The sequence below is a fragment of the Asticcacaulis excentricus genome (assembly GCF_003966695.1).
GTDB classification, from domain to species: Bacteria; Pseudomonadota; Alphaproteobacteria; order Caulobacterales; family Caulobacteraceae; genus Asticcacaulis; species Asticcacaulis excentricus_A.
Map to the genome: position 1 here is coordinate 565456 of NZ_AP018827.1, position 230686 is coordinate 796141.

At 61.2% G+C, this 230686-nt stretch carries 177 protein-coding genes, 1 tRNA gene and 2 pseudogenes (2 of these 180 running past the window's edge); 90 read left to right on the forward strand and 90 right to left on the reverse strand.

Annotated elements, in window-relative coordinates; translation table 11 throughout:
* On the reverse strand, positions 1 to 1570 hold the 5' portion of the coding sequence (locus EM6_RS02745) for an alpha-L-fucosidase (RefSeq protein ID WP_126420138.1). 512 nt of this gene lie to the left of the window's left edge; 1570 of the gene's 2082 nt are visible here — the first part of the coding sequence; it begins with the start codon at positions 1568 to 1570; its stop codon lies beyond the left edge, outside the window.
* 371 nt (positions 1571 to 1941) lie between these two features.
* Here EM6_RS02745 and EM6_RS02750 point away from each other — a divergent pair, with 371 nt between their 5' ends.
* Positions 1942 to 2685 carry a GntR family transcriptional regulator gene (locus tag EM6_RS02750; protein WP_013480193.1) on the forward strand — a complete coding sequence of 248 codons (744 nt, stop codon included), beginning with the start codon at positions 1942 to 1944 and terminating at the stop codon, positions 2683 to 2685.
* 228 nt (positions 2686 to 2913) lie between these two features.
* A complete protein-coding gene (locus EM6_RS02755; protein WP_126420141.1) occupies positions 2914 to 4869 on the forward strand; it encodes a beta-N-acetylhexosaminidase family protein in 1956 nt (651 codons plus the stop codon).
* A gap of 8 nt (positions 4870 to 4877) precedes the next feature.
* Here EM6_RS02755 and EM6_RS02760 read toward each other — a convergent pair whose 3' ends face one another.
* Positions 4878 to 6992 (reverse strand): TonB-dependent siderophore receptor, encoded by a 2115-nt coding sequence (locus tag EM6_RS02760; RefSeq protein ID WP_126420143.1) that lies wholly within the window; start codon positions 6990 to 6992, stop codon positions 4878 to 4880.
* 68 nt (positions 6993 to 7060) lie between these two features.
* Here EM6_RS02760 and EM6_RS02765 point away from each other — a divergent pair, with 68 nt between their 5' ends.
* From EM6_RS02765 to EM6_RS02795, 7 genes are all read left to right on the forward strand, one after another.
* Positions 7061 to 7813, forward strand: a complete 753-nt coding sequence (locus tag EM6_RS02765) for an ABC transporter ATP-binding protein (RefSeq protein ID WP_126420145.1) — start codon at positions 7061 to 7063, stop codon at positions 7811 to 7813.
* Positions 7810 to 9240 carry an ABC transporter permease gene (locus tag EM6_RS02770; protein ID WP_126420147.1) on the forward strand — a complete coding sequence of 477 codons (1431 nt, stop codon included), beginning with the start codon at positions 7810 to 7812 and terminating at the stop codon, positions 9238 to 9240. Before EM6_RS02765 ends, EM6_RS02770 begins: the two co-directional genes overlap by 4 nt.
* Entirely contained in the window at positions 9237 to 10592 is a 1356-nt protein-coding gene (locus tag EM6_RS02775) for a DUF3526 domain-containing protein (protein ID WP_126420149.1), read from the forward strand. Before EM6_RS02770 ends, EM6_RS02775 begins: the two co-directional genes overlap by 4 nt.
* A 236-nt stretch (positions 10593 to 10828) precedes the next feature.
* Entirely contained in the window at positions 10829 to 11953 is a 1125-nt protein-coding gene (locus EM6_RS02780) for a peptidoglycan DD-metalloendopeptidase family protein (RefSeq protein WP_126420151.1), read from the forward strand.
* Between the two features lie 140 nt (positions 11954 to 12093).
* Positions 12094 to 12393, forward strand: a complete 300-nt coding sequence (yajC, locus tag EM6_RS02785) for a preprotein translocase subunit YajC (protein ID WP_126420153.1) — start codon at positions 12094 to 12096, stop codon at positions 12391 to 12393.
* Between the two features lie 111 nt (positions 12394 to 12504).
* Positions 12505 to 15096 (forward strand): protein translocase subunit SecD, encoded by a 2592-nt coding sequence (secD, locus tag EM6_RS02790; RefSeq protein ID WP_126420155.1) that lies wholly within the window; start codon positions 12505 to 12507, stop codon positions 15094 to 15096.
* Positions 15097 to 15188: 92 nt separating this feature from the next.
* Positions 15189 to 15887 (forward strand): squalene/phytoene synthase family protein, encoded by a 699-nt coding sequence (locus tag EM6_RS02795; protein ID WP_126420157.1) that lies wholly within the window; start codon positions 15189 to 15191, stop codon positions 15885 to 15887.
* 9 nt (positions 15888 to 15896) lie between these two features.
* On the opposite strand, the gene EM6_RS02800 is transcribed toward EM6_RS02795, so the two are convergent.
* Together EM6_RS02800 and trmFO are read right to left on the reverse strand one after the other, a co-directional pair.
* The gene (locus EM6_RS02800) at positions 15897 to 16583 is read right to left on the reverse strand and encodes a DUF1353 domain-containing protein (RefSeq protein ID WP_126420159.1); all 687 of its coding nucleotides are present in this window, start codon (positions 16581 to 16583) and stop codon (positions 15897 to 15899) included.
* 23 nt (positions 16584 to 16606) lie between these two features.
* A complete protein-coding gene (gene trmFO / locus EM6_RS02805; RefSeq protein WP_126420161.1) occupies positions 16607 to 18019 on the reverse strand; it encodes a methylenetetrahydrofolate--tRNA-(uracil(54)-C(5))-methyltransferase (FADH(2)-oxidizing) TrmFO in 1413 nt (470 codons plus the stop codon).
* A 147-nt stretch (positions 18020 to 18166) separates the two neighbouring features.
* Here trmFO and EM6_RS02810 point away from each other — a divergent pair, with 147 nt between their 5' ends.
* Together EM6_RS02810 and EM6_RS02815 are read left to right on the forward strand one after the other, a co-directional pair.
* Complete coding sequence (locus EM6_RS02810; protein WP_126420163.1) at positions 18167 to 18970, forward strand: hypothetical protein; 804 nt, start codon at positions 18167 to 18169, stop codon at positions 18968 to 18970.
* 26 nt (positions 18971 to 18996) lie between these two features.
* Entirely contained in the window at positions 18997 to 19884 is an 888-nt protein-coding gene (locus EM6_RS02815; protein WP_126420165.1) for a hypothetical protein, read from the forward strand.
* On the opposite strand, the gene EM6_RS02820 is transcribed toward EM6_RS02815, so the two are convergent.
* Both EM6_RS02820 and uvrA read right to left on the reverse strand, forming a co-directional pair.
* A complete protein-coding gene (locus tag EM6_RS02820; RefSeq protein ID WP_126420167.1) occupies positions 19885 to 20739 on the reverse strand; it encodes a carbonic anhydrase in 855 nt (284 codons plus the stop codon).
* Positions 20740 to 20831: 92 nt separating this feature from the next.
* Positions 20832 to 23714 carry an excinuclease ABC subunit UvrA gene (uvrA, locus tag EM6_RS02825; protein WP_126422841.1) on the reverse strand — a complete coding sequence of 961 codons (2883 nt, stop codon included), beginning with the start codon at positions 23712 to 23714 and terminating at the stop codon, positions 20832 to 20834.
* Between the two features lie 255 nt (positions 23715 to 23969).
* Between uvrA and EM6_RS02830 the strand changes: the two genes are divergently transcribed.
* Positions 23970 to 24551 carry a hypothetical protein gene (locus EM6_RS02830; protein WP_126420168.1) on the forward strand — a complete coding sequence of 194 codons (582 nt, stop codon included), beginning with the start codon at positions 23970 to 23972 and terminating at the stop codon, positions 24549 to 24551.
* 2 nt (positions 24552 to 24553) lie between these two features.
* Here the strand turns inward: EM6_RS02830 and EM6_RS02835 are convergent, their stop codons facing one another.
* The 4 genes from EM6_RS02835 to EM6_RS02850 all read right to left on the reverse strand — a co-directional run bounded on the left by EM6_RS02835 (position 24554) and on the right by EM6_RS02850 (position 27709).
* Positions 24554 to 25756, reverse strand: a complete 1203-nt coding sequence (locus tag EM6_RS02835) for a pilus assembly protein TadG-related protein (protein WP_126420170.1) — start codon at positions 25754 to 25756, stop codon at positions 24554 to 24556.
* A gap of 92 nt (positions 25757 to 25848) precedes the next feature.
* Entirely contained in the window at positions 25849 to 26289 is a 441-nt protein-coding gene (locus EM6_RS02840; protein WP_126420172.1) for a flagellar basal-body protein FlbY, read from the reverse strand.
* Complete coding sequence (locus EM6_RS02845) at positions 26286 to 26591, reverse strand: rod-binding protein (protein ID WP_126420174.1); 306 nt, start codon at positions 26589 to 26591, stop codon at positions 26286 to 26288. Before EM6_RS02845 ends, EM6_RS02840 begins: the two co-directional genes overlap by 4 nt.
* 5 nt (positions 26592 to 26596) lie before the next feature.
* The gene (locus EM6_RS02850) at positions 26597 to 27709 is read right to left on the reverse strand and encodes a flagellar basal body P-ring protein FlgI (RefSeq protein WP_126420176.1); all 1113 of its coding nucleotides are present in this window, start codon (positions 27707 to 27709) and stop codon (positions 26597 to 26599) included.
* A 250-nt stretch (positions 27710 to 27959) separates the two neighbouring features.
* On the opposite strand from EM6_RS02850, the gene EM6_RS02855 reads away from it, so the two are divergent.
* Together EM6_RS02855 and dksA are read left to right on the forward strand one after the other, a co-directional pair.
* Positions 27960 to 28382 carry a flagellar assembly protein FliX gene (locus EM6_RS02855; protein ID WP_232037077.1) on the forward strand — a complete coding sequence of 141 codons (423 nt, stop codon included), beginning with the start codon at positions 27960 to 27962 and terminating at the stop codon, positions 28380 to 28382.
* A 247-nt stretch (positions 28383 to 28629) separates the two neighbouring features.
* A complete protein-coding gene (dksA, locus tag EM6_RS02860; protein ID WP_126420180.1) occupies positions 28630 to 29061 on the forward strand; it encodes an RNA polymerase-binding protein DksA in 432 nt (143 codons plus the stop codon).
* A gap of 35 nt (positions 29062 to 29096) precedes the next feature.
* On the opposite strand, the gene EM6_RS02865 is transcribed toward dksA, so the two are convergent.
* Together EM6_RS02865 and EM6_RS02870 are read right to left on the reverse strand one after the other, a co-directional pair.
* Complete coding sequence (locus EM6_RS02865; RefSeq protein ID WP_126420182.1) at positions 29097 to 29297, reverse strand: hypothetical protein; 201 nt, start codon at positions 29295 to 29297, stop codon at positions 29097 to 29099.
* A gap of 53 nt (positions 29298 to 29350) precedes the next feature.
* On the reverse strand, positions 29351 to 29962 hold the full coding sequence (locus EM6_RS02870; RefSeq protein WP_126420185.1) for a TIGR00730 family Rossman fold protein: 612 nt from the start codon (positions 29960 to 29962) through the stop codon (positions 29351 to 29353).
* A 171-nt stretch (positions 29963 to 30133) separates the two neighbouring features.
* Here EM6_RS02870 and EM6_RS02875 point away from each other — a divergent pair, with 171 nt between their 5' ends.
* From EM6_RS02875 to EM6_RS02890, 4 genes are all read left to right on the forward strand, one after another.
* Positions 30134 to 30949, forward strand: a complete 816-nt coding sequence (locus tag EM6_RS02875; RefSeq protein ID WP_126420187.1) for a hypothetical protein — start codon at positions 30134 to 30136, stop codon at positions 30947 to 30949.
* 318 nt (positions 30950 to 31267) lie between these two features.
* On the forward strand, positions 31268 to 31585 hold the full coding sequence (gene clpS / locus EM6_RS02880) for an ATP-dependent Clp protease adapter ClpS (RefSeq protein ID WP_041659021.1): 318 nt from the start codon (positions 31268 to 31270) through the stop codon (positions 31583 to 31585).
* A 161-nt stretch (positions 31586 to 31746) separates the two neighbouring features.
* Positions 31747 to 34056, forward strand: coding sequence for an ATP-dependent Clp protease ATP-binding subunit ClpA (gene clpA, locus EM6_RS02885; RefSeq protein WP_126420191.1), 2310 nt, complete (start codon positions 31747 to 31749; stop codon positions 34054 to 34056).
* A gap of 251 nt (positions 34057 to 34307) precedes the next feature.
* Positions 34308 to 35666, forward strand: a complete 1359-nt coding sequence (locus EM6_RS02890) for an IS5 family transposase (RefSeq protein WP_126422843.1) — start codon at positions 34308 to 34310, stop codon at positions 35664 to 35666.
* Positions 35667 to 35747: 81 nt separating this feature from the next.
* On the opposite strand, the gene sppA is transcribed toward EM6_RS02890, so the two are convergent.
* The 4 genes from sppA to EM6_RS02910 all read right to left on the reverse strand — a co-directional run bounded on the left by sppA (position 35748) and on the right by EM6_RS02910 (position 39764).
* On the reverse strand, positions 35748 to 37526 hold the full coding sequence (sppA, locus tag EM6_RS02895; protein WP_126420193.1) for a signal peptide peptidase SppA: 1779 nt from the start codon (positions 37524 to 37526) through the stop codon (positions 35748 to 35750).
* Between the two features lie 145 nt (positions 37527 to 37671).
* Positions 37672 to 38541 carry a rhodanese-related sulfurtransferase gene (locus tag EM6_RS02900; protein WP_126420195.1) on the reverse strand — a complete coding sequence of 290 codons (870 nt, stop codon included), beginning with the start codon at positions 38539 to 38541 and terminating at the stop codon, positions 37672 to 37674.
* A gap of 51 nt (positions 38542 to 38592) precedes the next feature.
* A complete protein-coding gene (locus EM6_RS02905; protein ID WP_126420197.1) occupies positions 38593 to 39072 on the reverse strand; it encodes an MEKHLA domain-containing protein in 480 nt (159 codons plus the stop codon).
* On the reverse strand, positions 39072 to 39764 hold the full coding sequence (locus EM6_RS02910) for an alpha/beta fold hydrolase (protein ID WP_126420199.1): 693 nt from the start codon (positions 39762 to 39764) through the stop codon (positions 39072 to 39074). Before EM6_RS02910 ends, EM6_RS02905 begins: the two co-directional genes overlap by 1 nt.
* Positions 39765 to 39897: 133 nt before the next feature.
* On the opposite strand from EM6_RS02910, the gene EM6_RS02915 reads away from it, so the two are divergent.
* A tRNA-Gln gene (locus EM6_RS02915) sits at positions 39898 to 39971 on the forward strand.
* Between the two features lie 340 nt (positions 39972 to 40311).
* Here the strand turns inward: EM6_RS02915 and EM6_RS02920 are convergent.
* Genes EM6_RS02920 through zigA form a run of 4 tightly spaced genes read right to left on the reverse strand, consistent with a single transcriptional unit; the run spans position 40312 to position 43856 of the window.
* Positions 40312 to 40806, reverse strand: a complete 495-nt coding sequence (locus tag EM6_RS02920) for a DUF3299 domain-containing protein (protein WP_126420201.1) — start codon at positions 40804 to 40806, stop codon at positions 40312 to 40314.
* Entirely contained in the window at positions 40803 to 42008 is a 1206-nt protein-coding gene (locus tag EM6_RS02925; RefSeq protein WP_126420203.1) for an ABC transporter permease, read from the reverse strand. Before EM6_RS02925 ends, EM6_RS02920 begins: the two co-directional genes overlap by 4 nt.
* Entirely contained in the window at positions 42005 to 42649 is a 645-nt protein-coding gene (locus tag EM6_RS02930; protein WP_126420205.1) for an ABC transporter ATP-binding protein, read from the reverse strand. The genes EM6_RS02925 and EM6_RS02930 overlap by 4 nt, the downstream gene beginning before the upstream one ends.
* A gap of 1 nt (position 42650) precedes the next feature.
* On the reverse strand, positions 42651 to 43856 hold the full coding sequence (gene zigA, locus EM6_RS02935; protein ID WP_126420207.1) for a zinc metallochaperone GTPase ZigA: 1206 nt from the start codon (positions 43854 to 43856) through the stop codon (positions 42651 to 42653).
* 75 nt (positions 43857 to 43931) lie between these two features.
* Between zigA and EM6_RS02940 the strand changes: the two genes are divergently transcribed.
* Together EM6_RS02940 and EM6_RS02945 are read left to right on the forward strand one after the other, a co-directional pair.
* On the forward strand, positions 43932 to 44312 hold the full coding sequence (locus EM6_RS02940) for a MerC domain-containing protein (RefSeq protein WP_126420209.1): 381 nt from the start codon (positions 43932 to 43934) through the stop codon (positions 44310 to 44312).
* A gap of 25 nt (positions 44313 to 44337) precedes the next feature.
* Complete coding sequence (locus tag EM6_RS02945; RefSeq protein ID WP_126420210.1) at positions 44338 to 45897, forward strand: alkaline phosphatase D family protein; 1560 nt, start codon at positions 44338 to 44340, stop codon at positions 45895 to 45897.
* Here the strand turns inward: EM6_RS02945 and EM6_RS02950 are convergent.
* A complete protein-coding gene (locus EM6_RS02950; protein WP_126420212.1) occupies positions 45894 to 46382 on the reverse strand; it encodes a hypothetical protein in 489 nt (162 codons plus the stop codon). The genes EM6_RS02945 and EM6_RS02950 overlap by 4 nt on opposite strands.
* Positions 46383 to 46401: 19 nt before the next feature.
* Entirely contained in the window at positions 46402 to 47196 is a 795-nt protein-coding gene (locus EM6_RS02955; protein WP_126420214.1) for a DUF4198 domain-containing protein, read from the reverse strand.
* Positions 47197 to 47389: 193 nt separating this feature from the next.
* On the opposite strand from EM6_RS02955, the gene EM6_RS02960 reads away from it, so the two are divergent.
* Both EM6_RS02960 and EM6_RS02965 read left to right on the forward strand, forming a co-directional pair.
* On the forward strand, positions 47390 to 49480 hold the full coding sequence (locus tag EM6_RS02960; protein ID WP_172961114.1) for a TonB-dependent receptor domain-containing protein: 2091 nt from the start codon (positions 47390 to 47392) through the stop codon (positions 49478 to 49480).
* 32 nt (positions 49481 to 49512) lie between these two features.
* Positions 49513 to 50211 (forward strand): energy transducer TonB, encoded by a 699-nt coding sequence (locus tag EM6_RS02965; RefSeq protein ID WP_126420218.1) that lies wholly within the window; start codon positions 49513 to 49515, stop codon positions 50209 to 50211.
* Positions 50212 to 50592: 381 nt separating this feature from the next.
* On the opposite strand, the gene EM6_RS02970 is transcribed toward EM6_RS02965, so the two are convergent.
* The 4 genes from EM6_RS02970 to EM6_RS02985 are packed head-to-tail and all read right to left on the reverse strand — an operon-like array spanning position 50593 to position 55500.
* Positions 50593 to 50898: an ArsR/SmtB family transcription factor gene (locus tag EM6_RS02970; protein WP_126420220.1), complete on the reverse strand. Its 306-nt coding sequence runs from the start codon at positions 50896 to 50898 to the stop codon at positions 50593 to 50595.
* Positions 50895 to 54137 carry an efflux RND transporter permease subunit gene (locus EM6_RS02975; RefSeq protein WP_126420222.1) on the reverse strand — a complete coding sequence of 1081 codons (3243 nt, stop codon included), beginning with the start codon at positions 54135 to 54137 and terminating at the stop codon, positions 50895 to 50897. The genes EM6_RS02970 and EM6_RS02975 overlap by 4 nt, the downstream gene beginning before the upstream one ends.
* On the reverse strand, positions 54134 to 55135 hold the full coding sequence (locus EM6_RS02980; RefSeq protein WP_126420224.1) for an efflux RND transporter periplasmic adaptor subunit: 1002 nt from the start codon (positions 55133 to 55135) through the stop codon (positions 54134 to 54136). The genes EM6_RS02975 and EM6_RS02980 overlap by 4 nt, the downstream gene beginning before the upstream one ends.
* A 14-nt stretch (positions 55136 to 55149) precedes the next feature.
* A complete protein-coding gene (locus EM6_RS02985) occupies positions 55150 to 55500 on the reverse strand; it encodes a rhodanese-like domain-containing protein (protein WP_126420227.1) in 351 nt (116 codons plus the stop codon).
* A 104-nt stretch (positions 55501 to 55604) separates the two neighbouring features.
* Here EM6_RS02985 and EM6_RS02990 point away from each other — a divergent pair, with 104 nt between their 5' ends.
* Both EM6_RS02990 and EM6_RS02995 read left to right on the forward strand, forming a co-directional pair.
* The gene (locus EM6_RS02990; protein WP_126420229.1) at positions 55605 to 55808 is read left to right on the forward strand and encodes a YgaP family membrane protein; all 204 of its coding nucleotides are present in this window, start codon (positions 55605 to 55607) and stop codon (positions 55806 to 55808) included.
* A complete protein-coding gene (locus EM6_RS02995) occupies positions 55805 to 56167 on the forward strand; it encodes a carboxymuconolactone decarboxylase family protein (RefSeq protein ID WP_126420231.1) in 363 nt (120 codons plus the stop codon). The genes EM6_RS02990 and EM6_RS02995 overlap by 4 nt, the downstream gene beginning before the upstream one ends.
* Before the next feature lie 400 nt (positions 56168 to 56567).
* Here the strand turns inward: EM6_RS02995 and EM6_RS03000 are convergent, their stop codons facing one another.
* Positions 56568 to 57581, reverse strand: coding sequence for an NAD-dependent epimerase/dehydratase family protein (locus EM6_RS03000; RefSeq protein ID WP_126420233.1), 1014 nt, complete (start codon positions 57579 to 57581; stop codon positions 56568 to 56570).
* A 223-nt stretch (positions 57582 to 57804) separates the two neighbouring features.
* Entirely contained in the window at positions 57805 to 58530 is a 726-nt protein-coding gene (locus tag EM6_RS03005) for a sugar transferase (RefSeq protein WP_126420235.1), read from the reverse strand.
* A 332-nt stretch (positions 58531 to 58862) separates the two neighbouring features.
* Here EM6_RS03005 and surE point away from each other — a divergent pair, with 332 nt between their 5' ends.
* Together surE and EM6_RS03015 are read left to right on the forward strand one after the other, a co-directional pair.
* Positions 58863 to 59672 (forward strand): 5'/3'-nucleotidase SurE, encoded by an 810-nt coding sequence (gene surE / locus EM6_RS03010; RefSeq protein WP_126420237.1) that lies wholly within the window; start codon positions 58863 to 58865, stop codon positions 59670 to 59672.
* Positions 59669 to 60319, forward strand: a complete 651-nt coding sequence (locus EM6_RS03015; protein WP_126420239.1) for a protein-L-isoaspartate(D-aspartate) O-methyltransferase — start codon at positions 59669 to 59671, stop codon at positions 60317 to 60319. The genes surE and EM6_RS03015 overlap by 4 nt, the downstream gene beginning before the upstream one ends.
* Positions 60320 to 60343: 24 nt before the next feature.
* Here the strand turns inward: EM6_RS03015 and EM6_RS03020 are convergent, their stop codons facing one another.
* The 3 genes from EM6_RS03020 to alr all read right to left on the reverse strand — a co-directional run bounded on the left by EM6_RS03020 (position 60344) and on the right by alr (position 64602).
* Positions 60344 to 62101 carry a DUF885 domain-containing protein gene (locus EM6_RS03020; protein ID WP_126420241.1) on the reverse strand — a complete coding sequence of 586 codons (1758 nt, stop codon included), beginning with the start codon at positions 62099 to 62101 and terminating at the stop codon, positions 60344 to 60346.
* A gap of 110 nt (positions 62102 to 62211) precedes the next feature.
* Complete coding sequence (locus EM6_RS03025; protein WP_126420243.1) at positions 62212 to 63468, reverse strand: D-amino acid dehydrogenase; 1257 nt, start codon at positions 63466 to 63468, stop codon at positions 62212 to 62214.
* Positions 63469 to 63471: 3 nt separating this feature from the next.
* On the reverse strand, positions 63472 to 64602 hold the full coding sequence (gene alr, locus EM6_RS03030; RefSeq protein WP_126420245.1) for an alanine racemase: 1131 nt from the start codon (positions 64600 to 64602) through the stop codon (positions 63472 to 63474).
* Between the two features lie 129 nt (positions 64603 to 64731).
* On the opposite strand from alr, the gene EM6_RS03035 reads away from it, so the two are divergent.
* Positions 64732 to 65184, forward strand: coding sequence for an Lrp/AsnC family transcriptional regulator (locus EM6_RS03035; protein ID WP_013478781.1), 453 nt, complete (start codon positions 64732 to 64734; stop codon positions 65182 to 65184).
* On the opposite strand, the gene EM6_RS03040 is transcribed toward EM6_RS03035, so the two are convergent.
* The 4 genes from EM6_RS03040 to EM6_RS03055 all read right to left on the reverse strand — a co-directional run bounded on the left by EM6_RS03040 (position 65185) and on the right by EM6_RS03055 (position 72457).
* A complete protein-coding gene (locus EM6_RS03040) occupies positions 65185 to 66192 on the reverse strand; it encodes a family 43 glycosylhydrolase (protein WP_197723585.1) in 1008 nt (335 codons plus the stop codon).
* A 133-nt stretch (positions 66193 to 66325) separates the two neighbouring features.
* Positions 66326 to 67843: an efflux transporter outer membrane subunit gene (locus EM6_RS03045; protein ID WP_232037079.1), complete on the reverse strand. Its 1518-nt coding sequence runs from the start codon at positions 67841 to 67843 to the stop codon at positions 66326 to 66328.
* The gene (locus EM6_RS03050; protein WP_126420247.1) at positions 67843 to 71067 is read right to left on the reverse strand and encodes an efflux RND transporter permease subunit; all 3225 of its coding nucleotides are present in this window, start codon (positions 71065 to 71067) and stop codon (positions 67843 to 67845) included. Before EM6_RS03050 ends, EM6_RS03045 begins: the two co-directional genes overlap by 1 nt.
* 187 nt (positions 71068 to 71254) lie before the next feature.
* Positions 71255 to 72457, reverse strand: a complete 1203-nt coding sequence (locus EM6_RS03055; RefSeq protein ID WP_126420249.1) for an efflux RND transporter periplasmic adaptor subunit — start codon at positions 72455 to 72457, stop codon at positions 71255 to 71257.
* Positions 72458 to 72735: 278 nt separating this feature from the next.
* Between EM6_RS03055 and EM6_RS03060 the strand changes: the two genes are divergently transcribed.
* Positions 72736 to 73461 (forward strand): TetR/AcrR family transcriptional regulator, encoded by a 726-nt coding sequence (locus EM6_RS03060; protein WP_126420251.1) that lies wholly within the window; start codon positions 72736 to 72738, stop codon positions 73459 to 73461.
* Between the two features lie 3 nt (positions 73462 to 73464).
* Here EM6_RS03060 and EM6_RS03065 read toward each other — a convergent pair whose 3' ends face one another.
* A complete protein-coding gene (locus EM6_RS03065; protein ID WP_126420253.1) occupies positions 73465 to 74586 on the reverse strand; it encodes a PA0069 family radical SAM protein in 1122 nt (373 codons plus the stop codon).
* Positions 74587 to 74741: 155 nt separating this feature from the next.
* On the opposite strand from EM6_RS03065, the gene EM6_RS03070 reads away from it, so the two are divergent.
* Positions 74742 to 75896, forward strand: a complete 1155-nt coding sequence (locus EM6_RS03070; RefSeq protein WP_126420255.1) for a Gfo/Idh/MocA family protein — start codon at positions 74742 to 74744, stop codon at positions 75894 to 75896.
* Here EM6_RS03070 and EM6_RS03075 read toward each other — a convergent pair.
* Both EM6_RS03075 and EM6_RS03080 read right to left on the reverse strand, forming a co-directional pair.
* The gene (locus EM6_RS03075; RefSeq protein WP_126420257.1) at positions 75893 to 76840 is read right to left on the reverse strand and encodes an SMP-30/gluconolactonase/LRE family protein; all 948 of its coding nucleotides are present in this window, start codon (positions 76838 to 76840) and stop codon (positions 75893 to 75895) included. The two genes, EM6_RS03070 and EM6_RS03075, sit on opposite strands and share 4 nt — an antisense overlap.
* Positions 76841 to 77072: 232 nt before the next feature.
* Complete coding sequence (locus EM6_RS03080) at positions 77073 to 80237, reverse strand: autotransporter outer membrane beta-barrel domain-containing protein (RefSeq protein ID WP_126420259.1); 3165 nt, start codon at positions 80235 to 80237, stop codon at positions 77073 to 77075.
* A gap of 270 nt (positions 80238 to 80507) precedes the next feature.
* Between EM6_RS03080 and EM6_RS03085 the strand changes: the two genes are divergently transcribed.
* Positions 80508 to 82691 carry a TonB-dependent receptor gene (locus tag EM6_RS03085; RefSeq protein ID WP_126420261.1) on the forward strand — a complete coding sequence of 728 codons (2184 nt, stop codon included), beginning with the start codon at positions 80508 to 80510 and terminating at the stop codon, positions 82689 to 82691.
* A gap of 216 nt (positions 82692 to 82907) precedes the next feature.
* Here EM6_RS03085 and typA read toward each other — a convergent pair whose 3' ends face one another.
* On the reverse strand, positions 82908 to 84743 hold the full coding sequence (gene typA, locus EM6_RS03090; protein WP_126420263.1) for a translational GTPase TypA: 1836 nt from the start codon (positions 84741 to 84743) through the stop codon (positions 82908 to 82910).
* Between the two features lie 292 nt (positions 84744 to 85035).
* Positions 85036 to 87507 (reverse strand): S9 family peptidase, encoded by a 2472-nt coding sequence (locus EM6_RS03095; protein ID WP_126420265.1) that lies wholly within the window; start codon positions 87505 to 87507, stop codon positions 85036 to 85038.
* A 206-nt stretch (positions 87508 to 87713) separates the two neighbouring features.
* Here EM6_RS03095 and EM6_RS03100 point away from each other — a divergent pair, with 206 nt between their 5' ends.
* The 14 genes from EM6_RS03100 to EM6_RS03165 all read left to right on the forward strand — a co-directional run bounded on the left by EM6_RS03100 (position 87714) and on the right by EM6_RS03165 (position 102824).
* The gene (locus EM6_RS03100; RefSeq protein WP_126420267.1) at positions 87714 to 88535 is read left to right on the forward strand and encodes an energy transducer TonB; all 822 of its coding nucleotides are present in this window, start codon (positions 87714 to 87716) and stop codon (positions 88533 to 88535) included.
* Positions 88536 to 89447: a DUF4198 domain-containing protein gene (locus EM6_RS03105; RefSeq protein ID WP_126420269.1), complete on the forward strand. Its 912-nt coding sequence runs from the start codon at positions 88536 to 88538 to the stop codon at positions 89445 to 89447.
* 312 nt (positions 89448 to 89759) lie between these two features.
* Positions 89760 to 92000 carry a TonB-dependent siderophore receptor gene (locus tag EM6_RS03110; protein ID WP_126420270.1) on the forward strand — a complete coding sequence of 747 codons (2241 nt, stop codon included), beginning with the start codon at positions 89760 to 89762 and terminating at the stop codon, positions 91998 to 92000.
* Between the two features lie 208 nt (positions 92001 to 92208).
* The gene (locus tag EM6_RS03115; protein WP_126420271.1) at positions 92209 to 92889 is read left to right on the forward strand and encodes a Fe2+-dependent dioxygenase; all 681 of its coding nucleotides are present in this window, start codon (positions 92209 to 92211) and stop codon (positions 92887 to 92889) included.
* A complete protein-coding gene (locus EM6_RS03120) occupies positions 92889 to 93986 on the forward strand; it encodes an alpha-hydroxy acid oxidase (protein ID WP_126420272.1) in 1098 nt (365 codons plus the stop codon). The genes EM6_RS03115 and EM6_RS03120 overlap by 1 nt, the downstream gene beginning before the upstream one ends.
* Before the next feature lie 73 nt (positions 93987 to 94059).
* Positions 94060 to 94680 carry a PepSY-associated TM helix domain-containing protein gene (locus tag EM6_RS03125; RefSeq protein WP_126420273.1) on the forward strand — a complete coding sequence of 207 codons (621 nt, stop codon included), beginning with the start codon at positions 94060 to 94062 and terminating at the stop codon, positions 94678 to 94680.
* Positions 94681 to 94688: 8 nt separating this feature from the next.
* Complete coding sequence (locus EM6_RS03130) at positions 94689 to 95195, forward strand: DUF2271 domain-containing protein (protein ID WP_126420274.1); 507 nt, start codon at positions 94689 to 94691, stop codon at positions 95193 to 95195.
* Positions 95196 to 95337: 142 nt separating this feature from the next.
* The gene (locus EM6_RS03135) at positions 95338 to 96339 is read left to right on the forward strand and encodes an FAD:protein FMN transferase (RefSeq protein ID WP_126420275.1); all 1002 of its coding nucleotides are present in this window, start codon (positions 95338 to 95340) and stop codon (positions 96337 to 96339) included.
* A complete protein-coding gene (locus tag EM6_RS03140; protein WP_126420276.1) occupies positions 96336 to 97649 on the forward strand; it encodes an NADPH cytochrome P450 oxidoreductase family protein in 1314 nt (437 codons plus the stop codon). Before EM6_RS03135 ends, EM6_RS03140 begins: the two co-directional genes overlap by 4 nt.
* Positions 97650 to 97920: 271 nt before the next feature.
* On the forward strand, positions 97921 to 98319 hold the full coding sequence (locus EM6_RS03145) for a hypothetical protein (RefSeq protein ID WP_126420277.1): 399 nt from the start codon (positions 97921 to 97923) through the stop codon (positions 98317 to 98319).
* 31 nt (positions 98320 to 98350) lie between these two features.
* On the forward strand, positions 98351 to 99871 hold the full coding sequence (locus tag EM6_RS03150) for a cryptochrome/photolyase family protein (RefSeq protein WP_126420278.1): 1521 nt from the start codon (positions 98351 to 98353) through the stop codon (positions 99869 to 99871).
* Positions 99871 to 100023, forward strand: a complete 153-nt coding sequence (locus EM6_RS03155) for a DUF2256 domain-containing protein (RefSeq protein WP_126420279.1) — start codon at positions 99871 to 99873, stop codon at positions 100021 to 100023. The genes EM6_RS03150 and EM6_RS03155 overlap by 1 nt, the downstream gene beginning before the upstream one ends.
* A gap of 14 nt (positions 100024 to 100037) precedes the next feature.
* Complete coding sequence (locus EM6_RS03160; RefSeq protein ID WP_126420280.1) at positions 100038 to 101213, forward strand: aminotransferase; 1176 nt, start codon at positions 100038 to 100040, stop codon at positions 101211 to 101213.
* 111 nt (positions 101214 to 101324) lie between these two features.
* Positions 101325 to 102824, forward strand: coding sequence for a CoA-acylating methylmalonate-semialdehyde dehydrogenase (locus EM6_RS03165; protein WP_126420281.1), 1500 nt, complete (start codon positions 101325 to 101327; stop codon positions 102822 to 102824).
* A 4-nt stretch (positions 102825 to 102828) separates the two neighbouring features.
* On the opposite strand, the gene EM6_RS03170 is transcribed toward EM6_RS03165, so the two are convergent.
* Positions 102829 to 105153, reverse strand: a complete 2325-nt coding sequence (locus EM6_RS03170) for a glycosyltransferase family 2 protein (RefSeq protein WP_126420282.1) — start codon at positions 105151 to 105153, stop codon at positions 102829 to 102831.
* A gap of 351 nt (positions 105154 to 105504) precedes the next feature.
* On the opposite strand from EM6_RS03170, the pseudogene EM6_RS17295 reads away from it, so the two are divergent.
* A pseudogene (locus EM6_RS17295) lies at positions 105505 to 105689 on the forward strand (methylmalonate-semialdehyde dehydrogenase (CoA acylating)); the annotation flags it as partial.
* 78 nt (positions 105690 to 105767) lie between these two features.
* Here EM6_RS17295 and EM6_RS03175 read toward each other — a convergent pair.
* The 3 genes from EM6_RS03175 to EM6_RS03185 form a co-directional block, all read right to left on the reverse strand.
* Positions 105768 to 107666, reverse strand: a complete 1899-nt coding sequence (locus EM6_RS03175; protein WP_126420283.1) for a DUF4105 domain-containing protein — start codon at positions 107664 to 107666, stop codon at positions 105768 to 105770.
* A 63-nt stretch (positions 107667 to 107729) separates the two neighbouring features.
* The gene (locus EM6_RS03180) at positions 107730 to 108239 is read right to left on the reverse strand and encodes a DUF3015 family protein (RefSeq protein WP_126420284.1); all 510 of its coding nucleotides are present in this window, start codon (positions 108237 to 108239) and stop codon (positions 107730 to 107732) included.
* A gap of 185 nt (positions 108240 to 108424) precedes the next feature.
* The gene (locus EM6_RS03185; protein ID WP_126420285.1) at positions 108425 to 109897 is read right to left on the reverse strand and encodes a sialate O-acetylesterase; all 1473 of its coding nucleotides are present in this window, start codon (positions 109895 to 109897) and stop codon (positions 108425 to 108427) included.
* 135 nt (positions 109898 to 110032) lie between these two features.
* Here EM6_RS03185 and EM6_RS03190 point away from each other — a divergent pair, with 135 nt between their 5' ends.
* Both EM6_RS03190 and EM6_RS03195 read left to right on the forward strand, forming a co-directional pair.
* Positions 110033 to 111037, forward strand: a complete 1005-nt coding sequence (locus EM6_RS03190) for an alpha/beta hydrolase (RefSeq protein ID WP_126420286.1) — start codon at positions 110033 to 110035, stop codon at positions 111035 to 111037.
* A gap of 59 nt (positions 111038 to 111096) precedes the next feature.
* The gene (locus EM6_RS03195; RefSeq protein ID WP_126420287.1) at positions 111097 to 111369 is read left to right on the forward strand and encodes a hypothetical protein; all 273 of its coding nucleotides are present in this window, start codon (positions 111097 to 111099) and stop codon (positions 111367 to 111369) included.
* A gap of 11 nt (positions 111370 to 111380) precedes the next feature.
* On the opposite strand, the gene EM6_RS03200 is transcribed toward EM6_RS03195, so the two are convergent.
* Both EM6_RS03200 and putA read right to left on the reverse strand, forming a co-directional pair.
* Positions 111381 to 111671 (reverse strand): hypothetical protein, encoded by a 291-nt coding sequence (locus EM6_RS03200; RefSeq protein WP_126420288.1) that lies wholly within the window; start codon positions 111669 to 111671, stop codon positions 111381 to 111383.
* Between the two features lie 295 nt (positions 111672 to 111966).
* Entirely contained in the window at positions 111967 to 115038 is a 3072-nt protein-coding gene (gene putA / locus EM6_RS03205) for a bifunctional proline dehydrogenase/L-glutamate gamma-semialdehyde dehydrogenase PutA (RefSeq protein ID WP_126420289.1), read from the reverse strand.
* 155 nt (positions 115039 to 115193) lie between these two features.
* Here putA and EM6_RS03210 point away from each other — a divergent pair, with 155 nt between their 5' ends.
* Both EM6_RS03210 and EM6_RS03215 read left to right on the forward strand, forming a co-directional pair.
* Positions 115194 to 115649, forward strand: a complete 456-nt coding sequence (locus EM6_RS03210) for an Lrp/AsnC ligand binding domain-containing protein (RefSeq protein ID WP_126420290.1) — start codon at positions 115194 to 115196, stop codon at positions 115647 to 115649.
* Positions 115650 to 115696: 47 nt separating this feature from the next.
* A complete protein-coding gene (locus tag EM6_RS03215) occupies positions 115697 to 118006 on the forward strand; it encodes a GH36-type glycosyl hydrolase domain-containing protein (protein ID WP_126420291.1) in 2310 nt (769 codons plus the stop codon).
* Positions 118007 to 118009: 3 nt separating this feature from the next.
* Here the strand turns inward: EM6_RS03215 and EM6_RS03220 are convergent, their stop codons facing one another.
* Complete coding sequence (locus EM6_RS03220; RefSeq protein WP_126420292.1) at positions 118010 to 120325, reverse strand: glycoside hydrolase family 127 protein; 2316 nt, start codon at positions 120323 to 120325, stop codon at positions 118010 to 118012.
* Positions 120326 to 120486: 161 nt separating this feature from the next.
* Between EM6_RS03220 and pelA the strand changes: the two genes are divergently transcribed.
* From pelA to EM6_RS03235, 3 genes are all read left to right on the forward strand, one after another.
* A complete protein-coding gene (gene pelA / locus EM6_RS03225; RefSeq protein ID WP_126420293.1) occupies positions 120487 to 121782 on the forward strand; it encodes a pectate lyase in 1296 nt (431 codons plus the stop codon).
* A gap of 58 nt (positions 121783 to 121840) precedes the next feature.
* Complete coding sequence (locus tag EM6_RS03230) at positions 121841 to 122335, forward strand: response regulator (RefSeq protein ID WP_126420294.1); 495 nt, start codon at positions 121841 to 121843, stop codon at positions 122333 to 122335.
* Positions 122336 to 122525: 190 nt separating this feature from the next.
* A complete protein-coding gene (locus EM6_RS03235; protein WP_126420295.1) occupies positions 122526 to 123020 on the forward strand; it encodes a hypothetical protein in 495 nt (164 codons plus the stop codon).
* Here the strand turns inward: EM6_RS03235 and EM6_RS03240 are convergent.
* Positions 123017 to 126397, reverse strand: a complete 3381-nt coding sequence (locus tag EM6_RS03240) for a glycosyltransferase (RefSeq protein ID WP_126420296.1) — start codon at positions 126395 to 126397, stop codon at positions 123017 to 123019. The two genes, EM6_RS03235 and EM6_RS03240, sit on opposite strands and share 4 nt — an antisense overlap.
* 238 nt (positions 126398 to 126635) lie before the next feature.
* Between EM6_RS03240 and EM6_RS03245 the strand changes: the two genes are divergently transcribed.
* Positions 126636 to 127889 carry a pectate lyase gene (locus EM6_RS03245; protein WP_126420297.1) on the forward strand — a complete coding sequence of 418 codons (1254 nt, stop codon included), beginning with the start codon at positions 126636 to 126638 and terminating at the stop codon, positions 127887 to 127889.
* 3 nt (positions 127890 to 127892) lie between these two features.
* Here the strand turns inward: EM6_RS03245 and EM6_RS03250 are convergent, their stop codons facing one another.
* Positions 127893 to 128813, reverse strand: coding sequence for a ribokinase (locus tag EM6_RS03250; RefSeq protein WP_126420298.1), 921 nt, complete (start codon positions 128811 to 128813; stop codon positions 127893 to 127895).
* 180 nt (positions 128814 to 128993) lie between these two features.
* Here EM6_RS03250 and EM6_RS03255 point away from each other — a divergent pair, with 180 nt between their 5' ends.
* From EM6_RS03255 to EM6_RS03280, 6 genes are all read left to right on the forward strand, one after another.
* Positions 128994 to 129947 carry a DUF2608 domain-containing protein gene (locus EM6_RS03255; RefSeq protein WP_172961115.1) on the forward strand — a complete coding sequence of 318 codons (954 nt, stop codon included), beginning with the start codon at positions 128994 to 128996 and terminating at the stop codon, positions 129945 to 129947.
* On the forward strand, positions 129944 to 130930 hold the full coding sequence (locus EM6_RS03260; protein ID WP_126420300.1) for a nucleoside hydrolase: 987 nt from the start codon (positions 129944 to 129946) through the stop codon (positions 130928 to 130930). Before EM6_RS03255 ends, EM6_RS03260 begins: the two co-directional genes overlap by 4 nt.
* Positions 130931 to 131024: 94 nt before the next feature.
* Positions 131025 to 132104: an L-rhamnose/proton symporter RhaT gene (gene rhaT, locus EM6_RS03265; RefSeq protein WP_126420301.1), complete on the forward strand. Its 1080-nt coding sequence runs from the start codon at positions 131025 to 131027 to the stop codon at positions 132102 to 132104.
* A 358-nt stretch (positions 132105 to 132462) separates the two neighbouring features.
* Positions 132463 to 133524: an ABC transporter substrate-binding protein gene (locus EM6_RS03270; protein WP_126420302.1), complete on the forward strand. Its 1062-nt coding sequence runs from the start codon at positions 132463 to 132465 to the stop codon at positions 133522 to 133524.
* 171 nt (positions 133525 to 133695) lie between these two features.
* The gene (locus EM6_RS03275; RefSeq protein WP_126420303.1) at positions 133696 to 135015 is read left to right on the forward strand and encodes a M20 metallopeptidase family protein; all 1320 of its coding nucleotides are present in this window, start codon (positions 133696 to 133698) and stop codon (positions 135013 to 135015) included.
* Positions 135016 to 135202: 187 nt separating this feature from the next.
* Complete coding sequence (locus EM6_RS03280; protein WP_126420304.1) at positions 135203 to 136267, forward strand: PLP-dependent cysteine synthase family protein; 1065 nt, start codon at positions 135203 to 135205, stop codon at positions 136265 to 136267.
* 3 nt (positions 136268 to 136270) lie between these two features.
* Here EM6_RS03280 and EM6_RS03285 read toward each other — a convergent pair whose 3' ends face one another.
* Positions 136271 to 136807, reverse strand: coding sequence for an intradiol ring-cleavage dioxygenase (locus EM6_RS03285; RefSeq protein ID WP_232037080.1), 537 nt, complete (start codon positions 136805 to 136807; stop codon positions 136271 to 136273).
* Positions 136808 to 136817: 10 nt separating this feature from the next.
* Here EM6_RS03285 and EM6_RS17300 point away from each other — a divergent pair, with 10 nt between their 5' ends.
* Complete coding sequence (locus tag EM6_RS17300) at positions 136818 to 137132, forward strand: hypothetical protein (protein WP_172961086.1); 315 nt, start codon at positions 136818 to 136820, stop codon at positions 137130 to 137132.
* 147 nt (positions 137133 to 137279) lie between these two features.
* Here EM6_RS17300 and virB11 read toward each other — a convergent pair whose 3' ends face one another.
* The 10 genes from virB11 to EM6_RS03335 all read right to left on the reverse strand — a co-directional run bounded on the left by virB11 (position 137280) and on the right by EM6_RS03335 (position 148391).
* On the reverse strand, positions 137280 to 138266 hold the full coding sequence (virB11, locus tag EM6_RS03290) for a P-type DNA transfer ATPase VirB11 (protein WP_126420305.1): 987 nt from the start codon (positions 138264 to 138266) through the stop codon (positions 137280 to 137282).
* Positions 138263 to 139357, reverse strand: a complete 1095-nt coding sequence (locus EM6_RS03295; RefSeq protein ID WP_126420306.1) for a TrbI/VirB10 family protein — start codon at positions 139355 to 139357, stop codon at positions 138263 to 138265. The genes virB11 and EM6_RS03295 overlap by 4 nt, the downstream gene beginning before the upstream one ends.
* A gap of 2 nt (positions 139358 to 139359) precedes the next feature.
* Positions 139360 to 140202: a TrbG/VirB9 family P-type conjugative transfer protein gene (locus EM6_RS03300; protein ID WP_126420307.1), complete on the reverse strand. Its 843-nt coding sequence runs from the start codon at positions 140200 to 140202 to the stop codon at positions 139360 to 139362.
* Positions 140199 to 141458 (reverse strand): type IV secretion system protein, encoded by a 1260-nt coding sequence (locus EM6_RS03305; RefSeq protein ID WP_126420308.1) that lies wholly within the window; start codon positions 141456 to 141458, stop codon positions 140199 to 140201. Before EM6_RS03305 ends, EM6_RS03300 begins: the two co-directional genes overlap by 4 nt.
* Positions 141455 to 143881 (reverse strand): VirB4 family type IV secretion/conjugal transfer ATPase, encoded by a 2427-nt coding sequence (locus EM6_RS03310; protein ID WP_126420309.1) that lies wholly within the window; start codon positions 143879 to 143881, stop codon positions 141455 to 141457. The genes EM6_RS03305 and EM6_RS03310 overlap by 4 nt, the downstream gene beginning before the upstream one ends.
* A gap of 9 nt (positions 143882 to 143890) precedes the next feature.
* Positions 143891 to 144187, reverse strand: coding sequence for a type IV secretion system protein VirB3 (locus EM6_RS03315; RefSeq protein WP_013478838.1), 297 nt, complete (start codon positions 144185 to 144187; stop codon positions 143891 to 143893).
* A 3-nt stretch (positions 144188 to 144190) separates the two neighbouring features.
* The gene (locus tag EM6_RS03320) at positions 144191 to 144481 is read right to left on the reverse strand and encodes a TrbC/VirB2 family protein (protein ID WP_126420310.1); all 291 of its coding nucleotides are present in this window, start codon (positions 144479 to 144481) and stop codon (positions 144191 to 144193) included.
* A gap of 10 nt (positions 144482 to 144491) precedes the next feature.
* On the reverse strand, positions 144492 to 145046 hold the full coding sequence (locus EM6_RS03325) for a lytic transglycosylase domain-containing protein (protein ID WP_232037081.1): 555 nt from the start codon (positions 145044 to 145046) through the stop codon (positions 144492 to 144494).
* 197 nt (positions 145047 to 145243) lie between these two features.
* The gene (locus EM6_RS03330) at positions 145244 to 146791 is read right to left on the reverse strand and encodes a DUF1501 domain-containing protein (protein WP_126420311.1); all 1548 of its coding nucleotides are present in this window, start codon (positions 146789 to 146791) and stop codon (positions 145244 to 145246) included.
* A 13-nt stretch (positions 146792 to 146804) separates the two neighbouring features.
* The gene (locus tag EM6_RS03335; protein ID WP_232037082.1) at positions 146805 to 148391 is read right to left on the reverse strand and encodes a DUF1800 domain-containing protein; all 1587 of its coding nucleotides are present in this window, start codon (positions 148389 to 148391) and stop codon (positions 146805 to 146807) included.
* Positions 148392 to 148889: 498 nt separating this feature from the next.
* Here EM6_RS03335 and EM6_RS03340 point away from each other — a divergent pair, with 498 nt between their 5' ends.
* From EM6_RS03340 to EM6_RS03375, 8 genes and pseudogenes are all read left to right on the forward strand, one after another.
* Positions 148890 to 149762 (forward strand): UTP--glucose-1-phosphate uridylyltransferase, encoded by an 873-nt coding sequence (locus tag EM6_RS03340; protein WP_126420313.1) that lies wholly within the window; start codon positions 148890 to 148892, stop codon positions 149760 to 149762.
* Positions 149763 to 149794: 32 nt separating this feature from the next.
* Complete coding sequence (locus EM6_RS03345) at positions 149795 to 151300, forward strand: phosphomannomutase/phosphoglucomutase (protein WP_126420314.1); 1506 nt, start codon at positions 149795 to 149797, stop codon at positions 151298 to 151300.
* 221 nt (positions 151301 to 151521) lie between these two features.
* A pseudogene (locus tag EM6_RS03350) lies at positions 151522 to 151824 on the forward strand (transposase); the annotation flags it as partial.
* A 421-nt stretch (positions 151825 to 152245) separates the two neighbouring features.
* Positions 152246 to 155014: a DUF5695 domain-containing protein gene (locus EM6_RS03355; protein WP_126420315.1), complete on the forward strand. Its 2769-nt coding sequence runs from the start codon at positions 152246 to 152248 to the stop codon at positions 155012 to 155014.
* 16 nt (positions 155015 to 155030) lie between these two features.
* Entirely contained in the window at positions 155031 to 157409 is a 2379-nt protein-coding gene (locus EM6_RS03360) for a glycoside hydrolase family 127 protein (protein ID WP_126420316.1), read from the forward strand.
* A gap of 108 nt (positions 157410 to 157517) precedes the next feature.
* The gene (locus EM6_RS03365; protein ID WP_126420317.1) at positions 157518 to 157871 is read left to right on the forward strand and encodes a hypothetical protein; all 354 of its coding nucleotides are present in this window, start codon (positions 157518 to 157520) and stop codon (positions 157869 to 157871) included.
* A gap of 61 nt (positions 157872 to 157932) precedes the next feature.
* Complete coding sequence (locus tag EM6_RS03370) at positions 157933 to 159564, forward strand: copper resistance system multicopper oxidase (RefSeq protein ID WP_126420318.1); 1632 nt, start codon at positions 157933 to 157935, stop codon at positions 159562 to 159564.
* On the forward strand, positions 159551 to 160240 hold the full coding sequence (locus EM6_RS03375; protein ID WP_126420319.1) for a copper resistance protein B: 690 nt from the start codon (positions 159551 to 159553) through the stop codon (positions 160238 to 160240). The genes EM6_RS03370 and EM6_RS03375 overlap by 14 nt, the downstream gene beginning before the upstream one ends.
* Positions 160241 to 160424: 184 nt before the next feature.
* Here the strand turns inward: EM6_RS03375 and EM6_RS03380 are convergent, their stop codons facing one another.
* The 3 genes from EM6_RS03380 to EM6_RS03390 form a co-directional block, all read right to left on the reverse strand.
* Positions 160425 to 161639, reverse strand: coding sequence for an alginate export family protein (locus EM6_RS03380; RefSeq protein ID WP_126420320.1), 1215 nt, complete (start codon positions 161637 to 161639; stop codon positions 160425 to 160427).
* A 118-nt stretch (positions 161640 to 161757) separates the two neighbouring features.
* Complete coding sequence (locus EM6_RS03385) at positions 161758 to 162747, reverse strand: LacI family DNA-binding transcriptional regulator (RefSeq protein ID WP_126420321.1); 990 nt, start codon at positions 162745 to 162747, stop codon at positions 161758 to 161760.
* A 2-nt stretch (positions 162748 to 162749) separates the two neighbouring features.
* Entirely contained in the window at positions 162750 to 164036 is a 1287-nt protein-coding gene (locus EM6_RS03390) for an MFS transporter (protein ID WP_126420322.1), read from the reverse strand.
* Positions 164037 to 164183: 147 nt separating this feature from the next.
* Here EM6_RS03390 and EM6_RS03395 point away from each other — a divergent pair, with 147 nt between their 5' ends.
* Positions 164184 to 164609, forward strand: coding sequence for a hypothetical protein (locus EM6_RS03395; protein ID WP_126420323.1), 426 nt, complete (start codon positions 164184 to 164186; stop codon positions 164607 to 164609).
* 176 nt (positions 164610 to 164785) lie between these two features.
* Here EM6_RS03395 and EM6_RS03400 read toward each other — a convergent pair whose 3' ends face one another.
* Positions 164786 to 165553 (reverse strand): response regulator, encoded by a 768-nt coding sequence (locus EM6_RS03400; protein WP_126420324.1) that lies wholly within the window; start codon positions 165551 to 165553, stop codon positions 164786 to 164788.
* A gap of 392 nt (positions 165554 to 165945) precedes the next feature.
* Between EM6_RS03400 and EM6_RS03405 the strand changes: the two genes are divergently transcribed.
* Positions 165946 to 166773: a flagellin gene (locus EM6_RS03405; protein ID WP_126420325.1), complete on the forward strand. Its 828-nt coding sequence runs from the start codon at positions 165946 to 165948 to the stop codon at positions 166771 to 166773.
* A 92-nt stretch (positions 166774 to 166865) separates the two neighbouring features.
* Here the strand turns inward: EM6_RS03405 and EM6_RS03410 are convergent, their stop codons facing one another.
* The 9 genes from EM6_RS03410 to EM6_RS03450 form a co-directional block, all read right to left on the reverse strand.
* Complete coding sequence (locus EM6_RS03410; protein ID WP_126420326.1) at positions 166866 to 167180, reverse strand: hypothetical protein; 315 nt, start codon at positions 167178 to 167180, stop codon at positions 166866 to 166868.
* A gap of 81 nt (positions 167181 to 167261) precedes the next feature.
* Positions 167262 to 168647 (reverse strand): serine--tRNA ligase, encoded by a 1386-nt coding sequence (gene serS / locus EM6_RS03415; protein WP_126420327.1) that lies wholly within the window; start codon positions 168645 to 168647, stop codon positions 167262 to 167264.
* 161 nt (positions 168648 to 168808) lie between these two features.
* A complete protein-coding gene (tatC, locus tag EM6_RS03420; protein WP_126420328.1) occupies positions 168809 to 169708 on the reverse strand; it encodes a twin-arginine translocase subunit TatC in 900 nt (299 codons plus the stop codon).
* Entirely contained in the window at positions 169705 to 170298 is a 594-nt protein-coding gene (gene tatB / locus EM6_RS17675) for a Sec-independent protein translocase protein TatB (protein ID WP_126420329.1), read from the reverse strand. Before tatB ends, tatC begins: the two co-directional genes overlap by 4 nt.
* An 86-nt stretch (positions 170299 to 170384) precedes the next feature.
* The gene (locus tag EM6_RS03430) at positions 170385 to 170591 is read right to left on the reverse strand and encodes a twin-arginine translocase TatA/TatE family subunit (RefSeq protein WP_013478854.1); all 207 of its coding nucleotides are present in this window, start codon (positions 170589 to 170591) and stop codon (positions 170385 to 170387) included.
* A gap of 120 nt (positions 170592 to 170711) precedes the next feature.
* Entirely contained in the window at positions 170712 to 171383 is a 672-nt protein-coding gene (gene scpB, locus EM6_RS03435; protein WP_126420330.1) for an SMC-Scp complex subunit ScpB, read from the reverse strand.
* A 151-nt stretch (positions 171384 to 171534) separates the two neighbouring features.
* Positions 171535 to 172392, reverse strand: coding sequence for a segregation and condensation protein A (locus EM6_RS03440; protein ID WP_126420331.1), 858 nt, complete (start codon positions 172390 to 172392; stop codon positions 171535 to 171537).
* Positions 172393 to 172395: 3 nt separating this feature from the next.
* Positions 172396 to 173487, reverse strand: a complete 1092-nt coding sequence (gene nagZ, locus EM6_RS03445; protein WP_126420332.1) for a beta-N-acetylhexosaminidase — start codon at positions 173485 to 173487, stop codon at positions 172396 to 172398.
* Positions 173488 to 173501: 14 nt separating this feature from the next.
* Positions 173502 to 174296, reverse strand: coding sequence for an SPOR domain-containing protein (locus EM6_RS03450; protein WP_126420333.1), 795 nt, complete (start codon positions 174294 to 174296; stop codon positions 173502 to 173504).
* A gap of 239 nt (positions 174297 to 174535) precedes the next feature.
* Here EM6_RS03450 and EM6_RS03455 point away from each other — a divergent pair, with 239 nt between their 5' ends.
* Positions 174536 to 175024 carry a hypothetical protein gene (locus EM6_RS03455; RefSeq protein ID WP_126420334.1) on the forward strand — a complete coding sequence of 163 codons (489 nt, stop codon included), beginning with the start codon at positions 174536 to 174538 and terminating at the stop codon, positions 175022 to 175024.
* Positions 175025 to 175163: 139 nt separating this feature from the next.
* Here EM6_RS03455 and EM6_RS03460 read toward each other — a convergent pair whose 3' ends face one another.
* Genes EM6_RS03460 through EM6_RS03470 form a run of 3 tightly spaced genes read right to left on the reverse strand, consistent with a single transcriptional unit; the run spans position 175164 to position 178721 of the window.
* A complete protein-coding gene (locus tag EM6_RS03460) occupies positions 175164 to 176081 on the reverse strand; it encodes a CPBP family intramembrane glutamic endopeptidase (RefSeq protein WP_126420335.1) in 918 nt (305 codons plus the stop codon).
* A gap of 55 nt (positions 176082 to 176136) precedes the next feature.
* Positions 176137 to 177714, reverse strand: a complete 1578-nt coding sequence (locus tag EM6_RS03465) for a cisplatin damage response ATP-dependent DNA ligase (protein WP_126420336.1) — start codon at positions 177712 to 177714, stop codon at positions 176137 to 176139.
* Positions 177711 to 178721: a ligase-associated DNA damage response exonuclease gene (locus tag EM6_RS03470; RefSeq protein WP_126420337.1), complete on the reverse strand. Its 1011-nt coding sequence runs from the start codon at positions 178719 to 178721 to the stop codon at positions 177711 to 177713. The genes EM6_RS03465 and EM6_RS03470 overlap by 4 nt, the downstream gene beginning before the upstream one ends.
* A gap of 75 nt (positions 178722 to 178796) precedes the next feature.
* Between EM6_RS03470 and EM6_RS03475 the strand changes: the two genes are divergently transcribed.
* The 3 genes from EM6_RS03475 to EM6_RS03485 all read left to right on the forward strand — a co-directional run bounded on the left by EM6_RS03475 (position 178797) and on the right by EM6_RS03485 (position 182529).
* A complete protein-coding gene (locus tag EM6_RS03475) occupies positions 178797 to 181244 on the forward strand; it encodes a ligase-associated DNA damage response DEXH box helicase (protein WP_126420338.1) in 2448 nt (815 codons plus the stop codon).
* Entirely contained in the window at positions 181228 to 181896 is a 669-nt protein-coding gene (gene pdeM, locus EM6_RS03480) for a ligase-associated DNA damage response endonuclease PdeM (RefSeq protein ID WP_126420339.1), read from the forward strand. Before EM6_RS03475 ends, pdeM begins: the two co-directional genes overlap by 17 nt.
* Positions 181897 to 181965: 69 nt before the next feature.
* Positions 181966 to 182529, forward strand: a complete 564-nt coding sequence (locus tag EM6_RS03485) for a lipocalin family protein (RefSeq protein WP_126420340.1) — start codon at positions 181966 to 181968, stop codon at positions 182527 to 182529.
* Positions 182530 to 182539: 10 nt separating this feature from the next.
* Here the strand turns inward: EM6_RS03485 and EM6_RS03490 are convergent, their stop codons facing one another.
* Positions 182540 to 183427, reverse strand: coding sequence for a LysR substrate-binding domain-containing protein (locus tag EM6_RS03490; protein WP_126420341.1), 888 nt, complete (start codon positions 183425 to 183427; stop codon positions 182540 to 182542).
* 88 nt (positions 183428 to 183515) lie between these two features.
* Between EM6_RS03490 and EM6_RS03495 the strand changes: the two genes are divergently transcribed.
* Positions 183516 to 184478: a sodium-dependent bicarbonate transport family permease gene (locus EM6_RS03495; RefSeq protein WP_126420342.1), complete on the forward strand. Its 963-nt coding sequence runs from the start codon at positions 183516 to 183518 to the stop codon at positions 184476 to 184478.
* Between the two features lie 95 nt (positions 184479 to 184573).
* The gene (locus EM6_RS03500) at positions 184574 to 185590 is read left to right on the forward strand and encodes a LacI family DNA-binding transcriptional regulator (protein WP_126420343.1); all 1017 of its coding nucleotides are present in this window, start codon (positions 184574 to 184576) and stop codon (positions 185588 to 185590) included.
* Here EM6_RS03500 and EM6_RS03505 read toward each other — a convergent pair whose 3' ends face one another.
* Together EM6_RS03505 and EM6_RS03510 are read right to left on the reverse strand one after the other, a co-directional pair.
* Positions 185591 to 186820 carry an MFS transporter gene (locus tag EM6_RS03505; RefSeq protein ID WP_126420344.1) on the reverse strand — a complete coding sequence of 410 codons (1230 nt, stop codon included), beginning with the start codon at positions 186818 to 186820 and terminating at the stop codon, positions 185591 to 185593. It lies immediately after the preceding gene.
* Between the two features lie 226 nt (positions 186821 to 187046).
* The gene (locus tag EM6_RS03510) at positions 187047 to 189491 is read right to left on the reverse strand and encodes a TonB-dependent siderophore receptor (protein WP_126420345.1); all 2445 of its coding nucleotides are present in this window, start codon (positions 189489 to 189491) and stop codon (positions 187047 to 187049) included.
* A 552-nt stretch (positions 189492 to 190043) separates the two neighbouring features.
* On the opposite strand from EM6_RS03510, the gene EM6_RS03515 reads away from it, so the two are divergent.
* Both EM6_RS03515 and EM6_RS03520 read left to right on the forward strand, forming a co-directional pair.
* Entirely contained in the window at positions 190044 to 191807 is a 1764-nt protein-coding gene (locus EM6_RS03515) for an alpha-amylase family glycosyl hydrolase (RefSeq protein WP_232037083.1), read from the forward strand.
* A gap of 2 nt (positions 191808 to 191809) precedes the next feature.
* Positions 191810 to 192697, forward strand: coding sequence for an ROK family protein (locus tag EM6_RS03520; RefSeq protein WP_126420347.1), 888 nt, complete (start codon positions 191810 to 191812; stop codon positions 192695 to 192697).
* 81 nt (positions 192698 to 192778) lie between these two features.
* Here the strand turns inward: EM6_RS03520 and EM6_RS03525 are convergent, their stop codons facing one another.
* Positions 192779 to 196024, reverse strand: coding sequence for a PAS domain-containing protein (locus tag EM6_RS03525; RefSeq protein ID WP_197723586.1), 3246 nt, complete (start codon positions 196022 to 196024; stop codon positions 192779 to 192781).
* A gap of 141 nt (positions 196025 to 196165) precedes the next feature.
* Between EM6_RS03525 and EM6_RS03530 the strand changes: the two genes are divergently transcribed.
* From EM6_RS03530 to hfaB (EM6_RS03575), 10 genes are all read left to right on the forward strand, one after another.
* Positions 196166 to 197545, forward strand: a complete 1380-nt coding sequence (locus EM6_RS03530; protein ID WP_126420348.1) for a glycoside hydrolase family 53 protein — start codon at positions 196166 to 196168, stop codon at positions 197543 to 197545.
* A 273-nt stretch (positions 197546 to 197818) separates the two neighbouring features.
* On the forward strand, positions 197819 to 198388 hold the full coding sequence (locus EM6_RS03535) for an RNA polymerase sigma factor (RefSeq protein WP_126420349.1): 570 nt from the start codon (positions 197819 to 197821) through the stop codon (positions 198386 to 198388).
* Positions 198375 to 199343, forward strand: coding sequence for a FecR family protein (locus EM6_RS03540; protein ID WP_126420350.1), 969 nt, complete (start codon positions 198375 to 198377; stop codon positions 199341 to 199343). The genes EM6_RS03535 and EM6_RS03540 overlap by 14 nt, the downstream gene beginning before the upstream one ends.
* A gap of 151 nt (positions 199344 to 199494) precedes the next feature.
* Complete coding sequence (locus EM6_RS03545; RefSeq protein ID WP_126420351.1) at positions 199495 to 202398, forward strand: TonB-dependent receptor; 2904 nt, start codon at positions 199495 to 199497, stop codon at positions 202396 to 202398.
* Between the two features lie 89 nt (positions 202399 to 202487).
* Positions 202488 to 204968, forward strand: a complete 2481-nt coding sequence (galA, locus tag EM6_RS03550) for a beta-galactosidase GalA (protein ID WP_126420352.1) — start codon at positions 202488 to 202490, stop codon at positions 204966 to 204968.
* A gap of 177 nt (positions 204969 to 205145) precedes the next feature.
* Positions 205146 to 208295 carry a glycoside hydrolase family 2 TIM barrel-domain containing protein gene (locus EM6_RS03555; protein WP_232037084.1) on the forward strand — a complete coding sequence of 1050 codons (3150 nt, stop codon included), beginning with the start codon at positions 205146 to 205148 and terminating at the stop codon, positions 208293 to 208295.
* A gap of 384 nt (positions 208296 to 208679) precedes the next feature.
* Positions 208680 to 209285, forward strand: a complete 606-nt coding sequence (locus tag EM6_RS03560; RefSeq protein ID WP_126420353.1) for a hypothetical protein — start codon at positions 208680 to 208682, stop codon at positions 209283 to 209285.
* Between the two features lie 61 nt (positions 209286 to 209346).
* Positions 209347 to 209769, forward strand: a complete 423-nt coding sequence (hfaA, locus tag EM6_RS03565; protein ID WP_126420354.1) for a holdfast anchoring protein HfaA — start codon at positions 209347 to 209349, stop codon at positions 209767 to 209769.
* A gap of 37 nt (positions 209770 to 209806) precedes the next feature.
* The gene (gene hfaB / locus EM6_RS03570; protein WP_126420355.1) at positions 209807 to 210652 is read left to right on the forward strand and encodes a holdfast anchoring protein HfaB; all 846 of its coding nucleotides are present in this window, start codon (positions 209807 to 209809) and stop codon (positions 210650 to 210652) included.
* Positions 210649 to 211593 carry a holdfast anchoring protein HfaB gene (hfaB, locus tag EM6_RS03575; protein WP_126420356.1) on the forward strand — a complete coding sequence of 315 codons (945 nt, stop codon included), beginning with the start codon at positions 210649 to 210651 and terminating at the stop codon, positions 211591 to 211593. The genes hfaB (EM6_RS03570) and hfaB (EM6_RS03575) overlap by 4 nt, the downstream gene beginning before the upstream one ends.
* 242 nt (positions 211594 to 211835) lie before the next feature.
* Here the strand turns inward: hfaB (EM6_RS03575) and EM6_RS03580 are convergent, their stop codons facing one another.
* Positions 211836 to 212450 (reverse strand): response regulator, encoded by a 615-nt coding sequence (locus EM6_RS03580; protein ID WP_126420357.1) that lies wholly within the window; start codon positions 212448 to 212450, stop codon positions 211836 to 211838.
* 10 nt (positions 212451 to 212460) lie between these two features.
* A complete protein-coding gene (locus tag EM6_RS03585; RefSeq protein WP_126420358.1) occupies positions 212461 to 213702 on the reverse strand; it encodes a TadE/TadG family type IV pilus assembly protein in 1242 nt (413 codons plus the stop codon).
* Positions 213703 to 213852: 150 nt separating this feature from the next.
* Here EM6_RS03585 and EM6_RS03590 point away from each other — a divergent pair, with 150 nt between their 5' ends.
* Positions 213853 to 217317, forward strand: coding sequence for an EAL domain-containing protein (locus tag EM6_RS03590; RefSeq protein WP_232037085.1), 3465 nt, complete (start codon positions 213853 to 213855; stop codon positions 217315 to 217317).
* 108 nt (positions 217318 to 217425) lie between these two features.
* Here the strand turns inward: EM6_RS03590 and EM6_RS03595 are convergent, their stop codons facing one another.
* From EM6_RS03595 to EM6_RS03630, 8 genes are all read right to left on the reverse strand, one after another.
* Entirely contained in the window at positions 217426 to 218721 is a 1296-nt protein-coding gene (locus EM6_RS03595; protein ID WP_126420359.1) for an MFS transporter, read from the reverse strand.
* The gene (bglX, locus tag EM6_RS03600; protein WP_126420360.1) at positions 218722 to 220998 is read right to left on the reverse strand and encodes a beta-glucosidase BglX; all 2277 of its coding nucleotides are present in this window, start codon (positions 220996 to 220998) and stop codon (positions 218722 to 218724) included.
* 31 nt (positions 220999 to 221029) lie between these two features.
* Positions 221030 to 221761, reverse strand: a complete 732-nt coding sequence (locus tag EM6_RS03605; RefSeq protein ID WP_126420361.1) for a phospholipase — start codon at positions 221759 to 221761, stop codon at positions 221030 to 221032.
* Complete coding sequence (locus tag EM6_RS03610) at positions 221758 to 224766, reverse strand: discoidin domain-containing protein (protein WP_126420362.1); 3009 nt, start codon at positions 224764 to 224766, stop codon at positions 221758 to 221760. Before EM6_RS03610 ends, EM6_RS03605 begins: the two co-directional genes overlap by 4 nt.
* On the reverse strand, positions 224766 to 226187 hold the full coding sequence (locus tag EM6_RS03615; RefSeq protein WP_126420363.1) for a glucoamylase family protein: 1422 nt from the start codon (positions 226185 to 226187) through the stop codon (positions 224766 to 224768). The genes EM6_RS03610 and EM6_RS03615 overlap by 1 nt, the downstream gene beginning before the upstream one ends.
* Before the next feature lie 228 nt (positions 226188 to 226415).
* Positions 226416 to 229301, reverse strand: a complete 2886-nt coding sequence (locus EM6_RS03620; RefSeq protein ID WP_232037086.1) for a TonB-dependent receptor — start codon at positions 229299 to 229301, stop codon at positions 226416 to 226418.
* Positions 229302 to 229378: 77 nt separating this feature from the next.
* Positions 229379 to 230386 carry a LacI family DNA-binding transcriptional regulator gene (locus EM6_RS03625; protein WP_126420365.1) on the reverse strand — a complete coding sequence of 336 codons (1008 nt, stop codon included), beginning with the start codon at positions 230384 to 230386 and terminating at the stop codon, positions 229379 to 229381.
* Between the two features lie 141 nt (positions 230387 to 230527).
* On the reverse strand, positions 230528 to 230686 hold the 3' end of the coding sequence (locus EM6_RS03630; RefSeq protein ID WP_126420366.1) for a histidine kinase famiy protein. 1632 nt of this gene lie beyond the right edge of the window; only the last 159 of its 1791 coding nucleotides appear in the window; its start codon lies off the right edge, out of view — the gene reads right to left on this strand; its stop codon occupies positions 230528 to 230530.

The following is a 230686-nucleotide window of genomic DNA, read 5'->3' on the forward strand; positions in this document are numbered from 1 at the left end:
GGGCGCTGAATGGCGTCGAAGCCGTCGTCGGCGCGCTGCCGTCCAGAGTATAGAACAGGCGGACATCGGTTTCGGCGGCGCTCAGGCTGACCAGTCCGGCGCGATCGCGCTTGATCGTGGGTTCTTCCAGCACCGGCGGCATCAGGAACAGGCCGAAATCGCCGAGAATGGGCGAGGCGGCGGCCTTCAGGATGCGGATACGCACCGCACGTGTCGTCACGGGGGCCGACAGGCGCGTCAGGCGCTTGTAGCCGATATAGGTATGGGTTTGCAGGGTGCGCCAGCGGCCGTTTTCGAGGATGTCGATGGCGAAATCATCGACGCGGACGCCCTTGCGGATATCCTCGGCGGTGCGGATGACGTCAAAGGTCTGGGCTTTGGGCAGGTCAAAGCGGATCCACGCCCCGGCCTTGTCCGAGGTGCGGGCGGCCCAGAAGCCATTGCTTTTCAGGGCCTGCGTCGGGCCGAACCCCTCGCCATAGGTCGAGGAGGCCGTCACCTTCGCCCCGGTGGCCAGGTTGCGGGCAAAGGTCTTGTCCAGAATGGCTTTCCAGCCAGTGAGCGAAGCCACATCGGCATCGGGCACGCGGCCGCGGCGGTCAGGCGCGAGGTTAAGCAACAGGGTCGTCCCGCGCCCCACCGACTCGAAATAGACGCGCGTCAGATTGGCCGGCGTACGCGGGCTTTCGTCCGCGTGCCAGAACCAGCCGGGCCGGATCGAGGTATTGGTTTCCGCTGGGTTCCAGATCTTGCCGCCGCGCACACCGGCATTGCCCTTGGCCATGGTGTAGGGGGTGTCATCGACCGTGGGCCAGCAGGGGTCACCGGCCTGACCATGCTCATTGCCGACCCAGCGCACATCCATATGCTCATCGGCAAACATGACGGCGTGCGGCTGGTTCTTGCGCACAATGGCGCGAACGGTGTCCCAGCCGTAATAGGTGAGGGCGTCGATTTTTCGCCGTTCACGCGCGCCGCCGTAATAGCCATCACCGCCATTGGCGCCGTCGAACCACACCTCAAACAGCGGGCCGTATTGCGTCGTCAGTTCTTCGAGCTGATTGTGATAGTATTCGACATAGGCCGGGCGGCCATATTCGGCGTGATTGCGGTCCCAGGGCGACAGATAGACGCCAAACTTCAACCCATGCTTGCGACAGGCTTCGGCCATTTCGCCTACAACATCGCCCTTGCCGTTCTTGTAGGGGCTGTATTTGACCGAATGCTCGGTATAGCGGCTTGGCCACAGGCAGAAGCCGTCATGGTGCTTGGCCGTCAGGATAAGGCCTTTCAGCCCGCCACTTTTGGCCGCCAGAACGATCTGATCGGCGCTGAAATCGGTCGGGTTGAACAGGCTGACTGGCTCATCGCCATAGCCCCATTCGCGGTCCGTAAAGGCGTTAATAGTGTAGTGCATGAAGCCGTAGGTTTCGAGCCGGTGCCAGTCGTACTGACGCGCAGACGGCGTCGCGCCGAAGGGGGCGGGGCCTTTGGGGGCGCTGGCCAGGGCCGGGCCACCGACCAGACCAGCGAAAACGGACAGGGACAGGGTGCGACGATCCATCAACATGCCAATTTGCCTCTTTGGTTCATAATTGGTAACACCCTAATTCAGCCGGGATTGATTGCAAGCCTAAAGTCAGATGCTTCGTATTTTGCCTTTTAATCCTGAAAACACAGGCGTTCACAGGACTGACGGGCGTTTGAATGGGGCGGGGCATGGCAGAGGACGCAAGGGATTCGGGTGTAATTGGGCTTAGGATTTTGGCAAGCAAATGTATTTAATATGTATTGTCCGTTCCGGACATGATTGATATCGCTACCGTATACGATCTGTATTTTGCGCGTGGGGACAACGCGCAAAGACCTAAAATGCAAACTTCTAATTGACTGAAAGCCAGAAGACCCACATGAAATGGGTAGGAAACGACTGGATGTGACATGAACGAGTCAGCTCTGCGCTCTGCCTTTCTGAAAGACGATGGCGGCCACGCCTACCTGCTTATCCGCAATGCCATTCGCGATGAGATCGCGGGGGGGAAGCTGAAGCCGGGGGCGGCGCTGGCGCCTGAGCGTGAGCTGTGCGTGCTTTATGGTGTGTCGCGCATCACGGTGCGTAAGGCGGTCGAAGGGCTGGTCGAAGAGGGGCTTCTGACGCGCACGCGGGGGTCGGGCACCTATGTGTCCATGCCGTCGATTACGCGGGTCGAGAAGAATTTTGCCATTCTCACCTCGTTTTCAGAGGATATCCGCTCGCGCGGCTATAAGCCATCGAGTATCTGGCTGAAAAAAACTACCAGCATGACCACGCCCGAAGAAGCGCTGGCGCTCGGTCTGTCGCCGGGGTCGCTGGTCCACCGTTTTCACCGCATTCGCTGCGCCGATGGCGTGCGCGTCTGTCTGGAGTTCGTCGTCGTGCCGGCGCAGTTCCTGCCCTCGGTCGATGTCGTGCAGGAATCGCTCTACGAAGCCATGGCCGCAGCGGGTAGCCGTCCGGTGCGCGCCCTGCAACGCCTGCGCGCTGCGCCCCTCAGTGAGGCGCATTCGGAATTGCTGGGCGTACAAACCGGGGAATGTGGTCTGTTTATCGAACGCCGCGGCTTCCTGTCCAACGGTACGGCGGTCGAATTCAGCCAGTGTTATTATCACGGCGAAGCCTACGACGTGATCGCCGAACTGGGCTGATCCGACCTTCTGATCCCAAACTTCTTTTGTCTTAGTGAGTGTAATCCGGCAGTGGCTCCGAATCGCCACCGCCTTGCGTGCGGCTGCGCCCTTCGCCGGGAGGGTAGAATAGACAAGGCTTTGCCCGCGAATTCCGGTTTGTGACGCTACAGGCTCTGGACAGGCGCAATTTTCGCCTATATCCAATACCTATATAGAACCTCTACATTACCTTTGAAGGACCTGACTATGGGACTGAAGTCAACCCGTCGTTCGCGCTGGCTGGCCTTACGCTGGTTTGTGTGTGCCGTCAGCGCGCCCGTAATGTGTGCCGGAGGGGTGACCGCGCAGGCGCACCCGGTGGCTACGGCACCGGCGATCTATCCTACGCCACAGTCCCTGACCTTGACCGGAGCGGACCTTAAGCTGGGGACGTCGCTGTTGCTGGTGCGCGGTGATAAGGTCGATGCCGAAACCGAGGCATTGGTACGTCGGGTCCTGACGGCCGCAGGGGTTGAAACGGTGCGTGTGGTTAAGCGCCTGCCAAAGCGCTTTGCGGGTGACTATGCGGTGATCGGCACGGTCAACGACGCTGAGGTCAAGGCGGCGCTCAGCGCCACGGGCGCGGCGGTCCCCACACGTCCCGAATCCTATCTATTGACGACGCGTCAGCAGGCCTCCGGGGCACTGATCGTGCTGGCGGGTGCCGATGCCGACGGCCTCTATTATGCCGCCCAGAGCTTCAGGCAGATCGTGGCCCAGGGGCGACTGCCGGCGCTGACGATCAGTGACTATCCGTCCATGCCGGTGCGCGGCACTATCGAAGGCTTTTACGGCAAGCCGTGGAGCATGGCGCAGCGTGCTGCCCACATCGAATTCCTGTCGGGCCTGAAGGCCAACACCTATATCTACAGCCCCAAGGACGATGTCTATGCACGCGACAAGTGGCGCGAACCGTACCTGGTCGAGACGTTAAAGGACCTGGGTGGGCTCGTGGGGCTGGCCAACCGACACCATGTCAACTTCATCTATGCCGTCTCACCGGGGCCGTCCATCTGCTATAGCGATCCGGCCGATCTGGCGCACATCCGCGCCAAGTTTGCCGCGCTGCGTAGCGTAGGGGTGCGCAGCTTCTACGTGGCGCTCGATGATATCGAGTATAAAAAATGGAACTGCGCGGCCGACGAAGCGGCCTTTGGCCCTTCGGGCGAAGAAGCGGCGGCGAAGGCGCAGGCCGGCCTCCTGAACGCCGTGCAGGCCGATCTGGCCGCCAACGGGCACGGCGAACTGATCATGGTCCCGACGGAATATTACGACGCTAAGGTCTCGCCTTATAAAACCGCACTGGCCGCCGCGCTCGACCCGCGCGTCGTGATCCAGTGGACGGGGACGGACACCGTGCCGCCGTCGATTTCGGTGGCCGATGCGCGCAATGCTACCAAGGCCTTCGGGCGCAAGACGCTGTTGTGGGATAACTATCCGGTCAACGATTTTGGCGAATCCGCCGGTCGTCTGCTGATGGCACCTTATGCGCGGCGTGAAGCCGGTCTGTCGGCAGAACTGAGCGGCATCGTCTCCAACCCGATGAATCAGGAGGTGGCCAGTCGCCCGGCGGTGACGGGTCTGGTGGCGTTTGCGTGGAACGATCAGGCCTATGACGCCGAACGTACCTGGCGGGCAGCGGCGCGTGATCTGGCCGGGAATGATTCGCAGGTGACGCAGGCGCTTCTGACTTTTTTCGATACGCAACATCTGGCCCCCACCTTCGGTAATCAGCCTTGGCAGACTCAGGCCCCGCAACTGAGGGCGGCCATCAACCGCGTGCGTGACGCGCTGGCCGGGACGGATATGGCCGAGCGTCAGGCGGCGCTGAGCGCCCTGTCGCAATGGGCCGATGATCTGAGCAACGCGCCGGACCGCATCCGTGCCGGGGTGACGGACAAAGGCTTTGTCGAAGAAGCGGCCCCTTGGCTGACGGCCACCGCCCTGTGGGGCAAGGCGCTTCGCCTGACCGTCGATGGGCTTCAGGCCGCTGATGCCCAAACGGCCGCGGATCGCTTTACGGCGGCGCAAGGTCTGGTGGCCGAGGCCTCAAAACTGCGCACCATACCCGGTGCCACGCGCCCCGAAGGCCCGATCAGGGTCGCCGACGGGGTGCTCGATGTGTTTATCACTGAGGCCCCGAAGCTGGTCTATTGGCCCTGACTTTCGCTTTACCGGCTGTAGCGTAGGCGCAGGGTAACGGCGCGCGGGGCTCCGGGCGTCAGCCACACAGCGTCGTAGCTGTTTTCAATGTAAGCCTTGTCGAACAGGTTGTCACCTTCAAGACGCAGTTCGACCGTCTCGCTGACCTGCCAGCCGACACTGGCGCGTGCGGTGACAAAGGACGGCAGGCGGAAGCCGCTGTTATTGGGATCGCCGGCACGTTCACCGACGAACACCAGCCCGCCGGACCAGCTCACAGACCCGGCCGCGTGCTGTTCCGGGGCGTAGCTGATGAACAACGCGCCGCTGTGTTCGGGGATATTGCTCAGGGGCCCGCCCACCAGAGCGGCAGTGGTGTCACGTGTTACCTTAGCGTCCACATAGGTATAGACGCCGGTCACATAGGTCGAACGGTTCAGCGCATACGTGGTTTCAAACTCCAGCCCCTTGGAGCGCGCAGCCCCCAGCGCAACCTGATAGGCATTGTCGGCGGGATCCGTGCTGAGGATGTTGTCCTTGCTGATGTCGAACAGTGACACGGTGCCGGTCAGCTTGCGCTCTTTGAGGCTGAACTTGCCGCCGATTTCGTAGGCTTCGCCCTTTTCGGGGGCAAAGGGCCGGTTAAAGCGGTCGGCACCCTGATTGTAACGGAAAGAGCGTCCATAGCTGGCGTAAAGGGAAAGATTATCTGACGCCTTGTAGGTTACGGCGGCGCGGGGCGAGGTCTGACTCACGGACTGCGATACCGCGCTGTTGTTCATGCGGTTGGTCACGGTCTGATCGATGTCATCGTGGCGCAGGCCCAAAAGCAGGGTCCAGTGATCGCCAATACTGATCAGGTCCTGTACGAAGAGGGCGCGTCCGCTCAGGTCTTCGTGGTTATCGGTATTGAGCGGTGCCACCGGCTTGGTCTGGCCATACACTGGATTATAGATATTGATGCCATAGGGATTGGCGGCGGTCGGGTTGAAGCGCCAGAATTTGCGATACTGGTTGTAGGCAAAGCCGTCGATCCCCGCCCGTATCTGATGCTCAGCCCCGAAGGCCTGTGTCAGCGCGCTGAGTTCCAGACGCCCGCTCAGATCGTCCCAGGTGTAGTCGTGGATGCGTAATTGCCGACGCAGGAGCCCGTCGGCCTGCAACAGGCGATTGTGCGTCGATTGGCCGGTCATTGCGCCGTCGCGATAGGCCAGCCCGCCTTCGACAGAGACGCTGTCGGACAGGTCATAGGTCGCCGTCAACTGATGCTGACTGCTGGTCTGATGGATGTGGCCATCATTGGGCTCACCCAGAAAGCGCGTGACGGGCAGGGCCAGCGGGTTACCATTAACGGCCACGAGGCCGCGGTCATGGGTAAAGTTCACACGGTTGAATTCGCCCTGATACAGAAAACGCAAAGTGTCGCGCGGCGCATAAGCAATCGACGGCGCGATCAGCCAGCGGTCGGAAGGAGTAAAGTCCCGGAACCCGTCCGAACGTTCCGCCACTGCGATCAGGCGCGTCTTCACCTGCGACCCGACAGGCGTGCCTGTATCCACCGCGCCGCGCCAGGTAGCGAAGCTGCCCGCTGAGAGGTCGGCGCCGAAATGCGCCCGATCCAGCGGGGCCTTGGTCACAATATTGATCGAGCCGCCCGGCTCGCCCTTGCCGGAAAGGGCCGAAGCAGGGCCTTTCAGCACCTCGAAGCGTTCGATGGTGGCGACATCGCGGCGGGCATTGAAGCCGCGATTGGCGCTGAAGCGATTGATCAAAAGGTCCGGCCCCTGATTGATGTCGCCGGAAAAGCCACGGATGGCGTAGGCATCCCACGCGCCGCCAAAGCTGTTCTGCCGCGACATGCCGCCCGCCAGGTCATAAAGCTCCCCCAGCTTGGTAAACCCGGCGTCCTCAATCAGGTGTTCGTCGATCACCTTGACATTTTGCGGCAGGCGCAAGGGCTCGATATCGAGGCCCTTGATACTGGCCGCGGCCTTGCGTGAACCGGCTACCACAACCGTTGTCGGCTCCTCGGAGGCGACGGGCGCATCGGCGCAGGCCGTGCCGGCCACTGCGCCACTCAGCGCCAGCCCGATCAGCGAAGCGGAGCCAGACAGGCGGAGACGTTTTACAGGGGAGGTCATCATTTTTGCCCTTGAAGTGTTACGTAATAACATAATAAGAGCGTCGATACTGATATATGAGGCCGTTGGCAATGACCGAAATGAAACGGGGTGATCAAAGCGTAATCCTTCGCCTGAAGGCGGTTTCCGCTGGCTATGGCCGGCGGACCGTCCTCAATGACCTCAGCCTTGAGGTCAGTCGGGGCGAGATATTTGCGCTTCTGGGCGGCAATGGTGCGGGCAAGTCCACCACGCTCAGGGTGCTGCTGGGCTTTCTCAAGCCGTCTGGCGGTGAGGTCACCCTTGCCGGGCAGGATGTCGTCGCCGACCCAGCCGCCGCGCGGGCGCACATAGCCTATGTAGCGGAGAATGTGGCCCTTTATGAGCATCTGAGCGCGCGCGAAAACCTCGCCTATCTCCTGACGCTGGCGGGAGTCACCGCCGAAGCGTCGCGTATTGACGACGCGCTGGAGGCGGTGGGGCTGGACGTGACGGCGCGCGGCCAGCGGCTGTCGGGCTATTCCAAGGGGATGCGGCAAAAAACAGCGATTGCGCTGGCGGTGGCGCGCGAGGTACCGGTCCTGCTGCTGGACGAGCCAACGTCGGGCCTCGACCCCAGGGCGATCAGCGAATTCCACGATCTGCTGGATGTTTTGCGCGCGCGTGGCACGGCCATTCTGATGGTCACGCATGATCTTTTGGGGGCCACGCAGGTCGCCGACCGCATCGGTTTCCTCAGCGAGGGACGCCTGACACAGGTGGCGGACAGAAGCGAAGGCCGGAGCTTCGATATCAACCGCCTCTATCAGGCCTATCAGACCGCGCAGCCGGGGCAGGTGGCATGAGCCGGGTTTTGACCATCGCCCTCAGCGAAGGGCGGGCCCTGTTGCGCAACCGCACGGCCGTGATCAGTGCCGCCCTGTTTTTACTCCTCAGTCTGATGGCTATTCTCAATGCCTGGGATCAGTTCCGCTATGCGCAGGGGCTGCGTCAGACCTATCAGTCGGAGGCCAATCAGACCTTCGATGCGCAGCCCGACCGCCACCCGCACCGCATGGTGCATTATGGGCATTTTGTCTTCCGGCCGCTCAATCCGATGGCGGCCTTTGATCCTGGCGTCGATGCCTTTACCGGGCAGATGCTCTATCTGGAGGGCCATCGCCAGAACAGCGCCAACTTTTCGGACACGCGGCAAAACACTTCGCTTGTGCGTTTTGGTCAGTTGACGCCCGCCTTCTGTCTTCAGGTGCTGGCCCCGTTGCTGCTGATCTTTCTGGGCTTTGGCGTCATTGCGCGCGAACGCGAAAACGGCACGCTGGTACTGTGTCTGACGCAAGGGGTCACCGGCCCTCAGATGTTTTGGGGCAAGACGCTGTGTCTGGCCGTCGTGGCGGGCCTGATCCTGCTGCCGGCGCTGGTTAGTCTGGCTTGGCTGGCCACGCAGGCGATGCTGGGCTGGGGGCTGACCCTAGCGATCCTTACCGGTTACGTCCTCTATCTGCTGATCTGGACGATAGGGATTGTTCTTGTCTCCCGCTATGCACGGCGTGGTCGAGAGGCCCTTCTGGGGCTGATCGCCCTGTGGGCCTTTTTCTGCGTTTTCGTTCCGCGCATAGCGCCTGATCTCATTGCCCATGCGCGCCCGCTGCTGACTCAGATGGAGACGGATATCCGCATCCACAAAGAGCTGAAGGCCATGGGAGACAGCCACAATCCCGATGATCCTTACTTTAATGCCTTCCGGCAAAAGGTGCTGAAAAGCTACGGCGTTTCGCGCGTCGAAGACCTGCCGGTGAATTACAAGGGCCTGCTGGCGCTGGAAGGTGAGCGCATGACCAGCGCCTTGTTCAAGGCCTATGCTGACCGCAATTTTGGTCAGCAGCACGCCCAGACGCGCCTGATGGACGGTGTGGGCCTGCTGGCACCCGTGTTGGCCGTGCAGCGCGTCTCCATGTCGGGAGCGGGCACAGATCTCAGCGCGTATCAGGCCTTTCTGGAACAGGGCGAAGCCTACCGTTTCGGGCTTGTCCAGCACCTGAACCAGTTGCAGGCCACGGCCCTGACCTATGCCGACGATACCAACAAGGCGCGGGAAAACCGCATCTCGCACGACCACTGGACCGACTATCCCGACTTCGTGTTCCGGCCGCCGGCTATGGCTGAGCGTTTGGAGCGCCTCAGCCCGGCTTTGGGTGTTCTGGCGCTGTGGTGCGGGGTTCTGCTGGGGCTCGGTCAGTGGTCGGCCCTGCGTCTGGAAAGGCTGATGAAATGACTATGCTCCGGTTTGAATGGCTGTTGCTGATACGCTCACGCCTGACGCTGGCGGCGCTTATTGTGCTCAGTGTGCTGTCTATTTTTGCCGTGGCGCGTGGGCTGCACGAAGTCGCGCGTCAGAATGCGGTCATTGCGCACCTGGAAACCCTCCAGAAGAATGATATGTCCGATCTGGCCAAGGCCTATGGTCCGGAGGGAGATGCGGGCTACGCGGCTTATTACAGCTTTCACCACACCTATGATCCGCCCTCGCGACTGGCCTTCGCGGCCCTGGGGCAAAGAGACGTGTTGCCCTATAATCTGCGCGTGCGCGCGCTGGGTCTACAGGCCCAGCTATATGAGGGGGATATCTTCAATCCGGAACTGGCTCTGCCCGGCCGCTTCGATCTGAGCTTCGTGCTGGTCTATCTGACGCCGCTGTTTCTTGTGGTATTGCTGCATGATCTGGTCTCCGGAGAGGCGGAAAGCGGCCGTCTCACCCTGCTGCGCGCCGCCCCAAAAGCTGGTATCGCCTTGTGGTTGAGACGGGCGGGCCTACGCAGCGCTCTGGTTTTTGCGGCCGTGGCGGTGCCTTTTGTCGCCGGGGCCGTAATCGCTCAGGCGCCGGTTGCGGGGGTTATGGGTGGTGTTGCCCTGATCGCGCTTTATGTGATGTTCTGGACGGCGCTGTGCCTGCTGACGGCGGCCTTCGGCTTCGGCTCGCGCATCAACGCGTTGGTGCTGCTGAGTCAGTGGGTCATTCTGGTGCTGGTCGCGCCGACCCTTGCCCATATCGCCATCAGCCGCAGTGTGCCGGTGCCGCAGGGCGTCGATATCGTGCTCAAGCATCGGCAATTAGTGCATGGGGCCTGGGAAGTGCCCAAAGACCTGACGATGCAGCGCTTCTTCCACTCTCATCCCGAATGGAAGGCCACGGCCCCGCTGGGTAAAACCTTTGAATGGAAATGGTATTTTGCGTTTCACCACCTCGGCGATGAAAGCGTGGCGGCGGACGTCGCCACCTATCGCGGTCGAATCCTACAGCGTCAGGCGCTGGCCGAAGGCGTAGGCTATCTCTTGCCGTCGGTCGGTGTGCAGGCGGCGATGGAGCGACTGGGCGATACGGATATCCGTGGCTACCTAAGCTACCAGGACCAGATCAAGACCTTCCATACGGCGCTGCGCCGCTTCTACTACCCCTATATTTTCAACAGGACGCCCTTCCCGGAAGCGAACTATGCTCTGGCCCCCCGCTTTGAAGCCCGACCCTACAGCGGCGGGATCAGGGGTCTTTATATGCTGACATGGGCCGCCCTGAGCGCCGGTCTTGGCGGAGCGGGTGTGTGGCTTTTGCGAAAGCGGATTGCGTAATTGCATTAATATATTGAAAAGTAAATAAAAATGGATTCGATTATTGTTATAAGGCTTTCAATTGTAAGCAAGGTTATGCTGAAAGGATTTTATGGACACTCTGCCTGTTTTGGCACGAAGGCGGCTCGTCACGGTGTTTCCTTTGCAAATCCTCAACAGATGTGCGCTGCGGTAATCTTTCATTATCCATAGTTCGGTCATAAAGGCGCGAGACTAATGACGCTCCGGAGACCCTCATGCGCACCTTCAAGCGAATTTCCGTTTTTGTCCTGCCGGTGGTAACCGCAGCGGCCCTTTCGGCTTGTACGGTGATGCCCCAGACGCCGAAATATCCCATCTATATGGAGAACCGGCCGGTCGCCGAAGCGCCGCAGCCCGCATTGACGGAGGCGGCACCGGCACCGGTCGAGGAACCGACGGGCAATCAGCCCCTCGGCTCCAAAGGCGGGGTGACCACAAGCGAACTGCCCCCCCCGCCACCGCCGCCGCCTCCGGCCAACACGGTTGCGACGAAGCCTGCGCCGTCTGCCCCGAAGCCCACGGCGACCCTGCCGGTGCACGACAGCCGGGCCGGGTTTGTCTACACGCTTCAGGCCAAGGATACGCTGTTTGGCGTGTCGCGGCGTTTTGGCGTGCCGGTGCAGACCCTGTACAAGATGAACGGTCTGGCGGCGGATTCCGTGACCCATATCGGTCAGAAGATTTTGCTGCCCGAAGGTGCCAAGGACAAGGGGGTGGAAGCCTATGCCTCCGGGCCTGCGCCTGAGCGTGTTAAGGCGGTGGTGGCGCAGGCCGATGCGCCGAAGCCCGTCGTGACGCCGCCCGCACCCAAGCCGGTCGTGTCGGCACCTGTGGCCGCAACGCCGGTCGTAGCTAAACCGGTTGTAACCGCGCCGACGCCTCCACCCGCCAAGCCCGTTGAGACGCCGAAAACCCTGCCGTCCGATACAGCCGGAATCGTCAAGCTGGGCAAGGGGCGCTTTGTCTGGCCGTACAAGGGTAATGTATTGGTGCGTTATGGCCAGTTGGCCCCGAATGTGCGCAATGACGGCATCAATATCGGCGGCCCGGAAGGGGTGGATATTGTGGCCGCCGATGAAGGTACGGTGGTCTATGTCGGCGATCAGGTGAAGGAACTCGGCAATACGGTCTATATCCGTCACGCCGATGGCTTCTACACCGGCTATTCGCACCTCGGTAAGGTCAGCGTGAAGTCCGGGCAAAAGGTCGCTCAGGGGCAGGCCGTTGGCACCATGGGCAAGTCGGGGGCGGTGGACCGGCCGCAACTGCATTTCGAGGTACGCTATACGCCGTCCTCTGAAATCGCCAAGCCTTTTGATCCGACGCTGGTTCTGCCCTGAGGCAGGTTCCATCACCTGCCCAAAGCATTGCACGCGTAAGGAAGCCGTAAAAAGCGCATTGACCTTTTAATCTGTGTGCCTATGTATGGCGCAACCCTATTTCCCGCCTGCCGCTGGCGGGCCTAAACGGAGACCCGGTCTTGGATACTGCCGCTCTTGTTCAGCTTCTGCCCTTCGTGGCGATCTTCGTCCTGATGTACTTCCTCATCATCCGCCCGCAGCAAAAGCGCGCCAAGGAACATCAGGCGCAACTCAATGCCGTCAAGCGCAACGACACGGTCGTGCTGTCGAACGGCATGATCGGCAAGATCACCCGCGTCGAAGAGACCCAGGTGATGGTGGAAATCGCTTCGGGCGTGAATGTGCCGGTCGTCAAGTCGATGATCGCCGAAGTCCGCACCAAGGGCGACCCCGCCCCGGCCAATGACAAGGCCGCCTAAGCGCCTTTAGTCCCTCTGGGCCTGTCTGATCCGTCAGACAGGCTTTTTGTGTTTTTATTCAACCCGTTCCCGTGAATTTTTTACAGCGGGAGCTAAAGGGTCGTAACGATCATGATGCAATTGTCCCGCTGGAAAATCACCCTGGTGACGCTCGTCACCCTGCTGGGGATATGGTTTTCGCTGCCCAACCTTCTGCCAAAAACGGTCCTTGACCAGTACGGTTTCCTGCCGAAAAACGGCCTGAACCTCGGTCTCGACCTGCAAGGGGGCTCGCACCTTCTGCTTGAGGTCGATACGGAGGCCTTGGCGCGGGACAAGATCAAGAACCTGACCGAAGAGACGCGCGATCGCCTGCGCGGTGCCGGGATCGCCTTCGGCAGCCTGACGGCGCAAGGGGATGTGGTCAGCGTGCGTATCAACGAAGCCGGGCGTGTCGATGCGGCCCTGACCGCCCTGATGCCGCTGTCCAATCCGCTGGTCAATAATCCGTCGGCGCGCGATGTGGCCATTACCAAGGAAGCTGATCAGGTCATTCACCTGACCTACACCAAGGAAGGCAAGGCCGCCGCTTCGTCCGGCGCCGTGGACGCATCGATCGAAACCGTGCGTCGCCGTGTCGATAATCTGGGGACGCGCGAACCGACCATTATCCGTCAGGGCACCAACCGCATCGTTGTACAGGCCCCCGGTGAAAGCGACCCGGAGCAACTCAAGCGCGTGATCGGCACGACCGCTAAGCTGACCTTCCAGATGGTGGACGAGTCGGCATCGCCGGCGGATGTGGCCGCCGGTCGTGTGCCGCCGGGCTCCGAACTGCTGCCCACCTCCGATCCGACCTTGCCGCCGTCCATGGTCGTCAAGAAGCGCGTGATCGTTTCGGGTGAAAACCTGACCAAGGCCTTTGTCGATACCGATCAGAGCAACCGCCCGGCCATCGGCTTCCGTTTTGACGGCGAAGGGGCGCGCAAGTTCGGTGAAGCCACGTCGCAAAACATCGGTCGTCCGTTCGCCATCATTCTAGACGGCAAGGTCGTGTCCGCGCCGCGCATCATCAGCGCCATTACCGGCGGTTCGGGTCAGATCACAGGTAACTTCACCGTCCAAGAAGCCTCGGAACTGGTCAATGTGCTCAATGGCGGGGCGCTGACCGCGCCTTTGAATATCGAAGAACAGCGCGTGGTTTCGGCCGAACTGGGGGCCGACTCGGTGGCCAAGGGCCAGCTTTCGACCATTATCGCTTTTATCTCGGTGCTGATCTTCATGTTGCTGGCCTATGGCTGGCTGTTCGGCGGCATCTCGATCGCTGCCCTGATCGTCAACCTGATCCTGATTATCGCCGGTATGTCGGTGACGCAGGCGACCCTGACCCTGCCGGGTATTGCTGGTCTGATCCTGACTCTGGCCGTGGCCGTTGACGCCAACGTGCTGATCTATGAGCGGATGCGCGACGAAATTCGCGCGGGCCGCAACGTGATCGGTGCGCTGGATGCCGGTTTCTCCAAGGCCATGGAAACCATTATCGACGCCAACCTGACCTCGCTCGGCGCGGCGGCGATCATGTTCTTCTTCGGGGCCGGTCCGGTGCGCGGCTTCGCCTGGACTCTATCGCTGGGCGTTATCACCTCGGTCTTCTCGGCCGTTATGGTGACGCAACTGCTGCTGGCCTGGTGGTATCATGCCCGTCGCCCAAAGACCCTGCCGATTCAGGCCGCGGACGGTAAGGGCGTATGGCCGCTGATCAAGATCCTGCCGCAAAAGACGAACTTTGGCTTTGTGCGTTTCTCCAAGCTGGCCGGGATTATCTCTATCGTTCTGGTCGTGGGTTCGCTGTTCTTCACCATCTGGCCAGCCACGCCGCCGTGCGGCGGTCTGAACTGTGGCGTCGATTTCAAGGGCGGCACCATCCTTGAAATGTCGCAGAAATCCACCATTGATCTGGCCAAGCTGCGTAGCACACTCGATACGCTGGACCTGCATGACGTGCAGGTGCAGGGCGCCGGTCAGTCGGGTCAGGACGCCATGATCCGCTTTGAATCTCCGACGAGCAACGCGCAGGCCGCACTGGATCGCGTGCAGACCTCGATCAAGGCGCAGTTCCCGGACGCCAGCTTCAAACCAGCCACCGTGGTCGGCCCGAAAGTGTCGGGTGAGTTGTTCACCGGCGGTATTCTGGCGCTGGTCTTCGCCATCGGCCTGATGATGGTCTATATCTGGTTCCGCTTTGAATGGCAGTTCGGCTTGGGGGCGGTTGTTGGCCTGATGCACGACGTCATCCTGACCTTTGGCCTGTTCGCTGTCTTCCGCCTGGAATTCACCCTGACGGCGGTCGCGGCCATCCTGACCATCATCGGCTATTCGATGAACGACACCGTTGTCGTGTTCGACCGTATCCGCGAAAACCTGCGTAAGTACAAGAAGCTGCCGCTCAAGGACGTGATCGACCTGTCGATCAACGAAACCTTGTCGCGCACCATCATCACCGGGGTGACGGCGGTCATGGCGCTGACCGGTCTGGCGGTTCTGGGCGGTGAGGCGCTGTTCTCCTTCTCGGTGGCGCTGATATTCGGTATAATCATCGGCACCTATTCGTCGATCTATGTAGCCGCGCCTGTCATCCTGCTGTGGGGCGTCAACCGTAATGCGGCCGAAGCCGAGGTCGTCGATGTCGGCGGCTTCAAGGGCAAGAAGGCCCCGCAGCCTTAAAGCGGGTCTGCCAGACTTACAATTGACCGCCCTGTCCCATTGGCAGGGCGGTTTTTTGTTGCTTTTGGTGTGCGGCAGGGTAAGGGCAGGGCATGTCCGACTCCCCGATCTTGCCCGAAGACGAAACCGTACCGCGTGATGAGGTCGTGCGTCTGTCTGCACAGTTTATCGAGGATGCGCAGAAGCGGGCCGACGTGCTGGCGCTGCTGGCCTTTGCTCAGGTTCTGCGCGATGTCCCGGCCCGCGTCTCCGAACCACTGCTGGGCGATATCCGCTATACGTGGTGGGTTGAGGCGCTGGAGGAAATCCGTGACGGGCGCAAGGTGCGTTATCATCCGCTGAGCGCGGCGCTGGCGGGCGTGGCCGAACGCCATGCCCTTGATATGCAGGCGCTGGTCGACGCCATTGAGCCGCACCGGTTACAACTGGATGGCCGCCTGTCCTTGCGCGAAGCTTTGAGCGTGGCCGACAAGGGGCAGGCCGTCGTATTGGCGCAGGCGGCCAAGGTGCTGGCCCCGACAGCCGATACGGCGTCTCTGCTCATCCCGGCGAGGTTTCAGACTCTGGCGACACTGAAGGTGGCGGGCCGTTTGAACGCCGAGGAAGCGGGCGCGGAAGAGGGGCGTCATCTGTACCGTGACGCGCGTCAGGGGATGAAGCGCGTGCCGTCCGCCCTGTTGCCCTTGGTGTTGCCGACGGCCGTGGCTGCCCATCTGTGGCAGGGTCGTGTACGTAGTGCCCTAACCGTGCGTTTGAAACTGCTCTGGGCGTTTGTGACGGGCCGGATTTAAATCGAAGCCTTACCCAATCCCGAATAGCGGCTTCTTTTTCGGCGGTTGCGACACAGTCGGCGTCACGGGGGCCGGATATAACGGATAGGCTTTCCAGCCCTTGGCCACCATCTCTTCAAATCCCTTGCACTGCGGCAGGGTCATGATCACGCCGGTCTTCGGCTTGGCAAACGGGGCTGGAAAGCGCGCCGACGGAAAGGCCGGGTTGACGAACACCCAGTCCGACGCCAGCCCATAGCCTTTTTCACCGCCGGTGCGCACCGCATTATAGGCGATGCGGGCCTCGATCTCGCTGACGCCCCATTTGCGCATGGCGCGATAGAAGATGTCGTCGGCGTCCTGACGCTTACCTGGCTCCCCGATGGCGTAGAGCCAGTCGTGGACGATTGCGGCGCGGATGGTCGGCCCGTCCGTATTAACGGCAAACTGCCCGAACCACGGCACCGACGCGAAGTCGGTGCGGAACCATTTTGGCACCACCACCACCTTGCCCGTCAGTTTGTCGCAATAAGGGAATTCGTCGTTCAGAGTATAGAGCTTGCGCCCTTCCTTTTGCACGTCGAACAGAAGAACGGGCTGCGGTTGCAGCGAAGAAGGCACAACAACGGGAACCGGCACGATCGGGGGCGTCTCGGTCGTGGCGCAGGCGCTTAGGCCCAGAACGGACAGGGCAAGAAGAGGGGCGAGGGCTTTCATCACACACACATGTCAGGCGGCACTCAGGCCGGAACCACCTCTGTTTTTAACCACGTCTCGATATCGCGCAAGGCCCGAACGCTCATCTGGCGTTTCTTGGCGCGGGTGCGATCCTTGACGGGGATCTTCTTGCCGTCTTCGTCGAACTTCGGGGCCTCCATCGGTGGCAGGAGTCCATAGTTGATATTCATAGGCTGGAAAGACGCCTTTTCGTCGGCCAGATGCCCGCCGGTGATATGGCCGATCAAGGCACCCAATGCCGTGGTCGGCGGCGGGGGGAGCAGGGTTTCGCCGCGGGCTTCGGCGGCAGCGAAGCGTCCGGCCAGAAGACCCATGGCGGCGCTTTCGACATAGCCTTCGACGCCGGTAATCTGCCCGGCAAAGCGCAAAGACCGCTCACCAATCAGGCGCTTAAGCCGCAGATCGGCCCCCAGCACCTTGGGCGACTGGATGAAGGTGTTGCGGTGCAGCCCGCCCAGACGCGCAAATTGCGCGTTCTGAAGACCGGGGATCATGCGGAAGACCTCGGCCTGAGCCCCGTGTTTCAACTTGGTCTGAAAGCCGACCAGATTATACAAGGTTCCCAAGGCATTATCCTGCCGAAGCTGAACAATCGCATGAGGTTTAACCGTCGGATTGTTGGGATCGGTCAGGCCCACCGGCTTCATCGGGCCATAGCGCAGGGTTTCGCGCCCGCGTTCGGCCATCACCTCGATGGGCAGGCAGCCGTCGAAATAGGGGACGTGCTCCCATTCCTTGAAATCGGCCTTGGGGCCGGTGAGCAGGGCATCGACAAAGGCCTCGTACTGGTCCTTTGTCATGGGGCAGTTGATATAGGCCGCCGCGTCGCCACCGGGGCCTTCCTTGTCGTAGCGCGACTGCCGCCAGGCGATCGACATGTCGATGCTTTCGGCGTGGACGATAGGGGCGATGGCGTCAAAAAAGCTGAGGTGGCCTTCGCCGGTCAGCTCCAGAATGACCTCGGACAGGGACTCCGAGGTCAGCGGACCCGTAGCGCAGATGACGTTTTTCCAGTCGGTGTCCTTCAGCGAAGTGACCTCCTCGCGAAGGAGGGTCACCAGTGGATGCGCCGTCAGCGCGGCAGTGACGGCCTGCGAAAAACCTTCGCGGTCCACAGCCAGCGCACCGCCGGCGGGCACCTGATGCGTGTCGGCGCAGGCCATGATCAGCGAGTTGCCGCGCCGCATCTCGGCGTGCAGCAGGCCCACGGCATTATATTCCCAATCGTCCGAGCGGAACGAGTTGGAACAGACCAGTTCGGCGAGGCCGTCGGTCTGGTGCGCGTCGGTCGGTTTGACGCCGCGCATCTCGTGAATAATGACGGGAACACCGGCCTGAGCCAGTTGCCAGGCGGCTTCGGAGCCGGCAAGGCCGCCGCCGATAATGTGTACGGGTTGGACTGTCATGCGGGTCATATAATGAGATCGTATGACGATGTCACGGTCTCGATGAAAAACATTGGGCAGGTTGCCTTTGCCCTTTTAAAGGGAAAGGATTTGTTTAACAGTGGGCCCTGCTTAGGGTTAACGCTGCGGGTTATCGGGCTTTTGGGGATTTCGACAATGAGTTTCGGCACGGCCTTTCATCTGATCGGTGCGCTGAAGACGGCCGGGCAGAGCCTGCCGCTGTTGTGGCGTAAGGCGGGCCCGGTTTTGGGTGTTCTGTTTGTCGTACTGCTGCTGGGGCATTTGCCGCATCTGGATGTGTGGCTACGGCGCGGCCTGATCGTGGTCGGCGTGATCGCGCACACGGCGGCCGCCGGCGCTTTATACCGCGTCGCGCTGTTCGGGGAGCGTTTTGCCGCGGCCGAAGGTCTGGGCTTTGGCGGCTTGCAGTTCGGCCGAGCCGAGCGTCGCCTGCTGGGGGCGAGCGCTCTGGTCCTGCTGTTCTGGTCCATTGTGTTTATCGCGGGCGCCGTGGTGCTGGCCCTGTTCATGGGGGCGGCGGGCCTGCCCGAAGACAGCTATCGCACGCCGCAGGCCCTGTTGCGCACCCTGATCGAAGGGGCGCAACCGCAAGGGGTCGTCGTCGGCCTTGCGATTATCGCCGTTCTTCTGACGCTCAGTATCCTGACGGTGAAGCTGTGGCTGCACCGCGCCGCCACGGTGGCTGAACATCGGCTGGTGTCGCTCAATGCGCTCAGCCTGTCGTCGGGCCAGACGGTCAAGCTGGGCCTCGGTTACGTCTATATCCTGTTGCCGTTTATCGTCCTCAGTAGCCTGATGCCGCCGCTGACGATCGTGGCCGGGCTGCCTCTGGGGGGCGTGATCAATCTGGCGCTGGGCGTCGGCGTGTTCATGCCGCTCAGCATCGCTTTTTTGGCCTCAGCCTATAGGCAAATCAGCGCACTTCGCGCTAAGGGATAGTCAGTTCTCTTTCCCCGGTTCCGTGCATGGCCTCCTCCGTTGATTTTGCCTTTGAAGGCTTCCGTATCATCCGTGAGCGGCCCATCCTGATTGCGTGGTGGGGAGCATTGCTTCTGCTGAACCTCATCATATGTATATTTATTCTGGCTCAGGCCGGTGTGCCTTTGACTGAGCATATGTCCCTCGAAAAAGAGGCGGCAGAAGGCATTGAACTGATTAGGCAAACCGGTGCCGTCCTTCTGGCCGCCCTCATAGGGATGGTTTTTTATGCTGTTATGACCTGTGCCGTTTATCGGGCTGTTCTTGGTGGCTATTCACCCCGTTACGGGTATTTGCGGCTGGGTATGGACGAAGTGCGACAGGTCGTCCTTATCTTTTCGCTGGTGTTGATGGTTCTGGTGGTGATGATGCTGAGCATCGTCCCGCTCATGATCCTCAATGGTCTGTTGTCTCTGATCGCTCAGGCGGTGGCGAAGGCGCTTGTACCGACAGTTAGCTCATTGGTTGCCTTGGCCGCCACCTTGCTGAATGTCTGGCTGGCGGTTCGACTTTCCATGGTGGGCGTGCAAAGTTTTGATGAGAAGCGACTGAATTTATTGGGGTCATTAGTGCTCACCCGTGGGCGTTTCTGGACGCTCCTCGGCGGCTTTGCCGTCGTGTTCGGCTTAGTGTTGTTTGTGGGTATCCTGTTTTACGTGATCTATATGGCCATTGCCGCCTGGATAACGGGTGTCGAGATTGTTACGATCGCAGACGTGCCAGCCCCGGACTTCTCTAGCCTCAGCGCCCTCTTGTCACCGGTGAACGCCGCCTATGTCGCGGTGAACACCATTGTGTCGCCTTTGACGACCGCGTTGGGTGTGGGTGCCGTTGCCGCGGCCTATCAAACCCTGAAAAACACGCCGAACGCCTGATCAGCTTCCGACAAGGTGCAGGATGTCGCGGCCCTGTGGCGGCTGAATCGGGCGCGCATTGGGGCCGGTCAGGCGCTGATAGGCATCTACCTGTTCCGGTGAAATCGAAAGCGGCGAGGCATAGACCAGCCAGGTGACCTTTTCCGTGCACGGCGGCGTGGTGAGCGAACCGGAATAGGCGTAAAACTCTTCGGTTGCCGGCATCAGGTCGCGCGCATTGACCAGCAGGTCGGGGATCAGGGCCGCCGGGCCCGGATCGGTCGGGAGCCACGTCCAGATGGGAGCCAGCATCGGGTCGGCCACGCCGACATCCGACAGGACGCCTATAACCAGCAGGTCGCCCTTGTCATTCTTATGCACAAAGTGGGTTTCGATGGCCGCGCGGTGACCGTCGATGGTGTGTTCGGACGGAGTGTGGAAATGGAACTGCACCAATTTGTAACGCACCCCGTCCATCACCACACCGCCGCCGTCGGTCGGGGAGACCTGAATGGCGTGCCCCAGATTCTGGATCTTGGCCGGGGATGAGGTGTAATCGAGTGTCAGATTGACCGATTTGGGGGCCGCCACGCCGGTGAGGTTGATCGGCGACTGACGCGGGCCGGTTTTGCAGGCCTTGTTCTCAGTGCTCAGATCGCCCCAGTGCGCCGGGCCGTCATCGCCTTCGTAGCTCCAGTGACTGACGTCGCCCTTGGCTGCGCCGTGACCATCCCCGCCATGATCACCGCCGCCATGCTCGCCCGCGGCTTCGGCATGAGGATCGCCGTGCTCCGCCTTGGGTTTGCCGCAGGACGACAGGCCCGCGCTCATCAGGGCAAAGGCAGCAACCGTAAACAGCAAAACAGGGCGGCGCATGGCGAACTCGAATCGAGAGTGAGGATGTTCGATTCAATGCCGTAACAGGGTTAACGCAGTGTTCACTTTCGCCACTGATCCGCGTTTGAACCCTATTTTTTCCGCGCCCTGTGCCGGGCCAGAATGTCTTTCAGGTATTTGCCGGTCCACGATTTCGGATTGTCCGCTACCTTTTCCGGGGTGCCAAAGGCCACGATCTCGCCGCCGCCGTCGCCGCCTTCCGGGCCGAAGTCGAGCAGCCAGTCGGCCGTCTTGATGACGTCCAGATTGTGCTCGATCACCACGGTCGTGTTGCCGTGGTCGGTCAGTTCGTGCAGAACCTCCAGCAACTTGCGCGTATCCTCAAAGTGCAGACCCGTGGTCGGTTCGTCGAGAATATACAGGGTCTTGCCCGTGGCGCGTTTCGACAACTCTTTCGACAGCTTGACGCGCTGCGCCTCGCCGCCCGACAGGGTCGTCGCCTGCTGACCGATCTTGATATAGCCCAGGCCGACGCGCTTTAGCGTCTCCAGCTTGTCACGGATGGACGGCACGGCCTTGAAGGCCTCAGCCCCTTCCTCGACCGTCATGTCCAGCACATCGGCGATGGAATGGCCCTTGAAGACGATCTCCAGCGTCTCGCGGTTATAGCGCTTGCCCTTGCACACATCGCAGGTCACATAGACGTCGGGCAGGAAATGCATCTCGATCTTGATGACGCCGTCGCCCTGACAGGCTTCGCAGCGGCCACCCTTGACGTTGAAGGAGAAGCGCCCCGGTCCATAGCCGCGCGCCTTGGATTCCGGCAGACCGGCGTACCAGTCGCGGATCGGCCCGAAGGCCCCCGTATAGGTGGCCGGGTTGGAACGCGGCGTGCGGCCGATGGGCGACTGGTCGATCTCGACCACCTTGTCGAAAAATTCCAGCCCCTCGATCTTGTCATGAGCGGCGGGATTGGCCGAGGCATTGTTCAGCCGCCGCGCTGCCGCCTTGTGCAGGGTTTCGAGCGTAAAGGTCGATTTGCCACCACCGGAAACGCCAGTAATGCAGGTCATGACCCCCACCGGGATTTCGCCAGTGACGTTTTTCAGATTGTTGCCGCGCGCCCCGATGACCTTGAGCATCTTCTTCTTGTTGATGGGACGGCGCTCATTGTCCGTATCCTTCGAAAAGTAGAGGGGGATTTCGCGTTTGCCGGTCAAATATTGCCCGGTCAGGGAGTTGGCATTGGCCTTGATGTCTTCGGGCGTGCCTTCGGCCACCACCTGACCGCCGTGCACACCCGCTGCCGGCCCCATGTCGATCACATAGTCGGCGGTAAGGATGGCGTCTTCGTCGTGTTCGACCACCAGAACCGAATTACCCAAATCACGCAGGCCTTTCAGGCTGTCGAGCAGGCGGTCATTGTCGCGTTGATGCAGGCCGATAGACGGTTCATCCAACACGTAGAGCACACCGGTCAGGCCCGAACCAATCTGCGACGCCAGACGGATACGCTGGCTTTCGCCGCCCGACAGGGTGCCGGAATTGCGCGACAGGTTGAGATAGTCGAGCCCGACCGCATTGAGGAAGTTCAGGCGGTCGAGAATTTCTTTCAGGATGCGCCGCGCAATATCCATCTGCTTTTCCGTCAGATGGTTTTGCAGATCTGCAAACCAGTCGTGCGCCTTCTTGATCGACAGACCGGAGATTTCGGCGATGTCCTTCGCATTGACCTTGACGGCCAGGGCTTCGGGCTTGAGGCGCTTGCCGGCGCAGGCTTCACACGGGGTTTCGGCCTGATAACGGCTCAGGTCCTCGCGCACCCACGACGAGTCGGTTTCGCGGTAGCGACGCTCCATATTGGGGATGACGCCTTCGAACGGCTTGGTCACGTCATAGCGCCGCGAGCCGTCCTGATAGACGAACTTGATCTTTTCCGAACCGGACCCCAGCAGGATCACGTCCTGCGCTTCCGGCGTCAGGGCGCGCCATTTGGTGTCCATCTTGAAGCCGTAATGCGCGGACAGGGCTTCAAGCGTCTGCGCGTAGAGCGGCGAGGGGCCCTTGGCCCACGGCGAAATGGCCCCGTCCTTGAGGCTTAACGACTCATCGGGCACGATCAGCGAGCGGTCAAAGGTCAGCTTAACCCCCAGCCCGTCACAGGTCGGACAGGCGCCGAAGGGGTTGTTGAACGAGAACAGGCGCGGCTCGATCTCGGCAATGGTAAAGCCGGACACCGGGCAGGCGAATTTTTCTGAAAAGATCAGGCGCTTCGGCTCGGTTTCCCCTTCCGCCACATCGGCATATTCGGCGATGGCCAGACCGTCGGCCAGCCGAAGCGCCGTTTCCAGACTGTCGGCCAGACGTTGCATCAGCCCGCCCTTCACGACCACGCGATCCACTACGACGTCGATATCGTGCTTGTATTTCTTGTCGAGCTTGGGGGCGTCTTCGATGGCGTAATACTGACCGTCGATTTTCAGGCGCTGAAAGCCCTGACGCTGAAGGTCGGCGATTTCTTTCTTGTATTCACCCTTGCGCCCCCGCACGAAGGGGGCCAGCAGCAACAGGCGCGTCCCTTCGGGCAGGGCCATGATCTTATCGACCATCTGCGAAATGGTCTGGCTTTCGATGGGCAGGCCCGTGGCGGGCGAATAGGGTACGCCGGTGCGCGCCCACAGAAGGCGCATATAGTCGTGGATTTCCGTTACCGTACCGACGGTTGAACGAGGATTTTTGGAGGTCGTTTTCTGCTCGATGGAAATAGCTGGCGACAGGCCTTCGATCAGGTCCACATCGGGCTTCGACATCAGCTCAAGGAATTGCCGTGCATAGGCCGACAGCGACTCGACGTAGCGACGCTGCCCCTCAGCATAGATAGTATCAAAGGCCAGTGACGACTTGCCCGATCCCGACAGGCCGGTGAGCACCACCAGCTTGCCGCGCGGAATATCGACATCGACGCCCTTGAGATTATGCTCACGCGCGCCGCGCACCTTGATGAAGCCCTGCATCAGGTTTGAGCTGCTCATCAGCATATCCTTGTCGTGTCCGCTATCGGCCATTACGCATATCCATCCGGGGAGGCAATTCCACCATATAGGTATAATGGCGGCGTCGAAAAAGTGTCAGCAGAGGTTTGCGGGTTCACTGCCTGATTTGCGGAGGGGGCGCAAGAACGTTTTGCGAACGCTTTTGTAAAAACTGTGACCGTGGCCCGCCTCGCAAAGGCCGGAATGTTTCGTTCAACTGGCAGAGACGGGGGCAGCATGGCGCATCACATCATTCAATGGCGACACGTGGGGCTGGCAGCGCTGATCGTCGTCGCGGCGCATCTGGTGCTGGCTCTGTTGTTCATGATGTCACGGCGTGAGGACACCACGGTCGAGTCCCCCGTCATTACCGAGATAGGCTTTGTGCCACCTGTGCTCATCCGTAAGGGGCCCCGGCCCGAAAAGTCGGTGCGCCGGACGCGATCGGCGTCCCATCGTCAGGAGACTTTCAATGATGCCCCCTCAGAGGTCGCGCCCCTGACTGCCGTTAGGGGAGAGCCGCCGCCCGAACCGGCTGATGCGGTGTCGCGTGAGACCCTGGGGGCGACCTTGCGACACGCTCAGGCCTGTCGCCGGGCCTTGATGGAGGGCAGCGTCCTGCCGCCGGACTGTCCGGCGCGCGGCGAGGGGATAAGCCGCCCCTTGCCCGTAAAACCCGGAGATCAGCCCTATTGGGACAAGCAGATCAACGACAATGCTTTCCGGCGTCGCTACAAGAGCGAACCGGGCAACACCGAATATTGGCAAAGGGTCAATCGCAGTCGCTCTGACCCACAAAGACACACCCCGCAGGAGTGAACCTATTTCAACAGGCGTATGTTGGTCAGAGCCCCACTGGTACCGGAAGAGGCGGTAATGGGTTCAAGGTTCCAGGTGGTATTGTTCAGGATCAGCCGGTTCATCACCATCGACAGCTTGTCGCTGCTCATTTTTGATTGCGCATTGAAAGTGACGTTGCGGCTGGGTAGCCAGATTACGCCGTCCATATGGTTGGCCACGGCGTTGTTGAAGATAAAATCCGTCTTGGCCAGACCCGGCTTTTCAAAGAACAGCAGGTTTTTGTATGTGCCCGTGTCGGGCGCGGTCAGGTCGGCGGAAATGCCGGAGTTGAACTGGATTTTCGAGGTGTCCTCGAAATAGAAGGTCACGCCCTTGCCCGTCCACGTCCCGCCATTGACGTTCCAGCCGCCGTTGCGGATGACGTACAGGCCGGGAGCAAAGCTGACCGCAGCCGACGAATTGTTGAAATTGAACCAGCCGCAATAGACACCGGGGCTGAGGCTCACGCTGCTGGTGTTATAGTTGCCGTTTGACATCGTGCACGGCGTGCTGGCCACAGTCGGGATAAGCGCCGCCCACTGATCGGCAACAGTGGGGCACGACAGGCTCAGGCGATCCACCGTCGTTGAGTTACGAATGACATTGCTGCCTTCGATGCACACCTTCTTGAAGTTCAGGCTGGAGCCTGAATTGAAGATGGCGGCCGGATTGCCCTTTGAACGCACCTGAATTTCGCAGTTGGGGGCGGTTATTTTGGCGCCGGAATTGACCAGCAGCGCCTGACTGCCCGACGGGTCAAGAACCTGAATACAGGGGCCCTGACTGCTGGCCTTGCCGATGGCCGTGGCGGTGACGCTGATTTTGAAGCTGGAAATACCCAGCAGACCCAGCAGGACCGTCGGGCTGTCATAGACGGCCGTGCCGGTCAGCGTGGTCTGGTCCGTAACGTATTTGGGGGTGACGCTCATCGATGCCGGCAGGTTCGATTTGAATATGCGCGTCGCCGCGTCACTGCGTTGCGACTGTTCCTGACGCAGTCCCCCCAGCACGGAGGCGTCCATGGCGTCCTGTAACTGCGCCCTGACGGAATAGGCCGCGTGGATATCGACAGCGCCTCCGACGGCTCCCGCGACGGCCATCAGAGACAGAGCGAAGGCAAGGGTCGTATTCCCGCCCTTATGCGAAACATAAGGTTGAAGGCACGTGACAAGGGGTGCAAACATGGTTCACTTCCTGATGATTGCCACCATTGGTAGCGCACCCTTGTGAACACATGCTTAAGCTACGCCGGAAAAATGACACCGGTTTCTGAATATTATGCCTTGAAGCCGTAGTTCAGCGACTGAGGCGTGCGATCCTTGATAGAGGCGCCGGGGCCATAGGTCAGGCTGGGTTTACGCGTTTCGTTCAGCGAGTCGGCTATGGCCTTCATCAGCCCTTCGGAGATGGTCTTGGCGGCCTCGACGGCACGGGCATGGCGTTCCGATATGGCCACAAAGGCTTCGGTGGCCTTGCGCAGGCTTTGTTTGTGGGCGGCGCTCAGTCCTGTCAGACGTGACGGATCGGCCTTGAGGCGGGCGCTTTCCTGACGATACAGGGCCGACAGGCTGCGCGTCTCTTCGACCGACTCGCGGATATCGAGCGGACGGTGCGCCTCAAGCGCCTCGGTTTCATCGCTCAGGCGTTCGGTCAGGCGCTCGGTGAGAACCAGAAGCTGCGCAGCGTAGTCATCGGCGTCGCGGGCGGAAATGCTCATGAGTGCGCCTCCTGTAGGGCAAGCAGTTGTTTCTGGACCTGAGCGGAAATACCGACACCGCCGGATTTCACCACCTGACCGGCCAGAGCGTCGAGATAGACGGAGCGAAAAGCCTCCTCACCTTCGCCGCCGCCGAACATGCCGTCGGTCGAAAGACCTTCGAACATGGGTTTCAGCATCTGGGAAATGACCATATCTTCAAAGTCATCGCCGACCTTTTTCGGGTCGCGGGTCTTCTGTTGAGACAGTGAAAACGGCTTGGCGTCTACGGGGTTTGCGACAGTTTTATCCAAAGGGCTCATGGGAATTACATCACCTCAATATCGCCTTGCAGCGCGCCGGAGGCCTTGATGGTTTGCAGAATGGAGATCATGTCGCGCGGGCTGACGCCAAGTGCATTCAGACCATTGACCAGATCGCCAAGTGAGGAGGTTTCTTTAAGCTCATAGAGCCGTTTCCCCTTTTCCTCTTCGACGCTGACCGAACTGTCGGGGACGGCTGTGGTCTGGCCTTGCGAGAAGGGGGCTGGTTGGCTGACGAAGGGGCGCTCATCAACACGGATGGTCAGATTGCCCTGCGCGATGGCGACGCGCGAGACGCGGACGTTTTCGCCGATGACGATGACGCCATTGACCTCATCAATGACTACCTTGGCCGGGGTATCGACGGTAACCGGCATTTGTTCAATGGCCGTAATGAAGCTCATCATGTTCATTTCCGGCCGATTGCGCACCGACACCACGGTCGGGTTGTCGGCAAAGGCTGTGCCGGGATAGGCCTTATTGACCGTATCGGCGATACGCTTGGCCGTGGTGAAATCGGGGTTTTTCAGCGTCAGGCGCACAATGGGCATGGCATTGAAGTCAAAGCCCGTCTCACGTTCGATAATGCCGCCTGAGGCGATGCGCCCGGCGGTCGGCACGCCCCTGGTGACCGAGGAGCCCGAAGCCCCGCCCGCAGATACGGAACCGGTTTGTATAGAGCCTTGCGCCGCCGCGTAAACTTCGCCGTCGGCCCCCAGAAGCGGCGTTACCAGAAGGGTGCCGCCCAGCAGGCTCTTGGCGTCGCCCATGGCTGAGACGGTGACATCAATGCGCGCACCGGGCGCCGCAAAGGGCGGCAGTTCGGCTGTGACTATGACCACGGCGGCATTTTTGGTATTCAGCGACGCGTCGCGGATATTGACGTCCAGCCGCCCCATCATGCTTTCCATGGTCTGCTTCAGCATGGGGGCGTTGCGCACTGTGTCGCCTGTGCCGTTAAGACCGAGAACGAGGCCGTAGCCAACAAGCTGGTTCTTGCGCACGCCTTCAATATCAACAATGTCCTTGATGCGCGACGCGGCCGCGGCTTCGCAAGCCCCGAGGACCGGCGCGCAAAGCGACAATAAGGTAGCGAGGGCGGCAATCAGAAGGCGCATACGCGTATCCACACAAAGGGCATTAACCATGTTTAGGTGTCTGCGAAATCTGTGCCAGATGAAAAATCTCTAAAAGTCAGAGGCTTGAGCTTCACGCGCTGGGGCGGGGGAAAAATCTGCCGGGCCGTTAAGGGCTTGGAAACCACGGGCAGGCAAATACTCACCGCCTGTACACCCTTAGAAGAGGGTTTCGCGTCTTTATCGCCAGAACGGCCCCGACATGACCATACCACCGCTGAATGGGGCAAGCATGATCAAGATCAACGGACCGGCCGGACCGACCACTGTGGGCGGAGGCAATGCGCCGCGCCGCGCGTCAGGCGGCTTTTCGCTGAACGGGTCATCCGAAACAAAGTCAAGCGCGTCCGCGGCCTCGGTGTCGCAGGCCCTGTCTCTGGGCGGCATTGATGCGCTGCTGGCCTTGCAGGCCGAAGACGACGTGCTTCAGGGCCGCCGCCGCCGTCAGATCAAACGCTCTCAGGATATTCTGGAAGCGCTGGAAGAGTTGAAACTGGCGCTTCTGGGCGGCACCATAGATGACGGCGCGCTTTTATCGCTGCAAAAGATGATCGAGCTTCAGCGCGAAGAGGTCGAGGATCAGGGGCTGCAAAGCGTGCTCAACGAAATCGAAACCCGTGCCTATGTCGAACTGGCCAAGCGCCGGCTGATGTAAATTCCCCTCTGACGCGAAGCCTGTGCGATGGTGGCGTGTGCGCTGCACCATCGAAACCCCGTTAGAGTAAAGAAAACGTGATTGTTCACGGGTGATTCCACGGGTATAAGCCGCGCCATCGGACCCGCGCTGTCACGTCCATATGGGGCCCTGTTCTTGCAGGGAGGGACGTAGCGGCAGGTAACGTCTCAATTCGGGGCTAAAACCAAGGGTGCCGACAAACAATGTCATGGGGTGTGGTGCAAAGATGAGCGCTGTCGAGCTTTCCAAATCCGATACCGATGCCTATCGTCCCAAGGACGACGAAGACTACATGAATGAGCGTCAGCTCGCCTATTTCCGCAAAAAACTGATCTCGTGGAAGACGGAAATCCTGGCCGGGTCGAAAGAAACCGTTTCGGTCATGCAGAAGGAAACGGAAAACCACCCCGATCTGGTGGACAGGGCCTCTTCGGAAGCCGACCGCGCGCTGGAACTGCGGACCCGCGACCGTCAGCGCAAGCTGATCTCCAAGATCGACGAAGCCATCGCTCGTATCGATGACGGCTCTTACGGCTTCTGCGAAGAGACGGGTGAGCCGATTGGTCTGGGGCGGCTTGAGGCGCGCCCGACCGCGACCCTGTCTATCGAAGCGCAGGAACGCCACGAACGTTCCGAGCGTGTTCATCGCGATGATTGAGTAAAGGAAAAGGCGCTTGAACAGCGCCTTTTTTGTTATCCTGTCTGCGTTGGATCCCCCAGATCCGCCTCGCTGTCGATGTCGGTATGCGCATCTGGCGGCGTTCCCTCCGTTGCGTGGGGAGGGGGTATCTCGTCAAAACCGTAAGGATGGTCACTGGCGGCAGTGGTCTTGGGGCCGTAATCGGTCAAGCCATTTTTTTGGGGCGGTTCATGGCGCGGGGGCAGATCAGTCATGGGCGTCTCCTTTGCCCTGAGAGTGCCCCCGCCCGTCTAAAGAAGCGATCCGGTTACAGCACGCGGCGCGTGTCGATTTCCTCATCGTGCGAGGCCAGTTCGGCTATGGCTCCTAACACCTCTTCGACCGTATCCACGCTCTTATAGGTGCCGCGGAAGGCGTCCGGCGTGAACCCCTTACCGACGGTAAAATCGACCAGATCGAAGAAGGGCTGCCAGAAGCCACCCGAATTGAGGAAGATGATCGGTTTCTTGTGCAGATCGAGCCGCCGCCACGACAGAAGCTCGATGACTTCCTCCAGCGTGCCGACCCCGCCCGGCAGGACGACAAAGGCATCGGCCTCTTCGAACATCATCATCTTGCGCTCGTGCATCGACTGCACGACGATGGTTTCGACCTCATCAAGCAGGCGTTCCTTGGTGCGCAGGAATTGCGGCATGATGCCCAGCACCTTGCCGCCGGCCGCAGACGCCCCGCGCGCCGCTTCGCCCATCAGGCCCACGCCGCCGCCGCCATAGACGAGGCGCAACTGACTACGGGCCAGAATTTGACCCAGTGCCCTTGCCTCGTCCTTGTAGCGCTGATCGACGGCGTCCGACGAACCGCAATAGATGCACACCGACAGGATAGGGCGCGGCGAGGCGGGGGAGACGGAGTCGGGCATAGCTAATCCTTGGAACTATGGTTGCGGGCGGGCTTGATTGCCACCGGCGACAAACGATATGGTCAATCGCGTAAACAAATGAATGTCGTCGTAAATTAAAGGGCTTTGCTGGGCGTGTGCAACGCTTTTCAACGATGACAGACGTGTTCTGTGCATGAGATTTGTCAGGCTGTGATAAGCCTGCTGAAAGGTATCGACGTTCCTATGGGGTTCAAGCTGAGCACTGTGGCGCTGTGCGCTGCTTCGGTCGTGCTGTTGTCCGGCTGCGGCGATAAGGCCCCGGAAAAGGTCGAGGTCGCCGACTATGTGGCCACCAATCGCGGCTATGTGAAATCGCCCGAAGTGACGTCGGTAGCGGTGACCGCCGCCGGTGAATTGCTGGTCACGGGGGGCGCCCTGCCTGAAGCGCGCGTGCGCCTGACCAGCCCTTCCGGGCAGGCCTATGGGGTCACAGCGGGCAGCGACGGACGCTTTCAGGCCAGCCTGCCTCAGATGTCGGGTGGCAGCTTTTACGATCTCGCCATGGAGACCGAAGGACGGCTGATGCGGGCAGAGGGGCGTCTGTTTGTGCCGCCCGCCTCGGATATCGGTGCCCCCCCGCGCTCGGTTTTATTGCGGCCCGGCGCGTCGGCCCTGCCTTTGTGGCCGCAGGCCGGTCTTATCGCCGTCGTCGATTACGATGCGGGCGGGGCTATGGCGGTGTCTGGTCGTACCGATCCCGGCATAATGGTCGATGTGGAAATCGACGGGCAGCCGGCGCTTGAGGTGCGCTCCGGCGAAAACGGCGTCTATACGGCGGCCCTGCCGGTCAGGGGCGGTTTGCGCAGTGGGACGGTCACCATCGGGATACGCGCCCGCGACCGTTTCGAAACGCGGCAGGTCAGTCTGCGGCAACCTTCGGCCGAAAGGGCCACCCTGATGGGGGTGGCGTGGTATGTGGACTGGGCCATCAGCGGCGGCGGCCTTCAGACGACGGTCGTGTTCTGAGCCGCCTGGCCCTTTTGCGATGCGTCATTGACGACATATTTGTAACGCAGTTGCGCAAACTGTGATGCGAATAACGCAAATATGTGCGTAGCGGCCTCTTAACAGGATTAAAGTTTGCACTATCTTGAAGTCAGTCGAAAACTGTCGGAGCATTCTCTCCGTAAGGTTTTGGCTTCGTGTGAGTCTCAAAAGACGAAGGGGGGTTCGCCTGCCCATCGCCCAGTTAAGAGGACAGGTTTGACGTTTGGTCCCTCCCTGCTGCGCCTTCCGACATCGGCAAATTCGCCGGTTGAGGCGGCGCGCGCCCCGAAGGCCCCGGTGACCGATGTGGACAAACCGGCCAATGCGCCGTTTGCCGTCATCGACGCCAAGCCCAAGGCGGCGAAACCCTCTCTTTATCGCGTGTTAATTCTCAACGACGACTATACCCCTATGGAGTTCGTCGTGTACGTGCTGGAGCGATTCTTCAACAAGTCGCGCGAGGACGCCACCCGTATCATGCTGCACGTTCATCAGACGGGCGTCGGTGTTTGCGGGGTCTATACCTATGAGGTCGCGGAAACCAAGGTCGCCCAGGTGGTGGACATGGCCCGGCGGCATCAGCACCCTCTCCAGTGCACCATGGAGAAAGACTGAATCTGATGCCGACACTCTATCCAGAATGCCGACACCAACACCCTCTCCAGTGTACGATGGAGAAGGACTGAGGATCGCTTGAACCCGACTTTCAGCCCCCGTTCATCGAGGAGACGTAAGACTAAACTGTACCCGCTTTTTTGCTCCAAGGAGAGGCCGACATGCCATCGTTTTCAAGCGCTCTCGAAGAAACCCTGCATCGCGCGGTGGGTCATGCGAACACCCATAACCATGAGTACGCGACCCTGGAGCACCTTCTGCTGGCCCTCGTCGATGACGTCGATGCCGCAGGCGTCATGACGGCGTGTAATGTCGATCTGACCAAGCTCAGGACCGCATTGACGGCCTATATCGAAACCGACCTCAAATCTCTGGTCGTTCCCCATTCCGAAGAGGCCAAGCCCACCGCCGGGTTCCAGCGCGTCATTCAGCGCGCGGTGATCCATGTGCAGTCGTCGGGCCGTGACGAAGTGACCGGCGCCAATGTGCTGGTGGCCATCTTCTCTGAGCGCGAATCCCACGCCGCCTTCTTCCTGCAGGAGCAGGAGATGACGCGCTATGACGCGGTCAACTATATCGCTCACGGCATCGCCAAGAAGCCCGGCGCGTCGGAGCCGCGTCCAGTGCGCGGATCGTCCGAAGATGGGGCCCCGTCTTCCGAAGAGAAGTCGGGCAAGGCAGCCTCAACCGATGCGCTGGCGGCCTATTGCGTTGATCTCAATGAGAAATCGCGTCACGGCAAGGTCGATCCGCTGATCGGGCGGTCGGCCGAGGTCGAGCGCGCCATTCAGATCCTGTGTCGTCGCACCAAGAATAACCCGCTGCTGGTCGGTGATCCGGGCGTCGGCAAGACGGCCATCGCCGAAGGTCTGGCCAAGAAGATCGTCGAAGGCGAGGTGCCTGAGGTGCTGGCCGGGGCGACCATCTATTCGCTCGACATGGGCACGCTGCTGGCCGGGACCCGCTACCGCGGTGATTTCGAAGAGCGCGTCAAGCAGGTGGTCAAGGAGTTGGAGGCGCATCCCAATGCCATCCTGTTCATCGACGAAATCCACACCGTCATCGGTGCCGGGGCGACGTCGGGCGGGGCGATGGATGCCTCCAACCTGCTGAAGCCGGCTTTGGCGTCGGGAGCCCTGCGCTGCATGGGCTCGACCACCTATAAGGAGTATCGTCAGCACTTCGAGAAGGATCGGGCCCTGGTTCGTCGCTTCCAGAAGATCGACGTGACCGAGCCGTCGCTGGACGATACGGTGAAGATTCTGAAGGGCCTCAAGCCTTATTATGAGACCTTCCACAATCTGAAATACACCGACGCTGCCATCAAGACGGCGGTCGAACTGTCGGCGCGCTATATCACCGACCGCAAGCTGCCGGACAAGGCCATCGACGTGATCGACGAAGCCGGGGCCTTGCAGGTGATCCTGCCCGAAGGCAAGCGCAAGAAGGTTATCGGCCCTAAGGAGATCGAAACGGTGATCGCCAAGATCGCCCGCATCCCGTCGAAGTCGGTGTCCAAGACCGATACCGAGGCGCTGCGCGACCTGACCAACGACCTGCAACGGGTTGTCTTCGGTCAGGACGAGGCCATCGAACAGCTTTCGGCGGCGATGAAGCTGGCCCGTGCAGGGCTGCGCGACGCCAACAAGCCCATCGGCTCTTACCTCTTCTCCGGTCCGACCGGCGTGGGCAAGACCGAGGTCGCCAAGCAGTTGTCGCAAACGCTCGGCATCGAGCTGCTGCGCTTCGACATGTCGGAATATATGGAGCGTCACACGGTGTCGCGGCTGATCGGGGCCCCTCCGGGCTATGTCGGCCATGATCAGGGCGGACTGCTGACCGATGCCGTGGATCAGACGCCGCACGCCATCGTCCTGCTCGACGAAATCGAGAAGGCGCACCCGGATATCTACAACATCCTGCTTCAGGTGATGGATAACGGGACGCTGACCGATGCGGTGGGCAAGAAGGTCGATTTCCGCAATGTGGTGCTGATCATGACCACCAATGCGGGCGCTTCGGACAATCAGAAGAACTCGATTGGCTTTGGACGCGAAAAGGTGTCGGGTGAGGACGAGGTGGCCATCAAGCGCCTGTTCACGCCGGAATTCCGCAACCGTCTCGATGCCATCGTCACCTTCCGTCAGCTCAAGCCGGAGGTCATCGGGCAGGTCGTGCAGAAGTTCATCCTTCAGCTCGAAATGCAACTGGCCGACCGCAACATTACGATCGAGCTGTCGCCGGATGCCGAAAAGTGGCTGGCTGAAAACGGCTATGATGAACTCTATGGCGCGCGTCCTCTGGCGCGGGTCATTCAGGAGAACATCAAGAAGCCGCTGGCGGACGAGATTCTGTTCGGCAAGCTGGTGCGCGGTGGGCATATTCTGGTCAAGCTGGCCGAGGGCAAGATCGCCTTCGACATCACGCCGGCCAAGGACAAGAATGCCTCGCGCGCCGAGGCGGTGGATTAGCAGGGGTCTCGACCCCTGCACCCCGTTAGTCGGGCGCTTAAGTTGTGGGGTGTGGGGTCCGTGACCCCACCTCACTGAATCCCAAAGAGTCGTCTGTGAAGAACGTCCAATTCATTGATTTATAGTTATAAATTGTACTTTTGAAGGGTTTGGAATTGCCAGAAAAGAACCTGTCTTGATAGGTTTTCTTGCAATTGACGAACGAGTTTTGGCGTGATTCCCTGGTTGATATGTGAGCCGTGGGAGCGTTGATCGTGCGTCCAAAAGAGCGTCGGGAAACTGGGCAGAATGACATCTTCCAATCACGCCTGGACCAGATTATCGATCTGGGCCACCCTCTTGTGAAGCTGGCGCAGAAGATCGACTGGGTCTTTCTGGAGACGAAGCTGGGCGCGGCTTACACCGACAGGAAGGGCCGCCCACCGTTGCCGACGCGGTTGATGGCGGGGCTGGCGATCCTTAAGTCTGCACACGATCTGTCGGACGAGGCGCTATGCGCTCGTTGGCTGGAAAACCCTTATTATCAATACTTCTGCGGTGAGGAGTTCTTCCGCCATCGCCTGCCGTTTGAGCGCACATCGATCACGCGGTGGCGCCAGCGCATGGGCGAGGATGCCCTGACAGCTCTGGTCCAGGAGAGCCTGGCTGTGGCCACTCGGACCGGAGCCGCCAAGCCTGCAGACTTCCGCCAGGTGATAGTCGACACGACCGTCCAGCCGAAGAACGTCATGTTTCCGACGGATGCGCGGCTTATGCACCGGGCGCGTGAACGTCTGGTCCGTCTGGCCAGGGCCCTGGGCGTCAACCTGCGTCAAACCTATGAGCGGGTCGGCAAGTTGGCCCTGATCAAGCACCAGCGCTACGCCCATGCCAAACAGTTCAAGCGCGCCAATAAGGCTTTGCGAACCCTGCGCACCCAACTGGGCCGCGTCATCCGTGATATTCGCCGCAAGATCGGGACGGACGAAGCCCTGAACGCGGCCTTCGCCTGGCCGCTCTCCCTGGCCAGCCGGGTGCGCGATCAACGCCCGCGCCAACGGGGTCAGAAAGTCTATTCACTGCACGCTCCGGAAGTCGAGTGCATCGGCAAGGGCAAGGCGCACAAGCCCTATGAGTTCGGCGTCAAGGTCAGCGTCGCAACACCCATCCAGCGCTCAAAAGGCGGCCAGTTCGTCGCCCACATCAAGGCCTTGCCCGGCGCACCCTATGACGGTCATACCCTGGAGAAGGTGCTGCCCGAGATCGAGAGCCAGATCGGTGTCAATCTGAACCGCATCGTCGCTGACGCTGGCTACAAGGGCCACAACGCTCCTTACAAGCATCGCCTCAAGGTCTTTACCAGTGGTCAGAAACGCGGCGTCACCGACACTATCAAAAAAGCCCTGCGACGACGGGCCGCGGTCGAACCCGTCATCGGCCATCTCAAAGCCGGCCATCGCATGGGCCGAAACTACCTCGCACACCGCAGAGGCGACGCCATCAACGCCGTCCTCGCCGCTGCCGGATACAACTTCACCCTGCTCATCAAGTGGATCAGGCTTTTGTTCGCCTTCGTACTCCCAACCCTCATCTCATCGTTAAGGCGCAAACCAACCCTCCACGCCGCCTAAATCCGGTTCTTCACGGACGACCAAAGAAAAACCCTCCGGATCGCTCCGGAGGGTTTCTTGTTTCAGGTATGAAGTCTGACCCTACGGCGCGTAGGGCTCCGGGGCCAGAACGCTGGCGCCTTGCTCGCGCAGGCGGGCGTCGCGGGCTTCCTTCATGATCATCTGGGCGCGCGGATCGCTGGCGGCCCAGCCGAGGAAGGACAGGGCTTCGAAGCCCTTGGCGCTGGCCTCGACGCCCTTGCCGAACATGGCGAAGGGCGACTTGTTATTGGGGTAGTTGACCAGCTTCACCTTCACGTCGTCACCAATCTTGGCCAGTTGCTTGGCCTTGGCCACCGCCGCGAAGAAGCCGCCGGTTTCATCAACCAGCCCCAGTTGCTTGGCCTGCGCACCCGTCCACACACGGCCCTTGGCGATTTCACGCACGCGCTCAGGCGCCAGCTTGCGGCCTTCGGCAACGTGTCCGATGAAGGCGTTATAGATGGTGTCCATCCAGTTGGAGATGGCCTGGGTTTGCTTTTCGGTGAAAGGCTTACCGGCCGAATAGGCCCCGGCGTACTCAGAGCCGACGCCGATCTGACGGAAATCGACCCCAAAGCGCGATGCCGCTTCGCCAATGGCCATCTTGCCGCCATAGACACCGATCGAGCCGGTGAGGGTGGTCGGGTTGGCGACGATGGCATTGGCCCCCGCCGAGACCCAGTAACCGCCCGAAGCCGCGTAATCACCCATCGACACCACGACCGGCTTGCCGGATTTCTTGGCGTAGGCCAGGGCGCGCGAAATCTGCTCGGAGGCCGTGTCCGACCCGCCGGGCGAAGAAACGCGGAAGACGATGGCCTTGACCTTGTCATTCTCAACGGCGTCGTAGAAGGCCTGAGCCACATCGTCCGACAGCATCTGGGCTTCGCTGCCAAAGCCACCGCCCGACCCCTTGCCGGTCATGATCGGGCCTTCGCCATTGATAACGGCGATGGTCTGGCTGCCCGTCGAGACGGTGGAGGCCGCATAGGACTCAATGTCCATCAGTTGCGTATCCGCCCCGCCCTTGGCCTTGGCGGCCTCTTCGATCTCCTGCACCTGACCCAGATGGGTGATCAGGCCCAGTTCCTTGGCCTGTTCGGCGCTGTAGGGACCGGCTTCGAGAATGGTCTTCAGCTTGGCGGCATCCAGCTTGGCGTCCTTACGGTCGATGGCGGCGTCGCTGATCAGCGAGTCATAGACCGAGCCCATCCACGACAGGGTGGCTTCGCGGTGCGCCGGGGTGAAATCGCTTTGCAGATAGGGGTTTACGGCGTTCTTGTACTCATAACGCTGCTGGAATTGCGGCGTGATGCCGTACTTGTCAAAGGCGCGCTTGAGGAACATTTCCTCGGTCGCAATGCCGGTCACCTGAAACGACGAGCGCGGCTGCATCCAGAATTCGGTCGCCGCTGTGCCCACCGTGTAGGAGGCCAGCACCATGGTCGAGGGATAAAGGCCCTGCGAATGGGCATAGACCGGTTTGTTCTTGCTACGTACATAACGCACCGCTGTGCGAATTTCCTGAGCGGCGGCAGGCATCAAGCCGCCTTCGGGCAGGCGGATCAGCACTGACTTGACCTTGCTGTCGTCGGCCGCGTGATAGAGCGAGGTGACGATGTCCATGGTGGACAGAGGGCGGCCCGTAATGAAGGCGAAAGGATCGGCGCGCGACTGATCCGTCAGGCCCTCGCGCAGATCAACCACCAGCGTGATGGCCGATGGCGTGGTCGGCTTGGATGCTGCCGCGATCATGGTGATGAGCAGGAATGGCACACCGACGAAGAACAGCACAAAGGCGGCGAATACGGCGGCTACCGTAATGAAAAACTGTTTCATGTGACGAACGTCATCCCCGAATTGGGTGCAGCTATATCAAGATGCGCCGGAACCACGATGGGCGACGCACGCGCACTCAGGCGCGCACCATAGCGTGCCTAACGATAAGGTCAAATGAAGACCGTGTAATGCAAGCGAACCCAGATCAGAATTTGGTGCGACCTGCGGCCGGTTCGCGGTCATGCTGATATTTCGGGTCGCCGTGGCAATGCGGGCAAGAGACGCCCTTTTGGTACATCGGGCTTTGCTGATCCTCGGCGGTCAGGGCGTGGTCGCAATAAAGGCAAAGCACGGCGGTTTGCGACGGATTTAGGTGATGATCGACGGCGATCCGCTCATCGAAGACAAAGCACTCACCATCCCATAGCGACTCTTCGGCGGGCACGTCCTCGAAATACTGCAAGATGCCGCCCTTGAGGTGATAGACCTCGTCAAAGCCGTTCTCCATCATCCAGGCGGTGTATTTCTCGCAGCGGATGCCGCCAGTGCAGAAGGTGGCAATCTTCTTGCCTTTAAGCTGATCGGCGTGCTGGCGCGTCCATTCGGGCAGGAATTTGAAGGTCGGGATTTTGGGATCAATAGCCCCCCTGAACGTGCCCAGATTGACCTCGTAATCATTGCGCGTATCGAGGATCACCACGTCATTACGGCGGATCAGATCGTTCCAGTCCTTCGGCTCGACATAGTTGCCACGGCGGCTGAGGTTGACCGGCTCCCCCAGCGAAATCGTCTCTTTCTTCAGGCGCACGCGCACCTTCCCGAAGGGCTGGGTGTCCGCATAGGACTCCTTCCATGCAATCGGCTCGCCGATCAATTCGCTCTGAAGATAGGTCAGGAAGCTGTCTATGGCCTCGCGCGTGCCGGCCATGGTCGAGTTGACGCCTTCGGAGGTGATCAGCAGCGATCCCTTGATGCCCAGCCCTTTCAGCCGTTCAAGCAGCGGGGCCTGATGCGCTTCGAAATCAGGGAAGTCGAAGAAATGATAGAAGGCGGCGATGACGTAGGGCTGTGACATGCGGCGGGAGCTATCACAAAGGTTCCTGCGGCGAAAGGGGGCGGGATGTCGCTATGCAGTCAGGAAACGCCAGCGCCGGATAAAAGCGGCCTGCCCGTGACGGGTGCCGGCCTCATCGACGACATTCCACAGGACGGTATCTTCTATGTAAAAGCGCCGACCGCTGGCGGACACGCGGATACCGGCATAATGATCGACATACCCCTGCGCCAGCGCCGCCTTGAGCAGGGCATTACGGTCGGACTGTATGCCGTTGTCGGGTTCTGCGGAATGGCGCGAGGGTAGACGGGTAAAGGTGTCCCAGTCCATTTCCCAAAGGTCCAGCGCCTGCGCATTGGCATAACGAAAGATGGGGTCGGCTTCGATACCGTGGGAGACGATGGCTTGCGGGGCCGTGAACAAGGCTTCGGCCAGTTCGGAGTCGTTCAATCCGGCGGCACCAGCGACAATCTCCTGCCCGGTAAAGCGACGGAAGCTGTTGGCCATCAGCCGGTTATAGGCCTGAACGGCAGGGGCAAGGGCAGAGGGCATTATGTGCTCATCAGAAACGGAAGGGTTTGATTTTCCGCGATTGTGTCTGGTGCGCATTGAAAAATCATATGAGGTAAAGGGAGATCGACGATGCGAATATGGTTTTGCTGTGGAAAATGACGAGGCATCCAAGGCGGTAAGAGCCGATCCTGTGTCGCATTCAGACAAAGAACAGGGATTGGAAGCGCTGAAAGTGCGGCTCTCATGTCACATCGCAGCACACTTTGTACGCGCGACAGGAGAGTCCGGCGATCTATGAAACGGGTCTGTTCAAAAATTTGGGCGACCCATTGCGCATGGCCGCCGTTGAATAGCATAAACTGTATCTGCCACTTTCGCAGCGGGATAAAACGCGCGAATGGCACAAGGGGAGCTATCCATCGGCCCGGAAGTGAAAAAGGTGAGGCGGCGAAAGTCGCGCCTAAAATTAACTTCACGGGTTTGACGGTCGCATGCGTCGCCAACCAGATTGCCAAAGGGCCACCAAACGACTCACCCACCAAAATGTAATCACGGTCTGTAGGCAACTCTGACAAAAGGTGGCGGCCAAGGTGTTCATAGGATTGATCGCCGTGCTGCGGATAAGATAACACCTTTATCTCGCAAAAGGCTTTAAGTGCTTCAACGAGGCCCTGAAAAAACATCCCTGTACCATCGGTTCCGGGTAGCAGGATCAGCAGGGGAGCAAGCATTAGCTAAATCCAGAGAAGTTGGGGAAAATTTCAACGGGGGGATTGCATGTCACAAAAGCTTGGGTTAGTGAAGCGCCCTCTCGCTGAGACAAGCGAGGCCAGCAAGTCTTTCAAAGACTTTCCAAAGACCTGCTGGGGAATGGTGTAATGGTAACACTCCGGTTTTTGGTACCGTCATTCTAGGTTCGAGTCCTAGTTCCCCAGCCAATTTTCTTTCCCTGCATCATCATACCATTTCCCGATTTTGGGTCATGTTGCGAAGTGGTGGTTTTGTGAATAAAAACAAACGGTTTCGGAAATTTGCGATCAGCTCGCCATCCTTCCAAATGCAGACCGGCCGCTGAAAGGTCAGACATGCCATCCCGGCGTCACGTGGCTCGACCCCGAGTTGACCGGAGGACGCAGCGACGGGTAGCTATGCCATAGGGGAGGGGACGGGCGCGGAAGACGCTGGGCGAGGGTCACAAAGGCGGTCGAGGTCTCGCAACCTGAGCGATTGGGATGGTCGAAGGGATGCGATCGGCGGCTTACCTCTTTCACGCAGCTCCTACGCTTTAACGGGCTTCGCGTTTGTCATGGCGAAGAAGACGCCCATTTCCGGATTGCTGATCAGTTTGAACTGCCCCTCAATCGTCACAGGTTTGTCGTTCCAGGGCACGGCCTTGAGGCTGCGCACCTCGATCACCTCATTGGGTTCACCCGGCGGGTGGAACAGGCAGACCGGGGTGTTGATGCCGATCAGGAAATGTTTCGTCATGTCAAGCCCGTCGAGCGGGATGATGAAGCCTCTGACCTTGATCGTTTGCCCGATCAGGGCTTTGACCTCGTCCGTCGGGGTCAGGCTGTAGAGGGCGGTTTTGGCATTATAGCGCACCTTGCACTGGCGCAGCTTCACCCACAAAGGGTCGGATGAGCGCGGCAGGGTGCGCTGAAAAGCGCGCTCGCCGCTCAGTTCACCATCGGTGGTCGAAGCCTTCTGTTCGCGCCAGGCCCCAAGGCTCAGGGCTACGGGCAGGAGCCTCATCAGATCGCGGCGTCTCATGCGCGGAATCCTTCATCATCACGGGTCAGAGCAAGGCGCAGGGCGGGCACAAGCGCGCTGAGGCACGCGGTCAGCAGGGCCGCCCCATAGAGCCAGGGCCATTGATCAACGGGCACGTCGGGGCGTGGAGACAGGCCATAGGCGCTCAGGACGTGGGTGAGCGCGGACTGTCCCAACAGGCTGAGCCCCACGCCCAGCATCAACGCCGCATGGACGATCAGCAGCGCCTCGGCCAGACAGATCAGGCTGAGATCAAGGGAGGTCGCCCCCATAAACCGCAGCAGAGTGAGGTCACGCGCCCGGCGGTTCAGCGCCTGTACCAGCGACAAGGTCAGGACCAGCGCACCAAAAGCGCCGATGGCCACAAACAGCCCCGTCGCGATGTAGATGACCGGGCGCACGAGGCTGAGCAGTCGCGCCAGTTCCAGTTGCGGGCTGGCGGCCGACAGGGTGTCGCTCTGATTGATCAGAGCAGGGGCCGCGGCCAGTGCCACGGGGGAGGTGAAGCTGACCAGAACGGCATTGACGTGATGACCGTCTGTGGCTTCGGCGTGGTCGTGATCGTCTGCGTCCGGGCCGTGCGCGTGGACCCGTGCGATAGACCCCAGATCGGACAGCAGAAGGTGGTCGATAACGCCTCCCGTCGGGGCCAGTATGCCGGTGACGGTGTAGCGTGCGGCGTGCGCTTCGCCTTCACCAGCCAGTCCGTGACTGGAGCCCAGTGTCTGACCGAGGCGCAGATTCAGCGTCTTTGCGGCCTGCGCGCCGGCGACCATCTGCATCGGCTGCGTCCACAGACGCCCCTGTGCCAGTCGGGTGTGATAGAAGCCAACGATGTCCGGTCGCGTCCAGACGATGCGGATGCCTTCGACGCTGTCCCCAAGGGCGATGGGGACGCTAGCGCGGATATAGGGTTTGAGATCCGGCTCGGACAGGCGGGCTTCGACGGAATTCAGGGACACCAGACCGGGGGCAGGCGTCTGATGCAGGGCGCAGCACAGGCTGAGGTCGAGACCGGAGGCCTTGGGCCCGACCACCATGTCGGTTTCGGAAATGCGCGCCTTCACCGCTTCGGGCAGGGCGGTCTGGGCCCACAGGATCAGGATAAGCCCGGCCAGCCCGCAGGCCCCGATCAGCAGGGTCAGGGCGGTGGACCCCCAGCGGCGCCACAGGCCCGCCAGTACGAAACGCGCGAACATCATGTCAGCGCCCCCGTTACGACTTCGGCGACAGCGCCCAGACGCGCCTTCACCCGCGCGTCGTGGGTGGCAACGATCAGCGCCGTGCCCTCGTCCTGCGCCAGATCGAGCAGCAGCGACAACAGCGCTTCGGCATTGGTCTCATCCAGTGCCGCCGTCGGTTCATCAGCCAGTATCAGGGCCGGGGCATTCATCACCGCGCGCGCCAGAGCCACGCGCTGGGCCTGACCCTGACTGAGGCGATCTGCGCGCCGGTCTGTCAGGGCTGATATGCCCAGCCGGTCGAGCAGGTGATGGGCGCGGGCAAAATCCAGCGGCAGGTGCGCACTGGCGCGGGCCATCTGAAGATTGTCCATAACGCTAAGGGAGTCGATCAGGCGGTAGTCGGCGAAGACAAAGCCGATGCGTCGCCCGCGCAAACGCGCGCGATCTATAGACTTGCTGGGCCAGAGGGGCTTGTCCTCCAACTGCACCGTGCCGTTTACGGGCGCGATCAGTCCCGCCAGACAGAGGAGCAGCGAGGTCTTGCCTGCCCCGGACGGGCCGGTCAGGGCCAGGGTCTGGCCGGCACTTAAGCGCAGATCAGGGAGCCCGATAAGGGCGTCCCCGCGTCGCACGGCCAGATTTTCTGCGCGCAGCGGCATGTCACGCGGGCTCGCTCTGGCGTCCCCAGACGGGGAAGGGGTCAGGCAGTTTTGACCAGCTTTTGGGGCCGCGTTGCCACTCGGCCGGGGTCAGCAACGCCGCATCGAACATGGCGGTCAGAGCCGCCTGATCCATGCCCTTGCCGATCAGCACGATTTCCTGCCGCCGGTCGCCATAGGGGGCGCGCCACACCTGATCCAGAAAGGCCCGCGACTCCGGGTCGTTCGGGCGGCGGTTCGGCGGGATGGCCGCCCACCAGTAGCCGCCCCATTCATGAGTGGCCGCGGCCCCGGCCTGCGACCACGACCCCACATAGTCCATGCGCGAAGCCAGCCAAAAAAAGCCCTTTGAGCGCCACACACCCGGCCATTCTCGGTCGAGAACCGCCTTCAGCCGCGCCGGATGAAACGGACGGCGGGCGCGGTACACAAAGCTCGATATGCCGTATTCTTCGGTTTCGGGGACGGTGTTGAACTCCAGCGCCTGTCGCCAGCCGGCGGCCGACTGGGCGCGCTCCATACTGAACAGACCCGTGTTGAGTATGTCGCTTAGCGGCACCACGCCCTTTTCGGCATAGACGATGCGCGCCAGCGGATTGAACTGACGGCAGATGCCTTCGACATCACGCCGCTGGTCGTCGGTGACGAGGTCGAGCTTGTTGAGCACAATAACATCCGCAAACTCGATCTGTTCGACCAGCAGATTGACCACGGTGCGGGTGTCGTCTTCGCCCAGACTTTCACCGCGATCAGCCAGAAAATCAGAGGAGCCATAGTCGCGGTGGAAGTTGAACGTATCGACGACCGTGACCATGGTATCGACGCGGGCCAGATCGGCCAGAGACACGCCGCTTTCTTCAACGAAATCGAAGGTCGCCGCCACCGGCATGGGCTCGGCTATGCCCGTGCCTTCGATCAGCAGATAATCAAAGCGCCCGGATTGCGCCAGCACCCGCACCTCTTCCAGCAGGTCTTCGCGCAGGGTGCAGCAGATGCAGCCATTGGACATTTCGACCAGCTTTTCCTGCGTGCGTGACAGGTTGGCGTCACCGCCCTTGACTAGAGCGGCATCTATATTGACCTCGCTCATATCATTGACGATCACCGCCACCCGCAGTCCTTCGCGATTGCGCAGGACGTGATTGAGGAGGGTCGTCTTACCGGCCCCCAGAAAACCAGACAGAACGGTCACAGGAAGTTTGGTCATAGGAGCCTCATGCGTGCTTGAATTTTGATATGTTATAATATAACGCAATCGGACCGCAACTGAAAAGGAGGCCTCATGTCGGCCGCGCGTAAAGTTTCCAAAAGCCGGACCCTTGATGCGCTGGCTATGGGCCTGTCGGGCTTGTGTGTGGCGCATTGCCTCCTGATGCCGCTGGTGTTTGCGGCCCTGCCGTTTCTGGACGTTTTCAATGAAAACCCGCTCGTCCATCAGGTGCTGGTGGGGGTGGCCGCTCCGGTGAGCCTGTTTGCCCTGATCCGCTCCGGCGGCTGGCGACGGGCAGGGCTGAGCGCGATGGCCCTTGCGGGGTTGGGGCTGCTCAGCGTGGCGGCATTTTATGCGCCGGCCGAAGCCTGGGAAACGCCCCTGAGCGTCATGGGTGCGGCGCTGTTAGCGACCATGCACCTCTTCAATGCCCGCCTGCCACATCGACACTAAACCGTTTCTTCCTGAGGTTCGCCACATGATGACCACCGAAATGACCCGTCGCGCCTGGATAGCGGCGGCTGCGAGCGCTGTGCTCGTGCCTCCGGCATGGTCTCAGGCGGCCCCCCCCTTTACACTTGGGGTCGCCTCCGGTGATCCATGGGACGATGGCTTTGTCATCTGGACGCGCCTGGCGCCCGATCCGCTGGCGGCCGACGGGTTGGGTGGACTGAGCGCGCCGGTGGCGGTGCGCTGGTTCGTCTATGACGATGCCGAGGGCCGTCGCGTCGTGCAACGGGGTGAGGTGATGACCCACCCGCGGTCGGCCCATACGCTGCACGTCACCTTGCGTGATCTGCAACCCGACCGGCCCTACTGGTATCGTTTTGAAGCGCTGGGGGCGCAAAGCCCGATGGGCCGGGGCCGTACGCTACCGCGGGCCGATGCGCAGGTGCGTGAACTCAGGCTCGCCATGGCCTCGTGTTCGCACTACGAAGTCGGCTATTTCAGCGCCTACCGCCATATGGCGGCGGAAAATCCGGACTATGTGCTGTTCCTTGGCGACTATATCTACGAGTTCAGCTTCAGCGACCCCAAACGCAAGGTGCGCAATCACGATCAGACGGCGGACGCCACCGATCTGGCCGGTTATCGCAACCGCTATGTGCTTTATCGAACGGATGCGGACCTTCAGACGCTGCACGCCACGACCTCGTGCCTGATGACGTGGGACGATCATGAGGTCGAAAACGATTATGGCGGTCTGTTGCCGCAGGACGTGGCCGAAGACCCCGGTTTCCTGAAGCGGCGGCTGGCGGCGTATCAGGCCTATTATGAACACATGCCGCTCCGCCGCGAGTCCCGCGTGAAAGGGCAAAATCTGAGACTTTATAAGGGGTATCGTTTCGGCCGTCTGGCGGAAATCAATATGCTGGATGGTCGCCAATACCGTTCGGCCCCGGCCTGTCCGACACCGACGAGCCGTCGGGGGCGGGTGGTCGGCGATGACTGCCCTGAGCGGCTGGACCCCAAACGGACCATGCTGGGCTTCAGGCAGGAGCAGTGGTTGTTTGATCGCTTCAAACAGTCGCAGGCGCGCTGGAACCTGCTGGGGCAGGACCTTCTGGCGGCGTCTTTGCGTCAGAAAGGTAAGGACGCTGAGGGGCGGGCGATTGTGGGGCACTGGACCGATGGCTGGGACGGCTATCCGGCGACGCGCGACCGTATGATTGCGGCTATGCAGGCGACGCGACTGTCCAATCCGGTGCTGCTGGGCGGGGATATCCATTCCTACTGGGCGACTGAACTGAAGGCCGATCCGCGCGATCCGGACTCGCGATCCGTCGCTACGGAATTCGTCGGGACGTCGATTACCTATGACGGGCCGCCCTATGAGGTGTTTGCGGACATGCTGCCCGAAAATCCGCATGTGAAATATTTTGAAAGCCGCCGCCGGGGCTATGTCTCCCTGACCGTGCGGCCGGAGGCGTTGGAGGCGCGGTTTCAGGTCATTTCGGACCGCCGCGACCCCCAGGCCACGCTTTTGACCTTGGCCAGCTTTGTCGTGGAAAACGGCAAGCCGGCCATTGTGTTTTAAGGATTCACAAACTCACCCGTCTTGCCGCTTTTGGCGGCGTCTTCGGCCAACACCACATCCTTGTGATCCACCACCCCGTCATTATTGCGGTCGTGCAGGTCGAACATGCGCAGACCCGAAGCGAGGTGTTCCGCCTGACTGATGGCGCCGTTCTTGTCGGTGTCGAGGACGCCGAAACGCACCTTAGCCTGACGCATCTGGCGTTGCTGTTCCTCCAGACGCTTTTCCGGGTCGCCGATGCGGCTGAGTTTGGCCATCAGGCGGCCTTCGTATTCGCCGATATATTCGGCCTCGCTTAAGCTGCCGTCTTCATTGAAGTCGGCCTTGCGAAATTCGATGGCGCGACCAGCCTTGAATTCCTCAAGCGACACCTTGCCGTCGCCATTGAGGTCCTGTTCTTCGATAAAGGTCGAGGTGGAGTGTGAGGCAGCCAGCGCCGGGGCCGAGACCGCGATGAGGGCGGTTATGAGAAGAGACGTTTTCATCTGGATATCCTTTCAGCGATTATTGGGGCAGGACTTCAAGGGTGAGGGTGGCGGTGTGGCTGAGCCACAGGTTCGCCTGACCTTCGGCGGGGCGGCGCACGCGCACCTGAAGCAGGTAGAGACCGGCGGTCTTCGGCGTGAAGGTGACCTCGCCCGCGTCATTGGTGCGTAGTGTCTGTTCGCCGACCTTGGGTGTGGCGTAGGTCTGGCCATCGGTGATGATGGTGACGCCTTGACCCGACAGACCCTGGCCGTTTTCACGCACGCGCACGGTGAAGGGTTCACCCGCATAGGCGTCATAGGGCGCGGTGACGGGGAAGAGTTCGACGCCGTCGCTGCGGAAATCGGGGCGGCTGGGGCGACCATGCGTCACATAGACATCGGCGCGGGTCAGGCTTTGCACGTCGATGACGGTTTCGCCGGCTCGAGCGGCATTGGGGCCTTCGAGAAAGTGCACCTCACCGTTGCGGAGGACGCCCCTGGCCACGCGGCCCTTACGCACGCCGGACGAGATCAGATAGGTGCCTTCGGCCTTTAGCGGCGCTTCGAGAAATACCGCGTCCTTCAGCGTCGCCGCCGGGGGCAGGGGGGTGTCGGTCCCGTCCGGCGCGATGATGTGGAAGCCGTCCGACTTCATGGCCACATCAGGACGCAGATCGCCGTCCGAGAAGGCCGCTTCGATCGTTACGTGGTCGCGCGGTGCCGGGACCGTAAAGGCCGCAGGCTTGAGATAGGGCGAATGCGCCACGGCGGGCGCGGTCAATAAACCAAAGAAAAGCAACGGGGTAATGCCGATAAAGCGATAGGCGGTCATGTCGTGTGATCCCTAAAAGAGCCCTGTGGCCCGAAAGACATGATGTCAATAATGAGAATCATTATTATTTGCAAGTGGCTTGACGTCGTATCTCCTCAGGGTGTAGTCGGCGAGTCAATGAGAATTATTCGCAACTATAGGCGTGGGGCCCATGGCGAATCTCAGCCGATTTTTTCTGAAAGGAAGTATGGGGATGTCACTCAAATCATACCGTCTGTCGGCCGTCAGCGCACTGGCGCTCAACGCCCTGATTCTGTCCGCCGCGCCGGTTCTGGCGCAGGAAGCGGACAAGGCAGCCGACGCCACCACCCAGTTGTCGCTGGGGCGTATCGTCGTCTCGGCGGGCAAGGAAAAGGTCGCCACTGATACGCCGCAGTCGGTGACCGTGCTCGATCAGGAGGACCTCGAGAACGCGCAGGCCGGTACGGTGGGCGAACTGCTGGAAGGCGTGGCCGGGGTGGATTCCGCCGGGGGGGTGTCGTCTCTGGGGCAGGGGCTGAACATCCGCGGCATGGGCACCGCCCTGTCGGAATCGGACAGCCGCGTGGTCTTCACGGTCGATGGCGTCACCAAGTTCTTTGAAGGCTACCGCATGGGCAGCCTGTTCACCGATACGGAGTTGTACAAGCGCGTTGAGGTGCTGCGCGGGCCGTCCTCTTCGACCGTCTATGGCTCCGGCGCGCTGGCCGGGACGGTCAACTTCACCACCAAGGACGCCTCGGACTTTCTGAGGGGCGATGATCGCTTCGCGGTGCGTCTGAAAGGCGGCTACGACAGCAACAGCGAGGGCACGCTGTTGTCGGCGACTCTGGCGGCGAAGCCGTTGCCAAACCTCGACGTGCTGCTGGTCGCCAACAAGCGCGACTTCGGCAACTACACCGATGGCAATGGCAAGATCGTCAACCCGTCGCAGGCGGCGGGCGAGTCGGTGCTGCTCAAGAGCCGCTACTATATTGGCGGCGACCGCAAGCACAGCGTCTGGGCTTCGGCGCAGAAATGGAGCGACGATTCCTGGCAGATCTATGATCAGCAGGCGGCCTTTACGACCAGTCAGGTGCGCCGCAAGACCGACGACACCAACTACGTGATCGGTTACGACAACGCCTTTGAGGGTAATGACTGGCTGGACCTCAAGGCGCAGATCGCTTTCGACGAATCGAAGACGGATCAGCGCGACAACCAGTTTTCGCCCACCGCGCTCGGCTATACCTCGCAGTACAGCTACAAGACCGTGCAGGCGAAGGTGGAGAACGTCTCGACCTTTACCACCGGTCCCGTCGAGCACTTCCTGACCGTTGGTATGCAGACCTATCATCAGGAGCGCCGCAACCCGCGTTACAGCGCGACGGGCAGCCTGACCAACGGCGCGACCACCCATCCCGAAGGCGATATGAACCGCGTCAGCCTGTATGTGCAGGATGAAGTCCTGATCGGGGACAAGCTGACCCTTATTCCGGGTATCCGCTACGATAAGTCGAAGCTGAAGCCGGGGGCTGGCACCTATGTGGTGGGGACGACCGGCGTGCCATCCTCCGTCGAACTGGACGCCACCTCGCCCAAGCTGGCGGTGCTCTATGCGCTGACGGAGCAGGTCAAGCTGTTCGGCTCGCTGTCGCATACCGAGCGCCTGCCGGTGCTGGATGAGATCTATACGCGCGGTGCGGCCCAGACCATCAGCCTCAATCTCAAGCCGGAAGAGTCGGAAAACCGCGAGGTGGGCGCCAGCTATTCGAAGCGCGGTCTGTTCAGCAAGGGCGATGGTCTGAACCTCAAGCTGACCGTGTTCCAGAACGACATCAAAAACCTGGTCACGCGCACCTCGACCACGGCTTCGGCCTACACCAATGTCGGTGAAGCGCGCTATGAAGGGGCCGAACTGGAGGCCGAATACGCCTCACGCCGTATTTTCGGGCGCGCGGCATGGTCCACGGTCAATGGCTATAACAAGCTGACGCATATCGCGTTTAACACTATCCCCGCAGAACAGTTGAACCTGACGGCGGGCTGGGTCTTTCCGGAACAGGGGGTAACGCTCGGCTGGAAAGGCGATATCGCCGACAAACAGTATAGCTACAACGCCACCACCGGCGTCGTTTCGGCCACCAGCAAGTCCTACACGGTGCATAACCTGTTTGCGACTTATCGCCCGCTGTCCGGCCCGCTGGCCGGGATCGAGGCGCGTCTGAACTGGGACAATATTTTCGACACCTATTATCAGCCGCACCTCAGCTATCTGCCAGCAGCGGGTCAGACGGTCCGCCTGAGCCTCGCCCGGACGTTCTGAAACCAGCGGTGACGAGCAAGGGTCAAAAAAGCGTGGCTGTTGGGGCCTCCGTTCTGGTGAACGGGGGCTTCCTGCTGGCCGTGGCGGGGCTGGCGCCTCAGCCAACGCCCCCGCCGGTTGAAAGCCCGGTGTTCGAGGTGGCTCTGGAGCGGCCTGTGCGCCTCTCGGTGGTTGAAGCCCCGCCAGCGGCAGAGGCTCAGACACCCCCCTCTGCGGCTATCAAACCTTCGGAAAGGCCTATCCAGACAGCGGTTTCGACGCCGCAGCCGTTGTCTTCGTCGGCACCCGTGGCCGCCATGCCCTCACCGCAGACGGCTCCGGCCTCTACTCGGACCGAGCCTGCGGCAGCCCCTCCGTCGGCGGGCTCGCCCGCGTCAGATGCCGCCACTTCCCCACCCACCGCATCCGGTGCGTCGCGTCCGAGTGCAGGGCAAGGCCCGCCCCCAGCGGCCTATGCCGCCCGCTTGCGCCACCATATTGAACAGTTCAAACTCTATCCGCCGCAGGCCAAACGCCGTCGCATCGAAGGCGAGGTCGTCCTCAGCTTTCAGATGGATCGCCAGGGGCGCATCCTGACGTCGCGGATCGAGCGCGGATCGGGCTCAGCCGACATTGACCGCGCCGCGCTGGCCATGCTGGCCGACGCCCAGCCCCTGCCACGCCCGCCGGATTCCGTGGCGGGTGAGGTCCTGTCCCTGAGCTTCGCGACACGCTTCAGCCTGAGCGATTGAGGCGAGCATCGTCGATATAAATGCCGAATACATCAAAAGCGAATCCGCAATTTTTAACTCTCGGAACTGTGCTTGATGGGATGTGCAAAAGGGTGTCGTCAGGGGCAGAAGAACGCTCAGACCCATCGGTTAACAGCTCACTGAAGGCACTGCTTAATATCGTGAATTTGAAGTTCGCCAGAGGGCGATATCAAGCGCATGCGAATTTCAGAGACGGTGAGACATATAATTTCTTTTGATTTCGGAATGCTGAGTGGGAGCAGTTAAGCCGCTATGACCACAGATGTGTGAAGCAAGCCGTTAACGTTTCCGACGCATTTTCACCTTGCTATTGGGTAGTCTGTTCACTGCGGAAACCGTCTCGTCAGCCAACAAACTCGTTCACCTGTACAATTTGCACAACGTCGCGATCATTTGTTGGGCCGCCGGGTCGCCTATTGAATAGTAGATGGTCTGCCCGTCGCGGCGCGTGGTCACCAGATTTTCCGCCCGCATCTTGGCCAGATGCTGGGACGTGCCTGCGATGGGTTGCCCCAGATAGTCGGCCAGATCCGAAACGCTGGCCTCGCCCTCAAACAGCCGGCACAGGATCATCAGGCGGTGTTCGCTGGCCAGCAGTTTGAGCATCCGCGTCGCCCGCTGCACGTTCGGCTTCAGGTTTTGCAGGTCCTGCGTGGTGACGGTCATGATTCAGCTCGCTCTGTAAGGTCGTCCTTGAAGACAACATAGATGGCGGGAATAACCAATACGGTCAGAAGCGTCGAGGACAAAAGCCCGAACAGCAACGAGATGGCCAGCCCCTGAAAGATGGGGTCGAACAGGATAACGCTGGCCCCGATCATGGCCGCCAGCGCGGTCAGTAGGATCGGCTTGAAGCGCGTGGCCCCGGCCTCCAGCAGCACCTCGCGCAGGGGGCGTTTGTGACCTTCGGCGTCGTATTCGGCATGGCGGATGAAATCGACCAGCAGGATCGAATTGCGCACGATAATTCCGGCCAGAGCGATAAACCCGATCATCGAGGTGGCGGAAAACGGCGCGCCAAACAGCAGGTGCCCGATGACAATGCCGATCAACGTCAGGGGCACCGGCGTCAGAATGACCAGTGGCAAGCGGAAATTTTTGAACTGCGCCACCACCAGAATATAGATGCCCAGAAGCGCCACCCCAAAGGCCGCGCCCATGTCACGGAATGTGACCCAGGTGATCTCCCATTCGCCGTCCCACAACACGGTGGGACGGGTTTCGTCTTCCGGCTGACCATTGAGGCGGATCACCGGCTTCGGCAGCGCCCCCCAATCGGCGGCATTGATGGCGTCATTGACGGCACTGAGGCCATAGATAGGCGCCTCATACCGCCCGGCCAGCTCGGCCATGATCATGTCGGCGTCGCGTCCGTCCCGGCGGAAATAGGCGGTCGAGCCCTGTCCGCGTTCAAAGGCGGCGACCTCGTTCAGCGCTACCAGTCGCCCGCCAGAGGTGGCCACGGGCATGGACTCAAGCGTTTCGCTGATATAGCGCGCATTCTGCGGCAGGCGCAGGGCAATCTCCAGCGGTTCGCGGCCTTCGCCGCTGCGCCCGGCCTGCTGGGCATAGCCCAGAACCTGCCCGTTCATCAGCGTATTGACCGAGGCATAGAGTTCACCTTCCGACACGCTGAGGCTTTCCAGGCGGGCACGATCGGGCACGACGTTCAGCGTCGGACGCGGCAAGCCATAGGAATCGTCCACATCGACGATGAAGTCGATGTCCTTAAAGATGGCCTTGACCTTTTCGGCCACGGCGCGGCGCGTGGCGGCATCCGGCCCGTAGATTTCGGCCAGCAGGGTGGCCATGACCGGCGGCCCCGGTGGCGCTTCGACCACCTTCAACACCCCCCCCGCGGGCAACGCCACGGCTTTCAGCCTTTGGCGCAGGTCCAGTGCAATGGCATGGCTGGCGCGCGCGCGCTCGCCCTTGGGAGCCAGCAGGACATTGAGATCGCCCTGTTCCGGGCGGCTGCGCAGATAATAGTGACGCACCAGCCCGTTGAAGTTGAACGGCGTGGCGGTCCCGGCATAGGCGTCGATGGCTTCAACCTCTTTCAGACCGGCGCTCACCCGCGCGGCCTCGGCCAGCACGCGCTGCGTCATCTCCAGGGACGTGCCTTCGGGCAGGTCGGCAATGACCTGAAGCTCCGACTTGTTGTCGAACGGCAGTAACTTGACCGTCACCACCTTGAAGCCGAACAGGCTCATCGACACGAGCGTGGCGGCCCCGACCAGCAACAGGAAGGTCCAGGCCGTCTTTTTTGTGGCGATGACCTTCGACGCCACACGGCGATAGAGAAGACCAATAAAGCCTTCGTGGTCGTGGGAATGCCCGTCGTTCAGCGTCTTGCGCGCAAAACGGATCATCAGCCACGGCGCGAGGATTACTGCGACAAAGAACGAGAAGACCATGGCCGCCGAGGCATTGACCGGAATGGGGGCCATGTAGGGGCCCATCAGGCCGGAGACAAACAGCATGGGCAGCAGCGCCGCCACCACGGTCAGGGTGGCGACAATGGTCGGGTTGCCGACCTCGGCCACGGCTTCGATGGTGGCCTGAGCGCGGCTTCGGCCATCGGGTTTTCCCACATCTGGCATCCCCCAGTGCCTTGCGATGTTTTCGATCATCACAATGGCATCATCGACCAGAATGCCGATGGAGAAGATCAGGGCGAACAGGCTGACGCGGTTGATGGTGAAGCCCATCAGGTTCGAGGCGAACAGCGTCAAAAGGATGGTGGTCGGGATAACCACGGCGGTAACTGCGGCTTCGCGCCAGCCGATGGCAAAGCCGATCAGCACCACGATCGAAGCGGTGGCCAGCCCTAGATGGAACAGCAGCTCATTGGCCTTTTCATTGGCCGTTTCGCCGTAATCGCGCGTAATCGACGCCTCAACACCCGACGGGATCAGCGTGCCTTTGAGCGCCTCGAGCCGCTTATGGATGGCCTCGGAAACGATGACCGCATTGGCCCCCTGACGCTTGGCGATGGCCAATGAGACGGCAGGCGCGGCCTCAATCCCCTGCGCCGTCTGGCGATAGCGGGTCACCCGCGCCTGATCCTCGCGCGGGGCCTGCACGATAGTGGTGACGTCGCGCACCAGCACCGGCTGGCCGCTGACCGAGGTCACGGTGATCTGTCCCACGTCGAAGACGCTGTTAAGCGAGCGCCCGGCCTTGAGGTCGAGCGTCTGGCCATGATCGCGCACCACGCCGGCGGGCAGGGTCTGGTTGGCCGCTGAAATTGCCTGGGTGAGCGCCGTCAGGGACACGCCGTGCAGGCTCATGCGCGCCGGGTCCGGCTCGATGCGGATTTCTTCCGGGCGGCCACCGGTAATAAAGGTCAGGCCGACATTGTCCACCTTGGCCAGCTCGCTGCGCAATTTGAGCGCCAGCCCGTACAGTGCCACATCATCAATGCGCGTTCCGGCACCGGCGGTGGGTGACAGGGTAATGATCATCGACGGCACGTCATTGATGCCGCGCGTCGAAATGAGTGGTTCGGGGATACCCTTTGGCATCTTGTCGGCATTGGCGCGCAGCTTTTCATGGATGCGCACGGCGGCGGAGTCGGGATCGGTGCCGACCTTGAAACGCGCCGTCACCATCACCGCATCGTCTTCGATAAAGCTATAGACGTGATCGACGCCGTTGATGCTTTTGACGATGGTTTCGAGCGGCTTTGCGATTAGTTCCTTGGCGTCATTGACCTTCAGCCCGGCCGCCGCCACCTGAATATCGACCATGGGCACCGAAATCTGCGGCTCCTCCTCGCGGGGGATGGACATGACCGCCATCAGGCCGACAAACACGGCCACCAGCAGGGCCAGAGGGGTGAGGGGCGAGTTCAGCGTTGCCTGTGTCAGGCGGCCTGACAGTCCTAATTTGGCGTCGTTCATTTCGCCGCTCCATAGGGGGCCAGTGTGTCCCCGTCCTTGAGACCGCTAAGGATTTCGACCTGTCCGGCTGAAAGCGGCGCGGTCTGCACCGGTATCTCGCTGAAGGTGCGGTCAGGGGCGACCAGACGCACATAGTCGAGGCCGTAGCGCGTGGCGACATAGGCGGTCGGCACCTGAATGCCCCGACGTTTACCGAGGCTGAGCGAGGTAATGACGCGCTCACCCACCAGAACCTGATCGAGCCCCGCCGGAGTGACATCGGCAATGACCTGCCCCTTATCGACAGCCGGATAGATCTGGCTGAGCGTGCCCGAAGCGGTCAGGCCATTGGCCTCCAGTTGCACGCCTTGCCCCACGCTGAGGGCGCGCGCCTGCGGTTCGGGCAGTTGCAGGCGAACGACGCGCGGCCCGGCGGTTACGGTCGCCACCGACTGACCGGTCATGACCACGGCCCCGGCGGGGATTTCGGCCTTTACCACCACGCCAGAGGCCGGAGCGCGAATAACGCCCTGTCCAGCCAGTTCACCGGCCGCTGCGCGCTGCGCCTGCGCCGCCTTCCAGGCCGATTCCGCCTGCTCCAGCCGCGCCTTAGCGTAGATGCCCTTGTCATACAGCGTCTTGATGCGTTTGTAGTCGGCCTCCGCCTGAAGCGCCGTCGCCGTGTAGGCGCTGGCTTCGAAATTCAGCCTCTGGTCCTTGACCACGCCGATGACCTGTCCCTTCGCGACGGTGTCGCCTTCGCGCACATTCAGGGTGATGAGCACGCCGGGAATCCGCGCCACGGCCTCGCCCATATCGCGCGTCGTCAGCGTAGCCGACAGGCGCTTGATATCGTCAATTTCGGTCGTGGAGACGGTCAGCAGGTCGCCAGCGGCCGTTTGTGGCGCGGCGCGCTCGACCGGCGTTTTGTCATGCCCGTCTGAGCAGGCGCTCAGGCTGGCAAAGGCGAGCACAGTCAGGGCCGACGCGGCGAACAGGTGAAGGAAGGGGCGGGGCATGGCCATAGCCTTTCTCAGCGAACCGTGGGCAGGCCTGCGGCCTTCCACGCATTAAGGCCGCCCTGAAGGTGATGATCGACCTGAGCGCCAAAGCCGCGGCAGGCCTTGACGCCCTGCGCCGAACGCCCGCCGGCCAGACACTGCATGACCACGGTACGTTCACCGGCCCCGGCGGTGACGGTCGCAAGCGCCTCGGACGACAGGCTCGACAACGGCAGGTTGATGGCCCCCTTGATGTGTTCGGCGCTAAATTCCGAAGGCTCGCGCACATCAATCAGCAAGACGGTCTTCGTCTGAAGCCCTTTGTGCACCTCGGCCGGGGTCAGGTTGGTGATGGGGCTTTGCGGTTTGAACAGTCCGAACATGGGGGCCTCGAAAAAAGCGCTTGAAGTTTCTATATTGCGTATTTAAGAAAATATGCAATTAAAAGCAAGTCCATTTGTTGTGGCCTGTCTTAAGGAGAAATCGCTTGTCTCTCGATCGTCTCGTTCTGGCCTTTGCCGGAACTGTCGTGCTGGTGTCCGTCGCGCTGGCGCATTTTGTTCACCCGAACTGGGTATGGCTGACCGTCTTTGCCGGGGCCAATATGATACAGGCCAGTTTCACCGGCTTTTGTCCGGCGGCGATGGTGTTCAAGGCGCTGGGCGCCAAGCCGGGGGTGTGCTTCAAATGAGCAAGTCCTATCCCGAAATCACCGCGCGCCTGTCGGCCAATATCAAGACTCTGCGCAAAGACATTCCGGAAACCATGGGCGGGTTTTCGGCGCTCGCCAAGGCAGCGACGGCAGACGGTGCACTGGACAAGAGGATGAAGGAGTTTATCGCTCTGGCCATTGGAGTTGCCACGCGCTGCGACGGCTGCATCGGCTATCATACTGAGGCACTGGTGCGACTGGGGGCGACGAAACAGGAGGTCGAAGAGGTGCTCGGCATGGCCATCTATATGGGTGGTGGGCCGTCGCTGATGTATGCGGCTGACGCCCTCATGGCGTTTGAGCAGTATTCCGGGGCAGGGGGCGCGCAAGCCGTTTGATCCCGGCGGCTGCTTGCCAGACAACTCAGACCTGCCCGTCCCCTTCGCGCAATTCTTGAATAATTTAGCTCTAGAACCTGCGCTCAGTATTCATTTAGCGGAATGATTTCTACAGGAATCAGTCCGCTTAAGCCGCCATTGAGGCGGCGGCCAAGGTGACAAAGCCACCGCCCGGCGTGGGGCTAAACACCTAATGAGTTGCCTAGAATTAACCGGACTGATTCACTCACCGCAAGGAGGTGTGCGGTGAGGATTGATCTGTTTTTGTTGGTGAGTTGGCGATTGCCGAGATGACGGTCAAGCGCCACCGCGCCAGCCTGATGCGCAAGAGGGGGGGCGTACCGTGTCTGAACTGATCCGGTATTACGATCTGATCCAAAGGCAGGGTGTATAGTCTGCCTCAGGATTTGACATTGTAGGCGCGGAACCAGTTGACGAAATGCGTTACACCGTCTTTCAGGCCAATACGGGGCAGGAAGCCTGTCAGGGCCTGAAGCAAGCGGGTGCTGGCATAGGTGCGCGGCACATCGCCTTTTTGCAAAGGCAGCATGTTACGCTTTAGCGGGGTTTCCAGCGCCTCTTCGATCGTGTCGATGAAAGACATCAGGCTCACCGGCTGGCCGCCACCCAGATTGACCACCCGGAAGGGACCCAGTCTGGACAGGGTGTCGTGGGCCTGATCGTCCGGCACGCGATTGTCTTCGGAAGGTGCGACCGGTATCAGCCGGACAATCGCCTCGACCAGATCGTCGATATAGGTAAAGTCGCGCGCGTGTTGCCCCATGCCGTACACGTCGATGGCTTCATTCCTGTCGGCGGCATTCACGAATTTAAACAGCGCCATATCGGGACGGCCGTAGGGGCCATAGACGGTGAAGAAGCGGAAGGCTGTTGTCGGTATCTTCCACAGATGCGCATAGGAATGGGCCATCACCTCCATAGACTTTTTGGTCGCGGCATAGAGGGTCATCGGCTCATCCGTCTTGTCCACTTCCTCGAACGGCACCTTCTCATTGGCGCCATATACGGAGGAGGTCGAGGCGAGCAGCAGGTGCTGTGGCTTCAAGAGCCTGGCGACTTCGAGGATATTGAAAGAGCCGATCACATTGGTATTGATGTAGGTACGCGGCTGCTCAAGCGAATAGCGCACACCCGCCTGCGCGGCGAGGTGGATAATGATCTCCGGCTGACAAGCCTCAGCCGCCGCCATCAGCGCGTCCATGTTTTCCAGCATGGCCTCTGTGTGCGTGTAGAGAGACTCACGCTTCAGCCGTTCCACGCGCGCGCGCTTCAAGCGCACATCGTAATACTCGGTCATGCCGTCATAGCCGTGAACCGTATGGCCCTCAGTCAGCAGGCGCTGCGCCAGGTGGAAGCCGATAAAGCCTGCGGTGCCGGTAATGAAGACTCTCATATTATCACTCTCACCCAGACGCCGAGGTGGCATCGCGTCCGGGATACATCAAAGACGTTAATCTGGAATCGCCGACAGGCGGACCTGGCGTTTGATTCTGAAGATCGGTGTTCGTCATCCTACTGACCGATCACTGTCAAAGCTGCAAGCCCGCGCGGTCATTCCGTGCATCTGAGCGGCAAATATCGGGCATTTATGTCAGCCTATGGGCGTAAGCCGCCGATCAATAGGCATTTTTATCGCGACTGATTATCAGTGCCGTCCGCATGAGGATGACGAAATCGTCGCGGATCGACCAAGACTGGATATATTCATTATCCGCCTTCACGCGGTTTTCGATGCAGGCGGGTGTGTGGATTTCTCCGCGATAGCCACGAATAGCCGCCAACCCGGTCAGGCCCGGTCGCGCGCGAAAGCGGGCGTTGTAGCCGGGGACGTGTGAAGCAAACGCCTTGTCGTGCGCGATGGCGTGCGGGCGGGGCCCGACCAGAGACATATCGCCCTTAAGCACATTCACGAGTTGCGGCAGTTCGTCGAGGCTGGTCCGCCGAAGGAACCGGCCGAGGCGCGTGACGCGGGCATCATTGCGCTGTGCCTGAACCACGTGCGCGCCATCCTCTGCGACCCGCATGGTGCGGAACTTGTAGATTTTAAACACGCGCCCGTTCAGGCCCGTACGGCGTTGGCAGAACAGAACCGGACCAGCGGAATCGAGCCTGATCAGCAGGCTGAGGATCAATAAGGCGGGCAGCAGGAACAGCAGCAGCAGAAACGCAACCCCGATATCCAGCAAGCGTTTATAGGGGCTATCCGCCACCCGGCAGCTCTGAAGCTTCCGATGCAGGACCAGCGCTTCGGGATCGGAGCGGCGGCGCAGAAGAGAGGTGGGTAGGGCGGCGGGGGTATCTGCCACGTCGGCGTAATCCGTCCACCCAATATATTCCGACATGGCTATGGCCTTTAAAGTATACGACAGGTGGCTGTGTTTTGAAAATGTCTGAAAATCAGGAAATGTAAGGCTGAAATGAAGGCATTCACTGAGTGGTGCGCGGCACAATCGGCCAGCGCGACGCCGGTTGCCCATAACCGCACGTCCGCACGTTAACCATATTTTTCGTCAAATTGGAGAATCTTGATATGCGACTCGCGTGCCTGGGGATTTTGCCGAAGCGTGTCGTCTGTGGATCATCGGTCCTGACGACGGTTTTGCGCCACGCCTGACGGGGATGTCTTGTGCGTTCGCCAAGAGCGCTCTAGTACGGAGGGCGAAAGGTGAGTCCCATGCGTATCCTCCTGACCAATGACGACGGCGTCGAAGCGTATGGCATGACGGTGCTGCGTGAGATTGCGGCGCAACTGTCCGATGACGTCTGGGTGTGTGCGCCGCTGTATGAGCAGTCAGGCAAGGGACGGGGAATCACCCTGCACGACCCGTTGCGCGCGCACCGTCTGGATGAGCGCACCTTTGCGGTGACCGGCACGCCCACCGACTGCGTGCAGATTGCCGTCAACGACCTGCTGCCCGAACCTCCCGATCTGGTGCTGTCGGGGGTTAATCGCGGCTTTAACCTCGCTCAGGATGTGACCCTGTCTGGCACGGTGGCCGGGGCCTTGCAGGGGATGACGCTGGGCATCCCGTCGGTTGCCTTATCGCAGTGTCTGGACTTCGATCTGGACGTCGAAGCGCAGTGGGAAGCGGCGAGGGCCTATGGTGCGCCGGTGATTTCATCCCTTTTAGCAAAGGGTTGGGCGAACAACCTCATTTTCAATATCAATTTCCCCGACTGCGATGATGAGGCGGTGACGGGCGTGGAAATGACGCGGCAGGGCTTCCGCGACCTGCATGATCTGCACGCCGTCAAGCGTGTCGATCCGCGCGGCCGGCCTTATTACTGGCTCGATTTCCACGGTCATGATTGTGAGCTGGTCGATGGCACTGACCTCAAGGCCGTCGCTGAAAACCGAATTTCGGTGACGCCGCTGCATCTTGATCTGACACATTACGAGACGCTGCACGCCTATAAGGGCGTTTTCGGTGGCGCGGCCCCGAAGCGTATCCGTACCCCCGACCACAAGGAGACCGGTCGATGAGCGAGGCCCCCCTGCCGGAAACCCGCATCGAGCGCCTGCTGGCCAGCCTGAAGGCGCAGGGTATTCAGGACGAAAAGCTGCTGCACGCTATGGAATATACGCCGCGTGACCTGTTCGTGCCGGAACTGTTCCTTGACCGCTCGTGGGAGGATTCGGCCATCCCCATCGCCGCAGGCCAGACCATTTCGCAGCCCTATATCGTCGCCCTGATGACGCAGGCCCTCAAGCTGGAAGGTCGCCATCGTGTGCTGGAGATCGGCACGGGGTCCGGCTACCAGACGGCCATCCTGTCGCGCCTGTGCCGCTACGTCTATACGATCGAGCGTTATCGCTCCCTGATGCTGGAGGCTGAGATACGGCATAAGCGGCTGATGATGGAGAACATCATCTATCGCTTTGCCGATGGCTGGGACGGCTGGCCGGAGCAGGCGCCGTTTGACCGCATCCTTGTCACGGCGGCGCTCCCCGACGAACCGTTACCCCTTCTGGCGCAACTCAAGGTCAAGGGGATTATGGTTGCACCCCAGGGGCGCGGGTCGGTTCAGCGCCTGCTGCGCTACACTCGCACCCCCGAAGCCTATGAGGTGGAAGACCTCGGTGAGGTGCGCTTTGTGCCGCTGATCGAAGGCGTGGCCAAGGATGGCTAAATAATTAATCCGTACTCAGATTGATTATTCGTCCTTATACGGACTGGTGCCGCCGCGCGCGATAAAGCGGTCCACGGCCTGTTCCATTACCGGCAGGGGCACGGAGCCCAGCTCCAGAACCGTGTCGTGGAAGGCGCGGATATCGAACTTCTCACCAAGCGCCGCTTCGGCCTTGGCGCGGGCCTTCCAGATGGCCATTTCGCCCAGATAGTAGCTGAGCGCCTGACCCGGCCAGGCGATATAGCGATCCACCTCGGTGGTGATTTCATGCTCCGACAGGGCGGTGTTTTCACGCAGGAAATCGAGCGCCTGATCGCGCGTCCAGCCCTTGGCGTGCATGCCGGTATCGACCACCAGACGCGCCGCACGCCACATCTGATAGCTCAGCATACCAAAGCGCTCATAGGGCGTCTGATACATGCCCATCTCGACGCCCAGTCGCTCGGAATAGAGCGCCCAGCCTTCGCCATAGGCCGAGATGTAGCCGCTTTGACGGAAGGGCGGCAGGCCCTTGTTTTCCATGGCCAGCGGCATCTGGAAGGCATGACCCGGCGCCGATTCGTGTAGCGTCAGCGCCATGACCGAATAGAGCGGGCGCGACGGCAGATTATAGGTATTGACCCAGTAGCCGCCGGGTCCACCGCGTCCGCTGGTGTAGAAGGGGGCGATTTCCGGCGCCACGGGGATGATGGCAAAGCGCATCCGCGGCAGACGACCGAAATAGTCACCGGCCTTGCCGTCGAACATCTTGGCAGCCCAGGCCGAACGGTCGAGCAGTTCCTGCGGCGTCTTGGCATAGAATTGCGGATCGGTGCGCAGGAAGGTCAGGAAGGCCTTGAGATCCCCCTTGAACCCAACCTCTTTCATCACGGAGTCCATTTCGCCGCGAATCTTGGCGACCTCATCGAGGCCGATCTGATGAATCTGGTCCGGCGTCAGGGTGAGGGTGGTGTATTCGTAGATCTGCGCCTGATAGAAGTTGCGGCCATCCGGCAGATCGATAGCGGCGATGGAGGTCGTCGCCTTGGGCGTATATTCGCCATTGAGGAAGGTCAGCACGCTCTGGTGCGCCGGAATGACGCTTTTCTGGATGGCCTCAAGGCCGAGTTTTTTCAGTTCGGCCTGTTTGTCGGCAGGAATAGTCGCCGGGAAGTGCTTGAACGGCTTATAGAAGGGGTTGGCTTCACCTTTGGCCTCGATTACCTGCGTCAGCGAGACATCGCGGCCTTGCAGCGAGACGCGCGGCAGGGTGAAACCCCGCTTGAGGCCAGAGCGCATATTGTCGATATTCTGACCGAAATAGCGCGGCATGTCGCCCAGCGTCTTGATATAGTTGCGATAATCCGCCTCGCTGCGGAAGGTGCCGCTCGCAATATAACCCAGATCAGACCAGAAGGAGGTATCACCGGCCACCGGGCGCTCATAGAGCTTGTACACCTGAGCATTGATCAGGGTCTCGATCTGAAAGCGATAGACGCGATAATTGTCAGCGTCCTTTTCCGACAACTTGCTGATGTCGATGGCATCCAGTTGCTTAAGCACAGTCTGCCAGTAGGCCAGTTTTTTGTCCTGAGCCGCCTTTGAGACGTCGGGCAGGCCGCCAGCCCGCTGATCAGCGGGCGTGTCTTCATTGGCCGCCGACTGCTTGCCGCGCCATTCCCATTCCGTTTTATAGATGGTCTCGAACTTCGCCTGAACCGCCGGGTCTACCTCGGCGCAGACGGGCAGGGCGGAGGTGGCGAGAATGACAGACAGGGCGGTGGCGCGCAGAAGGGCTTTCATGAGATCACTCTGTGAGGCGTGGCGATGTCAAAATGTATACCGTATAATTTGAGCTTGGCAATCCGAGTTATACCGTAACAGCGAATTTAACCGCACCTGCTTAGGGGGTCTCAGGCGGCGTAACGCTCAAGGCTCAGATCATGCGTTTCAATGTCCGGGGTCTGACCGCTGATCAGGTCCGCCAGCACCTTGCCCGAACCGCAGGACATGGTCCAGCCCAAGGTGCCATGCCCGGTATTGAGCCACAGATTGCCATAGCGCGTCGGGCCGATGATCGGCGTGCCGTCCGGTGTCATCGGGCGCAGGCCCGACCACAGGTTCGGGTGATTGAGGTCGCCCGCGCCGCCAAACAGGTCTTCGACGACGTATTTCAGCGTGTTGAGACGCGCTTCGGGCAGATCTTTTGAAAAACCGGCAATCTCAGCCATGCCGCCGACGCGGATGCGCGTGCCCAAGCGCGTGATGGCCACCTTGTGCGCTTCATCCATTACGGTGGACACAGGGGCGCGGTGTTCATCAATGATGGACAGGGTCAGGGAATAGCCCTTGACTGGATAAACCGGCACGTCCAGACTCAGCGGTTGCAGGAAGGCGGGCGTATAGCTACCCAAGGCCGCCACAAACAGATCGGCTTCGATATCGCCTTCGGCGGTCTGCACCGCCTTGATACGTTCGCCGTCGCGGACCAGCCCGCGCAGATCAACACCGTAGCGGAACACCACACCCGCTGCCTCAGCTTTTTCAGACAAGGCATTGGTAAATTTGAAACAATCGCCGGTTTCGTCATTGGGCAGACGTAAGCCACCGACGATCTTGTGACGTGAGGCCGCGAGCCCTGGTTCGGCGGCGACACAGCCGTCGGTATCGAGCAGTTCAAACGGCACGCCGCCGTCTTTCAGCACCTGAATATCCTTGGCGAGGCCGTCGATCTGCTTTTGCGTGCGAAAGACTTCCAGTGTGCCTTGCGTGCGTTCGTCATAGCGGATGCCGATGTCTTGCCGCAGCGCCATCAGGCAGTCGCGGCTGTATTCGGCGACGCGCACCATGCGGCCCTTGTTGCGCTTGTAACTCGCGCTATTGCAGTTCATCAGCATCTGCCACATCCAGCGCACGGCCTTCGGGTCGAGATTGGGGCGGATGATCAGCGGCGCGTGGTTCATGAACAGCCAGCGCAGCGCCTTTTGCGGGATGCCGGGTGCCGCCCACGGCGAAGAATAGCCGGGCGAAATTTCTCCGGCATTGGCAAACGAGGTTTCCAGCGCCGGGCCGGGCTGACGGTCGATGACCGTGACCTCATGCCCGGCCTGACGCAGATACCAGGCCGAAGTGACGCCGATGACTCCGGCCCCCAGAACGACGATCTTCATGCCTCAGCCCTCCGCTGCGATGAGGTGACGGTGATACCGCGGACCCAACTGGGTCAGGATTTCGTAGGCGATGGTGCCGGCGGCGGCTGCCACATCGTCCAGCGACTGATGTGGACCGATCAGTTCGACAAAATCGCTGGCCTTCAGCGCGCCTTCGGGCAGGGCATCAATGTCGATAATGATCGAGTCCATCGACACGCGGCCGATAAAGGGTAAACGCACGCCCTTGAAATAGACCGCGCCCTGATCGCCCAACCGGCGCGGCAGGCCGTCGGCATAGCCCGCCGACAGGGTGGCCAGACGTTTGGGCGCGTCGGTCACCACCGTGCCGCCATAGCCGATGCGCGTCCCGGCGGGGACGCTGCGTGTCTGGATGACGGCCAGATCGAGCGCAATGACCGGCTGCATCGGATTGGGCCGCTCAAGGTGCGGCGCGGCCCCGTACAGGGCAATGCCGGGACGACACAGATCGGCGTGGTATTCCGCCCCCAGAAACAGCCCGCCGGAATTGGCAAAGCACAAAGGCGTATCGGGAAACAGGCGCGAGGCTAACTCAAAGGCTTCCAGTTGCTGGCCATTGGCCGGACTGGCAGGCTCATCGGCGCAGGCCAGATGGCTCATCAGATAGTCAATGCGCACGCCCTCAAGACGCTCAGGCGTGTGGGCCAGCGCCTTAAGGTCTTCGGGCATAAAACCCAGACGCGACATGCCGGTATCAACCTGCAACAGGGCGGGCAGGGTCTGACCCGTCTGGCGCGCCACATCGCCCCAGGCGTCGAGCTGTTCGGGGCAGTTGAGTACAGGGATCAGCCCGGCTGCGGCGGCGCGGGCTTCGCTGCCCGGCGTCAACCCGTTCAGCACATAGAGCGCGGCATCGGAGGGCAGATGCGGGCGGAGTTCGAGCGCTTCGCGCGTCAGGGCCACGAAGAAATGGCGGCAACCGGCGGCGTAAAGGGTGTCTGTCACCGCAGTGACGCCCAGACCATAGGCATCGGCCTTGACCACGGCACTGACCGGGGTCGGCGCCGCCAACTGACACAGTTTGAGATAGTTGGCTTTCAGAGCGCCGAGATGGACACGCAGAATGCCGCCTGCGCCGTTTGCCAAAGCCTCATTCGCCAGAACCTGATCCATGCCGCCATCCCTCCGCTAATAACGAGAAGATTAACGCAAGGATCGTCGAATGTTCGTGCTATTTGACGTGATTAGTTCATATATGTGTCATATGTCGCAATAATTGCTCGCTTTTCGAAAGAATCTGTCATGCGCCCTCTCGATGCGGTGGACCGCAGCCTGATCCGGCTTCTCCGGCTCAATGCGCGGATGAGCAATGCCCGACTGGCCGCCGAGGTAGGTCTGTCGCCTTCGGCCTGCCTGCGGCGGATTCAATTGCTGGAAAAGAGTGGTGTCATCCGCGGCTATACCGCCCTGATCGGCGAAGAGGTCGAAGGCGAGCCCATCGCCGTTATTATCCGCATCTCGCTGGAACGGCAGAGCGAGGGGACGCTCAGGCGCTTTGAGGCAGCGGTGCGCCGCTATCCGGAAATCCGCGAGTGCCTGCTGATGACCGGGGATGCCGACTATGTGCTGCGCGTTGATATTGCCGACGCCCGCGAATTCGAGCGCATCCACACCGAGGTGCTGTCAAAGCTCCCCGGTGTGCAGCGTATCCATTCCAGCTTTTCGATCCGCAACGTACTGGCGCGGGCGGTCTGACTATTTCGGCGGCGTCAGCCGCGCATCGACCGGCGCATTGCGATCGACCGTCAGCCAGCCATCGGGGCCGATCTTCAGTTCGGCGACCTGAATGACGGTGCGCTGACCGTATTTGGGGTCGGTCGCCGCTTCCGGTGCCTTATACTGGTGTACGAAGTAATAGATCAGGGCGCGGCCCTTATTGACCAGCACATCGGGATGCTGGCCCTTGTCGTTATCGGTCGCCTGCGTGCCCGGCTGTTCCAGCAGGCGGTTGGGTTGTGGCGTCCAGGTCTTCAGATCATCGGATCGCAGAACCATCAGCCCCTTCCACACATCGGCGATCAGCCAGTAATGGCCGCCGAACTGAAACACCTTCGGTCCTTCGGCATTGGTGTCGATGACCGGATCGGGCTGACGCACCCATGATTTGAGGTCCGGGCTTTCCAGCACGAACAGGCGGCTGCCCTTGCGCTCGTCCTTGAACCACAGGCGATAAAGGCCGTCTTTCTGGATGACGCTGGCGTCAATCGCGCGGTCGGTCCCCAGTTCCAGTCGCTCACCGCAGGTCCAGTTTTTCAGGTCCGGGCTGGTCAGGTGGACGATGAAGCGCCCGGCCTTCCAGTCCTTGAAAACGCCCGGCACGACCGTCAGCCACATATGATAGGTGCCGTTATCGGCATAGACTTCCGGGGCCCACAGGGTTTCGCCCGTGCACGCCAGCGGGATATCGGCCTTGCCCTGATAGGCCCAGTTCACGCCGTCTTTCGAGGTCGCTACCCCGATGGGCGTGCCATGCACCCACGATACGTCGCCATCGGGCGTTTTCAGCGTGGCGCGGCGGTTGGTGTAGAACATCTTCCAGTCCCTGGCCGCGCGGTCGTAGATGATCGACACATCCGCTGCCCCGTCATAGACCGGATCGCGGTACAGGGGCTTTGGCGCAATGGACGACGCCTCAGTGTGGGGCAGGGCGGCGCAGCCCGCCAGCGACAGGGCCATGAGGGCAAGACTGAGGCGCGTTTTCATCGACGTTTCCCTTTCGTTATTTGTCCGACTTATAGAGTAAATGCGTTCAATTCCAAGCGTTATCGCGCATAAAAAACGCCTGCCGAGCGGGTTGGCAGGCGTTACAGTCAGGAATAGCCCAGCTTACCCCGGCTTATACGGTCCAGTCGCCGCCCAAAGCCCGGATCAGGCGCACGGTTGCCTGATATTGCTGGGCGCGCACCTGAAGATCCTGACGACGGATGCGCAGATAGGAGCGCTGGGCATCCAGCACCTCAAGCTGCGACACATAGCCGTGCCTGTAGCGCGCCTGCGACAGGTCGAGCGCCCGGCGCGCCGCCGCCAGAGCCGTGGCTTGGGTCTCGGCTTCGCCGGTCAGGCCGTCTATGTCCGACAGGGCGTTTTCGACGTCGCCAAAGGCCACCAGAACCGACTGACGATACTGCGCAAAGGCAATGGCCAGATCACCCTGCGCCAGCTCAACGCCGGCCTTGCGCTGGCCGCCGTCGAAAATCGCCTGCGCCACAATGGCGGTGAGCGACCAGTTGCGTGCCCCTTCGGAGAAGATGTCCGACAGCTCGTTCGACGCGCCCCCGGCAGAGGCGGTCAGGCTGAGGCGCGGGAACCACGCCGCCCTGGCGATGCCGACGCGCTTCTGGGCGGCCTGCATGGCCTTTTCGGCGGCGGTGACGTCCGGGCGGCGCGTCAGAAGCTCGGACGGCAGCCCCGCCGGGATCAGCGACACGGCCCCGGCCCAGGGCTGTGCCTCCCACGACTTGGCCTCGACGCGGAAGGTCGAAGGCAGGTCGCCAACCAGCAGACTCAGGGCGTTTTCGACCCGCGCCCGCTGACGATTTAGCGCCTTTAGCTCGGCTGCCGTCGTCGCGACCTCGGTTTGCAGACGCACCACGTCCAGTTCGGCGACATCACCGGCCGCATAACGGTTTTGCGTGACGCTAAGCGTGCCCTGATAGGTCTCCAGAGTTTCGGCCACGATGGCGCGGTCCTCATCGAGGGCGCGCAGGGCGAAATAGGTTTCGGCCACCGCGCCTTGAACCAGCAGTTGCGCCCATTTCGCAGTGTCCTCGGCGGCAGAGGCGTCGAGCGTTGCCGCCTGCGTTGCCTTCGACAGACGACCCGTCAGATCGACCTCATAGCCGAGGTCTAGACCGGCCGCGTGCAGGGTCGAGGCCTTGGGCGACTGTCCTGTTTGCGAGGCGCGCGAGGATTGCAGCCCGGCGCTGACCTGCGGCAACTGCACGGCACGGGCCTGACGGATCAGGGCGCGGGCCTGCTGCACGCGGGCGGCGGCGATGGCCACGTCCGTATTGCGGGTCATGGCACGCGCTTCGAGATCGTCGAGCACCGGGTCACCGAAGATCAGCCAGAAGGCGTCGGCCGTCTGGGCCAGAGGCGGCGCAGTGGTCTCGGTTGTGGCCGGGGCCTTGAAGGCCGCGGGCGGGGTGAGGCCCGCGTCCTGCGTCAGGGGGGCGGTAGCGCAACCCGTCAGGAGAAGGGCAGCAAAGGTAAGAGGGATGACTCCAAAGCGTGACCAGTCACGCTTTGGCAAGGCCGACTGGCCGCCCGAGGCTTTGTGCTCAGAGAGCGAAGCGTTAGCACGCTTCGATGGGCGAGGAGCCCCGCGGCGTTTGAGCGATAAAAATGGGGACATTAATGTGCCTCCGGATGTGAGTTCAGCGTGGCGGTGCTCGGCGCGGGGTCGATCCCTTCGTGGCCGGACTCATCGGGGTGGGTATGGGCCTTGAGCGGGCGATTGCCGGTCAGGGCGCGCAGGGTGACGTAGAAGACGGGCGTCAGGAACAGGCCGAAAACGGTGGCCCCGATCATGCCGGCAAAGACAGCCACACCCATGGCGTGACGCATTTCCGAACCGGCTCCGTGCGCCAGCACCAGAGGCAGGACGCCCATGATGAAGGCGATCGAGGTCATCAGGATCGGGCGCAGACGCAGGCGGCTGGCCTCAATGGCGGCCTGTAGCGGCTTGTGTCCGGCCAGTTCCAGCTCGCGGGCAAATTCCACGATCAGGATGGCGTTCTTGGCCGACAGCCCCACCAGAACGAACAGGCCGATCTGGGTGAAGATGTTATTGTCGCCGCCCGAAATCCACACGCCGGTGATGGCCGCCAGCAGACCCATGGGGACGATCAGCAGGATCGATAGCGGCAGGACCAGACTTTCGTACTGCGCCGCCAGCACAAGGAAGACGAGCAGGATGACCAGCGGGAAGATGATGGCCGAGGAGTCGCCCGCCAGAATCTGTTGATAGGTCAGGTCGGTCCATTCGTACTCGATCCCCGGTGGCAGGACTTCGGCGGCGATTTTGGCGGCGGCGGCTTCGGCCTGACCGGACGAGAAGCCGGGGGCGGGCCCACCATTGATGTCGGCGGCCAGATAACCGTTGTAACGGGTGGCGTTGACCGGCCCGAAGGACGGTTCGACTTTCAGAAGCGCCGAAAGGGGGATCATTTCGCCGCTGCTGGCGCGCACCTTGAGCTGACCGATGTCTTCCGGGCGGGCGCGATAGGGCGCATCGGCCTGAAGACGGACGGAATAGGTGCGGCCGAACTTGTTGAAGTCATTGACGTACATTGAGCCGAGATAGATCTGCATGGTGTCGAAGACATCCTGCACATTGACGCCGAGCTGACGGGCCTTGACGCGATCAATGTCGGCATAGACCTGCGGCACATTGATTTGATAGTTGGAGAAGACGCCGACCAGTTCCTTGGTCTGATAGGCCTTGGCGACGAAGGCCTTGGTGGCCTGATCAAGCGCTTCGGGCCCAAGCGCGCCGCGATCCTGAAGCTGAAGCTTGAAGCCGCCCGTGGTGCCGAGGCCGAGGATCGGCGGCGGCGGGAAGACGACGACATAGGCGTCGCCAATGCCCAGAAACTTCTGGTTCAGCGCACCGGCAATGGTGCCGGCATCGAGGTGGTTTTTGCCGCGTTCCTCAAACGAGTCGAGCGCCAGAAACACCACCGCCGAGTTGGAGGCGAGGGTAAAACCGTTGATCGACAGGCCGGGGAAGGCGAGCGCGTCCTTTACGCCGTCCTGCTTCATGGCGATATCGGTCATGGCGCGCGCGGCGGTTTCGGTGCGGTCGAGCGTTGCGCCGTCGGGAAGCTGCACCATGCCGACCAGATACTGCTTGTCCTGCGCCGGGATAAAGCCGGTGGGGACGGTCCTGAACATGAACGTGGTGGCGAGCACCAGCACCGCGTAGACGCCCAGCATCAGGGCCTTGCGCGAAATGATGCCGCCCAGACCCCTGCCGTAGTTTTCCGACGACCGGTGGAAGAAGCGGTTGAAAAGGCGGAAGAAGCCGCCCAGCCAGTGGTCCATGAAGCGAGTCAGCGCGTCCTTCTTGGCGTGGTGGTCCTTGAGCAGGAGCGCCGCCAGAGCCGGGGACAGGGTGAGGGAGTTGATGGCCGAGATGACGGTTGAGATGGCGATGGTCAGCGAGAACTGACGGTAGAACTGACCCGACAGGCCGGTGATGAAGGCCAGCGGCACGAAGACCGCGACCAGCACCAGTGCGATGGCGATGATCGGGCCGGAGACTTCGCGCATGGCCTGATAAGTGGCTTCCTTGGGCGATTTGCCGGCTTCGATATTGCGCTCGACGTTTTCGACGACGACGATCGCGTCATCGACGACGATACCGATGGCCAGAACGAGGCCGAACAGGGTCAGGGCGTTGATCGAGAAGCCGAAGGCGTGCATGACGGCGAAGGTGCCGATGACGGATACGGGCACGGCCAGCAGCGGGATGATCGAGGCGCGCCAGGTCTGAAGGAAGACGATGACGACGATCACCACCAGCAGGATGGCTTCGAGCAGGGTGTGGATCACCGAGTCGATGGATTCCTGCACATATTCCGTGGTGTCGTAGGCGATGCGGTATTCTACGCCTTCGGGCATGGTCTTCTGAAGCTCGGCCATCGCCTTTTTGACGTCGGCAGACACCTTCAGCGAATTGGCCCCGGCCTGTTCAAAGATGGGGATGCCGACGGCCTTCTGATTGTTCAGCAACGAGCGTAGCGAATAGTCAGCGGCCCCCAGTTCAACGCGGGCCACGTCGCCCAGATAGGTGACGGCGCCGTTATCGGAGCGGACAATGATGTTGCGGAAGTCCTCTTCGGTTTTCAGGCGACCCTGCGCATTGACCGACATCTGAAGCGTGATGTCGGGTTGTCCGGGCGAGGCTCCGACGATACCGGCGGCGGCCTGTACGTTTTCGCCGCGCACGGCATTGGCGACGTCCGACGCCGACAGACCGCGTTCAGCGACCTTTTGCGGGTCAAGCCAGATCCGCATGGAATATTCGCCGCCGCCGAACATCTGGATGGGGGCGACGCCTTCGATCTTTTGCAGACGGTCCTTGACGTGGATCAGGGCGTAGTTGCGCAGATAGTTTTCGTCATAGCGGCCATTGGGCGAGACAAGGTGCACGACCAGCGGCAGGGAGGACTGGCTTTTTTGCGTGGTGACGCCCAGCGCCCGCACGTCTGCGGGCAGGCGGGCCTCGGCCTGAGACACCCGGTTTTGCACCATCTGCTGCGCCAGGTCGGGATTGGTGCCCAGCTTGAAGGTGAGGGTCAGGGTCATCTGCCCGTCGGAGGTCGAGGCCGAGGACATGTAGATCATGTCTTCGGTGCCGGTGAGGGCTTCTTCGATGGGGGTGGCGACGGTTTCAGCGATGACGGCGGGGCTTGCCCCCGGATAGACGGCACGCACCACCACCTGCGGCGGCACGACTTCCGGGTATTCGGAGACAGGCAGGGTACGCAGGCTGAGGAGCCCGAACACCACGATAAGCAGCGACAGCACACCGGCGAAGATCGGCCTGTCGATGAAGAATTTTGAGAGGTTCATAAGTGCCCCCTTATGGGCGGACGGGAAAAGATTGCGGCGCAGGCACGCCCTCCTCCCTGTGCCGCAGGCATGGGGAGGTGGATTTTGACGCGAAGCGGCAAAAGACGGAGGGGATTACGCCAAAGGTTTCAGCGAAATCAGGCTTTGGGCGGTATCCCCCCATCGCTGCGCGACAGGGAGGAGATTTTTACGCGTTCGGCTTGGGCGTGGCGTCGATGACCGGACGGGCGGCGATCAGTTGCGGCGCGACGACCGTACCCGGCCGCAGGGCCTGAAGCCCCGACATCACCACGCGATCACCGGGTTTCAGCCCCGCTGTGACCACCTTCTGACCGTCGATCGTGCCACCCAACTGGACTTCGCGGTATTCGACCGCATTGCCCTTGCCCACCACATAGACGAAGCGCTTGGACTGATCGGTGCCGATGGCCACTTCGTTGATCAGTATGGCCGGCTTGGCCGTGGCCTCCCCCAGCTTGACGCGCACAAACTGACCGGGGATCAGCTTGCCGTCGGTATTGGCGAAGACGGCGCGGGCACGCACGGTGCCGGACTGGCTGTCGAACTGATTGTCGATCAGTTGCAGGTGCCCGCTCAGCGGTTCGGAACCGTTATCCAGTTCCAGCTTCACCGGCACCTTGCCAAATTCCGCCCCGTTGAGATCGGCCAGCGTGCGGTTGATCACCTCTTCATTGGCATCGAAGCTGGCATAGATGGGCGAGACCGACACCAGGGTCGTCAGCACGGCCGAACCGGGGCCGGAGGCGACCAGATTGCCCTGCGTGATTTCGATCTTACCCACGCGACCCGAAACCGGCGCACGGACCTGCGTATAGGAGAGGTTGAGATTGGCCGATTGCAGCACGGCCTGCGCGGCGGCGAGGTCGGCTTCGGCGCTGCGCAGGGCATTGATGCGGGTTTCGGCCTCGGATTGTGAGATGGCACGTTCCGTCAGCAGGCGTTCGGCACGGCTGTTTTCCGAGCGTGCCAGCGTGAGGCGCGCTTCAGCGGCCTGCACCTGTGCGCGGGCGCGCGCAACCTCAGCGGCGTAGGGTGCCGGGTCGATGGTCACCAGAAGCTGGCCTTCCCGAACGAAGGCGCCTTCGCGGAAATGGATGGCCTTCACGGCACCGGAGACGCGCGAGCGGATTTCAACGCGCTCCACCGCTTCCAGACGACCGGAGAAGGAGACCCAGCCGCTGACGGTCTGTTCTTCGATGAGTGCCACCTTGACGGGAATAGCCTGCGGGGCGGCGGCGGTGGCCTGAGCGTCTGCTTTGGAGGTCAGGGCGTAGATACCGAAGGCCCCCACGCTCAGGGTGGCGATAGCAGCGGCGGTCAGGAGCGCCTGACGCGGCGCGCGCCGGTAAAGATCGGACGGGGTCAACATGCGGGTCACCTTTGGGGAGAAAGGGAAAAGAAAGGGAAGCGGCGCCGGGAACAGCCCTTGAACCGGAGCCGCAGACATCCATTTATGTACTGTTTCGCAAATTAATAGAGGCTTGGGCAAATTTTTGTGCGAATTGGTACAAAAATTTGTCAGCAGTCGCGTAAGGGAGGCGAAATCTTCAGGACAAGACGGCAGATATGACATCTGCGTGTCGGGGACTGGCAGCAGGGGAGCGGACACGCTACATAGGGGGCAGTAAAAGGAGTAATCGTGTTGCCATGGTGCACCAGCCTTACGAGACGCTGATCCATAAGAGCGAGGCCTTAGAGGCCGACGCTGTGGCGCTGGCTCTGCCCGAAGTCTGTGGCGATCAGGCGCTGGAGGCGAGCGCCTGCTGTAAGCGTCCGCGTGGGCGTCCGCGTGCCTATGACCCCGATCTGGTGCTGAAAAAGGCCTTGCATGTGTTCTGGCAAAAAGGCTTTGCCGCGACCTCTCTCGACGATCTGGTAGAAGCGACGGGCGTCAACCGCCCCAGCCTCTATGCTGGCTTTGGGGATAAGGAAGCGCTCTATCTCAAATCCATGCAAAGTTATCGTCAGCGTATCAGCGAGCAACTGGATACGGTGCTAAGCTGCAACGGGCAGGGCGATAGCCTAAGCACCATTGTCGGGCGCTATTTCGATATCATGATCGGCACCTATACCGGTCAGAGCGAACACCCGCTGGGCTGTGCCTTCATGTGCACGGCGCTCAACGAAGCGCCGCAGCACGAGTCGATTCTGGAAATGCTGCAAAACACCATCGAAGAGTTCGATGTGCGTTTCGAGCGCTTCTTTACCGATGCTCAGACCTATGGCTGTCTGGATGCGCATCATGACCCGAAGGTACTAGCTCAGATGATCGGCGGCATCACCGCCAATCTGGGGGTGCGCGCCCGTGCCGGGGCATCGGCCGACGAATTGCGCCTCATCGCCAAGAACACGACGCGGATGCTGTTCGGGTAAGAGCTAAAACAGACGCATCTGCGGGTCACCGCCACGAAACTGCGTCGAATCGAGGGGTGTGCGCGGCGCATCCAGGCCATACCGTCGCACCGCCAGTTCATAGCGTTGTTTCAGCAGGTCGGCCTCCAGTCCCGTGCCGGTCATGCGCGTCTTGAAATTCGGATCGTTCAGCTTGCCGCCACGCAGGGCCCGGATACGATTAAGCACGCGGTCGGCGCGGTCAGGAAAGTTGAGCCTCAGCCAGTCTTCGAACAGCAGCTTGATCTCGTGCGGTAGGCGCACCGGAATATAGCCGCCGCGGATGGCACCGGCCTCGGCCCCGGCCTTGAGGATGTTTTCCAGTTCGTGACAGGTCAGGCCGGGGATCAGCGGCGCGGCCAGCACACTGACGCGAATGCCGGCGGCGCTGAGCGCGCGGATGGTTTCGATGCGCTTCATAGGCGTCGCGGCGCGCGGTTCCATCACCCGCGCGATATGGCGGTCGAGCGTCGTTACCGACAAGGTGGCCGAAAACAGATTGGCCGCCGCCATAGGGGCCAGAATATCCAGATCGCGCAGGATCAGGGCCGATTTGGTGACGATGTGCACCGGATGGCGAAACTCCCACAGCACCTCCAGCAACCGTCGTGTCAAACGTTCACTGCGCTCAATCGGCTGATAGGCGTCAGTATTGATACCGAGCGCCAGCGGCGCAGCGCGGTATTTGGGGTGCGACAGTTCTTCGCGCAGCCGTTCGGGGGCGTCGGGTTTGCGAAAGATACGGGTTTCGAAATCCAGTCCCGGTGACAGGTCCAGATAGGCGTGGGTCGGACGGGCGAAACAATAGATACAGCCGTGCTCGCACCCCTTGTACGGATTGATGGAGCGGCTCGACCCCACATCCGGCGAGTCGTTATAGCTGATGATCTTACGCACGGCGTCTATGCCAAGGATGGTCTGCACGCGCTCGATATCGGGATGATCTTCGCTATCCCAGCCGTCGGTTGTGTCGTAGCGATCGGGCGCATCGAAACGGCCGCTCAAGCGGTTAGACACCGCACCGCGTCCCTTGCGCACCCGATCGGGCAGGGCGTTTTCATCGGTGATGCGTTCGGTGCGCAGGGTAGGCAGGGGCTTTGAGGACATGCCCTGAGATTAGCATCAAAAAAGAACATAACAAGAACAAATATCTCAAATCCGAACGGAAGGTTTGGTCAAAAAAGCGCTGGGTAAACGTTGTCACCTGTCCGGATTCCGGTTTACAGTGCGACCACTGCATAAGTTCAAACAGAGGAAACCCCATGATGGATCGCCGACAGCTTTTACTAGGTGCAGGAGGCCTGCCTCTGGTCGCCAGTGCCGCAGCCACCGCTCAAACCGCTGGCAAGGCCGCCGGTCAGCCCCTGCCCAACGGGGTTGATCTGCCGGAGCCGCCCAAAAAGCGTCTGGGCTGGGCCGTGGTCGGTCTGGGCAGCTACGCCATCAATCAGGTGATACCCGGCTTTCTTCAGGCCGATGAGTCGCGCATGACCGCCTTCGTATCCGGCAATCCGGCCAAAGCCAGGGATCTGGCCGAGCGGTATGGTGTGGCCAAGACCTATGGCTATGACGATTTCGACAAGATCGCCACCGACAAGGACATCGACTGCGTCTATATCGTCCTGCCGGTGGGGTTGCACGCTGAATACACCATTCGAGCCCTGAAGGCGGGTAAGCATGTCCTGTGTGAAAAGCCGATGGCTTCGACGGTCGAGGAGTGCGAGGCGATGGTCGCCGCTGCTAAGGCGGCCAATCGGCAATTGGGTGTGGCCTATCGCGTGCATTTCGAACCGCTCAATATCGAGGTGAAGCGCCGCTGCAAACAGGGTGAATTGGGCGGCCTGCGCTACATCACCGGCGATGCCGGGTTCAATGCCGACCCGCAATACCCACCGATGAAGTGGCGTCTGGACAAGCCGCTGGCCGGTGGCGGCTCCATGTACGATATCGGTATCTACGCGCTGAACGGTACCCTGATGCTGGCCGATCAGATGCCCGACACGGTGTCGGCCGTTTATGCCTATCCGAAGGACGATCCGCGCTTCAGGACCGTCGAGGGCGGGCTGAACTGGCGCATGACCTTCCCGTCGGGGCTCAGCGCACAGGGTTCGTCCTCCTACTGCTACGCCGGCGGATCGCGCATCAAGGTGTTCGGGGCCAGCGCTGCCATCAATATGGACCCGGCATCGGACTATTACGACAACCGTGCCAATCTGCACCGCGGCTGGGACCCCGGTACGCCGGTGCGCGCTGCCCCGCCCTATACCCAGTTCGCCGCGCAGGTGGACGGCTTTTCGCAGGCCGCGCGCAGCAATACGCCGCACCGTACGCCGGGAGAGATGGGGCTGCGCGACATCCGCCTGATTCAGGCCATGTACCGCAGCGCCGATCAGGGCGGGGTCGTCGTAAAGGTTTAACCCGCGAAAGGCGTCGCGGGCAGGCCGGTGTGCCCGCGCAGCCGGGCCGGCGACACTTCAAACAGTGTCCCTGCCACGGCCTTATCCGGCGCAGTGTCCGGCAGGAACTGCGCCGCAGAGCTGATATACAGGTGGTCGAGCTTGGCCCCGCCGAAGGCCATGCTGGTGATCTGGGTGGCGGGCAGTGTGACGGAGAAATCCAGCTTGCCGTCCGGACTATAGCGACTGACGCGGCCACCGCCATAATGAGCGATCCATACCCCGCCCTGCGCATCCGTGGTCATGCCGTCCGGTGCACCCATATCGCCCTCAAACTTTACGAAAAGCCGCTTGTTCGACAGCGTCCCATCGGGCGCCACATCGAAGGCAAAGACCTCTTTGTCGTAGGTTTCGGTATGCCACAGGGTGCGGCCATCCGCGCTGAAGGTGGGGCCATTGGCGCACAGATAGGGGCCGTCCGCTTTGGTGACGCTCAGATCGGCGTCGATGCGATAAAAAGCCCCCACCTTTTCCTTCCATTTGGTGTCCATGGTGCCGGTCCACAGACGGCCTTTGGCATCGACCTTGCCGTCGTTCAGCCGCGTATCGTCGCGCTTTTCGGGCTGCACCAGAAGGGTGAAGGCACCACTTTTGGGATCGAAGCCATAGACCCCGTCGCTGAGGCCTGCAATCAGGCCTCCCGATTGACGATCGGCGAGGAAGCAGACGGGCTTGGGCGTTTTCCAGGTCTTCAGATCGCCGCCCTTTGGATCGAGCGCGTAGATGGTCTGCCCCGAAATATTGACCCAGAAAAGGCGCTTGTGCGCCGCCGACCAGTAGGGGCCTTCGCCCAGCGCATCACCCGCCCCCCCAAGGCCTCGTATACCGGCTTCCTTAGCTACGCTGTGAAGCGGGAAGGCTATGGCGGCCAGTCCAAGGGCAAGGCTGTGGCGACGGGTGAGCATGGCGGGTTTCCTCTGTCCGGAGGGCGCGGATTCGCCCTGCTTTATAGGGTGACAACGTTATCACCCCTCGCAGCGCGCGAACAGAGAAAAGCGCGTCTCAGCCCCCTGTCGCGATAGGGGGCATTCCACACATCAGGCAACGCAATTCAAATTAAATATTAGAATATGGAAATAAAATATTGATTTAATTTAATATTATTCATTTAAATAAACCAATTTCTTAAGCGTGAGCTCAGAATTTGAATCCGGTGCGAAGACTGAGTTTGTAATTACTGTATTCACTGTATTTTTCGCCTTCCGCTTCAAGCGCTACATAACCATATTCGTTGCCTGCCATCATGCGCATACCGATGACCGGCGCGCCGCCCTTCACGTCGCCTGCCGAGAGGGTAAACGCATCCCCGCCCGCAAAGCGCGCGACGGTATCGTCCACCGTCACCGAAAAATTATTGCGATAACCCACCCAGAATTCCGGTTGCAGCAGGGCCGTGCGGTCACCGCGCCCAAAGCTCAGCAGCGCAGAGGCGGTAGCGATATGGCTCTGGCGTTCGTCTATGCTGAGGTCAAAGGCGCTTCCGCCGCCGCTCTCATCCCGAGCGTCTTCTTTCAGCGTGTAATAGTCGATGGAGACGAGTGGTTTTACGCTGATTGGCCCCAGTGTCGCCCGATACGAGGCCCCCGTACTGCCTGAGAGACTGTAACCGTTCCATTTGGCGCGCGCCGTGAGGGTATTAGCAGACCCTACCATCTGACGCTCCGTCTCGAAGAAGGTGCCGCCCACCCCGGCACTTAACCAGGCTTTCAGGCCACCGTTCTCCAGTCGCCAGTAACCGCCCACGGTGAAATCGGCCGCCGAAGAGGTTTCATAGGCGGTGGCGTAGGTGTCTTTGGGAGTCGCCGCTGTGTAGCTGGTGAAAAGACCCACGGCCTGCCCATAGCCCAGACCGCGCTCAATGCCGCCGGCAAAGCTGAAACCCGTAGTCTTGAACCCCAGAGTCTGACCGCGTTCGCGGGTGATTTGATAGCCCTCTTCCTGAAGCCAATAATGGGTTTCGCCCACGCCGGGCAGAATCGACTGCTTTTCAATCGAGCGCGTCAGGGCCTCGCGTCCGCGCGACAGAGACAGCAGGGTTTCCCCCGAAAAATCGGGCAGGAAGGCCGCATAGGTGCTGACAAAACCGCTTTCAGTGGTGGCGGCCAGTAGCGTATTGGTCGTGTCATCGTCGGTCGCTGCCGCGGTCAGCACCGCGCCCAAGGCGCTGTACTCGGTGACGCTCAGACCGGATTCGGACTGCGTGCGCAGACGAAAATCGGCATAGAGCCCGTCATTGGCGGTGCCCGTCGTCAGGGTGGATTTGTAAAGCCAGGGGACCTGCTCCTCCATGTCTGCGAAGTCGAGCGTCCCGAAGTCGATATTTTTGCCGGTCATCAGGGTGAAGCGCGTCGGCGTCTGGATGATCTTGTCCAGCGTCAGATAGAGCGCCGCGCCATCGTCGAAAACCGTCGTACCGGTGTTGATCAGAAGCGGCCGGGTGGGGTCTGCGGTGCTAAGCCCCAGATAAAGCTCGCTCTCGCTGCCCACATGCAGGCTCGACAGGGTCAGTTGCGAACCTGCGCTCAGCCCCAGACGGCCATTGGCGACATCGACGGCCACCGTTCCGGCCCCCGTCAGTTTGCCCAGGACGATGCCTTCCTCTTCAATCGTCAGGCTGTTGCTGCCCGCGCCGAAGTCGATATTGCCGTAGATATAACCGTTGGAGACACGCAGCGTATCATTGCCGGACCCCAGTTTTACATCGCCGGTGATATAGGGCAGGGCGTAGTCATCATCATCGAGATGGGCATTGACCAGTTCAATCGTCGTGCCCACGCTGTTGGCGCTGAGGTCTATGGCCACTGCGCGGTTTACGGCGGTGTCGGTGACATCGTCTTCGTCCTCATCGCCGGGGGTGATGCCAGCGGAGATACTGCCATTGATCAGTAGCGAGGTCAGGGTATTGGAGGTGTCGCGCAAAGCCGTGGCATTGGCCGTCGTACCATAGCCAAACGCGGTGAGCGCCCCTCCGGTTTCAATTTTCAGTGTGTTTAAAATCGCACCGCTGCTGATGTCCAGACCATAGGCCGTGTGGGAATTGGTCGTAGTGGTGCTGGCGGAAAGCGAACCCGACAGATTGAGCGTGCCGACCTGCGCACCGCTTCTCAACGCCAGACCTGTGGCGGTCGCTTCATAAGCGGACGCACTGACCGATCCGGACAAGCCTATACCATTGGTGACGTACACATCATAGCCCAGGCCGGCGATCTGTGCAGCGGTGGCGTCAACGCCTTCATAGACCCCATGGGCGGCAACGGAACCGCGTATGTCCAGCCCGTAGGTACGGCCGCTGTAATCGTCAGTGGCCGTATCATTATAGGCTATGGCCCCCAGCGTAATCGCCTGAGTATCTGAGCCGATCAAAAGTGCCGGGGCTGAGCCATACTGAGCGATAGAGGCCGTGCCCTCTTCGGTATCAGTGATACCGTTGCCATTTTCGTCGGTATTGGTGTCGTCCTCACTGGTGACGGCGGCGTTGATCAGCACGCCACCGCTGACAGTATTTGAGACCTGCACCGCGGCCCTGGCCTGATAGAGGTCGTCGGCGTCCAGAAGATCCAGATAATCTTCGGAGATGCTGGTGTAGCGATAACCGGTATTGGTCACCGAGGCGTCGATCACCAAAGCACCGTTGATCGTGCCGGACAACTCAACCGCCTGTGCGTCCTTGCCCTGTGTATAGATAGAGCCACTCAGATAGACCTGCCCGGTTTGCGAACCGCGCAGGGCGATACCGCGGGCGTCGTCGCCCAGAACGCTGATCGTCCCGTCAAACAGGAAATCACCGACCTGCCCCTTTTCAAACAGGATGGCGGCCGACTGATTGCCGTGCACGGTGATCGTCGAGTCGATATCGGCGTTGCCGGTCAGTAGGCCGGTGGCGCGCACCCCATAGCGGTTGGTCCCTTCTGCGAAGACACCATCGACGATATCATCATCGTCCTCGTCTTCGGCAGTATAGTCGTCCGTGACCGTGATCGTGCCTGAAAGGTCGAGGCTGGTCGTGCGGGCGCCGTCAATCAGGACGCCGGTGGCACCGCTGTCTGAGGAGGACATTTCGACCACCCCATTGAGGACCAGCGTGTTGTTCGAATTGACGGTGAGAGCGGTTCCACCTGTCAAAGTGATCGTAGCGGCATCGGTAACGTCTATATCGTCTGCACCACCGCTGTTGGCTGTGGCCGTTTGTAAGGGCGTAGTGGTGGCCGTCGAAACCGTGGTGGTCGCCAAAGCCGCCGGGGTCGCAAAAACGAGAGCCAGAGCGGTGGCGGAAAGAAGCAGCGAACGACGGGGATGGCGCATGATTGACCTTGGCGGGGAATGACAGTCGCCAAGGGGGTAAAGGGCCGCTGAGGCGGCAGAAGGGCCTTAAGATTTCGCGCAGGTCGCAGAGTGTCAGGACTGCAATCCAAAGCGACAGAGCAAAAAAGTCATCGGAGGATCAAAGACGGAAAAGCGATGCTTGCTTAATCCGATGTGTAAGTCATAATTGTGTAAGGCGGCTCTGTTCGGTTGAGTTGTACACATCGCGGGGAGGGGGCTTTGTCCGCTTATTCACGCCATGGTTTTCCCATGGTCGCTTTACTGTTTGCCGCTCAGTTCGCTTTGCCGACAACGGGATATACCCAGAACGCGACCAAAGCGACAGAGGCGAAAAAGGCGGAAACGCCTAAGACCCCGGAAGATGATGATAAAGACGCGACGACCGTTACGGTTCAGGGCAAGAAGCGCGTGGAGCCAACGGGTAAGGAGGTCTACGACGTTTCTAAGGACCCGGCCGCCGCTACGGGTACAGCGGCCGAGGCCCTGAACAAGGTACCCGGTGTGTCCGTCGATGCGCAGGGCGATGTCAGTGTGCGCGGTCAGACCGCGCGGGTTTATCTGAACGGTCGTCCATCGCTGATGCTGTCCGGAGATAATCGCGCTGTGGCACTGCGCGCCATGCCGTCGGCCTATATCTCCAGCATCGAAGTCATCTCCAATCCCGGCGCGCAATATTCTTCCAGCGGCTCGGGTCCGATCGTCAATATCGTGACCAAACGCAATCTGCCGCCGGGCCTGTTTGGGTCCGTGTCCGCGCAGGTCGCTTCGCGCGGCGGCGGTAACACCAATGCCTATCTCAGCTACACGCAGGGTAAGCTGAATATAAGTGGCTTCGCGGCAGTGTTTGACGGCCGTTTCGACAGTGATTTCGATAGCGCCTCCACCGCCTTTGATGCGTCGGGTAGCGCAATCCGCGAGGCGCGGTCTGAGGGGGCTGTCACAGGTCGATACCGCATAGGCTCGTTGACGACGAATCTGCAATACGACCTGAGCGACAATGATGTTCTGACCGGCGGGCTCAGCTACAACCAGGGGAGGGTGAACAGCGACTTTGCAGGCTATACCGCCTCCCGTGGGGCCGACGGTGCTCTGAGCGATGGTTTTCGCTCGCAAAGCGACGGGCGCACCCCTAACGACAACGGCAGTCTGAGCCTTGGTTACACCCACTACGGACAAAAGCCGGATCAGTCGTTCAAGCTCGACCTGACGGTCTCGCAATCGAACCGGGACGCGCCTTCGCTCACCCGCTTAGACTATGAACGCGCTTCGGAAAGCACCAACACCGGCACACGCTATACCCGGCGCGATGGGGGTTCCAATACCCGCACCGCCATGCTGTCTGCCGCGTACAACACCACCTTTGACCGCGTTCAGGTCAGCGTCGGTGCGCACTTCGATACGGAAACCAGCAAAACCGAGACCCTGTCCTATGGTCCGGCGGGCTCCGTCGCGGATTTGCAGCTTGATGCCCTTTTAAGTAATCACTTCCGCTATGCGCAGCAGTCGGCGGCGGTATATGCGACGGCGCAGTGGGAACTGACGCCCAAATGGACTCTGCTGGCCGGTCTGCGGGCCGAAACCCTTGAGCTTTCGACCAAAGCGCCAGGAACGACTCTTGAAAATCATATCGACTACACCCGCTTAAACCCCAGCCTGTTTGCCACCTATGCCTTTTCGGCCAAACGCCGTCTGCGTTTCAGCTATACCCACAAGCAGCAGCGACCACAGCCTGTCGATCTCAACCCCGGTCTGGTGTTCAGTTCTGCGACCGCCGTCACCATCGGGAATGCGGCACTTGGGCCCGAAGAGGCCGACAATCTGGAAGTCACTTACGAGGTTAACCGGCCGCATTCGGACTATAGAATAACGGGCTTTTATCGGTTCAAGGACGAAACGCTCGTCACTTCAAGCCGCGTCATTGCCGATCCGCAGAACCTTGGCAATTTCGTCACCGAGACAACGCGAAAGAATGCGGGACAGGAACGCAATTACGGCCTGACGGCGACCTATAGTCAGCGCTGGAACAATACGCTTACTGTGAACTTCGACACGACGGTGACCTATGTGGACATCGATGTGCCGGAACTGTCGATCCGTCGTTCGGATACCGCCCTCAGTGGCGGTGTGTCGCTCAATTATGCGCTCAAGACGGGCTCTCTGTCGCTGAATTACAAGCTGAACGGGCGACGCTACACGACGCAGGGGTATCGCGGCGCCAATGGTTCCGGGATGATTGACTATCGTCGCAATCTGATGCCGAAGCTATCGCTGGTGATCACGGTGCAGGAACCGCTGCCCCTGACGAAGATCGAAACGGTTACCGAGACGAATCGCTTCCGTAGCGTGTCTGCCAGCGAAAATCGCACACCGACCATAATGATTGGCCTCAGCCGGCAGTTGGGCGGTTTCAGTTCCGTACCCAAAAGGCCCTAATACGCACGTAATAAAGTCCGATGGCCACAAGTCCGGCAATCACCCCCCAAACTTAAAACCACCGGTACCCAAAAGCGACGCATGTGAACTCCCCCTACCCTAACTTAGCGCTGATAAGTTATCGGGAACGAAAAAAACGCAATCGCAAAGCGCAGGCACCTTTGCTGAGCCTTTGCCTGCAAACAAAAACGGCCCCGTTTCCGGGGCCGTTCGTATTTAGTCTTCCTTGGCGCGCTTCTTGCGGAACGAGGGGTTCAGTTCCTTCTTGCGCAAACGGATGTTGAGCGGGGTCACTTCGACCAGTTCATCGTCCTCGATATAGGCGATGGCCTGTTCCAGGGTCGGGCGACGCGGCGGGGTGAGGCGGATGGCTTCGTCCTTGCCTGACGCACGCACGTTGGTCAGTTGCTTGGCCTTCATCGGGTTGACGTCGAGGTCGTCGGCGCGCGAATTTTCGCCAATGATCATGCCCATATAGGTCTTTTCGCCGGCACCGACGAACATCACGCCGCGCTCTTCGAGGTTCCACAGGGCGTAGGCGGCCGTTTCACCGTCCGAGTTCGACACAAGCACGCCCTTGCGCTGCTGCTCGATCGGGCCCTTATAGGCTTCGTAGTGCGAGAAGACGCGGTTGAGCACGCCCGAACCGCGCGTGTCGGTCAGGAATTCGCCCTGATAACCGATCAGCGAGCGCGACGGCGACTTGAGCTGGATGCGGGTCTTGCCCGCGCCGGACGGGGCCATGTCCTTCAGCTCGGCCTTACGCGCCGACAGCTTTTCGATGACGACGCCGGTGAACTCTTCGTCCACGTCGATCATGACGTCTTCGATAGGCTCCATGCGCTCACCGGTTTCCGGATCGGTCTGATAGACCACGCGCGGACGCGAAATGGCGACTTCGAAGCCTTCGCGGCGCATGTTTTCGATCAGCACGCCCAGTTGCAGTTCGCCGCGACCGGCGACTTCGAAGGCATCCTTTTCACCCGACTCGGTGACGCGGATGGCGACGTTCGACTCGGCTTCCTTCAGCAGGCGGTCACGGATCACACGCGACTGCACCTTGGAACCTTCACGACCGGCCAGCGGCGAGTCGTTGACCGACACGGTCATCGAGATGGTCGGCGGGTCGATCGGCTGTGCCGGCAGGGCGGTGTCGAGCGACATATCGCACAGCGTATCGGCAACCGTGGCCTTCGACAGACCGGCGATGGCGACGATGTCACCGGCTTCCGAACCTTCGTCCAGCGGCTGACGCTTCAGGCCGCGGAAGGCCAGCACCTTGGTGATGCGGCCGCGCTCGATTTCCTGACCGTCGCGATTCAACGCCTTGATGGCCAGACCGGGGGTGGCCTTACCCTGCGCGATGCGGCCCGTCAGGATGCGGCCCAGGAACGGATCGGATTCGATCAGCACGGCCAGCATCTGGAACGGCTCATTGACCTTTGCCTGCACGGCGGGCGGCGGCACGTGATCGACGATCAGGTCGAACAGCGGCGCGAGGTTGTCGGACGGCACATTGAGGTCCAGCGTCGCCCAGCCCGAACGGCCCGACGCATAGATGTGCGGGAAGTCGAGTTGCTCATCCGTCGCGCCCATAGCGGCGAACAGGTCGAAGGCTTCGTTATGCACGCGGTCGGGATCGGCATGGGCGCGATCGACCTTGTTGATGCACAGGATCGGACGCAGGCCCAGCTTCAGCGCCTTACCCAGCACGAACTTGGTCTGCGGCATGACGCCTTCTTCGGCGTCCACAAGGATGACGCAGCCGTCCACCATGCCCAGAATACGCTCAACCTCGCCGCCGAAGTCGGCGTGGCCCGGCGTGTCGATGATGTTGATGCGGGTTTCGCCGGCCTTACCGTTCCACAGGACCGAGGTACACTTGGCGAGGATGGTGATGCCGCGCTCGCGCTCCTGATCGTTGGAGTCCATGGCGCGCTCAACCGTGGCTTCGTTGGCGCGGAACACGCCCGATTGAGCCAGGAGGGCGTCCACGAGCGTCGTCTTGCCGTGGTCAACGTGGGCGATAATGGCGATATTGCGAAGATTCATAAAAGACTCTGATCTTTCCTCGGCCCATATCGGGAGAGGATGGCGCGCCGATATATAAACCGGGGGCCGGGTGGGGGGCTTTTCCGCACGCCTCCGTCAGGTGCCGGAGGCGCTTGCCAACCCATAAAAAAGCCTCTCGCAGACATATGTGAGAGGCCAAACCGGTTCGGCGCGCGTGATTTGGCGCGGTCTATAACCGAATCTGCGTCAAAGCGCCACCCCGAACCGTGGATTATTTTTGCGGATGCGAAGGGACGGAGCGCGTCTTACCAGAGGCGCTCCGTCCCTTCGCTTACTTCGCCGCCGGTTTTTCCGCGCGCGGCGGGGCGTTCTTGACATAGGTATCCAGCCAGCGCGTCATTTCCCACAGCGTATGCAGGTTGGACTCGCGCGCCCGATAGCCATGCGCCTCATTGGGCAGGACCACATAGCGCACATTGGCCCCGGCGCCTTTCAGGGCGGCGTAGAAGCGCTCGCTCTGGATGGGGAAGGTGCCGGAATTGTCGTCCGCTTCGCCGTGGATCAGCAGGATCGGGTCCTTGATGTTACGGACATAGGTGAAGGGGCTCATCTTCGTGTAGGTGTCGGTCGCCTCCCAGTAGGTGCGCTGTTCCGACTGGAAACCAAACGGCGTCAGGGTGCGGTTATAGGCCCCTGAGCGCGCGATACCGGCCCGGAACAGATCGGTGTGGGCCAGCAGGTTGGCGGTCATGAAGGCCCCATAGCTGTGGCCGCCCACGGCAATGCGGTTACGATCCGCGACGCCCAGAGCGACGACGGCATCGACCGCGGCCTTGGCGCTGGCGGTCAGTTGCTCGACATAGGTGTCGTTCGGCTCGGCCCCTTCCTTACCGATGATCGGCATGGAAGGCCCGTCCAGCACGGCATAGCCTTGGGTCAGCAGGAACAGGTGGCTGGCCCCGCCCGGACGGACGAAACGATTGCCGCTATCGACCGTCTGGCTGGCGACGGAGGCGTCGGTGAATTCTTCCGGATAGGCCCACATGAACAGGGGCAGGGGGCCGTCCTTGGCCTTATCGTAACCGGCGGGCAGGTAGAGGGTGCCCGACAGCTTGACGCCATCGGCGCGCGTATAGGTCAGGGTCTGCTTGGTGACCCCGGCAAATTGCGGTGCGCGGTCCGGGAACTGCGTCAGGGCGCGGGACTTCGAGCCTGTGGCCACCGGACGGATGAAGTAGTTCGGGGCGTCGTCCTTGCTTTCGCGGCGGGTGATGACCGACTTGCCCGCCAGATCAGCCAGCGCCACCGGCGCTTCATAATAGGGGGCTTCAGCCTGCCACAGGCGGGTGACCTTGCCGTCGCTCAGCGACATCTTGCCCACAAAGGGGAATTCGCCCTTGGCCGAGGCGCCGGCCCCCATCACGAAGACCGATTTGCCATCCGGGGTGAAGTGCAGCACCTCTTCGCCCTCGGCGGTGAGGCGCGACACGGCGCTGCCCGGATCATTGTAGCGGTCCTGATAGTTGCGCTCCAGCAGCACGCGGCCGCTGCCGGGCCTGGAGGGATCGAGCGCGATGCGCTTTTCCTTGCGCGTGTCGAACCAGCGGCTGGTGACCAGCGCGAAGTCGGCGCGGCCCCAGTCGAGCCCGGCGTAGCGCTGATCGAGGTCGATCAGCTTTTGCGGCGTGCCGTCGAACGGCGCGTTGAGCGTAAACAGGGTGTCGCGGACGGCCGCCTTGGCTTTCGGGTCGCCACCATCCTGCGCTTCGGCCCACACCAGCGTGGCCGGGGCATCGGTGCGCCACGAGACGGAGCGCGGCCCGGTGGGCACGGCGTCGAAGGCCGCGGGCAGATTGTCCGTTAAAGGACGATTAGCCAAAAGCTTGACCGGTTTGCCATCCAAAGTACTCACTGCGATTTCCGTCGGGAAACGCCCGGCGGGGACAAGATAGCTGTAGGGACGCTTCAGGCGGCTGGTCAGCAGATACTTGCCGTCCGGCGAAACGGACATGGAGGTATAGAGACCCGGCGTGCCGATCGGCGTGATCGCCCCGTCGCTCAGGGAAACGCGCGTAATCTGGGACGTGAAATAATAGTCGAACAGAGCCTCGTCATGGGCATTGCCCAGCAGGTCCTGATATGTGCGGATGGCGGCGGTGCGTCCCTTTGATTCCTGAATAATGGGGCCGGAGGGCGTGGTGTCCTTCACCGGGGCGGCGCCGCGTCCAGCGGGAATGGTCGAGACGAGAATCCCTGAACCGTCAGACAGCCAGTCGAAACCGGTGCCGAAGGCGGCATTGACGATGCCGCCGGTCAGCTTTTTGGCCGTAGCCGTTTTGACGTCGGCGACCCACAGTTCAAGACCACCGCTGGCATCGACCAGAAAGCCCAGCTTCGTGCCGTCCGGTGACCAGCGCGGTGACAGGAAGCGCGTCCCGGCGGGCAAGGCAACCGGACGCACGGCCCCCGTGGCCACGTCTTCAAAGGCCAGGCTGTTCAGCCAAGCGGCGCGCGCTTCGATGGGGCCATTATTACGCGGATTGATGCGATAGCCGCCCAGACGCAGGATCGGTTCCGACACTGCGGCTATGGAGGGCAGGTTCTCACGGCCGATCTGCGCCATGGTGCGGCGTTCGGGGCTAACCATGACGCCGGGGGTCGGCGGGGCATCGAGGATCTGCGCAATCGGTGCCGGAGGTAACTGATAGCCTGTGGCCGGTGCGGCCCAGACCGGAGTCAGGGTGGCCGCGGCAATAAAGGCGGTGACGGCAGCCGCAGTGGCGCGCAGATGGCTGAGTCTCATGGCAGGGCCCTTTTTTGATTAGGGCGACAGTCTTACGTTGGTCACAAATGTAATCAAGAGGCGGATACACATATCACTACAGGGGTGCGACGATTTATCATAATGAGAATTGTTTTCAATGCGCTTGCGAATGAGTTGCAGGAGTGCTAGTCAGCCCTATCGTCCGGATCGTTGGGGTCCGGTTCGTTGTCACTGGCTTTTGACGCATGACCGCTCAGAGTATTCTCACCGACGCAAACAGCACAACGCGCAGCGAACGTACGGTGTCTGCCCCTGTAAAGCGTCGCAAAGGCACGGGCGGCGGGGCATCGGTGGCCATCGGTGTGTCCTTGGCGGTCCATGCCGCTCTGGCCGCCTATATCGTCAGTACACAGTTTACTCTGACGACCCCGGAGATCGAGGAAACCGCGCCCGTGGTCGTTGAAATGGTGCCGATTGAATCGCGCCGCGCGCCGCCCAAGGCCGTGATCACGCCCGATACGCCCAAACCCGAAACGCCTGTGGTTGAGCCCAAGCCGATGCTTCAGCCGCGCGAAACCCCGGCCCCCGTGGTGGCTCAGGTCGCGCCGATGGATATGGCTCCGGTCAAGGCCCCGCCCGTTCATGCCCCGGTAGCGGCCCCCGTTGTGGCCCAAGTTGTGGCTAAGGCCGCTCCGGCGGCGGCGCAACCGCGCAATGACTTTGTGGGTGTCGATGTCGAGTCGGCGCTCAACAGCAATCCGCCGCCCGCCTATCCCCCGCAAGCCAAGTCGCGGCGAGAGGAGGGGACGGTGCAGTTACGCCTTCAGGTGCGCCCCGACGGCAGCGTCGGTGAGGTACAGGTGCAGGCGTCCAGCGGCTCCATGCGACTGGATCGCGCCGCCATAGACTCGGTCAAACGCTGGAAATTCCGGCCCGCGACGCGCGGCGGTCAGGCGGTCGAATCCTGGGCCACCGTCCCCATTACCTTTGGCCTCAAGCGCGGCGACCGCCGACGGGGCCATGATCACAATTCTCTCGTATCAGAACAGACTTCCGGAGACTCCTAAATGACCCTGATTCAGCGCCTTCTGACCGGCACCGCCGCGCTGGGCCTTCTGGCGGCGGCCCCGGCGGCTCTGGCCCACAGCCAGTGGCTGCTGCCCTCCGCGACGCAGGTCGAAGCCTCGACCAATCCGCAGCGCCCGACCTATGTGACGGTGGATGCCGCCTCGTCCAATGGTCTGTTCTACGCTGACCATAACGCCATGCGCCTGACCAATCTTCAGATCAGCGCGCCGGACGGTTCGCCGGTCGAAGCCGAAAACGGCTCTACGGGCAAGCTGCGCTCGACCTTTGATGTGAAGCTGGCGACCGAAGGCACCTATCGCATCGCTTCGGTCAATCGCATGGTGATGGCCACCTGGAAGGCGGGCGAAGAAACCAAGAGCTTCCGTGGTTCCGAAGACGACTTCGCCAAGCAGGTGCCGGCCAATGCCCCTGAGCTGAAGGTCAGCCGCAATTTTGGCCGTGTCGAAACGTTTGTGACGTCGGGAAAACCGTCTGAAATCAAGCCAGTGGGGCAGGGACTTGAATTGTTTCCGCTGCAACCGACGACCGATCTGGTCGTAGGTGAAACGGCAAAATTCCGTGTACTGATGGATGGCAAGCCGATGCCGGGCCTCAAGGTCAAGGTGGTCCCAGGCGGCGTGCGTTTCCGCGGCGAACTGGACGAGCAGACCGTGACTGCTGACGCCGAAGGTACGATTGCCGTCAATTGGAAATTCGGTGGTCAGTACTATCTGAACACCTCTTACCCGCCGCGTCCCGAAGCCGACGACGACCATGGTCCGCAGGGCGGTCCGCAAGCGGGTCAGCAGCCCGGAGCTCAGGGTGCCCGACCGCAGGGGCAACCGGCGCAACGTGACATGCCGCCTGTGCGGTCGTCCTACGCTGTGACGCTGGAAGTCCTGCCTTTCTAAAGTTTTCAGAGGGTACAATATGCCTTACCCGCTCCGGCGGGAACGGGGGTCGGCGTTGCGGGTGTGGGACCACGGCGTCGGCCCTCGGTCATTTCGGCGTCGCGATTTGTTGAATTTGCGACACACTTGCAAAAAACGACGTCATACGGTGGGAAAGGGTCATTTTGCGGTTGCAATAAAGCCGAAGTGCGGTATTTGCACCTGACAATTATTCGCAATTCCACCGAGAATGCTCGCAGGCCGGTCTGCCGGTCACCCTCCCCCGGCGTCAGACGGAAACCGCGACGCCTTTTTTCAAAGATGTTGATGCACATGTCTCACATTCGCAATCGCAAGCACGCTTCCAACCGTTACCTGACCGCCGCCCTGATGGCCGCAGCGGCGGTTCCGGCGCTTTCCGCAACGGCTCTGGCTCAGGACAAGAAGCTGGAAGGCGTGACCGTTACCGCAGATGACAATAGCTATAAGGCCGACGTCGTGTCATCGCCCAAGCAGACGCAGGCCCTAATCGACACGCCACAGACCGTCAGTGTCATCAAGAAGGAAGTCCTTCAGCAGCAACAGGCCGCGTCTCTGATGGAAGCCCTGCGTAATGTGCCGGGGATCACGGTTCAGATGGGCGAAAACGGCAATACCTCAGCCGGTGATACCTTCCAGATGCGCGGTTTCGACGCTTCGACCTCGGTTCTGGTCGATGGGGTGCGCGATATGAGTTCGGCCTCGCGCGATACCTTCAATCTGGAGCAGGTCGAAGTGATCCGGGGGGCCGGCGGTGCGGATATCGGTCGCGGGGCCTCTTCGGGCTATATCAATCTGGTCTCCAAGCACCCGACGCTTGAGGCGGCGGCTTCGGGCACGCTGGCGGCCTACAGTCAGGGTGGCGCGCGCGCCACGGTCGATGTCAACCGTGCCGTGGGTAAGACCAGCGGTCTGCGTCTCAACCTGATGGCCGAAGACGTGAATGCCGTGGGCCGCGACGAGGTGAAGAAGTCGGGCTATGCCGTTGCGGCGGCCTATGGCATCGGCATCGGTACGCCGACGCGCCTCTATGGCTTTGCGCAAGTGTCAAAGGGCGACAATGTGCCCGATGGCGGCATCCCTTCGGTCGGGTATCCGGGGTTCTATTACGGGACGGCGGCCGTGAAGTCTGCGCCACGTGTCGATCCGGAAAACTACTACGGCTCCGTAAATGATTATGAAGACACGGAATCTTCGCAATTCACCGTGAAGTTCGAGCACGACTTTGAGTCCGGCGTCTATATGACCAACACGACGCGCCTGAGCCGTACCTCGCTGAATCGCGTCCTGACGGGGGTCAATACGGGCACAACAGGCATCACGGCGACCAATCTCACTGATCGTTCGACCTGGATCGTCAACCGTTCGCGTCAACACGTGGTCAAGGATAATGACGCGCTCATCAATGCGACCAACTTTACGGCTTCGGCCACCACGGGCGCCTTCACGCACGATCTGTCTTACGGTCTGGAGTTTTCGACGGAAAAGGTCGCGGTCTATGGCGTGGAGACCATCACGCTGGTGGATGCTCAATGGGCCAATCTGTACACCCCCGATCCTAACGTCGAGTTGCCTGTAAATCGCTTTACCGGGGCACGTACTTTTGTCAAACTGAACGTGGGTTCCGCCTATCTGTTTGACACCATCCATTTTGGTGAAAAGTGGCTGTTTAATGCCGGGGTGCGTGTTGATAGCTATGATATCACCACAAAGACCCTGACCAACGCCCAGTTAAAAGGTGACGGCACCCTGACAAGCTATAAGGCCGGTCTGGTATATAAGCCGGTCGAAACGGCCAGCCTGTATGTGGCCTATGCCAATGCCAAGACTCCTCCGGGCACGGTCAATCTGGGCGCTTCGACGACCACGGTTGGCGGCAGCGAAACCTCGACCAATATCAACAACCCGAATGTCGACCCGACCGAGACGCGCAATCTCGAAGCCGGGGTCAAGTGGGACGTGCTGTCGGGCCGTGTGTCGCTGACCGCTGCCTACTATTCGACCGAACATCTAAATGAGTTTGTCGAAAATCCCTTCAACACCGGTTTCGGTGAAAACTTCGGCAAGCGCACGGTCAAGGGCTTCGATCTGGGCCTGGTCGGCAAGATCACCGACAAGTGGAACCTGACCGCCGGTATCCAGACCATGGATACCAAAGTGGAAGAAGGGCAGGGCACCACGACGTCAGCCACGGGGGCGGTTACCCGCTGGTCGCCGGAACTGGCGGCCACGGTCTGGACCACCTACGAAGTCTCGCCGAAGCTGACCCTGGGTGGCGGGGCGCGCTATACCGGTGAGCAGGTGCGCGCCAATACGCCGGGCGTCGATCTGGCGACCCAGAACGTGCCGTTCATCCCGGAATACTGGGTGGTCGATGCCTATGGTTCGTATAAGCTGACGGACAAGGTGTCGGTGCAACTGAACGTCTATAACCTGCTGGATGAAGACTATATCGCCACGCTGAACAATGGCGGTTCGCGTCTGATCCCCGGTGCGCCACGTTCGGCCACCGTTACCCTAAACTACCAGTTCTAAAAAAAGGCGGGGCTGCGTCACTGTTTCGCAGACGCGGCCCTTTCCACCTTTTATCAATCGCTTCATGATCCTGTAGAGCATTCGGGAGCCGCCGAATGACTTTACGTTCTTGTTTGTCGCGTTTTTTTACGCTCAACCGGTGCCCACTTGAGCGAAAAACGCTCTAGCTCCGACCTTCTGTTTGGAGCCATTTTTACATGAGTTCGCCATGCTGCTGCATCTGCCCGAAGTCCTGAGCCGCGAAGAGGTGGCCGAGATACGCGCCGCACTCGCTGAGGCGCGCTGGGCTGACGGCGCGGCATCGGCCGGGCCGCAGGCACAGAAGGTCAAGCAAAACAAGCAACTGCCCGCCGATGCGCCTGAGGCGCGCATACTGGGGGAACGCATAGAGGCGGCGCTGCGCCGTCACCCCCTGTTTCAGTCGGCCGCCCTGCCGCATATTGTTCTGACGCCGCGCTTTAATGCCTATGAGGGCGGCGGCCACTACGGCAACCACGTGGACAGCGCCCTGCACCACGATCCGTTCAAGGGCCTCACGGCGCGCACCGACGTTTCGACCACGGTCTTCCTCAGTGATCCGGAAGCGTATGAGGGCGGCGAACTGATCGTCGAAGACACCTACGGCGCGCATGAGGTCAAGCTGAACGCCGGGGATGCCATCCTCTATCCGTCCACATCGTTGCACCGCGTCGAGCCGGTCACCCGCGGCGTGCGGCTGGCCGCTTTCCTGTGGACGCAAAGTCTGGTGAAAGACACTGAGCAACGGCGGATGCTGTTTGAACTCGACATGACCATCCTGCGCCTGCGCAGCCAGTTGGGCGACAGAGAGGAGGTGGTGAGCCTCACCGCCCACTATCACAACCTTCTGCGGCAATGGGCGCAGATGTAATGTCAGCCAAGGCCCCCTTGACGGTCATTCCCCCCGATATAGTCGCGGTCTCAGACTATGAGGCCTATGCGCGCGAGCGGCTGAGCGATATGGCCTGGGCCTATCTTCAGGCGGGGGCCGGGGATGAACATACGGTCCGCCGTAACGTCGAGGCCTTTTCCGAAATTCTGCTGAAAGGGCGGGTACTGGGGTCGGTGGCCGGAGGCCACACGCGCCTGAACCTGTTCGGTCATGTCTATGAACATCCGATCTTTTTAGCCCCCGTGGCCTATCAGAAGCTGTTCCATACCGACGGTGAACGTGCCACGGCTTTGGGCGCAGCGGTGACCCAGACCCTGATGGTGCTCTCGACCCTATCGACCCTCACGCTCGAAGACGTGGCGCAGGCCGAAACCGCGCCGCCCCTGTGGTTTCAGCTTTATCTTCAGGCCGATCACGGCGTATCGCTCGACCTGATTCACCGGGCCGAGCGGGAAGGCTACCGCGCGCTGGTCATCACGGTCGATGCGGCGATGGCCGGGGTGCGTAATCGCGAACAGCGCGCCGGCTTCCGCCTGCCGCCGCACTTGTCGGCGGTCAATCTGCCGTCTCAGTCGGCCGCACCTGTCGCGGCACCGGGGCAAAGCCGGGTCTTCGATGGTTTGATGAAGACAGCCCCCGGCTGGGACGACATCGAATGGGTACTGTCCGAAGCGCGCTTGCCGGTCATTCTCAAGGGTATTATGGCCCCGGAAGACGCCGACCACGCCTGCCGCATGGGGGTGCATGGGCTGATCGTCTCCAATCACGGGGGCCGGGTGCTCGATACCCTCCCGGCGGCCATCGAAGCTTTGCCCGCCGTTGCGGCGGCCGTGGCGGGGCGGGTGCCGATCCTGCTCGATGGTGGTATCCGGCGCGGCAGCGATGTGTTCAAGGCGCTGGCTTTGGGGGCGTCGGCGGTGCTGATCGGGCGTCCTTACGTGCAGGCTCTGGCCGTCGCCGGGCCTCTGGGTGTGGCCCATGCGATACGCACGCTGCGCGAAGAGTTGGAAGTGGTCATGGCCCTGTCGGGAACCCCGACCTTGGACCGTATAAGAGCTGAACATCTTTCTCTTTGAGACTGTTTGCTGCCTTGCAAAAAGCGGGACGCCTTGATAATGAGAATGATTATTAAATAGAGCCCCAAACCTGATGACGACCTCGTTCAAACCGACACCCTCCTTCTGGCGCAATCAGTTACGCCAATGGCACTGGATATCTTCGGCCCTCTGTCTGGTCGGCATGATCCTGTTTTCGGTCAGCGGCTTTACGCTCAATCACGCCAGCCTCATCGAGGCCAAGCCGCAGGTCACCAACTGGGAAAAAGACCTGAGCGCGCAAACGCTGGCCCTGCTGCCGAAGGCGCAGGACAAGGCGCGGCTGCCGGACGATCTGGCGAAGGCGCTCAAGGCGGATACCGGCATTGACGTCTCAAAAGTCCTGCCCGAAGTCTCTGATAGCGAACTCTATTTTGCCATGCCGGGACCGGGCTTTGACGAATGGATGAGCGTCGAGCGCGATACGGGCTATGTGACCTACGAAAAGAGCCATCGCGGCTTTATTGCGGTGCTCAATGATCTGCATAAGGGGCGCAACGCCGGCCCGGCCTGGAGCCTGTTTATCGACATCATCGCCATTGCCTCGGTCATCTTCTGCGTCACCGGTCTGGGCCTTCTGTGGATCTATGCGCGGGGGCGGCGCATTACCTGGCCGCTGGTCGGTCTGGGCACCATCGTGCCCTTCATCCTCTTCCTTCTGTTTATTCATGCGTGAGGTTTATCATGTTCGCTAAAGCCGCCATCTGGACGACGGTCCTTAGCGCCGGTGCGGTCGGTGCCGCTCAGGCCGGGACCGTAACCGTCGATGTCGAAGTGCCGCGTCTCAACGTCGCCGAATACCATAAGCCCTATGTGGCGGCGTGGATCGAAGATGGCGCTGGCGCGCACAAATCGAACCTGTTTATCTGGTATCAGATCGGTAAGGGCGACAAGTGGCTGAAAGACCTGCGTACCTGGTGGCGCAAGTCGGGCCGTGATCTCAGCGCGTCTGAGGTCAGCGGTCTGTCGTCGGCCACCAAGGCCCCAGGCCGCCAAACAGCGAAGATCGACACCTCCGCTTTGAAGGGCCTAACGCCCGGTGATTATGTGTTGAACGTAGAAGCGGCGCGCGAAGGCGGCGGCCGCGAAGTGGTCAAGGCGCCGTTCAAGTGGGATGGTAAGAAGGCTGAGGCGGCTTCGACCAAAGGCACGACCGAACTGGGCGCCGTGGCGTTCGCCATCAAGCCGTAAGAAAAATCCCTCTCCTGATTTCACTAGAAATAGTGACAAAGGCGGTGGGGTTAGAGCTCGGCCATTAAACCCACCGTCATTCTCGCCTGGGGCTCGAATGCCATCTCCCCTAGAATTAGGGGAGGGGCTTAAGCTAAGTGTAATGACCCAAACTGACACTTCACCAAACCGGCGCGTTCTGGTTCCGGCGCGGATCACGCCGCCGGAAGATGTATCGGCGTGCCTGCCGTGCGAAGTGTCAGGGAAGGCCTTTGCCACAACGTGGCAGGTGCGGCTGTTCAGCGACGGGCCGGTGGATCGGCAGGGCCTTTGCCAGCGGATTCAGGCTATTCTCGACCGCATTGATGCCGAAATGTCGCCCTATCGGGCTGATTCCGACCTGACGCGCTTCAATGAGGCCAAGGCAGGGGCGTTCGTACCCCTGCCGCCTATGCTGATGCAGGTCATCGCCCACGCGCTTGATATGGCGCGTTTGACCGGGGGGGGCTTCGATCCGGCCCTGCTGGAAGCCGTTGAACTGTGGGGTTTCGGGGCGAAGATCGTGCCCGAAGGCCTGCCGACCCTACAGGCGCTGGCGGCGTTGAAATCGTGTCAGGACTGGCGCGCACTTCACTGGCGGCCGGACGGGCTGATTAAACCCGAAGGTTTGAAACTCGATCTGTGTGGCATCGCCAAGGGTTATGCGGTCGATGCCGTGACCGACAGGCTCAAGGCGACGCCGGGGGTACATTCGGCACTGATCGAGATTGGTGGCGAATTGAAAGCGTTTGGCATCCGGTCCGAAGGTCAGCCGTGGTGGGTTGAGATTGACCGCGCCGATAAAACGTTCAATACCGAAACCCTTGTGGCCCTCTGTGATCTGGCCGTGGCCACGACGGGCGACAGCCAGCGCTATTTTATCCACGACGGCGTGCGCCTGTCGCACACGATCGACGCCGCCACCGCCGCCCCGGTGCAGAGCGGCATCCGTCAGGTCAGCGTCTTTGATGCGCAGTGCTGGCGCGCCGATGCACTGGCCACTGCGCTGATGGTGATGGGCGAACAGCGTGCCATGTCTTTTGCACAAACCCATGCTATCCCTTGTCTGATGGGGCTGAGCGACGGGCGTGAGGTGCTGAGCCCCGCCCTTGAGGACTGGCTATGATCGACTTCGTTACCACTGATCCGCTGCGCGTGGGACTGGCCGCCGGGGCCGGCGTGTTGTGGATGCTGATGAGCGGTATCATGCTGACGCGCGGTCGCACCCGTGCGTCGGCCGTGGCCGTCGATGCCCTGATCCTCTCGGCCTCGCAGACCGGGCAGGCGGAAGAACTGGCGCGCCATACACACAAGGCGCTGAGCAAGGGCGGTCTGACCACGCGCCTGATGTCGCTGGGCAAGGCGACGGTTGAAGACCTGCAACAGGCCAAACTGGTGCTCGTCGTGGCCTCGACCACCGGCGTTGGGGATGCTCCGGACGACGGTGCGGCCTTTGAGCGCGCACTTATGTCTTCGCGTCCCGACCTGTCGGCCCAAAGCTTTGCCGTACTGGCCCTCGGCGACCGCAGCTATGAAGACTTCTGCGCCTTTGGCCATCGCGTGCACGACTGGTTCACCGCCTGCGGGGCGACGGCCAAAAAGCCGATCACCGAGGTCGATGATCTCGATGCAGCGGCTTTGAAACAGTGGGAGTCCTACCTCAAGGAATGGGGTGGCGCGGCGATGCAAGCGGATGCCAATTTCGCCGCTACAACCCTTATTGCCCGCGAACGGCTCAATCCCCACAGCGCGGCGGCGGGGCTTTTTGCCATCGACTTGGCCATTCCGGAAGGCGCGACGTGGGTGGCCGGTGATCTGGCCGAAGTTCTGACGCCGTCCGGGCATCGTCGCGACTATTCCATCGCCACCCTGCCCGAAGAGGGGCGGGTGCGCCTGTTTGTGCGCGAAGTCATAAAGGCCGATGGTTCACGCGGCGAAGGCTCCGGCCTGCTGACGACGCTTCCCTTGGGCGAAAGCGTGCCGCTGCGGCTGAAAACGCATAAGGGCTTCCATGCCCCGACGGGCAACGGGCCGGTGTTGCTGATCGCCGCTGGGTCGGGTCTGGCGGGCCTTCGGCCGCATCTGCTGGAATTGGCCGGGCGTGGGCGGGCGTGCTGGCTCATCTATGGCGAGCGCCATCCGCTGCACGATGGGCGTCTGTCTGATGAGATGCGCGGCTGGCAACACGGCGGGCGTCTCCGCAGGCTGGATCTGGCTTTTTCGCGTCCTGACGATGCCGTGAAAACCTATGTGCAGGACGTGATAGCCCAACAGGCCCCGGCCATCCGCGACTGGCTGGGGCAGGGCGGCAGCGTGCTGGTCTGCGGCGGGTTGGATATGGGGCGCGGAGTCGATGCGGCTCTGAAAGAGGCGCTCGGCCCGGACTGGCTGGAAGCGGCGCTCAGCGACGGGCGTTATCGCCGCGATCTGTACTGAAGGCTAAAAAAGAACCCGCCTCAGACTGAGGCGGGTTTTGAGTGCACCGAGGATAATTGAGCGACAAGACGTCCCTCAGAAAGCGCCGGAAGGGGAGGCTGTCCGGTCCCGAACGCTTGAGACTATCTAATCCTGATTACGCGCATCCGTCAATGAGAATTATTCGCATTATCGATCTTGCCGGTTTCCATTCACGGAAATGCGAATAGGTGCTGAGGCGATTTCGGTTACACTTGTAAGCGGATGCAATAACCGCGAGGGTACAAAACGCATGAAGTCAATGGCTGCCCTGCTTGGAGGTTTGTGTCTGGCCTTTGCAGCCGGGCAGGTGGCGGCGCAGCCGTGCGAGCGGACGATTATCCTCGATATCCGCACCATAGACTACAAATCCAAACCCTATGATCCGATGCTCAAAACTCTGCTCGAAAAGGTCGATCCGGACACTGGCCGCATCGAACTGACCTTTGCCTCGGCACGGGTGCACCCGGAAATCGTCGATCTTCAAGCCGCTGGCCTCAAATACGTGCAGTCGAAGATCACGCTTCAGGGCTACGACCCCGCTCTGATCCAGCGTCAGGAGGTCATGCTGCCGCGCAGTTTTGCCGGCAAGGATGAGCTTTACCGCCTGATTGTCACCTATGGCCCCAAGGAACACGCGCCCGCCTGCTGAACCGTGACCGTATGCGGGTCGTATTGGCCACATGGGTACACTCAGGCTTGTTCTTGCGGATCAGTTGTCGGCGCGGCTCGACATCCGGACTCGCGCCGATAAGGAAACCGACGTTTTTCTGATGGCGGAGGTGGCCGAAGAGGCCAGCTATGTCCGACACCACGTCAAGAAGATCGCCTTCCTGTTTTCAGCCATGCGCCACTATGCCGAGGCCTTGCAACAGGCGGGCTATCGCGTGCGCTACGTACGGTTTGAGGATCCGGAAAATACCCATAGTTTGAAGGGCGAAATCGAACGCGCCCGCACGGAACTGAACCTGTCAGAGGTGCAGGTGACCGAACCCGGCGAATGGCGGCTGAAGCAGGTCCTTGCCTCCATGGACGAGGTCACCCTGCTCGAAGACAATCGCTTCCTCTGTTCGCCGCAGTGGTTTTCACGCTGGGCCGAAGGGCGCAAACAACTGCGCATGGAATACTTCTACCGCGAAATGCGCCGCGCCCACGGCATACTGATGGACGATGGCAAGCCGTGCGGTGGCGAATGGAATTACGACGCCGAAAACCGCGCGCCGCCGCGTGACGGTCTGGTCATTCCGCGCCGCCTCAGCTTCCGTAAGGATGCCATCACGCGCGAGGTGCTCGATCTGGTCGCCAGGGCCTTTCCAGACAATCCCGGTCAACTGGAGCCCTTTCATTTTGCGGTGACGCGATCGCAGGCGCTAAAGGAACTCGATCACTTTGTGGCGCACATCCTGCCGCAGTTCGGCACCTGGCAGGACGCCATGCTGGGACGCGAGCCGTATATGTATCATTCGCTGCTGTCTGCCTATATCAATGCCGGTCTGCTCTATCCACTGGAAGTCTGTCAGGCGGCTGAGCGCGCCTATCGCGAAGACGGCGCGCCGCTCAACGCCGTTGAAGGCTTTATCCGTCAGGTGCTGGGCTGGCGTGAATATGTGCGCGGCCTCTACTGGCATTCGATGCCGGACTATGGGGCGATGAACGCGCTGGACGCTCACGAAGACCTGCCGTGGTTCTACTGGTCTGGCGACACGCAGATGAACTGTGTGCGAACGGCGGTGGCGCATACGCTGGAGCACGCCTATTCGCACCATATCCAACGGCTGATGATTACCGGCAATTTCGCCCTGCTGGCGGGGATTGATCCAAAACAGGTGCATGAATGGTATCTGGCCGTCTATGCTGATGCCTATGAGTGGGTGGAGTTGCCCAATACGCTTGGCATGGCGCTGCACGCCGATGGCGGGATTATGGCCTCAAAGCCCTATGCGGCGTCGGGGGCCTATATCAACCGCATGAGCGACTATTGCAAAGACTGTCACTATCGGTTCGATGTGCCGGTCGGTGAAAAAGCCTGTCCGTTCAATGCTCTGTACTGGGATTTTATGGCGCGTCACGAAGAGCGTTTTCGCAAAAATCCGCGCCTGTCCTACGTCTATGCCAACTGGGCGCGCATGGGGGACGAGAGGCAAATGGCCCTGCGCCTTCAGGCACAGGCCCACCTTCAGGCCATGCGCGAAGGCCGTCTGTGATGCCACACGGGGTAAAGAAATCCGACCTGCCGCAAAAGACCTGTCAGGGGTGCGGCCTGCCTTTTACCTGGCGCAAAAAGTGGGAAAAGGTGTGGGCAGAGGTGCGCTATTGCTCGGACCGCTGCCGTCGGGCTAAAAAGAGCGCCCGATAACCGGAACCGCTCTCATGACCCTGCCGCCGCTCAATCCGGTCTATGCCGGGCTTGGCACGACCATCTTCACCACCATGTCGGCGCTGGCGGCGGAGACCGGTGCTATCAATCTGGGGCAGGGCTTTCCCGAAACAGACGGCTTCCCTGAGGTGCGTGAGGCCGCCGCCCGCGCCCTGATCGACGGTTCAAACCAGTACGCGCCTATGAAGGGGCAGGCCACGTTGCTGGAAGCGGTGGCGGGCTTTTATGGCCGCACGCAGGGCCTCAGCCTCGATCCGGCAAACAATGTGCTGATCACCTCCGGCGCGACCGAAGCGCTGGCCGCGGCGGTGTTTTCGCTGATTTCGCCGGGCGATGAGGTGATTGTTTTTGAGCCCCATTACGACGCCTATGCGCCCCTGATCGAACGCGCCGGGGGCGTGGTGGTGCGTGTGCGCCTAAGCCCGCCCGACTGGCGCTTTACCGAGGCACAACTGACCAAAGCCTTTTCGCCGCGCACGCGCATGGTGATGGTCACCACACCCAACAATCCGACCACCCGCCTGATTCAACCCGAAGACTGGGCGCTGCTGGCGCGCTTTTGCGTCGCGCATCAGGCCTATGTGGTGTCGGACGAGGTGTGGGAGCAGGTGGTGTTCGATGGCGCGACGCATCAGGGCGTGCTGAACGTCCCCGGACTGGAGACTTTGGGAGTCAAGATCGGCTCGGCGGGCAAGCTGTTTGCCTTGACCGGCTGGAAGGTCGGCTTTGTCTGCGCCCATGAACGGCTGATTAGCCAGATGGCCAAGGCGCATCAGTTTTTGACCTTCGCCACGCCACCCATGCTGCAATCGGCCGTCGCCTTTGGTTTGGGCCTTCCCGACAGCCGTTTTGCCGAAGAGTTGGCCGCCCTTCAACGCTCGCGTGATCGCCTGCGCGCCGGGCTTGAGGCTGCAGGCTTCCGCACTTTGCCGTCCGAAGGCACCTATTTCCTCAATATCGACCTGCCGGGGTCGGGTATTGCGCTGGATGGGCAGAGTTTTGCCTTGCGCGCCGTCAAAGAGGCCGGTGTGGCCACCATCCCGCTCAATGCCTTCTGCGCGCCCGGCGGCGAGGGCCTGCCGGTCGTCCGGCTGTGCTTTGCCAAGAGCGATGCGACGCTGGATCGCGGCATTGAACGCCTCAGCGCCGCGCGGCAGCTGTTGAGCTGAGATTGCCTCTTTTCCCGTGTGAGGAATGCGCTAATCTGTGATCACATTTTTAGTGCGCATCTGGTCCGAAAACCGGGACACCTTTTCGGGATGCGCTTGTGGAGACACCCCATGCGACATATCTCACACTTTATCGGCGGACGGGCGGTAGCGGGGGTGTCGGGCCGGGTGGGTGAGGTCTTCGATCCCAATACCGGCCGGGTGCAGGCGCAGGTCGATCTGGGCACGCCCGATGAGCTGGCGCAGGCCGTGGCGGTGGCCAAGGCCGCGCAGCCGGGCTGGGCCGCGCTCAATCCTCAGCGCCGCGCGCGGGTGATGTTTGAGTTCAAGCGCCTGCTGGAACGCGATATGGACGCGCTGGCGCATCTTCTGGCGTCTGAGCATGGCAAGGTCATTTCGGACGCCAAGGGCGATATTCAGCGCGGGCTGGAGGTGGTGGAGTTCGTTTGCGGCATCCCGCATTTGCTGAAGGGTGAATACACCGAAGGGGCGGGGCCGGGTATTGATGTCTTTTCGCTGCGGCAGCCGCTGGGGGTGGTGGCTGGCATCACGCCGTTCAACTTCCCGGCCATGATCCCCATGTGGATGTTCGCCCCGGCACTGGCCACCGGCAATGCCTTTATCCTCAAGCCGTCCGAGCGTGACCCCTCCGTGCCCGTGCGACTGGCGGAGCTTTTGCTGGAGGCCGGGCTGCCCGAAGGCGTGCTCAATGTCGTGCACGGCGACAAGGTGGTGGTTGATGCCATACTCGATCACCCCGACATCCGCGCCGTGAGCTTCGTCGGCTCATCCGACATCGCGCAATATGTCTATGGCCGCGGGTCGCAAAACGGCAAGCGGATGCAGTGCATGGGCGGCGCCAAGAACCACGGCATTGTCCTGCCTGATGCCGATCTCGATCAGGCCGTGGCCGATATTATGGGCGCCGCCTATGGGTCTGCCGGTGAACGCTGCATGGCCCTGCCCGTGGTGGTGCCGGTGGGCGAAGAGACGGCCGAGCGTCTGCGGCCGAAACTGCTGGCGGCCGCCGAAGCCTTGCGCGTCGGTGTCTCGACCGACGCCGAAGCCCATTATGGGCCGGTCGTGTCGGCGGCGCACAAGGCGCGCATCGAACACTATATCCAGATGGGCGTCGATGAGGGGGCCGAGTTGGTGCTCGACGGGCGCGGATTCCGGCTTCAGGGCCATGAGGACGGCTTCTTCCTGGCCCCCAGCCTGTTCGACCACGTCACACCCGCCATGCAGACCTATCAGGACGAAATCTTCGGCCCGGTGCTGCAAATCGTGCGGGCCAGAACGCTGGAAGAGGCCATTCGCCTGCCGTCGCAACACCCCTACGGCAATGGCGTGGCCATCTTCACGCGCAATGGCGACGCGGCGCGCGAATTCGCCTCTCAGGTCGAGGTCGGCATGGTCGGCATCAATGTGCCCATCCCGGTGCCGGTGGCCTATCACTCCTTCGGCGGCTGGAAGCGCTCCGGCTTTGGCGACCTCAACCAGTACGGCATGGACGGCGTGCGCTTCTACACCCGCACCAAGACCGTCACCCAACGATGGCCGCAGGGTGGCGTGGTGCGCGACCAGAGTTTTGTCATCCCAACCATGGGGTAGGGGGTTAAACTTTCGATATCAGATCACGCAGTTTCTGCATTTCATTGAGCAGTTGCCTGGAGCGCTCCGGAGTTGCTGCCGCCAGATCAACCGTATCATTGAGATTCATCTGATGAAACGCACCGTCATGATAGTAGTCGTATTTCAGACCACTATCATCGGACAAGTCTGCACAGCCGCGACTGCGTTTCTGCTGATATTCGGGATAGGTCTTGGTGTAATAGTGATTAACCTGCGCGACCTCATATTCGATCTCTTCGGACAGGCCCCAGTCACTCATTGTCAACGGGGCCCCCGAAGCATGAACCGTTCGTCCCGTAGTATCGCATATATGCATATTTACGGTATGGCCAAGGTTCAGCACCCGGGTAAAACTTTTCAGGTGCGCGTGGCCTCCGTGTCTTTCGTTTCCGGCCCAAACGAATCTTTGGGTGATAGGGCGAACATCACCAGCTTTCAGGAAGGCGTCCCCAAAGAAGCGCCAGTTGACGCCTATGCCCGTCACATCCGGCTGTGCATCGAAGCGGCTTAAGAAGGCATGTATGGTCTCGTGTTGATGCAAGACAAGAAATTCATCGGCATCGACAATAAACATCCATTCGGAATTCACCTGTTCGAAGGCGTCTCTGTAGGCTGAAATCTGAGGCGACTCGTCACTTGAAGGTGACCAGAGGCGGTGAGTAAGTACACCAGCCTGAGCCAGCCGCGCCAGCAATTCGCTGCCGCCATCGTTCGAGTCATTATCATAGACGACAATACGGTCAAAACCGAGCAGGCGATACCAGGCCACCCACTCCAGCAAGTAGGGCCCTTCGTTCTTGGCGATCAGACAAACCGTACACTTGCCATCGCTGAAGGTCTCCGGCTTTTCAATAGCCAGAGCTTGTGGCGTCAGATTTCCGTTTTGTTCAAGTGCACGCAGATTGATGGGGGTGAAGGTTTCCCATTCCTTTATGGTATCGCGGTCAGGCCATATCTCGCCATTTGGCCCCGCGCAGAAAAACAAACCCCGTCGAGTCAATGTCAGCTTGTTACCCACCGGCTGCGCCCAGGTACGCCCACGCAAACCCGGCAATTCATCCGTCAGTTCGATGCGATCATCATCGCGCCAGCGGATGAACCACGATTGGCGCCTTCCCCGCAAAACGAGAACCCAGCCGACTGGGGTTTGCTCCAGAGAGACCGGAAAACACACATTGGGGCTATCGGCACTCAGTTCCGATACGGATATATGGACAAGCTTCGCATCAGCCTGCCGGTACACGAGAACCGTATTGTGAAAGGTTTTCAGAGCCGCTTCTGTTTCCCTCTCCCGATCGGGCCGTTCGGAAGCATTGGATTTTTTCAGGCTTTTCCACAAATGACTTAGCCCTGCGGGAGGGTTTGTCTTTTTTATACGGGGTCGCGTTCGTTGAAGCCAGCCATGCAAAAGGTCAAGTTGTAACCGTCGCCCTTGTGGGCTCATAAAACGCAAGGCCAGTTTGATGCGCCCCGAATGTCCGCGTTTCAGATCGATCTGAATGATCCGCGCGCATAGCGTATCAATAAACTCAGGTGTCAGCTCATGATCATCGATTTTTTGGAGAAGGAAAAAGACAAGCTCCGGATGCCGTAAAGCCGCCCGCTCCATCACGATACGACGTCTTACAGGATTACCGCGGCGATGGCGGTTGACCGTCGAAAGCAGACCTGTTGCATCATTGGTCTGCGCCCCTTCGATAAGCTCACTCAAGACATTTCTCCCCGCCAGAATACCCGTAACGAAATGCTCTGAAGCGTGGACCGGTATCCCTTTTATGTCTTTATTCTGCTCCGCGATCCGTTGGAAGTGGTAACTGTCGATTTCATTTTTGGGATCATGAAAAACAAACACATTTCCCGCTATATGCTGGGGAGCAATGCCCATCCCCTTCAGCGCAGGGAAAAAAAACCGCTCATAGGCCTGAGGCGGCCCGCTATATTCATCCGGGTCAATCGACCACTGCGGACAAAAGGCCAGCACGGCGTTTGCCTTTAGTGCAGCCGAATAACGGATCGCGGCATAACCACCCATGGATCCGCCGTAAAGCACCCTTTCCCCATATCGGTTCAGAAACGCGGAGGCGGCGTCTATACCGCGACGAACGCTGTCAGCCGGATACCAGTTAGGCGTTTTGGCGACAAACCCCATCGCCGACAGCCCAAGAGTGGCCAGGGGAGTATCGGCACAGAAGCGGTTACCATCAATGGACGCGAGCATATCACCAAAGGTAATGACCAATAGCCCGGAAGAGGCCGGGGCAGCCATCAGTTTTAAATGCTCGTCTTCGTAAAGAAACTGAACCGGCATCCCACCTCTGTATGAGAAATAGGTTGAAACATGATCTGGGAAAGAATGCCGGATAAGTTAAATTACAAGAAATAAAATAGTGATGCGTAAGAGTTGCTGACAAATATTATTTTACCATTCAGGCGGTAGCACCGTTTTGACTTTTATGTAAATATTATATTTTATATATCAGCATATTTGTGTGAAAGCATTTTTGGGTTGCTTGTTTTCCATGTATCGGATTTTGCACATCCAGAGATTGCGGGGAACCGTGAGGAAGGTTGTGTGAGACGGGCAGCATCTGCGGGTAGCTAGCCTAGGGTTTTCCCCAGCACGCGACACATGAGTGCGCCTCACAGGTCGAGGTCGGCCAATGCGCCCATTCCCTTGCCGGGAGCCTATCACGCCTTCGGCGGCTGGAAGCGCTCCGGCATCGGCGACCTCAACCCTTACGGCATGGATGGCGTGCGCTTCTATACCCGCACCAAGACCGTCACCCAGAGGTAGCAGAAAGGGGCGGGGTCGATCAGAGCTTTGTCATTCCGACGATGGGGTAGGGGTGTGAACCGCTGCGCTTTCGTCAACTATATAGTTTCACTCGATTTTTGACGGATGAATACGGGGCGCACAATCGCCTATCGATAGAAGGCTATCCCTATGCGCCACTCTGTGTCGGCCGAAGGGCGGCGATCTTCATAGATGGCCCCCACGGTGAAATCGGCCTGCGGGGTCAGGGCCATACGGGTTTCCACCGAAGCCCTGAAATAGGGTTTGCCCTTCCCGACGGGGGTCCAGTAGGTGCCTTCGGCTGAGGCGCGTAGCGGACCTGACTGATTGTAAATGCCACCCAGAGTGAGCCCCGTCCATACTGACGTCTGGTCATGACCACCCACGGAAACCTTGCCTTCTGCCAGCCCATAAGAGACAAAGCGCCCTATGCGTTGACTTTGGCCGAGGCCGAACCGGACCATGCCTTCAAGACATGCTTTGCAGTTCAGTCTTTCAGACTCGGCCCCGACGACCATACGCCACGATTTTGAGCGCCGCTGTTCGAGGCCGGGTTGCGCCACGCTCAGGGTCGTGATGCGAACCGCATCAAGCGAACGCAGACGCAGGCGGTTATTTTTCAGCAAAAGCCGTACATCGCCAAAAGACAGTTCCGAATTCGGCAGGGCTCCGGGCGAAATCGACAGGAAGTCATTATATGCAGCGCGGAAGCGCAGTTCGGCCCCGGCATTGTCCCCTTTACTTTTAAACCCCGTCACCTGAAACAGGGTCGGCTTCTGGCCACTATGTGGTGAGGGAGGCGTGATCGGCGTGCCGAAATCGGCCCGTCCCGGCGCGCGTTTCAACCGCGCACGTAGCAGGGATTGCCGCGCGCGTTTGGCCTCCGCTAAGATATGGCCTTCGCCCCCCTTGTCGATGGCCTCGGCTTCGGTCACGTTGTAAAAATCAATCAGGGTTTCGAGCACCCGGACTTGTTCCGTCGGAGTCAGATCGCCGGTGACCTGCTCCGGATCAGACGCCGGATGTTTGAGGAAGGTCACTGCCGCACGCCGCTCCTGCGTCGATAAAATCTGAAAACGATCATTGAGTTGCGTCAGGCGCGATGACAGACGGACCACCGCCGTCACCAGCGGCTGATTGTCATTGCGCGCCGTTGCGGCCCTTTCCAGGACTTCGACCGGCATCACCCACGGCTTGTCATCGGGCACAATCGGCTCATCGACGACGAGGCTGATTAGCTCGGCGATGCGATAGGCGCAGTTTTCCTTGAGATAATAATACCGATTGAAAATGCGCAGGCGTTCATAGGCATGGGCGCTCATCAGCGCGATCTGATCAGGCCGGAAATGCAGGCGATATTCCCAGACGTCGCGGTTCTGTACTTCGTTATAACGATGCAGGTGCTGATAAAAATTCATGACGGAGAAGGTCGATTCGTACCCGCCGGTCAGGCCGCGTCCGACATAGACGACAGGATTTTCATTTTCAGGAAAGATAGCGCCATAATTCAGCGTGCTCTCCAGAAGTGCATTGGGGGCCACATCCTCAGACGGCGTCAGGCGCAGCAGCATGTGCCCGTAGAAGGTGGCCGGATTGCTGAGGTGTCCGGAGGCGAAGATCAGGCTGGCACTTGTGGGTGGCTTATCCGTCAGGAAGGCTTTGTATTTTTTGCAATCTACAATCGGAAGCGCGTCAGGCAAGGCGTGCTGCGATTTCAGCCACAACAATCGGGCCGGGAAACGGCACTGCGCATGGGTTTCCGGATCAGGGCCGACCGGCGCAGACAGGGCTTTGAGGGTGGCGTCCAATTCGGCCGCCGGATTACGCATCCCTGTCGGCGACAGGAAAAACTCAGGGGACACGATATCACTGACCTGCGCCGGGGGACCGCTACGCAGAATATTATAGCCCAACAGGCCGCGCCAGACGCGTTGCGACGCAAGGTGCTGCTTGTCTGGTGTCGTCTCGGCATAACAGGGGAATGCCAGGCTCAGCACGGCCAGAGCCACGAACAGGACGGATTTCACAAGGCCCCCGAATATGAAAACGGGGACGTCCAGAGACGCCCCCGCCACAGGTTTTGGCTCAGCTTAAGCGACCGAGCATTGCGCCGCAAACTTGGTGGAAACCGCGGTGTCCACGATGTTGTAGTAGGCTTCGGCCTTTTGCGCCTTCGTCATGTCAATATATTCCGGACGCGCGGCGACGTCCGAGAAACGAACACGGATTTCAGCGGCCAGAGCGCTGTGCACCGACTTGTCACAGCCCATGCTGTCGGCGACGGCGGTCAGGTATTTGCCTTCGCCGGCAGCCGTTTCGGCTTCGAGGCTGGCATAGGCGTTACCGATCAGCATAGCGGTCTTGACCTTGCCGCCTTGGCATTGATCAGCCGAAGACAGGCTGGACGACACAGCCGTCGTACCCCAGTCCCAGATCACGTTCGAAATGGCCGCCGCCGTACCGTTGTCCGGGAAAACCATGGCGCCGAGGCCGCATTCGGCCCACGGATTACCAACCTTCTTCTCGTCGGCGTGCGCTGCCGGCACGGACATAACCATCAGCGCTGCGGTGGCGGCAGCGGCGAACATAGCTTTCTTCATGGGATTTCCCTTTTCACGTCAGTTTAGGGGCCACTTGAAACGTTTTTCCCCGACCCCTGTCAAAGGGCTAACACCGTTTCTGATTTCCAGCAAGACGGCATGTCGCGCCTCAGTTGTGAATTGCTTTTGTGGTCGGTTGGGTTCGCAGGTCTTAACTTCAGTTCTAAAGCTTGGCTGGCCATCGGTCATGGCCGGGGGCTGCGGAACGGCAGGGCGGGCAGGCCTTCCTTATTCATAAGATTGGGGCGGGCGCCTTCGTCCCAGGCAAAACGCACCGCAACGGGTTGCCGCACATTGGGGTTTGAGGCGATGACAGTGTCGGCGGCGATGGTGGCTGTGGCGGGCCACCACACACCGTCGGCACCCGAAATCTGAAACCATGTCAGTGGCTTGGCGTCTCTGGCGACCAGACCGCCGCCCATATCATCAAAGCGGATAAGGGCCTTGTCATTTTCAATGCGCAGGTCGCGGAACTTCGGTCCGTTGATGGCGAGGCCCTTTTGTCCATAGGTCTTCGACAGGGCCAGATTGGCCAGTCGCTGCCCCACCGTGACCTTGTCACGCGGGTGGATGTCACTCAGATCATCGACCAGGTCCGTGGTGACGACCATGCCGGTATGGGGGATGCGCAAAGCGGCGGTCTGGGCTGCCCACAGTTGCGGCAGGGCCTCAGGCGAGACCACCTGAGCGGGGCGCACGACGTGATAGAGGTGCGGCGCAAGCTGCACATAATAAAAGGCAAGGTCTTGCCCGAAGACCCTGCGCCAGCCCCCAATCAGGGCTTCCATCTTGTCTGTGTAATCGGCCGCGCCGCCGGGAAACTCACCGGCAGTCATCAGATTTGATTCTCCCTGATACCAGATCACGCCTTTCAGCCCGAAGGGTACCAGCGGAGAAATCATGCCATTATAAAGGCCTGAGACATCCGAACCGTCCACCTTCTGACCGGGTTTAACATCTGCATAGCGTTTGAGGGTCGGCACAGCCGCCATGCTTTCCGGGGCCGTCCAGGGTTCGATCCGCGTGCCGCCCCAGGTGGAGTCGATCAGCCCCACCGGCGTGTTCAGCGTCGTATGCAGGCGCTTGCCGAAGACATAGGCGACGGCGGAAAAGCGTGACGCATCAAGGGTCTCTGGCGTTGTGATAACCCACTGCCCTTCAACATCCGCTGCGGGGGTGGTCGAACGCGCCTTTTTCACCTTGAACAGACGTATTTGCGGCGCGTTCGCCGCCGCCAGCTCAGTCTCGGCATTGAGCACGTCCTTCTGGCCCGGCTGATTGCGGAAGGGCTTTTCCATGTTTGATTGTCCCGACGCCAGCCACACTTCGCCGATCAGTATGTCGGACACGGTCAGGCGGTTATCCTTGCCCGCGGCGGTCATATTGAGGGGAGCGGCACTGGGTTTGAGGGGTTTCAGCATCACCTTCCAGCGCCCATCCGCCGTGGCCTTCGTCCGGAGCGTCTGCCCGGCGAGGCGCACCGTGACCTTTTCCCCCGCATCGGCCCGTCCCCAGATGGCGACAGGCTGCCCCGCCTGAAGCACCATGTGGTCTGAAATCAGGTTCGGTAGTTTTACCTCCGCTTTGACGGGGTGTGCACCAAGACTCAGGGTCGCCGCCAAAACCAGACATGTGCTGGCAAAAAATCGTCTGTGCATGGGGCTCCTCACATATTTATAGTTTTGGCTTGACCTTCCGACGGGGCGACGAAAGTCGGGCGTTACACGCTTGTCAAATCCAGTTTAGGCTCTAAACTGCGCACAAACAATCAATATCGAGCAGGGAGTTACGTTATGACCGTATCTATGGATCGCCGTCAGCTTTTGACCGCCGCGGCGGCCTCCGCCCTGTTGCCTGTGGTGGCCTTTGCGCAGGATTCCGGCGCGCCGTTAGTAGCCGAAGGGATGAAGGTGCCACTTCTGCCGCCGCTGGAGAGCTTTCCGCTGTGGCCCAAGGGCAAGGTGCCGGGCTCGAAGGGCGTGACGGTTGCGGAAGAGTGGATTCTGCGCAATCCAAAGGACGGCAATCCCAACGACACAGCCGCGACGCATGTCACGGAGCCGATTCTGATGGTGCGCCGGGCGAAAAATCCGAACGGCGCGGCGATCCTGATGATCCCCGGCGGTGGCTATGTACGTGTGGCGGTGAGTCGTGCGGGCGGCGGCACGGACAAAGATTTTGCGGATCGCGGCACGACGGTCTTTGTCATGACCTATCGTCTGCCGGCCGACGGCTGGGGCGCGGGGCCGGAAGCGCCGTTGCAGGACGCTCAGCGCGCCATTCGCCTGATCCGCCACCGTGCCAAAGACTTTGGCATTGACCCGAACCGTATCGGCGTCATCGGCTTTTCGGCGGGCGGGCATCTGGCCGGATGGCTGTCGGAAAGTTTCGGGCGGGAAACCTATGCGCCGGTCGATGCCGCAGACACGCAGCCGACCAAGCCTTTGGTGACCGGCATGTTTTATCCGGTGATGACTATGATGGCGCCTTATGCGCATGGCGGCTCGGTCAAGGCGATGTTCCCGAACGGCGGTACCGATGAGCAAAAGCGCAAGGTGTCGCTGGAGTTTAATCTGCCGACCGATATGCCGCCGACCTTCCTCGCCCATGCAGGGGACGACCGAACGGTCCCGGCGGAAAACAGCCTGATCCTTTATCAGGCCCTGCGTGCGCAGAAGACACCGACGGAGCTGCATATTTTCGAAAACGGCGGCCACGGGCTTCGCGTCAGTGGGCAAGATCAGCCCTATATGCCGCTGTTTGAGGCCTTTGCCAAACGCCACGGCCTGTGGCGGTAGTCAATGTATCTGTGTAAGCCGTAGTGTGAGGGCCTACGTTAACAGCGAGAGAATGGATTTTGAACCTTTACACGATTGTTGTTGAGTTTCGCGGTGGAACCTACATCTCTCAGGTTTATGCCGACAGCGAAATGGCTGCTGTTAAGGCGTGGGCTGGCTTGATGGCTGAAAGACAGGATTTGGGGCGCATGACAGATCGGTTCATTAATAGCATATTGCTTGACCATCAGCCCTCGTTACTCACCCCACTTGATGGGCTGAAGAATGTTTGGTGTTTCTCGGCCTTGGTGGGCAGAACCGGCCTTTTGGGCAACCTTATTCTATCAAAATAAGACAAAGCAACTCACGCAATCATTCGCCGCAGGACCGAGTTGCCTTTGCGCGCCGCTAACACAGCGGTGACGAACTCGCGCCGGATAGCCGGGTAGTCTATGGTCGGTGCGTAGAAGCCTTGAAGCGCATGATAAATATAGGCGTGGATGCGCGTAATGTCGTCGCCTGTCAGGTCGGGCAGGGGATCGCTGATCAGTATGGCCAGCGCCCGTACCACGGCGGCTTCGGCTTCATCGTCGGTGGCATAGACGTAAAGCAGCCGGTCAAGCGCGTGTTCCAGAACCTTCAGGTCGATCATCATAGCAGGCCTCTTAAAGCCTCATGCCGAAAAGTGACTCCGCTTTTCCGGACAACATGAGGTGTTGCAAAAGTATGAGCTATGAGGCGGCTCCAATGAGCCGACGAATGCTCAAGGACAACCTCATCCGATAAGATGAGGCTGCCCGCGACGCCGTAAATGGACAATCAGGATGACAGGGGTGGGATATAAAGGGGTTTATAACCACGGATAGACACGGATACGGCCCGCCAAGGCGGGCCGTACACGGATATTCTTTCTGCTTGTCGCCTGCATCAGAGGTGATCTGTAGCTAAAATCAGATGTCTGTTTCGGCCAAAGACAACAGGGTGGCATTGCCGCCTGCCGAAGTCGTATCGACAGAGACGGTGCGCTCACTGGCAAAACGCAACAGATAGTGCGGGCCGCCCGCCTTGGGGCCGGTGCCGGACAGGCCTTCGCCGCCAAAGGGCTGCGATCCGACCACGGCACCGATCATCGAACGGTTGACATAGAGGTTGCCGACCTTGGCCAGAGACTTGACCCGCTCGGCGGTTTCGGCAACGCGCGAGTGAAGGCCCATGGTCAGGCCATAGCCCCGCGCATTGACGCGGGCGACGACGCTGTCCAGCTCACCGGCCTTCCAGGTGACGACGTGCAGGATGGGGCCAAACCATTCCTGCGACAGGTCTTCGATGGCGTTGAGGCGGATCAGGGTCGGCGGCACGAAGAGGCCTGTTTGCGGGGCCTCAAGCGTATGAATCCATTGCGTTTGCATGGACTGGCGATACGCAAGCAATTTATCGCGCGCGGTGGCGTCGATGACCGGGCCGACATCGGTGCGGATATCCGACGGGTCGCCCAGCACCAGCGCATCCATCGCCCCCTTGAGCATATGGATAATCGTGTCGGCTACGTCTTCCTGAACGATCAGCAGGCGCAAGGCCGAGCAGCGCTGACCGGCGGAGCGGAAGGCCGAGGTCACCACATCGCCCACCACCTGTTCCGGCAAGGCGGTGGAATCGACGATCATGGCGTTGAGGCCGCCGGTTTCAGCGATCAGGGGCACAAGAGGGCGACTGTCGTCGCTGAGCAGGCTGCGGGCGATGGCGCGCGCTGTGCCGGTCGAACCCGTGAAGGCGACGCCGTGCACGGCGGATGAAGCGGTCAGGGCCGCGCCGACTTCGGGGCCGCCGGGCAGGAAGTGCAGCACATCGACCGGGATTCCGGCCTCATGCGCCAGTTGTACGGCGCGGAAGGCGATCAGCGGCGTTTGTGGCGCGGGCTTGGCCACCACAGGGTTTCCGGCGACCAGAGCGGCGGTCACTTGCCCGATGAAAATGGCCAGCGGGAAATTCCATGGCGAAATGCAAGCAAAGGTGCCCCGGGCGGTAAGGCGCAGTTCGTTCAGCTCGCCCGTCGGCCCCGGCAGCGTCACGGGGCGGAACTGCTCGCGCGCATTGACGGCGTAGTAGCGACAGAAATCGACGGCTTCACGGATTTCGGCCACGGCGTCGCCAATGGTCTTGCCCGCCTCGTGCACGCACAGCCCCATCAGTTCGAGGCGGTGCGTTTCCATCAAATCGGCGAGGCGATCCAGACAGGCGGCACGGTCTTCGACTGGTGTCGCGGCCCAGCGATCGGCAGCAGCATCGGCGGCCTTCATGGCGCGCGCCACGTCCTCGGCGGAGGCTTCGATGACGGTGCCGACGGGCTGCGACGGGTCAGCGGGACGCACAACCGTCTTGACTGTGCCGCTGACCGCCTGACCCGACACCAGCGCCGTGGCGGTATGAAATTTTGCGCCGACGGTGGCAATGGCGCTCAGCGTCGCGTCGAGCGTGGCCTGATCGCTGAGGTCCAGACCCTGCGAATTGGTGCGGCCGGGGAAGAGGCCGGCGGGCAGGGGGATGGCCGGGTGCGGGCGGCCTTTGACGGCGGCGATGTGGGCGGCAGGATCGGACAAAAGCGTTTCCTCATTGACAGTTGGGTCGGCCAGTTGATGCACGAACGACGAGTTGGCGCCGTTTTCCAGCAGGCGGCGCACCAGATAGGCCAACAGTTCTTTATGCCCACCCACGGGCGCGTAGGTGCGGCAGTTATAGCCCAATTCGCGCACCAGACGCTCATGCAGACCTTCGCCCATGCCGTGCAGGCGCTGGAACTCAAAGTCGCGGCGTTCGCCCGCCCACTCCATGATCGTGGCCACGGTCAGCGCATTGTGGCCCGCAAAGGCCGGCCAGATGTGCGAGGCGTCCAGCATATCCTTCGCACAGGCGAGGTAGGAGGCATCGGTCGCCGGTTTGCGCGTGAACAACGGATAGTCGCTAAGGCCTTCGACCTGCGCGCGCTTGATTTCGGAATCCCAGTAGGCGCCCTTGACCAGACGCACCTTAAGCCGATGCCCGGTCTCCTGACCGATGGCCTGCGCCCAGCCGATCAGCGGGCGGGCGCGCTTACCATAGGCCTGCGCCGCCATGCCGAGGCCGTCCCAGCCGGACAAGGCCGGATCACGCAGCACGCCTTCGATGATGTCGAGCGAGATCATCAGGCGCTCGGTCTCTTCGGCGTCGATGGTCAGGTCCATATCGTAGCCCGCGGCCTTGGCGGCCAGATGGCGGATCATCTCGACCAATTGCGGAACGCAAGTTTCCTGATTGGAGACCTCGTAGCGCGGATGCAGGGCCGACAGCTTGATCGAAATGGAATGGCCATTGCCTTTTGGCGAACGGCCGACCGTGTCCAGCGCCTGCTCATAGGCGGCGAAGTATTTTTCGGCGTCGGCAAAGGTGCGTGCCGACTCGCCCAGCATATCGAAAGAGGCGGTGAAGCCCTTGTTTTCGGGTTTGGCGGCGACGTCGAGCGCTTCGTCGATGGTGCGGCCCATGACGAAGACCTCCCCCATCATCTTCATGGCGACGGCGACGCCCTGACGGATGACGGGTTCGCCCATACGTGTGATCAGCTTTTTCAGCGTCCCGGCCTGCTGCGGGTCTTCGACCAAGGCACGGGTGAGGATCAGGCCGAAGGTCGCCGTATTGACCAGAGCCGAGCCGGATTTCGCCCTATGCGCCTGCCAGTCGGCATCGCCGATCTTGTCGCGGATCAGAAGGTTGGCCGTTTCCGGATCGGGGACGCGCAGATAGGCCTCGGCCAGCGACAACAGCGCAACGCCTTCGGCCGTGTTCAGCCGGTATTCCTGAAGGAAGCGATTGACCCAACCGGTCGATTGCGCCGCCTTGAGGTCCTGAAGGATCAGGCGCGCCTGCGCCATCACCCGCTGCCTCGTGGCGGTATCGAGCGTGGCGTCGGGCAACAGGCCCGCCAGCACCTCCGGCTCAGGGGCGCGATGAAGGGCGATCATGCGGGCGCGGGCGTCGGCAGGCGTCATGGAGGCTCCGGGATGGTCGTATATGAAACTTTTTAAAGTATGCCCGGTTTATGGAAAATGTCCTTGGAATTTTACCGCATTTGGCCGAAGGATATTTATTCATTATTGCCAATTTTATGCAAATCTTCTGCGCAAAACCGGAACGGGAAAATGCCATGCTGGATGAGATCGACCGCAAGATTCTGCGCCTGCTGCAAGCGGATGGGCGCATGACCAATCAGGCGCTGGCCGAGGCCGTGCACGTCTCACCGGCGGCTTGTTTTGAGCGCGTCAAGCGGCTGAAGGCCAATGGCTATATTCTGGGCACCATGGCCATTCTCGATCCGGTCAAGCTCGATCGCGCCCTGCTGATCTTCGTAGAGGTGCTGCTCGATCGCACGACCGAGGACGTGTTCGATGCCTTTCGCCACGCCGTGACGCGCCAGCCGGAAATACTGGAATGTCATATGGTTGCGGGTGGTTTTGACTATCTGATCAAGGCGCGGGTGAAGGACATGGCGGCCTATCGGCAGTTTCTGGGCGACGCGCTGGTGTCGCTGCCCGGTGTGCGTGAAACCCGCACCTATGCGGTGCTGGAAGAGGTCAAAAACGCCATCACCCTGCCGGTTTAGCCTTCCGCCTGTCTTGACCCGACAACGTTGTCGTGTTTTGAAGCGGTATGCGCCTGATCACCCTGACCCCCGATTCCTGCACCCTGACCTCCGCCACGGCCATGCCGCGTGCCTCCGGTTTTCTGTGGAACCGCAAGATGATGCTGCACGCGACCTGTCGCGGCTTCGTCACGGCCCAGCACATGCAACCGGAGCCGGCCAAATACAGCCACGCGCCGGTCGTGGAGGGCAAGACCTTCATGCTGCCGGAAACGGCGCACTACGCCCATCATCCGGGGCGGTTTGTCTATGTGCGCGATCTGGTCAGTCAGCGGCATTTCTCCGTGCCGCATGAGCCGGTGCGTCGCGCGCCAAAGACGTTTGCCTTTACGCAGCACCCGGAACGGCTGGAATGGTCGGTCGAACAGGACGATCTCGATATCCGCTGGAGTCTGGTTCTGCCCGTCGATGAAGCGGTCGAACTGTGGCGGCTGGAAATCCGCAACCGGGTGGATATAGAGCGCGCCCTGCGCATCGTGCCCTATTTCCCGGTCGGCTATATGAGCTGGATGAATCAGGGCGCGCGCTTTGATGCCGACCTGAACGCGGTTATCGCCAGCTCGGTAACCGCCTATCAGAAGATAGACGATTACACTAAAAACCAGCACCTTAAAGACAAAACCTTCCTCACGTGTGATCGTCTCCCGAACGCCTTTGAGACGCGGCGCGAAGACTTTGAAGGCGAGGGTGGTTTGAGCGACCCGGACATGCTGCGTACAGGGCTCAAGGGCGGCGAGGCGCTCTATGAAACGCCTGCTGCGGTGCTGCAATTCGATCAGACGCTGGAGGCCAATGAGACTCAGGTCTGGCATTTTGTTTTCGGTCCGGCCTTTGATGAGGCCGAGGTGGCGCGCCTGAAGGCCGCCTATCTGGGGGCCGAGGCCTTTGAGCGTGTCTGTGGTGAGGCGCGCGCCTATGTTGAACAGGGACGCGGCGTGTTGACCATCGAAACGCCGGATACGCATTTCGATGCCTTCATGAACCGCTGGCTGGCGCGGCAGGTCTATTATCACGGCGACACCAACCGCCTGACCACCGATCCTCAGACGCGCAACTATCTTCAGGACGCGCTGGGCATGGTGTTTGTGCGCCCGCAAAGCGCCAGAGAGTCACTGCTTTATGCCCTGTCAAAGCAAAACGCCGACGGCTCTATGCCCGACGGCATCAAACTCTACGACGGAGCGCAGTTCAGCTTCATCAATCAGGTGCCGCATACGGACCATTGTGTGTGGCTGTTTATCCTGCTCGAGGCCTATCTCGATGAGACCGATGACTATGCGGTGCTGGACGCCGAGCTTGACGGCCAAAGCGTGCGGGCGCGGCTGGAGGCGGCGCTGCGCTGGCTGCTCAAGACCCGTGACCATCGCCGGCTGAGCTATATTGATCAGGGCGACTGGAACGACCCGATGAATATGGTCGGCTGGAAGGGCAAGGGGGTGTCCGGCTGGCTGACCCTCGCCGTGGCCTATGCCCTGCGCCTGTGGGGGCGTCTGTCGGGAGAGACGCAGCCCTGGGCGGCCGAGGCCGAGGCGATGAACGCGGCCATGAACACGCATCTGTGGGACGGCGACTGGTTCGGGCGGGGGATTACCGACGACGACGTGACCTTTGGCATCAAGCGCGATCCGGAGGGGCGGCTGTATCTTAATCCGCAGAGCTTTGCCCTTCTGTCGGGCGCGGCTTCGGCGGTGCAGGCCGAGCGCATGGTGCAGGCCGTGGCGGCGGAACTTGAGACGCCCTATGGTGTCGAAATGCTGGGCCCACCCTACACAAAGATGCGCGAAGATGTCGGGCGTCTGACGCAAAAATCGCCCGGCGTGGCGGAAAACGGCTCGGTCTATAACCACGCGGCGGCGTTTTATATCTATAGCCTGACGCAGGTGAAGAAAGGTGAAAAAGCCTTTGAACTGATGCGTAAAATGCTCGCCGGTGTCGATGAATCCGACTATGTGCAGCGCGGTCAGTTTCCGGTCTTCATCCCCAACTATTACCGCGGTGATTTCCATGCCCATCCGCGCACGGCGGGCCGGTCTTCGCAGTTGTTCAACACCGGCACCGTGGCCTGGGTCTATCGCAGTCTGATCGAGGGGCTGTTTGGTCTGAAAGGTACGCGCGAGGGCTTAAGCGTGCAGCCCTGTCTGCCGCCGCACTGGACCGAGGCCAAGGCGACGCGGTTGTTCCGTGGATCGACCTACCACGTCACCTATCGCCGGGGCGGCACTCCGGGCCTGACTCTCAATGGTCAGCCGATTGCGGGCAACGTGCTGCCACTGCCTGAACAGCCGGGGGTATTTGAGGTCGAGGTCGGTCTTCCGTAAGCCTTACACCTTCGCGGCGCGCAAAATCCGCGCCTCATAGACATAAGCCCACTGATCGCGGTCAGCCTCGAAGCGCACCCGCACCTTGCTCTTGCCCGCCGTCAACGCCGGGGGCAGGAGGTAGGTGAGGATATTGCGCGCCACCGTCGCTTCGCCGGGCAGAGTCTCGGTCGCGAGCACCTGCCCTTCGACCAGCAGACGGAAGGATTTGTTGCGGTCGCGCCCGGCATAGGCGACCTGTAGCACCAGCGGCCCGTCGGTGATTTTCAGATCAAAAGCCAGATAGCCCTTTTGAATCAACCGCCCGCGTTCAGCGATATGGGTGATGGTTGCCGTATTGGGCGTGCCGTCAAAGGCGTGGTCGGTTTCCGGCTGCTGCTCACCCAGCCGAATGAAATCCACTGTTCGGGCGGCCATATCGGCGCGGTCCTTCGCCGCCTGACGCCATACGGCCTCTTCGCCAACCCATTCCGCGCTGCCGAAACGGCGGAAATAGACGGCGGTGCGGTTGCGGTGTTGCAGGAAGAAGGGGGTAAGGCTGAGGTCGCCCGGCTTGCCCCGCGTCCCCAGTCGATACTGATGCAAGCCCCCGGCGGCGACCAGTTGGGGCGCCGCCTCATCGGACACCAGCGCCGGATCGACGCCTTCCCACGGCTGATCCGACGGGCCAAGATCACCGGCCAGCACCAGCGGCCCGCTGAGGAAGGCGATCAGTTTGGCATCGTCCGGCATGGCTTCGACGCGCAAAGGCATGGGCAGGCGCAACTCAACACGGTCGCCGCTTTTCAGCCCCGTAAGCCGCAGATAACCGCCCTGACGTACCCCCGCCGCCTTGCCGTTTACCCTCAGCACAGGGGCGTCGCACCAACCGGGTACGCGCAAATCGAGCGATTTGGGGGCCTTGCGCACCGTAATCACCATCTGATCGGACAGGGGGAAGGCAGTGTCCATCTCAAGCTGCGCTTCGGGCGCGTTGAGGGTCGAGGCGTAATAGAGGTTCACCGCCACGTCATCGCCGCGCTTCCAGTATATGCTTTCACCATGCTTGGAATGGCTTTCCATGCCCGACCCGACGCAGCACCAGAAGTCGTTGGTCGGGTCCGAATGCACGCGCCCAAGCCCCGAAGCCAGTCCGGTGAAATAGGTGAACATGCCCGTTTGCGGGTCTTGCTGGCTCATGATGTGGTTGAGGTGGGCCCGCTCATAGAAGTCAAACAGGGCCGCATCGCCGCTCCAGCCATAAAGATGCCGCGTCAGGCGCAGCATATTGTAGCTGTTGCAGGCCTCGCAGGTCTGCTGATCGAGACGGTTGGCCAGTTGCCGCGGCGCACCAAAATGTTCGTGGTCGGAATTGCCGCCGATGACGTAGGAGTGGTCGCGCGTCACGGTCTGCCAGAAAAAGCGCGCGATGCGCGCATCTTCGGCGTTTTGCGTCAGTTCATAAAGGCGGGCGGAGCCGACGATCTTAGGGATCTGCGTATTGGCGTGCTTTCCGGCCAGTTCGTCGCGCCCGGCGGCCAGCGGATCGACAATGGCGCGGTGACGCAGACGCTGCGACAGGGTGAGCCAGCGCGGATTCTGCGTTCGCGCATAGAGTTCGGCATAGGACTCGGTCAGGCCGCCATGTTCGGCGCGCAGGATTTCCTGGATCTGCGCGTCGCTCAGGCCTTCGAGAATGGTCCCCAGATAGTCGCCCAGCCCCGTGGCGACGCTCAGGCCATCGGTCAATCCGGCGTGCTGATGCGCGTCGAGCGTCCCGGCAAACACCTTGTGATAGGTGTAAAGCGGCACCCAGCCGCCGTTCAGATCAAATCCGGAGGTGCGGATGTCGCCTTTACGCAGTTCCTCATAGATGATCTTGCCGTCCACTTCCTGACCGTTGCGACCCACGGTCGTGCCGCCCGCATAGCCGTCGCCGTGTTTGGCCTGAATGGTCTTCAGTTCGCTCAGCACATAGGCGGCGAGGTCACGAAATTCGGGTTTGCCCGTCTGCGCGTACATCAGCGATACGGCGGACAGGTAGTGGCCGAGGCTATGGCCCGCAATGCCGCGCGCTTCCCAGCCGCCATAGACCTGGCCCCTGGGTTCCATCCCGGCGCCTTTGCGGAAATTGTGCAGAAAGCGGTCAGGTGACAGCGACAGAAGATAGCGCTGGTTGGCCTCGATGGAGGTCAGGAAGATCGACGGCTTAAGCCGCACCTGCGACAGCGGGAAGGGGGTCGCGGGTATAGCCTCAGGCGTCACGGCCCCGGCGGCGGTCGCGCCCACAGCCATCCCCAGTCCTGCGGCCGTTATGCCGCGTCGCGTCCATCCCTGCATGACTCACTCCTGTTGTGTTTTCTTGGACTATAGTCCGTCATTTGTCTGAGTAAAATCAAGCTTGCACAGAGCGACGGATTCCGGCTTGCCACACGTTTGACACCGGTATCATATAGGCCCAACCAGAACAGACATAATTCTAATATCTCCGGGGAAATGCCATGCACCGCCGTACCTTGCTCACCAGCCTTGTCACCTTGCCTTTTGCCGCGCCTCTTCTGGCGCAGGCGGCGCAGATTGGCGTCAATACGCCGTTTCCACCGCTCAACCCTGAGCGCATCAAGGCCATCGCGCCCGCGGCGGAGCAGGCGGCGTGGCTTGACTATCTGACGCGATCGCAGGCGCAACTGGCCGCCGATCAGGCCGCTTTGATGGCCGAGCGCAAGGGGCTGAGCATAATCCCGGCGGACCCCAAAACCGGCGACGGTGAAAAGACCATGCCGCTCGATAAACCTGTTGAATGGTATGCCTCGGCAGAAGGCCGCAAGGTCGCCGACAATATCGTCAGTTTCCAGACGCCCGCCGGCGGCTGGGGCAAGAACCAGCCGCACGACAGCGAGCCGCGCGCGAAGGGGCAGCATTTTGTCGCCGGGAATAGCCTTCAAACCAAGCCTGCCGGTGATTTCGACGCGCCGACCGTTCCGGGCTGGAGCTATGTCGGGACCATCGACAACGGGGCCACGATAAGCGAGACGCGGTTTCTGGCGCTGGCCTTTAACGCCACACAGGACATGCGCTATCGTGACGCCGCGATCCGTGGTCTGACCTATCTTCTCAATGCGCAGTTCCCGAATGGCGGCTGGCCGCAGGTGTGGCCGCTGATGGGGGGCTATCACGATGCCATGACGCTGAATGATAACGCCATGATCTCGGTATCGCGTCTGGTGGGCGATGCCGGACGTGGCGAGACGGGCTTTGGCTTCCTGCCGGCCGACCTGCGCACGCGCCTGCTGGCGGCGGAACAACGTGCCTTGGCCGTCTTCCTCAAATCGCAGGTGGTGATCGACGGTAAACTGACCATGTGGGCGCAGCAATACGATGCCCTGACCCTGACGCCCTCATCGGCGCGCAATTACGAGATGCCATCGTTGAGTTCGTCGGAAAGCGGATCACTGCTGGTCTATCTGATGAAGCAGCCCAACCCGTCGGCTGAGATGAAGGCGGCGATTGTGGCCGGGGTCGCGACACTGGAGGCCACAAAGATCGAAGGCAAGGCCTTTGAGAAGACGCCGGATGGCAAGGACCGTCTGCTGGTCGATAAGCCGGGCGCCGGACCGATCTGGGCGCGCTATTACGATCTCAAAACGATGAAGCCCATCTTCGGTAACCGTACCAAGACCCTGCACGATACGATTAATGATGTGGAGCCGGAACGCCGCCGCGGCTATTCGTGGTTTGGCAGCGGCCCGCAAAGCGCGCTCAAGGCCTATGTCACCTGGAAGGCGAAACATGGCTGAGTCGCTCCGAATGGAATACTTATCAGGGGCGTGATCACTTTGGGCGGACTGGCTTTCAATGGTCAGTCTGCACCCTGAAAAACGCTTTGAAGTCATCCGCATGGCCAAACCCTACCCGGCCTCTCCGTTGAACCTGTCGCCACTGACGCAGACAGGTGAGGGGCCGATCCGCATTCTTGTGGTGGAAGATAATCCCGCCAACGCGCTGGTGGCCAGCCTGTTCCTTGAACAGATGGGCTATGCCCACGACCGCGCCGAAAATGGCCGCGAAGCGATTGAGGCTTATCAGGCCGGGCGTTACGGCCTGATCCTGATGGACCTTCAGATGCCGGAGATGGATGGCTACGAGGCGACCCGCCGCATCCGGGCGCTGGAGCGCGAAACCGGGCGCGCGGCCGTGCCCATTGTGGCCCTGACCGCGCACGCCCTCAGTGGCGACCGCGAGGCCTGTTTGCTGGCCGGGATGGATGCGTACCTCTCCAAGCCTTTCAGGCCGGATGAGTTGCAGGCGTGTCTGGAGCGCCTGACCGCCGCAAGGCCACCCGTCGCATAAGGCCTCTCAACCCATCGGGCGACACGCCGTCCCGCGCCATCAATAACTGCACGATGGGTTCGGACAACAGGTCTTCGAGACGCGGGTTCATCGGTCTTACTCCCATAGAGATTTCAATTTGCGACTCGTTCTCAATAATGCTAATGAGAATTATTCGCAATTGTTAATCCGTACAGGAGGCGGTTTTCTCATGGCACAGGTGGCTTCAGACAGGGGGCGTGATCTTCGTCAGTTGCGCTATGCCGAGCACTTTCTGACCTGGGCGTTGCGCACCTCGGTGGCCTGCTCGCCTCAGTGTCGTCTGTTGCAGCGTGAGTTCGCGCACGCCTTTGGTCCGGAGCCGTCCGAAGGGCTGAAAGCCTTTCACAGCTGGCTTTTAGCCTTGGCTAAAGGTCGGCGGCGGCTGGAGATCGGGCGTCCGGGCCTGATCGCCCTGACCCGTGACGAGGAGATGCTTCTGAGCCTGCTCACCCACGCTCAGACGCAAGAGGTGGACCGCTTTACCGCTCAGGCGCGGTTTGTACTGGGAGCGGAACCCTCAGTCGACCTTTATGCGGCGGCCCGCCATCTGATGGAGCTGATGGCGCAACGCGGCCACGGCCTGCCGGTCAGCGCGGCCGTCGGACGTGACCTGCCAACAGTCCTGCCCTGCGTCGGACAGCCGCCGCAACTGAGGGCGATTTAAGGCTGCGGGGTTGACGCCGGGGCGACGCGCCCGCTGCGCTCCAGCTTGCCCCAACCGACCGCCAGCCCGCGCCCGGCCGAGGCCAGCGCCTTCAGCACCACATAGTACATGATCTGACGATAGACGAAGCGTTGCGACAGTAGCCAGAAGACGGGGTAGCGCTTTTCGCGCGGCTCCAGCATGTAGGCGATCCAGCCGCACAGGGCGTCGATGGCCGCAAACACCGTCCAGTAGATCAGCATACGCTCCAGCGTGCCATCGGTCTGGTTCAGTCCGTGCTGGCTGATCGTCCAGGCGGTGGCGGCAATATTGATCAGCAGGGCCAAATCAATCAGCGGGGAAATCACCGAAAAGCCTATCTGGAAAATCCACGCCTGCGGCAGGCCGATACGCGCCAGCCCCTTGGGCTTGCCCTCTTTGAGGATGCGGCGGTGCTTCCACAGGCATTGCAGCGTGCCGAAGGCCCATCGGTAGCGTTGTTTGATCAGGGCGGCGAAGCTTTCGGGCGCTTCGGTCCACGCCACGGCGTCCTGATCATAGGCCACGGCCCAGCCGCGCCGCTGAATGGCAATGGTCAGATCCTGATCCTCAGCCAGCGTGTCGTGCGGATAGCCGCCGACCTCTTCGAGCGCCGAACGTCGCCACGCCCCGACCGCGCCGGGCACCACCATCATGGCGCCGAAGGTGGCCAGTGCGGAACGTTCCAGATTCTGCGCCGTCACATACTCCACGCCCTGCCAGCGGGTGACGAAGTTAAAGCGGTTACCGACCTTGGCATTACCCGCCACCGCGCCGATCTCGGGCCGGATGAACCAGCGCACCAGTCGCGCAATGGTTTCCGGTTCGAACTGTGTATCGGCATCGAGTGCAATAATGATTTCGCCTTTGGCTCTGGCGATACCGTTGTTAACGGCGGTCGCCTTGCCGGCATTGGCCTGAGTGATCAGGGTGACGCGCGGTTCGTCTGCAAAGGCGCGCGTCACGATGGCGCTGGTCTCATCTTTTGAGCCGTCATCGACCACCACCACCTCGATATCGACATCGACGCTGGTCAAAACGCGGCGCACCGAGGCCTCGATGACGCGGGCTTCGTTAAAGGCGGGGATGATGACGCTGACCTGCCGCGCATGGACAAAGTCGGCGATACGTCCGTCATCGGTTTCGGCTGGCGGGTCCATATGGCCGCTATAGTCGGCCCAGATGGCCATAACGCTGAGGATGATGGCGCGCAAAACCCCCAGCACAATGGCGGCGATAAACAGCCATTGCAGGCCAATCGCCCCCCAGGCCAGCAGCATGAACACGCCGACATCGAAGCGCACGGCGGCCAGATCACTGCCTGACAGGGCGGGCATGGCCTGCGCCGCCGGCAGGTCGGTCAGACCGCTCACGGTCGTGAACTGATAGCCTTGCGCCTTCAGGGTCCGGATGATGTGCGGCAGGGCGTCGATGGTCTGCTGACGATCACCGCCGGAATCGTGCATCAGCACGATCTGACCTGAGCGGCAGTTGTTGACGTCTTCTTTGCAGGCCTCGGACGCGGCACTGGCGGCCCCGTCAGCGACGCCTTTCAGGACATTGTCGATGATGGCCTGCACGCCCGGCTTTTGCCAGTCTTCGGAATCAACGTGCAAACCGACGCTGGTATAGCCCATCTGCTGCCCCAGCAGGGCGGGGGCCAGCTCGTTTTCGGTCGTGGGTTCCGCATCCCCGAAATAGGGGGCGCGCAGCCAGCGCAGGGAACGCCCCGTATAGGCTTCGACCACGCGCTGCGTCGAGTTCAGCTCTACCTTCGCCCATTCGGCGGGGATATTGGCCATGTTGGGGTGGGTATAGGTGTGGTTGCCCAACTCATTCCCCTCAGCCAGCATGGTCTTCAGAAGGAAGGGGTGACCCAGCGCCTTTTCCCCAATCACGAAGAAGGTCGCCGGGACGTGTTCGGCCTTCAGGATTTGCAGCACCTTGGGCGTCCACTTCGGATCGGGACCATCGTCGAAGGTGAGGGCGATATAACCGGGTTTGAAACCGGTACGGCGCACCACATAAGGGGTGGGCAGGGTCTGATAGACCTGATTTTGCGCCATGCGCTGGGCGTCAAACTGGACTGTGCGGTGCCCGAAGGTTGGCGTGGCGCTGATGCGCAGGATTTCACCCGCGCCTTCGACATCGACATTGCCCGCCGGTTTCAGCGTCGTCAGATCAGGCGTGGTCTGGCCCTGAAAATGCGCAAAATCCTGCCAGATGCCGGGGTCTTCGGAGCCCAGACGCCACAGCGCCACGCCATAGGCATCGGTGGCGTGAACGGCCAGCAGTTGATTCCACGCGCTGACGGCATCGAGCATCCACACTTCGTGATTGACGCCGTTTTCCTGATAGGCAAAGCCGCTGTTGCCGGTCGCGCGGTCGAAGGCGACGGGGGCTTCGGAATCGTGGGCGATCAGCCAGGCATCCCCCACCGTCAGGACTGTGGTGCCGAATTTTGACCAGTCATAGGCGTAGTTGCCGATACAGACGATGGCCTTATCCGCCGGGACGGCCTTCATGGCCGCCGCCAGACGCCCCTCGAACCAGTCCTGCGCGGCGATCGGGCCCGCCTTATCGACCATAGAATGCTGATCATAGACCATCAGGAACAGCTTGTCGGTCACCTGCGCAAAGGCCGACAGGTTCCAGTCGGGGTCATCGACAGGCACGGTGGCGGTGACGGAATATCCCCTGGCCCCCAGACGCGCGCGCGCCTCTTTCAGGAAGGCGAGATAGGGTTTGAGGGCGGCGGGTTCCAGATTTTCAAAGTCGAAAACAACACCGCTTGATTTTTCCTGTCTCAGCGTGTCTTCGATCTGCGCCAGCAGTTGCGTCCGGGCGGCGACATTGGTCAGCAGGCGATGCGTGTTTTCGCGTTCAAAGCCCTTGAGCGAGGTGTTCTGCACCATGGTCAGCAGGACGGGCGGCTTTTTGGCGGCCGCCAACACCTTATGAAAACGCACATCCGGCTGATAGCTATAGGTGTTTTGCGGGCCGGAGACGCTGGCAAAGGCCCCGATCACCACGTCCATGTCGCTGGCGTGGGACTCAAAAGCGGCGCGGCTGCCATCGTCCCAAGGCACGTAAAAGCCGATGATTTTCTGCGGCGTATCCGCGTGACGGGTCAGATTGCGAAAGCGGTGCGGATGGCGCGCATCGTGGGTCTGGAAGGTCCAGCGCGACGCATGTGAGACCTCCATATGTAGGTCGAGTTGACGCGGCACCGGCACAAACAGGACCGACAGGATCAGACCCAGAAACAACAGGGTAGCGGCCGCCGCCAGCGCAATCACGCCCATCAGCGTGGCCTTGTTGCGCTTGCCTGACGGATCATAAAAGACCGGTGTTTTCATCTTACGCACGCTTCAAAAAGTGGGGTCGCATTTCCCGAAAGGGGATACCGGGGCGGAATGCGCGCGCTTCGTGTCAAAATTGAGATAACTGCAATCGATTTTATAAACACCGTTTGCGTTTTTGGAATCACCCACAGTTTGAGGCTGCCGCAGGCAACGGAAACCGGTTACCCTCACCGTAGAATGTCGTGAACTCCGGCCAAAGACGGCGAGGAAAAAACGAAACAGGGAAAACACAATGCCACACCGCCTTCATCGCCGGGCGATTCTGAGCGGCCTGATCAGCGCCGCAGCCTCTCCCGTGCACGGCGCGCAAAGGCCTGCGCTGATCCGGGTGACGACTCTTGATCCCGAAGGCCCCGGATCATTGAAGGCGGCGCTTGACGCCAAAGGTCCGCGTCTTGTGGTGTTTGAGGTTGGTGGTGTCATCGACCTCAATAAAACCACTCTGGTCATTCGCGAGCCGTACCTCACCCTGGCCGGAGAGACTGCACCGGCGCCGGGGATTACCCTGATCCGGGGCGGGATCAGCGTGCAGAGCCATCACGTGGTCATCCGGCACATCGCCGTGCGTCCCGGCACCGCCGGTATGCCGGAGCGCTCAGGCTTTGAGCCGGATGGCCTGTCCTGCACGGCGGCGCACGACGTCCTGATCGAACAGTGCAGCTTTACCTGGGCGGTGGATGAGGCCCTGTCGGCCTCCGGACCGCGCTTTGAGGGCGCAACACCGGACGATTGGCGACGCAACACGTCACATACTATTGTGTTCAGAAACAATCTGATCGGCGAAAGTCTTCATCACGCCAGCCACGCCAAAGGGCCGCATTCGATGGGGTCGCTGCTGCATGACAATGTGACGGGGGCGCTGTTGATGGGCAATCTCTATGCCCACAACAATGAGCGTCATCCGCTGATCAAGGGCGGAGCGCAGGCGGTTGTGGTCAACAATGTCTTCGTCAATCCGGGCTCGGCCTGCGCGCAATATACGCTGGTCGAAGACCAGTGGAAGGGACGCACCCCCATCGCCGGTAAGCTTCTGCTGCGCGGCAATGTGATGCGCGGCGGGTTCAATACGCGGTCCAATCTGGGTTTGCTGAAATTCGGCGGGGCCGGTGACCTCGATCTGCACGCCGCCGACAATATCGCCACCTATGCCGATGGCCGCCCGGCCCCGATGATCGCCTACTATCAGGCGCGGTCGGATGGCTATGAAGACACTGCCCCCTATCGCCCCAAGGCGTGGATTCGCGCTGTGCCCAGGGAAAGCCTGTGGCCGCAGGGCTTAACCTTACGGCCCGCCGCCGACATCGAAAGCCATGTCTATCGCCGCGTCGGCGCACGACCGTGGGCGCGCGATCCGATCGACGCCCGCATTATTGCGGAGGCGCAGGCGGGCAAGGGGCGCATTATCGACAGGGAAACCGACGTCGGTGGCTATCCGCGACGGACCGCGACCCGCCTGGCGTTTCATGAGTCCTATCTGATAAAATAGATACTAACCCCGCTCGCGCAGAAACGCCTCTACCTCCGCCGCCGTCGGGGCGGCGTCGGCCGAGCGGCGCGTGACCGAAATAGCCGACGCCGCCGAGGCGTAGCGCATGGCCGACACGTAGTCGTCGCCCAGAACCAGTCGCGCCGCCAGTGCACCATTGAACACGTCACCCGCGCCCACCGCATCCACCGCTTCAACCTTGAAGGCCGGCAGGCGCACCAGTTCACCGTCAATCAGGCCGGCGCAGCCATTGGCTCCCAGCGTCGTGATGACGGTTTCCGCCCCATGCGCGCGCAGGGTCTGCATGGCACGGATCAGCGAGTCATCGTCCTGTCCGTCTATGCCGGTCAGTTTGGCCAGTTCGGTTTCATTGGGCGTCACCACCTCGCACAGGGGCAGGAGGTCAAAGACGCCGCTATCGACCGGGGCCGGGTTGAGAATGGTCTTGACGCCGTTCGCCGTGGCGATTTCCAGCGCGGCCTTCAGCGTATCGAGCGGCGTTTCAAGCTGCACAACCAGCGCCCCGGCCGAAGTGATCAGCGCCTCGGCGGCCTCCGCATGGGCGGGCGTCAGGCGGGCATTGGCCGCAGAGGAGACGACGATCATGTTCTGACCATCGGGCGCGACAAGAATATTGGCCATGCCGGTGCCGACACCGTCCAGCACCACCACAGAGGCGTCATCCACGCCGCGTTTTTTGAGGAAATCGCGCGCCATGCCGCCGAAATTGTCATCGCCCACCGCGCCGACCATGCGCGTTTTGACACCGGCCTGCGCCGTTGCCACCGCCTGATTGAGCCCCTTGCCGCCCATGGCCACCGCCGTATCGTGGCCCATGATCGTCTCATTAGGTTTGGGCAGGGCATCAACCCGGATAAAGAAGTCCACATTGATTGAGCCGAGGACGAGAATGGAGGCGCTCACGAAAATCCCTTTGGTTGACACCGGCAGCGAGGCAGGTAATTAAACGTTTCACAAATCGGTCTATAGACGATGTCTGTAGACAGTTGGCCTTGCGACAAACAAGGCACTGATCTAAGCCTGATCCGCGCGTTTTGCCAAGTCAGGGCAGGGCGCTCCGGCTACTCATTTTCAGGAAATCCCATGCGTTTCCCAACTCTTGCGGCTGCGCTGGCCGCTTTGGCCCTCAGCACCACCGCCCTTTCGGGTCAGGCCTTTGCGGCGGCTGAGCATCCGCCCGTACCGGCAGAAGGCTTCTATACGACCTCTGACCTGCGTAGCGCTGCCGATCTGGCGCTGGCCGATCAAGCCGCAAAAAAACGCGTGCTGTTCGTGGTCGATATCGACGACACCATCCTGACCGTGCCGCAGGACCTGGGGTCCGAGGCCTGGCTTTCGGAGCGCATGGCCGCCATAAAGGCGCGCACCCCGGCGGGTCAGACACCGGATTACGAGCCGATCTTTTACGAACAGGCCCTGTGGTATCAGGTGACGAACATGGTGCCGACTCAGGCCGATGGTCCGGCGGTGCTGGCCGGGCTTCAGGACGCCGGGATTCCCGTCTATGCCCTGACGGCGCGTGACCCGAACCTGCGCGGGCAGACCGAACGCGCCCTGTCAAGGGCGGGTTATGACCTGTCGAAAGCGCCCGATTGCGCCAAACCCCTGTGCACCCGGCGGGGGCGTCTGCGCGACAGTGAAATCCGCGCAGCGGGCGCGGCGCTGAAGGTCACGCTGAGCAACACCGCCTATAAGGATGTGACGGTTCAGGACGGTGTCATGATGGTCGCCGGTCAGGACAAGGGCATTATGCTCCTGCTGCTGATGGGCAGCCTGGGTAAGTTCGATGCCGTCTATTTTGTCGATGATAGCCAGCGCAATATCGACAATATGGTGCGCGCGGCCAAGGTCACCAAAACACCCCTCTATATCTATCGCTACACCGGCGTCCTGCCCAAGGTCGAGGCGCTGCATAAGGATAAGGCGCGCCTCAGCGCCGCTGATGCCGTGTCGGATGCGACCCGCACCGTCATGTGCCTTCAGGTGCAGTCCGACCTGTGCACCTATACCCACACGAGCGCAGACCCTTCGAAATGAGTAAGATGAAGATTATTTTCGACACCGATCCGGGCATCGACGACGCCATGGCGCTGGCCTATCTGGGGGCGCAGCCGCAGGCTGAATTGCTGGCGCTGACGACCGTGTTCGGCAATGGCGGGGTGGAAATCACCACGCGCAATGCCCTCTATCTGACGCAGCGTTTCGGCATCGAGGTGCCGGTCTATCGCGGGGCGCATACGCCGCTGGTCCTGCCAGCGCCGACGCCTGCGCCGCACGTGCATGGCTATGATGGTCTGGGCGATATTGGCGCGCTGGAGGGATTTAACGCCGAACCGCAGGCGACCTTTGCGCCGCAACGCATCGTCGAGCTGATCCGCGAATTTCCGGGCGAAGTGACGCTGCTGGCCGTCGGGCCACTGACCAATTTGGCGCTGGCGCTTGACCTTGATCCGGAAATCACCGGTCTGGTCAAGGAGGTGGTGATCATGGGCGGTGCCTTCGGCTGGGGCCCGCGTCGCGGCAATGTCTCGCCCGTGGCCGAAGCCAATATCATCAATGACCCGCACGCGGCGGACAAGGTCCTGACGGCCAACTGGCCTTTGCGTGCTGTCGGTCTGGATGTCACCACCCAATGTATCCTGTCCACCGCAGCGGCGCGTGAGCTGGGCCGCACGGCGGGTGAAACGGGGCAGTTCCTGTTCGACATCTCGCGCGGCTATGAAAAGCTCTATACCGAACGCGACGGCTTTGCCGGCTGCGCCATGCACGATGTGGCCGCCGCCATTGCTGTGTTTGAACCACACCTGTTCGGCTATGCGCGCGGCACGATTCGCGCCGTGACGGACGGGATCGCCATCGGTCAGACCATACTGAAAGAAGAGGGCCGCAGCTTCCCGCCGGGGCCGTGGGACGATCTGCCGGTGCAGGCCGTCTGCCGTGACGTAGATGTTGAGGGCGTGCTGAGCGCCTATCATTCGGTGTTAAGCGCCCACTATGGTGGACTGAAAACGGCGGTCTGAGCGCGTCTGACGAAAATTTTAGAACGGCATTGCGTATATCGGGACATGAAGTTAGCATAAGCGGACAAAATCAATCATAAGGAAGCGTCCGCCTATGACTCCCAACCCGCTGATCGGCGTCTTTTTTCACTGGCTGGGCGGTCTCGCCTCGGCCTCCTTCTACGTGCCCTATAAAAAGATCAGACTGTGGTCGTGGGAGATATTCTGGCTGACTGGCGGCATTTTTTCGTGGCTGATCGCGCCGTGGATATTTGCCTATTTTCAGACGTCTGACCTGTTTGGCGTGCTGGGTGGGGCGTCCCCGACCACGTGGTTCTGGTGCGTCTTCTGGGGCCTGTTGTGGGGCTTTGGCGGCCTGACCTTCGGCCTGACCATGCGCTATCTGGGCCTGAGCCTCGGCATGGCGGTGGCTCTGGGCCTGACCACGGTAATTGGCACGTTGGGCGAACCCATCTTCACCGGCAAGATCATCGGCCTGATCCAGACGCTGAGTGGGCAGGTGACCCTGTTCGGTGTTCTGGTGGTGTTGGGCGGTATCATTCTGGTGGCGCGCGCCGGTCACGCCAAAGAGAAGGAAGTCACCGAAGTCTCTGAAAGCCTGAAAGAATTCAACCTGACCAAGGGCCTGCTCGTGGCGGTCTTTTGCGGCATCATGTCGTCGTGCTTTGCCTTTGGCCTAGCCGCCGGGGCACCTGTGCGCGAAGCCTCAGCCGCCGCCGGAACCGGGCCGCTGTGGGTCGGTCTGCCGGTCCTGTGCATGGTTTTGCTGGGCGGTTTGACCACCAATCTCGTATGGTCCGGCTATCTGATCCTCAAGAATAAATCGGCTTCCGAATGGGTGGGCAAGCCGCGCACCGCTGCGGAAGACAAGGGCAAGATTCCCCTGCTGATCAACTATCTGCTGGCGGCACTGGGCGGCACGCTGTGGTATTTCCAGTTCTTCTTCTACACCATGGGTGAAAGCCAGATGGGCGAATACGGCTTCTCGTCGTGGACGCTGCACATGGCCTCGATCATCCTGTTTTCGACCCTGTGGGGTTTCGCGCTGAAAGAATGGGCCGGGACTTCGGCCAAAACCAAGGCGCTGGTCTGGGGCGGTATCGCGCTGCTGGTCGGCTCGACCGTGATCATCGGCATCGGCAATATGCTGGCCGGGCAGGCGGCCGGACACTGAGTCAGAGCGGAATGACCTTTGATGGAGTCGTTCCGCTTCAGAAACCACAGATCACACAGATCACACAGATTTTCCGTGTTGGTGCCACCAGCACAGGTGCTTAGCGCCTTTCTGTGAAATCTGTGTGATCTGTGGTTTAAACAAAACAATCCAAAATTAAAATCAATTGAGTTGGCGATAAGGATGGGCTTCCCTCTTCATCACCTTTTCTGATTTGTCGATTAAGAAATTATCACACTTAAAACACGAAAACGGTTTGGACAAAATAAAATCATTTAAGTAGGAATAAAGGGCGCTTCCGGCGTATCCTGCCTCCCGCGGTGCGGCCTTGCGCACTGTCCAACGAAGGTGACTTCCCATGTCCGTCAGGCCGTCTGCCTCGCTCACTGTTCCGCCTTCGGCATCGTCTCAGATGCCGTCGCAACTGGTGTGGTATGCGCGTTGCCCGACCCTGACGGCCATGGGCCTTTTGGCGCATCGCGGCGTGTTGCAGCGGGAATTTCGACGCGATCCGGTTAATTTTGTCTCGGTGCGCGAAACCTCGTTGCCGTCGGTACGGCAGGGCTATCTCGATCATTCTCTGGCCAATCTGGTTCGCGAGGGCGATGCGGCCACCGCCTTGTGGTCTTATGGTGTCAATGAGCGCTCGCGGCTTCTGGCCATCGGGCACACCTGGCATACGGTGCTGGTTGTGGCGCCCGCGCGGTCATCCATTAGCGACCTTGCCCACCTCAAAGGGCGCACGCTGGCCCTGCCGCGCGAAGCGGGCGGCTTTTCGCCGGCGCGGGTGCGCTCACTGCGCGCCTGGGAAAGTATTCTGGACGTCAGCGGTCTGAAACCGGCCGAGGTGACCTTCTTCAATATCGTCGCCGGGCACCCGTCTACGCCCTTTGGCGATATTGCGCGGCGTGAAATAGAGGCGGTTATGAGCGGTCAGGCCGATGCCGGTCTCCTGTTCGGGGCCAAGGGGATCGAGCTGGCGCGCACGGCGGGTTTAAAAATTGTCCATGCGTTTGAGGCGGCGGATATCCGCAGCGATTCCCGGCTCAAGAGGCTGGTCGAACTGCGCACCCTGACCATCGACTACCCGTTTCTGGAGGCCAATGAGGCGATTGTGTCGCGTCTGGTTCAGGCTCTGGCCGGGGCCGCCGACTGGGCGCGCAGCTTCCCGAAACAGGCCCTGTCGCACATTGCCGAAGAGGGCAAGGTCGAGGCCGACGATGCCGTGCGGGCCTATGGGGACCTTATTCCCGAGAGCACCGCGCTGGGGGCCGAAGCGGCGCGGCTGGCGGACATAAAGGGCCTGCTCGACTGGCTGAAGCAGCGTCAGGCGGTGCCGGAGATGCTGGACCTCGGTGACTGGAGCCGTACCGATCTGCTGACCACCAAAGAGGTTAAAAGCTTGAACGCCGTCGCCTGATCTATCCCCTTTATCAGCGATGGCTTCGGGGTGACGCGGTGTTGATGTGACGCCGCCGCGTCGCCGAAAAGGCCCGGGAGTGGTGCCCCGGGCCTTTTTCTCGTCTGCGCCTGCCCTTGACAAGGCGCGCGGCGCACCGCCTACTTTGTCTATTGTTCTGTGGGGATGTCCATGCGCCGCCTGTTACCCGTGATGACCGCTGCCCTTATGGGGCTCTCGATGCCCGCTCTGGCAGAGCCGGACTATGTTGCCGCGATCCGCGCCGACTATCAGAAGGATCTGGGGGCTATGTGGGACTGGTTCCACCGTAACCCCGAACTGTCGATGCTGGAGAGCAAGACCGCCGCGCGCATGGCCAAGGAATTGCGCGCCACCGGGGCCGAGGTAACGGAAAAGGTCGGGGGCACGGGCGTGGTGGCGGTGATCCGTAATGGTCCCGGCCCGGTCGTCATGCTGCGCGCCGATATGGATGGCCTGCCGGTCAAGGAAGCGTCGGGCCTTGCCAACGCTTCGACCGCGAAGCAGGTCGGCATGGACGGCGTTGAATACCCCGTCATGCACGCCTGCGGTCACGACACGCACATCACGGCCATGGTAGCCACGGTGCGTCAGCTTCAGCGGCTCAAGTCGCAATGGAAGGGCACGCTGGTCATTGTCATCCAGCCGGGTGAGGAGCGGGCCATGGGGGCCAAGGCCATGCTGAAGGACGGGCTCTATACCCGCTTCCCCAAGCCCGATTATGCGCTGGCCTTCCACGTCAATTCGCAAATGCCGACGGGCAAGGTGGCCGCTTCGGAAAACATCCAGTATTCCTCGTCTGACTCCATCGACATCCACGTGCATGGCGTCGGCGCGCACGGTGCGTCGCCGCATCAGGGCAAGGACCCGGTCTATATCGGCAGCCAGATCGTTATCGCCCTGCAAGGGCTGATCAGCCGCGAACGCCCGCCGCTGAGCCCCGGCGTGATCACGGTCGGGGCCTTCCACGCGGGCAGCAAACACAACATCATTTCCGATGCGGCTGAGCTTCAGGTGACGGTACGCGCCAATGACGAAGTGACACGCGCGCAACTGGTGGATGGCGTCAAGCGTGTGGCGGTCAATATGGGCCGGGTTAACGGCCTGCCCGACGACAAGCTGCCGGAGGTCAATGTCGTCGAAGGCACCCCCACGACCATCAATGACACGGCACTGGCACGCCGTCTGAACGGAGCGATTGCCGCGGCTCTGGGGCCGAACACGGTCGTGCCATTCCAGCAGATGGGCATGGGGGCGGAGGACTTCGCCTATTTCGTTCAACCAGACCTCAAGGTGCCAGGCTATTATTTCGCCGTCGGTGGCACGCCTCAGGCGGCGCTAGATGCGGCGAAAGCTGGCGGCCCGGCGGTGGCTTCGCACCACTCGGCCTTGTTCAAGATCGACCCGGAGGCGACCATTGTCACCGGCGCGTCGGCCATGACGGCGGCAGCACTGGACCTGCTCAAGCCGTAATACCAAGGGTCATTGAAAATGACTCTTGGTATTCCATTCGAGACTGTCTCATGTCACTGACACATATGAGACAGTCTCGTTTCTTCAATGGCCGGATGCGGTCAGCATCTTCGGCCGTTGGTATAAGGCAGGTGGCTCTTGACTCCTGACCCCGCACGCGCTTTGTGCCGGTTTCAGGAGTAACGGGATGAGCAGGATGACACAGGTGCCGCGCGACTGGCTGATTGAGGCGGTGCGCCGCATCGAGGCGGATTTCAACCGTTCCTCCGACACGCACTTGATCCATCATGAGGTGGCGGCGTTTCCGGGCGTGCAGCTCTATTTCAAGGACGAGTCGTCGCACCCGACCGGCAGCCTGAAACATCGGCTGGCGCGCTCGCTGATCCTCTATGCCCTGTGCAATGAGTGGATCGGGCCGCAAACCACCCTGATCGAGTCCTCGTCGGGTTCGACCGCTGTCTCCGAGGCCTATTTCGCGCGCCTGTTGGGGCTGCGCTTTATCGCCGTGGTGCCGAAGTCGGTGGCGCAGGCCAAGATCGACGCCATTCACTTTCAGGGTGGCGAGGTGCACGGCGTCGATGACCCCAATGCCGTCTATGCCGAGGCGCAACGTCTGGCCGAGGAAACCGGCGGCCACTATCTCGATCAGTTCACCTATGCCGAACGCGCCACCGACTGGCGCGGTAATAACAATATCGCCGAAAGCCTGTTCAGCCAGATGACCGCCGAACCCTATCCGGTGCCGAGCTGGCTGGTGACCGGGGCCGGAACCGGCGGCACGTCTGCGACCCTGGGGCGCTATATCCGCTATCGCCGCCTGCCGACGCGCTTGTGTGTGGCAGACCCCGAAGGCTCAGTCTTCCATCGCCACTATCACGACCGCAGCGTTCGAATGATCGACCGTTGCGGTTCGTGCATCGAAGGGATCGGACGCCCGCGTGTCGAGCCGAGCTTTATCCCGTCGCTGATCGACCGCATGGAGGTGGTGACAGACGCCCAGTCGATCGCCGCCGTGCGTCTGTTGTCGGAGCGTCTGGGCCGGCGCGTCGGCGGCTCGACCGGCACCAATCTGTGGGCCTGTGTCCGTCTGATGCAGGAGATGGCGCAGAAGGGCGAAACGGGCTCTATCGTCACCATTCTTTGCGATGGGGGTGAGCGCTACGCCGACACCTATTATAATGATGCGTGGCTTATGGCGCGCGCCATAGACTGGCGCACGCCCTATGTAGTCCTAAAAACCCTTATGGGATAGGGGTCAGATCGTGATCCCCAGCGTGATGGTGCCGGTATAACCGTTGGTAGTGTCACCGCTAAGGCTGATGGTTTGCGCAGCCAGTTGCGATGATGACAGGTCACTGAAGACATTGTCCGTAGCAAACGTGATGCCGTTCAGGGCCGTCGTCGAGGCACTGTATCCTGAGACCGTGCTGTAAACCGTAGAGCAGACCGTCCGATCCAGCGCGAATTGCGTTGTCTTTATCTTGTTGGCATAGCTGGTGGCGGCAGCCAGGCTGGGGTAGACCTCAACGTGGATATGCGGCATCCGCCCAGTATAACAACCGGGGAAGATGGTGGTAAAGGTGACCTTACCGTTTGAGTCGCTCACCTGTATCCCGCGCAGATAGTTCTGAGCGGTTATGGTCGAGGAATAGAGCGAATAAAGCCCGTCGCGGGTGCAGTGCCAGATGTAAACCACATAACCGGCAAGGGGAGTACATCCGCTGCCTGAGTTGACCAGCGATATGGTCAGGGTCAGGGGCAGACCCGGTGCCGTACCTGAGGCTGATCCCACCGAAGTGCGTATGTCTGAACGATTGATGCCTGAGATGGCCAGTGCGTTGATGACACTGCCAGAAACGGTGTTAGAACCGTCGCCGGGATATGGTCCCTCAGTTTCATTTGAAAAGGTTGTGCAGGTGCCGCTGGCGGAGGACGAACTGCTCGAAGCAGAACTGCTGCTGGACGATGAACTGGCCGTAGACGATGAAGACGAGGATGTGGCTACGCTTGTCGTGCTTGACCCACCACCACCACCGCCACCACATGCGGCCGTGAAGCTGGACCCGAAAGCGACCGTCCCCAGCATAGCCATCGCGCGCCGACGTGAAAGCGACTGAATGAGGTCCTGGAGGCTGCCTTCATCCTTGTGATAGGAGGGGGTGTTCGGGTTGTCGTGGGTCATCGATTCGCCTTTACTGCAATCTATTGCAAGGGTTATCCCAACCGATTAAGGCGAATCTTGTTATGTGAACATTTCAACCCTGTCACAATGACGTCAGGGCATTCCGGGGTAACAGAATATCGGAAATGCCGCGTTCGCCACCCGCCTTCGACAGTTGCACGACAACGTCGATCAGGCCGGACGCATAGGCGATGGTTTCCGGACGCGACAGGGCCATGCCGGTCTGCATCACCATCAGAGCGATCTGTTCCAGCGCGCCCTGCGGCGTGTTGGCGTGCACTGTGGTGAAGGAGCCGGGGTGGCCGGTATTGATGGCACGCAGGAAGGTCACGGCTTCGGCGCCGCGGATTTCGCCGACGATGATGCGGTCCGGGCGCAGGCGCAACGACGCCTGCAACAGGTCATTGACTGTCACCTTGGCTTCGCCCAGTTCGCCCTTGACGGCCACAAGTCCCAGCGCATTGGGCTGATGCACGGCGATTTCCGGCGTGTCCTCGACCAGAATGACGCGCTCTTCATTGGGCACAGCGCTCAAGAGCGCGTTGAGGAAGGTCGTCTTGCCCGAAGAGGTGCCACCCGAAATCAGGATGGTCTTGCGCTCGGTCACCGCCTGTTTGAGGAAGGCGACCGGATTGGCACGGGCGGCGCGCTGTTCGTCGGCCGGATTGCCATAGGCCGGGGCGCGGATGGGTCCGCGATCATAGGCCTCCAGCGGCCGGTTGACCATCAGGTGGCGGCGGATGGCGATGGCCCAGTGGCGGCGTGTGGCAGGCGGCCCGACGATCTGCACACGCTCACCCGACGGCAGGGTGGCCGCCAGCATGGGGTTTTCGCGGTTGATACCCTGATGGCTGATGCGCGCGATTTGCGCCGCCAGCCGGTTGAGCAGGCCGTCGTCGATGTCGGGTGCATCAAAGCGCTGCATATGCGGCTGACCACTGATTTCGACCCACACTTCACCGGGGCGATTGACCATGACCTCGGTCACTTCGGCGCGGTCAAGCCACTGCCGGAAGGGGGCCAGATAGGCCTTCAGATAGACGCCTTCGGTCGGTAGGGCTTCGGTCATAGCGAGAAGTCGAGATCGCGGGAAACGAAGACCTGAATCGGCGTGCCCTGCGCCACGCGCACGGTCGGGCCGATCTTTGAGTCCGCCTGAAGCGCGGCTGTGGCGGCGTTATTGGCCCCCTGCGCCGTGCCGATGACGATGGTGTTGCTGTCCCCATTGGACGCATTGGCAAGGCCACCGATGATCGACAGCAGCATGGCCGAGCCGAAGCGCTTGAAGAAGTGCGTATCGACATCACCCGTCTGACCCGCCTGACCCAGATTGTCGGTTGAAGGGTCGGTCAGGACGATGGCCGTGCCGTCCGGACGGATCAGGCGCGTCCAGGTGATGAACAGGCGGTTTTGCCCGCTTTGCAGGCCCGACCGGTAAGAGCCGATCAGACGCGAGCCCCGCGGGATCAGGACGCGCGAGCCGTCGAAACTGCGCACATCACGCGACACCAGCGCGCGTGTATAGCCGGGCAGGTCAGAATTGAGCGCGGTTTCCAGCACCGCCGGGATCAGGGTCCCTTGCGATACGGTGCGCGACGGCGTGGTAATGCGCGTGGCGCGCACCTGACGTGTCGGGTCAAGGCTGGTCAGGGCGGCAACCGAATTGCCATCCATTACATTACCTTCGGCCTTTTGCGCCGGGGCAGCGGCCTGAGCGGCATTGGCCGCCGGATCGGGGTCGGGGGCCGAAACGTCGTAGATCAGGGCGTTGGCGCGGGCGTTATTGGCATCGGCCACGGGGGCGGCCCCCCCTGCCTGAGGCGGTTGCGGCTGGGCCACCGGTGGGCCTTCAGGCAGCGCCACGGGCGGCAGTTCGACCACCGTGCCATTCTGCCCCGGCGGCTGCGGCGCGGGTTGCGCCGGTTGCGCCTGCGGCGGCCGGGTTTGCGCCGCCTGACGGTTGTTGTTCATGAACACCAGAGTGAGCGCACCCAGAAACACCGCGCCCATAATGCCACCGGCCAGCACCAGACTGTCTTTCAGCGTCGATTTCGAGGCCACTTGCGGCAGGGCATTGACCGAGGCAACGCCAAGGTCGGAACGGTCAAGGGTTTTGCGCGGATCGCTTTGCGGATCATGGGAGGGCAGACGGGTCTTCATGATCAGTCCTCCTTGCGCCCGAACCAGCCGGTTCGTTTTTTCGGGGTGGTGGCCGCATCGGCCTTGCGCAGGGTTTCCGGACGCGGCTGCGGCGACAGGGCGTCGAGCGCCGGCGGCACATAGGCGTCATTATAAACCGTGGCCGTCAGGTCGCCGCGACGCAGGACAAAGGCTGGGCCGACCTGTTCGATGACGATAAAGCCCTCGCGGTAGCCAAAATTGACCAGAGTCTCCTTGCCGTCCAGCACCGCATAGATGGCCGGAAACGGCACGCCTTCGCCCCACATCAGATAGGTCGATTGCCCGTCATCGAACAGGCGCATGGGCACCAGAGAGGGGTCCCCGGCATAGGTGTAGCTGGTGTTGCGCTTTTCCGGCAGGGTGGAGACGGGCTTGGCCGGGGACGCCGGTGCGGCGGCGGCCTTTTCGGCGGCTTCGCGGGCCTCTTCTTCATCCTTGGGGTAGGTGAAGCGCAGGTCGTAGATCACCTCACCGCGTTTGCAGGCGGCAGCGTCCTTGGTGCGCAGTTCGAAGGCATAGGTGCGGCGGTTGGTGACGACCGACAGATTGGTGAAGGCCCCGCGTTGAAACGGCTTCACGAACATCAGATTGCCGCGCTTGTTAGGTGTGGCCTGCCACTGGGCGGCATCACCCACGGCGACATTCTCGATCTTTTCGTTGTCGGCGAAGGTGATCATGGTCTGAAAGCTGACGCAGGTATCGAGGCGGATAACCTCTCCATCGACATAGGTGATGGTGCGGATGCGGCTGTCCTGCGCCTGAGCGGGCGCGACGGCGAGCAATGGCACGGCGATCAGCAGGGAAAGGGTAGAGGCGAACTTCATGAACCGGGGGCCTTTGAAAGGGGCGTCGGGGTCGGGGCGGTTTTGGCGGACGAAGAGGCGGGGGCGGCAGAGCCGGGCGCAGCGCGGAACCTTTGGCCCAGCCCCTGACGGCGCGTCACGCCGCCGGACAGTTGCCCCGCCTGGGGCGTCGCGGAGAGGGTGGTGGTCACGGTCTGCACCCGCGTGTCGCGGCTGGAGCTGCGGCCCCCGACGGCGGCAGACTGGCTGTTCTGCGTGATGAGGGTCGAGCCTCCGGCAGCGGCGATCACAGCGGCCGAGGTCACGGCGGCGGCCTGTACGTCGGCGGCGCTGTCGCCGCCTCCGCGCAGCGGGTTCCAGTTTTTGACGATATTGAAGGCCACCACCATCAGCAGGATGAGGAAAGCCGCGTAAATCACAGAACCCATGAACAAAATAACGATCGGCTGAATATCGCGGACCGTCTGCATCGGGTCGCCGGATATGGCCAGAATGGCGGGGGTCAGCAGGGCCAGAGCCGCCGATCCCCCCAGCGTCACCAGCATGGGGATAAAGGCAAAGCCGATTGACGTTCGCAACCAACCTTCGAACAGGCCGCGCGTCTGGGTAAACAGGGCAAAGACGACGAACAGCGGCCCCAGGGCCAGCAAAAGCGTCAGGATGAGGCGCGACAGGACCAGCACGCCCACGGTGGACAGCAGCAGGATCAGGCCCGAACTCCACAACATGTCCGAGGCCGACGATTTGCCATTACGGATGGGCGGGGCGATGGGCTGCGGGTTTTGTACACTGGGGGCCGCGGTCGCCGCTGGGGCGGCCTGCGACGTCTGTTCAAACGCGGTGGCCGCGTCAGCAAAGTGCACGAACAGCACGTCGAGCCGCTTGGCAAAGGCGGCGCTGGCCCCCTCATTGGAACCGGTCAGCGCAGCGGCAATTTCGTCCGGGCCGCGCGTCAGCAGGTTATAGACCACGGTCTGATAGGCGGGCCAGGCCGTAACAAAGGTCAGGACCAGACCAATGGCCAGCACCTTCGGCGTCATGGTGGTCAGGGTCAGGCGCGTGCGCCCGGTGATCAGTCCGAAGGCCAGAAAAGCGATATAGAGGGTCAGGCAGATGGTCAGGGCCGTGCCCAGATAGCCGCCAGTGCCGAACAAACGCCCGAAGCTGTCTTCAACCACGCGCCCGATCTGACAGTCCACGCTCATCAGCGCGCCTGAAATACCCGTATCGCCGCTGAGCGGCATACCGGGGCAGGTGGTGGGTGGCGGCGGCATCATGCGGATACACGCTCCGTTTGGCCAAAGCCGGGCCACGGCGTGCCGGTGAGGGCTTCGAACCACGCCGACGGCGCGTCGCCATGCGTTTCGCGCAGTTCGTCCAGCTTGCGCACCGTCGATTCCCGCCCCGACAGCAGGGTCAGGATTTCCGGCGTCCCCGACAGGTCGAGGCGCGCCACGACCGAGTGGTTGCCGTGCTTGACCAGGAAGGCGCGCGAATGCGGCGGCAGGGCGCGCACCAGCCCGACCTCGTGCGCGCTGAGGCCGAAGCCTTCGCCATAGTCTTCGAAACGGGCACGCGGATTGGGCATGAAGATCTGCGTCGCCGCCTGCTCGATAATCGCCGAGGAGATGCGGCTGTCGAGGGCGTCACCGGCGCTTTGCGTGCCGAAACCAAGGATGGCGTTACGCTTTCTGAGCGTCTTCATCCAGTCGCGGATGCGCGCGGCAAATACCTCATCGTCCAGCGCCTTCCAGCCTTCGTCGATCAGGATCATGGCCGGGGTGCCGTCCAGACGCTCCTCGATACGGTGGAAGAGGTACATCATGATCGGCCCGCGCAAGATCGGTGCGTCGAGGAACTGCGTCATGTCGAAGCCCAGAACGCGCGCCGACAGGTCGAGCTGATCCGCCTCGTTATCGAACAGCCACGCCCATTCGCCCGCCCCGACCCAGGGCGCCAGACGCGCCGCCAAATCGGTCTGGCTGGGGCGACGGAAGCCCCCGAGCAACTCCTGAAAATAGCGCAGGCGGCGATAGGCCGGGGCCTGTGCGTACATGGCGTCGATGGCCGAGGCTATGATGGCCTCGTCCTCCGGCGGCAGGGCCGGGCCTTCGCCAGCGATCAGTCGCGACAGCAGGTCACGCAGAAAGCCGCGATTGATGGCGCTGTCGGGCAGTTGCAGCGGGTTGAAGCCGCTGGGTTCCCCGGCGCACAGGGTGGCGTAGTGGCCGCCGATAGCGCGGATGAAGATTTCCGAACCGCGATCCTTGTCGAAGATAATGGTGCGCGGACGCGCCTTCTGGGCCTGCGCGGCGAGGAAGTTGAGCACCACGGTCTTGCCCGATCCCGACGGCCCGATCAGGGTGAAGTTACCGAGGTCCGAGGCGTGGAAGTTGAAGAAGTAGGGCGTGGCCGCCGTCGTTTCAAAGACGGTGATGGCCTCACCCCAGTGGTTGCCGGTGGCCTGACCCAAGGCAAAGCCGTGCAGGCTGGCCAGACCGGCGAAGGCCGAGACCGAAATCAGCGCCTTACGCGCGATAAAGGCCTCATTGCCCGGAAACTGCGCCCAGAAGGCCGGTTCGAGATTGATGTCTTCGCGGACCGCCATCGCCCCCGTATCGGCCAGGGCCGAGGTGACCTGCGCCGCCGCCTGATCGAGCGCGCTGAGGCCCGGTGCGCGCACGCACACGCTCAGGTGATGTTCGCCCAGAGCCGTCTGACCCGACGCCAGTTCATCCTTGGCCGCCATCAGGCCGGCACGCAGGGTAATGCCGTCATCATCAGCGGCGCGCAGACGGCGTAAAGCCAGATTGACGCGCTCCAGTCCGATCTGACGGTCTACGAACTGAAAGCTCTGCGACACGGTCATTTCATAGGGCAGGTGCAGCAGGGCATCGAGCATCCCCGGCGCAGCCTGCGGCGGATATTCCTTCACCGAAATGAGCGCACCGAACGATTTGTCCGCGCCCGCGCTTTTCATTTCAAAGGCATCGACGCCAAAGCTCAGGCGCTGATAGGGCAGGTACTGCCCCACATCGTCGCGCGCCAGCGGATCGGGCTTGAGCACCGGGCGCATTTCCCCGTGCATCAGGGCCGACAGCAGTTCCAGCGGCTCCGAACAGCGGCCGCCGCGCGTCTCATAGGAGGTCAGAAGCCGCGGGCCATAACGCCCCAGCGCCGCCATCAGGGCATCGCGCGCCGCATCAAGGTCGCGCAGTTCCGCCCCCAGACCGTCGCGGTCCGCTCCGGATTGCGCGCCAAACAGCTTCCCAAGGCTTTCCGACAGACCGGCCTTACCACGCGCCGGGCGGCGCAGAAGGGTGATAAACAGGTCGTTGACGAACAGTTCGCGCGATTGCAGGCGGTCCTGCCAGCGATCATTGATGTAACCGGCTATGGGGTCGTCGTACTGACCGCTGCTGGTCACCGACACCTTGCGGCGCACGATATGGTGGTGCAGCACCAGCCGCGAATCCCCGATGGCGCGCAGGGCGCTTTCCCGCAGGGCGTGCAGGCTGTTGAGATCGGTCGTATCCGCCGTTTCAAAACCAAAGCCGTCGATATAGAGGGCCTGCATCAGCGACCCGTCGCGCAGGGTAACCGTATGGTCATTATAGAGATGGGCATAGGGCAGGCGGTCACCGATCCGCTGCTCCTTGGCGCCCAGACTCATGACTTGCCCGAACAGGCCGTTACTCATGCGAAAACCTTACGGTAGATAGGAGTTGCAGCGCCAGAACTTGTAATTCCGGATGCGCGGGGTGCGGCTCACCTTGGTGAACCACAGGTCGAACAGGCGCGGTTCACGCAGGCAGGCCAGATAGCCGACCGCGTGCACCAGAAGCGCAATCCCCAGAGCCCAGAACGACCGCGTGACCAGAAAGGCCTCGGTGGTGATCATGAAGTTGAGGATGAAGTAGGAATAGGTCACACCCGCAAACATTTGCGGCTGAGTCAGCGCCCGGAAGATGGGCGCCTTGACCAGAGCGACGGTCTCTTCGCTCATGCCTCAGCCCACGGCCGTGCGGATGCCCGCCACGATGGTGGCTGCGCCAAACAGGATGAAGATGCCGAGGATGACGGTGGCCCCGAAGCGCCAGTTCATGCGGCCCGACAGCATCATGAAGCCGACGGCGGCCACGGCGATCACGGCCACGGCGGTGGCGACATTGCCGAGCAGCGTGCCCTGAATCCAGCCGAGCGCATTGACGATGGGGCTAGAACCAGCGGGGTCCTGCGCAAAGGCCGGAGACGCGGCCAGCAGGGGCAGGAGGGCGGGCAGGAATTTACGGACGTTCATGGGTCTATCCTTACGAGCAGGTCTCGGTCGGTTGAGGATCGGTCTTTACGCTGAGCCGGTCAAGGCTTCGGGCGACATAGGCCTGGGTTTCGGCATAGGGCGGCACGCCGCCGTGACGGTTGACTGCGCCAGCCCCGGCATTATAGGCCGCCAGCGCCAGATCAATGCGACCGTCAAAGCGGTCCAACTGACGGCGCAGATAGGCGGCACCGCCGAACACATTGCCCCGCGGATCAAAGGGATCGACGCCCAGTTCGGCGGCGGTGGCGGGCATAAGCTGCATCAGGCCGATGGCGCCGCGCGGCGACACGGCCTTGGGGTTAAAACCCGACTCCTGACGAATGACGGCGATCAGAAAGTCAGTGCTGAGATTATAGCGTTCGGCGGCGGCCTTGATCACATCCTGATAGGGCAGGGATGTCGCGTGAACGGTCGCGGGCGGTACGGAAGCGCACAGGGTGTGGTAGTCGCCATTGTCGGCCACCTCAAACACCTGCGCAGCCGCGGGTAAAGCGGCACAGAGTACCGCCCCCATCGTTCCCGCTGCTGTCAAAACTGCCCGCACGGGCCGCTCCTTGCTCACACTCTGTCCCGCACCCTGTATCGCGTCACGCCGGCACCGATCCGGCGCTGGCGTCCTCTGGTCAAGCGGCTCTAACAGTTAAGTTTGTCAGATTTGTTACGCCTGCCCGTCAATGATCCTTGCACGGAGAATTTTTGCGATTCGCCGCCAAAGTCAGCATACACCGCGCGGTCGTGAATTTACAGGAAGCCAAGATTGGGCTGTGAGAAATTGCGCAGATTGGGGAAGATGGTGTTGAGGTCGGTGTCCGACACGCCGAACCAGCGCCCCAGCGTCGCCGCGTACTGATCAACCGAGGTGGTGGGGATAAAGGAAGCCCCCACCATGTTGGGGTTGGCAAAGCCGGACACGTCCATGCCCACCGTGGGGAACTGCCCGTACATGTCGCCGCCCTTCACCGCGCCGCCCATGATCAGTTGTGGACCGGCCCAGGCGTGATCGGTGCCATCGCCATTGGTGTTGAAGGTGCGCGAGAAATCGGACGCCGTAAAGGTCGTCACATTGGCGCGCATATCGACGCCGTTGATATTGGCCAGCGTGCTGTCGAGATAACTCATCGCCTGCGCCACCTTGGCAAGGTTGTTCGACTGATCGCGGTTCTGGTTGTCGTGGCTGTCCCAGCCGCCCAGCGACACCATGAAGACCTGGCGCTTGACGCCAAAGGCCGGGGCGGCGGCGATCATGCGCGCGACGGTACGCATCTGCAGGGCCAGACTGTTGGTTTCGGTCGCCCCGGTGGCCGGATTGGTATAGGTCGGCGGCGAAGGCACGGCGGTGACAACGGCGCGGCTGAACACTTCATTGACGACGCTGGCCGCCCCGACCGAACGCGCATTGATGCGCCCCAGATCATTGGCAAAGTCCGACGCCGTGACGGTGTCATTGATGATGGTCTTCAGTTCACCCGGTGCCGCGGAAGACCCGAACAGGGTCGTGGCCGTGGTGCCATTGACTGTCACCGCCGGGGCGGCATTGGTCGAAAGCGGGTACTGCACTACGGACTGCCCGGACAGGAAAACCGCCGTACCCCCCGCCGTAATGGCCGTGAAGATGGTGTTCTGGCCATTCATATTCATCAGCATATCGCCCATGCGCCCGCCCCAGCCGGTGCGCGCGCCTTCGGCGGCCCCGGCCTGCCAGGTTGATTGCTGGTCATTATGCGAAAACAGGTTGGCGGGCAGGGGCACACTGCGGGCCTGATACTGCGCCTTGGTGGTCGGCTGGATCAGCGTGCCAACATTGGCGAGAACCGCCAGCCGCCCCTGATCAAACAGGGTTTTACACGGGCTCATCAGCGGGTGCAGACCAAAGGTGCGCGACGTGGCATTGGTGCCGGCCGGGATGGCCTGCGCCGTCTTGGGCGCGATGGGCAGGACGCCGCCCCAATGCTCAGGTTTGCCGAGCGCCGAGGCCCGACCCGTGACGGCATTGACCTGCCCCACAGGCGTCGGCGCAGTACCCACCGGCATCAGGGCAATCGGGTCGGTCCCCTGATTGCGCGCGGCGAAATAGCGGCCCCACGAGTCGGTATCGGTGGCCAGCACCATATTGTTGGCGTCATTGCCGCCAAACAGGAAGACGCAGACCAGCGCCTTATAGTCCGGGGCGCTTTGCCCGGCGGCCGAGCCCACGGCGGCCAGTTGCAGGCCAAAGGAGGTGGCTGTGGTCAGGCCGGCAAGGCCAGCCCCAAGACGAAAGAAGGCGCGGCGATCGATCTGGGAGGTCATGAGTGCACCGTTCCTATCGCTGGGCTGAATATTCAGGAGAAGCCATGCCGAGGAAGATGGCGAGCTTGACCCGGTTGAGTTTGGCGGTGTCGATCTGGGCTTGTGTCCCATTGGCCGGAACATTGACGCCAATGACCGAATTGGTGATGCGCGTCTTCAGGGTCGCGGACATGCCGCCCCCGTACAGCAGCAGGTCGATGCGATCGACAAGCGCCGCGGGGTTGTCCGCCAGGGCCAGTTCCTTGGTATAGGCCGATTTGATGTCGCTGCTGCTGCCGATGCCGGAATTGATCGTCGTCTGCATCAGGTTGATATAGGCCGCCGTCGTCACTTCATCGGCGATCTGCAATTCCGGTGCGACCTTATTCTTGCTGCCCAGCGTGGTGTTGGGCGGCACATAGCCCGGACGGAAGAAGTTGAACACCGACGGCGACGTCATGGGCGCCTGATTGAGCGAGGTCTGAGCCGCTGTTGAGGTCATCAGCCACTTGCCGCTGGTCGAGGTCGTCTCGAACGACCGCATCCAGTGGGTCAGGCGGATCACCGGCTCGCGCAGCTTGCCATAGGTGGCGTCGGTCGAGGGGGTACGCGCTTCGCTGTCGAGCAGGATGGCGCGCACCACGGCCCCCATATCCCCGCGAACACCGGAGCCATTATTGTTAAATACGGCGGCGACGCGACCGACATAGGCCGGAGAGGGGTTGGAGGTGACCAGACGCTGGATCAGTTGCCTGGAGATAAAGGGCCCGACATTCGGATGGTTATAAAGCGCGTCAAGCGCCACCTTGACCTCGCCATTCGTATCGGCGGTCGTGGACGCCGGGATGGTGGTGCCCAGAAACGTCTTGGCTGATGTCGAATGAAAATTGTTATAGGCGATCATCGGTTGGGTGTAGGCCTCAGCCACACGACTGCCGCCGCCAAAGGTCGAGTTGGTCGGGGTCGGGTGATACCACGACAGGCCGGTGAACACCTTGGCCAGCCCCTGAATATCGGGGGTGCTGTAGGTGGGGGTGGTATTGCCGAGAAGGTCGGTCTTGGGCGTGCCGTCGGCATTCAACTGCACCAGACCGATGGTGAAAAGCTGCATCACTTCGCGGGCGTAGTTTTCGTCCGGATTACGCCCGGTGGCCGCGTTTTCCTTCTGGTTGGCCAGATAGGTCAGGTACTGGCCCATGGCCGGATGGTAGGTGACGTCTTCCAGCAGGGTGCGGAAATTGCCAAAGGCATTGCGGCCCAGCATGTCGTAGTAGGAGGCCAGGGTCCGCGTATCAATATTGCTGACGTAGGAGGCGACAAAGATTTCAGACAAGGCGAACTTCACCCGCTGGCGCAGTTGGTCCGGTGATGTGACGGCCTGACGGTAGAAACTTTCGTAAAACTGCGTCGAGGAGAGGCTGGCATTGGCATTGGCGGCTTTAAGCTCGACCAGCCGTGCATCCATTTCCGACAGGTGCGTCGGCCCCAGCGGCAGGGCCATCTGCGCGGTTATCCAGTCGCCATAGCTGGTTGCGGTGACCGAGGCAATCTCGGCATCGGTGGGGCCAAACGTCGCCTGAGCCAGAAAGCGGCTGGCCTCCGTGTTGGTCGGCTTGGCCACAACCGGAGGCGGGGTCGTTCCGCCACCCCCTGAAGCGTTGCCGCCACCCCCGCCGCCGCCTCCACAGGCGGACAGGACCACAAATGACGCGATAACGCAGCCATGAGAGATCTTAGCGAGAAGGGATCGGGAACGCTTGTGGCTGTAGGGCAAGGCTGCCGGCTCAAACCTAGCCAATGTTTGATGCAAGTCCCTGAAAAACAGCATAAATTCACGCCCCATTACATGCGGTCGGGCGTGAATCACACTGTCGTAATCAACCCCGCCTTATCCTTGGTCAACAGACATAAGCTGTCGCTGTTAACAATTCATGACATAATTCAGTCGATGAGAACAGCGATCTCAGATAGCTTTTTTTGTGTCGCGTAGGGGTTAAAACGCGCCTTCGGTTGCGTGACGGCTGAAATCTGTTTAAGAGGCAAAAACCGATTTTACGCTCGATTTTTTACTGCCGAATTCGCCAGCCTGGTCATCAGGTCGAATTATCAGGATTGATGGATGTTCAAGAAGATACGCAAGGCCGTTGTTCCCGTGGCTGGTTTGGGGACGCGGGTACTGCCCGGGACCAAGGTGGTCCCGAAAGAGCTTCTGAACGTGGTGGACCGTCCCGTACTCTCCTATGTCGTAGAGGAGGCGCGCGCCGCCGGTATTGAGCACTTTGTTTTTGTCACCGGTCGCTCAAAAGGCGCCATTGAGGACTATTTTGACCATCAGGTTGAGCTTGAGGCGCAACTCGCGGCCAAGAATAATTCTGGTGCGCTGAATCAATTGCTCGCCGAACTGCCCAAAGAGGGGGAGATGAGCTTTGTGCGCCAGATGCAGCCAAAAGGTCTGGGGCACGCCGTATGGTGCGCTCGTGACATCATCGGGGATGAGCCTTTTGCTGTCATCCTGCCGGATATGGTGATGGATGCCGAAGTGCCCGCGCTTAAACAGGCGGTGGACGCTCACGATCAGGTGGGTGGCAATATCATCGTCGTTGAAGCCGTTCCGCATGAACAGACTCACCGCTATGGTGTCGTGGCGCTTGAGACCCAGAACGGACGTCTGAACAAGATGACCGGTATGGTCGAAAAGCCAGCTCCGGGGACTGCCCCTTCAAATTTGATCGTGTCGGGCCGCTACATTCTGCAGCCTGAAATATTTGAGCTGCTGGCCACTCAGGAACGCGGCGTAGGGGGGGAAATCCAACTTACGGACTCCATGTTCCGCCTCATGGAAACACAGAGCTTTCATGCGCTGGAATATGAAGGTATGACCTACGACTGTGGTGACAAGATCGGTCTGTTGCGTGCCAATGTGGCTTTGGCGCTCAAGCGGTCCGATCTGGGGGACGCCGCACGTGCGGCGATTCAACCGCTCTTTTTCTGATTTTATTCAACTTATTTTTACGAGAGGTTTTCATGACCGTTCTTCTTCCTCGCACCGACCTTGTTCCCAATACATTTGAATTTGAAACCGAGGCCTTCGTCAAAACGACGGGTTTCCGCGAATATGACGCCCGCTGGGTGTTCGGCAAGGAGATCAACCTGCTGGGCATTCAGGCCCTGGGGCTGGGGCTGGGCAGCTACATCCATGAACGCGGTGTGAAGCCGCGCATCGTGGTCGGTCACGACTATCGCTCCTACTCGATCAATATCAAGAACGCCCTGATCATCGGCCTCATTCAGGCCGGTTGCGAAGTGCTGGATATCGGCTTGTGCCTGTCGCCGATCGCCTATTTTGCGCAGTTCGACCTCGATGCGCCGTGCGTGGCCATGGTCACGGCTTCGCACAATGAAAACGGCTGGACCGGCGTCAAGATGGGCTGTCAGGCTCCGCTGACCTTCGGCCCGGATGAGATTGGCCGCATGAAGGACATCATCATGGCGGGTGCCGGCGTTGAACGTGCCGGCGGCTCACTCACCCTGGTTCAGGGCGTACAGGAACGCTATCTCGCCGACGTCGCTTCAAAGGCGCAACTGAAGCGCAAACTGAAGGTCATCTGCGCCTGCGGTAACGGCACGGCCGGTGCCTTCGCACCGCAGGCCTTGCGCGCCATGGGGGCCGAGGTGATCGAGATGGACACCGTCCTCGACAACACCTTCCCTAAATATAATCCGAACCCGGAAGACCATCATATGCTGATGGAAATGGCCAAGGCCGTTAAGGAATACGGTGCCGATCTGGCGCTGGGCTTCGACGGTGACGGTGATCGTTGTGGTGTCGTCGATGACACGGGTGAAGAGATCTTTGCCGACAAGATCGGCCTGATGCTGGCGCGTGACCTGTCGGCGCTGCACAAGGACGCGACCTTCGTTGTCGATGTGAAATCGACGGGTCTTTACAAGACCGATGAGGTGCTGAAGGCCAACGGCGCGCAAACCGTCTATTGGAAGACGGGCCACTCCTACATCAAGCGCAAGACGTCGGAACTGAAGGCCTTGGCGGGCTTTGAAAAGTCGGGTCACTTCTTCTTCAACAGCCCGATTGGCCTGGGTTACGACGACGGTATTGTCGCCGCGGCTGCGGTTTTGGCCATGCTTGACCGCAATCCGGGTAAGTCCCTGAGCCAGCTCAAAGACGCCCTGCCGGTGGCCTATACGTCGCTCACCATGTCGCCGCATTGCGCCGACGAAGTGAAGTATCAGATCCTCGAAAAGATCGTGCAGGAATATGTCGATCTGCACGCCAAGGGCGGTGAAATCCTTGGCCGTAAGATCATCGAAGTCATCACGGTCAACGGCGCGCGCGTGCACCTCGATGACGGTTCGTGGGTGCTGGTGCGTGCCTCATCGAACAAGCCGGAACTGGTGGTCGTGGTCGAAAGCCTGACCTCCGCCGATGACATGCGCGACCTGTTCCACAAGGAAGTGAAGCCGCGCCTGGCCGCATATCCGGAAATCGGTGGTTATAATCAGGAAATTTAAACACAAGAATTCGACCGCTTTAAGGTCAGTCTTTAAGTGTTCAAAGCGAATGCGGTTTAACAAGGGAGTGCCTGAACAGGGCGCTCCCTTTCTTTTAGATCTAAGATCCCAACCTAATCAGTATATTGATTTGTCGTCCGAACACGGACTCTCTTGGTGTGTAAGCAGGAGGATGAATGATGGCTGGTGAGTTTTGGCTGAGCGATGCGTAATGGTCGGCTATCGAACCGGTGCTGCCAAATGTTTATTCAGGGGCCCGCCGGGAGGATGACCGGCGGGTCATCAGCGGCATCGTTCATGTCCTGAAATCGGGCTGCCGCTGGCAGGATTGCCCCTCTGTCTATGGCCCGCCAACGACCATCTATAACCGCTTTCATCGCTGGTCAGGACGACGCCTCTGGCATAAGATTCCGGAGGCTTTGTTAAAGGCCTTTACCAACGATGAGCCTATGATCGACTCGACGACGGTCAAGGCTCACCGCTCTGCGGGCGGCGGAAAAGGGGGGCGCACTACCGGGCCATCGGTCGCTCACGCGATGATGCCGGCCATTACTGGCGCAAGCTTAGTGGCCTTTTCTATGAAAACCTCATGACCGCGCCACCACAATAACTCCGACAATTATTTTTATCAATCGTATATTTTATATTTGACCCCACCGACTAAGCAGGATTACATTTTTGATGGGTGCAGCACTCTTGGTTCCGGTGAAGAGGCCTGTGCCCGGCTTACCGTGCGGCCTCTGATTACATTGTAGACTTCCTCCGGGTTATCAGAGTCCGCCAGTCCCTTGGATGTCCACCACCCCTCGCTTTTGTCGGGTGGTGGACACCTTCTTTCTTTCAGTCGGCCTCCGCAAACCTTGTGGATAAGCCAAACCCCAAACACGAAAAAGAAACCTGAGTATTTTTCGTGAATAACCCCCTTTTCACCCGACGGAGTGAACCATGACGCCATCCGCCGTATCGACCTTTACCCGCCGTACCAGTCTGACGGCTATGGCCGCAGCACTGGCCGCGCCCGCTCTGGCGCAGGCCGCTGATACAGCGGGGCTGGCCTGGAACAGCCCGGAGGCGCAAACCACCGTTCACGAAACGCCGGACTTTCATATCGAGCTTCAGGAAACCTCCCAGACCCTCGTCTCACTGGCCCCCAAGGGCGTAGAGGGCGGCTTCGACTTCGCCCCGCGCCACCGTTTCACCCAGCGTCTGGGCGATGGGTGCTATCGTCTGGGGGATCTCGACCTGCGTGTGCGTGTTGAGGGCGAGGAGGGGTGGCGCGACCATTCGACGGCCTATCGCCGCGTCAAGGTCAAGGCTCTGCCCAAGCCGAAAGGCGCTTTGGCCTCGGCGGACATCACCGCCAGCCTCGGTGCCGATATGCCGCTGAAGGTGGTGCGGACGTGGAGCGTGTCTGAGGGCAAGCTGGTCCTGCGCTTTACCCTGACGAACCCCACGCAGAAGACGATTGAAGTCGGCGGTCTGGGCATGGCCATGGTCTTCGACAATATCATCAGCGGGCGTCACCTTGATGAGGCCCACGATGTCGCCTCCTTTTACGACCCTTACGTCGGCCTGAATGCCGGTTATCTTCAGGTCAACCGCCTGAACGGGCAGGGGCCGTCGCTGCTGGTCCTGCCCGCCAGCGATACGGCGAAGTTCGAGCTGTACAAGCCGATCCTCAACACGCGCGACGCCGATAAAAAGCCGGCCATCTACAGCGATATCGAGCCCCGAAACATGACGTTCGAAGGCTTCTATAGCTGGATGACGCACGCCAAAGGCTTTGCCGACAGCGAATGGAAGGGCGTCGAACAGTGGAATACGCCGACTTCACTGATGTTGAAGCCGGGGCAATCGACCAGCGTGGCGCTGAAATTCGTACTGTCGCCCTCGATCCGTGAGATCGAGCCGACCCTGATCAAACAGGGCCGTCCGGTCGCCGTCGGTATTCCCGGTTATGTGGTTCCGACCGACCTGCCCGCCGACCTGTTTGTCCATGCGCCCAAGGCGGTAAAGGCCTTCGCGGTGCATCCGCAGGGCGCGCTGGAGGTCACGCCTGCGGGCGCTATCAAAGGCGGCTGGCTGAAATACAGCGTGGCGGGCAAGACGCTGGGCCGCGCGCGCCTGACCCTGTCCTATGCCGACGGCACGCAGCAGACCGTCCATTACAAGGTGACCAAGCCGCAAGCCGAGGCCGTGGCCGATATGGGGCACTTCCTGACCACGAAGCAGTGGTACGAAAACCCCGATGATCCGTTCAAACGCTCGCCGTCGATCATGATTTACGACCGCGAAGAGAACGCGCTGGTGCTTCAGGACAATCGCGTCTGGGTGTCGGGCCTGTCGGACGAAGGCGGGGCCGGGGCGTGGCTGGCGGCCATCATGAAACAGCTCGACAATCCGAAGCCCGAAGAGGTGCAAAAGTTTGAGCGCTTCGCCAACACTACCCTGTGGGGGCAAATCCAGACTCCGGAAGGCCCCGATAAGTACGGCGTGCGCAAGTCGGTGATGTTCTATGACCCCGAAGGGATGCCCAAGGGCACCTATGATGCCTCTCTGAACTGGAAGGTGTGGTCGGCCTGGGACCGCAAGCACGCCGCCGATCTGGGGCGGTCCTACAACTATCCGCACCCGGCGGCAGCGTGGTGGACGCTGTATCGCCTCGGCCGCTACCACACGGGCATGACGGCTGGCGAAACCTGGCAGACCTATCTGACGCGGGCGGCGGAAACCATCAAGGCCATGATGAGCAAGGCGCCCTACTATACACAGTTCGGGCAGATGGAAGGCGATGTCTTCCTCTACATTCTGCTTGATCTGAAGCGGGAAGGCTGGACCGAACTGGCCGCAGAGGTCGAGGCGTTGATGAAGGGCCGCGTCGAAATCTGGAAGACGCTGAAATACCCGTTCGGCTCGGAAATGCCGTGGGACTCCACCGGTCAGGCCGAAGTCTATATGTGGATGCGCTATTTCGGCCATCAGGATAAGGCCGATGTCACGCGCGAAGTCATCATGGCCTATGACCCGGCCATCCCGCACTGGGGCTATAACGGCTCGGCGCGTCGCTTCTGGGACTTCCTCTATGCCGGCAAGCTGTCGCGGATTGAGCGTCAGTTGCACCATTACGGCTCGTCGCTGAATGCCGTGCCGCTGTTCGACGCCTACCGCGAAACGCCGGATGACCTCTATATGCTGCGCGTCGCCTATGGCGGCCTGATGGGCTCACTGACCAATATCGACGCAGAGGGTTTTGCCTCGGCGGCCTTCCATTCCTTCCCGGACGCCATGAAGTGGGACGCCATCAATGGCGACTATGGCATGAGTTTCTTCGGTCACGCCGTGACCTCGGCCTCGTATCTGGTTAAACACCCGGTGTTCGGCTGGACCGGCTTTGGCGGCGTAGTCAAAACGACCGATGGGATGATCCGCCTTGCGCCGAAGGACAGCGCCCGCCGCCGCGTCTTTATCGCTCCGGCGGGTCTGTGGATCACGCTGGATGCGGGTAAGATCGCGGAGGTCGCCTATGACAGCGTCAGCGGCAAGGTGCACCTGACCCTGGCCGCTGCCGACGCCCAGACGCCCGTCGCCTACGTGAATTTTGAAACCACGGTGAAGGGGGCCAGGCCCTATAGCCTCAAGGCCGATAAGGCTCTGGGTGCCTATGCGATACCGCTGAAGGCTGAACCCGTCACCATAGACCTGATCCGCGCCTGACACAGGGAAACGCCAGATGATCCGCACGACCTTTCAAACCGATCGCCGCGCCCTGTTGTGTGGGGCCGGGGCCCTGACGCTTCTGACCGCGATCGGCGGGCCGGCCGTGGCCTCAGCCCCCATCGTCGCTACGCCCATTCCGCTAACACAGGTGCGCCTGCTGCCGTCGCCCTTCCTTGACGCTGTAGAGGCCAACCGTCGCTACCTGCTGTTCTTGTCGCCCGACCGCTTCCTGCACAATTATCACAAGTTTGCCGGTCTGCCGGTGAAGGGGGAGATTTACGGCGGTTGGGAGTCCGACACCATCGCGGGTGAGGGGCTGGGGCACTATCTGTCGGCTCTGTCGCTGATGCACGCCCAGACGGGTGATGCCGAATGTGTGACCCGCATCCACTACATTATTTCCGAACTCGAAAAGGTGCAGTCGGCGCATGGCGACGGCTATGCGGCGGGCTTTATGCGCAAGCGTAAGGACGGCTCCATCGTTGATGGCAAGGAAATCTTCCCCGAAATCATGGCGGGCGATATCCGCTCGGCGGGCTTCGATCTCAATGGCTGTTGGGTGCCCTTCTATAACTGGCATAAGCTGTTTGCCGGGCTTCTGGACGCGCAGGCCTATTGCGGTATCGACCGCGGCATCCCGGTGGCCGAAAAGCTGGGTGGCTATATCGAAAAGGTCTTTGCGGCGCTGGACGACGCTCAGACGCAGAAGGTGCTCGATTGCGAACACGGCGGCATCAATGAGAGCTTCGCTGAACTGTATAGCCGCACGAACAATCCGCGCTGGCTGAAACTGTCGGAGCGGCTCTATCACCATCGGATGCTCGACCCGCTGGCGGCCCGTGAAGACAAGCTGGCCAACAATCACGCCAATACGCAGGTGCCCAAGCTGATCGGTCTGGCACGCCTTTATGAACTGACGCAGAAGCCGCCGTATCAGACCGCCTCCAGCTTCTTCTGGGAGCGCGTCGTCAACCACCACAGCTTTGTGATTGGCGGCAATGCCGACCGGGAATATTTCTTCGAACCGGACACCATTTCAGCCCATATCACCGAGCAGACCTGCGAGAGCTGCAACACCTACAATATGTTGAAGCTGACGCGCCACCTGTATAGCTGGTCGCCCAAGGCGGCGTGGTTCGACTATTACGAGCGGGCTCACCTCAACCACATGCTGGCGCATCAGAACCCGAAAACCGGCATGTTCACCTATATGATGCCGCTAATGTCGGGGACGGCACGCGAATATTCCGATCCGGAAAATTCGTTCTGGTGCTGCGTCCTGTCGGGGATCGAAACCCATTCCAAGCACGGGGACTCGATCTACTGGCAGCAGGACAAGACGCTGTTCGTCAACCTGTTCATCCCGTCAAAGGTCAACTGGGCGGCGCAAAAGGCGGCGTTCGAACTGACGACCAAATACCCCTATGAGGGGCAGGTGGCGCTGAAACTAAACCAGCTTTCGGGCACGAAGACCTTTACCGTGGCCGTGCGTATCCCCGGCTGGGCCAAAACCTCAACCCTACGCGTCAATGGCAAGCCGGCCCTGGCCAGGATGAGCGACGGCTATGCCCTGATCACCCGCAAATGGCGCGCGGGCGACGTGGTGACGCTCGACCTGCCGCTGGCGCTGCGTTTTGAGACCGCAGCGGGTGATGACAAGGTCGTGGCCCTGCTGCGCGGCCCGATGGTGCTGGCCGCCGATCTGGGGCCAGCGGATAAGCCGTGGGAAGGCGATGCCCCGGCACTGGTCGGCTCCGATCTGATCGGCAGCTTCCAACCCGTCTCGGTGGCCGAAGCGGTATATGTATCCAAAGGCTCAGGACGTCCGGGGGATATGACCTTCCGTCCTTTCTATGCGCAGTACGAACGCCGCACGGCGGTCTATTTCAACCGCTATAGCGATGCCGAATGGGCGCAGGCTCAGGTCGCCTATCGCGCTGAACAGGCCCGCCTGAAAGACATCGCCAACCGTTCGGTCGATGTCATGCATCTGGGCGAAATGCAGCCCGAACGCGACCACAACCTGCAAACCGGCGGCAACTCCTACCCGGTGGTCTATCGCGCCCGCAATGGCCGCGACGCCCGCACCGGCGGCTTCTTCAGCTTTGAGATGAAGACGACCAAGGACGGCAAAAACGATTCTGGCCCGCTGGTGCTTCAGGCGACCTATTGGGGCTCGGAATTCAACCGCAGCTTCACCATCGAGATTGACGGCACGGTCATCGCGCATGAGCGCCTGTCGGGTCGTCAGCCGGGTGCGTGGATCGACGTTGATTATCCCATTCCGCACGAACTGACGCGCGGCAAACAAAAGGTCACAATCAAGTTCAATCCACAGGAAGGCAAGACGGCCGGTCCGGTCTTTGGGGTGCGCCTGTTTACAAAAGCGTAAAATCAACCGGATTTGATGCTCTCCTGAGCCCGGCATTTGTGTTTGTTTCGGGTGCAGGTCGGCTTTGAACCGATAGGCAAGCAGGGGAATTCCTGCTAAACAGAGCGCATGTGGAAGCGACTGAGCCGTATTGCCGGATTGCTGGCCTTCGTCCTGGCGACGATGGCGGGACCGGTCGTGGCGCAAGCGCAAAACGCCAGTGTTGCCGAGCCCATGCCCTGTCACAAGATGACAATGGGTGAACAGGCAACGCCGCACAACAAACACCCTGTCGAAAAGTCACATTCCGATTGCGGCAGCGCCTGTCAGTGCCCAGTCAGCCACTGCGCCACCGGAGCGCTGAGTCTGCCACCGGTGGCGTCCCCCATGGTCTATGACGGCCCCATGCGCACAGCTTTTGGCAGAGATCAACGGTTGCGCTTTGCCCTCAGCGACGATCTGATGCGCCCGCCGCGTGCCTGAAAACCGGACTCGCATCGCGCCCAGACCGGGCGCGACTCGTCACGTTTTCAGGAAAACACTCATGAAATCCATGCTTTTGGCGGGTTTCTTCAGCCTGTGCGCCTCTGTGGCCCTGGCCGAAACCCGCACCTATGACCTGACTATATCGCAGGTCCAGTCCACGGTGGGCGGCAAACCCGTCCCCAAGATTGCAGTCAACGGCACCATTCCCGGCCCCGTCCTGCGTTTCACCGAAGGCGATGAGGCAGTCATTCACGTCACCAACCGCTTGAAAACGCCAACCTCGGTCCACTGGCACGGCTTGCTGCTACCGGGTGTGATGGACGGCGCGCCGGGCTTCAACGGCTTCAAGGGCATAGCGCCGGGTGAGACCTTCACCTATCGTTTCCCAGTCCGCCAGTCGGGCACCTACTGGTACCACTCGCATTCGTTAGGGCAGGAGGCGGACGGCCTGTATGCGGGCATCGTCATCGCCCCCAAAACGCCGGACCCCATTCAGGCCGACCGCGATTACGTGGTGCTGCTGTCCGATTATCATCAGGACAGCGCGGCGCGCATTCAGGCCAACCTCAAAAAGTCGTCCGACTATTATCAGTACAAACGCCGCACCGTGGGTGACTTGCTTAAGGGCGCACATCAAGAGGGGCTTGGTAAGGCTCTGAAATCAGCCGGTGAGTGGGGAAAGATGCGTATGCTCCCCACCGACCTGTCCGACGTCACCGGCTACCGCTTTCTGGTCAACGGCCTGACGAATGCCCAGAACTGGACGGGCCTGTTCCGGCCGGGTGAGCGGGTGCGCCTGCGCTTTATCAATGCCTCGGCGATGACCATGTACGATGTGCGCATTCCGGGCCTGAAGATGACGGTCGTAGCCGCCGATGGCCGCCCGGTGCAGCCGGTCGAGGTCGATGAGTTCCGCTTCGGAAATGCTGAAACCTACGATGTCATCGTCACGCCGCGCGAAGACCGCGCCTATACGATTGCCGCTGAGTCGCTTGATCGCGAAGGCTTTGCATTGGGCACGCTGGCCCCGCGCGAAGGGATGACCGGCGACATCCCGGCGCATCGCCCGCGCGCCGTGCTCAGGATGGGTGACATGAATATGGACGTCATGATGCGCGATGACCCCAATATGGATATGAGCCAGATGGACCACGACAGCGGATGGGCCGACACCGGCGCGCCCAAAGGGGCCGTGGTGCTCGACTATGCGCAGTTGAAAAGCCTGACGCCTCAAAGTGACACGCGCGCCCCTACGCGCTTTATCAAGGTGGTACTGGGCGGCAGTATGGAGCGCTATATCTGGACGATAAACGGCAGGACGTTCAGCCCGCAAGACGGCATTGCACTGGGCTATAATGAGCGGGTGCGGTTGATCTACGTCAATGAAACCATGATGGCGCATCCCTTACATCTGCACGGCATGTTCGTGCAGCTTGAAAACGGACAGGATACGGATCGCCTGCCGGACAAACATACGGTGATCGTGCCGCCGGGTCAGACCGTGTCGGTTCTGCTCTCGGCCACCGAGCCCGGTGACTGGCCCTATCACTGCCACCTGATGTTCCATATGCAGTCGGGTATGATGACGACCTTGCGCGTCGCTGCACCGGAAGCGGGTTTTGTGCCCCCGGCTGCGCAACCCGCTCCGGACCACACGTCACACGGGGAGGGCCATCATGCACATCATTAAAGCAGTGGCGCTTTTCATTTTGCTGCCCTCAGCCGCTGTGGCCCAACACGACCATTCGGCCACCTATCACGCGGTATGGCTGGAAACCGCCTACAGCCGGCACGATGGGCAGGACACGGCGCATTGGGACGCCGACGGCTGGGTCGGTGGCGATACGCACAAACTGTGGCTGAAAAGCGAAGGTGAGGTGCGCGACGGCGATAGCGAAGGCGAAGTCTGGGCGCTCTACAGCCGCAATGTCTCGACCTTCTGGGACGCGCAGATCGGTGTGCGTCATGATTTCGGGATAGGGGATCGCACCTGGCTGGCGGTGGGTGTCAATGGTCTGGCGCCCTATTTCTTCGAGACCGAAGCGCATCTGTTGCTGGGTGAGGACGGGACCGTCGGCGCGCGGCTGCGGCAGGAAAACGACCTGCTGCTGACCAATCGCCTGATCTTGTCGCCCTCGCTGGAGCTCAATGCGGTCAGTCAGGCCAATCCGCCGCACGGCACGGGCTCCGGCCTGACCGATGCGACGGCGGCCCTGCAACTGCGCTATGAGGTCAACCGCCGCTTTGCGCCCTATGTCCAGCTTGATCATCAGCGCAAGCTGGGGGACACGGCCAAACGCGCGCGGGCAGCGGGAGAACCAGATGAAGACACCCGTGTAAGTCTCGGTGTACGCTGGCTATTCTAAAAAATGAGAAAGGCGTCCGGAGCGATCCGGACGCCGCAATTTCGCATGGTTTATACCAACGGCCGAAGATGCTGACCGCATCCGGCCGTTGAAAACTCGAGAATGTCTCATATGTATCAGTGACATGAGAAATTCTCGAACGGAATACCAAGAGTCATTTCCAATGACCCTTGGTATTACAGGCCTACAGCTTGTATTCTAGGCCGATCCACACCTTGCGACGTGACGCCGGCATGGACGTGTTTGCGCGCTCGAAATCAGCGTATTTGACACTGACCGTCAGGTTCTTGGTCAGGGCCGCCGAGGCCAGCGCGTCCCATTCCTTGCCCACGGCGCGGCTGTTGCGATCCGTTTTGAAGTCGTGATAGCTGAGCGTCAGGGTCGGCTTCTTGAAGGGCCCGATCTGGGTCGGATGCGCGTAAGTGGTCGTTAAGCTGAGGTCATTCAGACCATCCGGCAATATCTTGTTACCGCTGGTCGAAAAGGCATCGGCCCAGCCGCGGACATTGTGGGCGCTGCCGATGGGGGTGATGAAGCCGCGCACCCCATTGCCTTCATTCTTCTCATAGGCCGCTGTGACCTTCCAGCGTCCATGATTGACGCCCACCTCGCCATTCACAGCCTTGAGGCTGAAATCGCTGGGGTTATTGCCGTGATCGATCTGCTTGGCGATGACGCCGGCATAGGTCAGTTTCGTCGTCTTGCTGAGCGGCTTTTCACCGCTGAAACGCAGGCCCGTGGTCAGGGTTGAGTTATAGGCCGAATTCTTGAAATCGAGCGCATAGACAAAGCCCTGCACCTTCAGGGCCGGGGTGGCCGCATAGCCGACATTGAGGATGTGGCTGTCGGAATCCCAATCGGCATATTCACCCGCCGTGCGGTTGATCTTGGTCAGATAGGCATAGGTTGCGGACCACTTGCCCTTCTTGACGTCCACTCGCAGGGCATCGAAGGTCATTTCGTCCTGACGCCAGCCGGAATTGCCAACGAAACGGTTGTCATCGATCAGGATGCGCTGACGCCCGGCCGTCACCGTCGTTGCGGCATTGGGCGTCCAGGTCAGTTGCAGACGGTTCAGTTCGGTGACTTCCGGGTCGTTGACCGAGGCGTAGCTCGTCTTGCCGTTATAGCCCGAATTGTAGTCGTCTTTGAGCGCGCGCACGTCCTCGAATTCGACGAGGATCTTGACCTTGCCGAACTGACCGCTCTCGAAACCAACGCGGTTGCGCCACGTCAGGGCGTCAGCGTCATTCAACCCGGCTTGCGACACGCTTTCGCTGCGCAGGCGCGATTCCAGGATGGGTTTGGACTTGGCGAGGGCTTCGGAAAAGCTGTCGGCGTGGGCACCGCCGGCGATACCGGCCAAGGCGAGGGTGCTGAGCGAAACGCGAACAATCATAGACGTACTCCAACTGGCGTGCGCCTTCCGAAATGTATGAACAAGGTCCGTACACAGATGCGCGCACTTTCAATGAAAGTAAGCGTCTCATAAAAATGGTAATTTTTTGCAAACGCCGTTACGCGAGCGTTCGCGTCGATTCCCGCACGATCAGGGTGGTGTCAAAAACGACCCGCGCAGGGGTGCCGGTGTCGCGTTGCAGCAGGCGATCCACGGCCTCATTAGCCATGTCTTCGATGGGCATTTCGACCGTCGTCAAGGCCGGGGCCGAGGTACCAACCCACGGCGCGTCACCAAAGCCGATAACCGACAGGTCTTCGGGCACCCTCAACCCACTGCGTGCGGCGCGTCGGACAATGGCCAGCGCAATCTGATCCGTACCGGCGAAAATGGCAGTGACGTCGCGGCGGTCGATGGCCGCCCCCACGGCGGGCTCCAGATCGTCGGAAAAGGCGGTTTCCACATGAAAAACGCACTCAGCATGGCCGCTTAAAGCGGCGCGGAAGCCTTCGCAGCGTTCGGTCATACTGCTGAGGCTCATCGGGCCGGATACGAGGCCGACCTTACGGTGACCGCCCGCCAGCAGATGTGCCGCCGCCTGCTGCCCACCGCCAAAATAGTCGGCCAGCACCAGCGACAAACCCGTCGCCTTACGGTCCATCACCACGGTCGGCAATCCCGGTGTTACGGTCTGGGCGTCGAGGTCCTGCACGGGAAACCACACCAGTCCGTCGGCCCCGCGCTCTATCAGGCTGGCTATGGCCTGCTGCTCCAGTCCGATATCGCCTTCGGTATCAGCGATGATCACGTAATGGCCGCTGGCGCGCGCCCGACGCATAACCGCCTGCGCTAGGGCGGTGAAGAAGGGATTGGCGAAGTCGGGCAGGATAAGCCCCAGCGTCCCCGTGCGCCCGGTGCGTACCGCCCGCGCCGACAGATTCTGTCGATAGCCCAGATCGGCGGCGACCCTGAGGATATGGGCGCGTACCTCCCGGCCCAGCGAGCCCGTGCCATTGATGGCGTAGGAGGCACTGGCCAGAGAGACGTCGGCGGCTTTAGCCACGTCTTTCAGCGTGATACGTTTCGCGGTGCGCCCCTCATCCGCCATGCTCAAACCTCGTCCTTGCCGGAGGCGAAGATGCAGACCAGCGTGATCAGCGCCGCCACCAGAAGGTAATAACCGACATAGCTCAGCCCGTAATTGGCCTGAAGCCACGTCGCGGCATAGGGGGCCAGCGACGCCCCGACAATGCCCGCGAAATTGAAGGTGAGGGAGGCCCCTGTATAGCGCACATTGGCCGGGAAGGGGGCCGCCAGCGCCGTACCGATCAGGGCATAGGTCATACCCATCAGCGCCATGGCAGCCACCGAAAAGACGAAGATGCCGCCCTCATTGCCCATCAACGGCGCCAGCGCGAACGAGAAGACCGCAATCAACGCTGTGGTCAGGATCAGGATTTCGCGGCGGCCAAAGCGCTCCGCCAGCTTGGCCGACAGGGGGATAAACAGACCAAAGGCAATCGAGCCCAGAATCTGCACCTCAAGCGCTTCCACAAACGGGATTTTCAGCACCTTCACATTGTAGGAGAGGAGCCACGCGCTTCCGATGTAAAAGAGTACAAAGGTGACGAGTGCCACAAAGGTGCCGAGAAACAATGAGCGCTTGTGCCGGCCGAAAATTTCGACCAGCGGCACCTTGACCCGTTCTTCCTTGTCGATGGCGGCCTGAAACTCCGGCGTCTCGGTGATCGACAGACGCACCCACAGCCCGACCCCGATCAGGGCCAGAGAGGCGATAAACGGCACGCGCCAGCCCCAGCTCAGCAGGTCTTCCTGCGAGATGAAGTGCAGCAACACCCAGAAGGCCCCGGACGACAGCAGCAGGCCGATAGGCGCCCCCAATTGCGGGAACATGCCATACCAGGACCGCTTGCCTTCCGGCGCATTTTCGGTGGCCAACAGCACGGCGCCCCCCCATTCGCCGCCCAGACCAAAGCCTTGCCCGAAGCGGCACAAGGACAAAAGGAGCGGGGCCACCACGCCAATCTGCGCATAGCTGGGCAGGCAGCCGATCAGGACGGTGGAAATCCCCATGGTCAGCAGCGCCGCCACCAGCGTCGCCTTGCGCCCGATGCGGTCGCCGAAATGCCCGAACACCATGGCCCCGACAGGACGCGCGAAAAAGGCGATGGAGAAGGTGGCGAAGGATTGCAGCAGGGCCGAAGTCGGGTCGCTGGTCGGAAAGAACAGGGACGGAAAGACCAGCACGGCCGCCGTGGCATAGACGTAGAAGTCGAAAAATTCGATGGTCGTGCCGATCAGGCTGGCCAGCAGGACCTGCGCCGGTGAATTGACGGGTTTGTGGCCGGTGATAGCCGCCGGAGAGGCATTGGACATGGACGGAATCCCGAAATCCCTGTGATGTGGTTATGTTCCGCCTAACTCATTTTCCGCCGTAGCGGAAGCCTCCGTCACCGGCTCGACGTATGGCGCGCTTATTTTGTGCCCCTTACAGTCGCGCATCGGATCAGATGGAGATGTTTCATGACCCCACTATGGAAATCGGGCACGGTCTTGATCGTGGTTTCGGCACTGCTGATGGCCTGTTCCGCACAACCCTCTCAGCCCGCGGCTGAAGAGGCGTCCCAAAGTGCCGTGAGCGAAACTCCGGTATCGGTCGTCTCGTCAAGCGCCTCTGCCTTTGATTATGCCGGACGCTGGACGGGCGTGGAGGGCACCTACATGACCATTACGCCGCAAGCGGACAAGGCTTATCAGGTGGTGATTGCCGATCTCGACGGGCCCAAAACCTATGCGGGGACGCTGCAAGCCGACGGTCTGCATATTGAACGCAATGGCACGCCGCTGGTCATCGTGCCCGGAGACGGCGAGGCGACCGGCATGAAATGGCTGGCGGAAAAGTCCGGCTGTCTGATCGTGGCGGCCAACGAAGGCTATTGCCGCGATTAGAGCGAAATGACTTTGAGTGGAATCGTCATTTCTCTCTAAATTTTTGTTTTGTCGCGATGTTTTTGCGGAAAACCGCTCACACTTTTGGCTTCGCCGAAATCCGTTTCCGCACATCGCTCTAAAAAAACCGGCTCCGTTTCCGGGGCCGGTCTCTTTTTTCGTGGCTGTGTGATCTTTTAAGAAGCCATCAGCTTGATAGCCGTGTTGATCAGCTCGACCGGGCGGAACGGCTTCTGAATTTCAGCATCGGCCCCGGCGGCCATGGCGGCCGACGTGGCGCGGTCCGAGCTGACGCGCGCATCCAGACCCGCCGACATGGCGAGAATTCGCACATTGGGCCAGGTCGATTTGATCACACGAATGCCCTGAAGCCCGCCCATGCCCGGCATGAAGATGTCCGAGACGATCAGATCGACGTGGGCGATGTCTTCGTTGTCCAGCGCCTCTTCCATGCTGTGAGCGATGGACACCCGATAGCCGTTATCCGAGAGGGTTTGCGCGGTCAGCGTCGCCACCGTATGGCTGTCGTCAATGACCAGAGCGTGCTTGCGCTTGCGGCCCTCAGAGGCGTCGGCCTGCGCCGACTCCACGATGGCGCGCATCTGCTGCCGCGAAAAGGGCTTACGCAGGACGTAATCGACATTGGTGCTGCGCGCCAGTTTCAGCGTGCTGTCCACCGAAGCGTCGCGTGACCCGGCGGTCATGATGGCGATGGTGGCGTCCAGCGCGCGGTCGCGGATTTGCGTAATGTGGTCAAGGCTATTGTCTTCGCCCAGAAACACATCGACGAAAATCAGGTTCGGCCGTTGCTGCAACAGCACGTCATGACATTCGGCCAGGGAGCGCGCGACCACATAGTCCCAGTCTTCGTCCTTGAGCATCCGCCCGACGATATTTGCCTGGGTCATGCTGTCTTCGATAACCAGCGCCAGTCCTTCAGCCATTCTTGCCTCGTTTGAGATGAGCCGCACAGGGTGCGAACAGGGAATGGCATACCCAATACAATGTTATTCTTAATAATTCCCCCTGTGGAGCCTTCTGTGGAGCTTTTGGGCCTTATCCGGGCAAAAAAAAAAGCCGCGCGAAACCGCACGGCCTTAAGGTCAATACAGGGAGGAAAGCCCCGAAGGGCGACGGTGCAGGACACCGCGTTCTCTTGTCGTACAATTGGCGGAACAAACATTCAAGGGTAAAATTACTTTTCAAAATTAAAAAACAGGATTCTTTTTTTGCGCGCCATTAAACCGAAGTTAAACGCGATCGGATAGCATGGTTATTGAGCGAAGCTCCCGTTCGACAAAAGACGACCGGCCACAGGGTAGGGGACACACGAAGCGTGAACTCCATCAACACCAATGTCGGGGCCATGCAGGCCCTGCAAATGCTGAACGCGACCTCGAAAGAGCTGAACGCGACGCAGGCGCGTATTTCCTCCGGCCTGAAAATCGCCAGCGCCAAGGACGATGCGTCGGGCTGGGTCATGGCACAGGGTCAGAGGGCCCAGATACGCGCGCTGGATGCGGTCAAGGAATCTTTGTCCCGCAATGGCTCGGTAGTGGATGTGGCCATGACCGCCGGCGAGAGTATTTCTGACCTTTTGATGGAGCTGAAAGAAAAGGCGCTGGCCGCCTCTGATCCGTCGCTGAACACCACGGCCCGACGCGCGCTGAATGACGATTTCGTCGCCATCCGCAACCAGATTGCTCAGTCGATCCGCAACGCCACGTTTAACGGGGTCAACCTGCTGAACGGATCGCGCACCTCGATTGCGGCTCTGGCCAATGCCGATGGCAGTGACACCCTGACGGTCATGGCGCAAAACCTGTCTCTGGGCGGCAGCATCCTGACCTTAAGCAGCGGAGCGGGTTTTGCCAGCGCTATGTCGGCGCAGGGACTGATCGCTACGCTGGACAGCTCGATCAGCAATATCTCCGTGGCGATGGCGCGTCTGGGGGCATCCTCCAGAGCGCTGGACCGCCACACGACCTTTATCGGCAAGTTGCAGGATACGCTTGAGGTCAATGTCGGCCGACTGGTCGATGCCGACATGGCCAAGGAGAGCAGTAAACTTCAGGCGCTTCAGCTCAAGCAGCAACTGGCAATCCAGACCCTGAGCGTCGCCAACCGCTCACAATCCTTTTTGCTGCAACTGTTTGGGCGATAGAAGCCGGGGCTGGCGTCCACCCCGGCAGACTACATATGAAATACGCATAATATAGATTATGGGAAATAAAAAGCCGTAAGGCGGCGGTGCTCTTAATGCCGCAGCCGTGACACCGGCTCAGACAGTTTGAGTGCCGCCTGCATATGGCCGGACGTGGCACAGGCCGCCGCATCGACCACAGCATCAAAGGCATCGGCCAGATCCATTTGCCGGGCCGCCAGCGCTTTCAGCATCTGACGCACATAATAACCGATGACGGCCATGGCGTAGTCGGTCTTGCCGTCGATCTGGCTGGCGATGATTTCCACCAGTTCAAGCTCGGCTTCTTCAGGCGGCAGGTCCCGGCGCGTAAAGGCGCATAGCGTGGCACCGACCGAACGTTCAATCAACGACGGATGGGTCTGCATGGCACTCACTCGAAAACAGGCTGAGATTATGCCACTGCTTTTATAAAAAATCTATCCACAGGCGAATTTACCCTGTTGGCCTCAGCCGATGTGCGTCAGCCCGCCCATATAGGGTTGCAGCACGCTCGGAATAGCGATACGACCGCCCTCGTCCTGATAGTTTTCCATGATGGCCACCAGCGTGCGGCCGACCGCGAGCCCTGAGCCATTCAGTGTATGCAGGAAGCGCGTGCCCTTTTCACCGGCCTTGCGCGTGCGGGCGTCCATGCGGCGGGCCTGAAAATCCCCGCAGTTGGAGCAGGACGAGATTTCACGGTAGGTGTTCTGCGACGGCAGCCACACCTCAAGGTCATAGGTCTTGCGCGCGCCAAAGCCCATATCTCCCGTACACAGCAGCATGGTGCGGAAGCTGAGGTCGAGCTTTTTGAGGATGGCTTCGGCGCATTCGGTCATGCGCTCGTGCTCCGCCGCCGACTGTTCCGGCGTGGTGATCGACACCAGCTCGACCTTCTGGAACTGATGCTGACGGATCATGCCCTTGGTATCGCGGCCCGCCGAACCCGCTTCGGCGCGGAAGCAGTTGGTCAGGGCCGTCAGACGCAACGGCAGCTCCTCTTCCGCCGTGATGGCTTCGCGGACAAGGTTGGTCAGTGACACTTCGGCGGTGGGGATGAGCGCTAGCCTACCACTTTGCATGAGTTTTAGATTCACTGCCATAATTGCCTGTGCGGCGTCGTGGATTGGCCATTCTAGTAAATCTTCAGCGGATATGTCGAAATTGTCTCCGGACAAGGCGAAAAACAAATCCTCTTCAAATTTCGGCAGTTGCCCCGTACCGAACAGCGCGTGGTCCTTGACCAGTACCGGCGGATTGACCTCAGTATAACCGTGCTCGGTGGTCTGGGTGTCGAGCATCCACTGACCGATGGCGCGCTCCAGCCGCGCCAGTTGCCCCTTGAGCACCACAAAGCGCGAGCCGGACATTTTCGCCGCCGCTTCAAAGTCCATCAGTTTGAGCGCTTCACCCAGATCGGCGTGATCCTTGGCCGGGAAGCTGAGGATATTCGGCGCGCCGTGTCTGCGGATTTCAACATTGCCGCCCTCGTCTTCGCCCAGCGGCACGTCGTCAAACGGAATATTGGGCAGCGAGGCCAGAAGGGTGCGCAGGTCCTCTTCGGTCTGACGCTCGGTCTCCTGCGCCTCGGCAATCGCGCCTTTCAGGCCCTCGACCTCGGTCATCAGTTCCGCGGCCCGCGCTTCGTCCTTCTGCGCCTTGGCCTTGCCGATTTCACCGGAGAGCTTCTTCAACTGCGCCTGATTGGTCTCGAACGCCGTCTTGGCGGCGCGGAGGGCCTTATCCAGCGACAGCAGCGCATCAACATCCGCTTGCGCCGACTCGCGGCCCCGCGATGACCAGCCCTTGACATAGGCTTCAGGTGTTTCGCGTAAGGCTTTGATATCGTGCATGGAAGTGTCCTCAAGGTCTCGATGAACAGGTCGCCCCACCCACCGCTTCGCGGTCCCCCTTCCCCGCTGCGCCGGGAAGGAGGAAAAATCCTTCCCCGTTTACGGGGAAGGTGGATTTCTCGTCAATGCTTCATTGACGAGAAAGACGGAAGGGGGATGGCTTAGCTTACGATCGAGGGCTCTTTGCGCCGCCATTCGATCATCCGCACACACAGGATCGATATTTCGTACAAGAGCACGATGGGGATGGCGAGCATGAGCTGCGAAATGGGGTCCGGCGGCGTGACCACGGCGGCGACGACCACGATCCCCAGAATGGCGTAACGCCGGCCCGACGACAGCATTTTCGATGACACCATACCGGTCAGACCCAGCAGCGTCAGGACAATCGGCAACTGAAAGCAGGCCCCGAAGGCCAGCATCAGGGTGGTGACCAACGACAGATATTCCGACACCTTGGGCATCAGTTGCACGGTGACGGCCCCTGCCCCCAGAATCTGCTGGCTCAAGCTGAACCACAGCACCATTGGCAGAATGATGAAATAGACGAGCAGAGCTCCCATGACGAACAGCACAGGCGCGGCAATCAGAAACGGCAAAAAGGCCATGCGCTCGCGCTTATAGAGGCCGGGGGCCACGAAGCGATAGAGATGCCAGGCGATCACCGGAAAGCTGAGGATAACCGCGCCAAAGCCCGCCATCTTCATCTTGGTGAAGAGGAATTCCAGCGGCGCCGTGGTGATCAGCGCCACGCTGTTCTTGGCCTGCGGCACCTCTTTGAGGCCCAGAATGATCTCGATCAGGTCGAACGGCCCTGCCCCATGCCCGCCGTGGGCGCGCGACGCCTCGAACATGCGGTTGGCCATCTCATAGGGATGGGTCAGGAAGATGTAGATGGGCTCGGCAAAGCCAAAGCACAGCAGAAAGGCCGCCACAAAGGCCACGACCATCCAGATCAGACGCGAGCGCAACTCGATCAGGTGGTCCATCAGCGGCGCGCGCGACGCCTCGATTTCGGCCTCGTCCGGGTGGAGGTCGTCTTTGGTCACCAGATCGTTCATGACGGGAGAGTCTCAGTCGTCTTTTTGGCGCGGCTGCGTTTGGGTTTGGGCGCAGGGGCGTCTGTTTCGGCTTCGGCCATAACCGGTGCGTTTTCAGGGGCTTCTGCGGCTTTCTTCGCACGCGGCTTGCGCGGCTTTGGGGTTGGCTCCGTTGCCGCAGGGTCCGCCGCCGGGTTGGGCACGTCGGGCTCATCGGTCAGGGACGGCTTGCCGAAATCCGCCGGGGTGTGGCCATGATCGTAAGCATCGGGCGACGGCACATCAACGCTGTCGCTGTAATAGTGGCCCTTGGGCGGGATGGCGTCGTTGATCTCGCCTTCGATGCGCCGCATGTCTTCGCGGATGTCGTCGATGACCGGCGAGGTCACATTGCCGGAGCGCAGGGCCTCAACCTCCTTGCGCAGATCGTCGAGTTCCGACTGACGCGCCATGTCGTCAAAAGAAGTGCGGAATTCGTCGGCCATGGAGCGCATCTTGGCCACAAAGCGACCCAGTTGCCGCAACAGCTTCGGCAAGTCCTTGGGCCCCACCACAATCAGGGCCACCACCGCAATGAGTACGAGCTCAGAGCCCCCAATACCGGGCAGCATTCAAATTACGCCTTAGGGTCAGAACATGAAAAAGCAACCGCCCCTTTTCAAGGAGAGGCGGTCACGCAAAAAACAACGAAAAAGGCTTAGGCCGCGTCCTTGTCGGTGACGGTCTTGGCCGTTTCGGGCTTGGCTTCGTCCTTCTTGACGTCCTCGTCCTTAAGGCCGTCCTTGAACGCCTTGATGCCCTTAGCGGCATCGCCCATCAGGCCCGACAGCTTGCCACGGCCGCCAAACAGCAGCAGCGCGACAACCGCGACGATGGCCCAGTGCCAGATGCTCATGCTACCCATGTCAGATCTCCATACGCGCGGCGCTGCCTCGCGGCGGCGCATCTTCGGGATACAAGTATTGCTCTCTTATAGGCGTATTGTAGGCGTACATCAAAGCGAAAATAAGCCCAATTTAACCGTCTAATCGCGTTCGCCGTCGGCGCTTTCAAAGAAATCCTGTGCAAACTCGACCTGTTCCATCTCCTCAAGGCCGATGGGGTCTTCGGCTTCCCGCGCACCGCCGGGTTCCGGGATGACGAAATCGGCGGGGACATTGAGATCGAGCAGACCGGCGGCGCGCATATCCGCCGCGCCGGGCAGGTCGTGCAGGCTGGGCAAGGAAAAGACCTCCAGGAAATGCTCGGTCGTGCCGTAGGTGACCGGGCGGCCCGGTGAGCGCCGGCGCCCGCGCAGGCGGATCAGATTCATCTCGTGCAACACGTCCAGCGTGCCGCGCGACAGACCGACGCCGCGGATCGTCTCGATCTCCGCCCGCGTGACCGGCTGGTGATAGGCGATGATGGCCAGAGTCTCCAAAGCCGCCTTCGACAGACGGCGCGGTTCTTCGCGTTCTTCGACCATCAGGTAGCCGAGGTCGGCCGCGGTGCGAAACTGCCATTTGTCGGCGACGACCTCTAACGTCACACCCCGGTCGGCATAACGCGCTTTCAAGGCCGCCAATGCCTTACCCACATCCGCGCCTTCGGGCAGACGCCGCGCCAGATCGGCCGCCGACAGGGGGGCAGCGGCGGCAAACAACAGGGCCTCAATGGCGCGTTCGATATCGAGTTTGGCAGACAAATCGGGGGTCATGCGATCCTCCTCCCCTGCGCAGCGGGGGAGGTGTCACGGCTTGTCCGTGACGGAGGGGGCGCGCCATATGGAAAGCCCCCCTCCGTCTCGCTACCTGTCGGTAGCGATCCACCTCCCCCAAGCGAGTTGGGGAAGTATGATAGAAAAGCGGTCATCGTCCCTCCATCAGCGGCGGACGGCGGCGCAGGTAAAGCGTGTCAAACGTGCCCAGTTGCTGCACCTGCATCAGGCCTTCTTTCGTCAGTTCCAACCCGGCCGACAGGGTAGAGGCGACGTAAGACGCGCGGCGCGGACCGCCCTCACCCACCGGCTGCGGCGCAATCTCATCGAGCGGCGTCCAGTCCGATAACTGCGGCAGCACATCGCGCAGATGGTCGCGCGCATCCTCCAGCGGGAAGGCCTCGACGCGCATGGTGGGGTCGTAATGGCGGGCGATTTCGCGCTGCCTCTGAGTGACATAGGCCCCCATCAGATCGAACAGCGACACATCCAGACGCGACGACGGCAGGATGACCGTGGCCTGCGGATCACCGCGCGCAAACACGTCGCGTTTGAGCTGAGGTCGAGAGGTAATGGCCTCCACCGCCTTGCGAATGGCCTCCAGCTTTTTCAGGCGAAAGGCCAGCGCGGTGGCCAGTTCTTCCGGTTCCGGCTCATCGCTTTTCTTGCGTTCGGGCACCGGCAGCAGCAGACGCGATTTGAGATAGGCCAGCCACGAGGCCATCACCAGATAGTCGGCGGCCAGCGAAAAACGCAGACGTCGTGCCTGCTGGATGAAGGCCAGATATTGCTCGGCCAGTCGCGTGATCGAGATTTTCAGCAGATCGACCTTTTGCTGCCGCGCCAGCTCCAGCAGCACGTGCAGGGGGCCTTCGTAACCATCGAGATCGAGCAGGAGGGCGTCGTCGGCCTCGATCTCCGGCACGGGCGCGGCATCGGCCGTGAAATCGAGGCGGTGTTGAAACACCTCGTTCTCAAGCCCCGGCAAAGCGCCCCCGCGCCCGGTCACGGCTTAATAGACCTCCTGATAGGCGGTCGGATCGACGAAATCCTCGTACTCTTCGCGCACGGTGACCGGACGGTGCAGCAGCACCTGAAGGCGGCCACGCGCCTCTTCGACGTTCAGCGGTTCGACCTTGTGCTTAAGGCGCAGGAGCGCGCGTTCAAGACGCTGCTGAACCTTGCCGCGGATGGTTGGCACAAAGACCGACACGGCCTTCATTTCCTCAAGGTCGCCGCTGCAATGCAGGACGATGTCGCAACCAGCCCTAAGAGACGCGCGCGCCCGTGCCCCCACGGGTCCTTTCAGCGCGCCCATGCCGATGTCGTCGCTGAGCAGCAGGCCGTCAAAGCCGATCTCTTCGCGGATGACCTTGATCACCTTTTTGGAGGTGGTGGCCGGGTTGCGGCGGTCAATCGCCGTGTAAACGACGTGCGCCGTCATGGCCAAAGGCATGTCGGCATTGACGGCAAAGGGGAGAAAATCGGCCTTTTCCAACTCATCACGACGCGCCTTGACGACCGGCAGTTCGTGATGCGAATCGACCTGTGCGCGACCGTGACCGGGCGCGTGCTTGATCACCGGCAGCACGCCACCGGCCAAAAAGCCTTCGGCGGCGGCCCGGCCCATGACAGCCACGGTCTCGGCGGTCAGGCCATAGGCGCGGTCACCGACCACATCGTGCGTCCCGGCCTGCGGCACGTCGAGAACCGGCGCACAATCCACATTGACGCCCAGCGCGCGCAGGTCATGCGCCATCAGTTGCGCCCCCATGCGGACGTATTCACGCTGTTCAAACGGAGAATTGGCCACGGCCTCATAGGCGGCGGCGGGCGGATAGGACGGCCAGTGCGGGGCTTTGAAACGCTGCACGCGGCCGCCCTCCTGATCGACCAGGATCAGCACATCGGGGTGCCCGGCCGCCGCTTTCAGCGCGTTGATCAGGGCGCGGACCTGCTCCGGTGTGTCGATATTGCGCTTAAACAGGATGAAGCCCAGCGGCTTTTTGGCGGCAAAAAACGCCTGTTCAGCGGCGGTCAGCTCAAGCCCGGCACAGCCATAGATGGCGGCGGAAACCTTAGCTTTCTGTTTGATATTCAGCATGTTTTACCGGACTCTTACTTTACGAAACAGGTCTTGCCCGCCGATTTCAGCGCGTTGCAGAACTGCTGCGCCTTATCCTTGGAGGCAAAGCCGCTAAAGGAGGTTCTGTAAAAAGTCGATCCGTCGCGATCGACCTTTTCGACCACCTTGCGCGTGCCACCGACGAACAGGCCGTAGGACGAGGCCAGGGCGGCAAATTCGCGGTCAGCGATGGCCTGCGAGGAGAAGGCGCCGATCTGCACCGATGCGCCGCCGGAGGTCGTCGCCACAACGGGTTTCGGTTCGGGCTTGGCGTCTGCGGTCTTGACCGGTTCGGCGGGTTTCGTGGCCACAGGGGCCGGTTGCGCGGGTTTGGTGGCTGCGGGCGCAGGCTGTGTCGGTTGTGTCGGCTGGGTGGCCGGCGGCAGCAGGTTCTCATTAACGCTGGGGGCTGCCGGTGCCGCCGCCGAAGCGGCTTCGCGGGCCTGCGGGGCCTCGGTATCATTGGCAAAGACCGGCGCGGTGCCCGAGGCATGGGCTTCCTGATTGACCGACGGATCCAGCAGGTCCTCATCGCTCAGCGGCTTGGCCTCCTCGATATTGCCGTCCTTATAGGCCGTCAGCGGGTCGCCGACATCGCTCACCTTACGCGTATTCAAGCCCGAATTATAGAACAGCACGACCGCCAGCAGCAGCACCACCAGCACGATAAACGACGCGATCAGGGTGATCGGGGTCTGATCCCGCTTCGGCGCGGGACGACGGCTGTCGTAGCTCAGATGATCCTCGGTCGGCGGCGTGTAGGTGCCGCGTTCGTTGTCTTCCACCATGACCTTAAAAATCCTGTAGTTGCGCCTTTACGAATCATGCGCAGCAAAGCACGCCATTTTGGCAGGCTTAAGTCCATACGAAAAGAGAGGCCCGTCTAAAAAGCGGTGCGCGATCTTTATGCTCACCTGTTTTTGAGAGCGCGCCGCGATTTTAGCGTTAGCGATAGCGCTTTTGGAATACGACTGTCAGTTGCGATTTAATAACCCTTTCCGTGTTAGCTTATAACGCGGAGGACCGAATGGGCCAGCTCACAGACAAAGACAGGCTGATCTTCATGGCGCACAGCGATCTGCGCGTAATGGTCCTGCGTCCGGTCGGGACCCTGTCGCCGGAAGACCTTATCGAGCAGTTTTTCCTGTCGCTCAAGCGCGTGGAGCGGCCGTGGCTTTATCACCGGCTGGTCGATATGCGGCGCTATGACCGCGATTTCGGCGCCGAACACGTCACTACCCTAGCCAAACGCTGGCAGACCGTGCGCGGCCGTCATAGCTGCTATGCCCATGTGGCGCTGGTCTCACCGGTCAGATGCCCGCGCTGGCACGTTGCGGCACCGCTGCCCGGCTTTCCCAATGAGACCCTGTGCCGTTTCACCAGCTATTCGTATGCCTTCAACTGGCTGACCGCGACGGATCGGCACGCCTATCTGTCCCAGATTGCAGAGGTGCCCGCGGATCAGGCGCGCAAACCCCGGCCAGCGTCTTTTTCGGGCGATCTGGTCCTCGATTAGAGCGCATTCCGAAACGAAGTTCGGCGAAGCCAAAAGTGTGCAACGGTTTTCGGAATCAAATGCGAGACAAAACAAAATGTTAGAGCGAGATTTCGATTCAATCTGTACGAAATCCGCTCTAGGCCCCAAGACTGTGCATTCAGGCGTGTTCGGGGAGCGCCGCCTGCGGCCTCAGCGCGCCCTTCCACACCAGATAGGCAATCCCGGCGATCAGGACGGCAGACGTAACGACGCTGCCTTCCGGGCCAAACTTGCCGCCGGTAATCCACCACGCGGCACCTGTCGATTTGAGATCGGTGACCAGCGGCAGGACATCGAGGTTCTGACCGCTGACTTCGACGCCGAACCCGGCCCCCAGAAGGAAATTCCATGCGCTGTGCCACGCACACACGCCCCATAGCGAGCGCTCCTGAATGGTGTAGAGACTGAAAAAGATACCGACCAGAACGATATTGGTCAGGCCGAGAAAAAGCTCCTTCGACGGCGGGATATTGGCCGCGTGCAGCAGGGAGAAGACCAACATGCTGACGCCTATGCCCCAGTAGATGCCGTGACGTGACGCCACGACCTGCATCAGATAGCCCCGCATGGCAATCTCTTCGGTCGCCCCCTGCACCATAAAGCCCGCAAAGATGGCGGCGATGGGCACAAAGGTCATCAGACCGGGCTTACCCCACGCGCCGAGACTTTCGATCGTGTATCCCCCGGCCAGCCAGATACCGCCAATGGCCGCCGCAGCAAAGCCGAAGCCGATCCCCAACCCCCTCAGATAGCGTTTCAGGCCGTCCCGGTTGAAGCCGAGCGCGGCGATCCCTCGCCGCTCGAACAGAAAGGTCCAGAGGAAGAAGATCAGGGCGATCGGCGCAAAAAACAGCAGCATCAGCGCGTCGGCGCGCCAGTCGATGCCGGTCTCTAAAGGCAGTTTCAGCCACGTCATCGCTATCACGACGGGGATCTGCCCCAGAATGATAAAAACGATGGTGAGCACAATCGCCGCCCACGTCCAGGTGCGGCGCGCCCTTGCTGGACGCGGTGCGTAAAGATCAATACCTGCCATGCGGAACCCCTGAGTAACGCCCCACAGTCTCATCAAATGAAACCCACGGCAAGCCTCAGCCTGTGCCCGCCAGAGGTTCGAGAACGCTCAGATGATCCGCCTCCTGCGCTGGTTTGTCCCAGCGGATGCGGCTGATACGTGGGAAGCGCAGAGCGAAGCCGGACTTGTGGCGCTTGGACCGGTTGACCGCATCGAAGGCCACTTCAAACACCAGTTCTTTCTTCACTTCGCGCACCGGCCCGAAGCTGTTGAGCGTGTTGTGGCGCACCCATTTGTCGAGGTCTTTCAACTCGGCGTCGGTAAAGCCAAAATAGGCCTTGCCGATGGGCAGGAGCTGATTGCCGGACCACAGACCGAAGGTGAAGTCCGAATAGAAGCTCGAGCGTTTGCCCGATCCGCGTTGCGCGTACATCAGTACCGCATCGACCCGCTTGGGGTTGATTTTCCACTTGTACCACGGTCCCGTCGGTCGCCCGGCGACGTAGGCGCTGTCGCGGCGTTTCAGCATCAGGCCTTCGATGACTGAGGCGTTATCGACGCTGGCGCGCAAGGCCTCCAGTTCGGCAAAATCGCCATAGGGCAGTTGCGGCGACAAACGGATGCCGTCGGGGTGGTGGCGCTCAAGGGTGGCCTGCAACAGGGCGCGACGCTGGTCATAGGGGCAGGCGCGCACGTCCTCGCCCTCCAGAAACAGCACGTCATAGGCCACAATCGCCGCTGGATAGTCGGCCATATATTTTGCCGAAGGGGCCTTGCGCCCCAGCCGCTGTTGCAGATCGTTGAACGTCCCCGTCTCTTCGCCGCGCTGCACCAGCAGTTCGCCATCCAGCACCGCATGAAAATTCAGATGCGCCAGAACGTCCGGAAACGACCCGGAAATATCGTCACCGGTGCGCGTAAACAGGGCGCGACCGATGCCCGAATGCACGACCTGCACGCGGATGCCGTCATACTTCCATTCGGCGGCATAGGTGTCGGGCGTGATCAGGGCGTGGTCCCTGACCTCCAGCGGGTGGGCCAGCATGACCGGGGTGAAGGTCAGGCGCTCGCTGACGACCGGTTCCGGCCCCCGCCCTTCCAGCCAGTCAAACAACGGTTGATAGGGCGGGTCTATGCCATGCCACAGGCTCTCGATGCGCTCGACCGGCTGATCACCGAATTTCGCCAGCACCTGCTTGAGCAGGCGCGCCGACACACCGATACGCAGCGCCCCGGCCCCGATCTTGAGCAAAGCCCAGCGTTCGGGCGAGGTCAGCCGATCGAGCAACGCTGCCACATAGTTGGGCAGTTGCGCTTTGGGCGTATGGCGCAAGGCCTCAACCAAATCATGCAAAGCTGGCAGGTCGCTCTGTTCGGCTTCTGGCGCAGGCCACAGATGGGCGACGGTTTCCGACAGTTCGCCGACATAGTCGTGGCTGAGGGCCAGAAGCGTTGGATCGACCCGCGCGCGGATCAGCTCCAGAACCATTGCGCGCCGGAAATTGGGCAGGGACAGGTCGCCGGCGATGATCGCCACCGCATAGCCGCGGTCAGGATCGGGCGTGGTACGCAGATAGTCGAGCAGCAGCCGCGTCTTGCCCAGCGTCGATGGCTCGTAATAGAGGCTTTCCAGCAGACGGGAAAAGGCTTTCATTCCGCGTCATCCTCGTAGCCGATCAGGTGCAGGGCGCGGGCCTTAAGCCCCATCTGCGTCGCCTGATGCACCAGCGCGTCGTCGCGGCCGTGCGTCACCCACACCTCCGGCGCGCCGACATCTCTCAGGGTCTCGATCAGTTCGTCCCAATCGGCATGGTCGGAAATCACCAGCGGCAGTTCGACGCCCTTCTGTTTGGCGCGCGCCCGTATGCGCATCCAGCCGGAGGCCGCCGCCGTCAGCACCTCCGGCAGGCGCCGTGACCAGCGGTCCTTGAGCGCCGAGGGCGGACACAGGACGATTCTCCCCGCCAGAGTCCGGGCGTTTTCCGCCGTCACCGGCGCCAAGGCCCCCAGATCGACCCCAAGCGATTGATAAAGGTCGCACAATCGCTGCATGGCGCCGTGCAGATAGAGGGTTTCGACATAGCCCGCCGCGCGCAGGGCGCAGATGACGCGCTGACACTTGCCCAGAGCGTAGGCCCCAACGAGGTGACAGCGGTCCGGAAACTGCCGCAGCGAGGCCAGCAAGCGCGCAATCTCGTCCCCCAAAGGCGGATGGCGAAACACCGGCAGGGCAAAGGTCGCCTCGGTGACAAACACGTCGCACGGCACCGGCTCAAACGGCACGCAGGTGGGATCGGCCCGGCGTTTGTAATCGCCGGAAAAGACGATGGTGCCCCCCTCATATTCGAGCCGCGCCTGCGCCGAACCCAAAATATGTCCCGCCGGGTGCAGGCTGAGGCGCACGCCATTGAGGTCAACGATTTGCCCATAGGCCAGCGGGTGCTCGGCCTCGCTGAAATGGTTGTCGCCATAGCGGCTGCGCATGATGGCGAGCGTTTCCGGCGTGGCGAAGACGTGCTGATGACCGGCGCGGGCGTGATCGGCGTGGCCGTGCGTCACGACGGCGCGTTCGACCGGCTGCATGGGGTCGATAAAGAAGTCACCGGGCCGGCACCATACGCCTTGCGGCCGCACTTCGATCCAGTCACGCGGGTGGGTCACTGATCACCCCGGCGGTCCTGAACGTAACAGGCGGCATAACTGCCTTTTTATGACCGTTCACGTTAAAAGCGTCCCATGACGATACCTGATGCCTTCCAGTCGTGGTTTAGTTCGCAAGGCTGGACCCTGTTGCCGCATCAGCGTGAGATGACGGCGCGCTTTGCTGCCGGGCGCTCGACGCTTCTGACCGCGCCGACCGGCACCGGAAAGACGCTGGCGGGGTTTCTGGGGTCCCTGATTGATATTACGCAGACGCGGCCAAACGGTTTGCATACCCTGTATATTTCGCCGCTGAAGGCGTTAAATTACGATATCGAACGCAATGTCACGGCAATGATTGAGGCGCTCAGCCTGCCCGTGCGTGTGGAAAGCCGCACGGGGGATACGTCGCCATATCGCCGCCAGCGCCAGCGCGCTAACCCGCCGCATATCCTGCTGACGACACCGGAATCGCTGATGCTGCTGCTCTCCTATCCGGAGGCCGCACAGATGTTCGCTACGCTGAAGGCCGTCATTATCGACGAAATCCATCAGGTGGCGGCGTCGCGTCGCGGCGACCTCATCGCGCTGGCACTGGCGCAGCTTGAGGCCTTCAGCCCCGGCTTTTGCCGCATTGGGTTGTCGGCCACGGTGGCAGAGCCTGAGCGGTTCTGCGACTGGCTGGGGCACGAGGATAACGCCGTTGACCCTCTCGACAGCCGCACCCTGGGCATGGCCGAGGCCGCACCGGAGGTCACCATACTGCCTACGCACAAAGCGCCGCCCTATAATGGCTTCATGGCGCAATACGCGGTGCCGGAAATCCTGTCCGAAATCGCAAAGGCGCGCACCGCCATCGTCTTCGTCAATACCCGCGCGCAAGCCGAACTGTTGTTTCAGTTCCTGTGGGAGGGCAATGAAGAGGCGCTGCCCATCGCTATCTACCACGCCTCGCTGACGCGCGAGATGCGCCTGAAGACCATCAGCCTGATGGCCGCCGGCAAGTTGCGGGCATTGGTCGCCACCTCGGCCATCGAACTGGGCATCGACTGGGGCGATGTCGATCTGGTCATACAGGTCGGGGCACCCAAGGGCGTCAGCCGCCTTTTGCAACGCATCGGCCGGTCAAACCACCGCGTCGATGTGCCGTCAAAGGCCTTTCTGTGCCCGGCCAATCGCTTTGAGGTGCTGGAATGCGAAGCGGCCATTGCCGCGATCCGCGCCGGGAAACTCGACGGCGATGTCCCCCAGCCGGGGGCGCAGGACGTACTGGCGCAATTCATCCTCAATGCGGCGTGCAGCGCACCGGTGAGGCCCGAAGCCCTCTATGCCATTGTCCGGACTGCGTGGTCCTATCGCGACCTGAGCTATGCGCAGTTCGAGACCCTGTTCCGCTTTGTCGTCGATGGCGGCTATGTGCTGCGCAATTACGATCGCTGGCACCGCCTGAGCGAAACCGAACAGGGGTGGATACCGGCCTCCGCCCAGATCGCCCGCCGTCATCGCCAGAATATCGGCGTCATTATCGAGGCCGGAAAGCTCAAGGTGCGGCGTCTGCACGGGCGCGGCGGGAAATATCTGGGGGAAATCGAGGAACAGTTCGGACAGTCCATGCGACCCGGCGATACCTTCTTCTTCGCCGGTGAGGTGCTGGCCTTTGAGCGCATCCACGACATGACGCTCGATGCCCGCCCCAGTGCCGCCAAAGAACCATTATTGCCCACCTATTCCGGCGGGCAGATGCCGCTTTCGACCTTCCTGGCCGACGGGGTGCGCGGCCTGTTGCAGTCGGAGGCGACGCTTGGCGAATTGCCCGGCGAGGTGCGCGACTGGCTGAGGCTGCAAACGCGCTTTTCGCGCCTGCCCGACCGTCAGGAGCTGTTGATCGAGAGTTTTCCGCGCGGCAAGCTCTATACGCTGGTCCTCTATACGTTTGAGGGCCGACGCGCCAATCAGACGCTGGGGATGCTCCTGTCGCGACGCATGGAGCGCTACCAGCTTCATCCCTTGAGTTTCACCGTCACCGATTACGGGCTGGCCATCAACAGCGTCGAACAGGTGACCGACGGCATGATCCATGACCTGTTTTCAACCGATATTCTGGCCGACGAGCTGGAGGAATGGCTGGCGGACTCGCCCATGCTCAAACGCTCCTTCCGCCGCGTGGCGACCATTGCAGGCCTTGTCGAACAGAATAACAATGCGGCTCGCAAGACGCTGAAACAGGTAACCTTTTCGACCGATCTCATCTATGATGTGCTGCGCAAGTATGAGCCAGATCATGTCCTTTTGCGGCTGTCGCGCGCCGATGCCGAACGCGAACTTCTGGACCTCGACCGTTTGACCGACCTCATCCTGACCTTCCGCGACCGGATCGCCTTTTGCGACCTGCCCCGTCCCTCGCCCCTGTCCCTGCCCGTTATTCTGGATGTGCGGACCGAGCGCCTGCCCGGTGGCGGTATCGAGGCCCTGTTGCAGCAGGAAAGTGCCGAAGCGGCGGCCGAGCGCCTGATGCAGGAGGTGGTCGATGGCCTCGACGGCTGAGGTAGAGTTTGCGGGCCACAAGATGGTGCTCGATGCCGAACTGGCCCTGTGGTGGCCGACGCACAACTTGCTGGCCGTGTCGGACCTGCACTTTGAAAAATCGACCTTTCTGGCGCAGTTCGGATCGCCCATCGCGCCTTACGATACGCTGGACACGCTAACGCGCGTCGAAGCGCTGATTGTGCGTTATCAGCCACGCACCCTTGTCCTTTTGGGCGACAGCTTCCACGATCGCGGTGCGTGGCAAAGGCTGGAGGCCCACACGCGAACCCATCTGCTGAGCCTGTGCGGCGCGGTCGAGTCGTGCCTGTGGGTTGAGGGTAATCACGATGTCGGCCTGATCCGCGACCACAGCCTGACCTTTGTGGACGATCATGTGGTGGAGGGCATCGCCTTTCGCCACGAGGCGGAACCCACGGACCAGCCGCAGATCATCGGCCATTTCCACCCCAAGCTGACCACGCGGGTGCGCGGTCACAAGGTCAGCGGCAAATGCTTTGCCCTCAACCGCAAACGCCTGATCCTGCCAGCCTTCGGCAGCTTTACCGGCGGGCTCGATATCCAGCATGAGGCCCTGAGCGAGGTGGCGCAGGGTGAGGCCTTCACCCCTTATCTGATTTATGGGCGGACCATCCTGCCTATCCGCACATGAACCTCACGCACCGTCGGATCGCATCCTTATACGTCCACTGGCACACTGACTGAAGACATGGAGACCCCAATGAAACCGCGCAACTACGCCCTGCCCCTCGCCCTCGCCTCGGCCGCCCTTCTGACCCTCAGCGCTCAGGCCGTCACCGCCATGCCGGTAGGCAATCCGAACGTGCCGCAACCGGCCAAGCCGGTGGAACTGACGCGCTATCTGGGCCTGTGGTATGAACTGGGGCGCTATGAGAACCGCTTTGAGAAGGACTGCGATCAGGTCACGGCGCAGTACAGCCTCGCCGAAGATGGCAAGATCAACATTCTCAACACCTGCGGCTGGCGCAAGGGCGAACCGGGCAAAGCGTCCAAAGGCAAGGCGAAGATCGTCAGCGACAGCGGCAATGCCAAGCTGAAAGTCTCCTTTTTTGGCCCGTTCTATATCGGCGATTACTGGGTGCTGGATCACGCCGAAGACTATAGCTGGTCCATCGTCGGTGAGCCGTCGGGCAAGTATCTGTGGATTCTGACGCGCGCGCCGTCACCGGCCGTCAAGGTGCGCGAAGACCTGCGTAACCGCGCGCGTGAGCTGGGCTACAATACCGACCTTATCCGCTGGACCGCCCACACGTCGCCCAAATAAGATACGGTCGTCAGCGCCCAGACCCCGAATGGCGGCCCGACGACGGCGTACCGTGATCAAGGCAATCCATAATATGGCGCGCCAGCATCTGCCCTACTTCGCCCAGTTCGGGTTGCGCCAGAAGGGCAATCTCCGCATCCGGCAGGCTGGGCAGATCGAAGGCGCGATCAACGATGCGGACGTCGGCCGGAATCATATTGGCCGGCAGCACGCCAATGCCCAGACCGGAGCGTACCGCCGCCAGAGTGCCGGTCAGGCTGGGGCTGGTATAGGCGATACGCCAGTTGCGCCCCTGCTGATTCAGCGCCAGCAGGGCGCGCGCCCGGTAAATACAGGGCGAGGGCGACAGAACGAGCGGCAAAGGCCCGGAATGGGGCGCTTCACCCCCGGCGACCCAGACCAGAGGCTCACGCCACACCCGCACGCCCCCCGTTACCGATTGCGGGTCACGCTTGAGCAGCACGATGTCATACAGGCCTTTTTCATAGGCCGACATCAGGTTCAGCGTCAGATCACAATTGACGTTCAGATGCACCCGCGGGTGCAGGCTGCGGAAGGTCGCCAATACCCCCGGCAGGTAGTGGGTGGCAAAATCTTCGGGCGTCCCCAGCCGGATTTCCCCCTCGACCTCCGGCTCAGACAGGCGCGACCACGCCTCCCGTTGCAGGTCGATCAGCCGTCGCGCATACCCCAGAAACACCTCACCGCTCTCGGTCAGGCGGACATTGCGTTGATTGCGCAAAAACAGGCTGTGCCCCAGCGTGTCCTCCAGACGACGGATCTGCACGCTCAGCGCCGACTGACTTCGCCCGACCCGCTCGGCCGCCCTGGTAAAATGCAGGGTTTCCGCCAGAGCGACGAAGGCGCGCAGGGTATGGAAATCGGTATCAAAGGACATTAATTCATATTTTCGATTACAGAGATTAAACTAATTCATTTTATAAATTTAATGCGACCTCGTAAAGGCCTCCCCCAATGGAGGCCTTATGACAACGTTTGTTTCTCTCTCGCAAAACTTCCTCACCGCACCGGTCCTTTTTTTCGTTCTGGGGGCGGCGGCTGGCATTGTGCGGTCGAACCTGCACTTCCCGAAGGGCGTCGTGCAGTTTTTATCCATCTATCTGATGATGTCGATTGGCCTGAAGGGGGGGATTGCCGTGTCAGGGACCGGGACCCTGACGACGGCCCTGCTGATCCTGATCGGTTGTGGTCTGGTGTACGGACTGCTGCAACCGGTTATTGGCTACTGGCTGTTGAAATTCACCACCCCGCTGGATCGCCCGACCCGCGCCGCGGTCAGCGCCCATTACGGCTCAATCAGCGTCGTGACCTTCGCCGCCGCCGTGAGTTGGCTTGATTCGCGGCATCTGCCCTATGCCGGTGTCGTGGTGGCCATTGTCGCCCTGATGGAGGCCCCGGCCATTGTGTCCGGCCTGATGCTGGCGCGTGAAAACAATAAAAACCATTCGCCCTTACACATTCTGTCTGAGACCCTGACCAATGGTGCCGTCTTTCTGCTTCTGGGGGCCTTCATCATCGGCGCGCTGATCGGACCGCAGCAGGCCGAAAAGCTGAAAGGCTTTGTCTTTGAGCCGTTTCAGGGGCTGTTGTGTCTCTTCCTGCTGGAAATGGGGCTGACGGTCAGCCGCAATCTGAAGCAGCTTTCAAAGTTCACCCTGCCGCTTCTGGCCTTTGGTATCTACATGCCTCTGATCGGAGCCGCACTGGGGATCGTGACGGGCAAGGTGCTGGGTCTGGATCACGGCACGGCCTATCTGTTCACGGTGCTGTGTGCCTCGGCCTCCTACATCGCCGTCCCGGCGGCCATGCGCACGGCCCTCCCGGAGGCCGACCCGGCGGTCTATGTGCCCCTCAGCATTGGCGTGACCTTTCCGTTCAACATCCTGATCGGTCTACCGCTCTACGGCTGGCTTTTGACGGCCGCCTAGAGACCGGCGGGGTGAGGTGCCGACGAATCCGGGTATAGGCCGTTGAATTGTGGAGCGAATGACTCTAACCTGCGGTCTATGGAACCGTTTTTGCCATGAGCGACACCCTCCCCGCCAAAGTCAAGATGACCGACATTGCGCGTCTGGCCGAAGTGTCTCTGGCCACCGTGTCACGAGCCCTGGCCGACAGTCCGCTGGTGCCGGAGCCGCAAAAGCAGCGCATCATCGCCATCGCCGAAGCGCATGGCTACGCCGTCAATCAGGCCGCGCGCAATCTGCGTATGCAGACAACGCGCACCATCGGTCTGGTCCTGCCGCTGGGCCACGAAACCGGTCAGCAGATGACCGACCCGTTCCTGCTCGAACTGGTCGGTTACCTGTCCGAAGAGGTGTTTCGTCGCGGCTATGACCTGCTGTTCTCCAAGAATCTCTCACCACAAAGCGGTTGGCTGAATTCTTTGGTGAAGTCGCACCGCTTCGATGCCATGCTGGTTCTGGGGCAAAGCGATCAGCACGACGAAATCAACGCCATCTCGACGCACTATAACCCGATGGTGGTGTGGGGCGAGCGCCTGTCGGATCAGGGCTACTGCTCGGTCGGTGTGGACAATGTTCACGGCGGACGGCTGGCGGCGGAGCATCTGCTGAGCAAGGGGCGCAAGCAAATCCTTTTCCTTGGGCCCGCTCAGGTGCCCGAAGTGGCGGCGCGTCTCAAAGGCTTTGGCGAGGGGCTGGCTCTGGCCGGGCAGAAAGTCACGCCCTCACAGATCATCGAGACGCACTTCACGCCGGATTCAGCCTATGAGACGGTGAAGGGGCTGGTCGCTTCGCGTCGGCGCTTCGATGCCATCTTTGCGGCGTCGGATGTCATCGCGGTGGCGGCGATCAACGCGCTGATTGATGCCGGACGGCGCGTGCCGGAAGACGTGGCCGTTTGCGGTTTCGACGACGTGGCCATGTCCAAAACCATGTCTCCGGCCCTGACCACCGTAAAGCAGGACCTGCGGTTGGGGGCGCAACTGATGGTCGATCTGCTGTTCCGGCGCCTGGCGGGGGAAAAGACCTCCTCCGCCGTTCTGGCCGCCGGGTTGATCGAGCGGGCCTCGACCTGATCAGTACTCGGCATTGAGCGCTTTCAGACGCTCACCGGCCGGGTCTCGGCGGTGGTTGAAGACCAGCGCCACAAACAGGATCAGGGACAGACCGGTGGCCAGAACAAACCCGTACTGCGGCCCGCCAAAGACATCCGACACCGCGCCCATGGCCAGAGGGGCGACGACGGCGCTGAGGCAGGTGAAGAACAGAATCACGCCGCCGGCCGCGCCGTGCTGCGCCTTGCGGAAGCCGGATATGCCCTTGGAATTGATCGTCGGGTACATGACCGACATGAACAGGCCTGACAGGGGCAGGCTATAGACCGCCACCGCCTGCCCGCCGATCAGGGCCGCCACGAAGCAGGCCAGAATGGCCCCGGCGCACAGCAGCAGCACCAGCGTCCATTTCAGGCGCGCCAGCATCCACACCCCCAGAAAACGCCCGGCGGCGCGCAGCACAAAGAAGACGCTGAGGGCATACAGCGCCAACCATACGGCCGGTCCCTGATAGCCTTTGAGCAGGGTCGGCATCCACACATAGATAGCGGTTTCCACCCCGACATAGAGCATGGCGAGCGCCGAAAAGGCCAGGGCATAGGGATCACGCACCAGACCCAGCGAAGCTTTCAGGCTAAAAGTCTCGCTCGCGGCCGTCTGCCGCTCGGGATAGCGCACCACAAAGGCCGTTATGATCAGCAGTGTACACAGCGTCCCGGCAATCACATAGAGCCACTTCCACGACGCGCCCGACACCAGAAGCTGCGTGACGATCAGCGGGCCGATGATGGCGCCCACGCCGAAAAAGCCCTCGACCATATTCATGACGCGCGTATGGCTTTCGGTGGAGGTGGAGATGTCGCCAATCAGGGCCAGGGCTCCGGTTTTGAACACCCCGATGGCCAGACCTGAAATGAACAGCAGACAGGCAAAAAAGAGAAAATCATTACCGACGGCAAACAGGAACGAATTCAGCGCAAACAGGCTCAACCCCAGAATGATCGTCCATTTACGCCCCAGACGATCGGCCAGAAATCCCAACCCCAGACCGGCAATAGCGATGCCGCCCATGGTGGCGTAATGAAACGCCCCCGCCTCGGTCATGCTCAGGCCGTAGTCGCGGATGACTTCGGGAATGATGACCCCCACCGCGTCGGTCGTCATGGCGAACATCATGAACATCAGATAGGTCAGCCCGGTAATCAGGGCGATATTAGCCGGACGGGCCAGATGAGGCGCAGATGTCGTCATGGAGCGGTTCCCTGTGTTTTGTTGTTATACGTCCAGAAGCCGTAAGCGAGAAAAAAGAACGGGAGCGGGCCGCAGAGGGGGTGCGACCCGCTCCCGATGCCTTCACGCTAAGGCATTTTTTGACGCCTCATGTGTATCCCAAAAGTGGTGCCCACTTTTGGGCATGAGGCTTTTTTGACGCCTCATGTGTATCCCAAAAGTGGTGCCCACTTTTGGGCATGAGGCTTTAGAACCGATACTTCAGGCTGATCGTCGAGGTGCGGCCATTGATGGCGCGGGCGCGCACATAGTTGGTCGCATTGTTGGTGATCGCGCCTTCTTCAACCTCGGTGATCCCCAGGACGTCAAAGGCATTGTTGACGTTCAGCGAGACGGTCAAGTCGTCCGTCAGGCTGTAATCGGCAAACAGGTTGGTCTGCACGTAGCCTGGCATGACCAGTTGGTTGTCGTCCTGCGCGTAAGCGTCGGTGGTGCCGACAAAGTTTGCGCCGAACTCCAGCTTGTCCATCTTGTAGGTCGGCGTGAACTGGAACACCCATTCGGCCTGACGGCGCGGACGCTTGCCGACCGCAGTCGGGCTCAGGGCGTCCTTGGTGATCTCGGCCTTGGTGTAGGTGGCCCCACCGTTGAGGCTGAGATTGCCGATGCGATAGGCGCCTTCAAACTCGATGCCCTTGGCCTCGTACACGCGGTCAAAGAACCTCTGCGAGGTGGCTTCGAAATTCTGCTCCTCGGTTTCGGCAGCAAAGGCCGTCACAAAGACACTAAGCGGGCCGCTGCGGTACTTCACGCCGGCTTCGGTCTGCTTGACGAAGTCGATGGCGTCTTCCCGCGAGACCGAACCGTCGTCACGCACCTTACCGAACAGCAGGCGGTCGGCATTGGCGCGCGCGCCCTTCGAATAGCGGGCGAAGTAGGACAGGTGGTCCGTGGCGCGGTAGTTGGCCCCCAGCGAGTAGGAGGTGTAGCTCCAGTTATAATTGACCGGCTTGGCCGCCGCGTAGTTGACGAACGAGACGCTCTTTTCCGGATTCGAGATGACGCCGTCACCATTGACGTCGAAATTGGCCATCTGGGTCGAGGCCGCATAGGTGCCGCGGGCCTTGCCTTCATCCTGACGCACCGAGGCTTCGAGCGTTAGCTTGCCCCATTCGCCGCTGGCGATAACATAGGGGGCCACGATGTCGTACTGCACATCATAATGACGGGTGCAGCAATTGCCCCACACCGGCACGCCGTAAGCAAACAAGCCGTTTTGCGACAGGTTGGTGTTGCCGGCATAGAGGTTGAGCAGGCGCGCATTGTCACCGGCCACTTCCATGGCGTAGCTGTTCCACACCCAGTCCATATTGATCGTCTGCGACGAATTATAGAGACCAAAGGTCAGGTCGATCTTCGAGCCCAGGGCGTCAAACGTCTTTTGCAGCTTGAGGTCGTTGGCCGAATTGTCGAGGCTGTTCAGGCGCGTATTGAAGGTGTGCATGATCATGGCCAGACCCGTATAGGTCGAACCGGCATTTGGCCCATTGGCCACCACAAGGCGCGTCCCCGCTGTGCCGAGGGCTGAATTTATACCCGACACAATCTCCGCCGAAGTACCCACCGTCGCCGGGAAGGGCGCGATAAAGTTGGCCTCGGTCTTGGCGAAGCGAAACTTGTCGCTCAGCGTCCAGCCGCCGCCGATGTCAAACTGCGCTTCACCGTTGAAGACAAGGCTTTTCGGGGCCATGCCGTCGCGCACATTGGTCACCGAGCGATTGTTGCTGCCGTTCAAACCGGCGTCCTGCATGAAATAGACCGAGTGGATGGTGTCGGACTTGGCATCTAGCCCCGGTGCCGACGACCATTTCGGGTCGCCATTGGTGCCCGTCACCTTCATCGGCATGGGCAGGTAACCGATCGACTTGTCATTCAGATATTTGACGCCCAGACGCAGGAAGCCGTTATCGAACTTGCGCGTAATATTGGCCTTGATCTGCCCGCCCTGATTGGCGGTGTAACCGGCCTTGCGCGGCCCTTCGCCAGAGCGGTAGAAACCTCCGATATGAAAGTCGATCTTATCCGACAGCGCGCCGCCATATTCAAAATCACCGCGCGTCTGACCGAAGTCGATACCCTGCGTCAGTTGCAGCGTACCGCCTTCCTTCGCACCGGTCTTCGAAATGATATTGATGATACCGCCCGGTGAATTGGAGGCCAGAGTCGAGGCCGTGCCGCCGCGGATGGCTTCGACGCGACCGACCGTCAGATCGGTACGCAGGAAGATGTCGGCATTACCAAAGGCGATGTCGCCGAACTCCAGAATGGGCAGGCCGTCTTCCTGAAGCTGAAGGAACTTGGCCCCGCCGGCCGCGACCGGCAGGCCGCGCACGGCGATATTGGCATTGCCTTCGCCGCCGGTCGATTCGGAGCGCACACCGGGGATGTTGCGGAAGACTTCGGCGGCCGAACGCGGCGCGAACTTCTGCATTTCCTCGACCTGAATGGCGCTGACCGAGATCGAGGTGTCGAGCTTGTTGGCCTTGCGCGCCACACCGGTGACGATCACTTCGGTCACCCCCGAATCGGCGCTGGTATCAGCGGCCTGATCCTGCGCCGAAGCGGGTGAACCCAGAACCGCCATGAGCGCCACCAACGAAACCCCGCCGGTCGTCCATATCGACTTAGACATATTATTCCTCCTGATGAAGCGCGTGGCTTCGCATTTTTCATTACGTCCGGACGGGATATCTGAGTCTCGCTCCAGACCTGCTTCGAAAAACATCATTTGTTGTAAACGTTTTCAAGTTAATTCTTTCTAAAAAAGCCGATCCAGGCCTAAAAGAGTTGGCATTTGGCATTTTTGCCACAGACAAGCCGTTCAAATTCGCCAGATTGGCTAAGCTCAGCAATATTTCACTTGTAATCCTTTTCATTTTGAATGTATCTAAATACAGGACGCGATTGCGATCCCTCTTCCCTACCCTTGGGCCGCCGTCGTGTGTACGGCGGCCCGCTTTTTCAGAACGGGAACTCCTGGAGCGCAATCCGATAAAGTGGGGACCACTTTTCGGAAAAATTGCGCGACCAAACAAAAACGTGGAGCCATTCGGCGGCGCATCTTAGCCGACGAATGCTCTAGAGCGTATTTCGTTCAAATTGAATCGAAACATCGCTCTAAATTTTTGATGTTTACGCGCTTTTTTATCCGAAAAGTGCGTTACACTTTTCGGAAAGCGCTCTGATGCCTGATACGATTCATGCCTCTGCTGATCTGTCCTGCGACCCGCTGTGGTGTCAGGCGGAAGCCTGCCTGCGCACGCTTTATGGTGGCGATCCCCGCTTTGAACACAGCCTCAGCGACCTGAAAGCCCGCGTGGCTGATGCGCGCAGCGCGCGTCCCGCCGCCCTGCGTCACCTCGATATCGTCCGCGCCGATACGCCCAACTGGTTCCTCAAACCCGGCCGCCCCGCCTATTGCACCTATATCGACCGTTTCGCAGGCACGCTTGAAGGCACGACGCAGCATCTCGACTATCTCGAAGGCCTTAAGGTCGGCATCTTCCACCCCCTGCCCCTGCTGAAACCGCGCGAAGGCAATTCGGATGGCGGCTTTGCCGTAGCCGATTACCGCGAGGTCGATCCGCGTCTGGGGACCATGGAAGATTTGCGAGCGCTGGCGGCTCATCTGCGGGCACGCGATATGTCGCTGGTGCTTGACATGGTGTGTAATCACACGGCGCGCGAACACCCCTGGGCGCAGAAGATGCTGGCCGGTGAACCGGCCTTTGCCGACTTCTATATCGTGCTCGATTCGGCGAATGAGGTCGCCGAATGGGAAGCAGCACTTCAGGACGTCTTCCCGGATACAGCGCCGGGCAGCTTCACCTATGACGCCGAAGCCGGTGGCTATGTGTGGACGACCTTCTATCCGTTTCAGTGGGACCTGAATTACGCCAATCCGCGCGTCTTTGTCGAAATGGCCGACAGCCTGTTCTTTCTGGCCAATGCCGGGGTGGAGGGTTTCCGCCTCGATTCAACGGCCTACCTGTGGAAGCGCAAGGGCACGATCAGCCGCAACCTGCCGGAAACACACCTGATCCTTCAGGCCCTGCGCGCCCTGCTGACACTGGTCGCGCCTTCGACCTTCCTGCTGGCCGAAGCCATCGAATCGCAGGCCTCGGTCCTGCCCTTTTTCGGCACGCCGCAGGCGCGCGAATGCGATCTGGCCTATAATAACGGCGTCATGACCGCCCTGTGGGGCGCTCTGGCCGATCAGAAGGCCGATGTGCTCAAAACCACGATAGAGCGCGCCGGAGAAAAGCCGGGGCATGGCCACTGGCTTAACTATGTGCGCTGCCATGACGACATCATCTGGCTGGCCCTGTCCGATACGGCCGCGCCGGAACGCCTCAAACACTGGTCCGATTTCTTTGCCGGCAAGAGCTCCTATGCGAAGGGCGAGGCGTTTCAGGCCCCGGAAGGCTTCCCGGCCTCCGGTTGCGGCATGGCAGCCAGCCTGTGCGGCGGCAAAGACGACCCGCAGATGCCCGCGCGCCTCAAGCTGCTTTATGGTGTCACCTACGCACTCGAAGGCGTGCCGCTGCTGTATATGGGCGATGAAATCGCGCTGGAAAATTTCGACGCCTATCGCGACGATCCGGAGCTTAAGGACGAGGTGCGCTGGCTGCACCGTCCGGTGATGGACTGGGACAGGGCCGAGCGCCGCCACGCCCCCGGCTCTGTAGAACACGACATGTACGCCTTCCATCGACAACTGGCCGACACCCTGTCGGGGCTCGATTTCACGCCGGGACAGACCGTGCGCACTGAGGCCGAGGAGCGTCTTGTGATTATCGAACGCCCGCTCGCGGCGGGCCGTTTTGTCTGCGTCGCCAATCTCAGCGGCGAACCCGTCATCCATGCGGTCGCGGGCCGCGTACTGATAGGCTCAGACAATGACACCCTGCCCGCCTATGGGCTGCGCTGGTTTATCGAAGAGGCCTGATCATGCCCTATTTCGCAGCCCTTGAGGTCGGCGGCACCAAGGTCAATGTCGCTGCCGGTTCCGGCCCGGACGACCTTCAGACCCTGCGCATCCCTACGCGCGCCCCGCAAGAGACGTGGCCGGAGGTGCTCCGGGCACTGGACACCCTGTCGCAAGGGCGCGCCTTCGACGCCATCGGCATAGCCAGCTTTGGCCCCATCGACGTCAACCCCCAGAGCCCCACCTATGGCCGCTTTCGCAAGACGCCCAAGCCGGGCTGGAGCGGTTTTGACCTGCTGAGCCCGTTGACCGAGACCTATCCCGAAGTGCCGATTGGCCTCGATACCGACGTTAACGGCGCGGCCCTCGGTGAAAAACGCTGGGGCGGGGCCAAAGACCTCGACACCTTTGTCTATGTGACGGTCGGCACGGGTCTGGGCGTCGGGCTGGTCGTCGCCGATCAGCCGGTGCACGGCCTGTTGCACCCCGAAGCCGGGCATATCCGCGTGCGTCGCCACCCGGACGACACCTATGCCGGCCATTGCCCCTTCCACGGCGACTGCTGCGAAGGCTTGAGCTGCGGCCCGGCCATCGAAGCGCGCACCGGGCAGAAGGCCGAGACCCTGCCACCCGACCACGCCGTGTGGGGCATGGTGGGCGACTATCTGGGGCAGTTGTTCTGCAATCTGGCCCTGATCACGTCGGCTCAGCGGATTCTGGTGGGCGGCGGTGTGGGGTTGAACGAACCGGTCCTTAAGGCCTCGCGTCAGACCTGCCACCGGCTGCTCAATGGCTATCTGGAGGCGCTGGACTTTGCCGACAGTATGGACAGCTATATTCAGGCGGCGTATCTGGGCGACCGCGCGGGGATGCTGGGGGCTATCGAACTGGCCCGCCGGGCTCTGGTTTAGAACCCCTTTTAGCTACACATACCTTTAGCCCAAAGCTCCACGCATGGAGGTAGCGGAAAGCGCCTATCCGCATTCTGTATGCTACACCTTGCGGTCCAGCATTTCGCGCACCCGCGCCGCCAGTTCCTCGATACTGAACGGCTTGCCGATCAGTTCGACCCCGGCATCGACCACGCCATTGTGCACGACGGCATTGCGCGTATAGCCGGAGGTAAAGAGGACTTTCAGATCAGGTCTTGCCTTCTGGGCTGCATCGGCCAGCTTGCGGCCATTGATTTCCGGCATCACGATGTCGGTAAACAGCAGCCGGATTTCCGGATTGGCGTCCAGAAGCCGCAACGCCGCCGCCGCCGAGTCGGCCTCCAGCACACGGTAGCCCAGTTCGGTCAGGGCATCGCAGCTAAAGCGACGCACCACGGCCTCATCATCGACCACCAGAATGACATCGCGCGCTTCCCCCGGCAAAAGCACGCCCTCGGCCGGCCCGTTGTCAGGCGCGACCACATCCACGCCGCTCAGTCGCGGCAGATAGATCTTGACCGTCGTGCCCTGCCCCGGCTCCGAATAGATGCGGACGTGGCCGTTCGACTGCTTGACGAAGCCATAGACCTGACTGAGGCCCAGCCCGGTCCCCTTGCCGACGCCCTTCGTGGTAAAGAAGGGGTCGAAGGCACGGGCGATAACGTCCGGCGGCATCCCGCAGCCTGTATCGCTGACGGCGATCAGCACATACTGACCGGTCGCCACGCCGATCTCTTCGGCCACATAGCGTGAATCGAGGTGGGCGTTCTGGGTTTCGATGGTCAGCCGCCCGCCGTCGGGCATGGCATCGCGGGCATTGACCCCCAGATTGAGCAGGACGTTTTCTAACTGGTTGGGATCAACATGCACCGGCCACGCCCCGGCGGCCAGCACGGTTTCAAGCTGAATGGCCCCGCCCAGCGAATGGGCCAGCAACTCCGACATACCCCCCACCAGCCGATTGACATTGACCGTTTCGGGCCGCAGCGGTTGCTGACGCGAAAAGGCCAGCAGGCGCTGGGTCAGGTTGGCGGCGCGCTTGGCCCCCTCCAGACCTTGCGTCACATAGTGACGGGCGCGCACATCTTCGGTGCCGATACGGCGGTTGAGCAGTTCAAGCGACCCCATAACAACAGCCAGCATGTTATTGAAATCATGTGCAATACCACCGGTTAGCTGACCCACCGCCTCCATCTTCTGCGACTGCCGCAACTGCTCCTCAAGCTGACGCTTAGCCGTCACGTCGATACCAACCCCTGTGCGCCGCATCGGCAATCCATTTTCAAAATAGGTATGGCCGCGCGACAACACCCAGTGCACTGAGCCATCCGGGTGGATCAGGCGATATTCCAGTTCGATATCGCCGTGGCGAGTCAGGCCTTCGGCCATAGTGGTGCGCAAGGCCGCCCGGTCATCGGGATGCACGTTGGAGAGAAACACCTTGCGGCTGACGCCGCTCACGCCCGCTTTGGGATCGAGCGCATAGACGCTGGCAATACACTCATCATAGTGAAAGAGGTCGCTGGCCACATCATAGGTCCACACGCCGATGCCATCGACGGCCCCCAGCGCCAGACGGGCAAAATCGCGGCTGTCCTCCAGTTCGCGGGCGCGCCGGATGTCGTCGCTAATGTCGCGCGCCACGCAATAGACAAGGCCGTTTTCCTCGTTCGCTGTCCACGAAAAGGTTCGATAGCGGCCGTCGCGATCCCGAAGCCGGTTCTCAAAGCGCCACGTACTGCCACCCGCCGCCAGAGAGCGCAGTTGCGTGCGCGTCTTGTCATGATCGTCGGGGTGTTCAAGCCACTGCGCGGTCTGACCGATCAGTTCCTCGTCCGTCCAGCCCAGCAGACGGGTCCAGGCCGCACTGACCTTCAGCCAGCGGCCTTCACTGTCGGTAATCAGGAACGGGTCCTGCGACAGGGACCACAGCCGGTCGCGCTCCTCAAGCTCGCGCACGGTTTGCAGCAGGAGGACGTCCTGCTCCAGTCGCTGCGTCACGTCATAAGCAAACTGATAGGCACCGATAATCTCGCCATCGAGCCCGTACAGCGGGGCGGCGCGGATTTCATAGGCCCGGCGCACCCGCGTCTCTTCGCCAAACTCTTCTATCGTGAGTACGGATTCACCCGACAGCGCCTGATCCCACAGGGCCCGCACATGGGTCACGGCGTCGGGGTGATCGGCCAGCCGTTCCAGCAGGTTGTCGCCAACGCGCGGCGTAATGCCGAACAGACGCTGAAACTCGGCAACGGTGGCACGATTAATAGCGCGCCAGTTATAGTTGGTGTCGATGACATGGATGAAGGCTTCGGTCGCTTCGACCACATCGGCCAGTATCTTGCGCTCGGCCAGAGCGTGCGTCACCCGGTCTTCCAGAGTCACATTGAGCGCCTTCAGGGCGTCTTCGGCGCGCTTGTGCTCCGTCACATCATAGCCGCCGACGAAGATGCCCGTCACCGCGCCCTTGTCGTCGAAGACGGGCTGATAGATGAAATCGATATAGCGCGTCTCGCTCTGGTTGGAGAGGTTGACCGGAAAACTGCGCGAGGTGAAGGGCTGCCCACTGCGGTACACCTCGTCCAGCAGTTCGTAAAAGCCCTGATCCGCCACTTCGGGAAACAGTTGCCGCACACTGTGCCCAAGATAGTCGCGCTCACCGGCAATGGTGCGATAGGCCTCATTGACATAGGTAAAGACGTGGTCCGGCCCTTCCAGCGTCGCCACAAAACCCGGCATGTGGCGCAATGACCGCGCCTGACTTTCACGCTCGGCGGTGGCGGCGCGTTCCGCCAGAACCTTGCGTGTCGTTTCGACCACGATGGCCAGAATACCGGCCGGGCTTCCGCCCTCATCGCGCACCGGCGAATAGTCGATATCAAACCAGATGTGTTCCGGCTGTCCCGACCGGTTGAGTTCAAAATGCACGTCGCGATAGGCCAGCGTCTGACCCGCCAGCCCGGTCCGGACAACATTATCATTGAAGTCTGACGCCTCCGGCCACGCTTCGCGCGCCCCCATTCCGAGGATTTGCGGATGTTTGCCCGCCGCAATCTGCGCATAGCCGTCATTATACAGCAGTATCCCTGCTTCACCCCACAACAGGGCCATAGGTACGTGCGAGGCGACGATCAGGCTGACGCAGGTCTTCAGGCAGGCGGGCCACGTTTCGATGTCGCCCAGTTCGCTCTGCGACCAGTCTTTTTCTGCAATCAGGCGTCCGCACGCCCCGCCGATGGACAACAGACTGCGGGCATAGCCGCCAGCGGATAGGGGCGCAAAGCGTGCGTCATCACGGGCGGACATGGAAACCTTGGGGAACAGAGCCAGTATATCCCTTGGCTAAACGGCAGAGTATAAGTTTTCAATAATTCCTATATGACGCACAGCGGCGGAAAAGACCGCGCGCTTCATCTTGGTTAGGGACAGTCCTTTCTGGAGTTTCTCATGCCCCTTGCCCACCCGCTCCGCGCCCTGCCCGCCGCCCTACTGCTGATGCTGGGCACCCTGCCCGCCGCCGAGGCCCGCGAAGGCCGCGCCTACTACTTCGGCAGCGACCTGTCCTATGTGAATGAGATGGAAGATTGCGGCGCGACCTACAGCCGCGACGGCAAGCCAGAGGACGTCTACGCGCTGTTCAAGTCGTCCGGGGCCAATCTGGTGCGCCTGCGCCTGTGGAATGATCCCAAATGGACGCCCTATTCCAATCTCGCCGACGTGACCAAAGCCATGAAACGGGCTAAGGCCGCCGGTCTGCCCGTCCTGCTCGACTTCCACTATTCCGACGACTGGGCCGATGGCGACAAGCAACTGGTACCCGCCGCCTGGGCTAATCTCAGCACCGATCAGCAGGTCGAAGCCCTGTATAAATTCACCTACGACACGCTGATGACCCTCAACGCGCAAGGGCTGATGCCGGATCAGGTTCAGGTCGGCAATGAAACCAATGGCGAGATGATGGGCTCGGTGACGTGGAAACAGGGCGATCCGGTCAAGCCGATCAACTGGGAACGCAATGCCCGCCTGTTCAATGCCGGTATCCGCGCCGTGAAGGACGCAGGCCTCAAGGCGGGCAAAACGCCGCGCATCATGCTGCACATCGCTCAGCCGGAAAACGTCGAGGGCTGGTTCCTCAAGGCGACCAAAGCCGGGATCGAAGGCTATGACCTGATCGGCATCAGCTATTATAAAAAGTGGTCGAAGATGGACATGGCGGGCCTTGGGGCGGTTATCAATCGCCTGCGCCACACCTATCCGGGTAAGGATATTGTGGTGGTCGAAACCGCCTATCCCTATACCGACAAGCATATGGACGAAAACGTCAATCTGATGGGCGAAGATTCGACCTTCCCCGCCTATGGCTTTTCGCCCGAAGGTCAGGCGCGCTACCTGCTCGACCTAATGCAACTGACGCTCGACAATGGCGGCGCGGGCGTTGTCTATTGGGAACCGGCGTGGGTGTCCACCAAATGCAAAACGCGCTGGGGCAGCGGCTCCAACTGGGAAAACGCCACCTTCTTCGACTTTGCGGGCAAGGCCTTGCCGGCGCTGGACTGGCCCAAAGCCGATTACGTCTATCCGGTCGAAATGACTTTCCGGGTGAAGGACGAAGGCCAGTCGGCCCTGTTCGTTAGCGGCGACTTCACCGGTGGTCTGGCCGTGCCGATGACGCGCGAAAACGGCTGGTTCGTCTACCGCAGTTGGCAGCGCCCCGGTTCGACCCTGCTGGCCGGGGCCGCCACCACCCCCGAAGCCCTGAAAGACGCGCCAGCCTCGGAAATCACCGTGCCGGCGAAGGCCGCCGTGGCGACCCTATCGACAAAATAATCACACACCGCCGTCTGCGCGTATTTTATCATACAAATATCTGGTCAAAAACGCGCGGACGTGTTTACTCTGTGAGACAACCCCGCCTGTGGGCAGGTGACGAAAATGGGGAAACCGGTTTTCGTCACCGGCTGAATCGCTAGAGACGGGGGACTCAGGGAGTACCACCGTGCGTATTGAAACCGGCTTTTGCCAAAAAAAGCGCGCTGACGCGGCGGAAACGCGCCGCTCGTGCATTTTATACCGTAGAGGCGTCTGCCGGGCGGGGCTGTTATGAGCGCGCACGACGAACGTCTGGCTTTCATCGGGACGCACATCCTGCCGCATGAGGCGGGGATGCGACAGTGGCTGTCGCGCGCCGGGCTTTCGCCGTCGGAGCGGGACGATCTGGTTCAGGAGGTCTATTACCGCCTGCTGCGCCAGACCAGCTACGCCCATATCACCGATCCGCGTGCCTATCTGTACAGGATAGCGCGCAATCTGATGCTGGAGCAGATCAGGAAAAACCGCGTCGTGTCGATCACCACTGTTCAAAACCTCGATGAACTGGGCCGGGCCGATCTGTCGCCCACACCGGAGCAGGCCGTTTCGGCGCGCCGCGAGCTGTCGCGCGTCATGGCCTTTATCGAGAGCCTGCCCGCCCGCTGCAAGGCGGTGTTTGAGCTGCGTAAGGTGCACGGCCTGTCTCAGGCCGAAACCGCCGCGCGGCTCGGCCTGAGCGAGAACGTGGTGGAAAAGGAAACGGCACGCGGCCTCACCCTGATCCTGAAGCAGGTCGCCGAAGGCGATGCGCCCGCTCTGGTGCCGATGCAACCCGCCCGGACCCGGCATGTCGGCCATTGACGAACAGGCTGCGGCCTACATAGCGGCACGCGCCGCCGGGCGCTGGGATGAGGCCGATCAGGCCGCGCTTGAGGCGTGGCTGGCGGCCGATACGCGGCATCAGGGTGCCTTTTTTCGCGCCGAAGCCGCCTGGGCCATGCTGGATCGCGCCAGCGTGATGGGCGCAGGCATCGCCGCCGATACGGTCCATACGTCTCCTTTTCGGGCCTTGACTCCCCGCCCGCCTACCCTCACCCGTCGCCAATGGCTGGCCGGGGGCGGCCTGATCGCGGCGTCGGTTGCCGGCGCGGCCCTGATCCTGCCCGCATTGACCCATCAGCGGCTTCAGACCGAGGTGGGTGAACTGCGCAAGGTGCCGCTGAAAGACCAAAGCATCGCCAGCGTCAATACCGATACCACGCTCGATGTCGCGTTGGGGGCCAAACGCCGCGACATCCGCCTGATCCGTGGCGAGGCGTGGTTTCAGGTCGCCAAGGACAAGGCCCGCCCCTTTGTGGTCGAAGCCGATACGGTGCGCGCCCGCGCGGTCGGCACGGCCTTTGGTGTACGCCGCTACCCCGACGGGGCCGAGGTCATGGTCAGCGAAGGCGTGGTCGAGGTGTGGAACACGCAGGCACCGGACACCCCTACACGTCTTGAAGCCGGGGGTCGCATCTTTGTACCCTATGCGCCGCAGCCGATCCGCGCGGAATACGCCCCTGAAACCGTCGATCGTCGTCTGGCGTGGCGCGAGGGGCAGATCGCGCTCGATAATGACAGCCTGACCCACGCCGCCGCTGAGTTCAACCGCTACAACAGCCGCAAGATCGTGATTGCCGATCCGGCGCTGGGGGACGAGAAGCTGGTGGGCTGGTTCCGCGCCGATCAGCCGGACACCTTTGCCCGCTCGGTGCATCTGGCGCTCGACGTGCCGGTGCGTATCGACGACACCCGCATCGTCATCGGCGCGGAATAAATAAATAAGATAAAAATATGAAATGAAGCGGCGGAAAGCGTTTCGGGCTTCATCTTGGATAACAGGAGGGGTGACTGCCGCCAGAGCGGCACACCCGATAAAAAGCAACCGCAGTCCCACTCCACGGCGCGGTCCTACGGGAAACACCATAATGATCCAATTCTCCGGTGCCTCACGAGCCGCCCTGATTGCCGCGCTGAGCGTCAGCGCCGCCTATAGCGCCCCTGCCTTTGCGCAAAACAAGGCCTTCGCCATCCCGGCGCAACCCGCCGCCAAAGGCGTGCAGGCCTTCGCCCAGCAGTCCGGCCTTCAGGTGCTGGCCAGCGCCGATGACCTCAATGGCCTGCGCACCAACGCCGTTGAAGGCACCCTGCCGGTCGATAAGGCCCTTGCTCAGTTGATCAGCGGCACCGGCCTCAGCCTCAAATCGAACGATGGCCGCGCCGCCGTACTGGTACGCGCCTCTGCCGCCAGCATCGAGCGCACCGCCGACACCGCGCAGGCCGAAGCCCCCGCCGACGAGCCGGAAGAGGTGACGGTCGTCGGTATCCGCAAGTCGCTGCGCGACGCCATCGACCAGAAGCGTTCCAGCGCCGGGGTCGCCGAATTTATCTCGGCCAAGGAAATCGGTGTGCTGCCCGACGTCACCATCGCCGAATCTCTGGCGCGCCTGCCGGGCGTGACCACCTCGCGCGACCGTGGCAATGACAGTCAGGCCTCGATCCGTGGCATCGGCCCGCGCATGGTGCTGGGCACGGTCAATGGCCGCGAAGTGGCCACCTCCGAGCCCGACCGCAACGTCCGCTGGGAAATCTATCCGTCCGAAGTTGTCGCCGGGGCTGCCGTCTATAAATCCTCCGAAGCGCGTCTCCTGTCGGGCGGTATTTCGGGCACGGTCGATCTGCAAACCATCCGCCCCCTCGCCTATTCGGGGCCGCAATTCGTGGCCCGCGCCGGGGCCGTCTATTACGACGGCGGCAAGGCGTTTCCGGGCTATGACGGCCTCGGCTGGCGCGCCTCGGGCTCATGGGTGAAGAAGGTCAATGACCAGTTCGCCTTCGTTATCGGCCTGACGGGTCAGAAGCAGAAGAACGGCTATGAGAGCTTCCGTGGCTGGGGCTTCAATGACGACTCGATCCGTGCCGGTAACTCGACCGGCCCGGTCGTCGCGGGCGGCCCCAAGGTGCCGACGCCGTGGGGCGCGGGGTCCGAAGCCAAGTTCCTCGATGCCGACCGCTATTCGGCCTCGCTCGGCGCGCAATACCGTCCGAACGCGCAGTTCGAACTGACCTACGATCTGCTCTATTCGAAGTATAAGATCAAGGAAGACCAAAACCAGACCTGGTATGGTGAAAACAACTGGGGCAACTGGGCCGGCGGCAATACGGGCAGCTTCAGCAATCCGGTCATCGTCAATGGTGATCTGGTCGGGGCGACGACAGCCTGGTCGCGTCTGATGCCGGTCGTGGCACGCTATGCCGAAGACAAGTCGCTGCTGGTCACCGGTCTGAACGGCAAGTGGACCAGCGAAAAGTGGACCGTCACCGCCGATCTTTCCTACTCGAATGCCGAGCGTGAAAACACCTGGCGCGCCATCAAGATGGAATATTATCCGTCCAGTATGACGTGGCTTTTGAGCGAAGACCCGTTCATCACCGTCACGCAGCAGCCGGAGACGGCCACCCTGTCCACCGTGGCCGGGACCAATGATGTGGGTAAGGTCAAGGACGAACTGACGTCGGCTCAGCTCGATTTCCGCCGGGAATTCAGCGGTGACTTCTGGACCTCGTTGCAGTTCGGCGCCCGCTATGCCGACCGCACCAAGTCCGAAGCCACCGGCTATACGCAGGCCGCGGGCCCCGTTACGGCCAGCCTTAACGCCTCGACCCTGACGGCCTATAAGCTGGAGAATTTTAACGTTCCGGCCATGTTGAAGGGCGATTTCGATGCCCTGCGCACGCAGGTCTATGGCCCCAACGCCTTCAGCCTGTCACCGGATCAGATCGCCTACAATTCCGAAGTCTCGGAAAAGGTTGGCGAAGCCTATGTGCAGGGCAATTTCGCCTCGACCTTTATCGACGCCCCGGTCACGGGCAATGTCGGCCTGAGGGTCGTCAATGTCGATAGCCAGTCGTCGGGCGACTCACGCACCAGCGTCTGGGTCGAAGCCACTCCCGGCAACTGGGTTGAGCGTGTGACCCTGACCCCCACCACGGGCGGCGTCAGTTACACCAAGGTCCTGCCCTCGGCTTCGGTCAAGGTGCAGGTGATCGACAATGGCTTCCTGAAACTCGGTCTGGCCCGCGTCATGTCGCGCGCGCCGCTGAATGAGCTGAAGGCCAATCGCGCCATCTCGACCTCGGCCCCCTATACGGGTTCGGCCGGCAACCCCTATCTGAAGCCGTTTGAGGCCGATCAGATCGACGTCTCTTATGAATACTACTTCCGTCCGGACTCGCTGTTCGCGGTGGCGGGCTATTACAAGAACGTCAAGAACTATGTCGGCTATAACCAGCGCACCGAAACGATCAACGGCAATGTCTATACCCTGACCTCGCCGATCAATTCGAGCAAGGGCGGCTTCATTTCGGGCGTCGAATTCACCTTCCAGACGCCGTTCGACACCTTCCTGCCGAATGTGTCTTGGCTGGACCGTTTCGGCATCTATTCCAACCTGGCTCTGGTCAATTCCAACATCAAGGAATTCGTCCCGGCGGGTAACCCGCTGCCGATGAACGGTGTGGCCGACACCACGGCCATTCTTGACCTGTGGTATTCGGACAAGAAGTTCGAAGCGCGTCTGGGGGCCAAGTACCATTCGGAATACACCGCCATCCTCGGCTGGGATTCGACCAATCTGGTGCGCGTGATGCCGGAAACGACGCTCGACTTCTCGGCGGGCTATAATATCAACTCCAGCGTCTCGCTGCGCTTCCAGGCGGGCAACCTGCTGGATACGCCGATGAAGGTCTATACGGACTATAAGTCAAACCGCGTGGGCGACATGTCCTATTATGGCCGTCGCTTCCTGTTCGATCTGACCTACAAATTCTAATCGATTTCAGAGACTTTAGGGGCCGGGTTTTCGCTTGAAGACCCGGCCTTTTTATTTGTAAGATAATTGCAAAACCAGAGGGAACCGTCATGACCGATCTTAACCGTCGCCGCCTGCTGCAAACCGCTGCCGTCACCGGGGCGGCCCTGACGGCACCGCACGCCGTAGCGGCACCGAAGGCGACCGAGCCCGTCATCGACTTTTTCCCACAGGACGACCTCGGCCCGCGTGAGCGGGTATCGCTCGATCTCGACTGGCGCTTCACCTTTGGCCACGCCAGCGATATGAGCCGCGATTTCGATTACGGGCTGGCGCTACGTACCCACGCCAAGCAGGGCGCGCGCGTCGCCACCTGCGTCGGCGCGGATTTCGATGATTCCAACTGGCAAAAGATCGACGTACCGCACGACTGGGCCGTCGCCCTGCCCTTTGCGCAAGGCGCCAAAGGCCCCATCGCCAATGGCGAGGATGAGCCGGACATGCTGGCGGCGCACGGCTATAAACCCATCGGACGCGACTTCCCCGAAACCTCTATCGGCTGGTATCGCCGGGCGGTGCCGGTGTCGCCGGCGGATAAGGGCAAGCGTCTGTGGATCGAGTTCGACGGCGTGTTCCGTAACGCGCTGATTATCTTCAATGGCTTCATCCTGAAACGCCATGAGAGCGGCTACACCTCGTTTCAGGTTGATATCACCGACTTTATCAATACGGACGACAAGCCCAATATCCTGACCGTGCGCGTCGATGCGACCGAAGGCGAAGGCTGGTTCTACGAAGGCGCGGGCATCTATCGCCACGTCTGGCTGGTGAAGACCCATGCCGTGCATATCCCGCAATGGGGCGTCTGCGTGCGCGGAAAGACCGACGGCACGGTCGAGATTGAAACCACGGTGCGCAATGCCTCCGCTCAGTCGCGCAGCGTCAAACTGACCTCGGCCATCGGGGGTAAGGAAGCGCAGGACGGGGCCACGGCTGAAGTGGCGGCGGGCGAGTCCGCCACCGTGCGTCAGACGCTGAAACTGGCCAACCCCATCCTGTGGTCGGTCGATACACCGCACCTCTACCGGCTGGAAACAACGGTTGATGCGGACGACGGCGCTCAGGACAGGGTGGTGACGTATTTCGGGCTGCGCGATATCCGCTTTGACGCCGAAAAAGGCTTTCTGCTCAATGGGAAGCCGGTCAAACTTAAAGGGACCAACAACCATCAGGACCACGCGGGGGTCGGGGCCGCCATCCCCGATGCCTTGCAAGTCTGGCGGTTGCAGCAACTGAAAGACATGGGCTCAAACGCCTATCGCTGTTCGCACAATCCACCGACGCCCGAAGTGCTGATGGCCTGCGACCGGCTGGGCATCCTCGTTATCGACGAAACGCGCAAGATGTCGTCGTCGGAAGACGGTCTCTATCAACTCGACGGCATGATCCGCCGCGACCGCAACCATCCGTCGGTCATCGCCTGGTCGATCTGCAACGAAGAACCGCTACAGGGCACCGAACGTGGCATCGAAGTCGCCCAAACCATGAAGGCCCTGTGCAAGCGCCTTGACCCCACCCGCCCGGTGACGGCGGCGCTCGACAATTCTTACGGCAAAGGCATCACCTCGGTCGTCGATGTGCTGGGCTTCAACTATCGCCATCACCTGATGGAAAAGTTCCACGCCGACTATCCGAACATCCCCATCTATGGCTCGGAAACCGGCTCAACGGTCTCAACGCGCGGCGAATACGTCAATGACCCGGCGCGCTCCGTACTGCGGGCCTATGATACCGAGCATCCGTGGTGGGCCTCGACCGCCGAAGCCTACTGGCCGCTGTTCGATGAGAAGGCCTTTATTGCTGGCGGCTTTATCTGGACCGGCTTCGATTATCGCGGGGAGCCGACGCCCTATAACCGCTGGCCGGCCATTTCGTCGCAGTTCGGCATTCTCGACACCTGTGGCTTCCCGAAGGACAATGCCTTCTATTACCGCGCCTGGTGGAAGAATGAGCCGCTTCTGCACCTGTTCCCGCACTGGAACTGGGAGGGCAAGGAAGGGCAAAATATCCCCGTCTGGGTGCATTCGAATCTCGATGCCGTCGAACTGTTCGTCAATGGTAAGTCGCAGGGCAAGAAGACCGTCGTTAAAAACCGCCACCTCGAGTGGGATGTGGCCTATCAGCCGGGCAAGATTCAGGCCTTTGGCTATAAGGGTAACAAGGTGGTGATGAAGGCCGTGCGCGAAACCGCCGGACCGGCGACGAAGCTGGTCCTGACGGCCGATCGCACCACGCTCAAGGCCGATGGCCGCGATGTGGCGGTGTTCAAGGTCGAAGCCTTTGACGCCAAGGGCCGTCCGGTGCCGAAAGCCGATAATCTGGTGAAATTCTCGCTGTCCGGTGGCGGGGCGGTGATCGGCGTGGGCAATGGTAATCCGGCTAGCCACGAGGCCGACAAGGCTTCTGAACGCAAGCTGTTCAACGGTCTGGCACAGGCCATTGTGCAAACCGGACGTTCGTCCGGGCGGATCACGGTGACGGCCTCGGCAGAGGGGTTGAAACCGGCGAGCGTGACCCTGATTACCGCTTAGCGGACGCTCACTTGCCTGACCTTTACACATCACCATCTGAGACTGGTCAAACAACAATCCCCTAAAACAGGCCGTTGCACGCCCTTTTTTGCCTGCAACCACACTTTTTGCTGGCCACGCCGTGAGTCTGACGCCATAATTTATCAGACAAATAAATGGACGAAAAAAGGGTAAGATATGTCTGGATCGCTCAGGAAGATGGTGATGGGTTCGGTGGCGGCGGGGGTTATGATACTCGCCGCTGCGCCCGTAATCGCACAAACCACACCCGTGGCGGAGTGGGAACAGCCTGAGGTGGTGGCGGTGAACCGCGAGCCGATGAAGGCGACCTTCTTCAATTTCGAGAGCCGTGATCTGGCGTTGAAGGGCGACAAGGCGGCCTCAAAGCGCTTCCTGTCGCTGGATGGCACCTGGGATTTCAAATTCTCCAAAGGCGTCGATAACCGCCCCAAGGACTTCTATAAGACCGGTGCGAACCTCAACGGCTGGGACACAATTCAGGTCCCCGGCATGATTCAGGCGCAGGGCGACGGCAAGTTCGGTCTGCCGGAATTCTGGAACATCAAATACCCCTTCCCGGCCAATGAGCCCTTCATCCCGCACGATATGATCGAGGTGGGCTCGTATAAGCGTACCTTCGACGTGGCGGCGGACTGGGCCGGTCAGGACGTGTTTCTGCATATCGGGGCGGCAGGTGCGGCTTACTACATCTGGGTCAATGGCGAGAAGGTCGGCTATTCGGAAGACTCCAAGCTGCCGTCCGAATTCAACGTCACCCAATTCCTCAAACCCGGTCACAATGAGATCGCGCTGGAAATCTATCGCTACGCCGACGGTTCCTATCTGGAGGATCAGGACTTCTGGCGGCTGTCGGGCATCGAGCGCTCGGTCTATCTCTATGCCGAACCGAAGACGCGCCTGCGTGACTTTACCGTGCGCGCCACGCTCGACAAGACCTATACGGACGGCGTCTTTGCGCTGGAGGCCGAACTGGCCGGGGCCAAGGGTGCGGCCACAGTGACCGCCACCGTCTATGACGGCGAGACGCAGGTGCTGAAAACCTCAGGCAAGGCCAGTGTCGGCAAGCCGGCGCAACTGAGCGGCACGCTCAAGGGCGTCAAGGCGTGGACGGCGGAAACGCCCAACCTCTACCGGCTGGTGATCGAGGTCACCGACGCCAAGGGCAATCTGATTTCGGCCACCTCCAAAAAGATCGGCTTCCGCACGGTGGAAATCCGCAATGGCGAGGTGCAGGTCAATGGTAAGCGCATCCTGATCAAGGGCGTCAACCGCCACGAGCACGACCCGAAGACCTACCGCGTCATGACACCGGAGCTGATGCGCAAGGATGTCGAGCTGATGAAGCAGGCCAATGTCAACGCGCTGCGCACCTCACACTATCCCAACGACCCGTACATCTACGACCTCGCCGACGAATACGGCCTCTACATCATGGATGAGGCCAATATCGAGAGCCATGAATATATGGACACCGCCGACAAGAAGGCGGCGCAGGCCAACGACCCGAAAATTCGTGAGCAGATCCAACTGGGCTACAAGCCGCACTGGGCCAATGCCCACCTTGACCGCATCTCGCGCATGGTCGAACGCGATAAAAACCACCCCTCCATCATCTTCTGGTCGCTGGGTAACGAGGCGGGCACCGGGCCCAACTTTGAAAACGCCGCCAAGTGGATTCGCCAGAACGATCCGACGCGACTGATCTCGTATCTGGGCCACGGCACGCTCTACGGCGACCATCAGCCCAACCCCTATGTCGATATCTACGCGCCGATGTACGACGATATTGACCGCATCAACGACTATGCCGAAGACCCGCGCTACACCCAGCCGCTGATCCAGTGTGAATACGCCCACGCCATGGGCAACAGCCTCGGCAATCTTGAGGATTACTGGGTCGCCATCCGCGCCAAAAAGAAGCTGCAAGGCGGCTTCGTCTGGGACTTCATTGATCAGTTCGTGGACGGCACGGACTCCAAAGGCCGTCACTACTGGGCCTCAGGCTTCGATGTGAACCCCGAACGCGGCGACAATTCCGTGGTTGGCGACGGTGTGGTGCAGGCCGACCGTACCCCGGACCCGGAATATTACGAGCTTCAGAAGGTCTATTCGCCGGTCATCTTTGAAGGCGCGCCGCAGTCGGGTAAGGTCACGGTCGTCAACCGTTACAATTTCCGCGACCTGTCGGGCTTCGACTTCACCTGGACCCTGCTGAAGGACGGCGTGGTCGCCGATCGCGGCACACTGAGCGGTGTCAAGGTCGCCCCTGACTCGTCCTCCGACGTAGCCCTGTCCCTGCCGGCCCTGCCGCAGGACGGCGCGGAATACATCGTGACGCTGGCCGCCATCGCCAAGAGCGACAGTATCCGCGGCGTGCCGGCGGGCTCGACGGTCGGCTGGAGCCAGTTTGTGCTGCGCCCGGCCGCGGCTCCGGTGGAGGCGACGGCCTTTGTCAAGCCACAGCAGAAGGGCAAGGCCATTACCCTCAGCGCCGCCGGCCGCACGCTGAGCATCGACGCCGATACCGGTCTGGTCGCGCTGGACAGCAACGGCAAGACGCTGCTCAAGGGCGGCACGCCCAACTTCTGGCGCGGCCTGACCGATAATGACGAAGGTGCCAATGTGGAGCGCAGCCACGGCATCTGGAAAAGCCTGACCGAAAACCGCCGCGTGCGCGACCTGAAGGTCGAGGCTGACCGCGTACAGGTCCTGTTCGTGCATGGCCCCGGTCAGGTGAAGGTCACCGTCACCTACCGCCTGCGCACCGACGGCAAGGTCATGGTCACCACCGACTTTGATCCGGTCAAGGATGACCTGCCCGATCCGCTGCGCGTCGGTATGCGCTTTGACACCGATCCGTCTCTGGCCAATCTCGAATGGTACGGACGCGGGCCGCAGGAATCCTATGTCGATCGCCAGACCGGCTACGCCATCGGCCGTTATAAGGGCACGCTTGCCGAACAGTTCCACGACTATGCCCGCCCGCAGGAAACGGGCAACAAGACCGATGTGCGCTGGATCGCGGTTTCTGACACATCCGGCAAGGGAGTGAAAGTAACGGGGGCTCAGCCTCTGAGCGCCAATGCCCTCGCCTTCCCCTACGAAGACCTCTATGCCCGCCCGCGCGGCGAATGGCGTGCCGCTGACGTCACGCCGCGCGGTGACGGGACGCTGCTGATCGACCTGGCCCAGATCGGTGTTGGCGGCGATACCGGCTGGTCGCAGGAGGCGCGCTCGCTGGTCAAGTACCGCATCCCGCTGAAGCCCCAGAGCTATAGTTTCACCATTGAGACGACGGTGCCTTAAGGGTCAAGATGCAGGGGCCGCAAGGCCCCTGCACCCCGATGTATGTGGCATGAAGCCATTATATAGTTACCGCAGGCGTGCCGCTCTGACACACGAAACGCTCGCCTTTCCCCAAAGGGAAGAAAAGACATTTTCTCAAATAAATACATGTATTAAGTCGACACACCCTAAGGTTATCACCGCCTTAAGAGATGTGATTTTCAATTTCTTAATAATCGCAAGATCAGGTGAAACGAATCTTTATTAAATATTAATTTCTCCTGAACAGTGGTGTTTTAATTGTTTATTTACTCAATTTAAAAATGAAAGATTAACTACATTTACCGGCCTGTCTATTGCTGATCTTCTGTGGCCCGTTTGGGGGCAAATACACAGGAGACTGAGATGAAATATCTTTCCCTAATCGCCGTCGCCGGTCTGGTTCTGGCCGGTTCGGCTCAGGCGCAAACCGCCTCGAACAATCAGAACAACTCGTCCAACATCAAGGCGCAACTGAACGCCAAGATCGACAATGTCACCAATGACGTATCGGCGACCGCTGCCGCCATCGGCAACAGCTTCACCGCCGAAGGCTCGAGCCTGAACGGCCTCAACAACTATCAGCGCTTCTTCGGGGACGCGACGTCCAACCTTTCGACGACCATCACCAATGTGACGGGCGATGTCAGCGCCACTTCGGCCGCCATTGCCAACACGGCGACGGTGAAAGCCGACTGGTCGGGTGCCGTGTCGAACACCCAGTACGTCAATTACGACCCGTCGGCGGTGCTGAACGCCACGGTCTATAATGTGGACAAGTCGGTCAGCGCCACGGCGGCGGCCATCAGCAACTCGGCCAGCTTCACCACCGACTTCAGCAGCCTGAACTCGACCCAGGTCAATACGGCTGCGGTCAATGCCTATGCCAACACCACCATCGCGGGCGTGGCGGGCAAGGTGGACGCCACGGCGGCGGCCATCGGAAACACCCTGACGGTCAAGGGTTTCTGATGATCCGGAAGGGAGCCCGCCGCGCAGGCGGGTTCCTCTTTCCCGTTATGGAGCCATAGACATGCGAACATCCGTCCTTCTCACCGGCCTCGTCTTTACCGGCCCGTTACTGGCCCTGCCCGCCGCCGCTCAGACCTCGGACCTGCGCGCGCTGGAAAACGGCTATGGCAATGGCCGACGGCTGGAAAACCAACCTTTCACCCCCACCACGCGCGATGCCAATGGCAACCGCCTGATCGTCAACGGTATCATCCAGTACGACGACGCCAATAGCCGCTACAGCCAGTCGAGTTCCAACGGCGGCAGCCTTCTGTCGAACAATAGTCTCCTGACGCCGCAGGGGACGGCCACGGCCACGGCAATTGGCAACCTGTTGTCGGTCACGGTCAGCGGCAGCCACAACACGGTCATTCTCAACAGCCGTCAGGACAATTCCGGCAATGTGTCCGCCGTCCTGAACGGTCGCAAAACGACCGGTGAATAACACCTCCCCGCTTTCACCCCTACCCGGATACGCGCAGATGCCCCCCACCCTTCGCCTCTTCTTCGCCCTGAGTTGCGCCGCAGGCTCGCTATCGCCGGGTCTGGCCACCGCGGCACCTCCGCTTGCGGAGGTGACTCTCAATGAAACGCCGGTGACGCCCGCCTTGCGCTGCCTCGCCCACCGCCCGTCTCTGAACGGCCTGCCGCGACTGGCCGTCGGGCGCATCGGCGACCTGACGGGCAAGGTCGATTTCGATACCGGCGCCAAGATCACGCAAGGTGCGTCGTTGTTTGCCGTCAGTGCGCTGGGCTATGCCGGGGTCCCGGTGGTCGAGCGTCTCGACAATTCCGTGGCCGAGATCGAACTGAACTATGCGCGGCAAAAGCTGCTGTCGGATACGCCGGAGCGCGCCGGGCAAAGCGGCGACAATTTCCGCCCCATTCTGGCCGGGCAGATCGCCGGGTCGCGCTATTACATCGTCGGCGGCATTACCGAACTGAACTACAATATCCGCTCCGACGGCTACGACGCGGCTATCGGATCGCAGGCCCTGCCCGGCGTGCAGGGGCAGATCAGCGGCCGCACCTATGTGCTCAATGTCGCCGTCGATCTGCGGCTGGTCAACACGCAGACCCAGCAGGTGGTGGACACCGTCACCTTTCAGAAGCAGGTGATCGGCGTCACCAACGACCGTCGCCTCAATGGGGGCAGTGAGGATATCGGCCTGCTGCTGCAAGGCGGCAACAGCCGTCAGGAGCCGCTTCAGATGGCGGTGCGCGAACTGGTCGAACGCTCGGTCTATCACCTGATCGCGCCGCTATGGACCGCCACTGACGCCCGCGCCTGCCTTAGCGAGGCCGGTCTGACAGCGGTGCAGCCGTGAAACGCCTGATCTTTTGCCTACCCCTGCTGCTTTCGGCCTGCGCCAGCGTCACCGCCGACCCGCAGACGGGCCTCTACGCCACGCCTGTGGGCAATGCCCCAGCCACGCCCAACCTGACGCCCTACAGCGCCGATCTGACCTGTCTTCAGCAGGCGGCGCTGGTCACGCACAAGCCCCTGCCGCGCGTGGCTGTGGGCCGTATCGAGGACCTGACCGGCAAACGCGACTTCTATACAGGGGCCAATATCACGCAGGGCATCGCCCTGTTCGCCCAGTCGGCCCTGTCGCGTGTCGGCCTGCCACAGGTCGAGCGCGGTGATCGCGACATCTCCGACTATGAACTGAAGGCCGCCATGGACCACGTCCTGTCCGACACGCCGGATCAGGCGGGCAACGATCCGGACAATTTCCGCAAGGTCTATGCCGGACAGATCGCCGGGTCCGACTACTACATTTCCGGCGGTCTGACGGAACTGAATTACAATATCCGCTCGGACGGGGTCGATCTGCGCGCCGGGGGCACGGGCAGCGATGATCCGGCGGGCAGCTTCGTGTCGCGACGCTTTGTGATGAATATCGCGCTTGACCTGCGCCTGATCGACACGCGGTCTCAGGAGATCCGGCGCGTCACCGCCTATCAGAAGCAGATTGTGGGGCGTGAGGTGAAGCCCGGCCTCTTCACCCTGCTCGACGGGACCATGCTCGACCTGTCGGGCGGGTTCAGCGAAATGGAGCCCATCCAGTTGAGCGTCCGCACCCTGGTCGAACGCAGCGTCTATGACTTCGCTGCCGGGCTTTACGGTATAGACCCGTCGGTTTGCCGCAATGGCGGCGTGGCGACGACTCAAAGCCCGGACAGTCTTAACGCTGTCGAACCCCGCCCGCCCTATCAGGGGCCCTATCTGGATCGCCGCCGCTGGAGCCGCGAATCCGCCCGATAGGCCACTCAACCCACCTTAGATCTTTATGATTTTTGGTAGAAACATAATGATCCAGATTTGTTCAGCCCCTCGCCGGGCGGTGGCTTTGCCACCTTGGCCGCCGCCTCAATGGCGGCTTGAGCGGAATGAGTCCACTAAAGCGATGTGCGGAAAAGTGTGAGCGGCTTTCCGCAAAAAATCGCGACAAAACAATAATTTAGAGCGAAATGGCGTTTCCACCCAAAGTCATTTCGCTCTAGAAATCATTTCACTTTAGCCGCCAGAGTCAGGGTTTCGCACAGTTGCACCATGCGCTCGGCCGTGGTTTGCGCGTCGGCCAGTTCGACCTCTTCAGGTTGCGCCAGCATGGATTTCAGGGCGCGGCTCGACTGTTCCAGCTTTGAAAGCGCCAGCGTCACCGCCTCATCCCTGAGACGGTTCTCTTCCTGAAGCGTGCGCAGGGTCTGACGCACCGCCGCCTCTTCGCGCGCGCTTTTCAGCACGTAGGACAACTGATGCGACACCAGCCGCCAGTTCAGCGGCTTGATCACAAACGACGTCGCGCCATTGGCAAAGGCCTTGTCCACGGCCAGCATATCTTCGCGTCCGGTGGCCACCACCACCGGGACGTGGCGGTGCGTCACATCAGCACGCATCAGGCCCAGCAGCTCAAAACCGTCCATGCGCGGCATGTCGAGATCGAGCAGCACGATATCATAGGTGGTGCGGCCCATCTTCGTCCAGGCATCGGCGCCGTCTTCGGCCACCTCAACGCTGACATTGGGCGTCGCCAGATGCGTCAGGGCAAATTCACGTAAGATAGGGTCGTCATCGACCACCAGGAGGCGCGCCGCTTCGAAGGTGACAAAATAGCTCATCGCAGGCTCCCTATTGCGTCAATGCCGGCATGGAACGGTTCGGCCCGACGCCTTCAGGGACGGGCACGCCGGAACCGGCATAGTTTTTGTTGATCACCAGTACCGGGTCCCTGCGCAGGATGACGGTGCGCGCCACGATCACGCTCCACGCCGAATCCTGCGCCACGCGCCCGGCGGTTTCGATCTCAAGCGTCGCATTGGGGATATAGATGGTCCCCAGAAGCTGGCTGACGCGATCCGACTTGATGGTGAAGGTCTGCGTGTTTTCGCGCGACGTCGCCATCAAAAATCCGGCGAAACGTCCTGATTTACGGGCTGTCAGGCGCACCTCGCCGCGGTCGGAAATATCGATCTTGTCATCGCCGCCAAAGATCAGCACCACATCGTCACCGGTCAGTTGCGCCATATTCGACATTTGCACCCGCGACATAAAATAGTGCTCACCGGGCATCAGGTGGACGCGGCCTGATCCGCCGATGATAAGCAGGCCGCAATGCACCCCCGGCGGCAGGGTGATCGACTGCGTGTTCAGCACATTGATCTGAATCGGCAAACCGATACAGGGATAGGGCGGTTTCAGGTCCAGCGTGGTGAAGGGGTCGCCGATGGTCATGGCCCCCTCGCCCGCCTGGGGTCGCGTGATGCCGGTGACCTTGCCTGCGGTCTGGATGCGCTCGGCCTCGATCATCGCCGCGGGTTCGACCGTGATGCTGTGATTGGCGTGGATGGCGCAGCCGGGGGCCTTGATCTGGGCTGTGTTTTGCACGCTCAGGCCACCGTCCTGCGTTTGCAGCACGCACAGCGGTGTCTTCTGCATATTTTCGGCGCGCGCCTTTACGGTCAGGGTGGAGGCGAAATCAATGGCGCTGAAGATGGGTTTGCGCTGAGCCACCCCCGTCACCTCGACCATGCCCTTTGGCAAATCCGCCGTAGCGGTAAACTCCACGGTCAGTCCTTCGGGCAGGGGGTTGGCTTGAAGATAGGCGGTCTGGGTGGCAAAGGTGGTGACACCGGAGGTATTCTGCCCATAGGTCGCCAGAGTTAGCCGACCGGCCCCGGCCAGCGCCCCGGCGTCCGCGGCATCCTGAAGCCGGCTCTTGTCGCGGTTGTACGCATTCAGCTCGATCGCCCCGCCGACGGCCAGCATCAAGGGCACGGCCAGCAGCGCAACCGTGATCCCGGCGTGCCCGTCACGGGCCCCCGGAAAGCGCTTCAGCAAGCGCACATAGCGATCAAACCGGCCTGATCTCATGTCAGCCTTGTAACACGGGCCTGTTAACAGCCCCTTTCCACAACCTAAACGCCTGTATTTTTATGCGTTTTTTATATAACTCCGTGATGCGACAAAAGCGCACGGTAAAACCGGTTTCCCCTTTGGCGAGACATGCTTTAGCGTCCGTCTATGCGCTCAGACGCCCGAATCAGCACCTCACGCCGACGTCAGCCGGGTTTCCATAGCCGGTTGAACCGGCTGGTTATTGGCTGCGTGCTGCTGGCCTGTTTGCCGGTCGCGGCGCTGTTTGTGGTCAATGAGGCCCATCGCTATGGCGAAACGCGCTGGTCCACGCTGAAGGCCGCTGCCGACGTGCTGGCGTCCAGCGCCTCGGAAAGCGTCGAAACGGGCGACGCGCAAGGCGCGTTCCGCGCTTTGCGCGCTGTTACGCGCACGCCCGGTATCGTCTATGCGCGGGTAGAGACGGCTCAGGGCGTGCTGGCCGAAACCGGGGCCGGGGTGCGGCTGAAATCCGATGTCAGCATCGAAGACAAGGGCAAGACGCCGTCGCTCAGCCACCTTCTGACCACCGGTTCCATCGAAATCCGCTCGCCCATCCGCCACGAAGGGCGCACGCTGGGCCACGTGGTGGTGGTGCATAAGGCCAGCGGCCTCAGCGCCGGGCTTCTGAGCACGCTGGCGGGTATCGGCCTGATGGCGGTGGCGGCCGCGGCCATTGCGTTGCTTGTCGCCAACCGGCTGCAACACCGCCTTGTCAAACCGCTGACCGATCTCACCGAGACGCTCGCCACGGTGACGCAGAGCGGGCAGTTCACGCGCGTCGAGACCGAGGCTGAGGATGAGGTGCGCACGCTGGTGGACGGCTTCAACCTGATGGCCGAAGCCATCGACAAGCGCGACCGGCAGATCGAAGCCCACGTGCAGCACCTTGAGGACGAGGTCGCTGCCCGCACCGAAGACTACCGCCTGGCCCGCGACGAAGCCAACGCCGCCAACGCCGCCAAGTCCGAGTTTCTGGCCACCATGAGCCATGAAATCCGTACGCCGATGAACGGCGTGATGGTCATGGCCGAATTGCTGGCCAGCGAGCCTTTACCGCCCAAGGCGCGCCGTCACGCCGACACCATTGTGCGTTCCGGGCGCAATTTGCTTTCCGTTATCAACGACATTCTCGACTTCTCCAAGATCGAGGCCGGGCGCATGGACGTCGAAATCAGCGACGTCGATGTGGTGGACCTGATCGACGAGGTGGTGGCCCTGTTCCACGACCGGGCGCGCGACAAGGGGCTAGAACTGGTGGCTTTTGTGCATCCGGACGCGCCGCGCCGGGTGCCCGCCGATACGGTGCGGCTGGGGCAGGTCATCGCCAATCTGGCGTCCAACGCCGTTAAATTTACCGAACGCGGACGGGTGACGCTGAAACTGCTGCCCGACCGTCATCCTAACCACTGGCGGCTGGTGGTCTCTGACACCGGCATCGGCATTGCGGCGGACAAGCTCGACAGCGTGTTCGGCGCCTTCACGCAGGAAGACCAGACCACAACGCGGCGCTTCGGCGGCACGGGGCTGGGCCTGTCCATCGCCAAACGTCTGGTCGAGGCCATGCACGGGGCCATCGCCGTCAGCAGCGAACAGGGCAAGGGGACGTCGTTTCATGTGCGGCTGCCGCGTCAGGCGGACGCCCCGACCGCCGCCCCGCCGCGCCTTACGGCCCCCGCCCGACTGCATCTGGCCGTCGCGGCCCCGGCTCTGGCCCACGCGCTGAAAGCCCGACTGGAAGCGGCCGGGTTCACCCTCAGCGCCGAAGCCCCCGACCTTATTCTGGCCGATGCCGTGCACCGCGTGTCTCTTGCCACCAAAGCCGCGCCGCTGGTCCTGCTGGCCGATATCCGCGACGCAGAGGCCGAGTTGTGGCGCCAAGACGGACGCTGCGCGTCGGTGCTGGGTCTGCCCTTGCGCCACAGCGATCTTGACCGCCTGATCACCGCCTTTGCCGAAGGCGCGCCTCTGCACGTGGACGCGTCAGACGCCCCTGAAACCGTTGGCGTCCACTACCCTGCCGCCCGCGTGCTGGTCGCCGACGATGCCGAGGTCAATCTGGAGGTGGCGCGCGAATCGCTCAGCCGCTTCGGCATTGCGTGCGTGACCGCCGCCAACGGCGCCCAGGCCCTGAGGCAGATGGGGACGCAGGCATTTGATCTGGTGCTAATGGACGGCTCCATGCCGGAAATGGACGGCTTTGAGGCCACGCGGCGCTGGCGGGCGGGCGAAGGCGACGTGCACCTGCCCATCGTCGCCCTGACGGCACACGTCGTAGGTAAAGCCGCCGAGGAATGGCGGGCCGCGGGCATGGACGCCGTGCTGCACAAGCCTTTCACGCTGGCCGCGCTCGGCGAGGTGCTGAACCGTTTCCTGCCGCATCTGGCGGTGACCGTTGAAGGACCTATGGCGGAAATGCCGGTGCCCGATACCACCCCGCTGGCGGCGGGTGAGTGGCTGGGCCCCGGTTTCACCGCCCTGCTGAAAGAGGCCGCTCCCTTCCGCGATCGCGTGGTCGAACTTTACCGCTCCCACGCCCCGGTCACCCTGAAAACGCTGGTGGCCGCCCTGAAAGACGCAGACGCCCATCAGGTGTCGTCCGCCGCCCACGCCCTGCGCTCGATGAGCCTCAATCTGGGGGCGCGGCGACTGGCCGATCTGGCGGGCAGTATCGAGGCGCTGGCGCGTCAGACTCCGCCGGACCTGCGATTGGGGGATGGCGAAGCGCTGACCGACGCGCTGGCGGCCACGCTGGCCGAAATGGCGCAGCGCCTGCCTTCGCCCGTACCGGTCGCTGCACCCACCTTCACAGATGAGGACGCGACCCTGCTGCGGCGTCTGGATGCCGTTCTGGCGCATGGGCGGCTGGATGTCGTCTATCAGCCGATCTATGACCGGCTGGGTGAAACCATAATCTCCGCCGAGTGTCTGGTCCGCTGGCCCGCCGAAGACCCCAACCCCGTCACCCCGGCCCTGTTCGTGCCGCTGGCTGAGCGCAGCGGGCGCATTATCGGGATCGGCAAGCGCGTGCGTGAAATCGTCTTTGCCGACGCCAGACGGCTGGGCGACCTGCCGCTGGCCATCAATGTGTCGCCGGTCGAGCTTGATCAACCGGAGTTTGAGGCCGGTCTGCTGGCGTCGGTGCGTGAGGCCGGACTGCACCCGTCGCGCTTTGTGATCGAGGTGACCGAAACGGCCATCCTCGGTGATCCGGAGCGTATGAACAGGCTGTTTGAGCGCTTGCGCGCGCACGGCTTCCGACTGGCGCTCGACGACTTCGGCGTTGGCTATTCGTCGCTGACCGCCCTGCACCGCCACCCCTTCGACAAGATCAAGATTGATCAGGAATTTGTGCGCGGACTGGATGGCGAAGCGCGCAAGGCGCTGGAGGCGCTGGCCATCATTCAGGCCGTGTCCGGTATTGGCCGCGCCTTCGGGATGCAGGTAGTGGCCGAAGGGGTCGAAACCGCGACCCAGCATCAGCACCTTAAGGCCGCCGGCGTACACGCCATGCAGGGCTACCTCTTCTCGCGCCCTCTGCGTCTGGAGGCACTGGTCGAACGGCTGTCTGCACCTGCGCGTGCGGTTATTTAGAGCGATGTGCGGAAACGGCGTTCGGCGAAGCCAAAAGTGTGAGCGGTTTTCCGCAAAAACATCGCGACAAAACAGAAGCTTAGAGCGAAATGGCGTTTCCACCTAACGTCATTTCGCTCTAAACGCTTTCCGGCATGCGACAATTTCCCACAGCATCAGCGCGGCACACAAACACAACCCCGCGGCAGCCGGGGCAGTCATCAAAGTTCTTATATCGGCCAGTGTGTCGGCGGTCTGTATCACGTTCGGCCTGTAGCCTGTATGTCCCAACCCCAGCCCGAACAGCCCCGCGCCTACCCCCATGGCGATCTTTGAAATCATCCCCGCGACGCCAAATACAAACCCATCAGCGCGCACCTGCAGCTTACGTTCGCCATAGTCCACTGTATCGGGCAAAAGCGACCAAAAGGCAAAAAACAGGCCGAGAAATCCACTATTGATTACAATCAGAAACGCTATGGTGATCGTCGCATCCGCTGGCACAAAGCGTAAGGCCCCTAACCCGCTCAGGCCCACACAGCAAGCCGCGATCCATACGCCGCGTCGTCCGATGTGCCGCGCCAGAAGCGTCCACAGAGGGATGACCACCAGACCCGCCATGCCCATTACCGCCAGGGCCAGCGCGCCGCTGCGGTCATCGTGTAGCTGATATTTGAAATAGTAGAGGACGGACTTGGTGAGGACCGTCCCTGAGACGGCAAAAGCCAGCGCCCCCAGATTGAGCCGCCAGAAGGCGCGATTGCGCAGCAGGCTGCCGATCAGGGCCTTCAACGCCGGCGGTGGCGCGGTCGTCTGCGGCTCAGGCTCGCGTGTCACCGAAAACACCAGCGGAAACAGGGCGGTGGCGACGATGGCAAAGGCGACAGCCGTCAGGAAATAGCCGCCCTGCCCGGAGGCCGGGGTGATCAGCGACACCAGAACCGCCGCCAGAGCCCCGAAAAACATGCGAAATCCGGACAACTGCGCGCGGCGGTCAGGATCGCTGGTGATACGCCCGGACAGGGCCGCATAGGGCACATTGACCAGCGCATAGAAGGTGCGAAAGACCAGATGCGTGCCCAAAAGACAGAGGGTCAGCATCGTGCCTTCCAGCGGCGGGCGATAATAGAGAAGGCAAAAACTGAGCCCCAGCAACGGCCCGCCGAACAGCAGATAGGGGCGATAGGCCCCGAACCGTGTGCGCGTCTTGTCCGCCGCCGCCCCGATCAGCGGGTCGATCAGCCCATCCCACACCGAGGCGATCAGATAGATCAGACCCGCCGTTGCGGGCGGCAGGCCGACCACCTCGGTATAGTAGAACAGCAGAAACAGGCTGAGGCTTTGCCAGTAGAGGTTACAGGCAAAGTCACCCAGCCCGTAAGCCGCGGCCCCGCCCAAGCCTATCTCGCTGCGTTTTCGCGTCATTTAGGCTTTCAGCACGAATTCAGCCGGGGTGCCGCCGACCGCCGAAGGGGCGATCCACACCTTGAACGCGCCCGGCTCGGCGGCGGGCTTCAGATCGGGGTGAACGAAGGCCAGATCGGCGCGGCTGAGGGTAAATTCCACCCGCTGGCGCTCCCCGGCCTTCAGGCTGATCCGCTTGAAGCCCTTGAGCTGACGGATCGGCTGGACGAGGCTCGCCACCCGGTCATGGATATAGAGCTGTACCACCTCATCGGCGTCGCGCGTGCCTGTATTGGCGATTTCGGCGCTGACCGTCAGGGTGGCGTCCCAGCCCAGTTCCGTGGTGCTGACCGTGGTCGGGCCGTATTCAATCGTTGAATAGGTCAGGCCGTAACCAAACGGATAAAGCGCCTCATTAGTGACTTCGCGGTAGCGGGTCTTATATTCCTTCACCTTCGGATCAAGCTGCGGACGACCCGTGATGCGGTGATTGTAATAATAGGGCTGCTGACCCGAGGCTTGCGGGAAGCTGACCGGCAGGCGGCCAGAGGGGGCGTAGTCACCGAACAGAATATCGGCAATGGCGTTGCCCGTCTCAGACCCCAGGAACCACGTCGCGAGGATGGCGTCGGCCTCACGTGCCGCGCCGGTGAGCGCCAGCGCCCGCCCGTGACGCAGCAGCAGCACGGTCGGCTTACCCGTCGCCTTGACCGCTTCGATCAGCGCTAGTTGCGGTGCGGGCAAGGAAATATCGGTGCGCGCCTGCGCTTCGCCTGACATGTTCTCGGCCTCGCCCATAGCCAGCACCACGATGTCAGCGGCTTTGGCCGCCGCGACGGCCGCGTCGATGCCGCCCGGAATGGCCGCTTCGAAGTCCACGCCCTTGACCACCGTGATCGCCGCCGGATCCTTCACCACGGCGCGCAGACCTTCCTCAATGGTGACGCCCTTGGCGCGGTCCGGGAAGACCGACCACGGGCCCGGCAGGTTGTGGCGATCCGCGCCCAGAGGCCCGATCAGAGCGATCTTCTGGCCCGTTTTGGCGAGCGGCAGAAGGCTGCCTTCGTTGCGCAGCAGCACGATCGAGCGGCGGCCCGCTTCGCGCGACAGGGCGACGATCTCGGCGCTGCGCACATCGGCCTTTTCGCGCCTGGCGTCCATCGAGCGGTACGGATTGTCGAACAGGCCCAGCGCCTTCTTGACGCGCAGGACGCGGCGTACCGCCTCATCCAGCACCGCCTGAGGCACTTCGCCATCCTTCACAAGCGATGGCAGGTGTTTGAAATAAAGACCTGATTGCATGGACATATCACACCCGGCCATAATGGCTTTTTTGGTGGCGTCACGTCCATCGGCGGCATAGCCGTGCAGGATCAGTTCTTCTTCGGAGGTGTAGTCGGATACCACCAGCCCTCTAAAGCCCCACTGCTCGCGCAGAATTTCGGTCAGCAGGTGGCGGTTGGCCGTGGCGGGCACGCCCGAAATGTCGTTGAAACTCGACATCACTGACAAACACCCGGCGTCCAGCCCGGCCTTGAACGGCGGCAGGTGGGTTTCCCACAGGGTGGTTTCGGGGATATCGACCGTGGCATATTCCATGCCGCCCTGCACCGCGCCATAGGCAGCAAAGTGCTTGAGGCAGGCCAGCATATTGCGCCCGTCCTTCAGGTCATTGCCCTGAAAACCCTTGACGCGGGCGACGGCCAGCACATTGCCGAGATAGGTGTCTTCGCCCGCCCCTTCGACAACGCGGCCCCAACGCTGATCGCGGGCAATGTCCACCATCGGCGCAAAGGTCCAGTGCAGGCCGACGGCGGTCGCCTCAATAGCGGCGGCGCGTGCCGTGCGGTAGGCCAGATCGGCGTCCCACGCCGCCGCCTCGCCCAGCGGCACCGGGAAGGTGGTACGCAGGCCGTGGATGATATCGGCGGCAAAGATCAGCGGAATCTTGTGCGGCGATTCCTCGACCGCTACCTTTTGCAGTTCGCGCGCCCCGGCAACACCGATCCCATTGAACAGACCGGTGATTTCGCCGCGACGGATGCGCGCCTTCACCTCGTCCCTGGTCTGGGCGACGGCGGCCGGATTGACATTGCCGAAGTCCGGCCGCGTCAGGTCGGCATAGAGGCTGAGCTGCCCGGCCTTTTCTTCGAGCGACAGCGACGCGATCAGTTTTTCGATAAAGGGGTCCGGCGCGGCCACGCCCTTGGCGAGGCCGGGGGCGACGACGGGAAGGAAGGCGGCCGTAGCTACGGCACCCTTGAGGAAGAACCGGCGTGAAGGCGTGAAAGCGGTCATGGGTTATCCTTGGTATCTGCGGGGGAAAGATTCAACGTTTATGTTTGAGCAGCCACGCATAGAGGCTGGGGGTGGCATAGGCGGCGTCCCAGGCATTATGATTGCCGTCGGGATAGAGGGTGTAGTTGACCTCACCGCCACAGGCGCGGACGGCATCGGCAAACTGGTCTTCGGGCTGATAGAGGACGATATCGTCCTTTGCGCCGTGAAAGGCCCACACCGGCACATTTTTCAGGGCGCAGGCTCCGTCGCGATAAAGCGAATCTCCGGACACCGGCGCAATGGCGGCAAAGCGTCGCGGATAGGCAATCGCCCAGTTCCACGTGCCCCGCCCGCCGCGCGACAGGCCGGTCAGGTACAGACGGCTATGGTCGGCAGGCAGGCCTTTCAGGGCCTGGGTCAGCCATTCCTCCAGCGTCACCGGGTTCCATTCGACCTTCTCGCTCAGTTGCGGTGCCAGAATGATGAAGGGCGCCTTGTCCGGGTTGGCGCGGCTATAGGCCCACGGCCCGTGCACCGTCGTCAGTTTAACATCCGTCCCGATCTCCCCCGTGCCGTGCAGGAAGACCAGCACCGGGGCCTTGCCCTTCAGGTTCGACGGCAGAGACTGCATATAACCGATACGGGTGCCGTCTTTCAGCGTCAGGGATTTGGGCGTCTCGCCGCGCGGCTGGTCCGTCGCCGGCAGGCTGGCGCAGGCGGTGAGGGCAAAGAGACTAAGAAACACGACAAGGGCCTTTGAGGGAAACCATGTGAAGATCATGCGCCATCTCCCAGAATAATTTCAGCTTTTGCCGTTTTGATGATCACTTCCCCGTCTCGGAGTGTCACGAGTTTGCCATCCACCCGCACACGGGCATCCCGTCCCATCAGGGAGGAGACGTCAATCACATAGCCTCCGGTCGGTGGGGCATCCGAGTCAATATTGATTTTCAGTCCTGAACCCGCCCTGGTGACCGTCATCGACAGCGTGCCCCACGGCGTGTGCAGCCGCTCCAGCCGCGTCTCCCCAAGCTCGGCCCATTGGGCGTCAAAGCCTGACAAAAGGACCATCTGCGCCGTCTCGGCCCGCTCATAGGCGAACATGTCGAGCGCCACGCGCAAATAGTCGGATTCGACCCAGCCATGCGGCAGGTCACCAATAAACAACGGTTGACGATCAGGGACGGTGACCACCTCCCCCCACTGAAACCACGCTCTGGGGGCCTGATTGGCAAAGAACATCGTGAGCGCCTGACGCGCGCGTTCGGGCTGTTTCAGCCGCAAAAAGGCCCCGACATTGCGCAGTTCGTAGGGCGTATAGCTGTTGGGCGTCTGACGGCGGCGCATCAGAATATCCGTCCAGTAGCGCTCAAAGGTCTGACGCTTCAACGCCTCAGGGATGTCGTCCGTATGCGCGCCGGAGGTGAGCCCCATGGTCGTCGAGGTCGGGTCGAAATCCCCGCGGTCGGCGGCTCCGGCCACCACGTCCTGCCCATAGTGCGCCGCCGTGGCGAGGATCGAGGCTTTCAGGTCACTCGCAAAGGCCTCGCCCTGCGCGGTGAGGCGCGCCGCCTCCGCCGCCTTGCCAAGCGCCTGTGCCGTGACCGCCGCCCCGCGATAGCCTTTCAGGGCCCAGAAATTATCCCAGTAGCTATAGGCCGCCTTGTCCGAATAGCCCTCATGGCTAATCGACGGCGGCATCAGGCCGCGATAGCGCGCCTCGGTTTGCGGCGTCAGATTGGCCTGACGCAGGCCCTCCTGATAGGCGATGGCGGCGGATACCTGCGGCCAGTAGGGCGCGATCTCAGCGGGCGCGACGCCAAAGCGGATCAGTTCTCCGGCCAGCCACGGCAATTGCCCGTTGGAGTCGTTTTCCGGCGTCGGATCGGCCCCGCGCGCATCGACGCAGCACGGCACCTTGCCTGTTTCAAAGCTCATCGGGGCATAGGCCTTGAAATAGGCCAGCGCCTCCCTGTGCAGGCCCATACGCAGCAGGCCTTCGGACATCATGGCCCCGTCGCGTATCCACGACCGGTCGTAAGACCGCGCACCGGGCTTCAGCCAGTCGCCATCGAGCAGGATCAGTTGATAGGCGAGCGCCAGACGCGCGCTGTCGGCAATGGGCGGCGCACCGGCCGGCAGGACAAGCCGGGTATCCCCCAACCGCTGTCGCCAGTCGGCCCTGACGCTTTCGGCCTGTCCTTCGGCCCACTTCACCACATCCCCGGTGATGACCGGGCGCGCCGTCTGCCCGCCCAACGGAAAGGCGACAATGACGCTCTGCGCCTCGCCCGGTGCGAGGTTCAGGTCATAACCAATCACGCCGGACGCCAGACCATCCGTGTCGGAGGCACTGGCCCCCTGCGGCCCGCTCAGGAAGCCCGCTGCCGTAAAATCCTTGGGCGGCGTCAGCAGCCACAGCGGCTGATCATCGACGTTCACCGTATCGCCGTCACGACTAAGGCGACGGATCGGCGCATAGCCCCCCGGCCGCGTCAGGAACTGCGTCGGCGGATTGACCTGCATCGGCTGCACGTGCAGCTCCAGCCGCACCGTCTGCGCCGTGTCGGAGCGCACCTCGTAACGCACCAGCGCATAGGGGGCCTTGCCCTCGCCAAAGGCCAGAGGCGCGACGCGCATCTGAACGCCCTCCCCCTGCCATTCGACCGTCGGCAGCGGCAGGCGTTCGGCGTCCATACCCTGTTTGACCGTGGCCTGCGCCCAGGTCAGACGCTTGCCGCCTACCGTCAGCACGGGCATCAGCGACGGGCGTTCCGGCCCCAGTTCGACCGCCCCGTCTTCGGAAAGCAGCGCCGCCCGCGGGCCGCCATGCGCCACGCCCACCACGGTCCAGTAGGCCTGCTCCGTAAAGCCGCGCGGATAGTCGCCGCGCGGCGCGGTGCGCGCCAGTTCGCTCAGCAGGGCGTTCGGCTTAAGCCCCATCTCAAGCGGCAGCAGGGCGGCCTCATTGAGTTGCCCCTGTCCGTTGATGCGGACATAGCGCGCATCGACCTCACCCAAGGTGACATAGTCCGTCCCGCCGTCGGAGCCCTGCACGCGACGCAATTCGTGGAAAGCGCGCCCGTCGTCGGAGGCAGCCACTGTGTAAAGGGTGGGCACCCGGCCCCAGTCGAGTTTCAACCCGCCAAAAGCCCGCACTCGCGACAGATCAAGCGTCACTGACGCCGCACCGATGCCGGTGCGGGCATCGCCGTCCACCGCCGCCGTCACATCGGCCTTTATAGGCGCTTCGGTCTTCGGTTCCGGAGCCTCGGCGCGCCAGCGGATCGGCCCGACCTCCAGCCAGCCGGAGGCCGCACCCCTGGCGGTCTTGACGACCACGACCTCCATGCGCTTGCCACCCCGGAAGGTGCGATCCTTCGTCGGTCCCCAGGCAAAGTCGATATGACGCGGACGAATGCGCAGCACCGTACCCTGCGGTGTCGGCACAAAGGCCGGGCGCGTCACCCACCACACATTGTCGCCGGAGGCATCAGTGAACTTGATCTGAAGATCATTACCCGCCCCCTCACCCTTTACCGGGATGTCGATGACGAAGTTATCGGGGACCGCAAAGTCGAGTCCATGCACCATAAAGGCATAGCCGGCCCCTTTGAACCCATAGTCCAGCCGGGCAGTGTCGCCGCCTCTGGCCTTTGAGGTCACGCTTTCGGAGGCCCCCGCAGTCCACGGCGTCGGCGCGATCAGGGCGGTTTGCGCCGCCACAGGCGTCGCCAGCAGCCCGGCGGCCAGTATCAGCGCCCCTATGGACAGATGACGACGCATCAGGCTACCGCCTCAAACCCGGCCAGTTTCAGGCCGCGCTGAAGCGGCGCGCAGCCCTTCATCAGCCGCCAGAACAGGCCTGTGCGCAGGTTTTCGATACTGCACAGGATCGGCCCCTGGTCTATGCCGATATAGTCGTTGGACACCCAGCCGGCGCGTTGGGTCTGATGGCCTTCGCGCGACGGATAGTCGGTCACAAAGGTCGGGTTGAAGCTATCGAAAAAGCCATAGTGGCCATAGATATCCGAGCCGTAGCGCGCCTGCATGGCCCTGGCGGCGGCCAGAGATTCCACCGGCGTGAACATGATAGAGCCCAGCGCGGCGGTGGGCGCAATCGTGCCATCGTCGAACGGGTGCAGATCGCCCGGCCCGCGCGCCGAATAGCTGCGGAATTGCCGCTCGACGCCGTCGATCACCAGCTTGACATCCGCCGGGCCGTCGCACGCCGTAAAGCCCCAGATGTCCGGGCCATAGTCTCTGAACCCCATGGGGTTCTGAATGGCATAGTTGCGCTGGGCCAGCGTGGCACGGCGGGAATTTTCAAAATAATCCAGACCTTTGGCGCGCATATAGGCGTCGGCTATGCCGCGATAGTCGATCCAGACGTGGTTATACTGATGGCCGAACAAAGCGTGGAAGCCCAGATGCGGCTCTCCGTGATTGGGGCCAAAGGTCTCATCATAGGTCGAGCACCACACCTGATAGGCCTTTGGGTCAATCGGGTGGGTCGGTGAGGCCATAGCCAGCAGATAGACCATCATCCCTTCGTTATAGCCGCGCCATTCGGCCTTGATGAAGCCATCTTCGGGGTGCCAGCCCATGGTCTGCCGCCCTGACGGGCGCATCATGAAGGTCCAGTCCACGCGCTCATAAAGGGCGGTGGACAGGCGGCGGATATCGCGTTCAACAGGCGTATCGCGGTCGAAATACTGCCCGGCGCACAGGGCCCCCATCAGCAGAAGCGAGGTGTCGATGGACGACAGTTCGCAGGTCTTATAGCGCGTGCCGTCTTCGAAACGCAGGAAGTGATAGAAATAGCCCTTATAGCCCGCCGTGCCCGAAGCGGCCTCGCCCTGCGGCAGGTTATACAGGAAATTCAGGGTGTTAAAGGTACGCTCCGCCGCCTGTTCGCGGCGGATATAGCCGGACTCCGCGCCGATAATATAGGCGTTGAAGGCAAAGCCGATGGCCGCCACCGACGAAAAGGTGCGCGTGGGCCAGCGATCCGGCGTCAGGCCGGTACGGTGATCGGTCACGTCCCAGAAGAACTGAAACGTCCGCCGGTGCAGATCGCTCAGGAGAGGGTCATGGCCCGGCGCGCCTGAAGGAAAAGGCAGAGATGCACAGGCCCCCAGCGGCAACAGGCTAAGGCCAAAAAGACCCTGACCAAAGGCGCGGCGGGACGGATGTGACAAGGTCATAAAAACTCCCTTCGACACGGTGTCTGCGGGTGACACCGACGGTCCCTCAGGGACACCCAAAAAAAACCGGGGGCTCCAAACGGGAGGAAAAGCCCCCGGTATAAGGCAAGTCAGCGCCGCATAAGCCGAGGAAGTGAGGCTGGCGGGCAGATGTCCGGCGGCGCGTCAGGGGATGAGACACCGCTGGGCATGGGGAGCGGCGCGGCGGAAACCACCGCGCCGAAAGCGTTACCACTTATAGGTCAGGCCCACTTGGAAGGAGCGCGACGGACCGATCTGAGCGTTATCGTCGGGACGGAAGGACGCGCCCATGCCGTTATTGAAGCCACCGGTCCAGCCGGAGTAGCGATAATTGATCGTATCGAACAGGTTGTAGACCTGCCCATCCAGAGTGACGACATTACCGTTCGGCAGGTTGAAGTCCTTGGAGATGCGCAAATCCACCTGACGGAAATCACGCTTCGGGAAGAAGGCCGCATCAATGATGCGCAACGCCGGGCCCGTATCGTCGATGGAGGCAAAGGGCACACCCGAAGCGCGGGTCGCGATCGCAGAAATACGCGTATCCCACGGCCCTGAGACGATGAAGGTCCCGACGAAGCGCCACTTGTCAACGCCCTCCGCCGCGTGCCACCCGGTGTCGCGGGGATTGGCGTAGTCAAAGATGAACTGATCATTGTGACCCGTCATCTTGGCATCCGTCATGGTCAGGGTGGCGGAGAAGCCGTACTTCGTGGCTGGCGTCCACGCCTTGTCAGCGGTCAGGTAAATCGCGTTATACTTGGCCTCGCGGTCGCTGACCGAGACGATAATGTTGCCATAACCCGGTGCACCGTTGGCCTCACCCCAGGGCTGGCAGGCATATTGTGAGCCAAACTGGCACCATGACCCGTCGGCACGGCGGTTACCGAGCACGTAGTTGAAAAGATTCTTTGACTTGATGTGCGATACCGAAGCCGAGGTGTTCACATCGCCGAAGCGTTTACGAACGCCAAGATTGAACTGATCGGAATAGGGAACCTTCACATCGTTGTTGAGCAGAATCAACTCGCCCTTGAGGTTCTTCGCCGCCGCAAGATCGACCAGCGCCTGCGGATTGCCGAAATAGCTGGGGTTCCACGGGGTCGTGCTGTTGAAGTCGATCTGCGCCACGTAAAGGCGGGTGCGGCGTTCTTCCAGTTGTGCCGAGTCAAAAATGTTGCGGTCATAATAGCGACCGGCACCACCAAAGATGACCAGATCACGGTCGCCATTGACGTCATAGGCAAAGCCCAGACGCGGCTGGAAGGCACCCTTGAACGATTCACGGTTGGAACCGGTCGAGATATAGTCGTTGACGTTAAAGGCCTTGTTGAAACCGACAGCGGCCTTGAGCGCCGTGACAGCGGCCTGAGGCGTGACGTACTTGTTGTTGAGCATATTGTCTTCGTAATCCCAGCGCAGGCCGAGATTGAAGGTCCAGTGCTCATCCAGCGTCCAGTCGTCCTGAATATACAGGCCGTACTGCATGTTCTCAGACGTGATGCGCGGGTCCCCCGACGCAATCTTCACCGCATACGGCGTGTTGGTGCCGCCCAGCGTGTAGGTAGCCGCATTATAGAAGTATTCCGGGTTCAGACGGCGGTCATTTTCTTCGGCGACGTATTCGTACTTGGCCACCTTGATGCCGGCCTTGATAACGTGCGTGCCGTTCCATTCCACACCCGAAAAGGTGATGTCATTCTTGAAGGTCGTGTTTTTCTGCGACTTTTCCTGCGAATAGGGCACGCCCCCAAAAGTGGCGCGGACATCGCCGATATTGGTGCCGTTCGTCAGGGTAATGGCCGGCGTCGTCGTCAAGGGGCTGTTGCGCCACTGAACATCCTGATAGTCCAGCGACATCTCGTTGAGGACATTGCCACTGCGCATCTTCCACTTCAGCGTGGCACCCTGAATCTGCTGATTGAGCGTATTGCCACGTGTCTGCGCCGTGGCGCCGCCAAAACCACGCACATCGTCTTCCTTACGATCGCGCACGATCAGATCGACTGTGTTGTTTTCATCGACAAACCACGTCAGTTTGCCGAACCACATGTCCTGCTTGAAGTCCTTCGGGAAGCTGCCGTTGTAGGCCAAGGCCAGGGCTGAGGCGAGCGCCGTATTGCCGCCCAGACGGTCAGCGGCCGGCATGGTGACGGCGTCGGTCGGACGCGAGTCTTTGCGGCCTTCATAGGACACGTAGACGTGCAACTTGTCGCGGATGATCGGGCCGCCGATGTCGAACCCGTATTCTTCGTTCTTGTAGTCTTTCTTTTCGCCCGTCTCATAATAGGGCTGACCGATCATGTCCTTGGTTTGAAGCGTGCCAAACACCGTCCCGTGGAATTCGGTGCCGCCGGTCTTGGTAACGGCGGTGATGATGGCCGAACCGGCCTGCTCATATTCGGCCTTGAAGTTCTGGGTCGAAACCTTGAACTCCTGCACGGCCAGTTGCGGGAACGGGTTGCCGCGCGAGGCGTCCTGCCCTGCGACACCGCCTTGCAGCACCTGATTCTTCTGGCTCATGCCGTCAATAAAGACGTTGACCTGATTGGCGCTGGTGGCGCCGGCCTGAAAGGTCTTGCGCTCGGGGTCATTCGAAACCGAAACGCCGGGGGCCAGAGCGGCAAAGTTGAGGAAGTTGCGGCCATTCTGCGGCAGGTTTTCGATCTGGGCGCGCGAAATGGAGGTGGAGACTTCCGACTGACGCGGATTGTTGCGGCGCGAGGCGACGACGGTGACTTCCTGCACCGGCGCTTCGGCGGTGGCGAGATCGGTATCGACTTCGATCGTTTGGCCGACGGGCAGTACGGCCTGCTCGGTGCGCGTTGTGCCGTCCGGTGCGCGGAAGGTGACCGTATAGGTGCCCGGACGCAGACCGACGATCACGTAGCGGCCATCGGCACGCACGGTGGCGGTAGCCTTGGCCCCCGTATTGGCGTCAGTCGCGGTGACCACCGTCCCCGCCGGAGCCGCCGAAACGCGGCCCTGAAGCGTGGCGTCGGATTCCGCGGCGAAGGCCGGGGCCGCCATGACGAGGGCGGCCGCCAGGGCGAGGCCCGAAACACCGAGGCTCAGGCCCCGCGTGCGAGACATATGAAGCATATCCTGTTCTCCCAAAGAACTGTTTTATTTGTATAAAACGCGATACTCGCAGCGTTTGCAGAAACGCTTTAACGGCGGCGGCTGGACGCCCGCACCACCAGTTCTGGCCGCACGATCAGGCTGGCGGCCGAGGCCGAAGCCTCCGCTGAACCCCGCTCGATCAGGGCGGAAAGCAGCTCAAGACTGCGCCGGCCGATGTCGAAGACTCCGGCGCGCAGGGTTGAAATGGGCGGCGAGGCGTAGCGCGTCACCGGTATGTCGTCGAAACCGATGATGGCGATATCGTCCGGAATCGACACGCCTGCCTCACGCAGGCCCAGGGTTGCCCCCAGCGCCATCATGTCATTGGCGGCAAACAGGCCGTCGGGCATCTGTTCCTGCGCCAGAAGGGTCTGCACGGCGGCATAACCCGCAGCATCGGTAAAATCGCCAGGCAGCACCTGCGGCGACAGCCCCGCCTCTTTCAGACCATCGAGATAGCCGCGCAGGCGGTCCTGCGCCTCCAGATTGCTCTCCGGCCCGGCAATGTGCGCGATGCGGCGACAGCCCTGTTCGTGCAGGTGGCGCACGGCCTCCAGCGCCCCAAAATAGTTGTCAACGACAAGGCTCGGCAGATCGGCCTGACCGCCCACCCCGCCCATCATGACCAGCGGCAGGTTGAACGGCAGCTTACCCGACAGGTCGTCGGCCTCAGCATAAGGAGCCATGACCAGCAGACCATCAACGCGACCGGCCATGGCGCGCGCCGCCTTGACGGCTTCTTTCACGTCGCCGTGCGATCCCGACACCAGAATGTGCAGACCGCTGGCGCGCGCACCGACATCAATGCCGCGGATGATCTCCGAAAAGAACTCGCCATAGATATCCGGCAGGATGACGCCGATGGTATTGGTGCGGCTCATGGCCAGAGCCCGCGCCGCGCCGTGCGGCACGTATTTCAGCTTGCCGGCAGCCGCCAGAACGCGCTCACGCACCTCTTCGGTGACGTTGTCGAGGCCATTAATGGCGCGTGAGGCCGAGGCGATGGACACCCCCGCCGCCTTGGCTACGTCATTGAGCGTTACACTTGCCGCCATGAAAGTCTGTACCCTGTTATCCTATGTAAGCGCTTACAGCGTCGTTTGGCGTTGTGTAAGCGCTTACAACAGCGCTGTCAATTCATCATGTAAGCGCTTACAAAAGGTGCGACATTCGCGCCACACTCCGAAAAGAGCCGGTCAGCCCCCGTGATCGTCCTTGCGATTCAGCACGCCGCGCACCCGCGTGGACAGTTCGTCGGGCATGTAGGGTTTGTAGATGGTTTCAAACTCACGCGCATTGGTGTGGCCGTGCACATCGTCGGCAAAGCCCGTGGTAATCAGGATCGGCAGGTCGGA

Coding starts and splice junctions, on each gene's coding strand:
- EM6_RS02750 (WP_013480193.1), top strand. CDS start 1,942: ATGAACGAGTCAGCTCTGCGCTCTGCCTTTCTGAAAGACGATGGCGGC.
- EM6_RS02755 (WP_126420141.1), top strand. CDS start 2,914: ATGGGACTGAAGTCAACCCGTCGTTCGCGCTGGCTGGCCTTACGCTGG.
- EM6_RS02760 (WP_126420143.1), bottom strand. CDS start 6,992: ATGATGACCTCCCCTGTAAAACGTCTCCGCCTGTCTGGCTCCGCTTCG.
- EM6_RS02765 (WP_126420145.1), top strand. CDS start 7,061: ATGACCGAAATGAAACGGGGTGATCAAAGCGTAATCCTTCGCCTGAAG.
- EM6_RS02770 (WP_126420147.1), top strand. CDS start 7,810: ATGAGCCGGGTTTTGACCATCGCCCTCAGCGAAGGGCGGGCCCTGTTG.
- EM6_RS02775 (WP_126420149.1), top strand. CDS start 9,237: ATGACTATGCTCCGGTTTGAATGGCTGTTGCTGATACGCTCACGCCTG.
- EM6_RS02780 (WP_126420151.1), top strand. CDS start 10,829: ATGCGCACCTTCAAGCGAATTTCCGTTTTTGTCCTGCCGGTGGTAACC.
- secD (WP_126420155.1), top strand. CDS start 12,505: ATGATGCAATTGTCCCGCTGGAAAATCACCCTGGTGACGCTCGTCACC.
- EM6_RS02795 (WP_126420157.1), top strand. CDS start 15,189: ATGTCCGACTCCCCGATCTTGCCCGAAGACGAAACCGTACCGCGTGAT.
- EM6_RS02800 (WP_126420159.1), bottom strand. CDS start 16,583: ATGAAAGCCCTCGCCCCTCTTCTTGCCCTGTCCGTTCTGGGCCTAAGC.
- trmFO (WP_126420161.1), bottom strand. CDS start 18,019: ATGACCCGCATGACAGTCCAACCCGTACACATTATCGGCGGCGGCCTT.
- EM6_RS02810 (WP_126420163.1), top strand. CDS start 18,167: ATGAGTTTCGGCACGGCCTTTCATCTGATCGGTGCGCTGAAGACGGCC.
- EM6_RS02815 (WP_126420165.1), top strand. CDS start 18,997: ATGGCCTCCTCCGTTGATTTTGCCTTTGAAGGCTTCCGTATCATCCGT.
- EM6_RS02820 (WP_126420167.1), bottom strand. CDS start 20,739: ATGCGCCGCCCTGTTTTGCTGTTTACGGTTGCTGCCTTTGCCCTGATG.
- uvrA (WP_126422841.1), bottom strand. CDS start 23,714: ATGCAGGGCTTCATCAAGGTGCGCGGCGCGCGTGAGCATAATCTCAAG.
- EM6_RS02830 (WP_126420168.1), top strand. CDS start 23,970: ATGGCGCATCACATCATTCAATGGCGACACGTGGGGCTGGCAGCGCTG.
- EM6_RS02835 (WP_126420170.1), bottom strand. CDS start 25,756: ATGTTTGCACCCCTTGTCACGTGCCTTCAACCTTATGTTTCGCATAAG.
- EM6_RS02840 (WP_126420172.1), bottom strand. CDS start 26,289: ATGAGCATTTCCGCCCGCGACGCCGATGACTACGCTGCGCAGCTTCTG.
- EM6_RS02845 (WP_126420174.1), bottom strand. CDS start 26,591: ATGAGCCCTTTGGATAAAACTGTCGCAAACCCCGTAGACGCCAAGCCG.
- EM6_RS02850 (WP_126420176.1), bottom strand. CDS start 27,709: ATGCGCCTTCTGATTGCCGCCCTCGCTACCTTATTGTCGCTTTGCGCG.
- EM6_RS02855 (WP_232037077.1), top strand. CDS start 27,960: ATGATCAAGATCAACGGACCGGCCGGACCGACCACTGTGGGCGGAGGC.
- dksA (WP_126420180.1), top strand. CDS start 28,630: ATGAGCGCTGTCGAGCTTTCCAAATCCGATACCGATGCCTATCGTCCC.
- EM6_RS02865 (WP_126420182.1), bottom strand. CDS start 29,297: ATGACTGATCTGCCCCCGCGCCATGAACCGCCCCAAAAAAATGGCTTG.
- EM6_RS02870 (WP_126420185.1), bottom strand. CDS start 29,962: ATGCCCGACTCCGTCTCCCCCGCCTCGCCGCGCCCTATCCTGTCGGTG.
- clpA (WP_126420191.1), top strand. CDS start 31,747: ATGCCATCGTTTTCAAGCGCTCTCGAAGAAACCCTGCATCGCGCGGTG.
- sppA (WP_126420193.1), bottom strand. CDS start 37,526: ATGAAACAGTTTTTCATTACGGTAGCCGCCGTATTCGCCGCCTTTGTG.
- EM6_RS02900 (WP_126420195.1), bottom strand. CDS start 38,541: ATGTCACAGCCCTACGTCATCGCCGCCTTCTATCATTTCTTCGACTTC.
- EM6_RS02905 (WP_126420197.1), bottom strand. CDS start 39,072: ATGCCCTCTGCCCTTGCCCCTGCCGTTCAGGCCTATAACCGGCTGATG.
- EM6_RS02910 (WP_126420199.1), bottom strand. CDS start 39,764: ATGCTTGCTCCCCTGCTGATCCTGCTACCCGGAACCGATGGTACAGGG.
- EM6_RS02920 (WP_126420201.1), bottom strand. CDS start 40,806: ATGAGACGCCGCGATCTGATGAGGCTCCTGCCCGTAGCCCTGAGCCTT.
- EM6_RS02925 (WP_126420203.1), bottom strand. CDS start 42,008: ATGATGTTCGCGCGTTTCGTACTGGCGGGCCTGTGGCGCCGCTGGGGG.
- EM6_RS02930 (WP_126420205.1), bottom strand. CDS start 42,649: ATGCCGCTGCGCGCAGAAAATCTGGCCGTGCGACGCGGGGACGCCCTT.
- zigA (WP_126420207.1), bottom strand. CDS start 43,856: ATGACCAAACTTCCTGTGACCGTTCTGTCTGGTTTTCTGGGGGCCGGT.
- EM6_RS02940 (WP_126420209.1), top strand. CDS start 43,932: ATGTCGGCCGCGCGTAAAGTTTCCAAAAGCCGGACCCTTGATGCGCTG.
- EM6_RS02945 (WP_126420210.1), top strand. CDS start 44,338: ATGATGACCACCGAAATGACCCGTCGCGCCTGGATAGCGGCGGCTGCG.
- EM6_RS02950 (WP_126420212.1), bottom strand. CDS start 46,382: ATGAAAACGTCTCTTCTCATAACCGCCCTCATCGCGGTCTCGGCCCCG.
- EM6_RS02955 (WP_126420214.1), bottom strand. CDS start 47,196: ATGACCGCCTATCGCTTTATCGGCATTACCCCGTTGCTTTTCTTTGGT.
- EM6_RS02960 (WP_172961114.1), top strand. CDS start 47,390: ATGTCACTCAAATCATACCGTCTGTCGGCCGTCAGCGCACTGGCGCTC.
- EM6_RS02970 (WP_126420220.1), bottom strand. CDS start 50,898: ATGACCGTCACCACGCAGGACCTGCAAAACCTGAAGCCGAACGTGCAG.
- EM6_RS02975 (WP_126420222.1), bottom strand. CDS start 54,137: ATGAACGACGCCAAATTAGGACTGTCAGGCCGCCTGACACAGGCAACG.
- EM6_RS02980 (WP_126420224.1), bottom strand. CDS start 55,135: ATGCCCCGCCCCTTCCTTCACCTGTTCGCCGCGTCGGCCCTGACTGTG.
- EM6_RS02985 (WP_126420227.1), bottom strand. CDS start 55,500: ATGTTCGGACTGTTCAAACCGCAAAGCCCCATCACCAACCTGACCCCG.
- EM6_RS02995 (WP_126420231.1), top strand. CDS start 55,805: ATGAGCAAGTCCTATCCCGAAATCACCGCGCGCCTGTCGGCCAATATC.
- EM6_RS03000 (WP_126420233.1), bottom strand. CDS start 57,581: ATGAGAGTCTTCATTACCGGCACCGCAGGCTTTATCGGCTTCCACCTG.
- EM6_RS03005 (WP_126420235.1), bottom strand. CDS start 58,530: ATGTCGGAATATATTGGGTGGACGGATTACGCCGACGTGGCAGATACC.
- surE (WP_126420237.1), top strand. CDS start 58,863: ATGCGTATCCTCCTGACCAATGACGACGGCGTCGAAGCGTATGGCATG.
- EM6_RS03015 (WP_126420239.1), top strand. CDS start 59,669: ATGAGCGAGGCCCCCCTGCCGGAAACCCGCATCGAGCGCCTGCTGGCC.
- EM6_RS03020 (WP_126420241.1), bottom strand. CDS start 62,101: ATGAAAGCCCTTCTGCGCGCCACCGCCCTGTCTGTCATTCTCGCCACC.
- EM6_RS03025 (WP_126420243.1), bottom strand. CDS start 63,468: ATGAAGATCGTCGTTCTGGGGGCCGGAGTCATCGGCGTCACTTCGGCC.
- alr (WP_126420245.1), bottom strand. CDS start 64,602: ATGGATCAGGTTCTGGCGAATGAGGCTTTGGCAAACGGCGCAGGCGGC.
- EM6_RS03035 (WP_013478781.1), top strand. CDS start 64,732: ATGCGCCCTCTCGATGCGGTGGACCGCAGCCTGATCCGGCTTCTCCGG.
- EM6_RS03040 (WP_197723585.1), bottom strand. CDS start 66,192: ATGAAAACGCGCCTCAGTCTTGCCCTCATGGCCCTGTCGCTGGCGGGC.
- EM6_RS03045 (WP_232037079.1), bottom strand. CDS start 67,843: ATGTCCCCATTTTTATCGCTCAAACGCCGCGGGGCTCCTCGCCCATCG.
- EM6_RS03050 (WP_126420247.1), bottom strand. CDS start 71,067: ATGAACCTCTCAAAATTCTTCATCGACAGGCCGATCTTCGCCGGTGTG.
- EM6_RS03055 (WP_126420249.1), bottom strand. CDS start 72,457: ATGTTGACCCCGTCCGATCTTTACCGGCGCGCGCCGCGTCAGGCGCTC.
- EM6_RS03060 (WP_126420251.1), top strand. CDS start 72,736: ATGGTGCACCAGCCTTACGAGACGCTGATCCATAAGAGCGAGGCCTTA.
- EM6_RS03065 (WP_126420253.1), bottom strand. CDS start 74,586: ATGTCCTCAAAGCCCCTGCCTACCCTGCGCACCGAACGCATCACCGAT.
- EM6_RS03070 (WP_126420255.1), top strand. CDS start 74,742: ATGATGGATCGCCGACAGCTTTTACTAGGTGCAGGAGGCCTGCCTCTG.
- EM6_RS03075 (WP_126420257.1), bottom strand. CDS start 76,840: ATGCTCACCCGTCGCCACAGCCTTGCCCTTGGACTGGCCGCCATAGCC.
- EM6_RS03080 (WP_126420259.1), bottom strand. CDS start 80,237: ATGCGCCATCCCCGTCGTTCGCTGCTTCTTTCCGCCACCGCTCTGGCT.
- EM6_RS03085 (WP_126420261.1), top strand. CDS start 80,508: ATGGTCGCTTTACTGTTTGCCGCTCAGTTCGCTTTGCCGACAACGGGA.
- typA (WP_126420263.1), bottom strand. CDS start 84,743: ATGAATCTTCGCAATATCGCCATTATCGCCCACGTTGACCACGGCAAG.
- EM6_RS03095 (WP_126420265.1), bottom strand. CDS start 87,507: ATGAGACTCAGCCATCTGCGCGCCACTGCGGCTGCCGTCACCGCCTTT.
- EM6_RS03100 (WP_126420267.1), top strand. CDS start 87,714: ATGACCGCTCAGAGTATTCTCACCGACGCAAACAGCACAACGCGCAGC.
- EM6_RS03105 (WP_126420269.1), top strand. CDS start 88,536: ATGACCCTGATTCAGCGCCTTCTGACCGGCACCGCCGCGCTGGGCCTT.
- EM6_RS03110 (WP_126420270.1), top strand. CDS start 89,760: ATGTCTCACATTCGCAATCGCAAGCACGCTTCCAACCGTTACCTGACC.
- EM6_RS03115 (WP_126420271.1), top strand. CDS start 92,209: ATGCTGCTGCATCTGCCCGAAGTCCTGAGCCGCGAAGAGGTGGCCGAG.
- EM6_RS03120 (WP_126420272.1), top strand. CDS start 92,889: ATGTCAGCCAAGGCCCCCTTGACGGTCATTCCCCCCGATATAGTCGCG.
- EM6_RS03125 (WP_126420273.1), top strand. CDS start 94,060: ATGACGACCTCGTTCAAACCGACACCCTCCTTCTGGCGCAATCAGTTA.
- EM6_RS03130 (WP_126420274.1), top strand. CDS start 94,689: ATGTTCGCTAAAGCCGCCATCTGGACGACGGTCCTTAGCGCCGGTGCG.
- EM6_RS03135 (WP_126420275.1), top strand. CDS start 95,338: ATGACCCAAACTGACACTTCACCAAACCGGCGCGTTCTGGTTCCGGCG.
- EM6_RS03140 (WP_126420276.1), top strand. CDS start 96,336: ATGATCGACTTCGTTACCACTGATCCGCTGCGCGTGGGACTGGCCGCC.
- EM6_RS03145 (WP_126420277.1), top strand. CDS start 97,921: ATGAAGTCAATGGCTGCCCTGCTTGGAGGTTTGTGTCTGGCCTTTGCA.
- EM6_RS03150 (WP_126420278.1), top strand. CDS start 98,351: ATGGGTACACTCAGGCTTGTTCTTGCGGATCAGTTGTCGGCGCGGCTC.
- EM6_RS03155 (WP_126420279.1), top strand. CDS start 99,871: ATGCCACACGGGGTAAAGAAATCCGACCTGCCGCAAAAGACCTGTCAG.
- EM6_RS03160 (WP_126420280.1), top strand. CDS start 100,038: ATGACCCTGCCGCCGCTCAATCCGGTCTATGCCGGGCTTGGCACGACC.
- EM6_RS03165 (WP_126420281.1), top strand. CDS start 101,325: ATGCGACATATCTCACACTTTATCGGCGGACGGGCGGTAGCGGGGGTG.
- EM6_RS03170 (WP_126420282.1), bottom strand. CDS start 105,153: ATGCCGGTTCAGTTTCTTTACGAAGACGAGCATTTAAAACTGATGGCT.
- EM6_RS03180 (WP_126420284.1), bottom strand. CDS start 108,239: ATGAAGAAAGCTATGTTCGCCGCTGCCGCCACCGCAGCGCTGATGGTT.
- EM6_RS03185 (WP_126420285.1), bottom strand. CDS start 109,897: ATGCACAGACGATTTTTTGCCAGCACATGTCTGGTTTTGGCGGCGACC.
- EM6_RS03190 (WP_126420286.1), top strand. CDS start 110,033: ATGACCGTATCTATGGATCGCCGTCAGCTTTTGACCGCCGCGGCGGCC.
- EM6_RS03200 (WP_126420288.1), bottom strand. CDS start 111,671: ATGATGATCGACCTGAAGGTTCTGGAACACGCGCTTGACCGGCTGCTT.
- putA (WP_126420289.1), bottom strand. CDS start 115,038: ATGACGCCTGCCGACGCCCGCGCCCGCATGATCGCCCTTCATCGCGCC.
- EM6_RS03210 (WP_126420290.1), top strand. CDS start 115,194: ATGCTGGATGAGATCGACCGCAAGATTCTGCGCCTGCTGCAAGCGGAT.
- EM6_RS03215 (WP_126420291.1), top strand. CDS start 115,697: ATGCGCCTGATCACCCTGACCCCCGATTCCTGCACCCTGACCTCCGCC.
- EM6_RS03220 (WP_126420292.1), bottom strand. CDS start 120,325: ATGCAGGGATGGACGCGACGCGGCATAACGGCCGCAGGACTGGGGATG.
- pelA (WP_126420293.1), top strand. CDS start 120,487: ATGCACCGCCGTACCTTGCTCACCAGCCTTGTCACCTTGCCTTTTGCC.
- EM6_RS03230 (WP_126420294.1), top strand. CDS start 121,841: ATGGTCAGTCTGCACCCTGAAAAACGCTTTGAAGTCATCCGCATGGCC.
- EM6_RS03235 (WP_126420295.1), top strand. CDS start 122,526: ATGGCACAGGTGGCTTCAGACAGGGGGCGTGATCTTCGTCAGTTGCGC.
- EM6_RS03240 (WP_126420296.1), bottom strand. CDS start 126,397: ATGAAAACACCGGTCTTTTATGATCCGTCAGGCAAGCGCAACAAGGCC.
- EM6_RS03245 (WP_126420297.1), top strand. CDS start 126,636: ATGCCACACCGCCTTCATCGCCGGGCGATTCTGAGCGGCCTGATCAGC.
- EM6_RS03255 (WP_172961115.1), top strand. CDS start 128,994: ATGCGTTTCCCAACTCTTGCGGCTGCGCTGGCCGCTTTGGCCCTCAGC.
- EM6_RS03260 (WP_126420300.1), top strand. CDS start 129,944: ATGAGTAAGATGAAGATTATTTTCGACACCGATCCGGGCATCGACGAC.
- rhaT (WP_126420301.1), top strand. CDS start 131,025: ATGACTCCCAACCCGCTGATCGGCGTCTTTTTTCACTGGCTGGGCGGT.
- EM6_RS03270 (WP_126420302.1), top strand. CDS start 132,463: ATGTCCGTCAGGCCGTCTGCCTCGCTCACTGTTCCGCCTTCGGCATCG.
- EM6_RS03275 (WP_126420303.1), top strand. CDS start 133,696: ATGCGCCGCCTGTTACCCGTGATGACCGCTGCCCTTATGGGGCTCTCG.
- EM6_RS03280 (WP_126420304.1), top strand. CDS start 135,203: ATGAGCAGGATGACACAGGTGCCGCGCGACTGGCTGATTGAGGCGGTG.
- EM6_RS17300 (WP_172961086.1), top strand. CDS start 136,818: ATGTCTGAACGATTGATGCCTGAGATGGCCAGTGCGTTGATGACACTG.
- virB11 (WP_126420305.1), bottom strand. CDS start 138,266: ATGACCGAAGCCCTACCGACCGAAGGCGTCTATCTGAAGGCCTATCTG.
- EM6_RS03295 (WP_126420306.1), bottom strand. CDS start 139,357: ATGAAGACCCGTCTGCCCTCCCATGATCCGCAAAGCGATCCGCGCAAA.
- EM6_RS03300 (WP_126420307.1), bottom strand. CDS start 140,202: ATGAAGTTCGCCTCTACCCTTTCCCTGCTGATCGCCGTGCCATTGCTC.
- EM6_RS03305 (WP_126420308.1), bottom strand. CDS start 141,458: ATGATGCCGCCGCCACCCACCACCTGCCCCGGTATGCCGCTCAGCGGC.
- EM6_RS03310 (WP_126420309.1), bottom strand. CDS start 143,881: ATGAGTAACGGCCTGTTCGGGCAAGTCATGAGTCTGGGCGCCAAGGAG.
- EM6_RS03315 (WP_013478838.1), bottom strand. CDS start 144,187: ATGAGCGAAGAGACCGTCGCTCTGGTCAAGGCGCCCATCTTCCGGGCG.
- EM6_RS03320 (WP_126420310.1), bottom strand. CDS start 144,481: ATGAACGTCCGTAAATTCCTGCCCGCCCTCCTGCCCCTGCTGGCCGCG.
- EM6_RS03330 (WP_126420311.1), bottom strand. CDS start 146,791: ATGACCTCCCAGATCGATCGCCGCGCCTTCTTTCGTCTTGGGGCTGGC.
- EM6_RS03340 (WP_126420313.1), top strand. CDS start 148,890: ATGTTCAAGAAGATACGCAAGGCCGTTGTTCCCGTGGCTGGTTTGGGG.
- EM6_RS03345 (WP_126420314.1), top strand. CDS start 149,795: ATGACCGTTCTTCTTCCTCGCACCGACCTTGTTCCCAATACATTTGAA.
- EM6_RS03355 (WP_126420315.1), top strand. CDS start 152,246: ATGACGCCATCCGCCGTATCGACCTTTACCCGCCGTACCAGTCTGACG.
- EM6_RS03360 (WP_126420316.1), top strand. CDS start 155,031: ATGATCCGCACGACCTTTCAAACCGATCGCCGCGCCCTGTTGTGTGGG.
- EM6_RS03365 (WP_126420317.1), top strand. CDS start 157,518: ATGTGGAAGCGACTGAGCCGTATTGCCGGATTGCTGGCCTTCGTCCTG.
- EM6_RS03370 (WP_126420318.1), top strand. CDS start 157,933: ATGAAATCCATGCTTTTGGCGGGTTTCTTCAGCCTGTGCGCCTCTGTG.
- EM6_RS03375 (WP_126420319.1), top strand. CDS start 159,551: ATGCACATCATTAAAGCAGTGGCGCTTTTCATTTTGCTGCCCTCAGCC.
- EM6_RS03380 (WP_126420320.1), bottom strand. CDS start 161,639: ATGATTGTTCGCGTTTCGCTCAGCACCCTCGCCTTGGCCGGTATCGCC.
- EM6_RS03385 (WP_126420321.1), bottom strand. CDS start 162,747: ATGGCGGATGAGGGGCGCACCGCGAAACGTATCACGCTGAAAGACGTG.
- EM6_RS03390 (WP_126420322.1), bottom strand. CDS start 164,036: ATGTCCAATGCCTCTCCGGCGGCTATCACCGGCCACAAACCCGTCAAT.
- EM6_RS03395 (WP_126420323.1), top strand. CDS start 164,184: ATGACCCCACTATGGAAATCGGGCACGGTCTTGATCGTGGTTTCGGCA.
- EM6_RS03400 (WP_126420324.1), bottom strand. CDS start 165,553: ATGGCTGAAGGACTGGCGCTGGTTATCGAAGACAGCATGACCCAGGCA.
- EM6_RS03410 (WP_126420326.1), bottom strand. CDS start 167,180: ATGCAGACCCATCCGTCGTTGATTGAACGTTCGGTCGGTGCCACGCTA.
- serS (WP_126420327.1), bottom strand. CDS start 168,647: ATGCACGATATCAAAGCCTTACGCGAAACACCTGAAGCCTATGTCAAG.
- tatC (WP_126420328.1), bottom strand. CDS start 169,708: ATGAACGATCTGGTGACCAAAGACGACCTCCACCCGGACGAGGCCGAA.
- tatB (WP_126420329.1), bottom strand. CDS start 170,298: ATGCTGCCCGGTATTGGGGGCTCTGAGCTCGTACTCATTGCGGTGGTG.
- EM6_RS03430 (WP_013478854.1), bottom strand. CDS start 170,591: ATGGGTAGCATGAGCATCTGGCACTGGGCCATCGTCGCGGTTGTCGCG.
- scpB (WP_126420330.1), bottom strand. CDS start 171,383: ATGACCCCCGATTTGTCTGCCAAACTCGATATCGAACGCGCCATTGAG.
- nagZ (WP_126420332.1), bottom strand. CDS start 173,487: ATGCTGAATATCAAACAGAAAGCTAAGGTTTCCGCCGCCATCTATGGC.
- EM6_RS03450 (WP_126420333.1), bottom strand. CDS start 174,296: ATGGTGGAAGACAACGAACGCGGCACCTACACGCCGCCGACCGAGGAT.
- EM6_RS03455 (WP_126420334.1), top strand. CDS start 174,536: ATGGGCCAGCTCACAGACAAAGACAGGCTGATCTTCATGGCGCACAGC.
- EM6_RS03460 (WP_126420335.1), bottom strand. CDS start 176,081: ATGGCAGGTATTGATCTTTACGCACCGCGTCCAGCAAGGGCGCGCCGC.
- EM6_RS03465 (WP_126420336.1), bottom strand. CDS start 177,714: ATGAAAGCCTTTTCCCGTCTGCTGGAAAGCCTCTATTACGAGCCATCG.
- EM6_RS03475 (WP_126420338.1), top strand. CDS start 178,797: ATGACGATACCTGATGCCTTCCAGTCGTGGTTTAGTTCGCAAGGCTGG.
- pdeM (WP_126420339.1), top strand. CDS start 181,228: ATGGCCTCGACGGCTGAGGTAGAGTTTGCGGGCCACAAGATGGTGCTC.
- EM6_RS03485 (WP_126420340.1), top strand. CDS start 181,966: ATGAAACCGCGCAACTACGCCCTGCCCCTCGCCCTCGCCTCGGCCGCC.
- EM6_RS03490 (WP_126420341.1), bottom strand. CDS start 183,427: ATGTCCTTTGATACCGATTTCCATACCCTGCGCGCCTTCGTCGCTCTG.
- EM6_RS03495 (WP_126420342.1), top strand. CDS start 183,516: ATGACAACGTTTGTTTCTCTCTCGCAAAACTTCCTCACCGCACCGGTC.
- EM6_RS03500 (WP_126420343.1), top strand. CDS start 184,574: ATGAGCGACACCCTCCCCGCCAAAGTCAAGATGACCGACATTGCGCGT.
- EM6_RS03505 (WP_126420344.1), bottom strand. CDS start 186,820: ATGACGACATCTGCGCCTCATCTGGCCCGTCCGGCTAATATCGCCCTG.
- EM6_RS03510 (WP_126420345.1), bottom strand. CDS start 189,491: ATGTCTAAGTCGATATGGACGACCGGCGGGGTTTCGTTGGTGGCGCTC.
- EM6_RS03515 (WP_232037083.1), top strand. CDS start 190,044: ATGCCTGATACGATTCATGCCTCTGCTGATCTGTCCTGCGACCCGCTG.
- EM6_RS03520 (WP_126420347.1), top strand. CDS start 191,810: ATGCCCTATTTCGCAGCCCTTGAGGTCGGCGGCACCAAGGTCAATGTC.
- EM6_RS03525 (WP_197723586.1), bottom strand. CDS start 196,024: ATGTCCGCCCGTGATGACGCACGCTTTGCGCCCCTATCCGCTGGCGGC.
- EM6_RS03530 (WP_126420348.1), top strand. CDS start 196,166: ATGCCCCTTGCCCACCCGCTCCGCGCCCTGCCCGCCGCCCTACTGCTG.
- EM6_RS03535 (WP_126420349.1), top strand. CDS start 197,819: ATGAGCGCGCACGACGAACGTCTGGCTTTCATCGGGACGCACATCCTG.
- EM6_RS03540 (WP_126420350.1), top strand. CDS start 198,375: ATGTCGGCCATTGACGAACAGGCTGCGGCCTACATAGCGGCACGCGCC.
- EM6_RS03545 (WP_126420351.1), top strand. CDS start 199,495: ATGATCCAATTCTCCGGTGCCTCACGAGCCGCCCTGATTGCCGCGCTG.
- galA (WP_126420352.1), top strand. CDS start 202,488: ATGACCGATCTTAACCGTCGCCGCCTGCTGCAAACCGCTGCCGTCACC.
- EM6_RS03555 (WP_232037084.1), top strand. CDS start 205,146: ATGTCTGGATCGCTCAGGAAGATGGTGATGGGTTCGGTGGCGGCGGGG.
- EM6_RS03560 (WP_126420353.1), top strand. CDS start 208,680: ATGAAATATCTTTCCCTAATCGCCGTCGCCGGTCTGGTTCTGGCCGGT.
- hfaA (WP_126420354.1), top strand. CDS start 209,347: ATGCGAACATCCGTCCTTCTCACCGGCCTCGTCTTTACCGGCCCGTTA.
- hfaB (WP_126420355.1), top strand. CDS start 209,807: ATGCCCCCCACCCTTCGCCTCTTCTTCGCCCTGAGTTGCGCCGCAGGC.
- EM6_RS03580 (WP_126420357.1), bottom strand. CDS start 212,450: ATGAGCTATTTTGTCACCTTCGAAGCGGCGCGCCTCCTGGTGGTCGAT.
- EM6_RS03585 (WP_126420358.1), bottom strand. CDS start 213,702: ATGAGATCAGGCCGGTTTGATCGCTATGTGCGCTTGCTGAAGCGCTTT.
- EM6_RS03590 (WP_232037085.1), top strand. CDS start 213,853: ATGCGCTCAGACGCCCGAATCAGCACCTCACGCCGACGTCAGCCGGGT.
- EM6_RS03595 (WP_126420359.1), bottom strand. CDS start 218,721: ATGACGCGAAAACGCAGCGAGATAGGCTTGGGCGGGGCCGCGGCTTAC.
- bglX (WP_126420360.1), bottom strand. CDS start 220,998: ATGACCGCTTTCACGCCTTCACGCCGGTTCTTCCTCAAGGGTGCCGTA.
- EM6_RS03605 (WP_126420361.1), bottom strand. CDS start 221,761: ATGATCTTCACATGGTTTCCCTCAAAGGCCCTTGTCGTGTTTCTTAGT.
- EM6_RS03610 (WP_126420362.1), bottom strand. CDS start 224,766: ATGCGTCGTCATCTGTCCATAGGGGCGCTGATACTGGCCGCCGGGCTG.
- EM6_RS03615 (WP_126420363.1), bottom strand. CDS start 226,187: ATGACCTTGTCACATCCGTCCCGCCGCGCCTTTGGTCAGGGTCTTTTT.
- EM6_RS03620 (WP_232037086.1), bottom strand. CDS start 229,301: ATGTCTCGCACGCGGGGCCTGAGCCTCGGTGTTTCGGGCCTCGCCCTG.
- EM6_RS03625 (WP_126420365.1), bottom strand. CDS start 230,386: ATGGCGGCAAGTGTAACGCTCAATGACGTAGCCAAGGCGGCGGGGGTG.